The organism is Ruegeria sp. L11, assembly GCF_056531755.1.
This window is the reverse complement of record NZ_JBQFMI010000004.1, coordinates 1-223,389: the sequence shown is the minus strand read 5'-3', so window position 1 is coordinate 223,389 and position 223,389 is coordinate 1. Positions and strand designations below refer to the sequence as shown.

The window sequence follows — 223,389 nt, the reverse complement described above, 5'->3', positions numbered from 1 at the left end:
CATCACGTCACTGGCGGTGATGCGAACCCGGCCTTCAATGGATTGTGCCTGTCCGGACGCCGTCAGCGCGATGCGGTTGGCGGCGTCCCCCATTTTGCGAGTATGATCCAGCAGCTCCAATCCGGCCTGAGTGATCTCAAGAGTTCTGCCAGCCCGTTCAAACAGCATCACGCCCAGGTCCTGTTCAAGCGCTGCTATCTGACGACTCAGCGTAGGCTGGGTTTGCCGTAGCTGCCGTGCCGCTGCGGAAAATGACCCGGTTTCAGCCGTCGCCAGAAAGGCCCGGATGTGGTTCCAATCAAAATCGCCAAACTCATTCATACAAAAATGTATAGTAAACCTGCAAATTTCGGCAATTTATATTCGGTCTGCGCATGAATAAATTCTCTCCGAAAGGAGACCCCTCAATGACCACCACTGCGAAATTCTGGGATGGAGTGGCCGAGAAATATGCCCGCTCGCCTATCAAAGACATGGCTTCGTACGAGCAAACGCTGGAACGGACAGCGTCTTACCTGAAGAAAACCGATGATGTTCTGGAACTTGGGTGCGGCACGGGTATGACTGCTCTGAAGCTGTCCGGATATGTAGGATCTATCACTGCAACCGACGTGTCCCCCGGTATGTTGGCCGTTGGACGTCGAAACGCCGCTTCGCAAAGCATCGAAAACGTCACCTTTACCGAGGCTGATGCAAATCGACCGCCTGAGGGTTCATTTAATGCGGCGCTGGCATTCAATCTTTTGCACCTGGTCGAAGATCTGGATCTGACATTGAGCCAAGTACATTCGGTCCTTAAACCCGGCGGACTGTTTATTTCGAAAACATTTTGCCGACCGTCCAGTGCGGCGAGCCTGAAGTATTACGCTATTCGTCTCGCGCTTCCGATCATGCAGTTCTTTGGTAAGGCTCCGTTTGTGCGATTCCTGCCTGAGGCGGATCTTGATGCGGCCCTTGAACGCGCCGGGTTCAGCATCATCGAGAGCGACAGTTTCCCCTTACGTGACGCCCGCCGATTCCTAGTGGCTCGTAAAATGTAAGGTTTTTCCGGAATTCGCGTTGGGCTTTGGGTGTGGGACCCTTAAATTGGTCGGAAACAACAGCGGAGTTTGCCATGGGCCTGAACGTTTATCTTTCCGGAGAAATCCACACTGACTGGCGTGAACAGATCATCGATGGGGCGCAAGGCTTGGACGTGACCTTCAACAGCCCTGTTACTGATCACGCGGCCAGTGATGATTGTGGTGTGGCCATTCTTGGGGCCGAGCCGAACAAGTATTGGCACGACCACAAGGGAGCGATGGTCAATGCGATCCGGACCCGCAAGGGGATTGCGGATGCGGATGTTGTCGTCGTCAGGTTTGGTGACAAGTACAAACAGTGGAACGCCGCCTTTGACGCGGGTTATGCTGCAGCACTGGGCAAGTCTATCATCGTTCTGCACGGCCCGGATCATCAGCACGCGCTGAAAGAAGTTGATGCCGCCGCACTGGCCGTGGCGGAAGAACCCGCTCAGGTGGTCGAAATTCTGCGTTACGTGCTGACAGGTGCTCTGCCTGGCTGATCGATAAAAGGGGCGCCGGTTTGGCGCCCCGTTTCTTTCAACTGTTATCAGTCTCGTGCCGGTATGGCTTTGCCGCGCTGAACCGCTGGGCGTTGGAAGAAACGATCAACATAAGCGACGACATTGGAATAGCCGTCCCAATCAACGACATCCTTCGCGCCATAGAAATCCAGTGCATTTAGCCACGGGGCAAGCGCGATATCCGCGATGGAATATTCGCCCGCGATCCAGTCTTGTCCTTCCAGTTGCGTATTCACCACGTTCAGCAGGCGCTTGGCTTCGTTGATGTAACGCTCGCGCGGGCGCGGATCTTCTATCGCGCTGCCAGCGAATTTGTAGAAAAACCCGAGCTGGCCAAACATTGGCCCGATGCCGCCCATCTGAAACATCAGCCATTGGGTGATCCGGTGCTTGTCTGCTGCGGTTTGGCCAAGGAACTTGCCCGTTTTCTCGGCCAGATACAGCAGGATTGCACCGCTTTCGAACAGGGCCAGCGGTGCACCGTCGGGTCCGTTGGGGTCGATTATCGCCGGGATCTTGTTGTTCGGGTTCAGCGACAGGAACTCGGAGCTTTTGACATCCGAGTCTGCCAGGGTCACCAGATGCGCCTCATAGGGCAGGCCGGTTTCCTCAAGCATGATCGAGGCTTTGACGCCGTTTGGCGTTGGATAGGAGTAGAGTTGAAGGACCTTGGGATCTTTTGCAGGCCATCTGTCGGTTACGAAAAAAGGCGCAAGTTGAGACATGGTAACTCCTGAGAAATGCCATTTGGGGAAAAATAGGGTGGCTTTCCCCTAAAAAACATACCCTTATTCATGCGTTTAACGCACAATTCCTATGCGCTCATGCGTGAACAGAAGCGTGGTCTTAGAAAACAAGAGGGATGCTATGCTGGAAGAATTCAAGACATTCATTGCCAAGGGCAATGTCATGGACATGGCGGTTGGTATCATTATCGGTGCCGCGTTTACCGCAATTGTTACCTCGTTGGTGGGCGATCTGATCAATCCGCTTATTGGATTGTTCACAGGGGGTATCGACTTTACGAACAATTACGCCGTTCTTGCAGGCGACGTGGCCGAAGGTGCCAGCCTTGAAGCGGCACGTGAAGCAGGCGCATCCGTCTTTGCCTATGGTGCCTTTATTATGGCGATCATCAATTTCCTGATCATCGCCTGGGTCGTCTTCATGTTGGTAAAAATGGTGAACAAGGTCAAAGACGCTGCCGAAGCAGAGGAAGAAGCGGTTGAAGAGGCACCCGCAGGTCCCAGCGAACTGGACATCCTGATGGAAATCCGGGACGCTTTGAAGAAGTAGATCTGTCGTTTCGTTGCGACATCGGGCTCCGCACCAATCGCGGAGCCTGTTTTATTAGAATTGACGAACAGAAAACACGAGGAAATTCGAGATGGAACAAACCGCCGACTTGGCTGAGCAGGCGATTGGTATGGCCAATCAATACTTGCCCATTGCCTTGAATGCAGCGAAGGCTCTGATCGTTCTTGTTCTGGGTTGGATCGCCGCCCGAATGATCGCGGGTGTTGTACGCCGCCGGATCAACAGAACGCCGCAGATCGACCCGACACTCGGAAATTTTGCCGCCAGTGTGATCAAGTGGGCAATTCTGGCCATAGTTCTGGTCGCAGTTCTGGGGATCTTCGGGATAGAAGCCACCAGTATCGTCGCCATTCTGGGCGCTGCGTCACTGGCTGTTGGGTTGGCACTTCAGGGTACACTGAGTGATCTTGCGGCCGGTGTGATGTTGGTGGTTTTCCGACCCTACAAGCTTGGACAGTATGTGGATATCGGTGGCACGGCAGGAACCGTTATGGATCTGAGCCTGTTCACGACCGAGCTTGTGACTCCCGACAACGTGCAGATCATTGTTCCAAACGGTCAGGCATGGGGGTCGATCATAACCAATTATTCAGCCCACGACACACGTCGTGTCGATCTGGTGTTTGGAATTGATTACGGGGACAGCGCAGATACCGCCATGCAGATCATTCTGGATGTGGCCAAGGCCGACCAGCGCATTCACAGCGATCCTGAACCCTGGGTGCGGGTCACGAATCTGGGCGACAGCTCAGTCGATCTGACTGCGCGGCTATGGTGTGCGGCAGCCGATTACTGGGACGTCAAGTTCGAGCTTACGAAGGCGGTGAAAGAGGCGTTTGACGCCAAAGGTGTTTCGATTCCGTATCCGCATTCGGTCGAAATTCAGAAACAGGGGTGACAGCTGGCGCCCATTGTTTGGGCGAGCATTCATCCTTTCCGCGCATTGAGAAGGGCACCGCGCAGAAACGCGGTGCCCTTTTTTGTGAAAGTCGTCGGTTCGATACCGACCGCGCCACCCTGAAAATTACCATCAACAGGCAACTTCAGGAGTGGAGGCGCTTACGATTTGACCACCACGTTTGGCGAAACGACGTCGATGCCAAGGGCCTTGCCAACGGCATAGTAGGTCAGTTTACCAGCATGAACGTTCAGAGACCTTCCAGCAGGTGCGGATCGTCCTGACATGCCTGTTTCCATCCCTTGTCGGCCAGCGACAGCATGAACGGCATCGTGGCATTGCCCAGTGCTATGGTCGAGGTGCGCGCAACAGCGCCCGGCATGTTGGCAACGCAGTAATGCATAATGCCATCGACATCGTAGATCGGATCGGCATGGGTGGTGGCTTTTGACGTTTCAAAGCACCCGCCTTGGTCGATGGCGACATCCACCAGTACTGCGCCGGGTTTCATCGTCGACAGTTGAGCGCGCGACACCAGTTTCGGTGCGGCTGCGCCGGGGATCAGAACAGCACCGATGACCATATCGGCGTCCTGGATCAGTTCAGCGGTCGCGCCTGCTGTCGAATACTGGTTCTTGAAAGTTCCGCCAAAGACATCGTCCAGATAGCGAAGGCGCGGCAGCGACCGATCCAGAACGGTGACATCAGCCCCCATTCCGGCGGCAATCTTGGCCGCGTGTGTCCCGACGACACCGCCGCCAATCACAACAACTTTGGCCGGGCCGACGCCGGGAACGCCACCCATCAGAACCCCACGGCCGCCATTGGCCTTCTGCAGGGTCCAGGATCCGACCTGAGGGGCCAGACGACCGGCGACCTCGGACATAGGTGCCAGCAGCGGCAGGCCGCCGTTGGCATCCGTTACGGTTTCGTAGGCAATTGCGGTACAACCCGATTCCAGCAGGTCATGTGTCTGATCCGGATCCGGAGCCAGGTGCAGATAGGTGAACAGCAGCTGGTCTTCACGCAGCATCTTGCGTTCCACGGCCTGCGGTTCCTTGACCTTGACGATCATGTCGGCGGTGGCAAACACCTCTTCCGCGGTGTCGATAATTTGCGCGCCTGCGGCGACATAGGCGTCATTGTCGAAGCCTGCGCCGATGCCCGCGCCGGACTCGATCAGGACTTGGTGTCCGCGAGCGACCGCTTCCTGAGCAGCATTGGGCGTCATCCCGACGCGGAATTCCTGAGGTTTGATTTCCTTGGGGCAACCGATTTTCATTGGGCTCTCCGTTCATAAGCTGCTTAAATTATGTGCATTTCGTGGCGCAATTTCTGTGAAAGAAAACGTGTCGGTAGACTTTTCTTTGGAAGAATTTCCCGTACTATTCAAAAAACTCGCAAAGGAATTGCAGGAATGAGCCTGGACACGACTGATCGAAAGATTCTGGCCGCACTTCAGAAGAATGGCAGGATTTCGAATTCGGAACTGTCTGAACAGGTCAACCTGTCTCCATCTGCGTGCCACCGCCGCGTTCAACGATTGGAGGTTGACGGCTATATCCGCAACTATGTGGCTCTGCTGGATGCGCGGAAAATGAACGTGCCTACCACCGTCTTTGTCGAGATCACGCTACAAGGCCAGGCCGAAGAGGTTCTGGATGTGTTCGAAAAGGCGGTGGCCCGAATACCAGATGTGCTGGAGTGCCATCTGATGGCCGGAACCGCAGACTACATTCTGAAGGTCGTGGCGGAAAACACAGAAGATTTCGCGCGTATCCACCGGCAATACTTGTCGCGCTTGCCTGGGGTGGCGCAGATGCAAAGTTCATTTGCGCTGCGTACCGTGTTCAAGACCACGGCCTTGCCGGTCTGACCGTCATAACGGGCCGGGATAGGTGAACAGCAGCAGGTGGGTCAGATTGAACCCGAAATGCATCGCAACAGGCACCCAAAGCCGACCGGTTGCAAAATATCCCAACCCGCACCCCAGCCCGAGAAGGGATGCGAATACCACAAGCGCGGGTCCTCCGCCGATATGCGCCAATCCAAAGAGCAGGCTGGCAGCGACCAGACCGCCTGTTGCCCCAAGGCGCAAGGTAATGGCCGACTGCAAGTAGCCGCGAAAGAACGCCTCTTCCGTAAGACAAGTCAGAAACAGGTTGGACAGGCAAAATACCAGCCACCAATAAGGGGCTGAGAGGTCCATGCGCACGGCGCCCAGCGATAGACCCAGCAGAAACAGGCCGGGCAGAATCAGAAAACCCGCTAGCAAAGGTTTTATTCTGGTCTTGATTGGGCTGTTCAGCATTCCGGGCCAAGCCAGAAGAACGGCAAAGAAGACCATGGGTTTGTCCAGATTCAGGTGCAGTGTGAAACTTGTGCTCGAGGCACTTGCCTGCACCTGATCCAGCAGTTTCAAATTGTTGAATCCTGGCAACAGATGTGCCCCCAATGCCAGGCACCACAGGATCAACAGCGTATGCCCCGCAATAGCCAGCAGACCTGTATGGCGTGGGAGGAAGAAGGCCACGATCAGACCAAGCGCCACCGCCACGATTGCTGTCGGTGACATCAGTCCGGTAACCGAGGCGACACTGACGAACAGAATCAGCAGGGCATACGCAAGTCCGGATTGTCGCCCCATCGCCGCGACTTGCGCTGTGATCAAGATCAGCCAGGGCCAGGTGACCGGCAATGTCGAAAAGAAATACGTCACGGCGTTCTCGTCTGAATTGTGGACCCAGTCATGCCGCACAAAAACAAGGCAATGCAAGCAACCTGAAAGCGCGCGATTGGCGCCTTGTGTCAATTCTTGTGCTTGTATCCTTTGGGCCAGACGTACACATTCGGGTAAAAGACCATATACCCGTCCAGACCCTGATTTCCGATAGAGACTGCTGCAACGGATCGGCTTCGATTTATCTGATGACATCAGGCGTTTACACAGGCCCGATATGGTTCGAACCCGATGACTGAGAAGGAGCTGATCTTGGCTTACGAGAACGATGGGGGCACCAAGAACTGGCTTGAGGCCGAATTGGAAGACACGCTGGATGAAGACTTCGAGATCGAGTTCAGCGAGCCTATGCTGTCGATGGAAGTCCGCAAGATCTATCGGGACCAGCACCCTGAAATGCTGGATCGCAAAGTCTATTTCCGAAACCTGCTGCGGTTGCAGGCCGAGTTGATCAAGGTGCAGGATTGGGTTCAGCACACTGGTGCCAAGGTTTGTATCCTGTTTGAAGGCCGTGACAGTGCAGGCAAGGGAGGCGTGATCAAACGGATCACGCAGCGTCTGAACCCCCGTGTCGCCCGTGTGGTTGCTCTGCCAGCGCCCAGTCGCCGCGAGCAAAGCCAATGGTACTTTCAACGCTACGTGCCGCATCTGCCTGCCGCAGGTGAAATCGTCTTGTTCGACCGCTCGTGGTACAACCGGGCGGGGGTTGAACGGGTGATGGGCTTTGCGTCCGAGGATCAGGTCGAACAGTTCTTTCAGGACGTTCCCGAATTTGAACGGATGCTGGTGCGGTCAGGGATCATTCTGCTGAAATACTGGTTTTCGATCACGGATGAAGAGCAGCAATTGCGGTTCCTCATGCGTATTCACGACCCGATGAAACAGTGGAAACTGTCACCGATGGATCTTGAATCCCGCATTCGCTGGGAGGCGTACACGAAGGCCAAGGAAGACATGTTGTTCCGCACCAACATAGCCGAAGCGCCGTGGTATATCGTCGAGGGCAATGACAAGAAACGCGAACGTCTTAATTGTATCGAGCATCTGTTGACCAGAATCCCCTACGAAGACGTGCCACAGGAAAAGGTCAATTTGCCGGACCGGCGGTACAATCCTGAGTACGAGCGGCGCGTATTGCCAGACGAGCTTTACGTTCCAAAGATTTACTGAGCAACGCATGCGAGGCCGGCAGGGCCGACCTCGCACAATTTCACGTGATCAGGCTGCATCCATCATGCAGTCGTGGGTGAAGATATTGATCATGAAGACATCGCAGCCATCGTCTTCGGCTGTTTGGGTGTCGACAGGCTCAATCTCGGTCTCCGGAGTGGTATCTATTGTTGGCATGATATCGACGTCGTCATTATTGCCTGCCACATCAGTGCCGTCATTCATGTCGTCGCGCCAATCAAACTCGTCAAACTGCGCTTGCAGGTTTTCAAGGAAGCTGGCGATTTCATCCAGGAATGCCTGAATGTCAAAGCAGAAGGCTTCCGGCTCACTATCATCGACGACTTCGGTATCGGGCGTTTCAGGTTGCGGGTCCTCGGTTTCGGTGACGTCAGTATCCGGCGCTTCAGGTTCCGGTTCTTCCGTCTCGGTGACGTCAGTGTCCGGTGTCTCGGGTGTTGGTTCCTCAGTGCCGGGGGTTTCAGGTTCCGGTTCTTCGGTCTCAGTGACGTCGGTATCAGGCGTTTCTGGGTCCGGCTCTTCAGTCTCTGTGACATCGGTGTCCGGAGTCTCGGGTGTTGGTTCCTCGGTTCCGGGGGTCTCGGTCCCAGGCTCTTCAGTCTCGGTGACGTCAGTATCCGGGGTTTCGGTTTCTGGTTCCTCGGGCTCGGCAACCTCGTCCGGTGTTGTCGGAGGAACGGGCGGGGCGTTTGTATTGCCGTTGTCCAGCATGACAGCCGCGTCGGTTGCGGCAAAGTTTTGCGTAACCATCACCGCATCGAAGCCCTGCATGTCACCGGTTTCGATCCCGATCCCGACATACTTGAAATCCGGGTTCAGGATATTGGCGCGGTGCCCCGGACTGTTCATCAGGTTTTGATGCAACTGGGCGACATCGTCGCTGATACCCGGCGCGCCGCGTTCGGATTGCCATGCGATGTTTTCCCCGGTGCGCCAGCTTCCTTCAAGATCGAACCCCGCGTTTTGCATCCGCTCGGTTGCACTGGAACCGCCTGAACCGGTGTGGCTGAAGGTGTCTGTATTCAGCATCCAGGTGCTGTGATCTTCGGACGAGTCGTTCAGCTGCGTTTCAAGTTGCAGCGGGTTGAGCCCGCGGGATGTGCGCTCCTGGTTTATCAGCGCCAGCATCTCGCGTTCGTATGTACTTGCAGTCGACATATTTGCCTCCGTTTGTGTTTGTGTCCTTGCGGACGGGCTCACTTAGAGGCGGGGACGTCGCGGGTGATAGAGGGCGGCGCAATTTAGGCGAGTTTTGGCGGCCCGATGCTACCGAGACGAGATTCGCTGCGCTGCAAAGCGCCGGGCAAAACACTGCCTGTACGGAAATGGCAGCTTGCCGCACAACCTGAACCACGAGTCGGCGGATTGTATCCGAGCCCGGAAACGACAAACCCCCGGGCCATGCCTCGGGGGTCGTCAAATAGTGTCATCCAAAGCTGGACGAAATCAAAGATCTCAGAGCAGACCTTCGCGCTGGGCTTTCTTGCGCGCCAGTTTACGGGCACGGCGAATCGCTTCAGCTTTCTCGCGCGCTTTCTTCTCGGACGGTTTCTCGAAATGTTGCTTGAGCTTCATTTCACGGAACACGCCTTCGCGCTGCAGCTTTTTCTTCAGGGCACGAAGCGCCTGATCGACGTTATTGTCGCGAACACTAACCTGCATGTGGTTGTCACCACCTTTCTAGATAGAGTTGCAAGGAAATTGCAGGAGTTGGCCGTATAGCAAAGCCGCCCTAACTTGTCTAGTACTGGACCTGACAACCGGAGAACCGTCATGACCACAACATATGAAGATGCAAAACGGCAGCTTTTGGACGCGATGCTGAATCATGTTCCTTTCGACGGCTGGTCGGAAACCAGCTTTCGCGCCTCGGTTTCCGATTGTGGTCTGGATGACGGTTTGGCACGTGCAATCTGCCCGCGCGGGGCGGTTGATCTGGCACTGGCCTTTCATGCGCGCGGCGATCAGGTGATGCTGGACCGCCTCAGGTCCGAGGACATGAGCGGTCTAAAATTCCGCGATAAGATTGCCGCTGCGGTCCGGTTCCGGTTGCAGGCTGTTGAAGACAAAGAACTGGTGCGCCGGGGCATGACGCTGTTTTCCCTGCCAGCATATGCGGCCGATGGGGCCAAGGCCTTATGGCAGACCTGTGACCTGATCTGGGGCGCGCTGGGCGATACATCGGACGATGTGAACTGGTACACCAAACGGGCAACCTTGTCGGGGGTCTATTCCTCGACCTTGCTGTTCTGGCTGGGCGATGACAGCCCCGACTATCAGCGCACCTGGGAGTTTCTGGATCGCCGGATCGCAAATGTCATGGAGTTCGAAAAGCTCAAGGCTCAGGTGCGTGACAACCCGGTGTTGAAACCCTTTCTTGCAGTTCCGAACTGGCTGGCGGGTCAGGTGAGGGCGCCGTCCAAGATGCGGGGTGATCTGCCCGGCATGTTGAACCCCAGAAAGTAACGCGTCTTGGTGCTGGGCCTTGCCTCTGATGCCTGTTAGGCATTGGGCAAAGGAGGTGCCTATGACCCAGATGATGCGTGCTGTTGAGATCACTCAACCGGGTGGTCCCGATGTTTTGCAGCTGACCGAACGGCCTATCCCTAAGCCGGGGGCCGGACAGGTTGTATTGAAAGTGTCCTATGCCGGGGTGAACCGCCCCGATGCTTTGCAACGCGCGGGCGCTTACGATCCGCCGCCGGGCGCCAGCGACCTGCCGGGGCTTGAGGCTTCGGGCGAAGTGGTTTCAGTCGGTGCGGGGGTTGAAGGACTTTCTGTCGGCGATCGGGTCTGCGCACTGCTGCCGGGCGGAGGATATGCGGAATACGTTTCGACCCCAGCGGCCCATTGTTTGCCAGTGCCTGCAGGTATGGGAATGAAAGAGGCAGCGTGTCTGCCCGAGACCTTCTTTACAGTCTGGTCCAACGTGTTCATGCGTGGCGGGTTGAAGGCAGGTGAACGCTTTTTGGTTCACGGTGGGTCCAGCGGGATTGGTACGACGGCAATCCAACTGGCCAATGCCTTTGGCGCGCGCGTTTTTGCCACGGCTGGGTCGGATGAGAAATGTGAGGCTTGCGTCAAGCTGGGCGCGGAAAAGGCGATCAACTATCGAAACGAGGATTTCGTAGCAGCCATGCGCGCCGAAGGTGGGGCAAACCTGATCCTTGATATGGTCGGCGGTGATTACATTCCGCGCAACGTCAAAGCTATGGCCGAGGATGGGCGGCTGGTGCAAATCGCGTTTCTGCAAGGGCCTGTGGTTGAGCTGAACTTTGCCCTGATGATGGTCAAGCGTCTGACCCTGACCGGCAGCACCCTGCGCCCGCAAAGCGATCTGGCCAAGGCGCAAATCGCGCAGGACCTGCGCGAAGCTGTCTGGCCGCTTTTGGAAGCCGGAAAAGTTGCGCCCGTGATGGACAGCGAGTTTGATCTGACCGAGGCAGCCGCCGCCCATGAGCGCATGGAAAGCTCGGGCCATATTGGCAAGATTGTTCTGAAGATCGCGGGTTGAGTTTTGAATGCGCGGGCGTGTCCCGCGCGTTCACGCAACGGCGCGGCGATACAGATGCCACGTGGCATGACCCAGAACGGGCATCACCACGATAAGACCCAACAGCAGTGGCAAAGCCCCCAGAAATAAAAGCACTGCCACGATGAATCCCCATGTCAGAATGACTCCGGGGTTGTGACGCAGCACTCTGAATGATGTCACAACAGCAACCGGCAGGCCCACTTTGCGGTCCAGCAGTAAGGGAAAACTGACCACGCTGATCGCCAGAGCGCAAAGGGCAAAAACAAACCCAACCGCAGTTCCGACAATGACCATCGCCCAGCCCGCAGATGTCGTGAAAACCTGCGTGGCAAATGCGCTGAGCGACGCTGGAACCTCGGGGCCCATCGTGTAGGTGTGAATGCTTTGCGCCACCATTAGCCAAAGCAGCAGCAGCATTACTAGGTAAAACCCCAAAACCAGAATTGCTCCGAACGACGGCGAACGAAGCACACCAAATGCGTCCAGCCAGTGAACCTCGCTGCCCTGTTCACGTTTACGGCTGATCTCATATAGGCCCACGGCCGCAACAGGTCCGATCAGCGCGAAGCCAGCGACCAGAGGGGCCAGAAGCGGAACCAGATTGGCGTTCAGGGCAAAGCCGAACATCAAAAGCCCGGCGATCGGATAAACCAGGACAATGAATACGACATCCGCACGAGTTTCGAGAAAATCCTGATACCCCGCCCTCAGGCAGGCCCGTAAGTCTTGCAGGGTCAAGGTCTGCACCATTGGCACTTGCGTTGGATCTGCACTGCCAAGTTGCGAGACGCTTTCGGTGACGTGGTCACTTGTGGCGCCCAGAGCCTGGGCCGCCCAGCTGATCGGATTTCCGATTGTCTTAGCCATTTCTTCACCCTTCCCTGGCGAGACTTGCGCCGCGGAATGGATCCGGCATTCAGTTGCCCGTGGCCGGTCCAACCGGCAACGCCATACCTCAGTATAGCATAAATTTGCGAAATCTGGATCAATACTCCGGCATCGGACGGATTGCCCTGTGTCACAGTCATGTTAGCTTGATGGCAGGCAAGAGGAGGTCAGGATGCAGAAAACAGCGAAAACGGTTGTGATTCATGAATTTGGTGGGCCTGAGGTTCTGCGGATCGAAGACAGGCCAGTGGGCGACCCCGGTCCGGGTGAGATACGTATTCGGCATCAGGCCTGCGGATTGAACTTCATCGACGTATATCAACGCACCGGCCTGTATCCCCTTGATCTTCCACACGCTTTAGGCATGGAAGCGGCGGGTACCGTTGAAGCGGTTGGGGAAGGGGTAATGCATCTTCAGCCGGGGCAGCGGGCCGCTTACGCCGCAGCCCCGCCCGGTGCATATTGCGAGGCGCGTGTGATGCCCGCAGCGCAGGTTTGCCCGCTACCGGATGGCATCACATTCGAAGCCGGCGCAGCGATGATGCTGAAAGGTCTGACAGTTGAATACCTGTTTCACCGGACCACACCATTGAAGCGGGGCGATACGGTTCTGTTCCATGCGGCAGCTGGCGGGGTCGGGCTGATCGCATGTCAATGGGCTAAATCCGAAGGCATCACGTTGATCGGAACGGCGGGGAGTGACGAGAAATGCAGCCTTGCCCGGTTTAACGGGGCCGCGCATTGCATCAATTACCGGTCCGAGAATTTCGCAGAACGCGTGGCTGAGATTACAAAGGGTCAGGGTGTAGACGTGGTGATGGACTCGGTCGGGGCGGACACATTCGAAGGATCACTGGATTGCCTGAAACCGCTGGGCATGATGATTTCCTTCGGCAACGCCTCGGGCCCGGTTCCACCGTTCAACCTTGGAGTTCTGGGCCAGAAAGGTTCGCTCAAGATCACCCGGCCCACGTTGTTTACACATATCGCGGACCATGCGGTGTGTCAGGCAATGTCGCGTCGCCTGTTTGGCAAAGTCGAGGGGGGTGAGGTCAAAATCCATGTCGATCAGCGCTTTGCCTTGGATCAGGTTGCTGATGCGCATCGCGCGCTTGAGGCGCGGCAAACGACCGGCAGCACAATTCTGGACCTGTAACGCAGTACCGAAACGCCATTGCCCTTAGAATTGGGATACTTGATGCGCCGGATGGGAAGGACAAGAGGTCTTCAATGACATATGGCGGCGGAAAAACCGCCGCCGCTGTGCCTGAAAAAAATCAGGTTTTACTGCGATTGCAGCTCTGCCGGGGATTTTTCAGCAATCGTTTCCCAGTTTGCGCTCGCGCTTTCGATGAAACCCGGGATGTCGCCTTCCCAGCGCTCCTGAATGTCTTTGGACAGGTTCAGATACAGCTTGTTGTCAACGATCTTCCAGTGGTTCGGGTCGCCGTCGAATTTAAAGCCCATGGCCGCGCCGAAGGCACAATAGCCGCCATATGCGGGCAGATATGCATCAGGATTGGCTTCAAAGGCTACTTTGTTTTCTTCCGACGAAAACCGGTACAGTGCATCATCGTGCAATGCAGTAATGCGGTAATCGCCCTTGGTCGCTTCGCCAGCGGTGAAGTACGCCACCGGATCATAGCCCTGCATGGCCAGACCAGTCGAGCTTGCGTTGATTTCGACGCCAGCCGCCAGTGCGGAGGTTGCCAACGTGACAGACAGTGCCACGCCACTGATCAGAGATTTAAACTTGTTCATTGCTTCACCTTTCGTGAAATGAGCCCGTTCAGCACCGCAATAATTGCCGCCGTAAGGCCCAGATTGTTGTCCTGTGTGGCCCGTAATTGACCGTCACGATAGCGATTTGGGAAGCGGGCTGATCACGTTCAAAACAATGATTTGTGATTGTGCGCAGGTGATAGAGCCACTGTTCTTTTTTGCCGATCTCGCCTCAGGCATCCGGCCTTAGGTTCAGGACAAATGCGATGACTTTGCATGCGGACATTTCACAGGGTCTTAGCAACGCGCCGCTGCCCATGGTCTGATACAGGTTCAGGCTGATATAGTCGGCTCCGCCCAGTTCGTGCGCAACCAGCTTGTGGGATTTACCACCCGCCATTCGTTGACGCACAACAACATAGCGCCGACCGCCGGAGGTTCCGGTGAAACTGCCCAAGGGCAGTGCAAAAAGGGCATACAGAAACCCGTCTGGCGCGATCACGGCTTTCCGATTCTGGGTTCTGTTCCGGCCTTGATCCGCGCGACGTTCGAGCTGTGCCGCCAGTAGACCAGAAGTGTCAGAATTATCCCAAGGATAAATGTAGTCCCGTTTGACAGCAACAACACCCAAGTCGTTGACAGCGCGGCCGCAGCCAATGCGCCAACCGAGGATATCCGCCAGATTGCCGCCGCGACCAGCCAGGTCAGGCAGCAGGCAACACCGATGCGCCAGTCCAGTGCCAGCCAAAGCCCCAGAAAGGTTGCCACGCCCTTGCCACCCTTGAAGCTCAGCCAAACCGGAAAGCAATGGCCTAGAAACGCCATAAGAGCGGCAACCTGGGCTGCATCTTCACCCGCATATGCGCGTGCGATCAGAACGGCCGCCGCCCCCTTGCCTGCGTCAAACAGCAAGGTCAGTGCCGCAGCGGCCTTGTTGCCGGTGCGCAGGACATTTGTCGCCCCGATATTCCCGGACCCGATCTCGCGCAGATTTCCCAGCCCCATGATCTTGGCAAGCAACAAGCCGAAGGGAATGGAGCCCATCAGGTATCCAACGACCGCCCATTGGAGCAGTTCGCTAGTCGAGTTGTCGATTGGGGGCATCAGGGTCTCCGGAACACTTCATTACCTGCCACATAAGTCGAAATGACCTTACCTTGCATCCGCTGGCCGTCAAACGGAGTGTTCTGAGATTTTGATTTTAGTGCAAACCGATCAAGCACAAAAGGCACATCCGGGTCGAACAGAACCAGATCCGCTGGTGCGCCTTTCGACAGGCGACCGCTGTCCAGTCCAAGCCGCTTGGCCGGGTTAAGGGCCATGGCCCGAAACAGCGTCGGCAGATCCAGCTGGCCCGCGTGATACAGGCGCAAGGCCGCGGGCAGAAGCGTTTCCAGTGCGACCGCACCCGAGGCCGCTTCTTCAAACGGCAGGCGTTTGCTTTCTTCGTCCTGAGGAGTGTGCATCGAGCTGATGATATCGATCAGCCCGGTGCGAACGGCTTCGATAACCGCCTGCCTGTCATCTTCTGATCGCAGCGGCGGTTTGACCTTGAAGAAGGTGCGATAGTCGGCAACGTCAAGCTCGTTCAACGTCAGGTGGTGGATCGACGTCCCTGCGGTTATGTCCAGCCCATTGCGCTTGGCGCGCTCCAGTGCAGGCAGCGCCCGGGCAGTGGTGATTTGGTCGGCGTGATAGGCGGCGCCGGTCATCTCCAGCAGGGCAATGTCGCGGTCCAGCCCCATCCGCTCCGCCATCGGTGACACTGTGGGCAGGCCGCGCAGTGCCGCGAACTTGCCACTGGTCGCTGCGGCCCCGGCGCTCAGCACCGGCTCTTGCGGGTGGGCTATCACAAGCGCGCCACAGGATTTCGCATAGGTCAGGGCACGGGAAAACACCTTGGTATTAGTGATGACGTGATCGCAATCGGTGAAGGCGATTGCACCCGCGTCCATCAGAAACCCGATCTCGGTCATCTCACGCCCTTCGCGCCCTTTGGTCAGGGCAGCCATCGGCAGAACATTGACTGGCGCATCGGCCTGCGCCCGGCGTGTCGCGAATTCCAGCGTTTCCGGTGTGTCGACTGCTGGCAGAGTATCCGGTCGGGTGACAATCGTCGTGACACCGCCAGCTGCAGCAGCAAGTCCTGCTGACCGATAGCTTTCCTTATGACGTTCACCGGGTTCACAGACCTTGACGCCAATATCGATGATGCCAGGGGCGAGGCACTTGCCGTTGCAATCTACGATATGCCCTTCAGTACTCGGCGCGCTTCCTTCGCCTCGGGCGGTAATCCGGCCATTGTTTACCTGCAACCAGCCAGTTGACTCTGTTCCGGCTTCGGGATCGATCAGGCGTGCGTTGGTGAAAAGAACGGTAATCATGGAACAGCCCTTTCGATGGCGGCCTTCGTGGCGGCGGGATCGGCCTGATACTTGATCAGGTGTTTATCGCCACCCTTGGTAACGACTTGTACGAAACTGCCCATGGTTTTAACCGCCTCGACCTGATTCAACGGTACTTTGCGTGGGCCGGGACCGGTCAACAAAGTTTCGGTCATCTCCCAGTTAGCGGCCAGTTCTTCCGATGCCAGATACCACGCGCGGATGCCAATTGCGGCGAGGCCGGCAGGTGCTCCAGTCCAGACGTAAGGATTGCCGGTCAACCACAACACAGCCATTGCACCGGCCATGGCAGCCGCCGCAAGCCATGCATTGGTGCGGATATACGCGCCCTTGTCCGGGGTAAAGACTACAGGATCAGCCATAGAATCCCTCCGGTGATCAAAAGTACTGCCAATGCCATAACAGCCGAGCCTATGCGGAGCGGTTTGTTGTCAACCGGCGCGGTTTGCGGGGCCGAGAATGGCTTGGCGCTGTCGGTTTCGATCGTTCCGCCGGTCCAATTGGTCGCCTCTTCCGTGAAAAGACCAATCATGTGAAGCCGGGGATCGGGTTCAAGGGTCGTGGCCTGGTCTTTGAACGCTGCGCTGCGCAGAACCATGACCCATCCGCCGATCTGCGCCAGCGCGGCACGGTCCAACTGATCTTCGGACACGCCGCACCCTTCGTTCAGATAGCCGTAAAGCCCAAGTTCTTCGAGGTCGGATACCGGAAAAATGTCGATCTGCTCGGGGTCCAGCCCGTCGACGCCAAGCACCTGTTCGGCAGCCCCCGGTTCGCGCAGGAACTTCGCCTCTTCCGGGCGCATGTCCAGTGTGAACAGGCGCAGAACGCCGCGTTCATGGGGGGCGACTATCAGAGTGCTCATGCAACCTCGCGCAGGTTGCGGGCCAGAAGGTCCATGGCGGCCATGCGGACAGCGACCCCCATCTCCACCTGCTCCTGTATTACGGATCGATTGATGTCATCAGCCAGGGTTCCGTCGATCTCAACCCCGCGGTTCATTGGGCCGGGGTGCATGACGATGGCATCGGGCTTGGCCAGCGCCAGCTTTTCAGCATTCAAGCCGTAACGGTGGTAGTACTCGCGTTCTGACGGGATGAAGCCTCCGTCCATTCGTTCTTTCTGAAGGCGCAGCATCATGACCACATCGACGTCTTTGAGACCCTCGTTCATGTCGTCATAAACCTCGGCCCCGAACTCGGCGAATTGCGACGGCACGAGTGTGGGCGGGCCGATCAGACGAATGCGGTTTTCCATCTTGCCCAGCAGGATCAAATTGGATCGAGCAACACGAGAGTGCGCGACATCGCCGCAAATGGCGATGTTCAGACGGTGCAGGCGACCTTTGGCGCGGCGGATCGTCAGCGCGTCCAGCAAAGCTTGTGTCGGATGTTCATGCCGCCCGTCGCCTGCGTTCAGAACAGCGCAGTTGACCTTTTGCGCCAGCAGGTCGACCGCGCCCGAATGCGGGTGACGCACCACCAAAAGGTCGGGATGCATCGCGTTCAGGGTCAGCGCAGTGTCGATCAGCGTCTCGCCCTTTTTGATCGAACTGGCCTGCATCGCCATGTTCATCACATCTGCACCCAGACGCTTGCCAGCCAGTTCGAAGCTTGCTTGCGTTCGGGTCGAGTTTTCAAAGAACATGTTGATCTGGGTGAGCCCCGACAACACATCCGAATGCTTGGTCGACTGGCGGTTCATGTCGACATAGGTTTCGGCCAGATCGAGAATTTCGGTGATATCGGATTGCGACAGATGCTCGATGCCAAGAAGGTGACGATGGGCGAAACGCATGGGCGGGCTCCTGTCTGACAATCGGGCCGCTTATAGAAAGCCACGCGGTGCAAAGCAACCTAAGGATCAGAACCCTCTGACAGTTTTTCACAGCCACCCTCTGGCAGACATTGTTCACCTGGTTTGCACCATTTGCCGTATCCGCAGTCGATGGCTTTGATCGGCACGCAACCCTGATGGTCCGAGCATTTGAATCCCGGACGGCACTGCGAGCCTGTTTCTTCGCACAGGAACCATCCCGGACGGGAACACCCCCCACCCGGCAGACAGGACGAGCCGCGCGCACAAGTGCGGCCATCCTCGCATATCGTAGGAGGGGCTGTACCCGGATCTGGTGTGATCCGTTCACATTCGCCGCGCCCATTGCAAAAACTGTCACCGGGGCAATCCAGACGCGATGTGCATTTGTTCACGCCTGCGGGTGCACAACGCGCTCCTCCCGCTACGCAGCGTTCAAACGGGCCGCAGCTGCGCCCGCCACCGCAATAGGTACCGCCCAGCGGTATGCAGTGCCCATCAAAGCTGCATCTTTGACCGCCGGAACAGCAGGTGGTGCCGCATTTGAACTGGCCCGCACGGCACTGACCCTGTGCGTTGTGGAACGTCGCCAATGCCGGATTGCCGGTAAGCACCAGCCCAAGCCCGATCAGGAGGATTCGCAAGGTTCTGAGCATCGTGCCCTGATGGTCGGCGCGACAGAGCGACCGATCAAGCCCAATTCGCTTTCCATCAGCCCTCAGGCGGGTAAATTATCCATATGGAATCGGGCTTGGACTATTATTCTGCACGGGCCCTGCTGGAATGGCAGGTCGAACTGGGCGTGACTGAGGCAATCGGGGATACTCCGGTTGATCGATATTCGGTGCCGGACACTTCACCAAAACCCAAGAAGGCAGAGGTTGCGGCAGCCATCCCGTCAAAGCCCGGACAGACCGACCCGGTAACGGTTGCGCAAGCAGCGGCCAAGGGGGCGGGGTCACTGGATCAGCTGCGCGATGCGATGGAAGCTTTTGATCACTGCGAGCTGAAGCGCGGGGCGCGGCAGTTGGTTTTTGCTGATGGAACGCCCGGTGCGCGGGTGATGATCATCGGTGAGGCGCCGGGCCGCGACGAAGACCGCGAGGGCAAGCCCTTTGTCGGGCGCGCGGGCCAGTTGCTGGATCGCATGTTGGCCGCGATTGATCTGGATCGCAGGCAGAACGTCTATATCACAAACGTGCTGCCATGGCGGCCCCCACAGAACCGTGACCCAAAGCCCGAAGAAATCGGGATGATGAAGCCCTTCCTGGAACGTCACGTGGCGTTGGCCCGGCCCGAGGTTCTGGTGGTGATGGGCAATATCAGCTGTCAGGCCGTTCTGGGCAAGCGCGGGATTACCCGATTGCGCGGCCAATGGGATCAGGCGATGGACCTGCCTGTGATCCCAATGTTTCATCCAGCTTATTTGCTGCGCCAGCCGCAAATGAAGCGGCAGGCTTGGGCTGATCTGCTGGAGTTGAAAGCCCGGCTGCGAGGTGAGTCATGAAGGTCTTGGCGTTTTCCGATCTTCATATGGCGCGAAACCGCGCCGCTGATCTGGTAGCCGCCAGCGCTGATGCCGACTTGGTCATCGGCGCAGGGGACTATTGCAACATGCGGCAGGGTCTGGATGAGGCGATGCAAATGCTTTCGGGCGTTTCAGCGCCGCTGGTCCTGATACCCGGGAATGCCGAAAGCGCAGAGGATCTGGGCAAAGCGGTGCCCGAGGGTGTGCATGTTCTGCACGGAACGGGAATGACAGTGGATGGATTGCGCCTGTTCGGGCTTGGCTACGGTGTTCCACCCACACCGTTTGGTGATTGGTCCTGCGATCTTACCGAAGGTGAGGCCGCCGAACTGCTGGCGCGCTGCGGCGGAGCAGATATCCTGATTTCGCACTCGCCGCCCAAGGGTCATGGGGATGTGACCTCGCAAGGCATGGCTGTGGGCTCGATCGCTGTTCGGAACGCGATCGAGCGGATACAGCCCCGTTTCACGTTTTGCGGCCATATTCACGACAGCTGGGGATATCGCGGCTCGATCGGCCGCACCCGGATCGCCAACCTTGGTCCCAAGGTAAACTGGTTCGAGGTCGCCTTATGATTGAGTTGGTAACGCTGCTTGCCTTCATTCCCGCCGCGCTGGCGCTGAACCTGACACCGGGCGCGGATATGATGTTCTGTTTCGGTCAGGGCCTGCGATCAGGTCCGCGCGCCGCAATTGCCGCAAGTGCCGGGATATCCGCGGGTGGAATGATACAGGTCCTTCTGGCTGGGCTGGGCCTTGGCGCGGCGGTTGCGACCTTGCCATGGCTGTTTGATGTCATTCGCTGGGTTGGTGTTGCATACCTGCTGTACTTGGCCTGGGGTGCCGTTCGAAATGGCGCAGTGTCAGCCGAGGCACCCGTCAAACCGACCCGGTTGTCTTTTCGGGACGGGATGCTTGTCAATCTGACGAACCCCAAGGTTATTCTGTTCGTTCTGGCCTTTATCCCGCAGTTTGTAGACCCGTCGCGGGGATCGGTCCTGGTGCAGTTTTTGATTTTCGGTGCAATCATAGGCATCGGCGGGTTCGTGGTGAACGGGCTGGTTGGTGTATTCGCCGGAAGCGCGGGGCGCCATCTGGTCTCGAATCCGCGCGCTTCACGTATTCTGGGCTGGATTACAGGGGGCATTTTTTCGGCCCTTGCGGTCCGGCTTGCCATCCTGGAAAGGGCCTGACACCACATGTCGCGCATTGACGAAACCATGGAGTTCATCCCGGTTAAGATCGCCGTACTGACTGTCTCGGATACCAGATCGCTGGAAGAGGACCGCTCGGGTCAGACATTGGTGGACCGGATCGAAAAGGCGGGCCATGTCGTCGCGGATCGGAGAATAATTCGGGACGAGCGCAAACAGATCGTAGATCAGTTGCGCGCGTGGGTGGCGGATGAACAGATCGACGTCGTGATTTCGACCGGCGGTACGGGTCTGACCGGGCGCGATGTCACCGTCGAGGCGCATCGCGATGTCTATGAAAAAGAGATCGAAGCCTTTGGCACCGTCTTCACGATCATCTCGATGGAGAAGATTGGAACTTCCGCGGTGCAATCGCGGGCGACGGGGGGTGTTGCCGGGGGGACATATCTGTTCGCCTTGCCCGGCAGCCCGGGGGCCTGCAAGGATGCGTGGGACGGTATTTTGGAAAAACAGTTCGATTATCGCCATCGCCCGTGCAATTTTGTGGAAATAATGCCCAGATTGGACGAACATCTGCGACGGAAGTAGACTGGTCATACGTTCCATTCCGTATAACCGCCTTGTGGCTTGGCATATTTCCTGATCCAGCTACATGTTGTGGACGGCAGCGTGGTGCAACCGGGGTAACTGATCGATGCGATTTCTGCGGCATAGTCTTGTCGGTATTTTTCTGGCGTTTCTGGCGCTGGCTTTGTTGTTCGTTGCTGCACAGATGATCGTTGGGGCCGTTCAGGAGGCTTTGACGCGTGAGGGCGCGACACCGCCAGCACGAGAAAGGGTCTTTGCTGTTGCAGTTCGGCCTGCCGAGGCGGAAACCGTAACCCCATATCTTGAAGCTTTCGGAGAGGTTCAAAGCCGCCGCAGGCTGGAGCTGCGCGCGGCGCTCGGCGGTCGCGTTGTCGCGCTGGCCGAAGATTTTGAAGATGGTGGAATTGTTGAGGCTGGCGAAGTGCTGGTCGAACTGGATCCGGCAGATGCACAATCCGCGCTGGATCGGGCCAAGTCTGATCTCTTGGACGCTCAGTTTGAAGAGCGCGATGCAGAACGCTCGTTGCTGCTGGCGCAGGACGAGCTTAAATCGGCCGAGGCTCAGGCGGAACTGCGGCAAAGGGCGTTGCAACGCCAACGGGATCTGGAATCACGGGGCGTGGGGGCCGCCGCCAGCGTGGAAGAGGCCGAACTGGCCGCCGCATCGTCGCAACAGGCCGTTCTGGCGCGGCGTATTGCGCTGGCACAGGCTGAATCCCGTGTGGATCAGGCATCAACCCTGTTGGCCCGCGCCATGATAGCACTGGAAGCTGCGGAACGTGATCTGGGCGACATGACAATCCGGGCAGGCTTTGGCGGTACTTTAACGGATGTGACACTTGTGGAAGGGCGGCTGGTTTCGGCAAATGAAAAGCTGGCCGAACTGGTTGATCCAAACGACCTTGAGGTGGCATTTCGGGTGTCGACTGCGCAATATGTGCGGCTTCTGGATGGCGGTGATCGTCTGATCAATGCGCCGGTCACAATATCGCTTGAAGTGACAGGCGCCGATCTGACCGCGATTGGCCAGATTAGTCGCGACAGCGGGTCTGCCGGTGAAGGCCAGACCGGGCGGTTGATCTATGCCCGCTTGCAAGAGGCATCTGGGTTCAAACCCGGGGATTTCGTTACGGTCTCTGTTCAGGAGCAACCTCTTGCCGGAGTTTACCGGTTGCCGTCCTCGGTCCTTGATGCATCTGGAACAGTTCTTGTGCTTGGACCTGACGATCGATTGGAAAGCTTGCCGGTTCAGCTGATCCGCCGCCAGGGGGACGAAGTTCTTTTGCGGGGCGACGGATTGGAAGGGCGAGAGGTCGTCATCGGTCGGACCCCCCTGCTTGGGTCAGGCGTGCGGGTGCGGCCCCTGCGACTTGAGGCGGGTGCAGACCCCGGAATGGTCGAGCTTACGGACGAGAAACGAGCCGAACTTGTAGCTCAGGTCGAAGCGAACAGTGCGATGGCTCCAAAGGAAAAGACGCAGGTTCTAACCCGGCTGCGCGAAGCTCGTGTGCCGACATCTTTGGTGCGCAGTATTGAAACCAGGGCTGGGGGATAAACGCCATGATGCGCGAGATACCTGGCGCGGCGGGCGGCATTCTCAGTTACTTCACGCGGCATCGGACAGTTGCCAACCTGCTGTTGCTTGTCATGCTGGTTCTTGGCGCGGCGGCAATCCCGAACATGCGGGCACAGTTCTTTCCGGACGTTATTCTGGAACGCGTCGATGTATCCGTAACCTGGGATGGTGCCGGGCCCGAGGACATGGACACCGGGATCGTGCAGTTGCTGGAACCGGCGCTGCTGGCCGTCGAAGGGGTGACCAGTACCGAGGCTTCCTCGCATCCGGGCTGGACCCGTATCAGGCTGGAATTCGAACCCAACTGGGATGTGTCCCGCGCTGTTGAGGAAGTCCGGACCGCCATAGACGCTGTCACAGATCTGCCGGAAGACGCTGAGGAGCCCAAGATTCAACGTGGTGCGTGGCGTGATCGGGTGACGGATGTAGTGATCACAGGGCCGACCGATACTGCTCAGCTGGCGAAACTGACGGATGAGCTTGTCAATCGTTTGTTCGCATCGGGTGTGACCCGCACAACGATCCGGGGTATTGCCGCACCGCGCATCGTTGTCGAAGTCACCACAGCGCAATTGATTGCCAACGATATCTCAATGGCGGAAATCGCGGCGGCGATCGGGGCCGAAGTCACCACGGATCCTGCGGGCGATGTGGAAGGCGCCGGGGCTCGTATCCGGGCAGGAACTGAGAAACGTACACCCGAACAGATCGAAGGCATCGCGCTGCGGGTGAACGAAGATGGGTCGAAGCTGAAGGTTGGTGACATAGCAACAATTCGGATCGAAGACGTCACCCGGCACCGCAGCTATTACGTGGGCGACAATCCCGCCATGTCCATCAGAGTGGACCGGTCGAACTTGGGAGATGCGATAGGTATTCAGCACACGGTCGAGGATGTAGCCCGCGAGATGCAGGCCAGCCTTCCTGAAGGTGTGAGAATTGATCTGATCCGCACCCGGGCGCAAGCAATTACCGACCGGCTAAATATCCTCGTGGATAACGGGCTGATGGGGTTGGGGCTGGTTGTCATCCTGTTGTTCCTGTTTCTGAATGCGCGCATTGCGTTTTGGGTTGCTGCAGGCATTCCGGTGGCGATGTCGGCGGCGATTGCACTGATGTATCTGGGCGGTTTGTCGGTGAATATGGTTTCCCTGTTCGGTTTGATCATCACCTTGGGGATCGTCGTAGATGATGCGATTGTCGTGGGAGAGCACGCCGATTATCGCGCCCGTCGATTGGGTGAGACACCTGTGGAAGCCGCTGAGCGTGCCGCCCGTCGAATGGCAATGCCGGTTCTGGCCGCCACAGTAACGACCGTGATTGCGTTTTTCGGCCTGACGTTGGTTGGAGGACGTTTCGGAGAGCTGATCCGCGATATCCCCTTCACGGTGATCGCAGTTCTGGTTGCATCGCTGGTGGAATGCTTCTTGATCCTGCCCAATCACATGGCGCACGCAATTGCGCATTCGGCCAAGGAACACTGGTACGATCTGCCGAACCGTGTCGTCAATCGTGGTTTTCGTTGGGTTCGGGATCACTTGTTCCGCCCGCTGATCGCCTGGGTGATCTGGGCGCGTTATGTGGTCGCGGCGTTGATGATTGCTATTCTGGCCAGTCAGGTTGCATTGTTCATTCGTGGCGACGTGAACTGGCGGTTCTTCAACGCACCTGAACGCAGCTCAGTCAGCGGCGGGTTTATCATGCGCGAAGGGTCGACCCGGTCAGATACGCTTGAAATGATGCGCATTCTACAGGATGCGACCAACGAGCTGGGCCGGATCTACGAAGAGCGTCATGGCCGAAATCCAATTGACTATGTCCTGGCCGAGGTTGGTGGCAATGCCGGGCGTGCGCTTGCTGCGGCTGACGGCAAGGACGGCAGTGTGCTGGGGGGCATTTCGATTGAATTGATCGACGCCGATCTGCGCCCATATTCGAGTTTTGAGTTTGTGGGCGAGCTACAGGATTTCGTACCGCGCCACCCCAAGGTCGAGGTGATCAGCTTCCGCGGTTGGCGGTCCGGCCCCGGTGGCGACGCCATCGACGTGCAGTTCTATGGCTCGGACGTAAATGTCCTGAAAACCGCATCAGAAGATCTGCAAACCGCGCTGTCTAAGTTTCCTGAAGTCTCGGCGCTCGAAGACACTCTGGCATATGACAAGGAAGAGTTTCTTTTGGACCTGACAGCGCAGGGTCAGGCGCTGGGCTTTCGGATCGAAACGCTGGGGCGGGCTTTGCGCAACCGTTTGAACGGGATTGAGGCCGCAACCTTCCCCGACGGGCCGCGCAGTGCCGAGATCCGTGTCGAACTGCCCGAAGGTGAACTGACGGCAGATTTTCTGGAACGAACTCTGATGCGTTCTCCTGATGGGGTCTACGTACCTTTGGCTGATATCGTTTCGGTCGAGCGCAAGTCCGGGTTTTCGACGGTTCGGCGTGAAAACGGCCTGAGGGTGGTTTCGGTAACAGGTGACATTTCGGAAGACGATCCGGCACGGGCCGCAGAAATTGAACGCGTGATGCAGGACGAGATCCTGCCCAATATCGCAGCCGAAAGGCAGGTTGAGTGGCGCATGTCGGGTCTGAGCGAACAGGAAAACGAGTTCCTGTCCGAGGCCCGCAACGGTCTGATCCTGTGCCTGACTGGTATTTACCTTGTACTGGCCTGGGTTTTTGCCAGCTGGACACGGCCCCTTGTGGTCATGGCGATTATTCCCTTTGGCCTGGTCGGGGCGATTTGGGGCCATTACATCTGGGAGGTGCCGCTTAGCATGTTCACGGTTGTCGGGCTGCTGGGCATGACAGGGATCATTATCAACGACTCGATCGTTTTGGTGACCACGATCGACGCATACCAGCAGGATCGCGGGTTGATTCCGTCGATTCTGGATGGCACGGCGGACAGGTTGCGACCTGTCATGCTGACCACGCTGACGACGGTTCTTGGGCTTGCACCCTTACTATATGAAGGCTCTCAACAAGCGCAGTTTCTGAAACCGACTGTAATCACACTGGTCTACGGGCTTGGTTTCGGAATGTTGCTGGTGTTGGTGCTTGTGCCTGCCTTGCTGGGAGTTCTCAATGACGTGGCACGTCCGATGACAGCCATGCGCCGCGCGGCGCGGGCCCCTGACAAGGTTGTTCGTGGCGCGTTGGCCGGAACCGGCGCGATGCTTGGGGTCTGGTTTGCCTTGACGATGATCTGGCCTGCCATCAACGGTGCACCGCTTGCCATATTACAAGGTCTTTATCCCGGTGATGATGGCATTGCTGCATTGAAAATGGGGCTGGGCGCGTTTGTTGCCGGAGCTGTGCCGATTGTGATTCTGAGCATTGTTGCCTCAGGCATGCTTTATGGTCGCCTCACGAAATCGGCAGATGCTTAAACCGCACGCAAGGCATATTCCATAAGCTCAATGACCCGCGCGCTCATGGGCAGGTTGCCCTGGCGTATCTGATCGACGGGAAACCACCGAGCATCCAATGCGTCGTCACCGGCCTTTGGCGTGCCCGAGCGATACTGGCAGGCGACCCCGACCAGCAGGTAATGGGACACGATCAGCCCATCTGGGGTTCGGCGTACAAGGTCCAGATTTTTCAGATAATGTGACGACTGCGCGATCACCGAGGTTTCTTCCAGCAATTCGCGTTGTGCCGCTTCCAATACGGTTTCACCCCATTCGACATGGCCACCGGGAAACCCCCACAGCCCGGCGTCGGGCTGCTTGCTGCGCTGAACCAGAAGAACCTGATCCTGATGCAGAACAACGGCCAGGGCACCGATTTTTGGCGATTGGGTCATGAATTCAGCCTGCGCTGCAGCCCTGAATATCAACTGCGTGATTGGCGCCCAGAACAGTAATCCGGATTTCCGACCGATCCAGCGCAAAGGGTGTACCCGATGCATTGATAATCTCGGCCTCGGCCACCAACGTATCACCTTGCCGTTGCGCAACCGGCTGCGACGCCCAGAGGGAGGGATTGCCGGGTTCGATCACAGCCACTTCATGACCACCTGCCGATGGCATGGTCACTCGTGCTTCGATACGCATACCATCTTTCGTCGGCGTCAGACGACAGGTGGCACTGGACACACGAGCTTCTTGCGCGGAATAAGGGCGTTGCGCCAGTGCGGCGGCAATCGCGGGATGGCGCCCGGCATTGGCGTCGAGCGTGTGGTCAAAGCCCAGACGTTCCGGAATACAAACGTCTTTGCAGACGCCCAAATCCATTTCGCCCTGCAATCGGACCGGCTTGGCAGGGTTGCGCGGCGTAATCTCAATCGGAAGAACCAGTTGGTTCTTGTAACCGATCGACTGCAACCCGTTCTGATCGAAGACATCGGGGGCAGGCCATGTGATCTCTACACGCCCGACATTGCTTGAGCGTTTCCAGTTGATTTCCGGCGGGATGCCAGCATCTCCGGGCGCGCGCCAGTAGGTTTTCCAACCATCCTCAAGCGTCAGCTTCAAGGCGGTAAGATAGGTGCCGTTTACAGTCCGGCCGCCATCCAGAACATCCAGCTGAACCACGCCGTCCAGACCCTGAGCGGCAACCGGGGCGGACAGATGCAGGCAAACGAGTGCGGCAACAGCAGTGTGTTTCATCGACATCTTCATCCCTCTTAAATGCGCGGCGTTGGCCCGGATTCCAAGTCACGTTCTGTTCACTGGGATGAAATCCGCCAAAATACCTGTTGTTCTCTTGCCAATAGACATGCTGCGGGGCCATTGTTGAGGTGTTCTGAGAAAGAGATGGCGGCCCATGGACCTGACCGGAAAACTGTTGATTGCGATGCCCGGTATGGGGGATCCGCGATTCGACCATTCGGTTGTGTATGTGTGCAGCCACGGCGACGATGGTGCGATGGGTTTGATTGTGAACAAGCCCTCGGACCTGCGGATTAAGACCTTACTGGGTCAGCTGAACATCGCCTGCCGTATTCCGATTGTCGGAGAGCGCCTTGTGCATTTTGGTGGGCCGGTCGAGATGTCACGCGGCTTTGTCCTTCACAGCGCCGATTACGAGGCCAACCTGCATTCAATGCAGATTTCCGAGGATTTCAGCATGACGGCGACACTTGATGTGCTCGAGGATTTGGCGTCAGGCACTGGGCCGCTGAACTCGATGCTGGCGCTGGGTTATTCCGGCTGGGGGCCCGGTCAGCTTGAGGATGAAATTGCCATGAACGGCTGGCTAACCACCGAAGCAACGTCGAAACTTGTTTTCGATGTGCCCGATGATGCGAAATGGGAGGCAGCGTTGGCTTCTTTGGGCGTGGACCCGCTGACCCTTTCTGCCAGCGCGGGGCGAGCGTGATCAGCTGTCACGGGGTGCCGCCGCGCGCCGCAGCCGGTCATTGATTGCCGCCCCCAAACCCGTGTCAGGGATCGGAGAAACGGCAATCGGTCGCCCGGTTTCGTTCAGCTGATGCAGAAACGCAAACAGATTTGCCGCCGCTTCGGTCAAGTTGCCAGTGGCGGACAAGTTCAGGTCGCACTCTACCTGCCCAAATCCCAAAAACACCTCGTCACCCTGACGGGTTTTGGCATTCAAACGGACCGGAGCGTCCGGCGCATAGTGTGATTGCAACTGGCCGGGGGCGGTCAGAAGATCACCGGATTGATGCAAATGCAGTCGCGTTTTCAGCGTCTCTTCGACCTGCTCCAGCGCGATGCCACCTGGACGCAAAAGTGCAGGTTCCCCAGCCAGGCCGATGATGGTGGACTCAAGCCCGACATCGCACGGCCCGTCATCCAGAACAGCCGCAATCTTGCCGCCAAGACCCGACCAGACATGATTTGCCGTGGTCGGACTGATCTGACCCGACGGGTTTGCCGAAGGCGCTGCAACCGGGCCATCAAATTCGGCCAGCAGCGCGCGCGCTGTCGGATGTGCCGGAACGCGCACGGCCAACGTATCCAAACCTGCCGTCACCAGCGATGAAATCCCGTGCCCTTCGCGCAAGGGCAAAACCAAGGTAAGCGGACCGGGCCAAAAGGCCTGCGCCAGATGCTCGGCCTGATCTGACCATTGCACATACCGTTGCGCCGCGGCGACCGAAGCGACATGTGCGATCAGCGGATTGAAGCTGGGCCGCCCCTTGGCCTCGTAGATCGATGCCACCGCCTGCCCGTTGCGGGCATCGCCGCCCAGGCCATAGACCGTCTCGGTCGGGAAAGCGACCAGAAGGCCCTGTCGCAACATATCTGCAGCCCGCGCGATACCGCCGGGATCCGCCGTCAATTCCTGAGTGCCGGTTGAGATCATAACTGGTGACGCCGCGTTTTGGTTGCTTGAAACATAAGGGACAGTAGGTAATTGATCCAAGCTCATACGCTTACCGGCGCTTGCCCACAATTCCAAGCCTGCCGATATGTTCTGAATTGTTAGCCTTCGAGAGTGATCATGCCCTACCGCACCCCAATTTCAGATTACCAGTTCCTGCTGGACCAAGTGGTCGGGTTCGACCAGGTCGCTGCGACGGATAAATTTGCTGATGCCAGCGGGGATGTGGTCAATGCGATCCTGACCGAAGCTGGAAAGATGTGCGAAGAGGTGATGGCCCCTCTGCAGCGCCCCGGTGATCTGGAACCTGCACGGCTTGAAAATGGCGTGCTGCGAACTTCTCCGGGATATGCAGACGGCTGGAAGGCAATTGCCGAAGGTGGCTGGATCGGGATCAGTGGTAATCCTGAATACGGGGGGATGGGGCTGCCTATGACCATCACCACGGCGGTCAACGAGATGATGAGTGCCGCCTGCCTGTCGCTGCAACTTGCGCCGCTTATGTCTCAGGGCCAGATCGAGGCGTTGGAGCATCACGCCAGCGACGAATTGAAAGCGCTGTATCTGCCTAAGATGATGACGGGGGAATGGTCGGGCACCATGAACCTGACCGAAGCTCAGGCTGGATCGGATGTTGGCGCGCTGTCTGCGAAGGCTGAGCCGAACGGTGACGGGACATATTCGATCACCGGTCAAAAGATCTTCATCTCGTGGGGCGATACCGATTTCACCGAGAATGTCTGCCATCTGGTACTGGCCCGCCTTCCCGATGGGGTGCCCGGCACCAAAGGGATCTCGTTATTCCTTGTCCCCAAATTCTTGCCTGATGAAAATGGTGATCCTGGCGCGGCCAATGATCTGAAAGTGGTTTCGCTGGAACACAAGATGGGCTTGCACGGGTCGCCCACCTGCGTGATGCAATATGACAAAGCCAAAGGCTGGCTGGTGGGTGCCGAACATGGCGGTATGGCGGCCATGTTTACCATGATGAACAATGCGCGCCTGGGCGTGGGCGGACAGGGCGTGGGCGTGGCCGAAGGTGCATATCAGCACGCGGTGGCCTATGCGCTGGAACGGAAACAAGGCAAAACGCCGTCCGGGACGATCATCGATCATGCGGATGTGCGCCGTATGCTTTTGGATATGCGTGCTGATGTTTATGCCGCGCGCGCGATCCTGTTGGCCAATGCGGTTGCGATCGATATGGCAGAGGTCACTGGTGACGCCGATTGGGCTGCGCGGGCCGCGCTGTTGACGCCGATCAGCAAGGCGTTTGGTACTCAGACCGGGATGCGTGTGGCTGAAACCGGGGTCCAGGTGCATGGTGGCATGGGATATATTGAGGAAACCGGCGCAGCTCAGTTCTATCGCGATGCGCGTGTCACTGCGATCTACGAGGGCACCAACGGCATTCAGGCGATGGACCTTGTTGCGCGGAAGATGATGGACGGGGGCGAGGCTGCTTCGAACCTGCTGGATGAGATTGAAGACCAGGCTGAACGCGCCCGTGCAACACTGCCTGATCTGGCGGGCCCTGTTTGGGAAGCCACCGAAACGCTGCGCGAGGCGACAGAATGGCTGGTGGCACAGGACGATATGAATAACCGCTTTGCAGGCGCAGTTGCTTATCTGCAGGCATTTGCCCGGGTGCTGGGCGGGCATTATCACCTGACCGCAGCCCTTGCCGACCCAGAGGGGCCGCGGGCGAAACTGGCGCGGTATTATATCAACGCCCTGTTGCCCGAACATACGGGCCTTTTGGCACGGGCACAGAACGGGGCGGATGACCTTTTCGCGCTGAGCACGGACGAGTTTGCAGTTTGATGGACGGGGATCACGTATTGGGGATCAGATATCCGTGGTCTGAACCGCCCGCGCAGGGCGAAGCCACCGAGATTGCCCAAGGTGTTCTCTGGATGCGCCTGCCCCTGCCTATGGCGCTGGACCATGTAAATATCTATGCACTGGACGATGGCGACAGCTGGACCGTGATCGATACAGGGCTGTCCTCCAACAAGACGCGGCGCATCTGGGAAGCGTTGATGGCCGGACCTCTTGCAGGCAAGCCGATCAGGCGGGTGGTGGTGACTCACCACCATCCCGACCATGTTGGCAATGCCGGATGGTTTCAGACGGAACACGGCGCCGAGCTGGTGACAAGCCGTACCTCGTGGCTGTTTGCGCGGATGCTGACGCTGGATGTGCAGGAAACCTGGCCGCAAGAAACGCTGGATTTCTATCGCAGCGCGGGCATGGCATCCGAAGTTTTGAACAAACGGATGGCGGACCGGCCCTTTAATTTTGCCGACACGGTCTATCCCATGCCGCTGGGTTTTACCGGGATCAAGCAGGGTGACGTGATCCGTATGGGCGGACGTGACTGGGACGTTCATATGGGCAATGGCCATGCACCGGAACACGCCACCTTCTGGAGCCGCGATGACAATCTGGTACTCAGCGGCGATCAGATCTTAAGTTCGATCAGTCCCAATCTGGGTGTCTATGCGACCGAACCCATGGCCGATCCGGTGTCAGGATGGATGGAGGCCTGTGAGAGGCTTCAGGCGCTCGTCCGTCCCGATCATCTGGTTTTGGGCGGGCACAAACTGCCCTTCACGGGTCTGCCGTTGCGTATGAAGCAGTTGATTGACAACCACCATGGCGCGCTGGAACGGCTGCTGGATCATCTGGATCAGCCCAAATCTGCCGCTGACTGCTTTATGCCGCTGTTCAAACGTACAATCCGCGAGGGTGAGTATGGCCTTGCGCTGGTCGAGGCGGTTGCACATGTAAATCACCTCTACCACATTGGAGCAGTAACCCGGACGCAACGCGCGGATGGGGCATGGCTGTATCAACGCAAAGGGTAGACGAATGCAGGACCAGATCGAAACCTCGGCCGAGGCCGCAGAAGCCGCGGCTTTGCCAAAGTGTTACGAGGTGCACGCCGATCCAAAAGCCGAATCCGGAAGCAAAAAACTGCCCGAGACTTTGAAAAAACCGGTGGCTAGCAAGAGCCCTGCACAATGGGCATACGAGCGGTTAATCCTGTATATCCAGAATTTCGAACAGACGCTGGACGGCGATCATGAGGTCGCGATGGGGTTCACCGGTGGCGATGCAGGTGTAATGCGGATCGAGGGGATGGGTTATTTCGACCCCGACATGATAACCTTTTACGGGTCCGACGGGACCGGAGCCCGCACGCAACTGGTGCAACATGTCAGCCAGTTGAACGTGATGTTGCGTGCGCTTCCCAAATCGGTTGAAGACAAGCCAGCCAACCGCATCGGATTCCGCCTGGCTGCAGACCTGAAAGACAGCTGACTTGCAATTCACGTTTGCGCGCCTTTGAATGAATGTATCAGTTCGGAGGCGACCGCGTGAGCAGATATTTCCATGCCGTAACACATGCCTACGCGGGGGCCTGGGCCCGGCGTCGGGTTTTTGTGCCTATCTATATCGCTGTCCGGTTGCTGCTTGTGGCGTTGATTGCGCCAGGGGTGGCGCTGGCGGTCAATCTGGCAGTCTCTCTGTCTGACCAGACGGCCTTGACCGATCAGGACATTGCCATGTTCCTGCTGTCTCCGGTCGGGTTTATCTCGTCTGTTGTAGTTCTGAGTTTGTTTCTGTTGGCTGAGGTCTTTGTGTTCTCGGTCATGGCCGGGTCGCTGCGCATGGGCGAACAGGATCCCTGGCGTGCTGGCAGTGCGGCGCTCGCATTGATCCTGTCCCGTTTCCCGGCGTTGTTCGGATTTGCCGTGCGTTTCATCCTGCGTGTCCTGTTGCTTGCCCTGCCATTCGTGGCTGTCGCTGGCCTGATCGCTTGGTGGACGCTGACTGAATATGACATCAACTATTACCTGACCTTCCGCCCCCCCGCCTTCAAGGTGGCGGTTCTTCTGATCGGAGTGGTTGTTCTTGTACTGGCGTGGCTTTTGATCCGCCGCCTGTCCGCCTGGGCGCTGGCCCTGCATTTGGTCCTTTTCGAACGAACTGCGCCCCAAGCAGCGTTTGCCCAAAGTGCGCAGAAAATGGAGGGCAAGCGCGGGCGGTTGAAGATCGAGCTTGTCCTTTGGCTGGGGATGCGCCTTGTCATCGCCGCTTTGATTGCCGCAGTGGCCAGCCATTTGTTTACTTTCGTACCCGTGCAGGACGGCGGCAACCTCAAGCTGGCCCTGACCTTCAGTTTTGTCGTCGCTGGGCTCTGGTCATTGGCGGGGCTGGTTTTGGCAGCAACGGCGCTGGGCGCGCTGGCCGTCTTGCTGGACGGGTTTTTCGATACAGACGGAAAAAAGATCGCTCACCCAGAGCCCCGAAAAATTCGGGTGCCTGTATTTGTGACAGTGGGTGCATCCCTAGCCGCGTTGGGTATTGGCCTTTGGTCAGGTCAAAGTCTGCTGGAACGTGTGCAGGCCCCGGATCATGCCGAGGTCATTGGCCACCGAGGTGCTGCGGCCTTGCGGCCGGAAAACACGATGGCCTCGGTTCTGAAAGCCATCGAGGACGGCGCGGATTGGGTTGAAATCGATGTTCAGGAATCCGCGGATGACGTAATCATCGTGGCCCATGACAGCGATTTCATGAAGCTGGCGGGTGTTAACCTGAAGGTCTGGGATGCCACAATGGCGGATGTGGCCGATATCGACATCGGCAGCTGGTTCGACCCGGAATACGCCTCGGAACGCACGCCAACTCTGCGTGATGTGCTGGAGGCGGCCAAAGGCAAGTCCAGGGTTCTTATCGAACTGAAATACTATGGCCATGATATCGATCTGGAAAACCGGGTGATCAAACTGGTGGAAGAGTTGGAGATGCAGGACGACGTCGCCACCATGTCGTTGAAATACCCGGCTGTCCAAAAGATGAAGAAACTGCGCCCGGACTGGCGTTCGGGTGTATTGGCGGCCACAGCCGTTGGTGATCTGTCGGGGTTGGAGGGCGAGTTTGTCGCCGTTAACGCAGGGATGGCGACGCCGGGCCTGATCCGAAAGGTTCACGATGCCGGCAAGGATATCTATGTCTGGACAGTGAACGATCCGCTGCAGATGTCCAAAATGGCGTCTATGGGCGTTGATGGTCTGATTACCGATCGCCCGGCTATGGCCAATGAGGTTCTGCGCGTGCGCGCTGAAATGGGACCGGCAGAGCGGCTGATGTTGTGGCTGGCCACGGCGTTCGGATTACAGGTCGACACCAAGGCGATGCGCGATGAAAGCCCTTAATCTGTCGCTGCTGTTACTCATCATTCCGCATGTTGCCTTGGCACAGGACTTGATGCGCCGGTTCGAAATGCCTGCCCATCGCGCCTTGATGGACCAGAGCAACGGAGCCGAGCTGCAACCATTTGAAACAGACGGGTGTTCGGGTGGGTTGTCTGCAAGCTGGCGCTGGGTGGCAAAGCAATTCCCGCAGGTTGGTGAACTTTTTGAAGAACATCCACCTTGGGAAAACTGTTGTGTGATCCACGACCGGGCATATCACAATGCTGGCGGCGCGGATTCGGCCGAGGAAAGCTATGACGCGCGTTTGGCGGCGGACGATGCCCTGCATGCCTGTGTTGCGGCGCATGGAGATCTGAATGCCGACGAATATGCGGATCGCTACGATATGGAACCTGATCAGATCCGCACCATTCATGCGATCACTGCGGATGCCATGTATGGGGCGGTTCGTTTCGGTGGCGGGCCGTGCAGCGGCCTGCCCTGGCGGTGGGGGTTTGGGTATCCCGGATGCTCGGTCCTCAAGTAAGCGCGCCCTGCGCGCGAATGACGTGGTGACAGGCGTTTTGTTTTCCATTATCCAACAAGTCAAACACGCGAATTGGGATTCTGAGACTCATGGCTGAATACAAGCACGGCGAAATGAACATCGACGTTCAAACCAAAACTTTCAACGGTTTCATCAAAGCCACCACTTGGTGTGTGGTCGCGATCGCCTTGTTGTGCCTGTTCCTGGCAGTTTTCGCCTCGTAAGCAATTCGGGGGCGGCTTTGCTCAGGATATTGACTGCGTGCCTCGTGGCCGCAACGCTGGCTGGTTGCGCTGCATCACAGCGCCCGCAAGCGGATCAGACTGAAATTACGTCCCGCTCCTATCGCGATCCGGGGCCATCGACCCTGACCTTGTACACGATGATCAGCACCCGAACCGGTTCGGGTGCGCATACGTCGTTGATGATCAGCGGCAGTGAGCGGGTTATTTTCGACCCGGCAGGATCGTTCCGGGCGGATGTTGTACCGATCAGGAACGATGTGCTGTACGGTATTACCCCGAATGTCGAACGTGCGTATCGCAGCAGCCACGCCCGCGAAACACATTATGCGCGCATCCAGACGATCGAGGTCACTCCGCAACAGGCCGAAATTGCATTGCAACTGGCCAAGCAGATGGGCCCGGTGGCTGGTGCATTCTGTGCGAACTCTACCTCGCAGCTGTTGCAGCAGGTTCCGGGGTTCGAACAGATCACGACCACATTCTATCCGGTCAAACTGTCGGATCAGTTTGGGGCCTTGCAAGGCGTTCAAACGGCGGAGTACCGTGAAAACGACGACGCGGACCTGCAGAAGGGACTGGCGTTCAACAATGCGCGCCTGAACCAGCTGGACGCGGCTTCATCCAACTAAATACAGCAATATGTAAAGTGTTGCCGCCCCGGTAAAAATGGCCGCCAGCACGTTCTTGGTTAGAATGCCCACAGACAATGCAACCGCTGCGGCCGACATACGGGGGATATCCGGTTGTCCTTCGGTGGCTGCAGGCCAAACCACCAGCGGCGCGATCAGTGCGGGCAGGATGGCCACGGCAGTATATCGAAGGTGACGTAACAACCAGGGCGGCATCGGGCGATCACCGACGAGACCGATGAAGGTAAAGCGCAAAGCATAGCTGCCCACCGCAAGACCCGCGATGATGATCCATATTGTTGTCTGATCGATCTGGTTCATGGCGCGTTCCGCTTTAGCATCAATTCTGCCTGCGCACCGGCCATCATCCCTGCTGCGCCCGCGATCAGCAGGCCCAGATTGAACGGCACACTCAAGGTCAGCAGGGCAACAACAATGGCGACCAGGGCGGCGATGACATGGGCCAGCGTACGCATCATTGGCCCAATCATCGCCAGAAAGGTGATCGGCAGGGCAAAGTCCAGCGCCCAACTTTCCGGTATTTGAGCACCCAGCACGGCACCCAGACAGGTTCCCAAAACCCACAGCGGTGTGATCGGAGTGACCGAACCCAGGAAATAGGCCATTCGCTGGGGGATCGTCAGATCAGGCTCTTTTTCGAACTGCGCGATTGAACAGGCGTAAGACTGATCAACGATCAGGTAAGCCGCACATGCTCTCTGCCACAAGGGCGCGGCACCCAGAAACGGCGTCAGTGATGCGGAATACATCGCAACCCGCAGGTTCACTGCCAGGGCTGAGATCAAAACGATGATTGTCGGCGTTTCATCCTGCAGAAGTTGCAGAGCTGTAAACTGCGCAGCGCCTGCAAAAACGGTGATGGAAAAGGCGATGGTCTGCACGATATTCAACCCGGCTTCTGTCGAGAAGACACCGAACAACAGACCAAAAGGCACAGCCACGAAGACAAACGGTGTGCCGTCGCGAAAACCTTTCCAGAAGTATGACTTGGATGTGGCAGAGGCCATGGCTAAATCCTATGGTGACGCCAGCAGCAGTATCGGTCTTGTGGAGGGGTTGCAATTGGTCACCGAAACCGACGTGTCAGACTATGTAATCGCTCCTGATCCGGGCGCGGCCCGCCTGACCCGTGCGGTCGAGGGTGTGGATCAGAATGGCGAGGTCAGCCAGATTTCAGTGGTCGAAGAGCGCCCACTGACGATCTTCCTCAACGCGCAGGAAATTGTGACGGCGATGACCATTGGCGACTATCCCGAATATCTGGCGCTGGGTTTTCTGCGAAATCAGGGCATGCTGCTGGCTAGTGATGAGATTACCCGTGTCGATTACGATGATGATCTTGAAACCGTAGTTGTCCGCACCGCACGCGCGACTTCGTACGAGGACAAGCTGAAGAAAAAGACGCGCACCAGTGGTTGCGCTGTGGGCACAGTATTCGGGGACATGATGGAGGGCCTTGAGGGCGTTCAGCTGCCGCAAGTGCAGGTGCGGACCTCGTGGCTTTACGAACTGGTGGCCAAGATCAACCGCACCCCGTCGCTGTATCTTGAAGCCGGGGCAATTCATGGGACTGTCTTGTGCCGGGAAAACCGCCCGCTGGTTTATATGGAAGACGTGGGTCGCCATAACGCTGTCGACAAGATCGCAGGCTGGATGCTGTCCGAGGGGGCGACGGCAGAGGACAAAATCCTTTATACCACCGGTCGCCTGACATCCGAGATGGTGATCAAAACGGCGATGATGGGCATTCCCGTATTGGCGTCCCGTTCCGGCTTCACCGCCTGGGGTGTTGAGATCGCGCGTGAGGTAGGCCTTACGCTGATCGGTCGGATGCGAGGACAGCGCTTTGTTTGTCTTTCTGGTGAGGAACGGTTGGTTCGTGATGTGGACCCGTCGACGGTTGTGGCCGAAGACAGGAAACACCGGCGGAAGAGTAGCCAATGAGTGATGAAAACAGGAAACCCCTCGGCGTCATCCTCGCAGGCGGGCAGGCCACCCGGATGGGCGGCGGTGACAAAGGTCTATTGCAGATTGGTGGGCAGAGCTTGCTGTCCCATGTCGTTGACCGGCTGTCTCCGCAAGTCGATGGTTTGGCCCTGAACGCAAATGGCGACCCCGAGCGTTTCAGCGATCTGACGCTACCCGTTCTGCCTGACTCGATCGAAGGCTTCGCTGGCCCTTTGGCCGGTGTTCTGGCGGGGCTCGATTGGGCGGCAGATCAGGGGGCCGACAGCATCGTAACGGCTGCCGCAGATACACCGTTCTTCCCGCGTGATCTGGTGGCGCGCCTGCAAGAGGCGGCAGCGGGGCAGGTGCATCCTCTGGTCTTGGCCACTACTCCGCGAACGGGCGACGAGGCGCTGAAATCCGGTGGGGGCAGGCGCGTCAACCGGCACCCGACCTTTGGGCTCTGGCCCGTGGCTCTGCGCGATGATCTGCGGGCGGCTCTGACGGACGGGTTGCGCAAGGTCGTGCTGTGGACTGATAAACACGACGGGCGCGAGGCTTTGTTCCAGGCTGACCCGTTTGATCCGTTCTTCAATGTTAATACGCCTGACGATCTGGACCGCGCCCGGACATTGTTGGAGCAGGTATGAGGGTCTACGGCGTCACCGGCTGGAAAAACGCGGGCAAAACCGGGCTGATGGAACGGCTGGTGGCCGAAATCACGGGGCGGGGCTTTACCGTCTCAACCGTCAAACACGCGCATCACGGCGTCGATGTAGACCAACCGGGCACGGATAGTCATCGTCACCGCGTTGCTGGCGCCAGCGAGGTGTTGCTTGCGTCGGGGCAGCGCGTCGCCTTGATGCAAGAGCTGCGCGGCGCACCCGAGCCGCCTTTGGCTGAACTGCTGGCGCGGCTTTCTCCGGTTGATCTGGTGCTGGTTGAAGGCTTCAAGCGGGAAGGCCACCCAAAGGTCGAGGCGTTTCGCGCCGAGACAGGAAACAGTCTGATCGCGATTGAAAACGATACCGTTCGAGCCGTTGCCAGCGACACGGCGCTGGAACTGGATCGCCCGGTATTCGACCTGAACGACACAGTCAGGATCGCGGACTTCATATTAGATGAGGTCGGTTTGTGACCCTGTTCCAGACCTTTGCCATGGTGGACTGGTCTGGTGGAAATGACACCGGACCAACGCCGCGCAAAGACGCGATCTGGGTCTGTATTGTGCGTGAAGGGCAGGCACAGAAACCTGAATACCTGCGCAACCGGGCGCTTGCCGAGGCGTGGCTGGATGCCCTGATCCGCACCGAACTGAAGGCAGGTCGCCGCCTGTTTCTGGGGTTTGATTTCCCTTTTGGATACCCGAAGGGTTTTGCCCGCGCGATGACCGGTACGGATGACCCCTTGACCTTGTGGGACTGGTTCGAACAGCATGTCGAGGACGGTTCGAAAATGAACAATCGTTTCGACTTGGCAGGCCGGATCAATCGACAATTCGGAGGAAGAGGCCCATTTTGGATGAATGGCCTCGGGCGTGACATTGATGGTTTGCCGAGAACCAAAACGGGCTATTCCAATCCGTTTTCCGACCGTCGTGCGGTTGAAGCCTTGGCAAAAGGCAGTTTCACCTGCTGGCAGATGGCGGGTGCAGGCGCGGTCGGTGGGCAGGTGATGATGGGGCTTCCAGTTCTAAGCAGGCTCCGCCATCGCTTTGCCGGACAAGTCGCGGTCTGGCCGTTCGAGCCGTTGGATAGACCCGTTGCCTTTGTGGAAATCTGGCCGTCGCTCACCTTGGGTGCGCCACCGGACGGGCGGATCAAGGATTCCTGGCAGGTCGAACAGGTCGCCTTGACTCTGTCGCGTTTGACAGAGCAGGAGTTGAATGCGCAATTAGATGTTTCAGCGGCAGAGGAAGGCTGGATTTTGGGTGTTACACAGAACAAGCCGAACATAGCCCCGCCACCGTTGCGCAACGACTGTTTTGCGCTGCCAGCGGGTGTGGAGTGGACGCCGGTTGATGACGCCTTGGCCTGTTTGCGCGACAGGTTGCATCCGATTACCTCGGTCGAGGTGGTCGCGCTGAACAAGGCGAGTGGGCGCATTCTGGCAGAGGATGTGATAGCCCAACGTTCCAACCCGCCGCAGCCGAATACAGCCGTGGATGGGTTCGGGTTCGCTGGTCCGGTTTCAGATGGGCCACAGGTCCTGCCGCTGGTCGATGGGCGTGCAGCAGCCGGTATCCCGTTCGACGGTGATGTTCCCGAGGGTCAGGCAGTGCGCGTTCTGACGGGTGCCGCGCTGCCTGACGGAGTGGATACGGTTATTCTGGAAGAGGATGTCACAGTAAAAGACGGGCATATCGCATTCCATGGTCCGCTGAAACAGGGGGCGAATACCAGGCAAGTGGGCGAGGATGTGGCCGCGGGCGATCTGGCCCTGCCTACAGGGCGCCGATTGACACCGGCTGATCTTGCGCTGCTCACCGCTTTGGGCATTGCCGAGGTGAATGTGCGCAAACCGCTGCGTGTCGCCGTGGTATCGACCGGTGATGAACTGGTCGACGCCGGAGAGTGCGCCGGACCGGGTCAGATATTCGACGCCAACCGCCCGATGCTTCTGTCTCTGGTCGAGAGATTGGGGTTTGTACCTGTGGATATGGGGCGTGTTTCAGATGATCGGGACGCCCTGCGGGAACGGCTGGATCAGGCTGCGGAACAGGCAGATGTGATACTGACGAGTGGTGGCGCATCTGCTGGTGACGAAGACCACGTATCTGCCTTGCTGCGCCAGGCGGGGGCGATGCAACATTGGCGGATCGCCTTGAAACCCGGTCGCCCTCTGGCTTTGGGGTTGTGGTCCGGAACTCCGGTCTTTGGACTGCCCGGCAATCCCGTTGCCGCCTTGGTCTGCACCTTGATCTTTGCGCGACCGGCGCTGGGCCTGATGTCTGGCGAAGGCTGGATCGAGCCGCAAGGGTTCGAAGTGCCCGCTGCCTTTGAAAAGCGCAAGAAACCGGGCCGCCGCGAATACCTGCGCGCGCGCATACGGGAAGGCCGGGTTGAAGTCTTCAAGTCAGAAGGATCGGGCCGGATCAGCGGGCTCAGCTGGGCCGAAGGGCTGGTCGAAATAGAAGATGGTGCCCGGCATATCCAACCGGGTGATATGGTTCGGTTTATCCCGTATGGCAGTTTTGGGTTGTGAAAATCACGATCTCACGCGGTTTTTCTGATGCGGAACGCCCACTGGTGGCGACCCTGTTCTGGCAGGCATTTTCGGCGAAACTGAACAAAGTCATGGGTCCGGATGAAAAGGGGCTGGCTTTCTTCGAAACTTCGTTGAACCCGGATTTCGCGCTTGTTGCACGGGACAAGGAAAACCGGATTTTGGGGCTTGCAGGTTTCAAGACACGCGATGGTGCATTGGCCGGAGGCGGAATGTCAGACCTAGCAAAGGTCTATGGCTGGCTTGGGGCCATTTGGCGCGCCCTCATCCTCAGTATTTTGGAGCGCGAACTGAAACCCGGCGTGTTTCAGATGGATGGCATATTTGTGGCCGCGGGCTCGCGTGGCAAAGGGGTTGGTACTGCCTTGCTGGATGCCGTTAAGTGTGAAGCGCGGAAACAAAACATGTCAGTGGTTCAGCTTGACGTTATCGACACAAACCCCCGCGCCCGCGCTTTATATGAGCGCGAAGGATTTCGGGCTGTGGGTGAAGAAAAAACCGGGCCTTTAAGTTACGTGTTTGGTTTCACCAGCGCGACCAAGATGTCTTGGATCGTTTTGCCTGATTAATCAAACGTCCCGGCCACGCGCCCCAGCAACATGAACGCCCGCGCGGTGCGGGTCTCACCCAACGCGCTCAGTTCTGCATCACTTGCGGTGGGCTCGAACTCGGCCATCATCTTGTCGAAGCGGCGAAGAAAATGGTGGGCGGCGTCGCGGAAAATGGGATCCTGTTTCATCCGCGCAGCTGTCAGCGCCAGCGAGGACCGGTCGCGTACACCCCCCAGCGAGGCGACAGCGCGACCCCGCGCGCCCTGCGCGAACTGACGCCAGATTTCGGGCCGGGCCATGTCAGGACGCAGGTCGTCCATATAGATGCCTTCCTGGCTGAGCAGTGTAAGAACATCCTGCGAGGCTTGCACGATCTGCGCCGTCTTGCGGTCTTTCAGCGCCACGCGCAGGGCATTAAACCCTTCGGTGTCATTCTGAGTTTCCGGGAAGTTCAAGGCGCGGATAAAGATATCGGTGCTCAGCGGAGGCGCAATTTCTTCCGCAGATGTGCCCAGTTCAAGCGAGGTTTGAGCACCCGCAACGAGTGGTTTTGCAGGGGCGTAAGGGGGCGTTGTGCGCTTGGTCGAAAATGTTGCCAGCGTGCTTTCGGTTTTTCGCGTCGCGGCTGCGATCTCATCCAGTTTCTTTGCTACCGTAGGTTCGTAGGTGCTGGATGCGCGCTGCTGCTGCGCTACATACGCCTGACGGATCGCATCAATCGCAGTTTGCAGCCGCGCGCTTTCCTCGCGCATCACGCGGCTGGCACGCATGGCTGTGGCCGCGACCCAGATCATCGCCACAGGCATGAAAACGGCCAGAAAGGTGACAACAAAACCACCGCTCTGCGCCTTACCCGGCAACACCAGAAAAACAACCGACACCACCAGCCAAATCAGGCTGAGCACCAGTGCGGCAATCTCAATCTCGGTGACAGACGGTGCCTTTGGGCGGTCATAGATGCCCAGCGAAGTCGGTCTTTCAGTTTCCGGGTCAGGTTTGGGCCCCGACATTACATGCGCTCCGGTCAGGCGTACTTGATACTCAGAATTTCATAAGAGCGCACGCCGCCAGGGGTGCGCACCTCGACACTGTCACCTTCGTCCTTGCCGATCAGGGCGCGGGCGATGGGGGATTTGATATTCAAAAGGCCAGCTTCGATATTGGCTTCATATTCACCGACGATCTGCCACGTCTTTTCTTCGTCGGTATCCTCGTCAACCAATGTAACCTTTGCGCCAAACTTGATCGCGCCAGACAGTTTTGCCGGGTCAATTACATCCGCCAGTGACAGGATACCTTCCAGTTCCTTGATGCGACCTTCGATAAACCCCTGCTTTTCGCGGGCTGAATGATATTCGGCGTTTTCTTTCAGGTCGCCAAGTTCTCGCGCCGATGCGATGGCTTCGATGATCGCAGGGCGTTCGACGGATTTGAGGTTCTTCAGCTCAGCTGCGAGTGCGGCATTGCCCGCAGGCGTCATCGGGATCTTTTCCATACTCTCTACGTCCACGCATAAACTGACTCGCCCCGCCGCACAGAAGCGTCGGGGCGAGTCCTAGGTTGACGATTACCTGACCCAAATACCACGTGAATTGCAAGGGGTGTCAGCAGGTGCAGCGATCAATTTGCAACATTGCGCCGGCGGGATTGTTTCGGGTGTGGCCTATGGCGATGGTCCGGTTGCCCACCCTTGCACCATCGCTTTGAAGGCGTGCAGAGCCACAGCATCTCAATCATATTGAACCACTTCAAACTCGATGCCGTTGTCATCCCTGAAATAGAACCGACGCCCCGGTTCGTAATCGGCATGATTATGGGGTTCGAACCCGACCTTGCGCACCTTGGCCTCGGTTGCATCGATATCTTCGACCAGAACACCAACATGATTCAGCCCGCCGACGATATCGTAGCTGCTTTCGACCAATGGTTTCGGCGCATCTGGTTTGTAAAGCGCAAGATAGGTGTGGGCCGATCCGACATGCACCGTGTATCCGCCTGATATTGCGGGTCCTTCCCACCGTGTTTTCCAGCCAAAGACTTGCTGCATCCAGGCGGCCGAGGCCTGTGGGTCGCTGACAGTGAAATTGGTATGTTCAAGCGTTGCCATCATGGGATCTCCTTTTTTGGCTTGTTTCGACTCACCGTAATTTCTAAACCTAACTTTAGGTCAAGGTATTTCTTCGAGGGCGACATGGCTGTTTCAGAAGGGTTGGCAATCGGGGCATTGGCCCGACGTACGGGGTTGGCCGTTTCGGCGATCCGGTATTACGAAGCACAGGGTTTGATCGCGCCCTGGCGCAATGCGGGCGGGCAGCGACGTTACCAGCGGGCGGATATCCGGCGGCTGAGTTTTGTCATGATCGCACAGCAGTTCGGCCTGACCTTGCCTGAAATTCGCGAGGTCTTGTCGGGCTTGCCGGGAAAGCGAACACCGACACCACAGGATTGGAAAGCCATAAGCGTGCGGTTGCGCACTCATCTGGACCAGCGAATCGATACCCTGATGCGATTGCGCGACAATCTGGACGGCTGCATCGGGTGTGGGTGCCTCAGCTTGCCGAAATGCAAGCTTTATAACCCCGATGACAGGGCAAAATCCCATGGTAGCGGTCCCAGATACCTGATGGGTGATGCACCAGAGGACTGATGTGTCGAATAGCGCCCTTGTTACGCCGTGTTTCGATTGACCAAAGTCTTACTGACCATGTAATCAGCCGTGAAACAAAATTGCGCAGATCCTGCAGTGACAGCGCCAATTCGGAAAGTAAGCTAGGGAGCCCGCGATGGCCGAGATTGAACGCGAAGCAATGGAATATGACGTGGTGATCGTAGGCGCAGGTCCTGCGGGTCTGTCGGCGGCCATTCGTCTGAAACAGCTGGATGCGGATCTGAACGTTGTCGTTCTGGAAAAGGGCTCGGAAGTGGGCGCTCATATCCTGTCTGGCGCAGTTCTCGATCCCTGCGGGCTGGATGCTTTGATCCCGGATTGGAAGGCTAAGGGTGCTCCGCTGAACGTGCCGGTGCATGAAGACAATTTCTACATGCTGGGCGAGGCAGGTAAAATCCGCATCCCCAACTTCCCGATGCCGCCGCTGATGAACAACCATGGCAACTACATCGTTTCGATGGGCAATGTCTGCCGCTGGATGGCCGAGCAGGCCGAGGAACTGGGCGTGGAAATCTTCCCCGGCATGGCATGTTCCGAACTGGTTTACGGCGATAACGGTGAAGTCAAAGGCGTGGTGGCCGGTGTCTTTGGTCTGGAAGCGGACGGCTCTTTTGGTCCCAATACCGAGCCGGGTATGGAACTGCACGGCAAATACGTCTTCCTGTCGGAAGGTGTGCGCGGCTCACTGTCCAAGGAAGTCATCGCCAAGTATGACCTGTCTGCCGGCAAAGAGCCGCAGAAATACGGCGTCGGCATGAAAGAGATCTGGGAGATCGATCCGGCAAAGCACAAGGAAGGTACGGTCACGCACACAATGGGCTGGCCTCTGGGCGGCAACGCAGGCGGCGGGTCGTTCATCTATCATCTTGAAAACAATCAGGTCTATGTCGGCTTTGTGGTTCACCTGAACTACAAGAACCCGCACCTGTACCCCTACATGGAATTCCAGCGCTTCAAGCATCACCCGATGGTGGCCGAGCTGCTGAAAGGCGGCAAGCGCGTGGCTTACGGTGCCCGTGCGATCACCGAAGGCGGCCTTCAGTCGATGCCCAAGCTGGTGGCGCCGGGCGTGGCGCTGCTGGGCTGTTCTGCGGGCATGGTCAACGTGCCGCGCATCAAGGGCAACCACAACGCGATGCTGTCGGGTAAGGCTGCGGCAGAGGCTGCTTATGACGCGATCAAGGCTGACCGTTCAGGCGATGAGCTGACCGCTTACGAGGCCGATGTCCGCAATGGCGCAATTGGCAAGGACCTGAAGAAGGTGCGCAACGTCAAGCCGATGTGGTCCAAGTGGGGCATGATCCCTTCGCTGGTGCTGGGTGGTCTGGACATGTGGACCAACACATTGGGCTTTTCGCTCTTTGGTACGCTGGGACATGGCAAGAACGATGCCCAGTCGACCGAGGAAGCCAGCAAGCACAAGCCGATCGATTATCCCAAGCCCGATGGCACGCTGTCCTTTGACCGTCTGACCAACGTGTCCTTTGCGGCAACCAATCACGAGGAAAGCCAGCCCTGCCACCTGCGCCTGACGGACCCGGATATCCCGGTCAAGGTCAACCTGCCCAAGTTCGACGAACCGGCGCAGCGCTATTGCCCGGCAGGTGTGTACGAAATGGTCGAGGATGACAACGGTCCGCGATTCGTCATCAACTTCCAGAACTGCGTTCACTGCAAAACCTGTGACATCAAGGATCCAAGCCAGAATATCACCTGGACCACGCCGCAGGGGGGCGACGGACCAAACTATCCGAACATGTAAGCAAAAAACCGGCAATGGCAGGGTCGTGAAGGCTCTGCCATTGCCTCTTGCCGACCGAAGCCCTAGCTTAACCGTCAGTCAACGATAGTAAGGCAGGATTTCGGTGGTTTCCCTGGTTCGTCGCGCGGCATTGTCCGTGCTGCTCATGTCGTCGGTCGCAGTTCCGGCCTATTCGGATTCGGGTGCCGGTTCATATCTGGCCGGGCGTCAGGCGATCTACGAAAGCGACTATTCTGCGGCGGAAAGATACTACGCCCAGGCTCTCAGGTTTGATCCGGAAAACGCGCTGCTCTTGGAAAGCGTTGTTGTCGCCCGCCTTGCGCTGGGGGAAATTGCCCGTGCTTTGCCCGTTGCAAAGCAGATCGAGGAAGCCAACCTTCCCAGTCAGGCCGCGCGCATGGCGATTTCGGCCAATTTGATTGCTGACGGCAAGTTTGACGAACTTCTGGCGCGTGACCCTGAAACGCAGGGGATCGGTCCTTTGGTTGATGGGCTGATGATCGCATGGGCCCATCTGGGGCAAGGTGAAATGACAAAGGCCATGGAGCAGTTCGATGCCGTGGCCACGCAGGAAGGCCTCAGGGAATTTGCGCTGTATCACAAAGCCATGGCATTGGCCTCTATCGGCGATTTCGAAGGTGCCGAGGTGATATTTGCGGATAATAACGGCGCGGTTGCGCGGTTCTCGCGTCGGGCCGCGCTGGCCCGTACAGAGGTGCTGTCACAGCTGGATCGCAACGAAGACGCCATACAGTTTCTGGACGATGTGTTTGTTTCCGGTAGCGATCCGACCATTGAAGCCTATACCGGCCAATTGACCGCGGGCGAGACGCTTCCGTTCACCCATGCGGGCTCTGCGCTGGATGGCATGGCGGAAATATTCTTTACCGTTGGTGCCGCATTGAACAGCGAGGCTTCGGCTGACTATGTCCTGCTTTACGCGCGACTGGCGAGCTTTCTGCGCCCTGACCACGTGGACGCCATTCTGCTGAGCGCGGAATTGCTGGACAAGCTGCAACAGTATGATCTGGCTGTTGCCGCCTATCGTATGGTCCCGGCAGGCAGCAATGACCACCATGCCGCAGAACTTGGACGGGCCGAAATCCTGGATAAATCCGGAAAAACCGATGCGGCCATCGAAGTTCTGCAAAACTTGGCGCTGCAAAACCCTGATTTGCCCAGCGTGCATGTTTCTCTGGCAGATCTTCAGCGTCGTCAGGAAAACTATGCGGCTGCGGTTGCCTCTTATGACACTGCTATTGCTTTGACGGACAGTCAGGCAGGTGGGAATTGGTTCCTGCACTACGCGCGCGGCATAAGCCACGAGCGGCTGAAGCAGTGGGATCAGGCTGAAACCGATTTTCGCCGGGCGCTGGAGTTGAATCCGGATCAGCCGCAGGTGCTGAACTACTTGGGCTATTCTTTGGTAGAACGGAAAGAAAAGCTGGATGAAGCGCTGGACATGATCCAACGCGCGGTCGAAGCCCGCCCGGATAGCGGCTACATCGTGGATAGTCTGGGTTGGGTTCTGTTCCGTCTGGGTCGTTACGAAGAAGCGGTCGAGCATATGGAGCGCGCGGTCGAGCTGATGCCTGTTGATCCGGTCGTCAATGATCATCTGGGGGATGTCTATTGGGCTGTTGGACGTGCGCGCGAGGCCGAGTTCCAATGGAAGCGGGCGCTGTCCTTTGTTGACCCCGAAGACACGGATGGCGAGGCTGACCCAGATCGCATTCGACGCAAGATCGAGGTCGGACTAAGTGCCGTTCTGGCCGAAGAAGGTGCGGAACCTTTGAAAGTCGCAAATGGAAATTAAGGCGTTTGCGCCCGCCAAGATCAACCTGACCCTGCATGTGACCGGACGTCGTAAGGACGGTTATCACCTGTTGGATTCGTTAGTGGTTTTTGCTGATCTCGGCGATCAGTTGACATTCACACCCGGCCCTGAGCTGACTATGGACGTGAGTGGGGAGTTTGCTGAAGGCGTGCCCACGGACAGCCGTAATCTGGCCTGGAAAGCGGCCGAAGGCGCCGGCTGGACCGGGCATATCGACCTGATCAAGTCTCTGCCCCACGGGGCAGGTATAGGGGGTGGGTCATCGGATGCAGCCGCCACGCTGAATATGCTGGGCGGTCTGGGCCGTGACATCCCGCCTGACCTGCCGTTGTCACTGGGGGCAGATGTGCCCGTTTGTCTCGAAAACCGGGCGATCAGAATGCAAGGCATTGGCGATCGTTTGGCGGCGGTGAACCTTCCGAACCTACCTGCCCTGTTGGTCAACCCGAATGTGCCGGTGCCGACAGGAGCCGTTTTCAACGCGCTGGCGTCGCGAGACAATCCGCCGATGCCTGAGCTGGTCCCTGATTTTGAAGACGCTGAAGCCTGTGCCCTGTGGTTGCGTGATCAACGCAATGACTTGCAGGTACCTGCCATGGGCGTTGCACGTGAGATCGAGCAGGTTCTGGACGAGTTGAACATGACCAGTCGTGCCCTTGTGACGCGCATGTCGGGGTCAGGATCAACCTGTTTTGCCCTATATCCCACAATGAAAGACGCGCATCTCGCGGCCTATGAGATCGGTGCGGCGCATCCTGACTGGTGGTGCCGCGCGACGCAGCTTAACTAAGGCGCGAGACCACGTAATCGGCCAGTTCGCGCAGCAGGCTGCGAATTTCATGATCGGGCAGAACATCCAAAGATGCCTTTGCCTTGTTCGCCCAGCCCAAAGCGTCCTGCCGGGTTTTTTCCAGCGTTGCGTATTTGTCCATCAAACCCAGCGCATGATCCAGATCACCGTCCTGTTGGCGGCCTTTTTCGATCGTACGCTCCCAGAATGCGCGTTCTTCGGGCGTGGCCTGTGCAACAGCCTTGATGACAGGCAGGGTCAGCTTTCGTTCGCGGAAATCATCGCCCACATTCTTGCCGGTTGTCTTGCTGTCCCCCTGATAGTCCAGCAGATCGTCCGCTATCTGGAATGCGATCCCCAATGCGTCACCATAATCGAACAGGGCCTTGATCTGTTCTTCCGATGCACCGGCGATCACGCCGCCCACCTCGGTCGCAGCTGAAAACAAAGCTGCTGTCTTGCCGCGCACGACCTGTAGGTAAACGCTTTCATCTGTCTGCAGGTCGGTTGCTGCGGTCATTTGCAGCACCTCGCCCTCGGCGATGGTTGCTGAGGCATTGGCCAAGATATCCAGAACCCGCAGCGAACCCGTTTCGACCATCAATTGGAAGCTGCGAGAAAACAGGTAATCACCGACCAGCACACTGGATTTATTGTCCCAAAGTAGATTTGCGGTCGGGCGTCCGCGCCGCTGCGCGCTCTCATCCACAACGTCGTCGTGCAGAAGGGTAGCGGTATGGATGAACTCGACCGTGGCAGCAAGGCGTACATGGTGCTCGCCCGAATAGCCAAACAGCCGCGCCGCTGCCAATGTCAGCATCGGGCGCAGGCGCTTTCCGCCCGCCTCGACCAGATGCTGGGTCACTTCGGGGATACGTGGGGCATGGTCCGACGCCATCCGGGTGCGGATCAACGTGTTCACAGCCTCCATTTCACCCGCCAATATATCAGCGAGGCGCTCATGCGGTTTTGAGATCATGCCGACGGTCATCATTCTCCTGATACAAGGCTCGACTTCCGCCCCGCCTTGCCCTTACATCCATCCCCATGAAAGAACTATTGCGCAGTACCGATCCGACGATCCTGGCCTTTGCATCCGCTCTCCTTGAAGGCGAGGATATAGACTGCTTTCAGATGGACGTAAATATGAGCATCCTCGAAGGTGGGATCGGAATCTTTCCCCGCCGACTGATGGTTCGCGCCGAAGACCTGACCCGTGCTGAACGTGTGATGCGCGACAATGAAATTCCGCTGGGCCGATGACCCGGTTTTCCGATAGTGAACTCAGCTGCAATGATTTCCTGGGGGGCAGGGTCCGGTTGCTGCAACCTCGGTCGGGTTATCGTGCCGGGGTCGACCCGGTATTGCTTGCCGCATCCGTTCCGGCCAGGGCAGGTCAGTCCGTGTTGGAACTGGGGTGCGGTGCAGGGGCTGCCATTCTTTGCTTGTCGTCACGACTGCCCGGTCTGCACCTGACAGGTATCGAGCTACAGCCCGCCTATGCGGAATTGGCCTGCAGAAATGCGGAAATCAACGGGATAGAGCTGGAAGTTGTCCAAGCAGACCTGACCGCTTTGCCCGAGGCGTTTCGGCAGCGCCAGTTCGATCACGTCATTGCGAATCCGCCCTATTATCGGGCGGGGGCGCATAGCCCTGCAAAGGATGCGGGACGAAGTGTGGCCTTGAGCGAAGACACCCAGTTGGCCGACTGGATTGCAGTGGCTGCCAGACGCCTTGCGCCAAAAGGGTACCTGCACATGATCCAAAAAGCCGATCGACTGCCCGACATGCTGGCAGCGTGCCAGGGGTTGCTGGGATCGGTAGAGTTGTTGCCGCTAAGCCCACGGACAGGGCGAGAGGCTGAGCTGATCATTCTGCGCGCCCGCAAAGGAGGGCGTGCGGCATTTCGCCTCCACCCACCTTTGATTGTGCACGCGGGTGAACGTCACGAAAAAGACGGCGAAAGCTATACGGATGCAGTTTCGGCCGTGCTCCGGAAGGCCGCTGCCCTGCCCGGGTTTTGACGACGACTGGCAATGTCCAGCCGATTTTGTCGGATTTGTTTCAGATTCTGTGCGTCTGCAGCGTGACAGGGTGGAAACGATGTGATCAACTTCTTACGTGACATTCAGACACGTATAAAAGGAGGATCGCAATGAGCGTGAGCGCACATCTGACAGAACTGAAGAAAAAGCACGAATCTCTCGGTCTAGAAGTAGAACAAGCCCAACGCTCGCCAGGCATCGATGATCTCCACATAGCCCAGCTGAAGAAACAGAAGCTCAAGCTGAAGGAAGAGATCGAGCGACTGTCTGCTTAAGATTTCAAACTGGAACGGGCCGCGATCAAGGCCCCGCCGGTAATCAGAAAGGCCGCGATCGCCAGCCCCCAGGATGGGGCAGCGATCCCGGCCATCACCAAAGCAAGTGTCGACAAAAGCGGGGCCGCATAAGATGAGGTCCCGAGCATTTGAATATCACCCTGCTTTACCCCGATATCCCATACATAAAAGGCCAGTCCAACGGGCCCGAGGCCAAGTGCCAGTACCGATAACCACCCCAGTGTCGTGTCGGGCAGCACGGTGTCTTCTATGGCCAGATGCAGCAGACCCGAAGCCATCGCAGCCATCAGACAAAAGACCGCAACCGAACTGGTCGGTGTACCCCCCAATTTGCGCGACAAAACCGAATAGCCTGACCACGTCAGGGCGCAAAGCAGGGCCAATGCATATCCCGGCAGGTGTTGTGCCTGAAAACCGGCGCTCCCGCCTCCGGTGATGATCAAAGCAGCCCCAGCAAAGCCAAGGCATGCCCCGATCAAGTGACCAGCGCGAAGCTGCTCGCCCGGCAGCAGGCCGGAAAACAGAACGATAAGAAGGGGCCAGAGATAGGCAATCAACCCGGCCTCGGCCGCGGGGGCCATACGCAGGGCTGAAAAATACAATGCGTGGTACCCGAACAGACCCAATGAACCGAACAGGTAGGTCGTCCAGGGGACCTGTTTCAACCCGCTAAACCCACCGGTTGCGGCTGTCCAAATCAACCCAAGCGCCCCACCAATCGAAAAGCAGATCGTGTTCAACAGCAATGGTGGTGTGGGTGCAGAGCCGACGGTCAAAAGCGCCAGCAAAGCCCATAATAGTACGGCCCCAAAGCCGATGGCTGTTGCGCGCGTTTTGGTCATGATCCGGAAACCTCTTCGATCGGAATAATGTCGAACTCATCCGAAATATGCGCGGTCTTTTCAATCTCGGTCAGGAACCAATCCCGAAATGCTGCGATCTGAGGACGTTTCTCGGCCCCCGGAAGGCACAGGAACCGGAACCGGCCCTGCGTTTCCAGCGCGACCTTGAAGGGGGCAACCAGCCGACCCTCGGTCAAGTCCTTGAGGATCATGGCACGCCGTCCAAGGGCGACACCAACACCGGCGACAGCGGCGTCAATCGCGTGATCTGCGTTGGAAAAATGCGCCCCATGAGTGGGGATGAAATCGATACCCACAGCGCGGAACCAGGCAGGCCAGCCGCAGGGCGGGGTCAGAAAATTGATCGAATCGTCGTGGATCAACGGTGCGTCGCGCAGGCTGTCTGGCGTGGTGAATTGCTCCGCCAGCTCCGGGGTCATGACCGGGGTCAGCCACTCTTTTCTTACAGGTACGGAATACAGCCCCTCATCGGCGGAATTGCCAAACCGGATGGCAACATCCACATCATCTCGCTCCAGATCCATGTTGCGCAATGTGGCCGAGAATTTCAGGTCGATTTCCGGATGTGCACGGGCGAATTCGTAAAGGCGAGGTGCGAGCCACTTTGCAGTCAGTGCCGGACCTGCGGTGACGGTCAGTCCGGTGTCTTCCTCCTGCCTGCGTACAGCACGCCACGCGCTTTGCAATGTGGCAAAGCCCTCTGCCGCGCCGGGGGCCAGGGCGCGGCCCGCATCGGTCAGTTCCACAGCACGGTTCAGACGGCGGAACAGAGGGCGACCCAGATGCTCCTCAAGCGATTTGATCTGAAAGGACAGGGCTGCTGGCGTCACGTGCAGCTCTTCCGCCGCTTTCGCGAACGACATGTGCCGGGCCGCGGCATCAAAAGCCCGAAGCGCGGTAAGTGGGGGCAGATAATCACTCATGGTCAAGAAATTCTTAACTGAAGGTTCAGGAAACTTCGTTTGTCATGATCCTAGGTGACCTTCATATTCACATCAGGTCAAGCAAAACTGAATTGAAAGGCGGCTGCCATGATCGAGATGACAACAAATCCCGCCGCCCAAGTGGCGATCCTGCGCGCGCATGAAGAGCGTGGCAAGGTGGTCCGGCAGTTGTGGAATTGGGTATTGGGTTCCCGCTGATCGCAGCGCGCGCGATCTTACGGGATAAGGATGGGCCGGCCCTAATGGACCGGCCCGTTTTCACAATTCTGATTGCAGATCAGACGAAGAACTGGGCGCCGTTGGCCGAGATGGTCGAGCCGTTGATGAACTGAGATTCGTCCGAGGCCAGGAAGGTCACACAGCGTGCAATCTCTTCTGGTTCGCCCAGACGACCGGCGGGGATCTGGCCAATAATCGATTCGCGTACCTTTTCGGGCACCGCCATCACCATCTCGGTTGCAATATAACCGGGGCAGATCGCGTTGGCCGTGATGCCTGCCCGCGCGCCTTCCTGCGCAAGAGATTTAACGATGCCCAGATCGCCCGCCTTGGTCGCAGCATAGTTCACCTGAGCGAACTGACCTTTCTGGCCGTTGATCGAGCTGATGACGATGACACGGCCAAATTTGCGCTCGCGCATGCCGGGCCAGACAGGGTGCACAGTGTTGAATACGCCGGTCAGGTTGGTGTCGATCACGTCTTTCCACTGATCGGGTGTCATTTTGTGGAAAGGTGCATCACGGGTGATGCCTGCGTTGGCGACAACGACATCGATGGGGCCAACCTCGGCCTCGACCTTTTCGATGCCCGCTTTGGATTCGTCATAATCGGCGACGTTCCACTTGTAGGTCTTGATGCCGGTTTCTTCGGTGAATTTCGCGGCGGCTTCGTCATTCCCTGCATAGGTGGCCGCAACGTTGTATCCTTCGGCTTTGAGCGCCTTGGAAATTGCTGCGCCAATGCCGCGGGAACCGCCGGTAACGAGTGCTGTACGTGCCATTTAGGACTCCTCCAATTTTAGTCGCCTTGGTAATGCTGTTACTTTGAGAGATGTTTGTGCGCAATATTGTTTCGTCATTAAGGTGTTTATTTCGGATGGCAATATCGTCGCATCTAACGGGTACGACCCCAGTGTAACAAAAAAGGGCGTCCCATGGACGCCCTTTTCTATTTGGTTATTGGCGCACTTAGTCGCGCTCCACACACAGGGCGACACCCATGCCGCCGCCGATGCACAAGGTGGCCAGACCTTTCTTTGCGTCGCGGCGCTTCATTTCGAACAGCAGCGTGTTCAGAACGCGGCAACCTGATGCGCCGATTGGGTGGCCGATGGCAATTGCGCCGCCGTTCACGTTCACAATCGACGGATCCCAGCCCATGTCTTTGTTCACTGCGCAGGCCTGCGCGGCAAAGGCTTCGTTGGCTTCAACCAGGTCCAGATCGTCGACGGACCAACCCGCTTTTTCCAATGCCTTGCGCGAAGCGTAGATCGGGCCAACGCCCATGATCGACGGGTCCAGCCCGGCAGTTGCGTAGGACGCGATGCGCGCCAAAGGTTCGATTCCGCGCTTCTCTGCGTTTTGAGCTGACATCAGCAGGGTTGCGGCCGCGCCGTCGTTCAGGCCCGAAGCGTTTGCAGCAGTGACCGATCCGTCCTTGGTAAAGGCGGGGCGCAGCTTTGCCATGGCTTCCATTGTAGCGCCGTGGCGGATGTATTCGTCCTTGTCCATCACGATGTCACCCTTGCGGGTCTTGATGGTGAAGGGCACGATTTCGTCGACAAATTTGCCAGCTTTTTGCGCCGCCTCGGCCTTGTTCTGCGAAGCAACAGCGAATTCATCCTGCATGTCGCGGCTGATCTGCCATTTCTCGGCAACATTTTCCGCCGTCTGACCCATGTGATAACCGTTGAAGGCATCCCACAGACCATCGCGGATCATGGTGTCGATATACTTCATATCGCCCATCTTGTGACCGGTGCGCAGGGCAGCTGCGTGGGGCGACAGGGTCATGTTCTCTTGGCCACCAGCGGCGACGATGTCGGCATCGCCGAGTTGGATGTGCTGAGCGCCCAATGCGACCGCACGCAGGCCTGAGCCGCAAACCTGGTTGATGCCCCAGGCGGCACTTTCTTGCGGCAAACCAGCGTTGATATGCGCCTGCCGAGCCGGGTTCTGCCCCTGAGCCGCAGTCAGCACCTGACCCAAGATGGTTTCGCTGACTTCGCCTTTTTCAATCCCGGCGCGCTCAACAACTGCTTCCAGGACGGCCGCGCCCAGATCATGTGCGGGGGTGTTCGCAAACGAACCACTAAAGCTGCCGACACCTGTTCGTGCGGCGGATGCGATTACTACGTTGGTCATATGATCAGTCCTTTACCGTCATTGTCTGGCGGAATGTCTGACGGCGCAGGCCGAGAGTTTCCCTCTCGAAACAAGAGCGCCCCGTTATCCCCCGCTCAAGTACTTCTGCAATAGCGTAATGCTGCACTTGCAGCAACGGGCAGCTTGTCTCAGCTTGGGAAATGGCGGAAAAATGTCGATCACCCACGGGTCAACTTGCTGTTTTTGAAATTTTTTCCTGTTTCCACGGGGGCGAAACACTGGGCGCGCCAAACAAAAAGCCCTGCATGCAATCCACGCCAAATTCAAGCAAAAATGCCGCATCCTTCTGAGTTTCGACCGATTCGGCAGTGACCAGAATTTCAAACTCACGCGCTACGGCAATCAGGGCCCGCACCAAAGCCTGGTTGTCGGGGCTGTCGCTGATGCCCCGGATAAACTGTCCATCGATCTTGGCGGCGTCGAACAGAAATTCGCGAAAGTGGCGGAAACTGAAGTTGCTGGCACCAAAGTCGTCCAGCGCAAAGGCGATGCCGCGATCCTGAAGGCGGTCCATGAAGTCGACCACCAATTCAGGCACCTGCATGGCAGAGCTTTCGGAGATTTCGAGGATCAGCCGTTCGCCCAGCTGCGGGTCCCGTTTCAGAAACCGGTCCAGTATTCCGGACCAGTTGGAATAACCGATCGAGCGGGCGGACATGTTGATCGACAGGCGGATCTGGGGGTTCTTCACTAACGTGCGCAGACCAAGTTCCAATGCGACGCAGTCGAGATCACGTCCGATCGGAGTGTTTTCAACCTGTGGCATGAACTCGCGCGCCGGGATAACGCGCCCTGTTTCATCCAGCACGCGAATGAACCCTTCGTAGAACGCGATGCCATGCGGCGTGTGTGCCTGGACAACCGGCTGAAAGGCCAACCGACATTGCTTGTGCTTCACAGCATCGGTTGCCATCTGAACCACCGAACGATCCCGTGTTGACACTGCTGCATTCAAAGGGGTGTCCAACCCTTCGGGAAGATTGGTGAGCTTTTTGTTTCCCATAGGCGCAGATTCCCGTGTGTCCGGAACAGGTGTTTTGACACAGTTTCGGGGCAAACAGATGAATCTGCGGTTAAAGCGTCAGATGAAGTTGCTTATTGCGGTTTTCAGCGCGCGGAATCCCCGGCACGGGCCAGCGACGCCGCGGCTCCAAGAAGGGCTCCTGTCGCACCCAGAATCATCAGGACAAAACCCAATGCGATCAGAGTGCCAACAAAGCTGCCGAGCGCGGCAAGCATGGCCAGCAACAGGCCAAACAACCCCACGAAGGTTGAAATGGTTGCCAAACGTTTCATGCCGCCCCTCGCTCATCTATGCGCCACATTCAATCACTGATATGGCGTGCAAAGACCGGAGTTCAAGTCTAGCGGGGCCTGACGGCTGTATCAGGCCTGTTCTGCCTGTCCTTTGGGCAGGATCTTGTCGACCTGCTCAAAACCGGGCGTTCCCCGGTCCTCGGGATGGCGAGCCAGGTGCTTGGCTTTTATCTGTTCCGAGTTGTCGCGGCTGCCGTCGTGGCTGTACCCCGGAGGCGCGAAACAATAGGCCAGACGTTGCCGTAGTGTCAGGCCGGGCTGCGTGGCGTCGTGCCAGATGCCGACCCATTCGTGAAACGCAACGCGCAAAGGGTTGAAGGTGCCGATATTGTGAACCAGCCCGTAATCGACCCGATCGTTTTCCTGTTCAGGCACAAATGTCCCGAACATCTTGTCCCAGATGATGAAAACTCCGGCGTAATTGCAATCCAGATACCGTGCGTTCCGGCCGTGATGCGCGCGATGATGGCTGGGGGTATTCATGACCGCTTCGAACCATCGGGGCATCTTGCCGATGGCCTCGGTGTGAATCCAGAACTGATAGATCAGGTTCAATCCACCGACGAACAGAACCATGGCCGGATGGAAACCCAGCAGTATCAGCGGCGCGCGAACGACCATCATGAACGTAAAGGTATAGGTCCAAGTCTGCCGCAGAGCTGTGGTCAGATTGTAGTGCTGCGAGCTGTGGTGGTTGACATGGCTGGCCCAGACCCAGCGAATGCGATGTCCAAAACGGTGTACCCAGTAATAGCGAAGATCATCTAGGACAAAGCACAGAATGATAACGGGAATTGATGTACCCAAATCCAACGGTGTGATCTGCCACAGCCACATGAAAAACGCATAGGCGATAAAGCCCAGCAAAAAGCCCGACGCGATGTTTCCGGCCCCCATGATCAGCGAGGTCACAGCATCGCGTGTTTCATACCGCCCGCCTTTGCCCTTGACTGCGATCCACAGGAATTCTGCCAGTATTGCAGCGATGAAAAAAGGAACGGCCCATTGCACCGCATCGGGAAAACTTACCTGGTCTGTCATGCGGGCCTCATCATGTGTTGCCAGTGCTGGCGTTCTGTCTGGTCAAGGTGAAGGGTCGCGCGCGGTGTGCTGAAGTCGTGAAACCGAACTTCGATGCCACTGGCAGTCTCAAACCAGTCGAAATCCTGAAGATGCCGCGCTACTGTATCGGCCCCAAAGGACCAGATCAGCCCGGCCCCGTTCTGGGTTCGCACCAGCGCCGCGTGGCCGTCATGGGCGATTGTCACGTCGATCACCGTGTCATCGGGAAAATGCCGCATCCATTGGCGTGGCGCCGTGTCCGGCGTCAGCACGTGCAACCGCGACTTGCCCGTCAGATGCAGCAACAGCGTAATCCCGGCTATGCCCCCAACGACCAGCACCAATAGAATTTCCAGCGGCATTCCATCCTCCTGAGCGCAGAGTGCAAAGGAGGATGGAAACTGTCAAAGGTGGCGTCGCGTCAGTTGTGTTCCAAAACCAAGGCTTTGACCGGAACCATTCGACAAGCGGGAATACTGGTCGGAGATCGTGTAGGTTACCGGATCTCCCTTGCCCTTCTTGCTTACATCCTTGGCAGTAGCAGCATCGGCGGCCATCTAGAAAACACCCGCCATCGCCGCAATTTCTGCAATTGGTTTCACCAAAGTATCCTCCGGGTTGAATGCCTGGTGGATAGGATGATTCACTGATTTTAAAGCTATTTCATCAGCTTTCTGCGCCAACAAGCGTCGAGATAATCGCCTTGGCGCTGTCCGAATTCCATTCGGCGTCGCCGATCAAACGCGCGATTTCCTGACCTTCGGGATTCAGAATGACCGTGATGGGCAACGCAATTACGCCAAATTCGCGCGCGGCGGCCGAGCTGAGGTCCTGATGACGCGGCAGGTTGGATATGCCATTTTCTTCAAAGAACTTCTTGATCCCAGCTGGCGAGTTGCGGCCTGTGGCAAGGGTCAGAACCTGAAACTTGTCCCCCCCGAACTCGTCCTGCAACTCGGCGATCTGAGGCATTTCTTTGCGGCAGGGGGCGCACCAGGTGGCCCAGAAGTTCAGCAGAACATACTTGCCCTCATAATCGGCCAGCGTGCCGACACCCCCGTCATCTTCCAGCTGAAACTCGATCACTTTTGCCGGTTTGGGTTCTTCATGCAGGATAAGGCGCTTCAGACTGCCTTCCCGTAAGAGGCCCAGTGTCGCGGCATCGGTTGCCAAAGCGGCATTTGCACCTAGCGCAAGGGCCATATAAAGGGGGATCAAACGAAATAGGCGCATATCAACTCCGGGTTTTCTTACATGACCGATCATTCCTCGAACCAGATGTGGGGCGGCCGCTTTGCCGCCGGTCCAGACGCGATCATGGAGGCGATCAACGCCTCGATCGGGTTCGATCAGCGGATGGCAGCCCAGGACATCGAAGGCTCGCGCGCCCATGCGGCCATGTTGGCTGCTACAGGCGTCATAAGTGATAGTGACGCTGAAGCCATTCGGGAAGGGCTGCTCACCGTTTTGTCAGAAATCCAGAGCGGCACGTTTCAGTTCTCAACTGCGTTGGAAGACATACACATGAATGTCGAGGCGCGGCTAAAAGAGATCATCGGCGAGCCTGCTGGCCGTTTGCACACAGGGCGTTCGCGCAATGATCAGGTGGCGACGGATTTCAAACTGTGGGTCCGGGATCAGCTAGACGCGGCTGAAACTGGTCTGCTGGCCCTGATCCGCGCGCTTTTGGCGCAGGCCGAAGCAGGCGCCGATTGGGTCATGCCGGGCTTTACCCATCTGCAAACGGCGCAACCCGTAACTTGGGGCCATCATATGATGGCCTATGTCGAGATGTTTGGCCGCGACCTGTCCCGCGTCCGCGATGCGCGCGCGCGCATGAACGAATCCCCGCTGGGTGCTGCGGCGCTGGCCGGAACCTCGTTCCCCATCGACCGCCACATGACGGCACAGGCGCTGGGCTTTGACCGCCCCACCGCCAACTCGCTGGATGCTGTCAGCGATCGCGACTTTGCACTAGAATTCCTGTCGACCGCGTCGATCTGCGCCGTGCACCTGTCGCGTTTTGCCGAAGAACTGGTGATCTGGTCTTCGGCCCAGTTCCGTTTCGTGTCCCTTTCCGACCGGTTTTCCACCGGCTCGTCGATCATGCCGCAGAAAAAGAACCCGGATGCGGCGGAACTGATCCGCGCCAAGGTTGGGCGCATCTATGGGGCCAATACCGCGTTGATGATGGTGATGAAGGGCCTGCCGCTGGCCTATTCAAAGGACATGCAGGAAGACAAGGAACAGGTCTTTGATGCCGCCGACAACTGGATGCTGGCTCTGGCGGCGATGGAAGGTATGGTCAAGGACATGACCGCCAATCGCGACAGCCTTGCTGCTGCTGCGGGTTCAGGTTTCTCGACTGCAACCGATCTAGCCGACTGGCTGGTGCGGGTGCTAGGCCTGCCGTTCCGGGATGCGCATCACGTCACCGGATCGCTGGTGGCCATGGCCGAAGGCAAGGATTGTGACCTGCCCGATCTGACTCTGGACGAAATGCAATCGGTTCATGGTGAAATCTCGGGTGACGTCTACTCTGTCCTTGGCGTCGACAATTCGGTAAACTCGCGCCAGTCCTACGGCGGTACCGCCCCCGATCAGGTGCGGGCCCAGATCGAACGATGGAAGGCAATGGTATGACAACCGCGCTACGTGCGATCCTGATTTCGGTTTCCGGCCTGGTGTTGGCCGGGTGCGGGGCTGATGGCGAGCCTGAGCAACCAATTGCCCCTCAGCCCACGGTCAGTGCCACAATCGGGGTTGGATCAAGCGGCGCGTATGTTGGTGGGGGTGTCGGCCTAAGCCGCGGACCGCTGGGCATTTATCTTGGATTCTAATCCTTTTGAATGTTGCGCCATTGGTCTCGACACCTCATGTTGGGTCCACGTATCAATCACCTGTCACGCAAAGAAATGGTACTGAAATGAGAATACTGGGACTGGTTTCTGCACTTGCGGTTTTGGCAGCTTGTGAGCCTTCGTCAGCGCGACGCCCGGAACCTGCAGCTGAACCAAAGCAATCGGGCACCGGCATTTCAATCTCGGGCTACGGCCGCGTTGGTGTTTCAACACAAAATTAAACAAGGGCGAGGGGTTCGGAATCCATTGATCCGAAGTCCTCTTATGGTCTAAGCGCGCAGGCATGGATCACTTTTTGTACCGCGACGGCGCGCTTTTCGCCGAGGACGTCCCAGTCTCCGAAATCGCAGCCGCGGTCGGAACACCGTTCTACGTCTATTCCACGGCTACATTACTGCGGCATTTCAAACTGTTCGATGACGCGTTGGACGGCACCGATCATCTGGTCTGCTACGCGATGAAAGCGGCCAGCAATCAGGCGATCCTGAAGACACTGGCGCAAGCGGGTGCGGGGATGGACGTGGTCTCGGGCGGAGAATATCTGCGGGCGAAGGCGGCTGGTGTTCCCGGTGACAAGATCGTGTTCTCAGGCGTTGGGAAAACAGCGGACGAGATACGCATGGCGCTGAGCGGTGGCATTCGCCAGTTCAATGTCGAATCCGAGCCCGAGATGGAAGTGATCAACGCCATTGCGCTTGAGCTTGGCGTGATCGCGCCGATTACCGTCAGGGTGAACCCGGATGTTGATGCCAGGACGCATGCCAAGATTGCCACGGGCAAGTCCGAGAACAAGTTTGGCATTCCGATTGCCCGCGCCTCGGAAGTTTATGCTCACGCCGCCGACCTGCCGGGGCTGGAGGTGATTGGCATCGACGTTCACATCGGCTCGCAACTGACCGAACTTGAACCGTATGAGTTGGCCTACACAAAGGTGGCCGAGCTGACCGAGCGCCTCCGCTCTGAAGGTCACAACATTAGGCGCCTCGACCTGGGCGGTGGTTTGGGCATTCCATACACCCGGTCGAACGACGCACCGCCCTTGCCGATTGAATATGGTGCGCTGGTCAAGAAAACACTGGGCCATCTGGGCTGTGAGATCGAGATTGAGCCGGGCCGCCTGATCGCGGGCAATGCCGGGATCATGGTCAGCAAGGTCATCTATGTGAAATCAGGCGAAGGTCGCGACTTTTTGATCCTTGATGGGGCGATGAATGACCTGATCCGGCCTGCAATGTACGAAGCGTACCACGATATCATAGCGGTGCAGGAACCGGCGGCTGGCGTGGAACAGCAAGCCTATGACATCGTAGGCCCGGTCTGCGAATCCGGGGATACCTTTGCCAAGCAGCGCAATATGCCACCGTTGAAATCGGGTGATCTGGTCGCATTTCGCAGCGCGGGTGCATACGGTGCGGTGATGTCCAGCGAATACAATACCCGTCCGTTGATCCCTGAAGTTCTGGTGAATGGTGATCAATTTGCAGTCATTCGTGAACGGCCAAGCTTTGACGAAATCATAAACCGCGATACCATACCATCGTGGCTTTGACGCGATAACCGCGCGGGCCCGTCCCGGAGGCCCGTCTTGACCAACAGTACGAACCTGCCCATTCCGCGCCTGTCCCTGTGGCTAACCCATCTTGGCATGGTGGCTGAACAGGTGCTGCGCGCGTTCTGGCCTGCGTTCTCGATTGTTCTGGCTTTGCTCGCCGCTCTGATGCTGGGGCTGCAGGATCATCTGCCCGTTGAAATCGTCTGGGGTGCTGGTGCGCTCTCGTTGATCTCTTTTGGTGTAGCATCCGTCCGCGGTGTCACGAAATTCAAACTGCCGTCCCGCGCTGATGCGCTGGCGCGGCTGGATGAGGCTCTGCCCGGTCGACCTATTCAGGCTTTGCTGGATGATCAGGCAATCGGTACCAACGATGGGGACTCGGTTGCCTTGTGGCAGGCGCACAAAGCCCGCATGGCACAGCGTGCGGCCACTGCTGAGGCTGTGAAACCAGATCTTCGGCTTGCGTCGCGTGATCCGTATGCGCTGCGCTATGCCGCTCTGCTGGCATTTGTCGTGGCGCTGATCTTTGGTTCGTTGTGGCGCGTGGGTTCAGTGGCGGACATGGCGCCGGGTACAGCCGTCGCTGGACAGGGCCCAACTTGGGAAGGATGGGTGGAACCCCCCAGATACACAGGTTTGCCGACCTTATATCTTGCTGATCAGACGGGGGCGGCGCTTTCTGTTCCCAAGGGCAGTCGCATCACCTTGCGACTTTACGGTGAGGTCGGTGCACATAGTCTGACCGAAAGCAGTTCTGCCAGCGGAACCGAGGCGGCAACAGACCCGGAACAGGAGTTTGTCGCCGAACGCTCGGGTCAGTTGCGCATTGATGGTCCGGTGGGGCGGGACTGGTCGGTGCAGGTCATTGACGACGCGGCTCCGCAGATTGAAGTTTCCGGTACCGCCGAGTCTGAAGCGGGCGGGCAGATGAAGCTGCCATTTTCCGCCAGCGACGATTACGGAGTGGTTTCGGGCTTGGCCCGGATCGAGCTGGATTTGGCGGCGATTGACCGTCGGTACGGACTGGCGGCCGAGCCAGAGCCGCGCGAGGTGATCGAAATTGAATTACCCATGCCGATCACCGGTGATCGGGCAGATTTCACCGAAGACCTGATCGAGGACTTCTCGCAGCATCCGTGGGCGCATTTGCCGGTCAGGATTACCTTGATGGCAACGGATGCAGCGGAGCAGCAAACGTCTTCGGATTCCTATGAGACGGCTTTGCCAGCACGGCGCTTCTTTGATCCGCTGGCGGCAGCCGTGATTGAGCAAAGGCGCGATCTGCTTTGGTCGCGATCCAATGCGCCTCGTGTCTCGCAATTGCTGAGGGCTGTGTCGCACCGCCCTGAGGATCTGTTTCGTTCTGACACAGCCTATCTGCGTCTGCGGGTTGTTCTGAGGCGATTGGAAACTTTTCATCGATACGGGTTGAAACCCAAACAACAGGAAGAGATTGCACAAGCCCTGTGGGACCTTGCCGTGGTGATCGAGGACGGGACGCTGGCGGATGCATTGGAACGGATGCGCCGCGCGCAGGAACGTCTGACCGAGGCGATGAAGAACGGGGCCAGCGATGAAGAAATAGCGGAGTTGATGCAGGAATTGCGCGAGGCGACGCAGGATTACCTTCAGCAACTACAACGTCTGGCACAGCAAGATGGAGAAGACGGCGAACGTCAGCCCGGCCAGAATAGTGAATCTTTGCAAATGACGCAGGATGACCTGCAGCGCATGATGGACCGTATTCAGGAACTGATGGAACAAGGTCGCATGGCCGAAGCCCAGCAGGCGCTGGAAGAATTCCAGCAGATGATGGAGAACATGCGTGTAACTCAGGGTCAGGGCCAAGGGCAGCAATCCGAAGGCCAGCAGGCCATGGAAGGTCTTGCCGAAACCCTGCGCGAACAGCAGGGTCTTAGCGATCAGGCCTTTCGTGATTTGCAGGAACAATTCAACCCCGGCGCGCAATCAGGTGAAAGCCAAGGGAACGAAGGTCGCAACGGCGGGCAAGGTCGGGGGCAAAGCCACGAAGGTCAGGGCGGACAAGGTGAAGGTTCGGATCAGGCTGGAGACGGTGAGCAGGGGCAAGGCTCGCTCGCCGACCGACAGCAAGCGTTGAGAGACGAGTTGGGTCGTCAGCAACAAGGTCTCCCCGGTGTCGGCACACCCGAAGGTGACGCCGCGCGCGAGGCGCTGGATCGGGCCGGGCGCGCCATGGACGAGGCCGAGCAGGCCCTGCGTGGCGATGATCTCGCCGAAGCTATCGACCGTCAATCCGAAGCGATGGAAGCGTTGCGCGAAGGGATGCGGTCGCTGGGTGAAGCCATGGCGCAGGAACAGCAGAACCAACCAGGGCAGGGAACGCAGGACGGCGACATGCAGGCCAACAACCGCGATCCTCTGGGCCGAAACCCAGGCGCTGCGGGTTCGATTTCAACCGACGAGAACCTGTTGCAGGGCGAAGACGTTTATCGCCGGGCGCGCGAGTTGCTGGATGAAATCCGCCGTCGGACCGGTGAAACAGATCGTCCCCAGATCGAGCTGGAATACCTCAAGCGGTTGCTGGAGCGGTTCTAGCCCTTAGTTCTGCGCACCGGATCCTGCCTGAGTTTCGAGCCAGATGCGCGCCTGATCCACCAGCGACACATATGAGCTGAGCAACGGATCGGCCTGCGGTACAGCCTCGCTGATCTGGCGGGCATTCCCGTAGATCAAGTACAGAACCACGCCGATGATCAGCATCAGCGCAAAACCGCGCAAGAACCCACCGGACTTGCGAGGCGCCTGCGCCTCATCTTCTGCCGGGTCCGACCGCATGCTCGAGTTGATGGCATCGACATCCGGCAGTGCATCCTTTTGCCCGGCATCTACAGCGGTTTCCGAAGTTGCAGGGCGTTTGGGCCTGACCTTTGGCTCTGGCGGGGCTTCCAGGCCCAGATCGGGCTGGCTTTCCAGACCACCGCCTTCCTGCGCACGCAACTCCGCTTCTCGTGCGGCTTCTTCTTTCAGGATGCTGGCAACTGATGGGGCGACATTTCCTGTGGATGCCGCAGGTTTTTCAACCTCTGGCGCTGTTTTTTCTGCGGGCTCGGCGTCCTTCTGGGCCTCGACCTCGGTGTCCGATGTATCTGCCTCAACAGGCTTGTCCTCGGGCGCGTTCGGTTCATCCGTCTGCTCGGATGGATGCTTGGCCTGAAACCAAGTCTGATCGCAGTTCGAACACTGCACGTCGCGGCCTTCCTCGGGGATGACCTCGTCAGGAACTTCGTACTGCGCAGTGCAATTCGGACATGTAAGACGCATACTGCCTCCTCGGCCGGATGAAGGGCCGATAATAGTTTTTTCAGGGATGATATTCCGTTAAGACCCAACAGCAAAGGGCGTTTTCGGTTTCATAGGTCAAGTGTCACCAATTGGACTCGGTAGAGCCATTGAAACCGTCGCCCTGCTCGGGCAAGAAGAGCGGCAAAATATTGGGGGCACGTGTGATCGAGCTGGAAAATGTCAGCTATACCTACGGTGGCGGCGAGTTGCTGAGCGATGTCTCGGTTCAACTACAGCCGGGGTCGTTCCACTTTCTGACCGGTCCGTCAGGAGCGGGAAAGACGACATTGCTCAAGCTGTGTTACGGGGCACTGTTACCAACCTCGGGACGTCTCAGCGTGTTTGATCAGGATATCTCGGCCCTTGATCGGGATCAGCTGGCCGTGCTGCGTCGCCGTGTTGGCGTTGTTCATCAGGATTGCCAGTTCCTTGACCATATGACGCTTGCCGAGAATGTCGCCTTGCCACTGATGGTCTCTGGGCGCGGGGAATCGTCCGGGCAAGACAATCTGACCGAACTGCTCAGCTGGGTGGGGCTTGGTGCACGTCTCGAAGCGCGGCCACCGGAATTGTCCGGCGGTGAACGTCAACGGGCGGCTCTGGCGCGCGCCGTCATCCTGTCGCCCGATGTCATATTGGCTGATGAGCCCACGGGCAATGTCGATTGGGAGATGTCGCAACGTTTGTTGCACCTGCTGGTCGAGCTGAACCGTATGGGAAAGACCGTTCTGATTGCCACCCATGACCTGAGCCTGATCCGCGCGGCAAAAAGTCATGTTCAGGCCCGTGTTTTGCGGATTTCGCAGCGAAAGCTGCATCTGGCGGGGGCAGACCTGTGACTGGGGCTGATATCCGAAACTTGCTGCGCGGCGATACCCGTGCTGACCGTGTTGTTCCGCCAACCGGCTACACCGCGCATCTGACGCTGTTTGTCGCTGGTGCTATGGCATTTCTTGCTGTTTTTGCTTTGGCTTTGTCCCTCGCCTCTGGCCGCATCGCGGATCGGTGGGCCTCGGAACTGGCGGGCGCTGCAACCTTACGCATCAACGCACCGGCCGAGCAGCTTGCTGCCCAGACAGAAGCGGCATTGACCGTCCTCAGCCAGACACCCGGTGTCGCATCCGCCCGTTCGCTTAGCGCAGATGAACAAGCCGCGTTGCTGGCACCATGGTTCGGGCCGGACCTGCCGTTGGATACTTTGCCAATCCCGCAGCTGATCGAGATCATCGAGGGCGAACCGGGACTGGATGCGCTCGGGCTGCGATTGCGATTGGGGGCCGAGGTACCCGGCGCGGTTCTGGATGATCATACGCGATGGCGCGAACCGCTGGTTGATGCTGCGATGTCCCTGCGTCGTTTGGGGTGGATCTCTATCCTGCTGATCGGTGGCGCGACCGCTGCGATGATTACCCTTGCGGCCAACGCATCACTTGCGGCCAATGCGCAGATTATCGAGGTCCTGCGATTGGTTGGCGCACAGGATGGTTTCATCGCAGGTGCTTTTGTACGGCGGTTTACCTATCGCGCGTTTTTCGGCGCCTCGGTTGGGACCCTGCTGGGAATGACAGGTGTCTTGCTTTTGCCCGAAGCTTCGGACGCGGGCGGATTTCTGACCGGAGTTGGATTTCAGGGCAAAGACTGGGTATTGCCGGTTCTTATCCCCGTCCTTGGGGCAGCCGTTGCCTTTGTTGCCACATGGGCCGCGGCCCGACGCAAGTTGAAGGAGCTTTCCTGATGTTGACGGCAATTCAGTGGGTTCGTTCCCTCATCTTCATGATTGTGATCTATGCCTGGATGCTGATCCTTGGCATCGCGTTTCTGCCTTATGCGCTGTTTTCTAAAAACGGTGCGCTGAAAGCGTGCAAAACCTACGCCAAAAGCACCATGTGGCTGGCACGGTGGATGGTTGGTATCCGCTGCGAGGTGCGGGGCAATGCCCCAACGAATGAAGTGGTCATCGGGGCCAAACATCAGTCGTTCCTTGATATAATCATGATTTTCGACGCCATTCCGCACGGCAAGTTTATCATGAAGCGCGAGCTGTTGTTCACACCCGTCATTGGCATGTATGCACGACGCCTTGGCTGTATTCCGGTCAATCGCGGCAAGCGCGGAGCGGCTGTGGCAAAAATGGTCAAGGACGTCTCAAAAGAATTCTCCGAACCCGGTCAGCTGGTGATCTATCCGCAGGGCACGCGTGTGGCACCGGGAGTAAAGAAACCCTACAAGGTTGGTACAGCGGTCCTGTATGAAGGCCTTGGTTTTCCATGCGTTCCGGTTGCGACGAATGCTGGCGTGTTCTGGCCCCGTACAGGCGTGATGCGTAAACCCGGCCTTGCCATTGTAGATTTTCTGGAGCCGATCAAACCAGGTGTTGCCCGCGATGAGTTCCTCGCGCGGTTGGAGGAAGTCATCGAAACACGCTCGAACGAATTGATGCGCGAAGTGGGGTTTGATCCTGATGGAATTCATTGAAAAAGTAGAAGATCTCGAGGCGTTGTACGGAACGCCGGGTGCTGCTTCGTTGCGAAAGGTCGTTCGACACTTAACTCCGCTCTATCGCAAGTGGATTGAAGCCGCGCGCCTTTGTGTTCTCAGTACAGTTGGTCCCGAGGGTGTGGACGGAAGCCCACGTGGGGACGACGGTGCTGTTGTGCGTGAGTTAAACCCAAAAACGCTGGCGTTGCCTGACTGGCGGGGAAACAACCGCCTGGACAGCTTGCGCAACATTGTTCGGGACCCGCGCGTTTCGCTGATGTTCTTTGTGCCGGGTTCTGACAATGTCGTTCGGGTAAACGGAACAGCCCGATTGACCGCAGACGCGGCATTGCGCAACCAGTTCGAAAAGGCTGGCAAGGTTCCGGCGACGGTTATCGTCGTGCAGATTGACGAGATTTACAGTCAGTGCGCGCGTGCACTGATGCGCGCCCGCACTTGGACTTGTGGCGACGAAAGCAAGGACCTTCCGACGATTGGGCAGCTTTTGTCGGAGGCGTCAGAGGGTGAAGAGGGCGGCGCGCAATATGACAAAGACTGGGCTGCACGCGCCGCCAAGACAATGTGGTAGGTAGCGGACGGTTGTTCAGTCAAGCTGCGGCGGCTCCGATTCTGGACACTTTTTTGATCCAGCGATCAACGCTGCCCGGTTTGGGATAGCTTGCGCCTGCAAAGTAAGTGAATCGCGTTGGTTTGAAGCCAACAAAACCGAGGATCTGGCCCCGAACCTGTCGAATAAGCGCTTGCCTGTACATCAGGCGCATGAACCAGCCCGGCGTATCTGAGGTCAGGATAACGCGTGCCGTGCGTCCGGTCAGCATCGGGGCTGGCAGGCCAGCCATCGTCGTGTTGCGGGTGTCGAATGTCCGCCCCGGTATGAACATCCGGTCAATCAATCCCTTGAGTTTTGCAGGCAGCCCGCCCCACCACATAGGTGTGGTCAGGACCAGATGGTCGCTCCATTCGAAGTCCTGCAACACGTGTTCCAGAACCGGTTCAAGCGGCTTGAAGTCGTGATAGTTGCCCTGACCGAAATCAAAATCGAATTGCAAGTCGCTCAGATGGACTATTCGGACATCATGTCCGTTTTTGCGGGCTGCCTCGCCATAGGTTTCTGCGAATGTGCGTGACAAGCTGCTTTCTGCCGGATGTCCATCGAGGATGAGGATTTTCTTGGGGTGCATTGGGGTTCTCCTGAAAATGACCGTGGTCAGTTTATAGAATCAAAAAATGACCACGGTCAATATAAAATTTGACCACGGTCAAAAAATGTGCGACTGAGCGGTATGCAAAAAACGATCCAGAAACGTACGATCAAGACCCGCGCCAAGCTTCTATCAGCTGCGGAAGAGGTTATCCGACATGGCGGATATGAAGCATTGCGGGTGGAAGAAGTTGTAAAGGCCGCGGGAGTTGCCAAGGGGACCTTCTTCGCGCATTTCCGCGACAAGGACGCACTGATGGAAATCCTGATCGCGGACAAGCTGAATGCCTGTCTGGATCAGGCCCAATCCGAAACTCCACCCAAAACGGTACCAGAGATCATCGCATCGCTGGAACCGGTCCACGAATTCATGACATCCGAACGGTACGTGTTCGATCTGTTGATCAGATACTCGGGGGCAACGGCCATCGCAGATATTGGGCCGATTGCCTATTGTTTTGAACGATATTTTCGGGTCGTGATGATGTGGCTTGAAACCGCAGAGGTACGCAAGGATGTACCATCCGAGCTGTTGGCAGAAGGCGTGCAGGCCTTTGCCATTCAGGCCATGTCCTTACAGTATTGTGCGTTGCATTCAGCGACAACGTTCACAGACAGGCTGGAAACATATCTGGATGCGTGGTTGACCCCGGCAGGCTGATCGCTGCCAGGGTCAAGGTTGTCAGCTGTGGATCGGGCCGTCCCCGCAGGCCAGGGCAGCCTCGCGCACCGCTTCGGAATACGTCGGATGCGCGTGGCAGGTGAGCGCCAGGTCCTCGGCAGAAGCACCGAATTCCATTGCCACACAGACCTCGTGGATCAGATCACCCGCGCCGGGGCCGATGATATGGGCACCCAGAATGCGATCAGTTTCCTTGTCGGCCAGAATCTTGACGAACCCGTCTGCCGCAAAATTCGCCTTGGCACGCCCATTGCCCATGAACATGAACTTACCGACCTTATAGGCACGACCCTGATCCTTGAGCGTCGCTTCGGTTTCACCGACATTCGCGACTTCTGGCCAGGTGTAGATCACGCCCGGAATCACGCCGTAGTTCACATGACCGTGCTTGCCTGCAACCTGTTCGGCAGCGGCCATTCCTTCGTCTTCGGCCTTGTGTGCCAGCATCGGGCCTTCGGTCACGTCGCCAATTGCATAGATGCCCGGCACGTTGGTCTGCCAGTCGGCACCAACCTTGATCTGACCACGTTGGGTCATCTCGACGCCCAAAGCGTCCAGCCCCAGACCATCCGAATAGGGTTTGCGGCCCGTGGCGACCAGCACAGTGTCGGCGTCGATCACATGTTCACTGTCGTCTTTGAGCAGCTTGTAGGTAACTTTGGCCTTGGTCTTGGTCGCTTCGGTTTTCTGCACCGCTGCACCCATGATGAAATTCAGGCCCTGTTTCTTGAGAATGCGCTGGAAGGTTTTTTGCACCTCAGGGTCCATGCCCGGCGTGATCTCCTTGAGGAACTCGATCACGGTAACTTCAGCGCCCAGGCGGCTGTAAACCGATCCCAGTTCCAGCCCGATCACACCCGCGCCGATCACAACCATTTTCTTTGGGACCTTGTTCAGCGACAAAGCACCGGTTGAAGTCACGACAACCTTCTCATCAACTTCAACACCGGGCAGAGAAGATGGTTCCGATCCAGAGGCGATGATAATGTTCTTGGTCTCGTGGACCTCATCACCCACCTTGACCTGACCTGCGGCTGGGATTGATCCCCAGCCTTTCAGCCAGTCGATCTTGTTCTTCTTGAACAGAAATTCGATGCCCTTGGTGTTGCCGTCGATGACCTCGTCCTTGTAGGCCTGCATCTGCTTCCAATCGACCGAAGGCGCTTTGCCCTTCAGGCCCATCTTGGCAAAGTTATGCTCGGCCTCGTGCAGCTGATGGCTGGCATGCAGCAGCGCCTTCGAGGGAATGCAGCCCACGTTCAGGCAAGTACCGCCCAGTGTTTCGCGCCCTTCGACCACGGCGGTTTTCAAACCCAGTTGAGCGCAGCGGATCGCGCAGACATAGCCGCCGGGTCCGGCGCCGATTACGATGACGTCATAATTTGCCATTACATTCTCCTAAATCGACCGGACGTTCCGGCGCTTCCCCGACCCGATTTGGCGGGTCGGAAATAGTCGTTGTCAAACAGGTTCCAGCAGCTTGATCGAGATATGGGCAATTCCGCCCCGCTCGTGATGCATCGCCAATTCTTCGGAACCAAAGAAGGCATTGGCCTTGTCCAGGTTTGTAACCTCGAACATCGCGATGGCGTGGTCTTTTTGGTTGGGGTCGCGCCAGACATGCAGGTCGCGGATACCCGCGGCCTTGCGCATCGGTTTGTCCTCGCGGAACACTTTCAGCCAGGCGTTGAAATCGGCCACGTCGGCTTGCCAAAGGACATGCGTTGCCATGCTTACAGGTCCATCAGCAGGCGGCGCGGATCTTCCAGCGCCTCTTTCACACGAACGAGGAAGGTAACGGCACCTTTGCCATCGACAATCCGGTGGTCATAAGACAGGGCCAGATACATCATCGGGCGGATCTTGATCTCACCATTGATGACCATCGGGCGGTCCTGGATCTTGTGCATGCCCAGAATACCCGACTGAGGGGGATTCAGGATCGGCGAGGACATTAGCGAGCCATAGACACCACCGTTCGAGATGGTGAAGGTGCCACCCTGCATCTCAGCCATGCTCAGCTTGCCGTCACGGGCGCGCTTGCCCTTTTCGGCGATGGCTTTTTCGATCGCGGCAAAGGACATGCTGTCAGCATCACGGATCACGGGAACGACCAGACCCTGCGGCGTACCAGCGGCAACGCCCATATGCACGAAGTTCTTGTAGACGATGTCGGTTCCATCAATCTCCGCATTGACCTCGGGCACTTCTTTCAGCGCGTGGCAGCAGGCCTTGGTGAAGAAGGACATAAAGCCCAAACGCACGCCATGCTTCTTCTCGAACTGGTCTTTGTACTGATTGCGCAGGGCCATGACCTCGGTCATGTCCACCTCGTTGTAGGTGGTCAGGATCGCAGCGGTGTTTTGTGCATCTTTCAGGCGCTTGGCGATTGTCTGACGCAGGCGGGTCATCCGCACGCGTTCTTCGCGGGCCTCGTCCTCGGCAGCCACAGGGGCGCGTGGGGCTTGGGCCACAGGGGCGGGCGCAGCCGCCGCAGGTACCGGGGCTGAAACTGCTGCAACGGCTTTGGCTACGTCTTCCTTCATGATGCGACCGTCGCGGCCTGTTCCGGTGACCTGATCAGCCGACAGTCCGGCTTCGGCCATTGCTTTCTGGGCGGACGGTGCGTTTGCGACGTCTTTTCCGGTGCTTGTTGCTGCGGGCGCCGCCGCTGCTGCCTGGGCCGGCGCGGCTGCTGCACCAGCGGCAGCTCCGGAGATGACAGCCAGCTTGGCAGCCGCATCCACGGTCGATCCTTCTGGAGCAACGATTTCCGCAAGAACACCCGAAGTCGGTGCGGGAACTTCAACCGAGACTTTATCGGTTTCCAATTCGCACAGCATCTCATCCTGCGCGACGTTGTCGCCAACCTTCTTGAACCAGGTCGAAACGGTTGCCTCCGTCACAGACTCACCAAGTGTCGGAACCATCACGTCAACCGACCCACCTGATGCGGCAGGTGCCGCTGCCGGGGCTGCGGCTGGCGCCGGGGCTGCGCCTTCGCCCGCCGCAATCGTTGCCAGCAAGGCGTCAACACCAACGGTTTCGCCTTCGGCTGCCACGATTTCACCCATTACACCCGCTGCGGGAGAAGGAACCTCGACGGTGACCTTGTCTGTCTCCAGCTCACACAGCATCTCATCCATGGCGACCGCATCACCGGGCTTTTTGAACCAGGTTGCAACTGTGGCTTCGGTGACCGATTCGCCAAGCGTGGGAACACGAACTTCAATCGTCATCGCTTACTTTCCTTCAATGCTCAGCGCTTCGTTAACCAGCGCTTCTTGTTGGGCTTTGTGTTGGCTGGCCAGCCCCGTTGCGGGCGAGGCCGATGTGGCGCGACCGGCATAGGTCGGGCGAGTGTGTTTAGCATCGATACGGGACAGGACCCATTCGATGTTGGGTTCGATAAAGGTCCACGCACCCTGGTTCTTGGGCTCTTCCTGACACCAGACCATCTCGGCATTCTTGAACCGTTCGAGTTCGTTGATCAGTGAATGTGCCGGGAACGGATAGAATTGTTCGATCCGCATCAGGTAGATGTCGTCGATGCCACGCGCGTCGCGTTCCTCAAGCAGGTCGAAATAGACCTTGCCGGAACACATGACGACGCGCTTGATCTTGTCATCGGCCACCAGCTTGGTGTCAGAGTTGCCCTTCTGCGCGTCATCCCACAGCACCCGGTGGAAGCTGGAGCCTGTGGTGAAGTCGTCCGCCGTGCTGACGGCCAGCTTGTGACGCAGCAGCGACTTCGGTGTCACCAGGATCAGCGGTTTCCGGAAAGTACGGTGCAACTGACGGCGCAGGATGTGGAAATAGTTCGCGGGTGTCGTACAGTTCGCCACGATCCAGTTGTCCTGACCGCACATTTGCAGGAACCGTTCCAGACGCGCTGACGAGTGTTCCGGGCCTTGCCCTTCAAAGCCATGCGGCAGCAGCGTGACAAGACCGGACATCCGAAGCCACTTGCTTTCGCCCGAGCTGATAAACTGGTCGAACATGATCTGCGCACCGTTGGCAAAGTCGCCGAACTGCGCCTCCCACAGAACCAGAGCGTTCGGTTCTGCTAGCGAATAGCCGTATTCGAAACCCAGCACCGCGTATTCCGACAGCATCGAGTCGATGACATCGTATTGGGATTGCCCGGAACGGATGTTGTTAAGCGGGTAATACCGTTCTTCGGTTTCCTGATGAACAAACCCAGAGTGACGCTGGCTGAAAGTGCCCCGTGTTGCATCCTGTCCGGCCAGACGCACGGGATATCCTTCGGTCAGCAACGAGCCAAACGCCAGTGCCTCGCCCGTGGCCCAGTCGAAGCCTGCACCAGTCTCGAACATCTGTTTTTTATGTTCCAGCAACCTCTCAACAGTTTTGTGCATTGCGAAATCGTCAGGAGCCTTGGTCAGCGCGGCTCCGATTTCCGCCAGTGTCTCTGCCGAGATCGCTGTTTCACCCCGGACATAATCATCCTTGTTCTTGTCCAGATGCGACCAGCGCCCATCCAGCCAGTCGGCCTTGTTGGGTTTATAGTCTTTCCCGGCCTCGAACTCGTCGTTCAGGTGGGCCTGAAAAGCGGCCTTCATATCTTCGACCTCACCCTCAGGGATCAGCCCGTCCTTGACCAGCCGCTCGGTGTACAAGGAAAGCGTAGTTTTATGGGTTTTGATCTTCTTGTACATGATCGGGTTGGTGAACATGGGCTCATCGCCCTCGTTATGGCCAAACCGGCGATAGCAGAAGATGTCCAGAACCACGTCTTTATGGAACTTCTGGCGGAACTCGGTCGCCACTTTCGCGGCGTGAACAACCGCCTCGGGGTCGTCGCCGTTCACATGGAAGATCGGGGCCTCGACCATCAGCGCGATATCGGTGGGATAGGGGCTCGAGCGGCTGAAATGCGGCGCGGTAGTGAACCCGATCTGGTTGTTCACCACGATATGCATGGTGCCGCCGGTTCTGTGCCCTTTCAGGCCTGACAGGCCAAAGCCTTCGGCCACCACACCCTGACCGGCAAAGGCCGCGTCACCGTGCAGCAAAATGGCCATGACCCTTGTGCGATCTGTATCGCCCAGTTGGTCCTGCTTGGCGCGGACCTTACCCAGAACCACCGGGTTTACCGCCTCAAGGTGAGAGGGGTTGGCGGTCAGTGACAGGTGCACACTGTTGCCATCGAATTCGCGATCGCTGGAGGCGCCGAGGTGATATTTCACGTCGCCAGAGCCATCCACGTCTTCGGGCTTGAAGCTACCGCCCTGGAATTCGTTGAAAATCGCGCGATAAGGCTTGCCCATCACGTTGGCCAGAATGTTCAGGCGACCCCGGTGCGGCATCCCGATGACGATGTCACTAAGGCCAAGCGCTCCACCGCGCTTGATGATCTGTTCCATCGCCGGGATAAGCGCCTCGCCACCGTCCAGACCGAACCGCTTGGTACCCATGTACTTGACGTGCAGGAACTTCTCGAAACCCTCGGCCTCGACCATTTTGTTCAGGATCGCCTTGCGGCCTTCCTTGGTGAACTGGATTTCCTTGCCATAGCCCTCGATCCGCTCTTTCAGCCAGGCGGCCTCTTCCGGGTTCGAGATATGCATGTATTGCAGCGCAAAGGTGCCGCAGTATGTGCGTTTCACGATTTCAACGATCTGCCGCATCGAAGCGACCTGCAGTCCCAGCACGTTGTCGATAAAGATCGGGCGATCCATGTCGGCATCGGTGAAACCGTAAGTCTTCGGGTCCAGCTCAGGATGGGTGCTGGCAGCGCGCATGCCCAGCGGGTCCAGATCCGCGGCCAGATGGCCCCGGATGCGATAGGCCCGGATCAGCATCAGTGCTCGCAAACTGTCCAGCACGGCGCGTTTGATCTGGTCGTCGCTGACCTCAGCCCCTTTTTCAGCCGCCTTGTCCTTGATCTTCTTGCCCGCCGCTTTGGCGTCAATCTCGGCCCATTCACCAGTCAGCGCACCAGTCAGGTCGTCTGCTGGCATTGGCGGCCAGTCGGTGCGCGCCCAGGACGGGCCTTCGGCTTCGCGTTGAACATCGGGGGCATCATCGCCCATGGCATCAAAGAACGCGCCCCATGCGGCGTCCACCGCACCGGGGTTCTTTGTGTATTGCGCATAAAGCTGCTCCAGATATTCGGCATTATGCCCCTGCATGAAGCTTGAGGCATGAAAGGCGGAATTGGGCGAATGTTCGGTCATAGGGCTACCTCTGTTGGGTTGGGACCGTATTGATTGGTGCCTGGCTGGCTGGGGCGTGTCAGCCACCATAGAACCAGGAGGGGCGACACCACCAGTACCAGTAGTGTCGGAAGAACGATGAGCAACGTGGCGCGGGTGAACAGGATATCTAGCCTGCCGCCATGCTGGAAATGAGAGGCCAAGCCGATACCGAAAACGAGCACAGCTCCGGCGCCAAGGATCAACAGGATCGGCAGCAGAGCATACAGCCCGCTGCGACCGGTATCGTGCATCCGCCGGAAAGCAACTGCCAGATGGGGAAAGAAGACGATCAGGCTGACGATGCCCTGCACCGGTTGCGAGGACGTGGCCGACACGGATTTGGATGTTTCGGTTTCGGTCACTGCAACTTGAGTGAAGAACTGCGCATCGATGATCCCGGCAATGATGTTCCAGATCACGATGAACAGGAAAAAGAACCAGTATTCGGGGCGTGATGCGCGACCTGAGAAGGTGAAAAACTTGGAGAAGCAGGTGCGGATGGCGTCGGAGAAGGTCATGCGGTCACTTCTCCATTTGGTACACCAAACCGGTTGTTCCCCGGCTCAGACGCGACCAGCATCATTCCGATGATATTTGCTGTTACCATCACACTCGCGACGAGTGCCGCTAGAAACATCGGCCCAAGGGTCAGGAATGCCAAGATCAGCCACAAAATTGGCCCACCTATCAATAAACTGAACAACAAGAAGACCTGGTGCCCAATCCAGATGAGTATAATTGGCATGAAAGGATACAGGGCCTGGTGACCATCTTCTCCAGTATCTTGTAACCGTCGGCTCATAGCCGCGAGCAAAGGGATAGAGGTTGCCATCACCACTATCAACCGCCCGATTCCCCAGCCGAAGGAAACACGCCAGTCAAGATGCAGAGTTACAATTATTGGCATCATAGCCGCCAAAGGTGCGAACCACCAAAACTCGGCGCGCGTAGCCCTGCCTGAAAAGACGAGTGCTTTTCGAATACCAGTCGATATGGCTTGTTTCGGCCCCATTAACACTCACTTACTCGGCGGCACTGCCGGGGCAGCGCCCGACCGCCCCATGGGCGGGTGCGTTGCACCCACCCGCAGTCGGGCGCTGCCCTCTGCACACATGTGCGACCGGCAGCCATCACTTACCCAATCGCTTCCAACACAGCCTCACCCAGCTGTGCCGGGCTTTCGGCCACGACGATACCGGCCGAGCGCATGGCTTCGATCTTGTCCTCGGCACCGCCTTTGCCGCCGGCGACAATCGCGCCCGCGTGGCCCATGCGGCGGCCCGGAGGGGCTGTGCGGCCTGCGATGAAACCTGCAACCGGCTTTTTGCGGCCCTTCTTGGCCTCATCCGCCAGGAACTGTGCGGCCTCTTCCTCGGCCGAACCACCAATCTCGCCAATCATGATTATCGACGTGGTCTCGTCGTCCGCCAGGAACCATTCCAGCACGTCGATATGCTCAGTTCCTTTGATCGGGTCGCCGCCAATGCCCACACAGGTGGACTGGCCCAGTCCTACGTCCGTTGTCTGTTTCACGGCCTCATAAGTAAGTGTACCCGAGCGGGAAACGACACCCACGCTCCCGCGTTTGTGAATATGGCCGGGCATGATGCCGATCTTGCAGGCGTCGGGCGTGATGACACCGGGACAGTTCGGGCCGATCAGGCGCGACTTGCTGCCTTCCAGCGCGCGTTTCACCTTCATCATATCCAGAACCGGGATGCCTTCGGTGATGCAGACAATCACTTCCATCTCGGCATCAATCGCTTCGAGGATCGAGTCCGCCGCGAATGGAGGCGGTACGTAGATCACCGATGCGTTGGCTTCGGTCACGTGCTTTGCCTCGTGGACCGAGTTGAACACGGGCAGGCCCAGATGCTCCATCCCGCCTTTGCCCGGGGTTACGCCGCCAACCATCTTGGTGCCATAGGCAATGGCCTGTTCGCTGTGGAATGTACCTTGCGAGCCGGTAAAGCCCTGACAGATCACTTTGGTGTTTTCGTCGATGAGGACTGCCATTTTGTCCCTTTCTCTAGGCGGTGTTGGATTGATAGGGTTCTGCCGCTGGAAGAACCTGCGGCGCATAGGTAATTTTCTGAAGCGTGGCGCGACCAAGGACCAGGTTGGCCATCGTGCGCAGGCCGCTGCTGATTTCGGCGACACCGCGCCTGATTTTTTGTCGGACCAGCGGCCAGCCCGTAGGGCGTGCGCGGGAGGCACCCATCTGGATTTCGCCCGGCGCTTCGTTGCCTTGCTCGACCATCGCAGGGACCACCTGATAGACATTGACCCGACGCGCCGCAGCCGAGGCTGACGGGTTGAACAACAGGCCATCCAGCGTGATGTCATAGGGCTTTTGCGCCAGAAAGTGTTCTGCCGCTTGCCGGGTCAACGCATATGCGGCACCGCCGGGGTGGCGTGAGTGCATCAGGCGCAGTTCCCGACCCAGATGGGATGAGCTTTTGCGCTCAAGTGCGAGGAAAAGCTTTGTGCTGCGCCAGCGTTCGAACCGCACGATATCGGCATCCTCTGGCCACCAGGATGCATCGTTCAACCAATCCGCCAGTTCTGGCGACAGGAAAACATCATCCTCAAGTATCAAAGCCTGCTCCGCGCCGGAGGCGACAACGGCCTCCCACGCTTTGGCGTGACTGAGGGTGCAGGCCATGTCCTTGGTATGGAAATAACCCCAGGGTCCCTCAGACCGGCATTCACGCAGGAATTCCTCACGGGTGGCGGCGTCGCAATCAACAGCGTTGATGCGCGTTGCCGACAGGCCTGCCTTTTGCAGCTCCTGCGCCATCAAACGCGCCCGCCCGGTGGCGCGTTCTAGGCCTATGAGGAAGATGGGGATGGTCATGGGGTTACATTTCCAGTCAGATCAGGCAGTCTGTACCAACAGCGATTTGGTCCGCGAGCCGGTAGAGCCCTGACAGATCACTTTGGTATTTTCGTCGATGAGGACTGCCATTTTAGTGGCTCCTTCGCTTGCTATCTTATCTGTTGAAGTTCGATGGACGAGTATTGCTGTCCAGCGGGTTGTTTCGGAGGTTGCCCGGAGACGATGTAGACATTTCGCCCTGCAATGGGTTTGTCGGCTCTCAGCGTAGTTCTCGAAGAGCTTCTGGTCGTCTGATAAGTAGATGAACCATCGATGTGCTTTGCAGCCATCCGCTTTTGTATTTCTTCTACGTCAGTGGAAGTTAGGTTTTTCGACGCTATATAGCAGTAGTCATACTCCACCCTGCCCCTGGTTCCAAAATCAGAAGTTCTGGTTCCGGTGACTGCATAGATCCAATTCGGCTCACTGAAGAACCGAGTTCCTCCCTCGGACGTGTTAGAAATACGTTCAAGGTCTGAGTTCTCCAGCGTTTGAGTTGCTTGAGAAGGATTACCCAAGCTGGCCATGCAGACCGTTTCAAACAGCACACTCGCTTCTTCAATTGCACTGCTTCGTGTTACCGGCGCGTTCGTGCAACCAGCTAAAAGAATTGCGGTTGCCAAGGAGATCTTCTGGAAATTCATTCAATCGGCCTTTGAAAGTGATACTCATCCCGAGGACAGAGGAAGGTTTGCATTTCTGCAAATCTTCCTCCCACTCTGCTCAACCCTTAACCGCCTTCACGATCTTCTCGGCACCGTCTTTCAGGTTGTCCGCCGCGATCACGTCCAGACCCGAATTGTTGATGATCTCTTTGCCTTTCTCGACATTGGTGCCTTCCAGACGCACGACCAGCGGAACTTGCAGCCCGACCTCTTTCACCGCAGCCACCACGCCCTCTGCGATAACATCACAGCGCATGATGCCGCCGAAGATATTGACCAGAATGCCTTTGACCTGCGGGTCCGAGGTGATGATCTTGAACGCCTCGGTCACCTTCTCTTTGGTCGCACCGCCGCCCACGTCGAGGAAGTTGGCAGGCTCGGCCCCATAAAGCTTGATGATGTCCATCGTGGCCATCGCCAGACCGGCACCGTTCACCATGCAACCAATCTCACCGTCCAGTGCGATGTAGTTCAGGTCGTATTTGCTGGCTTCCAGTTCCTTGGGGTCTTCCTCGGTCGTGTCGCGCAGTTCAGCGATATCCGGGTGGCGGTAGACCGCGTTGCCATCAAAGCCAACTTTGGCATCCAGCACTTTCAGGTCGCCGCTGTCGGATACGATCAGCGGGTTGATCTCCAGCATCTCCATGTCCTTCTCGACGAAGGCTTTGTAGAGGATGCCCATAAGCCTGACACATTGCTTGACCTGCGCGCCCTCCAGACCCAGCGAAAACGCGATGCGGCGACCATGGTAGGGTTGGTAGCCGGTGGCCGGGTCAACCGAGAAGGACAGGATTTTCTCGGGCGTCGCGGCGGCGACTTCTTCGATGTCCATACCGCCTTCGGTCGAGCAGACAAACGAGATACGGCTGGTCTGACGATCTACCAGCAGGGCCAGGTACAACTCACGCTCGATGCCGGAACCGGCTTCGATATAGATGCGGTTGACCTGCTTGCCTGCCGGACCCGTCTGATGGGTGACCAGAGTGCGACCCAGCATCTTCTTGGCTTCTTCGGCCGCTTCCTCGACCGATTTCGTCAGACGGACACCGCCTTTTTCACCAGCGTCGGCTTCTTTGAAGGATCCTTTGCCACGGCCACCCGCGTGTATCTGCGCCTTGACGACCCAAAGCGGTCCATCCAGTTCGCCGGCTGCGGTTTTGGCTTCCTCGGCGCGCAGCACGGCGCGACCATCGGAGACCGGAGCGCCGTAGCTGCGAAGAAGAGCCTTGGCCTGATATTCGTGAATGTTCATCGAAATTGTCCCGTCTGACTGCGTTTAACCGTTATAGGCGTGTCTAGCGGGTAAATTTAAAGGGTTTTTTGATCTGTGACGGGAAATTGCCGAAGATTTTCAACATTTGTGATCACGGGTTTTTAGGGTGTGATCACAAAAGCTCGAGTGTCATCAATTGATTCGATAATCCTGCACAGTTTTTTGAAATCACATTCGAAAAAAGGGATTTGCGACGTTTGCGCCAACATATGCGGCCGGGTTCCGCGGTGGCAAATGAAAACCGGCCCACAATTGGGCCGGCCTCAAATTCAAATTGTCTGGCAGTTTTACGCCAGTGAACTGTCGATGCCTTTGCATGCCTCGATCAGGCCTTTCACGGCGTTGACCGAATTGTCGAAACCGGCTTGCTCGTCTTCGTTCAGCTTGATGTTTACGATGCGCTCGACGCCACCAGCGCCGATGACTGTCGGCACCCCGACATAAAGGCCGTTAACGCCTAATTCACCGCTGCAGTACGCCGCACAAGGCAGAACACGCTTCTGGTCCTTCAGATAGGCTTCGGCCATTTCGATAGCCGAAGTGGCGGGCGCGTAATAAGCCGACCCGGTTTTCAGCAGGCCTACGATTTCCGCGCCACCATCACGGGTGCGCTGTACGATGGCATCCAGCTTTTCTTGCGAGGTCCAGCCCATTTCAACCAGATCAGGCAGCGGGATACCGGCAACGGTCGAATAACGAACCGACGGCACCATGGTGTCGCCATGTCCGCCCAACACGAACGCGGTTACATCGCGCATCGAGACGTTGAACTCTTCCGACAGGAAATGCGCGAAACGTGCTGAATCCAGCACGCCAGCCATGCCGCAGACTTTGTTGTGCGGCAGGCCCGAGAATTCGCGCAGCGCCCAGACCATGGCGTCCAGCGGGTTGGTGATGCAGATCACGAACGCATCGGGCGCATGCGCTGCGATCCCTTCGCCGACCGACTTCATGACTTTCAGGTTGATGCCCAGCAGGTCATCGCGGCTCATGCCCGGTTTGCGGGCTACGCCTGCGGTCACGATGCAGACATCCGCGCCAGCGATATCGGCATAGTCGCTGGTACCTTTCATCGAAGCGTCAAAGCCTTCGGACGGGCCGGATTCGGCGATGTCGAGCGCCTTGCCCTGTGGCAATCCGTCAGCAATGTCAAACAGGACAACGTCACCCAGTTCTTTGACAGCTGCAAGATGCGCAAGCGTGCCGCCGATGTTCCCCGCGCCGATCAGCGCAATCTTGGGTCTGGCCATTTGGAATATCTCCGGTCGGTTTTGAAATCGCGGCTGTGCTAGTCGCTAAAACGGCATTAGGCAAGAGTTCTGCGACGTGGCATACAACCGCATACCGTTTGCGAGACCCCATATGGTTGCGCTAAAGGGCCTTTGAGACAAGCCAAAACCGGGACCGGTGCATGTTTGAATTAAACCTGATGTTTTTTGCAGTGGCGATCCCGGCGGTGATATTTGCGGGTATCTCAAAGGGCGGTTTCGGCTCGGGCGTGGCTTTTGCGTCATCATCGATTCTGGCCTTGATCCTAACACCCGGGCAGGCCCTTGCCCTGATGCTGCCGATTCTGATGGTGATCGATGTGGCCACTTTGGGCCCTTATTGGAAGCGGTGGAGCTGGAGGGATGCGCGCCTGCTGATCCTGGGTGCTGTACCCGGTGTGGCAATGGGGGCATGGCTTTACCGCTCAACGGATGATGACCTGCTGCGCCTGCTGATCGGCGGCATTTCGGTCGGGTTCGTGATCTGGCACATCGCACAGTCAAAAGGCTGGGTGCGCGGGTTTGCCAGACGGTTGCCACCCTCCGCTGGCCTGTTTGCAGGGCTGGTCGCGGGCTTCACCAGCTTCGTCAGCCATGCCGGAGGCCCTCCAGCTGCCGTTTACCTGTTGTCCCAACGGCTGACAAAGACCGAGTTTCAAGCCAGTACGGTATTGGTTTTCTGGGTGATTAATATCGCGAAGTTTGTGCCCTACGCTTATCTGGGCATGTTCACGTGGCAGACGGCATGGGCCGATATGCTGTTAACACCGTTTGCTGTTCTCGGTGCGTGGCTGGGCGTCCGCGCACATTTCATGTTGTCCGAACGCCTGTTCTTTGGAATTGCCTATGTGCTGCTAACCCTCACAGGCAGTAAACTGATCTGGGACGCACTTACATGATCAGGCGTTCGGGGGCAGCGCTTCGGCTACAGCCTCAAAAGCTTGCCCCGAAGCGACGAGGCAGGTGACCCCGTTGGGCAAGGTCACCGTGATGGTCCAACTGCCGCTTTGAGTTGAAGCAAAAAGCTCCATGACTGCGCCTTGCTGGGCCAGACCAAAGCCCCTGCGCGTTTCGCCATAAGTGTCGGTCAACCTTTTCAGCACATCCTCTCGCGGTGCGCAGTTTTGCCCCTGGGCCTGTACCTGTTGTGCCGCCAGAACCATGATCCCAAGTCCCATCGTCATCTTGAACATTGTCTTTCGCATCCCGAATCCTTTCGGTTCCCTCTGCTGGTCAGGGTGCGGCGTAGGGGCCGAAATTCAGTTAAGGCAAAGCACGTTGCGCCCTGTTTGCTGCGGTGCGGCAATTTTGGGGTTGAACTTTCCGGTAAAAAATGCCCCATTCCGCGCAACTTTATTTCAATGGGAGTGGTCCATGGATCCTCGTCAGCGCCCCTATCGTTCGGTTCTCTATATTCCTGGGTCCCGGGATAGGGCTTTGGAAAAGGCCCGCACTCTGCCGGTAGATGCAATCATCTTCGATCTGGAAGATGCGGTCGCGGCCAACGAAAAGGACAATGCGCGCGAAACGCTCAAGGCGGCTTTGGCTGCCGGAGGGTACGGGTCACGCGTCAAGATTGTCCGGATCAACGGGTTGGACACCGAATGGGGCCGTGCGGATGCCGAGGCTGTGCGCGAAATGGATGCCGACGTAGTCCTGTTGCCTAAGGTGAATTCGGCGGCTGACGTGGATGCGCTGGCTGCGATCACCGGAGATCTGCCGATCTGGGCCATGATGGAAACCCCGCGTGGAATGCTGAACGCGGCAGAAATCGCCGCGCATCCGCTGATGGCCGGATTCGTGATGGGAACAAATGATCTGGCGAAAGAGTTGCAAACCCGCTTCCGCCCAGATCGCCTGCCTATGATGGCCTCGTTAGGGCTGTGCTTGCTGGCCGCCAAGGCCGAAGGGCTGATTATCATCGACGGCGTTTACAACGCCTTCAAGGATGTCGAAGGTCTGGCTTTCGAATGTGCGCAGGGCCGCGATATGGGCTTTGATGGCAAAACGCTGATCCACCCGGCCCAGGTCGAAGTGGCAAATACTGCCTTCGCGCCATCGGATGACGAGATCGACCTGGCTCGCCGCCAGATCTCGGCCTTTGAAGAGACCGAGGCGCTTGGCCAAGGGGTCGCTGTTGTCGATGGCAAGATTGTCGAAAATCTGCACGTTGTAACTGCCCGCGAAATTCTGGCAAAAGCAGAGGCGATATTAGCTTTGCAAGCGGGGTAGGCCAGCATGGGCTTTGTTCTTCTGATCTTGGGTGTGGCGCTGTGGTGGGGGGCGCATCTGTTCAAACGTGTGGCACCTGAACGCCGCGCCGCAATGGGTGACGCGGGTAAAGGCGCTGTTGCCCTGGCTTTGGTCGCGTCGATCCTACTGATGATCTTCGGGTATCGCATGACCGACTTCATCCATGTTTGGGCGCCGCCAACCTTTCTGGTTCACGTCAACAACCTGTTGGTTTTGATCGCGATTTATATGATGAGCCCTGCGGGCACAAAAGGCCGGCTGCTGAACAAGTTGCGCCACCCGATGCTGGGCGGGTTCAAGCTGTGGGCTTTTGCGCACCTGTTGGTGAACGGCGATCTGGCCTCGATCATTCTGTTTGGTGGCCTTCTGGCCTGGGCGGTGGTCGAAGTCATTGTAATCAACAAGTCTGAACCCGAGTGGACCCCGGCAGAGCCTGGCACTTACGGCAAGGATGCGATGTTCTTTGTGGCTTCGATCGTTCTGATGGGAATTATCGGATACATCCACGGGCTGGTTGGCCCATCTCCGTTCGGCTCATAAGGATTTGATTTGATGTCGAAACTTTATCGCTTGCTGACCGAAGAAGACACTTCGGCTTTCTGTCACAAGGTGTCCGACGCCCTGTCAAAGGGATGGGAGCTGTATGGCGACCCGGCTTACGTCTTTGATGCCAACGGCAACGTAATGCGTTGTGCGCAGGCCGTGACCAAAGAGGTCGAGGCCGACTATTCCCCCGACATGAAACTGGGACAGCAGTAATGGCGAAAACAAATCCGGGCCGATTTTTCGAGGACTATTCTGTAGGGCAGGTGTTGCAGCATGCAGTACCTCGCACCGTGACCGAGGGAGAGCGCGGCTTGTATCACGCGCTTTATCCCGCACGTCATGCGCTTTACTCTTCGGATGAGTTTGCTCGGGACTGTGGGTTGCCGGAAAGCCCGATTGATGATCTGGCCGCGTTCCACATCGTGTTCGGCAAAACCGTGCCTGACATTTCCTTGAACGCGGTTGCCAATCTTGGCTATGCCGAAGGCCGTTGGCTGAAGCCCGTTTATGCTGGCGATACGCTGCGATCCGTATCAGAGGTTATCGGCCTGAAGCAGAATTCCAACGGAAAAACCGGTGTTGTCTGGGTTCGCACCCGCGGGTTGAACCAATTGGACGAGGTGGTTCTTGAATATGTGCGTTGGGTCATGGTGCGTAAGGCAAACATGGATGCACCCGCGCCCGAGACGGTTGTTCCTGATTTGAAGGCTGTACTTGATCCGCAGGACCTGACCGTGCCGGAAGGGCTCGATTTTGCTAACTACGATTTTGCCCTCGCGGGCGAGGTGCATCGCTGGGGCGATTATGAGATCGGTGAAACCATCGATCATGTGGATGGTGTCACCGTCGAAGAGGCCGAACATATGCTGGCCACACGTCTGTGGCAGAACACCGCCAAGGTGCATTACGACCTGACGTTCCGTCCCGAAGGGCGGCTCATTTATGGTGGGCATGTAATCTCGATGGCGCGGACTTTGTCCTTCAATGGCCTTGCAAATGCGCAGATGATTGTCGGCTTGAATGGTGGTGCCCATGCTAACCCGTGTTTTGCGGGTGATACGATCAAGGCATGGTCCGAAGTTCTGGACAAAGCGGAAACCGGGGTTCCCGGCATAGGCGCAGTGCGATTGCGTCTGGTCGCGACCAAGGGAGGTGATCCGTTCAAGCTGAAGAACGAAGAAGGGCGGTACCTGCCAGACGTTCTGCTGGATCTCGACTATTGGGCATTGATGCCCAAATAAGCGATCTGACGGATATGTGACGCCACGGCTTGCAAGGCGTGATAGGTTTGCACAATGAACCTGCTACGCGCGATATTGGCCAGCGTTATTCTGGCACCGGCGGCTCAGGCCTGCGATCTGGCCTTGGCTTTGGCCGTGGATGTTTCTGGTTCGGTCGATAGCAGCGAATACCGCATCCAGATGGATGGGTTGGCCGCCGGTTTGCGCGACCCGATCGTGTCCGAGGCACTGGTGCGGGGGCAGGCGCGGCTGATGCTGGTGCAATGGACCGGCTCATCGCGCCAGCGGATCACTATTCCCTGGACCCATATCGATAGCTTTGCCACGCTGGATCAGTTTGCAAGCCAGGTTGCTGCCGATCCGCGCATCTGGCGGAATTTTTCGACGGCTATCGGCGAGGCGCTTCAAATGACCCTGAGTTCATTCGATTCGGTTTCCGACTGCCGACGGCATCTGATTGACCTGTCAGGGGACGGTGTGTCCAATGAAGGGATTGAACCGACGCGGGTTCATGCGGCCCTGCGCGCCGAGGGGATCGTTGTCAACGCGCTGGCTATTGAGGAAAGCGAACCGGATCTGACGGCGTATTTCTTTGAGAATGTCATCGTGGGCGAAGGTGCTTTTGTCGTTTCCGCCACCGGGTTCGCGGATTACCCGGAACGAATTCGCCGAAAACTGCTGCGCGAAGTGACGCAGCAAACAGCAGACCTGAAATGACGGCTTGAGAGATTCGTGATCACATCTCTTTGGCCTTGAAAACGCTAACATTGACAGCGCGGAATGTGATATGTGATCACGAGATTATTTTGTGTGATCACATATTCGAATTATCCGTGTAATTGAGCGCAATTTGATGGTTTTTGCACTCGCAGCACGTGACAGTGTCGCAAAAACCAGTAAAACGTTCGGTAGCCAACCGAAAAGGAGCCGCCATGGCCGATGTAAATCGGGGCAATCGCCCACTTTCGCCGCATCTGTCGATTTATCGCCCGCAGTTGACGTCGATCACGTCCATCCTGACGCGCATCACCGGCAACGCCCTTCTGCTCGCAGCTCTGTTGATCGTCTGGTGGTTTCTGGCCGCAGCAACTTCGCCCGAGGCGTTTGCGGTAGCGAATGGGGTAATAACCTCGATGCTTGGAGACCTTGTGATGGCGCTATCCGTTTGGGGGCTTTGGTATCACACGTTGGCCGGTGTGCGGCACCTGATCTGGGACAACGCGGTTGGTCTGGACCTCCCGACGGCGACCAAGCTGGGTTGGGCCGTTGTCATCGGATCGGTCGTCTTGACCCTTCTGACCCTTGTCCTCGTCGCGTGATTGGAGGCCTGACATGCGTTATCTGACCGACCGCAAACGCGCCGCTGGACTTGGCTCGGCGAAATCCGGCACTGCCCATTTCTGGGCGATGAAAGTCAGCTCGGTTGCTTTGCTGATCCTTGTGCCGTTGTTTGTATTTACATTTGGTCCGATCCTGGGCCAGCCATTCGAGGTCGTTCTCGACTACTACTCGCGACCTTTTCCTGCCATCGTGGCAGCACTGACGCTGGCGGTTGGCTTCAAACACTTCGCGGACGGTGCGCAGGTGATGCTGGAAGATTATGTTCACGGCACGCTTGAAAAGGTCCTGATCATTCTGTTGACCTGCCTGTCCTACGGCGCAGCAGCGGCTGGTATCTTCGCTATCGCGCGCATTGCCCTTTAATTCCCGGAGCTGAAAGAAATGGCTGCATACGAATACGAAACGCATGAATATGACGTGGTCGTTGTCGGCGCCGGTGGGGCCGGTCTGCGGGCGACGCTGGGTATGGCGGAACAGGGTCTGCGCACGGCTTGCGTAACCAAGGTTTTCCCAACCCGTTCGCACACCGTGGCGGCTCAGGGCGGTATCGCCGCGTCGTTGTCAAACATGGGCCCCGACCATTGGCAGTGGCATATGTACGACACTGTGAAAGGCTCGGATTGGCTGGGCGACACCGATGCGATGGAATACCTCGCGCGGGAAGCGCCCAAGGCAGTTTACGAACTGGAGCACTATGGCGTTCCGTTCAGCCGAACCGAAGAAGGTAAGATCTATCAACGCCCGTTTGGTGGTCACACCACTGAATTCGGCGAAGGCCCGGCAGTACAGCGCACCTGTGCCGCTGCGGACAGGACCGGCCACGCGATCCTTCATACGCTCTATGGCCAGTCGCTGAAGAACAATGCTGAGTTTTATATCGAGTACTTCGCTATCGATCTGATCATGTCCGACGACGGTCAGTGTCAGGGTGTTGTCTGCTGGAAGCTGGACGATGGCACGATGCATGTCTTCAATGCCAAGATGGTTGTGCTGGCGACCGGCGGGTATGGCCGCGCCTATTTCAGCGCGACCTCGGCCCATACCTGCACCGGTGACGGTGGCGGCATGGTGGCCCGTGCCGGCCTGGCCTTGCAGGATATGGAATTCGTTCAGTTCCACCCCACCGGCATCTACGGTTCGGGCTGTCTGATCACTGAAGGAGCGCGTGGCGAGGGTGGTTACCTGACCAACTCGGAAGGTGAACGGTTCATGGAGCGTTATGCGCCCCAGTACAAGGACCTTGCACCGCGCGATTACGTCTCGCGTTCGATGACCTTGGAAATCCGCGAAGGTCGTGGTGTCGGAGCGGAAGGGGATCATATTCACCTGAACCTCAGTCACCTGCCAGCCGAGGCTTTGGCAGAACGTCTTCCCGGCATTTCGGAAAGCGCCAAGATCTTTGCCGGCGTGGATGTCACCAAAGAACCGATCCCGGTTCTGCCAACCGTGCACTACAACATGGGCGGCATCCCCACAAACTATTGGGGTGAAGTTCTGAACCCAACGGCCGAGAACCCGACAGCTGTGGTACCGGGCCTGATGGCAGTGGGCGAAGCCGGTTGCGCCTCGGTCCACGGCGCGAACCGCTTGGGCTCGAACTCGCTGATTGACCTTGTGGTCTTTGGCCGCGCGGCGGCGATCCGGGCAGGCAAAGTCGTGGATGCGGAAGCTGCGAACCCGGTTCTGAACCAGGCATCGGTCGACAAGGCCTTTGACCGGTTCGACGCGGTGCGCAATGCCAGCGGTTCCATCCCGACCGCCGAGTTGCGGCTTGAGATGCAGAAAACCATGCAAGCGGATGCTGCCGTATTCCGTACCGCCAAGACCATGGCCGAAGGCGTCGAGAAGATGACGGCAATCGCTGCCAAGATGGACGATCTGAAAGTCACCGACCGGTCGCTGGTTTGGAACAGTGACCTGATGGAAACGCTGGAATTGACCAACCTGATGCCCAACGCGCTGGCCACGATCGTCGGCGCAGAGGCGCGCAAGGAATCCCGTGGTGCCCACGCGCACGAAGATTTCTCTGCGCGTGATGATGAAAATTGGCGTGTTCATACGGTTAGTCGGGTCGAAGGCAACCAGGTCGAGCTTAGCTATCGTCCCGTGATCGTCGATCCGCTGACGACCGAAGACGAAGGTGGCATCAGCCTGAAGAAAATCGCGCCCAAGGCACGTACGTTCTAAAAGGCTCGGACAGCAGGCAATGGTGAGCAAGCGCCAAACACCCACGAAGACCGCAACGGCCATTGGCCAGCGGTCGGTCCGTGTCCGGTGCTTGTCATGACGGTCGAGGTCCTGCAATCCGGTTCAGGCGATCCCAAGATCATCCTGATCGGGCTGAACCGCTGTGCGACGACCTCGTTTCACAGGCTGTTTCAGAAAAGCGGGATACCGTCGGTTCATTGGGAAGATGACCAGGGTCGAAATCTTGCGCACCGCATGCTGACCAACATTGCCATGGGGCGACGACCACTGGACGGGTTCGGAGCGGTGCGGGCCTTCACTGACATCGCTTTTGTCAGTTCGCGCTTCATGTTGGACGGGGCGCGTTTCTTCCGTGAATTGCATGCTGCTTACCCGGATGCCTATTTCTTGCTGAACACACGGGACAAGGATGACTGGATTGTTTCGCGTGCCAACCATTCCGGTGGCGGGTATCTGGATCGGTGTTGCAAAGCCAATGGCCTGAGTGTGGATGAAGTGAAACACGGCTGGGCGCATATGTATGATGTGCACCATGCCGAGGTAGAAGCCTATTTTAACGGCAACCCGCGCTTCCAGCGCTTTGATATCGACTGTGATGATCCGCAACGCGTTGCGGACTGGCTCGCGCCGGATTTTGACGTGAACATCGCCCATTGGGGGCATTATAACCGAGGGGCGTCCCAGCGCGCCCGGACAGGCTGAAAGGCGGCCTTGTGCTGAATGGAGAATTGACATGGTTCAACTGACCCTGCCCAAAAATTCCCGGATTACGACCGGCAAGACCTGGCCCAAGCCGGATGGCGCGACCAATGTGCGCAAGTTCCAGATCTATCGCTGGAACCCGGATGATGGTCAGAACCCCCGTGTCGATACCTACTTTGTCGATATGGACACGTGCGGGCCGATGGTTTTGGACGCGCTGATCAAGATCAAGAACGAAATCGACCCGACCCTGACATTTCGCCGATCATGCCGTGAAGGCATCTGCGGCTCGTGCGCGATGAATATCGACGGGATCAACACGCTGGCCTGTATCTATGGCATGGATGAGATCAAGGGCGACGTGAAAATCTATCCGCTGCCGCATATGCCTGTGGTCAAAGATCTGATCCCTGATCTGACCCATTTTTATGCCCAGCATGCGTCGATCATGCCGTGGCTGGAAACCAAGACCAACCGCCCTGCAAAGGAATGGAAGCAGTCGATCGAAGACCGGAAAAAGCTGGACGGTCTCTATGAGTGTGTGATGTGCGCCAGCTGCTCGACCTCGTGCCCGAGCTATTGGTGGAACGGCGATCGGTATCTTGGCCCCGCTGCTCTGCTGCACGCATACCGCTGGATCATCGACAGCCGGGATGAGGCCACGGGTGAGCGCCTGGACGAGTTGGAAGATCCGTTCAAGCTCTATCGCTGCCACACCATCATGAATTGCGCCAAGACCTGCCCCAAAGGTCTGAACCCGGCCAAGGCGATTGCCGAGATTAAAAAGATGATGGTCGAACGCGCGGTATAATCACCTGCACTGAATTGCTGTAAACGCATGTCGATCTTGCAAAATAAGGCGATGTAGCCTCGGCTGCATTGCCTTATTTTTCGCTCAGGGAGGAGTGATGAGTTCGAGACAGGATCACTCCAATGAATGCAAACACATCCAAACAAAAAATCGACGCTAAAGAGGCGCTGAAACTGCTGGAGCAGGCATGGGCCTACTACACGCCGGAACCGGTTAAAGCCGACAAAGAGCCCGAGCTGTTCGAATACGCAAACGCGGCCTGATCCAATACGACAGCCCTTGAAAAACTTCGGTCAATCGGCAAAGCAGAGGAATGCCTGTTCTTCTGCTTTTGTTGGCCGCCGGAGTGTTCGCCTATTTTTTCTGGCGCTCGCGCCATTCCACGCTGACACGGGATTGTCGTTGGCGACAGGACAGACGCCATGGCATCTGGCGGTGTAGCTTTTGTGGAGCGGCAGTCGCTGCTCCGGACCAACCTATGCGCTGTCTTAAGGCAAGTGATGCTTGAGAATAGGGCTTTTCGCGAGCCAGAGAATCCGCCACTCTGCACGCCATGACCGGTTCCGAGAATACTGCCCGCCCCCCAGAAGATGCCGAAGCCCGTCGTTCGGTCGCCCCTGTCATTTGTTATCCGAACGATGCCTTGCCGCGACCAGATTTGCCCTGGATCAGATCTGTACGCCAACGGGCAGTCAAAACCGGCGAAGTCCTGGTTTCTCCGCGTGAGGCGCGCTGTTTCGATGTACCTGCCGGGCATTTCTTTCGCATCACATCGGTTCAAGGCCCGCAGGTTGGCGATTTGAACCTGTGGAATCGCAATGATTTGTCCGAGCGCTTTTATTCCGGAAAAACGCGGGCTCTGCATGGCACGCACCTGACCACCGGAGAGCGGATGTGGTCCAGTTTCCCACATCTGCGGCCGATGGCCACGATCATAGCGGATACACTGGAATGGTACGGGATCGATACCCATGGGGGGTCGGTTCATGACGTGATTGGCACGCGTTGTGATCCATATACGGGCAATTTGCTGTCCGGCACGCAGTATCATCATTGCTGCCATTCCAACCTGACCCGCGCGTTGGTGGATCATCTGAATATCCCGATGGATGAGGCCGAACCCGCGGTGCACGACGTTCTGAACGTCTTCATGTGTACCGGCTTCACTCGGGATACAGGTCAGTATTTCATGAAAGCATCACCCGTTCGCCCCGGCGACTATCTGGAATTCTTTGCCGAGATCGATTTGCTTGGCAATCTCAGCGCCTGTCCGGGTGGGGATTGTTCCTCGGAACATTCCTCTGACACCGCCGCGTGTTATCCCTTGTTGGTCGAAACATTTGCCGCGACGGCCACAGACCTGGATGGCTGGGAAAGCCCGGCGCGCAATGGCTATGATCGCACGCACGGGCGTTAGGATCTGCGGGCACCCACCTTACTGCTAGTTGCCCGGGAATGCGGCCTGTAGCGCGATTTCCACCATGTCTCCAAAGCTGCTTTCACGTTCCGAGGATGGCAGAGCTTCTCCCGTCAGAAGGTGATCGGAAACAGTGAGAACTGCCAGAGCACGACATTTGTGGCGCGCTGCCAGGATATAGAGCTCGGCCGCCTCCATTTCGACGCCAAGAATCCCGTGACGCACCATCTGTTCATTCAGGTCCGGGCGCTCATCATAGAAAACGTCCGAAGAATAAATCCCACCGACATGGGTAGGAGTCCCTTTGGCAGCCGCCGCCTTTGCTGCCGCCTGCAACAAACTCCAATCGGCGCAGGGCGCAAAGTTCAGTTCTTTCATGATACCGCGTGACGGCGTGCTCAGCGTTGTCGAGGTCAATGCCAGAATGACGTCTCGAATTTTGACACTGTCCTGCATTCCGCCACACGACCCAATTCGGATCAGGGTTTTTGCACCGTAATCACGAATTAACTCATTTACGTAAATAGAGAGCGAGGGCATTCCCATGCCGCTACCCTGTATCGTTACAGGATTTCCCTTCCAATTTCCGGTAAACCCAAGCATTCCCCGGACGTTATTGACCTGTTTCACATCGTCCAAAAACGTCTCGGCTGCCCATTTCGCCCGATAAGGATCTCCGGGTAATAGGACAGTGTCTGCAATTTCGCCTTTTTCAGCGCCGATATGAATTGTCATTGTTTTGATCCGCCCTGATCAGATTTCAAGATCGGAGATATCGGTACCCGCCTGCAACGCATCGTGCACCCATTTCGGCTTGCGGCCGCGACCTGTCCAGGTTTGTTCCGGATTGGCAGGATTGCGGTATTTTTCTTTTGTTTTCTTCTGCTTGGATGCGCGGGGTGCGTCGCCTGAAAGCTCGGATAGCGAATACCCGAATTCCGCGGCGGCCTTTTCAGCGGCTTTCAATGCCTCACGGCGCTCGCGTTTTTCGGCTCCTACCAAGGCTTTTTCGACATCGTCACGCAGTGCCATAAGGTCTTTACGCGACATCTGTTCAAGATTGATCCCCATCATTCATCTCCGAAGGATATATTTACGGTGCACTTGAACGCGCACCGTAATTCTAACGAATGGTTTATTCCATCCCAAATATCCAATGGGAAGAAACGGAGAATTAGGAGTCTAAAACCTCAGTTACTCGGCTGCGAGGTTTTTGGGGTCTACCAGCGTTACGATATCGCTCATGATCGCATTAAGTTCAAAGTTTTTGGGGGTGTAAACCTTGGATACACCCATGGCTTTCAATTTTGCGGCATCTTCATCAGGAATAATTCCGCCGACAACCACGGGAATGTGAGACAGCCCAGCCTTTTGCAGCCGATCCATTACATCTTCTACCAACGGCAGATGGCTGCCGGACAGGATCGACAGCCCGATGACATGTGCGTCATCGTCACGGGCTGAGGTGACAATTTCTTCTGGGGTCAACCGGATACCCTCATAGCTGATATCCATGCCGCAGTCGCGGGCACGGAACGCGATTTGTTCAGCGCCGTTGGAATGGCCGTCCAACCCCGGTTTCCCAACCAGGAATTTCAGGCGCCGTCCCAGTTTGTCGCTGACGGCATCAACCGCCGCGCGCAGATCATCCAACCCTTCGGTCTTGTTCGAGACCGAACCGGAAACGCCGGTCGGGCCACGATAAGTGCCGAAAACCTTGCGCATCTCTTCGGCCCACTCCCCGGTTGTCACACCCGCCTTGGCAGCGGCAATGGACGGCTCCATGACGTTCGCTCCTGTCTGAGCCGCCTGGCGCAACGCAGCCAAGGTCGCTGCAACAGCCGCTTCGTCGCGCTCAGCCCGCCACGCGTTCAGGCGGTCGATCTGTTCCTGTTCTACCGCAGGATCAACGACCATGATGCCGCCATCTTCGGTCTGAAGGGGCGAAGCCTCGCCTTCCATCCATTTGTTCACGCCAACGACGACGGTTTCGTTGCGTTCGATCCGGTTCAGACGTTCAGCGTTGGAATCCACAAGGCGGGATTTCATATACTCGATTGATGCAACCGCACCGCCCATCGCATCCAGATTCGCCAGCTCTGCCCGCGCGCCTGCTTTCAATTCTTCGACCTTGCCATCAACAGCAGGGTTGCCATCGAACAGGTCATCGAATTCCAACAGGTCAGTTTCATAGGCCAGAATCTGCTGCATCCGCATGGACCATTGCTGGTCCCAGGGGCGTGGCAGGCCAAGCGCCTCGTTCCAGGCAGGCAACTGCACCGCACGGGCGCGTGCATTCTTCGACAGGGTTACGGCCAGCATCTCGATCAGGATGCGGTAGACATTGTTCTCAGGTTGTTGCTCGGTCAGCCCCAGAGAGTTCACCTGCACACCATAGCGGAAGCGGCGGAACTTTGGGTTCTCGACACCATATCGCTGTTGCAGAATTTCGTCCCAAAGATCGACAAATGCGCGCATTTTGCACATTTCAGTGACAAAGCGGATGCCAGCATTCACAAAAAAGGAAATCCGGCCGCAGAGCGCCGGGAAATCCTCGGGAGGTACTCGTGGGCGCAATTCGTCAAGCACGGCGATGGCAGTGGCTAGGGCGTACGCCAGCTCCTGCTCTGGCGTCGCGCCCGCCTCTTGCAGGTGATACGAGCACACGTTCATCGGGTTCCATTTCGGAACATTGGTATAGCAATACTCGGCCACGTCCGCGATCATCTTGAGCGACGGTTTTGGCGGGCAAACATAAGTGCCCCGGCTCAGATATTCCTTGATCAGGTCGTTCTGGACCGTGCCCTGCAACTTGGAAACGTCAGCGCCCTGTTCCTCGGCCGCTGCGATGTAAAGGGCAAGCAACCAAGGGGCGGTGGCGTTGATCGTCATAGACGTGTTCATCTGTTCCAATGGAATCTGATCGAACAAAACCCGCATATCGCCCAGATGGCAAACGGGCACCCCGACCTTGCCAACTTCGCCACGTGCCAACGTGTGGTCACTGTCATATCCGGTCTGGGTGGGCAGATCGAAGGCAACCGAAAGACCGGTTTGCCCTTTGGCAAGGTTGCCACGATAAAGCGCGTTCGAGGCCTTGGCGGTAGAATGACCGGCATAGGTCCGGATGAGCCAGGGGCGATCTTTCTGCATCTGCGTCATGAAGGGGCCTCGCGTTTCGATGGGCAATAAAATTACGTCTACGGGTTCTAAATCGCAATTTTCGGGACATGTCAATTCGCTGCGTTGCGGCATTCTGCAATTGTTCAGATTGTGAGCAGCTGCGATTGGTGGCAAGGTGCGGCCATGACGCAAACCGTGGAACTTCCGCTTTGGCTTTTTGTGCTGATCGTGGTCTTTGCCATGGTTACTTTCGCTTCGCATTTCCTGTTCCCGTCAGTCCGATGGTTCTTCCGCCGCCGGTTGGAACGTGCCGTGGCGCGTTTGAACCAGCGCTTGCAACGTCCGATCCAACCGTTCAAGCTGGCTCGTCGGCACGACATGATTCAACGGCTGATTTATGATCCACAGGTCGGTAAAGCGGTCCAGCATCACGCCCTTGAAACCGGAATACCCGAAGCCGTCGCGTCCGAGCAGGCACGCCGCTATGCCCGCGAAATCGTGCCGTCCTTTTCCGCCTTCGCCTATTTCAGTTTTGCGATCCGTTTGGCCCGGCTGCTAAGCAACACGTTCTACGAGGTGCGGCTTAGCTACGAAGACGAAGACGCGGTCAGGACCATCGACCCTGATGCAACCGTTGTTTTTGTGATGAACCACAGAAGCAACATGGACTATGTGTTGGTTACATATCTGGCGGCCCCGCACTCTGCTTTATCCTACGCGGTAGGAGAATGGGCTCGGGTTTGGCCGCTCAGCCGGTTGATCCGTGCAATGGGGGCCTACTTTATCCGGCGCAAGTCAGGCAGCGAGCTCTACCGGCAGGTTTTGTCCACCTATGTGCGCCATGCGACCGAAGCCGGTGTGACGCAAGCCATGTTTCCAGAAGGTGGTTTAAGCCTGACAGGAGCGCTCGCCCGCCCAAAGCTTGGATTGCTCAAGTACATAATGGATGGGACGACGTCGCAGGGGCGTGATGTTGTATTCGTTCCCGTCGCTTTGAATTATGACCGTGTGCTTGAAGACACTATTCTTACCCGTGCGGCACTGGGAAAAGAGCGTCGTTTTCGGGCCCGGATCGGTGTCATCGCGCGATGGATTTTCAAGCAGTTCTGGCGGCGAGTGATCGGGCGCTACAAGCGGTTTGGGCTGGCATCGGTCCGGTACGGAATGCCGATTTCCCTGAAAGAGTTCCGGGCCGAAGGCAGTGACGACATGATGACCGATCTGGCGCGCACATTGATGCAGCGTATCCAGAACGCGATCCCGTTGGTTCCGGCCCCTGCGGCCTGTTTGCTGATACGTGACAATGGGCCGATGGCGGAACAGGATCTGCGGTCCTCTATTCAGACGATGATGGAACGCGACGGTAGGCAGACCCAAGACAATGCGCCGGCCATATCAAGCGCTTTGGACCAGTTGATTGAACGACGGATTCTCAAGCGGCAGGGAGATATTCTTTCTGCATCTGGGCAACGCGGTGATCTGCTGGAGTATTATGCAGCATCTGTACCGGTTTCCGCGCGCCCCTCAAATTCTGCGTCTGCAAAATAATTTCTGCAACTGCTGGGTCATAAAATTACAATATTGCATCAAAAACGGTTGCAATATTTCGCGATGGCCAATATTTCATCTGATAAAGCGCGCGATTCTGCGGCGCGGCAAAAGTATTGAAAAAGGAGGCCAGCATGGCTTTGGACACCGAAACCGGTATCGCGTCGTATGAGGCACCCGAAAAAGACCTCTATGAAATGGGTGAGATCCCTCCAATGGGATATGTCCCGAAACAAATGTACGCCTGGGCCATCCGAAAGGAACGCCATGGCGAGCCAAGCACAGCGATGCAGCAGGAAGTGGTCGATGTACCCACGCTGGACAGCAATGAGGTGCTTGTTCTGGTGATGGCTGCAGGCGTTAATTACAACGGTGTCTGGGCTGCACTGGGCCAGCCGATCAGCCCCTTTGATGGCCACAAGGCACCGTACCATGTCGCGGGCTCTGATGCATCGGGTATCGTCTGGGCCGTTGGTGACAAGGTCAAGCGGTGGAAGGTTGGCGACGAAGTTGTCATCCACTGCAACCAGGACGATGGCGACGACGAAGAATGCAACGGCGGCGACCCAATGTATTCGACCAGCCAGCGGATCTGGGGCTATGAAACACCTGACGGCTCATTCAGCCAGTTCACACGCGTGCAGGCTCAGCAGTTGATGCCGCGCCCCAAGCACCTGACTTGGGAAGAAGCGGCCTGCTACACGCTGACACTCGCGACAGCTTATCGTATGCTGTTTGGTCACGAACCGCATGACCTGAAACCGGGTCAGAACGTTCTGGTCTGGGGTGCCTCGGGCGGTCTGGGATCTTATGCAATCCAGTTGATCAACACAGCCGGGGCAAACGCGATCGGGGTGATCTCGGACGAAAGCAAGCGTGATTTCGTCATGGGTCTGGGCGCAAAGGGGGTTCTGAACCGCCGCGACTTTAATTGCTGGGGTCAACTGCCCACGGTCAATACGCCCGAATACGCCGAGTGGTTCAAAGAGGCCCGCAAATTCGGCAAGGCAATCTGGGACATCACCGGCAAGGGCAACAATGTCGACATGGTGTTCGAGCATCCGGGCGAGAGCACCTTCCCGGTCTCGACTTTCGTGGTGAAAAAAGGCGGCATGGTTGTGATTTGTGCGGGGACGTCCGGGTTCAACTGCACATTCGATGTGCGTTACATGTGGATGCACCAGAAACGCCTGCAGGGTTCGCATTTTGCCCATCTGAAACAGGCGGCGGCGGCGAACAAGCTGATGGTCGAGCGCCGCCTGGATCCCTGTATGTCCGAGGTGTTTGCCTGGAACGACCTACCGGAAGCACATATGAAAATGCTGCGGAATGAACACAAGCCGGGCAACATGTCTGTGCTTGTTCAGGCGCCGCGTACCGGGCTGCGCACTCTCGAAGAAGTTTTGGACGCAGGCTGATAAAGTTAAGGACGTTAGACAAAAACCACCCGCGAATCGCACTGCCGGTTCGCGGGTGGTTTGCTGTTTGCAGACCTTTTTCATGGTTTCAAATGCTTGCGATTCTTACTCCCGCTATTTTTGGGGAGTAGAAACCGGTGAATAGGTCGAAAAAGATCATACATGTTATGGTTGTGTTAACGCTTCGTTAACTGTTTCAGAGAGACCCTGATGGCGCAAAATGAGTGGATATTGGACGTACTATCGGACCTCAATGCGTTCGCCGTTGCGAATGGGTTGAGCGCGCTTGCAGAACAGCTTGATGATACAAGACTGATTGCCGCGGCCGAGATTGCGTCCCTGAAGAACGAGGCACGGGCGCCCGCGGATGGGAACGAAAACCGATTTGGGTCAAATCCTACAGGATTTGGAAAACACCAGCACGCTTGAAGAGCTCAGCATCGTTGCCGAGTGTCTGCGAGACACTTTGAAGGTCGCACATCTGACATATCATTGGGTTGACGGCGCGGGGGACCAATACGGCTATACGACCTACTCAGACGCCTGGGACGAACGATACAGGGAAAAAAACTATCATCGTATCGACCCTGTAATTCTGGGTTGTTTCCAGCGATTTCACCCAGTTGACTGGAAGTCTCTGGACTGGTCCAGCAAGGTGGCCAAATCATTCCTTCAGGATGCCCACGACCATGGGGTCGGCAATCAGGGATACTCGATCCCGATCCGAGGGCCAAACGGTCAGTTCGCTCTTTTTACCGTTAACCACAGCTGCGACGATCAAACCTGGCAGACCTTCATCTCGACCTACGGGCGTGAGTTGATTCTTGTTGCGCACTATATCAACCGCAAAGCGCTGGAGTTTGAAAAGGACAGGCAACCGGATGCCACGCGCGGCCTGTCGCCCCGTGAGATCGACGCCATTACCCTTTTGGCACTGGGTTACAGCCGTGCTCAGGTGGCGCATTCCCTGTCGATTTCGGAACACACGCTACGCGTTTACATTGAAAGCGCCCGATCGAAACTCGGAGCCCTTAACACGACCCACGCAATCGCAACGGCACTCAGCCGGGGATTAATAGTGGTTTAAGGGCAGAGCGTACTCAAAACGCAATATTAACCACGACTCTGTACCCCCTTCGTTCCTGCACAGGACGACAAGGGGAAAAGTCATGTTGCGTTATCTATATGCCGATGAGTTACACAGATTTCCGACTCTGGCTGAGGGGATGTTCAAGGATCGCGCAGATCAGTTCAAAACCCGGTTGGGGTGGGATGTCCATGTCAACAAAAAAGGAGAAGAGCGGGATGAGTACGACGACTTCAACCCGCTTTATGTCATCTGGGAAGAACCGGATGGCAGCCATGGCGGGTCGATGCGGGTATTGCCGACAACAGGCCGGGTAATGATCAATGAGGTGTTTGGGCATCTCAACGGCGGCAAGCCGATTTGCAGCCCGCTGATCTGGGAGGTGACCCGGTTCTGCCTGTCCCGCACAGCCAGCCCGCACACTGCCGGGGCCATCATGCTAAGCGGGGGCGAGATGATGGAAGGCTTTGGCCTGACGCATATTGCCGGTGTTTTTGATGCCCGTATGATCCGGATCTATCGTCTGATCGGGTCGTCCCCCAAGGTTCTTGGAACCCAAGGCAAAGGGCGTGACCAGATCTCGGTTGGGTTGTGGCCCTATTCAGCGGATGATTGCAACCGCGTGGCTGAACGGGCAGGGATCCCGCGTGAGCTTTCGCGCATGTGGTTCAAGGCGGCTTTCGGGCGATCCAAACTGCACCGATTTGCCTTGTCTGCCTAAGGACCGGAAAACGCAATTCCGCATCTGGTGATGGTTGGCGCGGCCCTGTAGGGTCGCGCCATGTCTTTGCCCAACGTGACCTTCTCAGATGATCAGGCCGCCGCGTATGACAGCATCGCCGAGATGCTGCGCTCAGCCGGTGTCGACCTGGAGGACGATGCCCTTCTCAAACTGCCGGGGGCAGGGAAGTCTGGCGTGATGGCTGTCATCGGCAAGGCCGGGTCCGGCAAAACGTTGCTACTGGCCGAACTTTACAAAGCGCTGGCGGAGACCGGCGTTCAGGTCGTGTCTGGCGATTACGAAAGCCGGAAATCCAGAGACAAGCGCAGCCTTGCCATTCTGGCCCCCACAAACAAAGCCGCAAGTGTTCTGCGCCTTCGCGGTGTTCCGGCAACTACTATTCACCGCATCCTTTATACGCCGGTCTATGACCCAGAATACGAGCGTATCGCCGAGTGGCTGGCCGGAAATGATGAGCGCCCCGAGATCGAAGGTCTGACAGACGAAGCTTTGGACCGTGCTGCTGCGTTTTATCGTAACAACAAATCGATCCCCGGAGCGCTGGCCGCAGCCGGATTGCGCGGTTCAGATTTCATCACTGGTTGGAAACGACGTGAGGAACCGCTGGATATCGGGTTTGTCGATGAGGCGTCGATGCTGGATGATCGTCAGTTCGAGGACCTGAAAGAGATATTCCCGACCCTTCTACTGTTCGGTGATCCCGCACAGCTGGCTCCGGTCAATCAGTCCGGTAGCATGGTGTTTGAAGCCTTGCCCGAACCGCGAAAGCTGACGCTTCAGCGTGTGCATCGGCAGGATGCAGATAACCCGATCCTGGATCTGGCGCACGCTCTTGCCGATCCGTTGATGGGATTTGAAGAATTTGAGCGTCTGGTCGAAGACACTGCCCGGCGGGATGACAGGGTCGTTTGGGGGCAGCGGGTCGAAGTTGATCTGATGGCGCGCAGCCCGGTTCTGGTCTGGCGCAACGCCACGCGCATTCGTTTGATACAGGCGTTCAGGCAAGTTCATGGCGCACCGGATACTGAGCTTTTGGAAGGCGAGCCGCTGATCTGCGACGGGATCGAGTTGCCGTTGAAGCACCGCAAGAAGCGGTTGGATCTTGAGGCGCGCGGCCTGATCAAGGGGGCTCAGGTTGTCTATCTTGGTCCCGGTCGCAAACCGGGGTTTTCTCGCTTGCATGTGATGGGGGCCGAAGATCCTCAGGTCAGCGCTGCGTCGATTGTCCAGATCGAAAAACCGGATGAGGAAGAGCCCTTCATTCCTTTTGCTGCCCGCATGGGGGCGACGTTTTTGCACGGGGCTGCGGTGACTATACATAAGGCACAAGGATCACAGTGGGACACGGTTCAGGTGTTTGCCCCTGACATTTACGCCGCGGCCCGTATGGGCCGTTCCGAGGCCGGGCAACCTTTGTGGAAGCGTTTGGCTTATGTTGCGATCACCCGCGCACAAGAGCGTTTGATCTGGGTGGTCCGTAACCGGCTGTCGAAACCCACCCACCCGTTGCAGATTGATGATTTGCGCGCGGTCCCCGCAGTTTCACTCACACTGGAGACAGAAGAGACATGGGTTCCATAATCGTAACTGGTGCAAGCTCTGGCATAGGTCGGGCCACCGCCGAGCTTTTTCTGGTGCAGGGCTGGACGGTCGGGCTGCTGGCGCGCAGCGCGGACAAGCTGAATGCCCTCGCGCAGGAATACCCGGCGGCCATAGCATTACCCGCAGATGTGACCGACCCGGACGCCGTCAAACAGGCGTTCCACGCCTTCATGGATCGGACAGGGCGACTTGATGTTCTGTTTAACAACGCTGGTATTTTTGCCCGCGGCGGCACAATCGACGAAATCGCGTTGGACGATTGGTATCAAACCGTCAACGTCAACCTGAACGGTATGTTTCTATGCGCGCGTGAGGCCTTTGGGATCATGCGTCATCAAAGCCCGCAGGGCGGGCGGATCATCAATAACGGCTCGATTGCTGCGCATGTTCCGCGCCCGAATTCTGTACATTATTCGGCGACCAAACATGCCATTACGGGGCTGACGCGCAGCCTTTCACTGGATGGGCGATCCTTTGGAATTGCATGTGGTCAGATCGATATCGGCAACGCACGTACGCAGATGGTTCAGGATCTGGTGGATGCGGCGCAGGCGGCAGGCCAGACGCCGGACCCGACCATGGCGGTCGAGGATGCCGCGCGGTCTGTTCTGCATATGGCCACCTTGCCGCCCGAAGCGAATGTGCAGTTCATGACGGTCATGGCCACGACCATGCCCTATATCGGCAGGGGGTGAGTGTCAGTTTTCCCGCAACAGACGGAACGCTGTCGACGCGCCCCAACCTGCTGCAATTGCGATAACCAATGACATCAGCCCGTACCAAACGGGTTGCTGACGGGACATATTGTACAGAAACCGCTCTAACCCGACTTTGCGAACATCGATTGTGGTTTCGTATTGCGATACAACCTCTCCTCCGCGGGTCAGGAAGATCCGGGCGGAATAATCCCCTTCGGTCAGGTCCGCGGGCATGTCGATTGACGTCCGGAACAAGGTTTGTTCGTCCACGGCCACTGTGTTCTCGCGGATGGAATACAACTGTTCGGATTCACGGATCCGGATTACGGCATCTGCAAAATCCTGAGCACCACGGATGTGCATCGCCGCTCCTACAGACCGGATCGCGCGTTCAATCGAAATGCGGTGACGCAGGTCTTCGGTATCGGTCAGTATTTGATCCAACGGTTCGCTGGTGGCAACTGCGTAGAAACTTGGTGCCAGGTCGACCAGCACGCTATCGGTGTTTACCCAAATCCCCAACTTTCGTTCCTTGCGGCGAACCGTGACGGGCTCGGACGGGCCAGCGACCGCGACGATAACTGCGACCGGTGGGCCTGGGGGAATGGGTGTTTCCCGTTTGATGGCCCCGAAAATGAGGATCTCGGACCCGTCAAAGTCGGCAGTGATCGCAACACGATCCTGGCTAAGGCCCAGGACGACCTGCTCTTCATCGGCTGCGGCGGGCAGGCTGAACAGGCACAAAGCGGCAAAGACATAGCGCAGCATTCTTAATGCCCCCCGCTGTTGCCAAGCGAATAAAGCTCGGATGGTTCAAGAAGCAGATCAAGGGCCAGCTTGCCGCAGACGACCAGAACCAGCGCGGCCAACAGAACGCGCAGCTGTTCAGCCGGCATGCGCGAACCGATCACGGTTCCGATCTGGGCGCCAACGACGCCTCCGACCAGCAGTAAAACCGCCAGGACGATGTCCACAGTGTAGTTGGTGGTCGCGTGCAGCATTGTTGTAAATGCAGTTACAAAGATGATCTGAAACAACGATGTACCGACAACGACTTTGGTAGGCATTCCCAGCAGATAGATCATTGCCGGGACCATGATGAAACCGCCACCGACACCCATGATCGCGGACAAGACCCCGACGCTTAGACCAACCACAGCCGGTGGAATGACCGAAATATAAAGGCCTGACGTGCGAAAGCGCATCTTGAAGGGCATTGAATGAACCCAGCCACGTTGGCGGCGCTTAGCTGGCGCTGCCCCGCCTTTCTTGGCTTTACGCAGCGCCCTCAGGCTTTCGATGAACATCAGGCTGCCAATGATCCCAAGGAAGACCACGTAACAAAGGGTTACCAGAAGGTCGACCTGGCCCAGGCTTTTTAGGTAGTTAAAGACAACAACACCCAACGCAGCCCCGATCAGACCGCCTGTTAACAATACCGTACCCATCTTGAGGTCAACGGTCTTTCGTCGAAAATGGGCCAGCACCCCGGAAAAAGACGAGGCAACAATCTGATTGGCCTCGGTCGCAACCGCAACAGCCGGTGGTATGCCAATGAAGAACAGCAGCGGCGTCATGAGGAACCCGCCGCCGACCCCGAACATCCCCGACAGAATTCCAACCATTCCACCCAGACCAAGGAGTAGAAATGCATTTACCGAGACTTCGGCTATGGGCAGGTAAATATGCATGATACCGTCACTTTGCGCTGGGTCTTGGCTTGCCTTCTATCACACTCGAGTTCAAGAGCGGTAATTGTCGCGTGGCGCGGATCAATCAACATCATACCCCTCCCGGTTCTGCCAGAGAAAAGATCTCCATTGGCGGCAACAGAAGGTCAAACCCGATCTTTCCGGCAACACTCATGACAAGAAGCGCGAGTAGAATGCGCAGCTGTTCTGCTTTCAGACGCGCACCGATCTGCGTCCCCAACTGCGCGCCCAGAACTCCGCCGGTCAACAGGAACAGGGCAAGGACTATGTCGACGCTGAAATTTGTCGACGCATGTATCATGGTTGTGAAACCGGCGACGAAAATGATCTGGAACAGGGATGTCCCGATAACCACTTTGGTCGGAATGCCAAGAACATAGATCATCGCGGGTACCATGATGAACCCGCCGCCGACACCCATGATCGCCGACAGGATGCCAACACCAAACCCGACCAGTGCAGGTGGTATGACCGAGATGTAAAGGCTTGATGCCCGAAACCGCATCTTGAAGGGCAGTGCGTGAACCCATGTACGCTGGCGTCGCTTGGGGGCAGGTTGATACCCGGACTTTCTGGCTTTTCGGATGGCGGCAAGGCTTTCAATGAACATCAGGGTTCCGATAGCCCCCAGAAATACGACATAGCAAATCTGTACAGCCAGATCGACCTGTCCGAGATGCTTGAGAAAATTGAAAACCACCATACCCAGGGCCGCGCCAAACAACCCTCCGGTCAGCAGAACGCTTCCCATTTTCAGGTCCACGGTCTTGCGCCTAAGATGCGCCAGCAATCCCGAAATGGAAGAAGCGACAACCTGATTGGCTGATGTCGCAACGGCAATCGCCGGAGGTATGCCGATAAAAAACAGCAGCGGAGTGATCAAAAATCCTCCGCCGACCCCGAACATACCAGATAAAACACCGACGACCCCACCGATCCCCAACAGCAGGAATGGGCTGACAGAAACTTCGGCTATGGGAAGGTATACGTGCATACCCTCTTAGAACGGTTGCAGCATGCAAAATCAACTCTGCATGCCGCCTTGCAGCGAACAGGACCGAAACTCCATTCGGAACTGGCCTTATCAGCGCTCTTTGATGTAGGGCTCTCCGCCTGCCCGTGGTGGCACGGCCTTGCCGACAAAACCGGCCAGAATAACAACTGTCAGGATATAGGGCAGGGCGTCCATCACCTGGACCGGAATCACTACGCCGCCAAGATCGATGTTTTGGAACCGAAGTGCTACCGCCTGAAGCAGGCCAAACAGCAAACAGGCCCACATGGCGTGCCACGGGCGCCATTTGGCAAAGATCAAGGCGGCCAGCGCAATAAAGCCACGACCAGCGGTCATTTCCTTGACGAACCCCGCCTGCAAAGCCGTCGCCAGATAAGCGCCCGCGATACCACAAAGTACGCCACAGATCGCGACGGCTGCGAAGCGCAGGCCAACCACGGATACACCCGCCGTGTCGACGGCTGCCGGGTTTTCACCCACAGCCCGCAGGCGCAGGCCGAACCGTGTGCGGAAAAGCACCCACCACGTTGCTGGAACCATCAGGAATGCCACATAAACAAGGATCGAATGGCCCGAGAGCAGTTCGGAATAGATAGGGCCGACAATCGGAACCCCTCCAAGCGCATCGGCAAATGGAAAGTTGATAGGCTCGAACCGGCCGCCACCAAAGAGCGAGGGCGTACGACCGCCCTGTTGGAACCAGCTTTGGGCGACAAGCACTGTCAGGCCCGAGGCGAGAAAGTTTATTGCAACACCCGAAATCAGCTGGTTGCCCCGGAAGGTTATCGATGCCAACCCGTGCAGCCCTGACAGCGCCAATGAGGATCCGATGCCAGCCAGCAAGCCCAGCCAGACTGAACCCGTAACCGCCGCGACAGCCGCAGAAAAGAACGCGGCCACCAGCATTTTGCCTTCCAGCCCGATGTCGAAAATGCCAGCCCGTTCCGAATACAGACCGGCCAAACAGGCCAGCAAAAGAGGCGTGGATAGGCGGATGGTCGAATCCAGAACCTGGATGAGGGTTACAAAGAAGTCCATTACTCTGCCCTCTTCCGCATACCAAGGAACAGTTTCTCAAGCGGCATCCGTACCATGTTGTCCAGCGCACCGGTGAACAGGATCACCAGCGCCTGAATGACCACGATCAGCTCGCGCGGGATCGATGCCCACAGTGCCAGCTCGGCCCCGCCCTGATACAGGAACCCGAACAAAAGCGCGGCCAGCAATACGCCGAAAGGATGTGAGCGCCCCATAAGGGCCACGGCAATCCCGATGAACCCAGCGCCTTCGGTCGAGTTCAGGACAAGGCGCTCCGCCTCGCCCATGACGTTATTGATGGCCATCAGACCTGCCAGCGCACCCGAGATCAGCATCGCAACAATAGTAATGCGAACCGGTGAGATACCGGCATAGACCGCGCCGGTTTCAGAGTGGCCATAAGCTCGGATTTCATAGCCCAGCCGGGTCCGCCAGATCAGCGCCCAGACGACGACACAGGCCAGCAACGCGATGAAGAATGTAATGTTTACCGGAGCCCCCCGGAACACCACGTTTTCTGCGGTCGAGAACATTGACTGGAAAGTTGGCAGATGGACGGATTCGGGGAACCGTGCGGTTGCCGGGTCCTGCGACCCTTGCGGGCGCATGACATTGACCAGCATGTAGTTCAGAAAGGCAGCGGCAATAAAATTGAACATGATCGTGGTGATCACGATATGGCTGCCGCGCTTGGCCTGAAGATAGGCCGGGATAGCGGCCCAAAGCGCGCCAAACAGCATTGATGCGGCGCAAGCTGCAAGCAATGCAACGCTCCAATGCGGCCAGTCGACGTAAAGGCAAACCATGGCCACACCAAGACCGCCCAGCATCGCCTGACCTTCGCCACCGATGTTGAACAAACGGGCGTGGAATGCGACGGCGACCGCAAGACCGGTAAACATGAAATTTGTCGCGTAATAGAGCGTGTAGCCCCACCCATAGGTTGACCCCAGCGCGCCCGAAACCATCAGCTTAACAGCTTCGACGGGGTTTTCTCCGATGGCGAGGATGACCAGCGCCGACAGGATAGCGGCCAGCATCAGACTGATCAGCGGGATCAGAACGACATCGGCCCATTTAGGCATTTTTTCCATCCTACGCGGCCTCTCCTGCAACACCGGCCATCAGCAGGCCAAGTTCTTTTTCATCTGTTTCATTGGGCAGCCGTTCACCCATGATATGCCCGTCGAACATCACTGCGATCCGGTCGGACAGCGAGAATATCTCTTCCAACTCAACCGAAACCAGCAGGATTGCCTTGCCTTGATCGCGCAGGGCTACGATCTGCTTGTGAATGAATTCGATCGCGCCGATGTCAACGCCGCGCGTCGGCTGGCCGACCAGCAGCAGGTCAGGGTTTCGCTCGATTTCGCGGGCAACGACGATTTTCTGCTGGTTTCCACCCGAAAAGCTCTTGGCTGCAAGCCAAGGATCCGGTGGCCGGACATCGAATTTCTCGATCTTGGCTTCGGTATCAGCACGCAGCGCGGCATTGTCCATGAACAGACCCCGCTGATAAGCGGGGTCCCGGTGATAGCCAAAGGCCACGTTTTCCCACGCGTGGAAATCCATAATCAGGCCTTCACGCTGCCGATCTTCCGGCACATGCGCAATATGCTGTGCACGACGCGCCTGACCGTCTGATCCGGCACCGCTTAGGGCCAGCGGTTCGCCGTTCAGCTTGATCGAGCCTTGTCCCGGACGCATCCCGCCCAGAACCTCCAGCAGTTCCGACTGCCCATTGCCCGCCACACCGGCAATACCGACGATCTCACCGGCACGCACGGTCAGGTCGATACCTTTGACCCGTTCAACACCGGCGGAATCGAAAACGCTCAGCTTTTCGATCTCAAGGATGGGTTTGCCCGGCGTCGCAGGCACCTTGTCGACTTGCAGCAAAACCTTGCGGCCTACCATCAGCTCGGCCAGTTCTTCAGGGCTGGTGTCCAAAGTTTTCACCGTAGCTGTCATCTGCCCACGGCGCATGACCGAAACGGTATCGGTGTTTTCCATGATTTCGCGCAGCTTGTGGGTGATCACGATGATCGTTTTCCCTTCGGCCCGCAGACGATCCAGGATACGGAACAGCTGGTCAGCCTCTGCCGGGGTCAGAACACCAGTCGGTTCATCCAGAATCAGAATCTCGGCCTTGCGATACAACGCCTTCAAAATTTCGACACGCTGCTGCATCCCCACACCGATCTCATCAATGCGTTTGTCGGGGTCAACGAACAGTTCGTATTCTTCTTCCAGTTCTTTCAGCTCTTTACGCGCCTTGGCCAGAGACGGAGCCAGAAGGCCGCCATCTTCAGCACCCAGAACGATGTTTTCCAGAACCGTGAAATTCTCCACCAGCTTGAAATGCTGAAACACCATCCCAATGCCCGAGGCGATAGCCGCCTGGCTGTCAGGGATTTCGGTCTTTGTCCCGTTGATCCAAATTTCACCTTTGTCGGCTTTGTAAAAGCCGTAGAGGATGCTCATCAGCGTGGATTTGCCCGCACCGTTTTCACCGATGATCCCATGGATCGTACCGGGGGCGACGCTGATTGAGATGTCTTTGTTGGCCTGAACCGGCCCAAAGGATTTGGAGATCCCTTTGAGCTCAATGGCGGGGACGGTCATGTCTTACCCTCAACTGCCGAAAAGCCCATCCGGCAGGTGGCACGGATGGCAGAGTGGATGGCGGGGCGGAAGGGTTCCTTCCGCCCCGCGCGATATCAGAACTGCAGTGCGGGGCAGCTGTCGTTCTCGTAATAGCTGACAACGGTGATATCGCCGTTGATGATGGCTTTGCGGGCTTCTTCCACCGCATCGTTCATTTGGATCGAAACAAGCTCTTTGTTGTTATCGTCCATGGCGACGCCTACACCTTCTTCGGCCAGTCCCATGGTGAACACGCCGGTTTCTACGGCGTCACCTGCTTTCATCGCGTCATACACCGCGACGTCCACACGTTTCAGCATCGACGTCAGGACCTTGCCCGGATGCAGGTGGTTCTGGTTGCTGTCCACGCCGATCGACAGGATGCCTTCGTCGGCTGCCGTTTGCAGAACGCCAACACCTGTACCGCCAGCCGCGGCATAGATCACGTCAGCACCCTGGCTGATCTGTGCTTTTGTAAGTTCCGAACCTTTTACCGGGTCGTTCCATGCCGCAGGGGTGGTGCCGGTCATGTTGGCGACAACATTGATGTCCGGGTTCACGGCTTTGGCGCCTTGTGCGTATCCGCAACCAAAGTGGCGGATCAGCGGAATGTCCATACCGCCGATAAAGCCAACGGTTCCCGATTTCGATGCCATCGCTGCCATCATGCCAACCAGGTACGATCCTTCATGCTCGGCAAAGCCGATCTGGCGGATGTTGGGGATGTCCAGCCAGTTCACGTCGACAGCCACGAATTTGGTTTCAGGATAATCGCCTGCAACGGCCGACAACGGATCGGCCATACCAAAGCCCATGGTGATGATCGGATTAGCACCTGATTCTGCGAAACGGCGCAGAGCCTGTTCGCGCTGTGCTTCCGACTGGATCTCGATCTCGCGGTACTCGCCGCCGGTCTCATCGGCCCAACGCTGCGCGCCATTATACGCGGCTTCGTTGAAAGATTTGTCGAACTTGCCGCCCAGGTCAAAGATCAGCGCCGGTTCGGCGAAAGTTGCACCTGCGGTCAGAGCGACAGCAGCGGCAGCACCCATCAAGGATTTCATCAGGGTCATTTAAGTCTCCCATTTTTTTTGTTGGCACGAGGTAAGATTAGCCCCGTTTACCCACTTTTAGCGAGCATAAGTGTTGTGATGGCGGGAATTAAGGACGTTTGCAACCGTGATGGTCAATTGATTTCTGACCAAATGGTCTAAAAAATCTTTGGTTGCCGTTAGGGCAGTCGGCGTTCCATCACAAGAGCATCGATATTTGGGCCTGTTTTTCTGGAATAATACCCCTTGCGCCGACCGCACTGGCGATACCCGCATTGCCCATACAGCGCGATTGCTGCAACATTGTCGGCAGCCACGTCCAGAAAAGCGCGGTTTGCCTGCAAAGTGACTGCCCGGTCGTGCCAGTTGCGCATGGTCTGAAACCCGAGACCTTGTCTTTGAAACGCGGGGTGAGTCGCAATCGTCAGCAACTCTGCCTCACCCGCGATCACCTGAAACAGGGCAAAGCAACGGGCATCCCCAACGCAGTCAGTGAACCGGTTCTCCAAAAGGCTGGCGAATTCATCGGCAGTCCAGGGGCGTGACTGGGTGAATGCCGCTGCATGTGTCGCTGCCATCTCGTAAGGCGTCATTGGTCCAGTAACACAGGCGGCACATCTCGGGACGGGGCTGCGTCCGCAGGTCTGACATATAGCGGGGCCGGAGGTGCACTGACCTTGCGCCATCGTCTTGCGGCATGTCTGGCAACGGCTTGTACCTGCAATGCGGGATCGGAGCAGACATACAAAGGCCCATGCTGTTCGGCCTCGTCCCTGGGCAAAAGGCAAGGGCCGGTTCCGGGAAGTTGTACATACACCTGTTCGCGCGGCGCAGGGATGGCTGGTAGCTGTCCCTCTTCTGCCAGTTCAATCAGAGCATCGAATCCAGAAACGCCCACCGCCGGGACGCCAAGGCCCAAGGCAAGGCCCCGGGCGGCAGAGACCGAGATGCGTATACCCGTGAAATTGCCGGGCCCAATCCCAACACCGATAGCGTCCAGATCGGCCCATACGCAACCGGCCTCGGTCAGCACTTCTTGCAGCAAGGGCATCAATCGTTCGGCTTGACCCCGCGACATGCCTTCGACACGGGATACTGCGATCACACCGCCACGCAACAAAGCGGCCGCGCAATGCGCGGCCGATGTATCAAATGCCAGGATCGTCGGGTCAGACGGCAACTGGGCGAACCTCAGTCACTTCGGGGATGTAATGGCGCAGCAGGTTTTCGATACCCATCTTCAGTGTCAGGGTTGATGACGGGCACCCCGCGCAGGCACCTTGCATGTGCAGGTAGACGATGCCGCGATCAAAACCATGAAAGGTGATGTCGCCACCATCCTGTGCCACGGCCGGGCGCACGCGGCTGTCCAGCAGGTCTTTGATCTGGTTGACGATTTCTGCATCTTCTCCGGTATGTTCGGCATGACCCGAGGCCGCTGCCGCGTCGGCACCCATGACGGGCTGGCCGGATTGATAATGCTCCATCACTGCGCCAAGAATTGCAGGTTTGATGTGATCCCATTGAACATCGTCGGATTTGGTCACCGTGACAAAGTCGTTTCCAAAGAACACACCGGTCACGCCGTTTACGGCAAAGATTCGTTTGGCCAATGGGGACTTGTCACCAGCCTCGGCTGTCGGGAAATCCGCGGTTCCAGCCTCAAGAACCGTTTGGCCGGGCAGAAATTTCAACGTGGCCGGGTTTGGGGTGGATTCGGTCTGGATGAACATGAGGCAGCTCCGTCTGAGGTGTTTCTGATATGCGCTCAGGGGTCGGAGAAGTCAATATTTGGAACGATTCTAAATTGTGACCGCGTAACGAATCGCGTCATCCAGCCGGTCATCCCCCCAAAACAGCTCTGTTCCTGCCACGAAAGTCGGTGCGCCGAACAGGTCAAGTGCTTTTGCGCGCGCGGATTGCTCGAACAGCGCAGCCTTGATGCTCGGATCTTTTGCGCGATTTATCACTGCCGCAGGCAGACCCGCCATCTTCAGGCAATCCTCAAGCACGTCTTCGTCAGAGATGTCCCTCCCGCCCCCGAATTCAGCACTGAAGACAGCCTTTGCGAAGGAAGCCCGTTCTTCGCGATGCGCAAGGGCCAGAGCCAGGCGCGCTGCGGTGAGGGAGTTTTGCGGGAACGGGTCAGGCCGAACCAACGGCAGCCCTCGTGCGCCGCAAAGACGTTCCATGTCGCGCCACATATAGCGCCCTTTGGCCGGATACAGGTTGAACGGTGACGTGCGCCATCCCTGATCCGCGAAAATCGGACCCAACAGAAAAGGCTGCCAGTCGACCGGGACGCCTTTGTCCTGCGCAGCCTGTTCGATCCGCATCGCGCTGAGATAGGAATAGGTCGAGGCGAAGTCGAACCAGAACTGCAACGTCTTCGCCATGTTCGATCCTCAGGTGATTTCTTCCAACTTTTCCTTGCTCAGGTCACCTGGAACAATCGTGATCGGGATCGGTAGGCTGCCAGAGTTTTTTGTGAGCTGGGTTACCAGCGGACCGGGGCCTTTCTTGTCAGTCCCCGCCCCAAGAACAAGAACGCCGATCTCAGGGTCAGACTGAACGTGTTCGATGATCTGCGGCACCGGATCACCTTCGCGAATGGCCAGTTCAGGTTCTACGTTCTGTTTGTCGCGCATCCATTTGGCGAAGACTTCGAAATGGGCATGGATACGTTCCCGGGCTTCTTCGCGCATGGTTTCGGCAACACCGATCCAGTGATTGAACTCGTCCGGCGGAATAACCGACAAGATCGTCACTCCGCCACCTGTATGCGCGGCACGCATCGCGGCGAACCGCATTGCGTTCAGGCATTCACGGCTGTCATCCAGAACAACTAAGAACTTACGCATGGGTGTCCTCTTCAATTTTAAGGGATCATGCCCGAGCGTTTGCGTGCTGGCAACTCGGACACGTTCATGTCGATGTACTAGCGTTCGCTTGCAGCCCAGTCCCAGTAAAGTGCGCGGGCACGGCGGGCAATGGGACCAACCTGAAACTGTGTGTCCTCCAGCGCAGTTACCGGTGTGATCTTGCTCATATTGCCGGACATGAAAACCTCATCCGCCTGGTGAAAATCCTCGAAACCCAAGACCGTTTCATGAACTGTAACACCATCCTCGCGCAGATTCTTGATATGTCGCGCCCGCGTGATCCCTGCCAAAAATGTGCCGTTGGGGATCGGGGTAAAGACCTCGCCATCCTTGACCATGAAGATGTTGGCCGTTGCCGTTTCGGCCACATTGCCCATCGCGTCAGCGACCAGAGCGTTCGAGAATCCTTTGGAGCGTACCTCTTGCAACATGCGCGCATTATTGGGGTAAAGGCACCCGGCCTTGGCATTGACCACAGCCGATTCCAGTACCGGGCGACGGAATCGCGTGGTCGACAGCGTGGCCGAAGCCGTTTCAGGTGCCATTGGGATTTCTTCCAGACAGATGGCAAACCCTGTGCTGTTTTCCTGCGGAACGATTGCCGTGCTATCGCCGTCAATGCCCCAATACATCGGGCGGATATAGACAGCCGTGTCAGGGCTGTAGGTTTGCAACCCTTCATGTACCAATTCGACCATCTGCTCGGTTGTCATGGTCGGTGTCAGCATCAGGGCTTCGGCGGACCGGTTCACCCGGGCGCAATGCGCGTGCAGATCAGGTGCCAACCCGTCGAAATAACGGGCGCCGTCAAAGACCGAAGACCCTAGCCACGCCCCGTGATCCGCTGCGCGCATGATGGGAGTATCCCCGTTATGCCATTGGCCCTGAAAATAGGTCCGGATGTTTTTGCCGGTTGCCATGACGCCCTCCTGTGGTTCAGGCAGACCCTAGGAGGGCGTCAGGCGAAGGTCCAGTGCATTCAGCGTGATGCCGATCCGACCATACCGACGATTTCATAGGTCTTTTGCAGGATCGGAGCGGCGATCTGACGCGCGCGCTCGGCCCCATGAGCCAGAATCCGGTCAATCTCGGCCTGTTCTCCCATAAGACGCGACATCTCAGTCGAGATTGGGGCCAGCTTGGCGACTGCCAGATCAGCCAACATCGGTTTGAAATCACCGAACTGCTTGCCCCCAACTTCGGCCAGAACCTGCGCTATGCTCTGTTCGCTGAGTGCTGCGTAGATATTGACCAGATTGCGCGCTTCGGGGCGGCCCTCCAGACCTTCGACATCCGACGGCAAAGCGTTAGGGTCGGTCTTGGCCTTGCGGATTTTCTTGGCGATCGCATCGGCATCATCGGTCAGGTTGATCCGGCTCATGTCCGAGGGGTCGGAGGACGACATTTTGCGCGAACCGTCCCGCAGGTTCATCACGCGCGGGGCAGGGCCTCCAATCACGGGCTCAGTCACGGGAAAGAAGTCGACGCCGTAGTCGTGGTTGAACTTGATCGCGATATCGCGGGTCAATTCCAGGTGCTGCTTCTGGTCTTCGCCCACAGGAACATGTGTCGCGTGGTAGACAAGAATATCGGCTGCCATCAGCGCAGGGTATGCAAACAGGCCAAGCGAGGCATTTTGCGCATTTTTGCCAGCCTTGTCCTTGAACTGCGTCATCCGTTGCATCCAGCCCATTCGGGCGACACAGTTGAAAATCCAGGCCAGCTGAGTGTGCTCGGGCACCTGGCTTTGGTTGAACAGGATTGATTTTTCTGGATCAAGACCCGCCGCGATAAAGCCCGCGCAAACCTCGCGTGTTTTTTCGCGCAGACGATCCGGGTCCTGCCATACGGTGATGGCGTGCAAATCGACCATGCAATAGACGGTTTCGAATTCGGGACCCTGCATATCGACAAAACGCTTGAGTGCACCAAGGTAGTTCCCAAGGTGCAGGTTTCCCGAAGGCTGGATGCCGGAAAACACGCGTGGCGTGAATTGGGACTCAGTCATCAAAGGGAACTCCTGTCTGGAAAAATCAGCCCCCGTCGCTTACCCATGAGGCAAAGGGACGTCAACAGCCGCGAAAGGCCTGCCCAATGAGCAGTGAGCATTACACACCGCCTGTGAACCCTCTGCCACCTGCTGTGGTGGCGTTGGTTCTGTTCATAATCGGGATAGAAATTGCCTTCACGCTGGGATCACGCGGGCTGGTCGGAGGGCCAGCAGCGGTGGGCTGGCGGCTGGATGCGATCCAGCATTACGCGTTCTCGGCGGATATTTTCGACTGGATGGTTCTGAACGGGCGCTGGCCATTCGAACATGTCATCCGCTTCGTGACCTACCCCTTTGTATCCGCCAATTTCACGCAGGCGATTTTCGTCTGTGTTTTCGTGCTGGCGATGGGCAAAATGGTTGGCGAAGTGTTCGGCGGTTTCCCAATGCTGCTGATTTTTGTCGTGTCGGGCATTGGCGGCGCATTGGCCTACGCCGTGTTACTGGACCCGCGCTATCCGCTGATCGGAGGGTTCCCGCCGGTGTATGGTCTGATTGGCGCATTTACGTGGTTGTTGTGGCGCAAACTGTCACTTGTAGGTGCAAACCAAGCACGGGCATTTCAATTGATTGCCGTCCTTATGGGCATACAATTTCTTTTCGGCCTGATCTTTGGTGGCAACTGGGAATGGGTTGCTGATCTGGGTGGGTTTGCCACCGGTTTTGGCTTGTCTTTTCTTGTTGCACCGGGCGCGTGGTCCCGGATCGTCGGCCGCATTCGCCGGGATTGATCAGGACCGGCGCAGGGCGTGTTTGAACTCCGACAGTTTGAAAGCGCCGAAGATATGGCCTAGAAGGAAATATGAGACGGCAGCGACCATGATCAGGACCAGCAGTGCCAGATAGCGCCAGCCGGGAACATCCAACGCCCACCCGAACAGGTGGAGCGCGGCGTACAATACCGCACCCATCCCAAGCGAAGCGGCGACAATCCGGCCTGCGCGCTTTTTGAACCGGACATCAAAGCGCGCCTCTTCACCCATACGTCGTGCGCCGAAAGCCAGTAGCACCACCATCGCCCACCCCGCAGTCGATGCGGCAATTGCCGGCGCGATCCAGCCCACCAGTGGAAACAGACCAAACGCCAGAGCTGCGTTCACGATCATCGCAACAACTGCGTAGTGAAACGGGGAACGCGTATCCTCGCGCGCAAAGAACAGCGGTTGCAGCAATTTTTGCAACATGAAGGCCGGAAGCCCGACCCCGTAGATGGCAACCGCAAGGGCCGTGGCGGCCGTATCCTCGGGGCCGAACTGACCACGTTCGAACAGCACCGATACGAGAGGGTATGGCATAACAACGAAGGCCACAGTCGAAGGCAACGTCAGCAGCAGTGTGAACTCACCGGCCCGGGAAAAGGCATTGCGTGCGCCCTCTTTGTCCTCCGCACGCAAACGGCGGGACAGGTCCGGCAACAAGACAATGCCGACAGCAATGCCTACAACACCCAAAGGCAACTGGTAGAGCCTGTCTGCGGCAAAAAGCCAGCTGACGGCATTTTCGGTTTTCGATGCAACCAATTGCCCGACAACCAGATTGACCTGTGTGACCCCCATCGCCAGCGCGGCCGGGACCGCGATACGTACCATCCGTCGCATTTCGGGCGTCAGGCGCGGCATGCTGGGGCGGATGTGGATGTCGGCGCGTTCGGTTGCAACCCAGACCAACGCCAGTTGTGCGACACCGGCGACCGGAATGACTGAGATCAACCACCGGATCACCTCGCCGCCGGACATGGCACCTGCGATCAGGGCGGTGCAGGCGAAAATGTTCAGCAGAACAGGTGCGGCTGCCGCCGCTGCGAACCGCCCGGTTGCATTCAGAACACCTGAAAACAAGGCAGCCAGAGACATGAACAGGATATATGGAAATACAACATATCCATAGTCCACCGCCAGATCGAACCGTTCATCGCCATAAAACCCTTCGGCGGTCAGCCACACCAGACCGGGCATGAAAACCATGGCCAGCCCGACCAGCGCAAGAACAGCCACGGCCAAAAGATTGAACGCGTCCTGCGCAAAACCCTGAGGGTCTTCGTCTGCTTCCAGTCGTTTGGAAAACATCGGCACAAAGGCCGCGTTAAATGCCCCCTCGGCGAAAAAGCGGCGGAACATGTTGGGCAGGCGAAAGGCTGCAACAAAAGCATCCATCACTGGGCCCGGTCCGATATAGGCCGTCAGCAGTATTTCCCGTAGAAACCCCAGAATTCGGCTGGCGAGCGTCCAGAAGCCGACCGTGAACAGGCCCGAGAACAAGCGTATTTGCTTCATGAGGCCGCACGCTCGGCGCCTTCGGTGATTGCCGTGCGCAACTTGGCCTCAAGCCCGCGCTGCTTGCTTTCCGAGTAATATTTCAAGCCAAACATGTCCTTGACGTAGAACGTATCGACCACCTGTTCGCCATAGGTCGCGATCACGGCATTGGCGATATACACGTTCGCCGCGGCCAGGGTCCGGGTCAGATCAAACAGCAGGCCGGGGCGGTCGCGTGTGTCCACCTCGATGATCGTGTAGATTTCAGAACCCTCATTATCGAATGTGATATGCGTTGGTACGTTGAAAGCGCGTTCGCGTTTTTTGATTTTGTCACGCGACTTCAGCGCTTCCTTGGCGACGACTTCACCGCGCAGGGTCTTGTGAATCATCTGCGTCAGGCGTGGAAGGCGCGATGCCTCGAACGGGTGCCCCTCGGCGTCCTGTATCCAGAACGCGTCCGTTACGTAGCCGTCTTTGGTGGTGTAGCTGCGGGCATCGACGACATTCGCGCCGACCAAGGCCAGTGCCCCGGCGATGCGGGCAAAAATACCGGGGTGATCGCCCATAGCGAAACAGGCCCGCGTCGCATCACGGTCTTCATCAGGTTGCAGGCGAATTTCCATCGCGCCGGGGTCGCCGCTTTGTTCCAGCGCGTGCAGCATCTCGGCAAACTCGATATGCGTCGCAAGATTCAGGCCCTGCCAATACGGGGCGTAGTGGCGCCCGGTCTCGACCTTGAGGTCAGCCTTGGACCAGTTGTCCAAAGCGCGGCGCAGCGCTGTTTTGGCCTCGGCCCCCCGATTTGCCCGGTTCAGATCTTCCATACCGGTTTCCAGTGCACGCTTTGTTTCAGCATGCAGGGCGCGCAGCAGAGTGGCCTTCCAGTTGTTCCAGGTGGTCGGGCCAACGCCGCGAATGTCGCAAACCGTCAGAACCGTCAGCAGATCCAGCCGTTTGGTTGTCTGAACGGCCTTGGCAAAATCGCGCACTGTCCGAGGGTCGGAGATATCGCGTTTTTGGGCCATATCGGACATAAGCAAGTGATAGCGCACCAGCCATTCAACGGTTTCGGAATCCGATTTGTTCAGGCCGAGCCGAGGCGCCACCTTGCGCGCGATCTGCGCCCCGAGAATCGAGTGGTCTTCGGGGCGACCTTTCGCAATGTCGTGCAAAAGAAGCGCGACATACAGCACCTTGCGATTGACCCCGCCTTTCAGAATCGAAGAGGCCAGAGGCAGAGATTCGACCAGCTCTCCGCGTTCGATCTGGGCAAGATTGACGATGCACTGGATTGTATGCTCGTCCACCGTATAGCTGTGATACATATTGAACTGCATCATTGCCACGATGTGCTCGAACTCGGGCAGGAAAGCGGACAGCACGCCCAACTCGTTCATCCGTCGCAATGCGCGTTCCGGGTTGCCGTGTTTCAACATCAGATCCAGGAAAATGCGCTGAGCTTCCTTGTCGCCGCGCATTTCGTCATCGATCAGATGCAGGTTCGCGCTCACCAGCCGCATGGCATCAGGATGGATCAGCATACCTGTCCGCAAACCTTCTTCGAACAGGCGCAGCAGGTTCATTTTGTCGGAGAGAAATTTCTCAGGTTCCACCAGATCCAGACGACCGTGAACCACCTTGTACCCTGCCTTGACCCGTCGACGCCTGCGGAAAATGCGTTCCAGCAGGGGCGCACCTTTCATGTGCAGCGCTTCGAGTTTGGTCAGGAAGATGCGCGTCAACTCACCTACGCGTGTGGCTTCGCGGAAATACCGCTGCATGAACACTTCGACCGCGCGACGCCCGGCGCGGTCCTCGTACCCCATGCGTGCGGCGACCTCGACCTGCATGTCAAAGGTAAGCTGCTCGGTCGCGCGACCGGTGACTAGATGCAGGTGCGAGCGTACAGCCCAAAGGAACTCTTCGGCCTGAACGAAGGTCTTGAACTCTTCGGGGGTGAACAAGCCTAAAGGCACCAGTTCGGCCACGTCCTGAACGCCATAGATATATTTCGCGATCCAGTAGAGGGATTGCAGGTCACGCAGGCCGCCTTTGCCTTCCTTCACGTTGGGTTCGACCATGTAACGCTCGCCTTGTTTGTGGTGGCGTTCGTCACGTTCGTGCAACTTGGCTTCGATGAACTCGCGTTCGGTTCCCTTGAACAGTTCGTCTTTCAGCCTTCGGTCCAACCCGTCCGCCAGTGCCTTGTCACCGGCCAGATAGCGTTGCTCCAACATCGCTGTGCGGATCGTGAAATCCTCGGCACCCAACCGCAGACAATCTTTGATCGTGCGTGACGAATGCCCGACCTTAAGCCGCAAATCCCACAGGATATAAAGCATCGACTCGATGACGCTCTCGGCCCATGCGGTGATCTTGTAGGGGGTGAGGAACAGCAGGTCGACATCTGAAAACGGCGCCATTTCCCCACGCCCGTAACCGCCAACAGCCAGAACGGCGATCTTTTCACCTTGGGTGGGTGTTGCAAGCGGATGCAGGCGTGTGCTTGAGACCAGCATCGCCGTCCCAACCAGTTGATCCGTCAGGTATGTATATGAGCGCGTGAGTGCGCGCGCGTCGAAAGGACGTTCGCCAAATGCCTCTGCAATGGCCGCGCGGCCAGACTTTTGAGCCTCGCGCAGAATGCGCACCGTCTCGGACCGCATTTTGGTGTTGTCCGGGCAGACCTCAAAGGCCTGAGCCAGTGCATCATTGACGGCAGTGCTGTCGAAGATGTCTCCGGCGGGGCAGATCAACGCGCTTTCGGGCACGTTGATCGCGCCCGTCAGATCAGAAACCGGCACCAGAGAAGCTTTGTGGGGCAGGGTCAATCACAACCACCTGTTTGTTCTGGATCGTGGCAACGGCCAGACCGCGTTCGTTGGTGCCGTCCGGGCGTAGGCGGAAGATGCCGCCAACACCCTGGAAACCGGCGTTCTGCGTCAGGGCCGAAGCGGTCAGGGCGTCTGATTTGCCCTGGCTGACCAAGGCACCAATTGCGGCGATGCCGTCATAGGCCAAGCCGCTGATCGGGTGCGGTGCTTCGCCGTAGGTTGCGTTGTAACGCTGACGGTAGGCTTGTGCCTTGGACGGGTCAGGCAACGCAAACCACCCCCCCTGAACCCCCGGAAGCTCCAGAGTTTGCGGAGGGATATCCCAACGTGTCAGGCCAATGAATTGCGTGGTTGCCGGAGAAACACCGGCCTCTGGCAGCAATTGCGAGAACAGCGGCAATGCCCCCGCCGTGGTCGCCGTCAGAAAGATCGAATCCGCGCCCGTCGAATCGACAGTGGCCTTGATCGTGGGAACCGCATTAATGACACCCTGTTGCGACCGGTCGTATGCGACGGTCCCTGCATTGTTGACCCGACTGTTCGCTATGGCATTGGCGATTGCGGACCGGCCCAACTGTCCTGCGGCGTCGTTGCTGTGCACGACCACGGTGTTGACCTTGCCCTGACTGCCCGCATAATTCACCAGCCGGTTGGCCGTGTTGTCAAAGGTCGGGCCCAATACAAAGACGTTGCCGCCTGCAATGCTGGCGTTGTTTGAAAACGAAAGAACGTTGACGTTCTTGCTCAGCACCGCCAATCCCGCAGCATTCGCTGCTTGGGCATATACTGGACCAATGATGATTTTTGCCCCGTCCGCAACAGCCTGTTGTGCAACGGCTGTCGCCGTGTTCGGGTTTCCGGCCGTGTCATAAACGCGTAAGTCGATCTGGACATTTGGCAAATCCGACATTGCAAGCCGCGCAGCATTCTCAAGGCTTTGCGCCAGCGCTGCATCACCAGATTGCGCAGATCCTCTGGGAACCAGCAAGGCGACAGGAACCGGCTTTGCGGTATTGATCGAGGGACCTCCGCCAAGACCACCTGGTTCACAGGCAGCAAGAAACGCTGCGGTCGTCAGGGCAGCGGCGACTTTCGCCAGCTTGCTTACGGGCTTGCAAACGGTAAACATCTAAATGAAAACTCCCTGATCCGGCGGCTGCGAATGCTTCTGTTCTGTTGAGCCGCGATAATAAACGTCACGCTGTGAGGGTCCAGCTTTGAATTTCCAAAAGATCAAGTTGGCTGCGGGCCTGTATTTTGTTGCCACTCCGATTGGAACAGCACGCGACATTACGCTCAGGGCCTTGGATGTTTTGGCCTCAGCCGATGTGATTGCGGCAGAAGACACCCGCAGTTTACGTCGCTTGATGGAAATACATGGCATCCCGCTGGAAGGCCGACGAATCCAAGCCTATCACGACCACAGCGGCGCAGGCGCACGCGGCAAGATCATGGAGGCGCTGGCGCAAGGGCAATCGGTGGCCTACGCGTCCGAAGCAGGAATGCCGCTAATTGCCGATCCGGGCTATGATTTGGGCAAGCAGGCCGCCGAAGCCGGGTATACCGTGACCTGCGCCCCGGGCGCGTCTGCCGTTGTAACGGCCCTGACGTTGGCGGGGCTTCCCACGGACGCCTTCTTTTTTGCAGGCTTCCTTCCCAACGCATCCAAAGCACGCCGCACCCGTATCGAGGCGTTGAAGGACATCCCCGGCACATTGGTGTTCTACGAATCTCCGAAACGCGTTGCCGCCTGTCTGTCGGACCTGGCTGAATGCTTGGGGCCTGAACGGCAGGCTGCGCTTTGTCGAGAGCTGACAAAAAAGTTTGAGGAGGTCCGTCGCAGCAGCCTGTCCGAACTGGCAGAGGAGTATCGGGGCAAGACGGTCAAAGGCGAGATCGTCCTGCTGGTGGACCGCAGTCATTCGCAAAGTGTTAACGAATCCGATCTAGAAGAAGCTTTGAAACGAGCTTTGGAAAATCACTCGGTTCGGGATGCAGCGGATCTTGTCTCGGAAATGTACGACCTGCCGCGCCGACCGATTTACCAGAAAGCTCTGAAATTGGGCAAGGGATAACATGGGGCGGCGCGAACGACAGGGTTCGATCTCTTACCACGCCGGACAGGCCGCAGAGTCACAGGTCGCTGCAGATTACGAACGTCGGGGCTTTGCCATAGCGCATCGTCGCTGGCGGGGCGCTGGCGGAGAGATCGACCTGATTGCGCGCGACGGCGACGGGCTTGTGTTTATCGAAGTTAAGAAAAGCACCAGCTTTGAAAAAGCCGCTGCCCGGATCAGCCGCAAGCAGATCGAACGAATTTATGCCTCCGCCGCGCAGTTCTTGGAAAACGAGCCGGACGGGCAGCTGACAAACGTGCGCTTTGACGCGGCGCTTGTGGATGGTTCTGGCGCGGTTCAAATCATCGAAAACGCCTTTGGTTTTGGCTAAGCCCCATTGAACCCACAGGCGTGCTGGTCCATGTATCTGGCGGGAAACTGAGGGACATGCCATGAAAATCGCCTTTCAAATGGACCCGATCGGGGCCGTGGATATCAACGCCGACAGTTCATTCCGTCTGGCAGAAGAGGCACAGGCGCGCGGGCATTCTTTGTTTTTCTATGGTCCGGATCATTTGGCCTATCAGCAGGGTCGTATCACCGCGCGAGGTCACGACATGACTGTGCAAAGGGTTGCCGGAGATCCTGCGGTTCTGGGTCCCGAACGTGAGGTGGATCTTGCCGATTTCGATGTCGTCTGGCTGCGCCAGGATCCGCCTTTTGATATGCACTACATCACGTCCACGCATTTGCTGGATCGTCTCAAGGGTCAGACGCTGGTCGTCAACGATCCGTTCTGGGTGCGCAACTACCCGGAAAAGCTGTTGGTGCTGGATTTCCCCGACCTGACCCCGCCAACAACGATTGCGCGTGATTTGCAGACGATCAAGGCGTTCAAGGAAAAGCACGGCGATATCATCCTCAAGCCGCTTTACGGGAATGGCGGCGCGGGTGTGTTCCGGCTTGACGCCAATGACCGCAACCTGACTTCCTTGCATGAGCTGTTCACCGGATTCTCGCGCGAACCTTTGATCGTGCAGAAATTCCTGCCGGATGTCAGCAATGGCGACAAACGGGTGATTCTGGTGGATGGCGAAGCGGTCGGCGCAATCAACCGGGTACCCGCCAAAGGCGAAACGCGGTCGAACATGCATGTTGGCGGACGTCCGGAAAAGATCGGCTTGTCCGAACGCGATCTTGAGATCTGTGCGGCGATTGGGCCTTTGCTGAAGGAAAAGGGTCAGGTCTTTGTCGGAATTGACGTTATTGGCGACTATCTGACCGAGATTAACGTGACTTCACCGACCGGCATTCAGGAGTTGGAACGGTTTGACGGCGTAAATATTGCTGAAAAGATCTGGCAGGCCATCGAGGCCAAGCTTTAGGCCATAACCCGGGCAGAGATCCGAAAACTAAGTGCCTCGGCCACGTGTTGGCGGCGGATATCGGTCGCGCCGTCCAGATCGGCGATGGTGCGCGCCACCCTCAGGATTCTATGGAAGGCCCGGGCTGACAGGCCGAAACGATCTGCGGCTTTCAACAGCAGCTCTTTTCCTTCGGCATCGGGCGTGGCGATCTCTTCCAGTATTTTGCCTTCTGCATCAGCGTTTTGTCGTAACTCCGGCGTGTCACAAAACCGGTCTGCCTGAATGGCACGCGCCCTTTCGACACGTGCTGCAACCGTCGCCGAACTGTCGCCCGAAGGGGGCAGATCAAGGTCGGTAAAGCCCACGGGCGGAACTTCGATCCGCAGGTCGAACCTGTCCATCAACGGGCCCGAGATTCGGGTCAGGTAATCTTCGCCACATCCCGGTGCCCGCGAACAGGCACGGGACGGATCGGTCAGATAGCCACATTTGCAAGGGTTGGCGGCGGCGACCAGCATGAAACGACAGGGGTATTTCACATGGGCGTTCGCGCGCGCCACCATGACTTCGCCGGTTTCAATGGGTTGCCGCAGGGTTTCCAGAACGGTGCGTGGAAATTCGGGGAATTCATCCATGAACAGCACACCATTATGGGCCAATGAGATTTCGCCCGGTTTGGCCCCTTTCCCGCCACCAACTATGGCCGCCATCGAGGCCGTGTGGTGCGGTTCGCGGAACGGGCGAGTGCGGTTTATTCCGCCTTCATCCAGTAACCCACATAGCGATTGGATCATCGACGTCTCCAGGGCTTCCACGGCAGTAAGCGGCGGTAAAATTCCGGGAAGCCGCGCCGCCAGCATGGATTTGCCCGATCCCGGCGTGCCGATCATGATCAAGTGGTGACGTCCGGCGGCGGCGATTTCCAGGGCGCGTTTGGCGCGCTCCTGCCCTTTCACATCGCGCAGGTCGCGGTTGGACGGTGTCAGGTTCACTTCGCCAGCTTGCGCCGCTGGCAAAGGGGATTGGCCCGAGAAATGACGCACGACCTCTCCAAGTGATCCGGCGCCGATCACTTGAGTGGCATCTACCCAGGCCGCCTCGGCGCTGGAGGCGCGCGGACAAAGCAAGGCGCGGTCTTCTGAAGCTGCCGTCATCGCGGCGGGCAAAGCACCAACAACGGGCACCAGAGAACCGTCGAGTGACAACTCCCCCAATGCAACGGTGCTTTCCGCGGCATCGGCAGGGATGATGTCGAGCGCGGACAAAAGCGCGACCGCGATGGGCAGGTCGAAATGGCTGCCTTCTTTAGGAAGGTCGGCGGGGGACAGATTGATGGTGATCCGCTTGGACGGCAGCGCGATGGCCATCGCGTTCAGCGCGCTGCGGACGCGGTCACGCGCCTCGGACACGGCTTTGTCGGGCAGGCCCACGATGGAAAAGGCTGGCAGTCCGGGTGACACCGCGCATTGCACCTCGACCGGGCGGGCATCGACCCCTTGAAAAGCAACGGTGTGGGCGCGGGCGACCATGGCAGTCCTGTTTTGGTTAACAGGACGTTGCTGCCACGGTTCTGGTTTAAGAGTCGTTAACGGCTGCGCGCATGGCCGCGAATTTGGGCCATGCTCCGGGGTCGGCCACAGTTTTGTTCCGGCAGAATGGGTTGCAGAACCCCCAGCATTGCCCGTCAAGCTCCAGGAAATCGGTGACAGGCTTGCCGGAATACGGGCAGGCGGCGTTGATTGACGGACCACCTGAAACCGGCTTCGCAGCAGAAACACCCCCGACTGGCCAAGGGCCGGACGGCAAGTCCTGCGCGTATGGGAAGGTGTCATACTCTACGGTCAATCCCATGGCGCGCCACTGTCTGACGATGGGATCAGAGAGCAGTTCCATGCAATAAGCCCGGTTCGCCTCTGACACCGGCAGCCCATATCCTATAATCCGCGCAGCAACGGGTGTGTAGAAGACGTCTGCCAGTGAATAGGCACCAAATAACGGGCCTTGGTCTGCCCCTGACACGCTCCTCGCATGTGCCCAGAGTGTTTCAATCCTCTCCAGGTCTGACAAAGTCGCCTCAGACGGCGTAAAGCCTTGCCACACGTTGCGCAGCTGCATGGCGCATTCTCCACGCAGGGCGCTGAATCCGGCTACCATTTCAGCGCATAGCCAGCGGGCCGTTGCCCGGGCTGCGGCATCCGAAGGCCACAACCCGGCATCGGGGTGGCGTTCGGCCAGTGTTTCGGCCATCGCCAGGCTTTCCCCCACAACCGTTCCATCCGGCATGCGCAGGGCAGGGACAAGGCGGGCAGGGGCCAGCGGTTCCATGTCTTGCGCCATAGTGCCGGAATAGAGGCCGATCATGTGGCTGCGATAGGGCAGGTTGAATTTCTCAAGCATCAACCAGCCGCGCATTGACCAGCTGGAGAAGAGGCGATCGCCGATATAAAGGTCATAAGTCATGCGCGGACGATGCCTCAGCTTTGCGGACCGGTAAATCAGTGATTTGTGTTGGACCTGTTCACGGAAGGTGATTGATCGACCCGACAGTCCACGCCCCGCCGTTGACAGCGATATCCGTCACCGAAAGGTTGTCGATCCGATGCGCAAAGGTCTGCTGCCCGTCCAGACCAAGGGCGCGCTGCACTTGTGTCAGGATCACGCCGAAATGCGCGACGATCACCAGATCGCGGCCCGTATGCGCGGACATAAGCGCGTCGATCGCGGAATCGACCCGGTCGCGGACCTCATTCCAGCTTTCACCTTGCGGTGGGCGGACATCACCGGGGTTGTCCCAATAGGCAAAAGCCAGCTCGGGGTCTTCGGCTTCAATATCGGCAAACCCGCGAAGCTCCCACTGACCGAAATGGATTTCCCGCAGGTCCGGGTGATGTGGCAGACGGTGACGCTGGCCCTGAATGGCCGAAGCAGTGTCAATTGCGCGCGACAGGTCGGACGAAATCACAAGTGCATCGAATGGCAAATGGTCGTGCAGGCGCTTCAGCGCCGCTGTATCGCTTAGATCAGCAGGCAGATCGGACCAGCCAACCATCGTCTTTGCATGCGTGGGCCCGTGGCGAACAAGATGCAGTCGTGTCACGGTAGCTGCCCTTTCAGGACCAACGGCAACCCGGCGGTCACTTGCACCACCAGATCAGCCTGCGCCGCAAGTGCGATGTTCAGCCGGCCCTGCGCTTCGCGAAAGCGGCGGGCAAGCGCGTTATCCGGAACAATACCGTGCCCGACTTCGTTCGACACGATCACAATCTGCGCGGGGCATGCACGCAGGGCCTTTAGCAGGTCAGTTTGGACTGCGCCCAGATCGGTTTCGGCCAGCAAGTGATTGCTGAGCCACATGGTGGCGCAATCGACCAGACACACCTGATCCGAGGACAGGCTGGACAGCACCGGCCTCAGGTCAAGGGGCTCTTCAATCGTGGTCCAACCGCCGCCCCGCTGTACCAAATGGCGATCAACCTTCTGCCGCATCTCGTCATCAAACACTTGTGATGTCGCTAGGTAAACTCGATTTTTCCCTGTGGAAACAACGAGGTTCTCGGCAAATGCCGACTTGCCCGAAGCAGCTCCGCCCAGAATTAAGGTTAAATCTGACGCCACAGTACTTACCTAAAGATGATCCAATTGGTGCTGTTTTGCGTATCGGTCATAGGTCGGCATGGCAAGCCCGGCCAACGCCTGCAAATCAGGGGAGAGGTTTATGGCACTGGACAACGCGACAGATTTTTCGATGTCCCGGCAAGCGATGAAGGCCGAGTTGCTGGATGCGGAAACGGAACTGAAGCTGGCCTATGCCTGGCGTGACCAGCGTGACGAACAGGCACTGCACCGCCTGATCACAGCGTATATGCGGCTGGCAATTTCGATGGCGGCCAAGTTCAAACGCTATGGCGCGCCGATGAATGACCTTATCCAGGAGGCCGGTCTGGGATTGATGAAGGCCGCAGACAAGTTCGACCCTGATCGTGGGGTGCGGTTTTCGACTTATGCGGTGTGGTGGATCAAGGCGAGCATTCAGGATTATGTGATGCGGAACTGGTCCATGGTGCGAACGGGGTCCACCTCGGCGCAGAAATCGCTGTTTTTCAACATGCGTCGGGTTCAGGCCCGCCTTGAACGCGAGGCCGCAACCGAAGGTCTTGAACTGGATCGCCACCAGCTGCATCAGATGATCGCCACAGAGATTGGCGTTCCTCTGCGCGATGTGGAACTGATGGAAGGTCGGCTGTCAGGGTCGGATTTTTCCCTGAACGCGGTGCAATCCGCCGACGAAGACGGGCGTGAATGGATCGATGCGCTGGAAGATGAACGCGAACAGGCCGCCGAAGCAGTTGAACACACCCACGACACCGAACAGTTGCGCCAGTGGTTGCTGATCGCGATGAACGCACTGAATGACCGCGAGCGGTTCATTGTGCGCGAACGCAAACTGCGCGAGCCTGCGCGGACACTGGAAAGTCTCGGCGTCGAGTTGGGACTGTCCAAGGAGCGGGTGCGACAGCTTGAGGCCGCAGCGTTCGCAAAAATGCGCAAGAACCTTGAAGCCCAGTCGAACGAGGTGCAACACTTCATCGCATGAAACAGCTTGCGATTCTTGCGTGTGTTCTGGGCCTTACGGTTGCAGCAGCGCGACCCGGACTGGCGGAAGATCTTATTTCCGATGATGCGGCTCTCGCGATGCGGGATGCAGATGTGGTAATTCTGGGTGAGGTTCACGACAATCCCCGCCACCACCTCATTCAAGCCGAAGCGATAAAGGAAATCTCACCCTCGGGCGTTGTCTGGGAGATGGTCACCGAAGAAGGCGCGCAACGGCTGGCGCAAAAAGCCGCCTCCAACCCGGAAGAGTTGAGCCGTATTCTGCAATGGGCAGAAAGTGGTTGGCCACCGCTCAGGCTGTATTATCCGGTGTTCAAGGCCTCAGGCGCGCCGGTTTACGGGGCCATGGTGCCGCGTGCTGCCGCCCGGGCCGCGATGGAACGCGGAGCCGCCACGGCGCTGGGTGCAGACGCGGCGCGCTATGGTTTGACTGTACCGCTGACGCCCGAGGAGCAGGAGGCGCGTGAGGCGGATCAAATGGCCGCGCATTGCGATGCTCTCCCACCCGAAATGTTACCCCAGATGGTCGCGATCCAGCGTTTGCGCGATGCGGTTCTTGCGCGCGCGGTGATACGCGCGATGGAAGAAACCGGCGGCCCGGTTGCCGTGATCACTGGGAACGGACATGCGCGCAAAGACCGAGGTATCCCGACATTTCTTGAACGCCTTCAACCCGGATGGAAGGTGGTCTCGGTCGGACAGTCCGAGGACGACATCATCGACGGTGACTTTGATATCGTAATCGACAGCCCCACAGTCGAGCGTGAAGATCCCTGTGCGCCGTTTCAGGTTCAGAATTAATCGCTGGAACAACCTGCTGGGCTTGCCTAATGTCGGGGCCGACCGGGACAGGAAGGGCTGAACATGCTGTCATCCAAACGCATTCTGCTGATCATCGGCGGCGGCATCGCGGCCTACAAATCGCTGGACCTGATCCGCAGGCTGCGTGAACGTGGCGCGGCCGTAACGCCTGTGCTGACGCGTGCGGCAGAGGAATTTGTAACACCTCTGTCCGTGTCTGCCCTTGCCTCAGAAAAGGTCTATGGTGACCTGTTCGATCTGACCGCCGAGGCCGAGATGGGCCATATCCAGCTGTCACGCTCTGCCGATCTGATCGTCGTGGCCCCCGCAACAGCGGACCTGATGGGCAAGATGGCGGGGGGGTTGGCAAATGATCTGGCATCGACCCTTCTGATGGCAACGGACACGCCCGTTCTGTGTGCACCCGCGATGAATGTACGCATGTGGGAACACCCGGCGACGCGACGCAACCTGAAGCAGCTTCAAGCGGATGGCGTGTGCTTTGTTGGCCCAAACGAAGGTGATATGGCCTGCGGTGAATATGGCCCTGGGCGCATGTCGGAACCGCTGGAAATCGTCGCGGCGGTTGAGGCGCAATTTGCGGCAGGACCTTTGGTGGGTAAGCGCGTGCTGGTAACTTCGGGTCCGACGCATGAGCCGATTGATCCGGTCCGGTATATCGCGAACCGCTCTTCCGGGGCGCAGGGCTCGGCCGTGGCACAGGCACTTGCGGAATTAGGGGCCGAGGTGATCTTTGTCACGGGCCCCGCGGAGGTACCGCCACCGTCGGGTGTGCAGGTCGTGCCGGTCGAGACCGCGCAACAGATGTCGGACGCGGTTGATGCGGCGCTGCCCGTCGATGCGGGCGTGTTTGCGGCGGCGGTGGCAGATTGGCGCGTGGCCAGTGCGTCAGACAAGAAGCTGAAGAAAAGCCGAGACGGTTTGCCGGTTCTGGAGTTTGCCGAGAACCCCGACATTCTCAAACGTGTCTCGCGGATGGAAAATGGGCGCCCACCTTTGGTTGTCGGCTTTGCGGCCGAGACCGATGACGTGATCGAACATGCTACCGCCAAGCGGCTGCGCAAAGGCTGTGACTGGATTGTTGCCAACGATGTCAGCCCTGCCACCGGGATCATGGGCGGGTCCGAGAATGCGGTTATCCTGATTTCGGACAGCGGAGCCGAGGAATGGCCGCGTATGGGCAAGGCCGAGGTTGCGCGGCGGTTGGCAAGCAGGATCGCGGACGCGTTGGCGGGCTGAAGGAAAGGCAAAACCATGGTTGCAATTCGAGTGATCCGCGAAGACGGGGCAGACCCCGCCGTGGCGCTTCCGTCCTACGAAACTGTGGGTGCTGCTGGCGCGGACGTGCGTGCCAACTTGCCCGAGGGGGTTTCGATTATGCTGGAGCCCGGACAGCGGGCGCTTGTGCCGACCGGTCTGCGCATTGAAATCCCGCAGGGATACGAGGTTCAGGTCCGTCCCCGCTCGGGCCTTGCACTGAAACATGGGATCACGCTGCCCAATACGCCGGGCACTATTGACAGTGACTATCGCGGACCTTTGGGGGTGATCGTGATGAATGCCGGTCAGGAACCGTTCGAGATTGCTCATGGCGATCGTATCGCGCAGCTGGTAGTTGCCCCTGTTGTGCAGGCGGCATTCGAACTGGCTGAGGCATTGGGTGAAACAGATCGCGGGGCTGGTGGTTTCGGCTCGACCGGGCGCGGCTGATGCTGCTGGTTCTTGTTCTGGCAGCTGGGCTATGGGGCGTCGGCTATATCGCGGGCGCGTCAAAAACCGCGCGTGTGGTGTCGGTGAGTGTGTTGTTGGTCGGGGTGATCCTGTCTCATCTGATCTTTCCGGATGGGCATCCCCTGCGCGAAGCAACCGGTGGGTCCGCGGCACTGTGGCTGATCCTTGCAGGTTTCGCGGCCATCGTTTTGCTATATGGCCGTGTGCTGAAGGCCCTGCGCAACCGTGCAGTACAAGCCTCCAAGCCGGAATCTACCCTGCCCTCTGACCGTTTCACTGAAACCGAGCTGAACCGGTATGCCCGCCACATCGTGCTGCGCGAATTGGGCGGGCCGGGTCAGAAAAAGTTGAAACAGGCCCGTGTTCTGGTGATCGGCGCGGGAGGTTTAGGCGCCCCGGCGCTGCAATATCTGGCGGCCGCAGGTGTGGGTACAATCGGGGTCATTGACGACGACATAGTCGAGAATGCGAACCTGCAGCGGCAGGTGATCCACCGCGATGCAGATATCGATATGCCCAAGGTCTTTTCCGCCCAGCAAGCTATGGAGGCGCAGAACCCGAATGTGGAGGTTCTGCCCTTTCATCGCAGATTAAGCGATGAAATCGCAGCAGATCTTTTTGCCGACTTCGATCTGATCCTTGACGGTACGGATAATTTTGAGACCCGGTACCTGGCAAACCGAACCGCCGCCGCGTTGGGCAAGCCACTGATTTCGGGGGCCTTGTCGCAGTGGGAAGGGCAGCTCAGCGTGTTTGACCCAGCCAATGGCAGCCCGTGCTATCAGTGTATCTTTCCCGAAGCCCCGGCCCCCGGTCTGGCCCCGTCCTGTTCCGAGGCTGGTGTGATTGGCCCATTGCCGGGCGTCGTCGGATCGATGATGGCGGTCGAGGCGATCAAGGTGATAACGGGCGCTGGCATGGCGCTGCGGGGCGAGATGCTGATCTACGACGCCCTGTACGGTGAAAGTCGCAAGATCACTCTGACCCGCCGTGCCGATTGCCCCATTTGTGGTGCCGCAAGCAATTAACCTTTCTTAATGTGGGCTGGGGGTTCTGGAACACCCGGCCATGGCGAACTAGCTATAGGATCAAAGGAGATCCGCATGACCAACCCGATCCTGTCCAACTGGACCACCCCATTCGAAATAGCCCCTTTCGCCGATATTTCTGATGAAGATTTTGCCCCGGCTTTGGATCAGGCGATGACTGCGCATAACGCGCAGATCGACGCGATTGCAGCAAATGCAGAGGCCCCTACTTTCGCGAACACGGTGGAAGCCCTTGAGGCTGCGGGCGAGCAGCTGGACAAGGTTCTGTCGGTCTTCTTCACCGTTGCAGGCGCAGACAGCAACCCCAAGCGGGAAGAGTTGCAGCGCGCGTTTTCCCCCAAGTTGTCGGCCCATTTCTCGGGAATTTCCTCGAACAAGGCGCTGTTTGAACGCGTTGCCGACCTTTGGGCGCGGCGCGAAAACCTGAACCTGACCGAGGAACAGGTACGCGTTCTGATGCTGACCCATCGAGGATTTGTTCGTGCAGGCGCGGCGTTGGACGGGGACGAAGACGCTCGTATGCAAGAAATCAAGTCGCGCCTAGCCTCATTGGGGACATCCTTTACCCAGAACCTGCTGGCGGATGAGCGGGATTGGTTCATGGATCTGACCGAACAAGATCTGCAGGGCCTGCCGGATTTCGTTGTGAATGCGGCACGGGCTGCTGGTGCGGAAAAGGGCGCCTTGGGGCCGGTTGTTACCCTGTCCCGGTCGCTGATCGTGCCGTTTCTTCAGTTTTCACCTCGTCGGGACCTGCGCGAAAAAGCATATCGCGCCTGGGCTGCCCGCGGGGCGAATGGTGGCGAGACAGACAATCGCGACATCGCGGCTGAGATTCTGGGCTTGCGTGAGGAACGCGCCAAGCTGTTGGGCTATGACAACTTCGCCGATTACAAGCTGGAAACTGAAATGGCGCGCACGCCGGACCGGGTACGTGAGTTATTGATGCAGGTGTGGGAACCTGCCAAGGCCCGCGCCGATGCGGACGCGGAAATCCTGACCCAGATGATGCAGGAAGACGGTGTCAACGGCCCGCTGGAAGCATGGGACTGGCGCTATTACGCTGAAAAGCGGCGCAAGGCGGAACATGATCTGGATGAGGCGGAACTGAAACCCTACCTGCAACTGGACCGGATGATCGAGGCATCGTTTGCTTGTGCAAACCGCCTGTTCGGGCTGGAATTCAAGCCTTTGAACGTGCCGCTTTATCACCCGGATTGCCGCGCGTGGGAAGTTACGCGCAACGGTCGGCATGTCGCCGTGTTCATCGGTGACTACTTTGCACGGGGGTCAAAGCGATCAGGTGCCTGGTGCAGCGCGATGCGGGCACAGGCCAGATTCCCGAAAGAACAGGCACCGATTGTCATCAATGTCTGCAACTTCGCCAAGGGTGATCCGGCGCTGCTGTCTTATGACGATGCACGCACCCTGTTCCACGAGTTTGGCCACGCCTTGCACCAGATGCTGTCCAACGTGACCTATGAAAGCATCTCGGGGACTTCGGTTGCGCGCGATTTTGTCGAACTGCCCAGCCAGCTTTATGAACACTGGTTGGAAGTGCCCGAAGTTCTGGCCGAGTTTGCCACCCATGCCGAAACGGGCGAGCCGATGCCGCAAGAGATGCTTGAAAAAGTGCTGAATGCCGCCAATTTCGACCAGGGGTTCCAGACGGTGGAATATGTCGCCTCGGCCCTTGTTGATCTGGCCTTCCACGATGGCGACGCCCCGGCAGACCCGATGGCAAAACAGGCCGAGGTTCTAGCCGGGTTGGGGATGCCGCAAGCCATTGGAATGCGCCATGCCACGCCCCACTTTGCGCATGTTTTCGCAGGCGATGGCTATAGCTCGGGCTACTACAGCTATATGTGGTCCGAGGTGATGGATGCTGACGCCTTTGCGGCCTTCGAAGAAGCAGGTGGTGCCTTTGATCCTGAACGGGCCAAAGCGCTGGAAGACAATATCTTGTCCACCGGCGGTTCGCGCGAGGCAGAGGATTTGTATCTGGCGTTCCGGGGGCGATTGCCGGGCGTGGATGCCCTGTTGAAAGGCCGCGGTCTGATTGCGGCGTGACGTCAGTAGCCCAGCGTGCGGTCGACCAGGTGCACAAAGGGCTCACCGGATTCCCCGCGCCGGATGTTTTCGCAAATGACCTGTGCGGCCGTGACTGGGCGGGTTTCGGACGCAATATGCGGGGTCACGGTGACATTCGGATGCGCCCAATAGGCGTGATCGGCGGGCAAGGGCTCGACACGGAACACATCCAGCGTTGCATGGCCAACCTGGCCCGAGTTCAGGGCATCCAATAGCGCGTCATCGTCAATCAGCGGTCCGCGTCCCGGGTTGATGATCCGCGCACCTTTGGGCAGCAGGGCCAGCGTTTCCGCATTCAGAGCATTTTCAGTGGTAGGCGTGTCAGGCAATAACAAGACTACGATTTCGGCATGAGAAAGCGCCTGGCGCAGCCCTTCGGCACCATGCAGGCAGGTTACGCCGGGGATGTTCTTGGCTGTACGGCTCCAGCCTAAGACCCGAAACTCAAGCGCGGTCAGCGCGCGGGCCACGGCTTCGCCCAATGCTCCAAGCCCCAGAATACAAACGTTGCGCTCTTGCGCCAGCGGTGGGACGTCTGGGGTCCAGACACCGTCCTGTACCGTGATGTGCCGGTCCATCCCCAGGTGGTAGCGCAGCACGTGGCCAACCACCCACTCGATCATGCCCTGCGTCAGACCGTGATCCACCATCCGCGCCAATGGAACGGTCAGTGTTTCGTTACCCACGATTTTTTCGACACCGGCCCAAAGGCTCAGCACCGCTTTCAGGCGCGTGAAAGGTCTGAAATCCTGTACCCCTCCGTTTGGGGCGTAAACAACGTAATCGACCTGATCCGGTTCGAACTCGGTTCCTAGCTGGACGTCCAGACCCGCCTCATCAAGATATTGTGTCAGCAGCGGCTGATACACCGGCCAAAGGGCAGGCCGCGCGGAAAACAGGATGTTCACAGACATCAGAGCCCTTTCAGATCAACGGGGGCGGTGAATATGGGCGCTTTGGACGATGCCAAAGGCTGCCATCAGAACCAGCATGGCCGAGCCACCATAGCTGACCATTGGCAGTGGTACACCCACGACAGGGGCCATACCCATTACCATCGACATGTTGACGGCGAAAAACAGGAAGAAGTTCAACGCGATACCCAGCGTGACCAGAGATGAAAACCGGTCCTTGGTTGCCAGGGCCGTGACCATGCAGAAAACCAGAATCAAGGCATAAAGGGTCAACAGGGTCGTTCCCCCGACAAACCCGAACTCTTCGGCCAACGTCGTGAAAATGAAATCGGTATGCTTCTCGGGCAGGAAGTTCAGGCGGGACTGCGTGCCTTGCATGAAACCACGCCCGTTCCATCCCCCGGACCCCAAGGCAATCTTGGACTGGGTAATGTGGTATCCGGCCCCCAATGGGTCGGTGGACGGGTCCAGAAAGGTGTCGATGCGCCGAAACTGATAGTCCTTCAATAATTGCCAGTCGGTCCCACGGCTGTTGAACACAGCGGCGATCAGGCCCACGACAGCAGCAATAACGGCGGCAAAATAGGCCCAGTGAACCCCTGCCAGAAACATCAACCCACCTCCTGCGGCCAGAAGCAGGATGGATGTGCCAAGATCGGGCTGTTTCAGAACCAGCAAGGTAGGCAGGATGATCAGGACAACCGGGATAAGAACCCAAAGCGGACGAGACGTTTTGTGCGAGGGAAGCCAGTCGTAATAAGATGCAAGCAACATGACCAGCGTGACTTTCATGACCTCTGAGGGTTGCAGGCGCATAAACCCAAGGTCGATCCAGCGCTGCGCACCCATGCCGATGGTGCCGAACAGTTCAACAAATACCAGCAAAGCCACCGAGCCGAGATAGGCCAGCACCGACATGTTGCGCCAGAACCAGATCGGAACCAGTGCGATGATGAACATCACTGTCAGGCCAAGCCCGAAACGTTCCATTTGCGGCTCGGCCCAGGGCGTCCACGAACCGCCCGCAACAGAATACAGCATCAGAAAGCCCGCGCTGGCGGTGCTGATCAGCAGCAACGTCAGCGGCCAGTTCATATACAGGAACTTGCGAAACCCCGACGGCGTGGATTTGACGGCATATTCAAGATAGCTCATGCACGGTCCTTTCCATCCGGTCGCGCCTTGGGGCGCTTGTCACCCTCCAGCCGTTTTTGCTGTTCCTTGATGCGTTCGCGGTCGGCGACGGGGTAGGCTTCAAGCGGCGGTGTGCCGTCATAAAGAGCTTGCAGCATGATGTCGCGTGCAACCGGGGCTGCGGCTGTGGACCCGCCGCCGCCATGCTCAACAACCACGGCCACGGCGTATTTTGGGTTGTCATACGGTGCAAAGCAAACGAACAGCGCGTGGTCGCGACGCTCCCACGGCAAGTCCTCGTTTCGGATCACGCCTGCGGCCCGTTCTGCTTTGGTGATGTTTCGAACCTGGCTGGTTCCGGTTTTCCCTGCCATCCGGAACTCATCCGCGATGATGCGGCTTCGATATGCCGTTCCCCGCCTGTCATTCGAGACCGAGAACATGGCCTTGCGGACCTGTTCCAGATTGTAAGAATTAAGGCCCAGTGGTTCTCCGGCGCCCGAGGGTTGTTCAACACCGTCGATCGAGCGTACCAGGCGCGGCGTGACTGCGCGACCGGTGGCGATGCGGGCTGCCATTACAGCCAGTTGCAACGGCGAAGCCAGCATGAAGCCCTGACCGATGGACGCGTTGGCCGTATCGCCCACAAGCCACTCCTGACCGTGCGTGCGCCGCTTCCATTCCTGATTGGGAGCCAGCCCATCTGCCACCGCCGACATCGGGATGTCATGCTTGACCCCCAGTCCCAATGTGCGGGCCATGTCAGAGATCTTGTCGATGCCAACCCGCAGAGCCACGTCATAGTAATAGACATCGCAGCTGCGTTTCAGCGAAAGGTTTAGGTCGACCGTCCCGTGCCCGCCACGCTTCCAGCAATGGAAACGACGGCTGCCGACCTTCAGGTGTCCGGGGCAGTACACGGTATTGCCGGGGGAAACTACGCCAGCTTCCAACGCGGCCAGCGCGGTGACCATCTTAAAGGTCGATCCCGGAGGATATGTGCCTTGCACGGATTTATTCGCCAGCGGTCGGTACTTGTCCTCTGTCAGTGCCCGGTAATCTGCGACCGAAATGCCACGAACAAAAAGGTTCGGATCGAAACTGGGTGCAGAGGCGACCGCACGCAAGTCACCGGTTTCGCAGTCTATGACAACTGCGGCCGCACTTTCACCCGCCAGTCGCGCCTGTGCATATTGTTGCAGATCAGCGTCGATGGACAGTTGCAGGTCTGCGCCGGGTTGTCCTTCCTGCCGGTCAAGCTCGCGCATGACGCGGCCCGTCGCGTTGACCTCGACCCGCTTTGCACCGGCCTTGCCGCGCAGTTCGATTTCCTGCTTGGCCTCAAGGCCAACCTTTCCAATCTGGAACCTTGGAATGCGCAATACCGGCTCAGGGTCTTCTATCTTGCTGAGGTCATAGTCGCTGACCGGGCCGACATAGCCCACGATATGTGCGAAATCCTCGTATCGTGGGTATTGCCGTGTCAGGCCGACCTCGGGCGTTACGCCCGGCAGCGCCGGAGCATTGACCGCAACCTTCGAGATATCCTCCCATGTGACCTGATCCGCCAGCGTCACCGGCAGAAACGGCGCCGAGCGGCGCATTTCAGTCCTGGCGCGCTCGATCTCATCTTCGTTCAGAGGGATCAGTTCCGACAGTTTGGCGATGACTTTTTCCACGTCATCGGCGTCTTCACGAACGATGACGATGCGATAGGAAGGTGAGTTCTGGCCGATGATCTGGCCGTTCCGGTCATAGATACGCCCACGGGTCGGCGGGATAAGCCGGATGTTGATACGATTTTCTTCGGCCAACAGGCGGTATTCGTCGGCCTGTTCGACCTGCATGAACCGCATTCGTGCGGCCAAACCGCCTATGAACACCGCCTGTAGGCCACCCAGCAACAGCGCTCTGCGTGGCAGGCGCTTATAGGCAAGGCCCTGGGACTTGGGTTTACGCTGTTTCATGCCCGGCTTCCCACAGCGCTGACATCAGCAGCGGATATGCGGCGAACCCCCAACGCGCTTTGGCTAAGCATCACGACCAACGGGTAGACAGCGACCGTCAGCACAAGCTGAATCACGACCGGCCCCAATGCGGCCTGTTGCACGGACATCACCGATAGTACGACCCTGTTCATCAAAATGACCGCCGTGATCACAATGCCGACAGACATCCATTCTCCGGCAAATCCCGCATCCCTCATACCCAACGCCGCTGACCGCAAATAGGCCGACCCGACTACGGTCAGCGCGGCCAAAAGGCCCGGTGGACGTTGCAGTAGAAAGTCGGCCATCAGCATGACAAGCGCAACCAATACAGTCGGGACGTAATCGGGCCGCCGCAGCACCCAGGCAAAAGTCAGGGCAATCAGGACGTCGGGAAAAGGCCAGCGATCGGGTTGAGCGTCCAACGGCAACAGATGCAGAAACAGTACAGCAAATGCCAGCAAGGCATAAAGGCTGCGCATGGCCCAGATTTGCGAGGCCGGTCTATCCATCGCTGACCTCATCCGGGGTCAGCGCCGCCTCTGGGCGGGTGGGCCCGACTATACTGCCCGGATCCTGAATGGGCGGAGCCGAGTGAAACCGCAGAACCCTGAGAAATTCGAGCCTTTCGAAATCTGCCGACAGGCGGACCCGCAGGCGCCCCCCGGGATCTGCCGCGATTTGACCGATCAACAGGCCCGCAGGAAACACGCCACCATCACCCGAAGTGATCACACGGTCCCCGGGGCGAACCAGCTCGCGGTTTTCAAGAAACTCCACCGCGGGCGCGGGGTTGTTGTCGCCTTTGATCAGCGCGGTCTGGCCAGAAGGTTGAATGGTTGCGGGAATCGCGCTGGTGGCATCCGTCACAAGGATCACGCGTGCCGTGTCAGGGCCAACACCTGATATCCTGCCGACCAGGCCAATGCCGTCCATCGTGGCCCATCCATCCACGATCCCGTCACGCTCTCCGACATTCAGCAGAACGGATTGCCGGAATGGCGACCCGCTGTCGGCCATGACAACGCCGGTGATATAAGTCAGACGCGGGTCAAGGCGGACATTGTTCAAATCCAGCAGTCGCGCGTTTTCCTGTTCAAGCTGCAAAGCAGCCTCTTTCCAGGCGCGCATCAGGCGCAGTTCGCTACGCAGTTCCCGGTTCTGCTCGCTCAGGCGCTGATAGCTTTGGAAGTCACGCACCAGATTGACGGCGGCAGTCACGGGGACCATGGCCCATTCCATCGACGGTACAACCGTATCCACGATCCGCGCGCGGAACCGTTCAACGCGCGGGCTGTCGATGCGCCACAGAAGGAAGATACCAAGCAGGCACAGCACAACAATCCCCAGCAACAAACGTCGCAGGGGGGTCGTGTACTCATCGCGCTGTGATCGGTCTTTTGCCACAGGTTACCTTCCCGTGCTGCTCGCGCCGATATAACCCTATCTTCCGAGGGTGCGCGCCTTAGCTTTCGTAGTCAATCGCGTGGCGCAGCTGTTTTTCATATTCCAGTGCTTTGCCGGTGCCCAAAGCCACACAATTCAGGCTTTCGTCCGCAATGGATACCGCCAGGCCGGTCTGTTCGCGTAGGGCCAGGTCCAGATCGCCAAGCAGCGCGCCGCCGCCGGTCAGCATCACACCACGGTCGACAATGTCCGCAGCCAAATCGGGGGGCGTTGTCTCAAGCGCGGTCATAACCGCCTCGCAGATCTGTTGCACGGGCTCTGACAGCGCTTCGGCCACCTGGGCCTGGCTGATCTCGATTTCCTTGGGCACGCCGTTCAACAGATCACGCCCCCGGATATGCATCGACTGACCGCGCCCGTCGTCGGGCATGCGGGCGGTACCAATGGTTGTCTTGATGCGTTCAGCCGTGGATTCACCTACCAGCAGGTTCTGCTGGCGACGCAGGTAGGAAATGATGGCCTCGTCCATCCGGTCACCACCAACGCGGACCGAACGGGCATAGACAATGTCTCCCAACGACAGAACAGCAACCTCGGTAGTGCCCCCGCCAATATCAACAACCATGTTGCCGGTCGGGTCGGTGATCGGCATGCCGGCCCCGATTGCGGCCGCAATCGGTTCGGCAATCAGGCCCGCGCGACGGGCACCTGCTGACAGGACCGACTGCCGAATTGCACGTTTTTCGACCGGGGTTGCGCCATGAGGAACGCAGACAATGATCTTGGGTTTCGAGAAGGTCGAGCGTTTGTGCACCTTGCGGATGAAGTGCTTGATCATTTCTTCGGCAGTATCAAAATCCGCGATCACACCTTCGCGCATGGGGCGGATGGCTTCGATCGAACCGGGCGTCCGACCCAGCATCAGCTTGGCATCTTCGCCAACTGCCAGAACTTTCTTCACACCGTCCTTGACGTGGTAGGCCACAACCGAAGGTTCAGACAGGATGACACCGCGCCCCTTGACGTAAACCAGCGTGTTTGCTGTTCCAAGGTCGATAGCCATGTCCGCTGTGAACAGGCCGCCCAGATTGCCAAAGATCCCCATGTTTTCCCTGATCCTGTAATGTCGGTTTTCTACTGCCCGCGACTCGACGGTTCCGGGACGGATGACTTATAGGGTGCCATCACGCCCGGTAAAAGGGCTGATTCCGCGACAATCAGCACCTTTCCGCCTTATTGAATGGGACTTTAGAAGGCAAAATGCTCTCTTATCAACACATTTACCACGCCGGGAATCTGGCGGATGTCCAAAAGCACGCTTTACTGGCGTGGGTGCTGGATTATCTGACACGCAAGGACAAGCCGCTCAGCTATATCGAAACGCATTCCGGGCGTGGGTTGTATCGGTTGGATGCAGACGAATCCATTCGGACAGGAGAGGCAGAGGCAGGGATCGGTCGCGCACAGCGGGAAGGGTGGTTCGGGCCCGACCACCCGATGGCGCAGGTCCTGAAGCAGGTAGAGGCCCGGTACGGCGACATGGCCTATCCAGGATCGCCGATGATTGCTGCGACTATGTTGCGGGAACAGGACAGTTTGCACCTCGCGGAACTGCACCCACAGGAATTTGCGGCCCTGTCGTTGGCGATGTCGCCGTTTGGGGCGAAAGTCTATCAGCAGGATGGGTTCGATCTGGCGCAGTCCTTGCTGCCTCCAGCTCCGCGCCGGGGCATGATGCTGATTGACCCCAGTTACGAGGTGAAAGCCGATTATGACCGCTTGCCCGGCATTATCGCCAAGCTGCACCGCAAGTGGAATGTGGGCGTGATTGCCCTTTGGTACCCGATCCTGACGGACAATCGACATGCTGGGATGACTGCGGCTCTCAAATCGCGAAACTACCCCAAAGCAATTTGCCACGAAGTGACATTCCCGCCTGCGCGTGAGGGGCACCGGATGATTGGGTCAGGTATGTTTGTTGTGAACGCGCCGTTCTGTATCGGCGACGAAATGAACCGCCTTTCCAAGCTTTTCGCGCAGCTTTAGCAGCAGACGAGACGCTGGTCGGGATAAAGCACCCAATCCATCACCGTGGGTCGTGTTGGATTTTCCGGGCAACCAAACTTGCGGTTGCCCGGATGATTTATGCAATCACGTCAGGTCTTTATAGCTGATCTCGCGCGCATCCGCGCCTGGTCCAGCTTTTTCACGGCGCACAATCAGGCGGTTGAGAGCGTGGATATAAGCCTTAGCTGACGCCACGACGGTGTCGGTGTTTGCCGACTGGCCGGTTGCGATCATTCCATCCTCTTCCAGGCGCACGGAAACCGTCGCCTGTGCGTCCGTGCCCTCGGTTACGGCATGAACCTGATAAAGCTGAAGGCGTGCCGTGTTGGGATAAATCGCACGGATCGCCTTAAAGGTCGCATCCACCGGGCCGTCGCCATGTTCAGTGGCGGTTTTGTCCACGCCTTCAACCTCCAGCTCGACCGTCGATTCCGCCTGACCACCCGTGCCGCAAGTCACCTTCATCGAAACCAGTTGCAGGTGGTCGTCAGCCTCGTCCAGCGTCATCAGTGCAATGAGATCGTCGTCGAACACCTCTTTCTTGCGATCTGCCAGATCCTTGAACCGGACAAAGATATCCTTGAGCTGGTTGTCGCCCACCTCAAACCCCAGCGTTTCGAGCTTGTCGCGCAAGGCTGCGCGGCCCGAATGTTTGCCAAGCGGCAAGGATGTTCCCGAAAGACCAATGTCCTCAGGACGCATGATTTCAAAGTTTTCGCGGTTTTTCAGCATCCCGTCCTGATGGATGCCACTTTCATGGGCAAAAGCGTTCTTGCCGACAATTGCCTTATTGAACTGCACCGGAAAGCCCGAGACCGTCGCAACCCGACGCGAGATGTGCATGATCTTAGTGGTGTCGATGCCAGTGTGCCACGGCATGATATCGTTGCGCGTGCGCAGTGCCATGACCACTTCTTCCAACGCCGTATTGCCAGCGCGTTCGCCCAGGCCGTTGATGGTGCATTCAATCTGACGGGCACCACCTGCCACAGCGGCCAGCGAGTTCGCGGTCGCCATGCCAAGGTCATTGTGGCAATGGGTGGCAAAGACCACGTCATCCGCCCCCGGCACCGTTTCGATCAGACGCTTGATCAGGTCCGCGCTTTCCACCGGAGCGGTATAGCCCACCGTATCCGGGATGTTGATCGTGGTTGCCCCGGCCTTAATTGCGATCTCGATCACCCGGCACAGGTAATCCCATTCGGTTCGCGTCGCGTCCATCGGGGACCACTGCACGTTTTCGCACAGGTTGCGCGCATGGCTGACCGTTTCGTGGATCTTGTCGGCCATCTCGTCCATGGTCAGGTTCGGGATGGCGCGGTGCAGCGGCGAAGTGCCGATGAATGTGTGAATGCGGTTCTTCTCGGCGTGTTTTACCGCCTCCCAGCAGCGGTCGATATCGGCAAAATTTGCACGGGCCAGACCGCAGATGCGGCTGTTTTTCGACCGCTGTGCAATTTCGGTCACAGCCTTGAAATCGCCTTCGGACGCGATGGGGAAACCGGCCTCGATAATATCGACGCCCATGTCGTCCAGCAGCTCGGCGATTTCGAGCTTTTCGTCATGGGTCATGGTGGCGCCGGGGCTCTGCTCGCCGTCGCGCAAAGTGGTATCGAAGATCAAGACGCGGTCTTGGTCGGTCACGTTGGTCATGGGGTTCTCTTTCTTCTTCTGTCCTAAAGCCTATGGCGCGCTGGCGTCCTCCTCTGAGCGGGCGCGCCGGATGGCACGCTCAGAGGCGGATTAGGATCAGTAGGCCACGCAGCGACGCACCGCGAAGGGCGGTGTCGACACAAGGGATATCTGCGCGGTTGATCATGGGATTGAGGTTATACAGAGCCCGCCGGGAATGAAAAGAACCAATTTGCAATACGCGAACTTCTGGCAACTGCCCTTGTTTCGACCGCCTTGATTGTTTGCACTGCTCCGCTAGCTGATCACGAATGGAAACTGCATTGACAATTGGTGCTTCTGGCGGAATTGGCGCAGCTGTTACCGGACGGCTGGTTGAGCAGGGCGTTTCGGTCACGCGTTTGTCCCGGTCGGAGGACGGCTTTGACCTGACTGATCGGGACAGGACGATGCTGATGCTTGAAAGCCTGCCAGACCAGTTTGATCTGATTCTGGTGGCTTCGGGCGCGTTAGAGATAGACGGCGCTTTGCCGGAAAAGACCATTCGGGCGATTTCAGCCAAAGCCATGATGGATCAGTTTGCGTTGAATGCCGTTGGTCCGGCATTGGTGCTAAGCCGCGCGTATCAGCTGTTGCCGCGACATAGACGATCTGTATTCGCGGTGCTTTCGGCGCGGGTGGGATCAATCGGGGATAATCGGACAGGTGGTTGGATCAGCTACCGTGTGGCTAAGGCAGCGGTCAATCAGGTCGTCCATACCGCCGCAATTGAATTGGCCCGAACACATAAACAAGCAATTTGCGTCGCCCTTCACCCCGGCACGGTAAAAACAGAGTTCACGAACAAATACCTGGGTCGTCATCCTGCCGTCGAACCTGAAGCAGCCGCCGACAACCTGTTGAACGTGATACGCGGGTTAACGCTGGCTGATACCGGTGGGTTCTATGATTGGGCCGGTAAGCCGGTCCCGTGGTGAGCCTTCACCCGTCCGAGGTTCCGGTTGCCTCAGTATTTGCATCAGGGTTGGGTTGCGGGGCAGGGGTGTCAGCGTCGCTCTGCTGGTCCGAGGTCTGATCTGGCAACACGCCGTTTTCCCAGACACCGCTTTCCTCCTGGCCATTGGCATAGCGCATCGTCCCACTGCCCTGCCGTTTGTTGTCGACAAAGCTGCCCTCATACACATCCCCGTTCGAGTAGGTCGCGGTACCCACGCCGTTGATTTTTCCGTCCGACCAGTCGCCCGTATACTTGAACCCGGCAGGGGTTGCGATTTCCCCTTTGCCGTGCCGTTTTCCGTTCAGGAAATCGCCGGTGTAGACCGTGCCATCGGAATAGGTCGCCTTGCCTTTGCCCTGACGCACGCCTTCAACCCAGTCGCCGTCATATACCGAGCCATCTGCGCGCGTAACGACACCCTTGCCGTGGCTTTGCGCGTTTTTGAATTGGCCTTTGTAGATCATACCATTGGGATAGGTGGCCGTGCCCTGACCCTCGATAACACCCGCGATCCATTCGCCTTCATAGGTCGATCCGTCCGGATAGGTGATGCTGCCGTTTCCTTCGGCCAGATCGGCAACAAAATCGCCGACATAGACAGAGCCATCCGGATAGGTCACTTCGCCAAGACCTTCAATCTGCCCGGCGTTCCAGTCGCCGGTATACACAAAGCCGTCCGTTCCGGTGAACGTTCCTTTGCCGTGGCGACGGTCGTCGACAAAATCGCCTTCGTACACATCCCCTTGGGCGTGGGTCACTTTGCCCTTGCCGTGGCGGCGCCCTTCTAGAAGCTCGCCTTCGTATACGTCACCGTTGGAGTAGGTCAGGTTACCCATCCCGGTGATCTGGTCCCCGGACCAATCCCCTGAATACACCATCCCGTCTGGCATCGTCTGCGTGCCGGTGCCATCGCGCATGCCTGCGCTGACGTCGCCCTCGTAAACGCTGCCATCGGCATAGGTGATCCTGGCCTTGCCCTGCCGCTCGCCGTCGACCCAGTCGCCATCATAGATGTATCCGTCGGGAAAACTCAGCACGCCCTTGCCATGTCGCTGGGCGTTCCTGAATTTACCCTCATAGCGCGTGCCGTTCGCGAATTCAGCGATGCCGGTGCCGTTGATTGACCCGTTGGACCAATCGCCCTCGTAGCTGCTGCCATTGGCATAGATGATCTTGCCGCGCCCTTCGGGCTGACCTTTGGCGAACATGCCTTCGTAGACTGACCCGTCGGGGTAGTGTGTCGTACCCTGACCCTGAATTTCGCCTTCTACCCATTGCCCGGTGTATTCAAATCCGTTCGGCAGCCGATACGTTCCTGTCCCGTGCCGCAACCCGTTCTCATAAGTGCCCTCATAGACACCGCCAACTTCATCATCCTTGACGATGACAGTCCCGTCCTGCGCGAAAGCAGTGGCCGCCGCCAGACTCATCCCCGCCGCCAAAATTGAGTTTCGGATCACGTTCATTTCTGGTCCTGTCTGCCCGGTCGTCGCTGGTGATATCTCTTGTGCAAAACTAAGGTACCGTTGCAGGCAGAGCAACGGCTTTTGCCGCATTGGTCTTTTACTCGCGCGGTGATCTGCTAAATGGCAATAGGACTTACGAGGCAAGAGGGCAGCATGGCCGACCGTTTCCGCATCACTCTGGCGCAACTGAACCCGACCGTTGGCGATATCGAAGGCAACGCGGCAAAGGCCGTTGCGGCATGGGAACAAGGCAAAGCAGCGGGCGCGAATCTGGTGGCCTTCCCCGAGATGTTCATCACCGGCTACAACACGCAGGATCTGGTTCTCAAACCGGTATTCCACCGCGCAGCCATGTCTGCGGTTGAAGCGCTGGCGGCAAAATGCGCCGAAGGTCCTGCAATTGCCATAGGTGGCCCCTGGGTCGATGATGGAAAGCTGTACAACGCCTACCTGATCCTGAAGGGTGGCCGGATCACCAGCAAGGTTCTGAAGCACCACTTGCCGAATGAGACGGTGTTCGACGAAGTGCGCCTTTACGATGCGGGACCACTGGGTGGGCCGTATTCGGTAGGAAATTTCCGGATTGGCAGCCCGATCTGCGAAGACAGCTGGCACCCTGACGTGGCAGAAACGTTGGAGGAAACCGGGGCCGAGTTTTTGTTGATCCCCAACGGGTCGCCCTATTTCCGGGATAAATACGATGTGCGACTGAACCACATGGTCGCGCGCGTGGTCGAAACGGGCCTGCCGCTGATCTACCTGAATATGGTGGGCGGGCAGGATGATCAGGTTTTTGATGGTGCCAGTTTTGGCCTGAACCCGGGCGGGGAATTGGCGTTCCGAATGCCGGTTTTTGACGAACTGCTCTCGCAAGTCGATCTTGAGCGCGGCGAAGACGGCTGGCGGATCGCATCAGGCGAAATCGTGCCCCAACCGGATGAGTGGGAGCAGGATTATCGCGCGATGGTGCAGTCCCTTCGCGACTATATGGGAAAAACCGGTTTCAAAAAGGCGCTGCTGGGCTTGTCCGGTGGGGTCGATTCTGCGCTGGTTGCGACCATTGCAGTCGATGCCATCGGGGCCGAAAATGTCCGCTGCGTGATGCTGCCGTCGGAATACACCAGCCAGACCTCGCTTGACGATGCCGAGGCGGTCGCCAAAGCGCTGGGCGTGCATTATGACCACGTGCCGATCTCGGACAGTCGCGCAGCCGTCACCAGTACTTTGGCCCCGTTGTTTACAGGGCTGGATGAAGGGTTGACCGAAGAAAACATTCAATCCCGCCTGCGCGGGTTGCTGTTGATGGCGATCTCGAACAAGTTCGGCGAAATGCTGTTGACCACCGGCAACAAATCCGAGGTCGCCGTGGGCTATGCCACGATCTATGGCGACATGAACGGCGGCTATAATCCGATCAAGGATTTGTACAAGACCCGTGTGTTCGAAACCTGCCGCTGGCGCAATGCCAATCACCGAGACTGGATGATGGGCCCTGCAGGCGAAGTGATCCGTCCGTCTGTCATCGACAAACCGCCCAGTGCGGAACTGCGCGAAGATCAGAAAGACAGCGATAGCCTGCCGGATTACCCGGTTCTGGACGGAATACTTGAGATCCTGGTCGATCAGGACGGATCGATCGCAGACTGTGTCGCCGCCGGGTACAACGAAGCAGATGCACAGCGGGTCGAACATCTGGTCTATATCAGCGAGTATAAACGGTTTCAGTCCGCCCCCGGCACGCGCCTGAGCAACCGCGCGTTCTGGCTGGATCGGCGGTATCCAATTGTGAATCGCTGGCGCGATCGCACCTGATTGCCGCAATTCGTGCGCTGACTTGGAAACAGTAAAGTTTCCCTCCCTTTGATTGTTTTCCGATTTCTCGTTATGGGCCCGCCACAGGCGCTAAAACCGGACTCTGACTTGTTGTGACGCCAACTTTCTGCCACATTTTAGCTTGAAAATTGCCCGATGTGGGGCGGGTGCGACGCAATTCTCAAAGTCGCGAGTTGATTTTGATGAAGTGTGACGCATCCGGGGTTGGATGTCTGAGTAAATGGTTTGGTTTTGACATGTATGAGGAATATCAAGGATCGCATCATGCTCTTTTGAAACGGCGGACGATGGAATCTCCGCCGCAGGAGCTGGATGAGGAAAAGCTGGAAGCGGCGATTGCCGGTGTCCTGAATGAACAGCGGCTGTCCGACGAACAGGCAGCGGCGTCGCTTCGGGCTGAGTTTCCAAGCTTGTTGCCGCAGAAGGACGTAACCGCGCAGACCGTGCAAAAAGACACCGGATTGACCGCGAAGCTGCGTCAGAAATGGGCGGAACTGTCCGGCGCAGCGTGATGTGCTGAGGATTTTCGTTGCCATTGGCGTCTGGGCCACAGGCGTAAAAATAGTGCCGACGTTGTGACAATTCGTGTTGCCAAACTTCTGGGTCTTGGTCCCCATACGGGTTCAGGCGACAGAGTATTGCGTATTTATGACGGCACCAAAACCGAACCCCGTAGAATCCGATCTTGCCCTTCCCAAATCTGTTGATGTTGTCGTTGTTGGCGGCGGCATAATCGGCGTTTCAACCGCGCTGGAACTGGCTGAACGCGGCGCTTCCGTCCTTTTGTGCGAAAAGGGGCAGATTGCAGCTGAACAAAGCTCGCGCAATTGGGGGTGGGTGCGTTTGGGCATGCGTGACCCCCGCGAAATTCCCCTGATGCAAGAGGCGTTGCGGATCTGGCAGACCCTTGATGCCCGCCTGGATGGCAATACCGGCTATGCGCAATCCGGCATTCTTTTCGGCGCGTCCGGCAAGCGGGGAGAAGTCAACCTGAAGCGTTGGATGTGCCATGTGGAAGGATTGCAGACCGGGGCAAAAATGGTGTCGGGACGCGAGTTGGCAGAGTTGTTGCACGGGCACGAAACCGGCCTGACATCTGCTCTGTACATGCCGCAGGACGGGCGTGCTGAACCGCAATGGGCCGCCCCGGCCATTGCCGAAGCCGCACGTCGTCTAGGTGCTGTGATCATGACAGGCTGCGCTGTGCGAAGTGTGGACATTCAGGATGGGCGTATTGCTGGTGTATTCACCGAACGCGGCAAGGTCGCCTGCGGGCGCGTGGTTTTGGCGGGGGGTGCGTGGTCGCGTCTGTTTGCGGGTAATGCAGGTATCAACCTGCCGCAGCTTAAGGTTCTGAACACAGTTCTGCGGACCTCTCCGGTGAAAGATGGGCCCGAAACTGCGCTATGGTCGGATGATTTTGCGATCCGAAAGCGCGCAGATGGCGGGCACACCATCGCGTCGGGACATCAGAACACGGTCGATATCGTGCCAGACAGTTTCCGGCTGGGGTTGCAGTTTCGTTTTGCCTTTGCGCAGGAATGGAAATCCCTGCGTTTTCGCTGGTCAAAACAGTGGGCTATCGAGGCCCGTCAGAACAGAAAATGGTTGCCGACCGACGTGACCCCGTTCGAGCTGTGCCGGGTTTTGGATCCTGAACCTTCGCAGAAGTTTTTGCGACAAGCCTGGGCCAGTGCACGAAAAGGGTTCCCTGCCTTGCAGGACAGTGAAATCGTCCAAAGTTGGGCGGGTATGATTGATGTTACCCCCGACGCCATTCCCGTAATCTCGGGCGTGGATGACATGCCGGGTATGTATATCGCCACGGGCTTTTCCGGCCACGGCTTTGGCATCGGGCCCGGCGCCGGCCGCCTGATGGCTGACCTTGTCACTGATTCAACCCCTTGTGTGGATCCGACCGCGTTCCGCCTGTCTCGGTTCACCGACGGCTCAAAGGTGCGACCGGATCCGGGTTACTAGGGGCTTAGCCCATCATCTGATAGCTGACCGGAACAAAGCGGAAGCCCTCGCCCCGTGTCTCGACAAAGCCCGCGGCAGGGAAGGGCATGTGATAGCCGACCATCGGCACCTTGTCGGCTGCCAGCATGCCAAGAACATTACGGCGCGCGGCTGTTGCGGCGGCCTTGTCCATGTCAAATCGAACCTCCCATTCCGGATGGACAAAGGACCACACGTAATGGTTGGCCAAATCCGCTGTCAGCAGAAGGCGCTGTCCGTTGCTTTCCAGATGATAGACCGTATGGCCCGGAGTATGGCCGTGGGCCGCAACCGCAGTTATGCCCGACGCCACTTGCTCTCCATCACCGATAAAGCTCATCTTCTCGGCCAGCGGTGTGACTTTTGCGGCTACAAGATCACCGACATTGTTTCCGGCCTCTTGCGCGGACCAGAAATCGTATTCCGTTGCCGAGGTCACATAGCGTGCGTTGGCAAAGGTTGGTGCGCCATCCGTTGTCATGCCGCCAATATGGTCTGGATGCATATGGGTCAGCACGACAACGTCGATCTGATCCGGGCTGACACCTGCATCGGCCAAAGCGGCCTGAATGCCACCCTGCCCCAGACCGGTGTCGAACAACACCAGTTCCGATCCGGTGTTGACCAGTGAGGGGGTAAAAAAGAACTGGGCGGTGTCGGCGGGAATAAAGTTCTCAGCCGAAACCTTTGCAAAGTCTTCATCAGACGCTCCGCCGCCAAAGATATCCTTGGCGCCGTCGCGCGGCAGGCTGCCATCCAGCAAGGTCGTGACTGTTAAGTCGCCGACCTTGAAGGTTTTGGCGATGGTCGAGTTGGCCTTGGCGTCAGAGCCTGCGGCCAAAACCGGCGCTGCTGCCGTGGCAAACGGCAAGGCGGCAGCAGTTCCCAAGGCGGCACGGCGCGTAAGTTTGATCGTCATTATCGTTCTCCCTGTCAGAACACCTCTAGAAAAACTAGAACGGTGTGAGATTCTGACCAGATGTTACGACATCCACGTAGGGTGCATGGATGAACAATACGTGTTAATTTTTGTTCATGTCGCGATCGCAGAACAAAACCGTTCCAACGGATCAAAGTGTAGAAGATTTCCTTAATTCGGTCCAATCAGAACGTCGGGCCGAGGAGGCGCGCGCTCTGGATGAACTGTTTCGGGCCACCACCGGGTTTGATCCGGTCATATGGGGTCCGTCGATGATAGGGTATGGCCGTTATCACTATCGCTACGCCTCGGGCCGAGAGGGCGAATTTCTGGCAACCGGATTTTCCCCGCGCAAGTCGGCGCTGGTGATTTATATCATGCCGGGTTACGCGGATTTTAGCGGCATTCTGGCCCGGTTGGGCAAGCACAAGCTGGGAAAGTCCTGCCTGTATGTGAACAAGCTGGTGGATATCGACATGCAGGTTCTGTCGGAACTCATCCGCGCCGGGTTGGACGACCTTGGCAGGATATGGCCCGTGGAACCGCGTTGAATCACCTGAGGGATCAAGCGGCGGCTGGACAAAAACGCGCCCATGTGACAAGAGCCGCGCCAACAGGAGACACCCATGACAACCACCCGTTTCGCCCCGTCGCCCACCGGTTATATCCATGTGGGCAACCTGCGCACCGCCCTGATGAACTATCTGATCGCCCGCAGGGCGGGTGGTACGTTCATCCTGCGCATCGATGACACCGACCCCGAACGCTCGAAAGAGGAATATGTCGATGCCATCAAACAGGATCTTGAATGGCTGGGGTTGCACTGGGATCGTGTTGAGCGTCAATCCGAGCGTTTGGACCGCTACGCCGAAGCGGCTGACAAGTTGCGCGCGATGGGGCGGTTCTATGAAGCGTTTGAGACGCCGACCGAGCTGGACCTGAAGCGCAAGAAACAGCTGAACATGGGCAAGCCGCCGGTTTATGACCGCGCCGCGCTGAACCTGTCGGATGCCGAGAAGGATGCCTTGCGCGCGGAACGTGGCAACGGTGTCTGGCGTTTCAAGCTGGATCACGAACGGATCGAGTGGACCGACGGAATTCTGGGCGACATTTCGATCGATGCGGCCTCGGTCTCTGATCCGGTGCTGATCCGTGGTGATGGACAGGTTCTTTATACGATTGCGTCGGTGGTGGACGACACCGAAATGGGCGTGACTGATGTCGTGCGCGGCTCGGACCACGTGACAAACACTGCGACCCAGATTCAGATCATCAAGGCACTGGGTGGGGATTGCCCGCGCTTTGCGCATCACTCGCTGCTGACCGGCCCGCAGGGCGAAGCACTGTCGAAACGCCTTGGTACGCTGGCCCTGCGCGATCTGCGTGAACAGGGTGTGCAGCCGATGGCACTGCTGAGCCAGATGGCGCGTCTGGGTTCGTCCGATCCGGTCGAGCTGCGCTCGGATATGGCCGAGTTGATCGACGGCTTTGACGTGAGCCGGTTTGGTGCCGCGCCGACCAAGTTCGACGTGCAGGACCTGTTCCCGCTGACCGCCAAATACCTGCAATCTCTGCCGCTGGCGAATGTGGCCGATGCTGTCGCGGATGCCGGGGTGCCTGCTGAGTTGGCCGAGCCGTTCTGGGCCATGGCGCGGGAAAACATCACCACTTTGGCCGACCTCAAAGGGTGGTGGGATCTGTGCCGCGATGGTGCCGAGCCGTTGGTTGCGGATGAAGATCGCGAATTCATCGCTGAAGCCATGTCGCTGCTGCCCGAAGGCCCGTTTGATGGCGACACCTGGGGGGCCTGGACCAATGCCGTGAAAGAGGCAACAGGCCGCAAGGGGAAAGGTCTGTTCATGCCGCTGCGCAAGGCGTTGACCGGTGCAGAGCGTGGCCCGGAAATGGCTGCGTTGCTGCCACTGTTGCAGGTGATCCGCGCGCGCGGGTAAACCGCTACTATTCCAGCAAAAAGGGTCGTGCGCAGGCGCGACCCTTTTTATGCCGGCTGTTCAATTCGGGCCGACAATCTGATCAGTCGATCATCAACGAAGTCACGTTCGGCTGGTTTCAGTTGTTGATGTCGCGGGTAACGGGGCTCGGCCCGGTCATTCAGGATCGGGGCATCCCAGCCGCTGGTTGTTGCAAAGAACCGGTCTGCCCCGTCCTCTCCAAATGCCCGCAGATAGCCTTGCACGACAACGTCGATATAGCTGAGCAGCAAGGGATGGCGGTTGCTGGGCTCGTTGTGCCGACCCTGCGGGACGGCGTAGACAGCTATTTCAACTTCATGTTTCAGCGGATGTGAAACCGACCGGGTTGCCGGAATTCGGTCATAGGCCCATTCCCGTTCATCCAGCGCAGCCCAGTCGTTCTTGGGGACATGCGCGATCATGCCTTCGATCTCAGACTCGGGGTCCGGGACAGCTGTCAGGAACGCGACCGGGCGCAGATCGGTATGACGCCATGCGCGTTTCCAACCCTTCAGCTTTGCCGGGCGGGGGTCGGGGAAATCATGTGTGGCGAGGTTCACAAGGCTTCCATAGCCAAAGAAATAGGGGTCGGCCATGCGAGAGGTGTCCTTTGGGTCGATTGATGTATGTCAAACCGCTTTTTTCCGCGACATGCAATAAGGCTTCATCTTTTATTCAGGGAGGCCCTCATGCGGATTACCAAACGGACGAATATCGCTGTGCGCCTGTTGATGTATTGCGCCGCACACCCGGACCGGCTGGTCACCAAAGCCGAGATCGCCGAAGTCTGCAACATCTCGGAAAACCATCTGGCTCAGGTGATCAACCAGTTAAGCCAGTTGAATTACCTGAGCACTCAGCGCGGCCGCAACGGCGGTATGTCGTTGGCACGTCCAGCAAGCCAAATCCGGATCGGCGCGGTGTTCAGGCACGTAGAAGGGGCCTTGCCCATCGCCGAGTGTTTTGCGGATGCGGATAACACCTGTCCTTTGACCGATGCCTGTAGGCTGCGGCTGGCGTTGCAGGATGCGGCGGAAGTTTTTTATGCATCTCTGGACGAAGTGTCGTTGGATGCGCTGGTTTGTGACAACGACCCGTTGCTGAAGCTGTTGCAGCCCGTGGCCTGCATACGCTGATCTTAGTCGCTGGCCCGCAAAATTCGGGCTGGCCGGGCAGAGAGAGGGCGCAGTGCGAAGGCAAATCCTGCGCAGAGCGTGACGCCGACACCGGCCAGAACAATGCCAATGGCCGAAGACCAGATCACGGTAAAACCTGTGTCGAAGATATAGGTGGCCACAGCCCAGCCGCCCAGGATGCCAACCAGCAAGGCGACGCAACCCGCCGCGGCACCCAGCAGGACCGAGCGCAGTCCAAAACTGCGCAGGATGCGGCCACGGTCAGCCCCCAGCGTCTTGAGGATTGCCGCCTCGTATCTGCGAGCGGGTTCACCGGCGGCTGCCGCACCGATCAGAACCAGAAATCCGGTCAACAAAGACACGCCCGCGCCATACGAGGTAGCAGCGGCGATCCCTGCCAATAGGCCCGAAACACGGTCAATGGCGTCGCGCACACGGATGGCCGTGATGTTGGGGAACTGGCCCGCAAGATCTCGCAGAATAGCGGCCTCGGCCTGTTCTTCTGCATATACCGTCGCAATAAAGCTATGTGGTGCGCCCGCCAGCGCCGACGGGTTCATCGACATGACAAAACCCATACCCGCTGTGGAAAAATCCACCTCTCGGGTTGAGGTCAGCTCTGCGGTGATATCCCGCCCCAGGATGTTGACAGTTATCTGATCGCCGAGTTTCAGACCCATCTCTTCGGCTTCTTCGGCTGCAAAGCTGATCTGTGGTGCGCCAGAATAATCCTCGGCCCACCATTCCCCCGCTGTCACCCGTGCATTTGCCGGGGGTCGGGCTGAATAGGTGACGCCGCGATCTCCCTCCAGTACCCAATGATCTCCGGCTGCCTCGCGCGCGGGGCGGCCGTTTATCTGAGTGATGATCCCTCGCAGCATTGGTGCGCTTTCAATGCGGCTGACAGCAGGATCGGTTTGCAGCCGTTCGGTAAAACCCGGCATCTGGTCTTTTTGAATATCGACAAAGAAGTATGAGGGCGCGACATCAGGCAGATTGCCGGAGATCGCATTGCGCAGCGTGCCGTCGATCTGCCCAACCGCTGCCAGCACTGACAAACCCAGACCAAGTGACAAAACCACCGACCCCGCGCCTTCACGCGGATCAGAGATGGCGGACAAGGCCCATCGCAGGGCAGGGCGGCCCCGCGCCAAAGGTGTTCCGGCCCGTGCCAGTTTGCGAATGGCATAGGCTGCGAACGCCAGCAGGATCAGTGCGCCCGCTAGTCCGCCACTGGTCCACAGGGTAAGGCGAGTTGATCCGCTGAACCAGGACGCAATCGTGATCAGGGACGCCAATCCAATCCCGGTCGCCACGACGTAAACCGCGCGTGGGATGGGACGCGCTGCGCTCAGCGCATCGCGAAACAGGGTTGCGGCGCGCACATCTTCGGTTCTGGCCAGCGGCCAGAGCGTGAACAGAAATGCTGTCAGCAAGCCATAAAGTGCGGCCTCGATCAGCGGTCGCGGATAGAGCGAGAACACCGCCGGAACCGGCAACCGGTATTCCAGCAGCGGCGCCAGCAAAAGCGGAGCCACCCCGCCCAGCACCAGCCCAATTACAATGCCGGTCAGGGACAGCACTCCGATTTGAATCAGGTAAGTTTGAAAAATGGTAGCGCGATCCGCCCCCAATGTCCGCAACGTCGCAATGGTTTCCGTTTTCTGGCTCAGATAGGCCCGCACGGCGGCGGACACACCGATGCCACCGACGGCAAGCCCTGACAAACCGACAAGGACCAGAAAGGCACTCAGGCGGTTGACGAATTCCGATATGCCCGGCGCGCCGTTGCGTGCATCGCTCCAGCGCATCCCCGTGCCCTCAAGCGCGGCGCTGGCACGTGCGGACACCTCCGACAGGTTCGCGTTTTGGGGCAAGGTCAGCCGGTACCTGGTCGAAAAAAGCGTTCCGGGTTCCAGCAGGCCAGATGCCTGCAACGCTTCGGTACGCACCATTGTACGTGGCCCCAAGGCAAAACCAGCCGCGGCGCTGTCGGGTTCATTCCGAAGTTCGGCCATCAGAATGAACTCTTGCGTGCCTAGCGCGAAGTGATCACCGACCGACAAACCAAGCCGGTCGATCAGAACAGGTTCCATAACGGCACCGGGTAATCCGGCCCTGCCGTTCAGGGCGTCGCTCAGCGTGATGTCCGGCTCAAGTTTGACCGATCCGACCAGCGGGTAAGCCTTATCCACAGATTTGACCTGGGTCAGCGCACGTTCCGGCCCGGTGTCGCGGGGTACAACCGCCATCGAGCGGAAATCGACAATCTCGGACACCTGCTCGGATGCCTGTTGCATCCAGAGGCGCTCGGCCTCAGTGGCAAAACGATAAGTGAACTCAAGCTCGGCATCGCCGCCCAACAGTGATGCCCCTTCGCGGGTCAGCCCGGTCTGAATCGCATGACGCACCGATCCGACGGCTGCGATGGCTGCGACGCCCAAGGCCAGACAAGCCAGAAAGATGCGAAACCCGCGCAGGCCCCCGCGCAGCTCTCGACGGGCCAGCCGCGCGGCGAGCCGAAGGCTCATTCTGCGGCCTCCTGCCGGGTCTCGTCGGCAATCCTGCCGTCGCGCAGCCGGATCACACGGTCACATCGTTCAGCCAGCGAACGGCTGTGCGTTACAAGAACCAGCGTCGCATCATATTTGCGCCGAAGCCCGAACAGCAGATCGACAATCGCGGCACCGTTTGTTTCGTCCAGATTCCCGGTCGGTTCATCCGCCAGCAAGATCTTGGGGCGTGGTGCCGATGCGCGCGCCAGGGCAACTCGTTGCTGCTCGCCACCCGACAACTGTGCTGGGTAATGATCGCGGCGATGCGATAACCCCACGGCATTCAGTTCAGTTTCGGCCCGGTGAAACGCATCTTTGTGCCCTGCCAGTTCCAGCGGTGTCGCCACGTTTTCCAACGCGGTCATCGTTGGGATCAGGTGGAAATTCTGAAACACCACGCCCATGTTGTCGCGCCGAAACCGCGCCAGGGCGTCCTCGTCCATGCTTGTCAAATTCTGATCCAAGGCCAAGATTTGACCGCTTGTTGCCTGTTCCAACCCACCCATCAGCATCAACAGCGACGATTTTCCCGACCCCGATGGCCCGATCAGCCCCAGCGTTTCCCCCCTGTTCACGGTCAACGTAATGTCATGCAAAATATCGACCCGCCCGGCATTGCCATCCAGCGATAAAGCGGCATTCTGAAGAGCGAGAACAGCAGGCGTCATGGGTCTTCCCGATAAAGGAGCGGTTTTTGGGATATGGAGTGATCACCGTATTGCGCAAGGTTTTGATGGCAAGTCCATTTGTTTTCTGCGGTTTTGCGGCCACAGCCGAACAGGTGGCGATTGCAGCCCTTGGGGATTCGCTGACGCAAGGCTACGGGCTGGTGGAGGAGAACGGGTTTGTTCCCCAGCTTGACCGTTGGTTGCAGGCGCAGGGCGCAGATGTCCGGGTTATCAACGCCGGTGTCTCGGGCGATACAACGGCGGGTGGTGCCGCACGGGTGCAATGGACCCTGACACCGGATGTGGACGGAATGATCGTTGCCTTAGGCGGGAATGACGTGTTGCGCGGGATCGATCCTGCTGTTTCGCAAGCCAATCTGCGCAAGATCCTTGAGGTTGCACGCGATGCGAAGGTTCCTGTCTTGTTGATCGGAATGCAGGCGCCGGGCAACTACGGTGCTGAATACAAGCGGGCATTCGATGGCATGTACCCTGCGCTGGCGCAGGAGTTTGAAGTCCTGTTTTTCAGCAGTTTCTTCGAGGGGCTTGCAGCGGAGGGCGACCCCGCGGCCGTATCGCACTTCATGCAATCGGACGGCATTCATCCAAATGCGGCAGGGGTGGCGAAGATCGTCGACGCAATGGGTCCGTCCGTGCTGCAACTCGTGACGCAGGCGGGCGGGGAAGGTTAGCCATCCCCGTGATAGCGATCAGACGACCGTAACAACCGTTCCGATGGGGACCCGGTTATACAGATCGATGACATGTTCATTCAGCATCCGAATACACCCGTTTGACACCGCCCTGCCTATGGTTTGTGGCTGTGTCGTGCCGTGGATTCGGAAATAGGTATCGACACCGTTCTGGAACAAATACATCGCGCGCGCGCCGAGAGGGTTATCCCCACCTCCCGGCTGGACATAGTCATTGTCCTTGAATTTTGCGTAGGCCACCGGATCGCGTTGGATCATCTCTTGGGTCGGGCGCCAGGTCGGCCATTCCTTCTTCACATCGATGGTAGCGGTGCCGGTGAATTCCAGACCTGCCTTGCCGACGCCGCAGCCATAGCGGATCGCTTTGCGTGGTTCGGTGACATAGTAAAGATAGAATGAACGGGGGGCGACCAGCAGCTGCCCGGGCAGAAACTGCTTTTTGATGCGCACGAATTGCGGTGTCGGATCATACTCGACCGCCTTCTTGGCGCTGGCAACGCCCGGCAGCAGCGTGGCCGCTGTTCCGGCCAGAAAAACTCGGCGTGTAAACATCGAAACCCTCATCAATTGACCAATGAAACCTAAGAGTCAGTTTCATCATGATATGTTATTTGGTCAATTCTGGGGCAAGCATCACGCATCCGTGATGTGATCAAACAGCCACCGAAACGGCAGCGGTTGAACAAAAGGATGAGGGGTTTCCCTCATCCTTTCAATAGCTTATGCAAGCTGGATGTTGTCGGCGCTTTCGCGGCCGTCACGACCCGAACGCAGTTCGTACGTGACTTTCTGGTTGTCGGCCAGACCGGTCAGGCCCGAGCGTTCGACGGACGAGATGTGGACGAAGATGTCCTTGCCGCCATCTTCGGGCGCGATAAAGCCGTAGCCTTTGGTGGTGTTGAACCATTTTACGGTGCCTGCTGGCATATCCGTGTCTCCTGTTTGGTGCTGCCCACGGAGTTGCGGCAGCCTGGCGTCGTAGGTCTGGATCGATAGACTGAGCGCCGTAGAAGGAGACAGTAGGTCGAAATAGAAAAACGTTAGCACCTTGCATATGGCATTGAGGTAAGCCTGTGGCAAGAGTGGTTTGTACGGATTGTACAGGGGCCAGAAGGCAGAAAGCCCAATTTGTACAAGAATCCGCTGATGGGTTTCAGGCTGATTTGGCGGTGTTTGACAGCGTCCCGAGCGCTCTGATCACCCTGTGTGTTGATACGCGCGACGGCGGTGAAAAACCCGGACCCACACGTTCCCGGTCAGCCATCCAGAGCGGTCACCACGGGCCACGCCTGCGCGGGAGGGCGACACTTTTTGGTTGCAGGCACGTGTTCAGGACCAGTGTTGTTCTGACCGGTTGAGCGGGAGTCTACTCACAACTGACGGTTATTATTCATCAATCACTATGTTTGGAAAATCTGCGATCCGGTGCTATACTTTCAGGCAGCCGTGGGGGCGGATATGAAAGTAGTCTGTACGATAACCTTGTTGTGCTGGGCCGGAGCCGCGCAGGCCCTGACTGTTCCATATGGGACAGAGGGTTCGATGCCGGGCGCGCGTGAAGGCGGTGTCAGATTTTTCAACACTTTTGAGTTCGAACGCGAGTTGAAGGCGCCAGTCTTCGCGAAAGAGAAGCCGCGCCGTAAGGAAAGACGTCCTCGTTTGGCTGAACGTGGAAGGCCGAAGCATTGGCTGGAGGTTTTGGCTGAACGGACGGAGGTCGAGGAGGATTCCGGGCCCGAGTTCTGCGAGCTGTGGTGCAATGAGCCCGGGTCCGATGAAACGCCGGTGGACGTGAACGTCTCGGCCGTGCCGCTTCCGGCCAGTTGGCTGCTGCTGGTTGGGGCGCTGACGGGGCTGTTTGGTTTTGGACGGCTGCGTGGCAACCGATCCGGGTAAGCGCTGCACCTGCAATCATCCTTGAATGCTGTGATATGGGACACCGAAAGTTGGTGGGACTGCCGACCTGCGGCAATGGCCTGCAAAGGCGTGTTTGTTAACCACTTGGTAGTCATACCTGCGCCACCTTGCGCGCATGAGTGATTATCACCGCGCCCGCATTCCCAGAGCCAGATATTTCTTTACGGTTTCGCTGGCCGACCGGTCGTCAGACCTGTTGATCCGCGAGGTCGCACATCTGCGCGCGGCTTTTGCCGAAGCGCAGCGGGAGCGTCCGTTTTGGTGTGATGCGTTTGTGGTGTTGCCCGATCACCTGCACGCGGTGTGGTCCTTGCCGCCGGGGGATGCGGATTATTCCACGCGGTGGGGTGCGATCAAAGCTCGGTTTACCATGCGCGTGAACAAGGCAAACCGTAGGCCGGGCTTCAGCCCGGCACCGATACCGACAGTTCTGCCCGTTGTGACCTTTGGCAGATATGCCGGGCTGAAGCCCGGCCTACGGGCCAACAAACGCGAAGCGCCCGTTTGGCAGCGTCGGTTTTGGGAACATACCATTCGTGACGAACGGGATTTTCGCAATCATATGGCGTATTGTTGGGGGAATCCGGTCAAACACGGGTTGGTAGAGCATTCAACCGATTGGCCGTATTCGTCGATCCATCGCGATATCCGTGCGGGCCGGGTTGATCCGGAATGGAGCGGCGGTGTGACGGACGGCGCATTCGGAGAGCCGTGATACAAAGAACACCCCCCGTAGGCCGGGCTTCAGCCCGGCATCCACCATTCCCCTTGAGGCGATTGAAGGGTTTTGAGGCCATTCATCGGCGTATGTTGGTAAAAGTGTGGGTGTTTCGAGGGGTGCCGGGCTGAAGCCCGGCCTACCAGTTGGCGTGAGGGGAGCGAGCACTTAACTTACGCTTGCTAAGCTTGTTTGGATTTGTCGGTTCTCAGTAAAGTTTGGTCTCCCCAATAGGTAACCTTGGCTACTGAGCCTACTTCCAATTCGAACCAGCAGTCGGTGTATTCCGCGCCAGGAACGCTGAACGCACATCCATGCAACTGCAGCAATTCTCCATTTGTTTTGACAATTTCCACGATCCAATCTTCGGTTCGGCTGTCATCCGCGAAAAGCAGCTTGTTGGGCGAAAGAGGTCGAAGTGTCAACGAATATTCGTATTCGCCTATGACGAAATCAATCGTTCTCTCGCCGTCCAGAAAGGGGACGTCTTCAGGTATTCTTTCCCAAGTTCTTGACAAAGTTTACCGCGCAAACTTCTTATGCTTCAACCGCTTGGGCTCCAGCGCGTCCGGCCCCAACCGCCGCTTCTTATCCTCTTCGTAATCCTCGAAGTTGCCCTCGAACCATTCCACATGGGCATCGCCCTCGAAGGCCAGAATATGCGTGCAAATCCGGTCGAGGAAGAAGCGGTCGTGTGAGATGACGACGGCGCAGCCGGCGAAATCGACCAGCGCGTCTTCCAGTGCGCGCAGGGTTTCGACGTCGAGGTCGTTGGTGGGTTCGTCGAGCAGCAGGACATTGCCGCCCTCTTTCAGCAGGCGAGCCATGTGGACGCGGTTACGCTCACCGCCTGACAGCAGCGAGACCTTTTTCTGCTGGTCGCCGCCCTTGAAGTTGAAGGACGAGCAATAGGCGCGGGAATTGACCTGCGCGTCGCCCAGTTGGATGATCTCGGCACCACCGGTGATCGCTTCCCACACGGTGTCGTTGTCTTTCAGGTCGTCGCGGGACTGGTCGACATAAGACAGCTCGACCGTGTCGCCCAGCGTGATGGTGCCGCTGTCGGGCTGTTCCTGACCGGTGAGCATCTTGAAGAGCGTCGATTTACCGGCACCGTTGGGGCCGATGACGCCGACGATGCCGCCGGGGGGCAGGGCGAAATCCAGCCCTTCGATCAATTGCTTGTCGCCCATGTGTTTCGACAGGCCTTCGACCTCGATCACCTTGCCGCCAAGGCGCTGGCCGTTGGGGATGACGATCTGGGCACGGGTCAGCTTTTCGCGTTCGGACTGTTCGGCCAGCTCGTTATAGGCGTTGATCCGGGCCTTGGATTTGGCCTGACGGGCCTTCTGGCCCTGACGCATCCATTCCAGTTCGCGCTGCAGGGTTTTCTGCTTGGACTTGTCCTCGCGGGCTTCCTGCTCCAGCCGTTTGGCCTTTTGTTCCAGCCATGCGGAATAGTTGCCTTCGTACGGAATGCCGCGGCCGCGGTCGAGTTCGAGGATCCAGCCGGTGATATCATCCAGGAAGTAACGGTCGTGGGTGACGATCAGGATGGTACCCTTGTAGTCGATCAGGTGCTGTTGCAGCCATGCGATGGTCTCGGCGTCCAGGTGGTTGGTCGGTTCATCCAGGAGCAGCATGTCGGGCGCTTCGAGCAGCAGCTTGCAGAGCGCCACGCGGCGTTTCTCACCGCCCGAGAGGTTGGCGATGTTGGCATCGTCCGGCGGGCAGCGCAGCGCTTCCATGCTGACGTCGATCTGGCTGTCGAGGTCCCAGAGGTTTTCCGCGTCGATCGCGTCCTGCAGGGTGGTCATTTCCTCCATCAGCTCGTCCGAGTAATTCTCGGCGATCTCCATGGCGATCTCGTTGAAGCGGTCGACCTTGGCCTTTTTCGCGGCCACGCCCAGCATCACGTTTTCGCGGACGGTGAGCGATTCATCCAGCTGCGGTTCCTGCGGCAGATAGCCGACCTTGGCGCCCTCAGCCGCCCAAGCTTCGCCAGTGAAGTCGGTGTCGAGGCCGGCCATGATCTTCATCAGCGTCGATTTACCGGCGCCGTTGACGCCGACAACACCGATTTTCACGCCGGGCAGAAAGCTGAGGTGGATGTTTTCAAAGCACTTCTTGCCACCGGGATAGGTCTTGGAGACACCCTGCATGTGGTAGACATATTGATAGGCGGCCATGTCGCGTCCTCTGGGTCGGGAAATTGGGTTGAAACGCTGGATATCCGAGCGGGGCGGGCGGGGCAAGCTGGTGGTTTTGTGAATTTCGTCCCGTATCTGCATGGGCTAGGTTTGCCGGGCTGTATGAAGGGCATGAAGTAGTGGAACTGGCGGAACTGATATCAGGCTGGGCGCAGCCAGGACGTGTCGAATGGATAGGCGTCCGGCCCGAGCGGCGGGTTGGGGTGGAGGTGGTGAGGGAGGCGGTGGTCTCGGCCGATGGGCTGGAAGGCGACCGGGGCCATGCGGGCAAGCGGGCGGTTTCTTTGATCCAGCAGGAGCATCTGGCGGCGATTGGGTCTTATCTGGGGCAGGGACCCGTGGCCCCGGAAACCCTGCGGCGCAATCTGGTGGTTTCGGGGATCAATCTTGCCGCGCTCAAGGGGCGCGAGGTGCAGGTGGGTGAGGCCGTTTTGCGCTTTACCGTGATCTGTGCGCCGTGCAGCCGGATGGAAGAGGCGCTGGGCAAGGGCGGCTATTCTGCCGTGCGGGGGCATGGGGGATGGTGCGCCGAAGTTGTCAGGCCGGGGCGGGTTGCGCTGGGCGACGCCGTGCAACCGATTGATTGACAACGCGGCCCGGTTCTGAACATCAGCAGGGTATGGAGCGATACGACATCCCATACGCGCGGCCCGGGCAGGTCGTTGGGCTGTTCGGCGGGTCATTCGATCCGCCGCATCGGGGCCATGTGCATGTAACGCGTGAGGCGATGAAGGCCTTTGGGCTGGATCGGGTGTGGTGGCTGGTGTCACCCGGCAATCCGTTGAAAGAGCGGGGGCCTGCGCCGATTGCGCGGCGGATGGCGGCGGCGCGTCAGGTGATGCAGCATCCGAAGGTGGATGTGACGGATATCGAGGCGCTGGTCGGCACGCGGGCGACGGCGGACACTCTGACAGCGCTCAGACGGCTTTACCCGCAGGTGCGGTTTGTCTGGCTGATGGGCGCGGATAATCTGGCGCAGTTTCATCGCTGGAAAGACTGGCGGCTGATCATGGACACTGTGCCGGTGGGCGTGGTGGCGCGGCCGGGCGAGCGGATCTCGGCCCGGATGTCGCCTGCGGCGCGGGTTTATGCGAAGTACCGGATCGACGGGCAGGCGCGGCATCTTCTGGGGCAGGCACAGGCCCCGGCGTGGTGTTTCGTGAACGTGCCGATGATCGATGTCAGTTCGACCGATCTTCGGACGCGCGGGGAATGGGGCGCGGAAGTGTTGCCGGAATAGCCCCAACGGGCGCATAATCTAACACAGTGGTTGTGTGCTTTTGATCTGTGGGATTTTAATTCGGCTATGGCTGGTCGTTTTTCACGTCGATTGTTTCTGGGGGGATTAGGGGCGTCCCTGATCCCGGCAGCGGGCCTTGCGCAGGCACCGCTTGTATCGCTGAGGCCGCAGGCGCGTGGGGTCATATTAAGCGGTGCCGAGCGATTGGTGGCCGCAGCAGGCCTGAAAGGCGAAGTTGTGTTTGCGGTTGCGGATGTGGCGACCGGGGCGCAACTGGAAGTGTTTGGCGAGGGCGCAAGTCTGCCCCCGGCCAGCGTTGGAAAGGCAATGACCGCGCTTTATGCGCTGGATGTTCTGGGGCCGGAACACCGGTTCGAGACCCGCCTGGTGGCGGATGGCCGGATCGAGAACGGCGTTCTGCACGGCGATTTGATTCTGGTTGGGGGCGGCGACCCGCTGCTGGATACGGATGCGCTGGCCGCGATGGCGGCCAATTTGCGCGAGGCCGGGATTATCGAAGTGCGCGGCGCGTTCAAGGTTTATGACGGGGCGTTGCCTTATGTGTTCAGCATCGATCCCGAACAGCCGGATCATGTGGGCTATAGCCCGGCCGTCAGCGGCATTTCCCTGAACTTCAACCGCGTCCATTTCGAATGGAAACGCGCAGGCAATGGCTATGACATAACCATGGATGCCCGCAGTGAGCGTTATGTGCCTGCAGTGGATGTCTCGGCCATGCGGGTCGAGGATCGCAGCCTGCCGATCTATACCTATCAGGCAAGCGCGCGGCAGGATCGCTGGACCGTGGCCAAGGGCGCGCTGGGCAATGGCGGGGCCCGCTGGTTGCCGGTGCGCAAGCCCGCTTTGTACGCGGGCGATGTGTTTCGCACCTTGGCGCGGTCGAACGGGATCGTTTTGAAGCGTGTTCAGGTGACACGCCAGAGCGTACGGGGCGTCGATCTTGTAGTGCATCGCAGCGACAGCTTGGATCATGTCCTGCGCGGGATGCTGAAATACTCGACCAACCTGACGGCCGAAATGGTCGGGCTGGCCGCGACCAGGGCGCGCGGTGTTGACCCGCACACCCTGGCGGAATCAGCAGCCGAGATGAACCGGTGGGCCGCCAGTCGTTTCGGCGTGACCGGAATCGCCATGGTCGATCATTCGGGACTGAGCGATGCCTCGCGCATGGTACCGGCGGATTTGGTTGCGGCCCTTGTTGCAACACAGAAGTCGGGGATGTTGCGGCCCCTGATGAAACCTTTTGCACTGACCGACCGGAACGGGCGGCCCGTCAAGAACCACCCGATCAAGGTTGATGCCAAGACAGGGACATTGAACTTTGTATCCGGGTTGGGTGGTTTCCTGACAACTGCGGACGGGGTCGATCTGGCATTCGCGATATTCACCGCCGACGTGGACCATCGCGCAACGATCCCACGCGCGCAGCGTGAGCGCCCGGATGGCGCACGCAGCTGGAACAGCAGATCACGGAAATTGCAGCGCGCCTTGCTGGAGCGCTGGGGATCACTTTACGGAAGCTGAAACCTGAAACCGGCCTGAAGCAGCGGGCGTCAGACGGTGTGGCGCGCCCTAGCCCCGCGCTCGATCGCGGCCGCGTGCAGGCGGTCGATGTTCAGCTCGTACCGGATTTCTTCCAGCAGGCGCAGTTCGGATTCGGCCAGCGTTCCGTCAGCGGCGGCGACGTCACAGGCCAGAGCATAGGCCGTTTCGTTCAGGCGTTCGGGCAGGTTGTCCCGGATCAGGCCAAACAGCGCATCCAGCCCGTCTTCCTGTTCGAACAGGTCAAACACGACCTGCGACACGTGGCGCATCCGGTCGATGTCGTACCCGGCGAAAACCGGCAACATGTTCACGGCGACCTCGATCTTGACCAGCTCGGCGGTTCGGATGGTTTCGTCGGAGGCCGAGATCGCAACCATGATCGCCACAAGGCAATCCTGTGGGGACATCGGGTGGGGAACTTGCTCGGTCATTCGGGGCATCCTGCTTGGGTGTTTCTGATCGCGCACGATATGAGGGGGGGCGGTGAGGTTCAACACCTAGCTCGTGATTTGAGGCGGAAAAGCAGGTTCTGGGGGTTAGGAATTCTGTTTAACCCCGGTCGGGCATAACCCGGAGGTGCCGGAGCATGGTTTTCTCTGAAGCATTTTTGTGGTCAATCCGTGCGAGATAGTTCTGTGCCCGCTCAACCGGGTCATATCTGTACTGGTCGGGGCCAAGAAACTTGCGTGCATTCAGATCTGCGGTACTCAGAAGGTCGAAATTCACCAGTTCCAGCCAGCAATTCCACCCTTCATCATATTCGCCGGCCCAATTGTTCGTGTAATACCTGACAAGCCGGTTCCGGATCGTATACCCGTGGCAATCGAACGCGAGCAAGCCATTGGTGACGTAAATGTGGCTTCCGGCAAACCCTTCGGCAGGGACAATTCTTTCTGCATAAAAACCGGGCAGAGGCGACATCTTCAGATAGACGCCAGCGAGTATGTGGCAGGCGCCATTGCCGAAGAATATACGGTCCGGAAGCGCCCACCTGCGCTCGGGGTCTTTCTTAACACCGGGTTTCATTCTGTACATGAGTTGCTTTCGCGCCTGGACGTGGAGGAAGAAGGGTCGTGTGCCTATTGGGAAAACTGACAGTCCTTGCGGGGTGGCGCCAGTGATCTGGTGCCGCAGGATCGCGAAAAGTGTTGCCTGTCATTGACTCATGCTGCACTGGCACAATAGGAGGGGCCGGTCGGGTTGCGTGGTGCAACCGCGACCGTTTCCCCAATGGAGCACATTGAAATGTCTGAACTGCGCGAAACCGCGATGTCGTCCAAGGCCTGGCCCTTTGAAGAGGCGCGCCGGTTGCTCAAACGCTATCAGAAAGGTGCTCCGGAAAAGGGGTATGTGCTGTTTGAAACCGGATATGGTCCGTCGGGCCTGCCGCATATCGGCACGTTCGGTGAGGTGGCGCGGACCACGATGGTCAAGCGTGCCTTTGAGGCGCTGTCGGACATCCCGACCAAGCTGATCTGTTTTTCGGACGATCTGGACGGGATGCGCAAGGTTCCCAGCAACGTGCCGAACCCCGAGGCGCTGGAAGAGCATTTGCAGCGTCCGCTGACTTCGGTTCCTGATCCGTTTGGCGAATTTGACAGCTTTGGCGAGCACAACAACGCGATGCTGCGCCGGTTCCTTGATACCTTCGGGTTCGAATACGAGTTCTATTCGGCGCGCGACTTTTATCGCTCGGGCCAGTTCGACGAGATTCTGAAGCGTGCGGTTGAACGCTATAACGACGTGATGGCCATCATGTTGAAAAGCCTGCGGGAAGAACGCCAGCAGACCTATTCGATCTTCCTGCCGATCCACCCGGAAACCGGGCGGGTTCTGTATGTGCCGATGAAAAAGGTCTGCGCCGAGACCTACACCGTCACCTTCGATGATGAAGACGGCAAGGAATGGACCGTTCCCGTCACCGGCGGCAACGTGAAGCTGCAATGGAAGCCGGATTTCGGGGCGCGCTGGGCGGCACTGGGCGTTGATTTCGAGATGTACGGCAAGGAACACGCGACCAACGAAAAGATCTATGACGGGATCTGCCGGGCCTTGGGTGGCCGCGCGCCCGAGCATTTCAGCTATGAGCTGTTTCTGGACGAGAACGGACAGAAGATTTCGAAATCGTCGGGCAATGGTGTCTCGATTGACGAATGGCTGACCTATGCGCCGACCGAGTCGCTGGCTTATTTCATGTACCAAAAGCCCAAGACGGCCAAGCGGATGCATTTCGACGTGATCCCGAAAGCCTATGATGAGTATCATCAGCAGCTGCGCGCCTATCCGGGGCAGGACCTGAAGGCGCAGTTGAACAACCCGGTCTGGCATATCCACGGCGGCGACGTGCCGGAATCGACCCTGATCGTTCCCTTTGCGATGCTGCTCAATCTGGCATCGGTTTCCGGTGCCGAAGACAAGGAGGCGCTGTGGGGCTTTATTCGCCGCTATGCGCCCGAGGCAACGGCAGAGAGCCATCCCGATCTGGACAAGGCAGCCGGTTTCGCCGTGCGGTACTTCAACGATTTCGTCAAACCGACGCGTAAGCATCGCGCGCCGACGGATCAGGAGCGCGAGGCGCTGGAAGCGCTGAAGGCGGCGCTTGAGGCATATGATGGCCCGACCGAGGATGAAGCGTTGCAATCGGTGGTCTATGCCATCGGCCGCGAGCGGTTTGATCCAATGAAAGGGTGGTTCTCGGCGCTTTATGAGGTGCTGCTGGGGGCCTCGCAAGGGCCGCGTTTCGGGGGCTTTATCGCGCTTTACGGCGTGCCCGAGACCATCGCGCTGATCGACAAGGCACTGGCCGGAGAGCTGGTCTGATTTGACCTGAACCGGCATGGGGCTATCCTTGGAACAGGAGGTGGCCCCATGCGTCGACTACTGCTTGCATTATCCCTGAGCGCCGGGCTGGCGTCGGGCGCATTTGCGCAGAGTGCCGAGATCGAGGCCAATATCGCGGCACAGATACAGGCCTTCCGGGCGGATGACTTTGCGACCGCCTTCACCTTTGCCAGCCCCAGCATCCAGCGTCTGTTCCGAAACCCCGACAATTTCGGCGCGATGGTGCGCAATGGCTATCCCATGGTCTGGCGCCCCGCCGATGTGCGTTTTCTGGAACTGCGCGAGGTCGATGGCGCGCTGTGGCAGAAGGTGATGATTACGGACGGTAACGGGCGGGTGCATCTTCTGGACTATCAGATGATCCCGCTGACGGAAGGCTGGAAGATCAACGGGGTGCAACTGTTGGGTGCCGCTGACCCTGCGGCCTGAGGCAACACCACCGTCACGGTGAGATGAGCCGTGGTTAATTCCTTTTCGATATCCAGACTGTCGCGTTCGGGGCGGACCTGAACACGGGGTTTGAACGCGTCGCCGGATTTGCGCGACGCGATTGGGAAAGGGTTTTCAATGAACAAGGCAATCACCGACGGCATCGTGTTCATGCCGCCTCAATTCGCGAATGGTCTGACGGTCTGGTGTGCGGGGGACGGAACGCCCGGGTCGCCCACATATGGCGGGTCCGGCACGGGCGTGTTTGTTCCGGCGGATGCGGATTTTGCCGGTTGTCTTGAGATCCTGAAGGTCAACACAACCCAGCAATTGCGTTACATGGGGCAGACGCCGATCCTGCCCGGTTGCTATTTGCAGATCAAAGCCCGGGTCAAGGCGATCAGCGGCCCGTTGCCGTCGGTGCGCATAGCAGCCTGGGCCGGTGGCGCGGGTGATGTGCATGTGGCCGGTGTTGTGGAACAGGGGCCTGCCACCCAGCTGTCGGGCTATGGCACGGTTCACGAGATCACCGCGATTGTCGGCACCGGCCAGCGCCCGGGCGTGGACATGCCCTGGGGGCTTGCCGCCCTTTACGGGCATTTCGGCCTGGATATCGAAGGGGCCAACGGCGCGCTGGTGCGTGTCGATGATCTTGAGATCACCGATGTCACCGGGTTCTTTCTGCGCGAGATGATCAGCCTGGTCGATGTGCGCGACTTTGGTGCCGTTGGTGATGGTGTGACGGATGACTCGGTTGCGTTTGAGGCGGCGGATCAGGCGGCCGGTGGCCGCCGGGTCTTTGTTCCGCAAGGCATCTATCACCTTGCGGAAAACACCAGCATCGATGCGGAGATTGAATTCGAAGGCACCGTCACCATGCCGGATGACAAGATGCTGTTGCTGACCAAGGATTTCCATCTGCCCGCATATATTGAGGCGTTCGGAGATGAGGAGCTGGCCTTCAAGAAGGCGTTTCAGGCGCTGCTGAACAACTCGGACCACGACTCGCTGGATCTTGGCGGGCGCAAGATTTCCGTTTCCGCGCCAATCGACATGGCCGCTGCGGTTCCCAACAAGCAAAGCGGCTTTTCCACGCGCCGCGTGATCCGCAACGGGCAGTTCGATGTCAAAAGCGGTACCGCCTGGGACACCGAAACCTTCACCTCTGTCGCTACTTATGACCCCTTGGACAAGACACGCCTGACCAATGTCGCCAATGTGGCCAATATTCCGGTAGGATCGCTGGTTGAAGGCAGTGGTGTCGGGCGTGAGGTTTACGTGCGCTCGAAAAACATAGGTGCCGGTGAGATAACCCTGAGTGCACCCATCTATGACGCCGCCGGTACCCAGACCTTTACCTTTCAGTCGTTCAAATACCTGCTGGATTTCAGCGGTTTCGATACGTTGCGGAAATTCGGCATGGAACAGATCGAGTTTCAGTGCAACAGCCGGTGCAGCGGTATTCGTCTGGCGGCCTCGGGCAGTACGTTTTCGTTGAAAGACTGTTTTATCAGTCGCCCGAAGGATCGGGGCCTGACCTCGACCGCGACGGGGTGCAAGGGGCTGCTGATCGACAATTGCCAGTTCCTTTCCTCAGAAGAAGCGCTTGACGTGACGGACCGGAATTCCATCGGGCTGAACACCAACTCGAACGATGTGAAGCTGCGTCACAATCAGGCGGTGCGGTTCAAGCATTTTGCCGTTCTGGGCGGCGGTACTAATTTGGTTCTGGGCAACCATTTCTTTCAGGGCGACGGTATCCCGCAGGGGGTCCGTACCGCGGGGCTGATCATGATCGGCACCTACAACACTTCGACCATTGCCGAGAACTATGTCGACAACTGCTTTATCGAATGGACCAACGAACGCGATGCGGCGCCGAATTATACCAGTGGTTTCTCGTTCAGTTCGATGAGCATCACGGACAATATCTTTTTCTCAAGCGATGCACCGGCCTGGTTCAGTTATATCATCATCCGCCCCTATGGCGCTGGCCATTACCTGAATGGCGTGACGGTGACCGGGAACAAGTTCCGCGCCACCAGCGGTTCGATCGACCGGGCGGAACGGGTCGATACGTCTTTTGCCGATCTGGACAATAACAGGCATTCGAACGTGACCTACGAGAACAATACCTATCACGGGATTGGCAAGAGATCCTCGAACCCGCTGCGCATCCGCAGCCAGCAGAACTCGGTCGCGAATGTCTGGACTGTTTCGGCAAACGGCGAATTGCCATTTGGCGGCAAGGCGCGCGGCTGCGACGGGGTCACTGCCATCGGGTCGCTGACCGGGGTGTTCAACAACCTTGTCTATTCGGCCCCTCATGTTCTGACCGAACAGGGGGTCAGTGGCGACAGTCTTATTCTGCGCTGGCCGGATCACCTGAAAGGCGAAGTCTCGGTCACGATGCGCATGGAGCGTTGAAACAGCGGCTGGCCGCCCATTCCGGGGTGGCCAGCCGCCTGACAAACGGGCGCAGAAAAGCGCTGATTGGCGCATCGGCAAGGAAATAGGCGACGTTTCAATCTGATGTGCTAGGCTTGGGGAAAGAAATGGAGAATCCCGATGCCGAAAATCGCCAAAAACGCCAGTGTTCAGACAGTTATCACCACGTTTGAAATGACGCCCGGCACCTGTCAGGACCTTTTGGAAGCGCTGACCGACGCCTATTCCGAGTTCATCTCGAAGCAGCCCGGCTTTGTTTCTGCGGGGCTTCATGTGAATGATGCGCAAACCCGGATTGCCAACTATTCGCAATGGCAACGTCGCGAGGATTTCCTGGCCATGCTGCGGACCCCCGAGATGCGCGACCGCAACCGCAAGATCAACGAGCTGTGCAAGAGCTTTGAGCCGGTCATGTATGACGTTGCAGAGACATTTGGCTCTACCTGACCTGAATCAAAGCCTGCGGTGCATGTCTGTTTCAAAGTAAGTCTGCAAAACGGAGGCGCATGCTATGTATCACAACATTCTCGTTCCGATCTCTTTCGATGCCGAAAGAGATACGTCCGGGCCGTTGAAACTGGCCCGGGTTCTGGCCACGCCGGACGCGCAGGTCACATTGCTGCATGTGGTTGAGCATATTCCGAATTATGCAATCTCGTACATGCCGGCGGAATATTTGTCCGAGGCCCGAAAGGCGATTCAGTCAGAGCTTGATACGCTGGCGTCGCAATTGCCGAATGCCACGGGCGTGGTGGTCGAAGGGCATTCCGGCCGGACCATTCTGGATTGGGCCGAGGCGCATCACCCGGACCTGATCATCGTGGCCTCGCACCGGCCGGGGATGCAGGATCTGCTGCTGGGGTCAACCGCGTCCCATATCGTACGCCACGCCCCTTGCGCGGTACATGTGGTCCGGTAACGGTCGGACATCATCGGCAGTAAGCAAAATTGTGCCTGTGCGGGCGGTGGTTTTGGGCCGGGCCAGATTTTTTGAACCCGGTGGAACTGTGTTGCCTCGGCTTTGCCACATATTGCCCTTATGGGTCGGGGCATGTTGTTCAAGAAACCAACGCAGGAAGCACCTGACCTGAACCCGCGCTCGGCCAAACGACACCAGCGCGCCGAGGCGGCGCGGCGGCAGGCGCTGTCCCCGCTGCGGATACTGGTCATGGTTCTGCTGCTGCCGCTGACGACCGCGCTGATTGCCACGGGCGTCTTTCTGCGCACCTCGGGCTATGAGCGGGACGAGGCGGTGATCCACCTGATCGCGCTGGCGGGATGTGATGCGACGCAGGCCATGGGGATCGGGCCGTTCCGCGCAGGACAGCCGGGTTATCATGAGCGCAACGATCCGGATGGTGACGGGGTGGCCTGCGGGTATGCCGAGCTGGAGCTGCCACGTGTGACCACCGTGCAGGCGCAGGACCAGCCGAAGCCGCGCGAACGGTCGGTGGGAAGCGCCAAGTTCGTGCGCCCCTGAATTCGGGGGAAGGGTCTAGCCTTTCATCGCCTGTAGCAGTTCCAACAACCCTTTGCGGTCGTCGTCACTGGCATAATCGCCGGTGGCCAGCCGTTCGGCGATACGCAGGCGCAGGCGCTCCTGTTGGGTGCGGACCTCTTCCCCGGCGGTTTCGGCCAGCGTCTTCATGATCACCGCCACGGCCTGTTGGCGCTTGGTGGTGGGGTTGGCGATATAATCGACAAGGCTCTGCTGGCCGGAATCGAGGATGTTTTCGGCCAGATCGCGCAGTTGGTCACCATTGGGCAGCAGCGGGGCGGGGGCCTGTTCGGGGGGCAGGATTTCCGGCAGGTTGCGCGGGGTCTCGGCCAGGGCGTTCGCGCCATCGACAAAGGCTTCGGTGATCATCCGCGTGATCTTGATCGCGCGCGGGTCCTTGAACAGAGCCGAGGCGATGGCCACGCCGTAATCGGTATAGACCCACGGATTGACCCGCCGCCCGCCGCGGCCTTTGGGTTTTGAAATCACATTCTGTGATTGCAAATCAGCGACCTCGGCATCGGTCAGCTGAAAGCGGTAGCCCTCGAACAGGTCGGTGTTGCGCGACACCGCCTGATTAAACGCACTGACGGATTTTCCGTAGAACTGCGCCAGATCCTCGGCCAGCACCACTCGGGTGCCGCGCACCCTGTGAATGGCACTTTGGACCTCATGCGTGCTGGGCAGGTTTTTCGGGTTCGTCATGGCAGCCGTTTGGAATCACAATTTGTGATTTCAAACGTGGAGGAGGGTGGGGCGGGGTGCAAGGGTGGAGTGTGGGGATCTCCTTGCCCAAAACCTGATAAACCGCGTGCTCAGCCGGGCGTATTGCGCAGATAGGCAAAGCGATAGGCAAGCGCGACGCCGCCTGCGCCGCCGACAATATTGCCGATCGTGACCCAGAAGAGGTTGCCCATGGCCGCGCCCAAACCGAAATCGGCACCGGCAAGCGCGCCCTGCGGCAGCAGGTACATGTTGGCGACCGAATGTTCGAGCCCCAACAGGACAAACGCCGCAATGGGCCAGAGTACTGCCATGATCTTGCCCGCCACCGATCTGGCCGCGAAGCTCAGCCAGACGGCAAGGCAGACCAACGCGTTGCACAGAACGCCGCGCGCAAAGGCTTGGGTGGCCGAGAGGTCGATCTTGCCATTTGCGATTGCTGATGCGGTGGCCCCCATGGGCCCGTCAAACAAGCCGGTTGCAGCGAAGGCCAGAGCCAGCGCGATGGCCCCGACCAAATTCCCAAGGTACACGAGGCCCCAGTTGCGCAGCAGGGCGCGCGGTGAGATTTTCCGATCCACCGCCGCGATAGTCATCAGGGCGTTACCGGTGAACAGCTCGGCCCCGCCGACGATCACAAGGATCAGGCCCAGCGAGAACACGACACCACCCAGAAACCGGGCCGGTCCAAACCCCGGGTCAACGCCGGTCATGACCATGGTGAAGGCGGCCCCGCCGAAGCCGATGAACACGCCCGCGAGTATCGCCAGAGTCAGTGTCTGGCCGACCGTGAGATGTGCCTTGGCAACGCCAGCTGTTTCAACCAGCTCGGCGATCTGGGCGGGTTTGTAAGCGTCTATGCCGGTTGGGTTCCGTGTTTGCATGGGACCCACTTTGCCGAGGCATTCGTGGTGCGGCATTGATTGGGATCAAGCATCCGTCGGTGCAAAAACAACCGCACTGGGGGCGAGGCTGCAACCCTGAAGGGACAGCCGCCCGGATGCAGTGCGGTGTATGGTTGAAAATCGGCGCAAATCGCCGGTATCAATGCGAGATTTCTGGCTGTCGTGCTAGGGTGCGCGCGGCGGGGCCGTTCCGGCCGTGTTACATGGCAATTTTGCCAGACGACGGAGGATAGTGATGTTTGCACGAATTACCCAATACAAAATGAAGCCCGGTACGCGCGAGGCGGCGACGGCGAAGATGAATGAATTGAAATCCGACATCATGGGTATGCCCGGCATGCACAGCTTTACCAACGTGATGAACGAGGATGGTTCAGGCTATGTGATCTCGGTGGTCGAAAGCGAAGCGACCTCGAACGCGAATGCGCCCAAAGTGGCCGAGCTGTGGGGCCATTTCGCTGAATTCATGGAAGGCCCGCCGACGCCGGTTGGGTACGACGTGATTGCCCATTGGGATAAGGGGTAACGGTTCGGGCGGGGGGTTCCCGCCCTTTCTTTTATTTGGAGAGAACAGCGATTTGGACCTCATGTGGTCTGGCCAGGGTGTTCGGGTTCGTCATGGCAACCGCTTGGAAACACAATTTGTGAATTCAAACGTGGAGGAGTGCGCGCTGGGCTGCAAGGGTGGAGTGTGGGATGTGACTTACCTACTCAGGCAAACGCTCATAACTCTTTCCTTAGTATCACCGCCGTAACGGGTGTTGGACGGCAGTGCGATCCAGTCTCTGTGCCGATAACTCCAAAGAAACGGCCAATTCTCGCTGTTACACGCGACGCCATGTGGGGACTGGTAACCGTCGGAGCGATCTCGAATGGACTTGAACAAAGACGAACGTTCTATGATGCGTAACTCGGATGCTTTCGCGTATCTTTTCATTTGCCATTGCACTTGCAGGTTTTGCAACGCGACCGGACCTATCACTGTAAGCATTGCGCCAACAATAATAGTCGGTATTTTTGCCTTGCCCGGCATGATCGCAGCGGCTGCGGCCACCAAAAACAGTAAAATCAACGCCGCAAAGAAAAAAACAAAAAGTCTCGCGGTTAAAGCATCTCCCAGTAAAAATAGGATTGAGGCGGGCCATACAGCTAGCGCCAGCATTCGTAAGCCGCTAAAGCTCGAATCTACTCCAAGTCCCCAGATGATCATCAAAAGGAGCACGAACCATAGCATTGATATACTTCTGCTGGGCGACGCTTCGCGCCATCCTGCGAGCACACTTACCCATACCCAAACCATTGCTAGGAGTGAAATTGTTCCGAGCAGTCCAACTGCAATAAGAAGCGTGATCAAAAAACTTTCCTAAACCGATTGTCTAAGAAGATAGATTTCCTGCTTTGAGGCAAATTGCAACCGTCAGTTGCGTTTTAACCTACCGCTTCCTTCTCTTCACATTCCCACCCCGTTGCCCGGGTCGTCCAGCCGTTGACCGTCCGCGCGATTTCACTGCCTCCTCCGAGGCTTTCTCGACCGCCCATTGGCGGGCCATGGGGTCGTCGGCGATGGCCAGATCGACCGCTTCCAGGCGTTTGATCTCATCCCGGATGTTGGCGGCCTCTTCGAATTCCAGGTTCTCGGCGGCTTTGCGCATCTGGTCGCGCAGCCCGTTCAGGTGCGCCTCGAGGTTGGCGCCGTGCATCGGTTTGTCGATGGTGGCGGTGACGCGGTTCATGTCCACGTCGCCCTCATAAAGCCCGGCCAGAACATCCTCGACATTCTTTTTAACGGTCGCGGGCGTGATACCGTGTTCCTCGTTATAGGCCATCTGCTTGGCGCGGCGGCGGTCGGTTTCCGCCAGTGCGCGTTCCATCGAACCGGTGATCTTGTCGGCATACATGATCACCCGGCCCTCGGCGTTGCGCGCGGCGCGACCGATGGTCTGAACCAGCGAGGTCTCGGACCGCAAAAAGCCTTCCTTGTCGGCGTCCAGAATGGCGACCAGCCCGCATTCGGGGATGTCGAGCCCTTCACGCAGCAGGTTGATGCCGACCAGCACGTCGAAGGCGCCCAGACGCAGGTCGCGCAGAATCTCGATCCGTTCCAGCGTGTCGATATCGGAATGCATGTAGCGGACCTTGATGCCCTGTTCGTGCAGGTATTCGGTCAGGTCCTCGGCCATGCGTTTGGTCAGCGTCGTGACCAATGTGCGATAGCCATCGGCGGCGACCTTGCGCACCTCGTCCAGCAGGTCGTCGACCTGCATCGACACGGGGCGGATTTCGACCTGCGGGTCCAGCAGGCCGGTGGGGCGGATCACCTGTTCGGTGAAGACGCCGCCGGTCTGGTCCAGCTCCCACGCGGCGGGGGTGGCCGAGACGAAGACGGATTGCGGGCGCATGGCATCCCATTCCTCGAACTTCAAAGGCCGGTTGTCCATGCAGGACGGCAGGCGGAACCCGTGTTCGGCCAGCGTGAACTTGCGCCGGTAGTCGCCCCGGTACATGCCGCCGATCTGCGGAACGCTGACATGGGATTCGTCAGCAAAGACGATGGCGTTGTCGGGGATGAATTCGAACAGGGTCGGGGGCGGTTCGCCCGGAGCGCGGCCGGTCAGATAGCGCGAATAGTTCTCGATCCCGTTGCAGACGCCGGTGGCCTCGAGCATTTCCAGATCGAAATTGGTGCGCTGTTCCAGCCGCTGCGCCTCGAGCAGTTTGCCTTCGCCGACCAGCTGGTCGAGGCGCGTCCGCAGTTCTTTTTTGATCCCGATGATCGCCTGCTGCATCGTCGGTTTCGGCGTCACGTAGTGGGAATTCGCATAGACCCGGATATGGTCCATCGTGTCGGTCTTTTCACCGGTCAGCGGGTCGAATTCGGTGACCTGTTCCAGTTCCTCGCCGAAGAAGGACAGTTTCCAGGCGCGGTCTTCGAGGTGGGCGGGCCAGATTTCCAAACTGTCGCCCCGCACCCGGAACGAGCCGCGCTGAAACCCCTGATCGTTACGGCGGTATTGCTGGGCCACCAGATCGGCCATCACCTGCCGCTGGTCGTATTCGTGACCGACCTTCAGATCCTGCGTCATCGCCCCGTAGGTTTCGACCGAACCGATACCGTAGATGCAGCTGACCGAAGCAACGATGATCACGTCATCGCGTTCCAGCAACGCCCGCGTGGCCGAGTGGCGCATCCGGTCGATCTGTTCGTTGATCTGGGATTCTTTTTCTATGTAGGTGTCAGAGCGCGGCACATAGGCTTCGGGTTGGTAATAGTCGTAATAGGACACGAAATATTCCACCGAGTTTTCGGGGAAGAAGCCCTTGAACTCACCATATAGCTGCGCCGCCAATGTCTTGTTGGGGGCGAGGATGATGGCCGGACGCTGGGTTTCTTCAATCACCTTGGCCATGGTGAAGGTCTTGCCCGTTCCGGTCGCGCCCAGCAGCACCTGATCGCGTTCCCCGTCCAGCACGCCGCCTGCCAGTTCCTTGATCGCCGTGGGCTGATCGCCCGCCGGGTTGAATTCGGTATGCATCACGAATTGTCGGCCGCCTTCCAGTTTCAGGCGCGCGCGCACGTCTTCGGCGGTCAGTTGGGTCTTGTCGGAATGGGCGTAAGGCATTGGCAGGCTCCGGGCGTCAGGCCCTTACATTTGTTCTTATTTTGTCCAACTGCAAGGGCCGATCCGGATTCATTGCCCGCTATGCGGTCTGAGGCCGTGCGACGGGTGAGACGGTGTGATGTTCTTGCGTTTGTTTGGCGAGACCCTATTCCGACCTGATGACAGTTTCTGGCATGAGTTCGCAGGCGGAGCCGCGACAATTGCAATCTTGCCCCCGGGCGCGCTCTGACGCATAAACGGGCTCAGCCAAGTGAGTACGGAGAGGCGACATGCGCGCACGGATCTACCAGCCCGCAAGAAATGCGATGACCTCGGGGATGGCCAAGACCCGCAAATGGGTTCTGGAATACGCCCCGGCCTCGGCGCGCGAGGTTGATCCGCTGATGGGCTGGACGTCGTCCAGCGACACGCAGGCTCAGGTGCGCCTGAAGTTCGACACGCGGGAAGAGGCGCTGGATTATGCCAAGGCCCACGGTATCGATGCCGAGGTCAGCGAGCCGCACAAGCGCAAACCCAATCTGCGCGCGCGGGGTTATGGCGAGAATTTCGCAACCGACCGGCGCGGCCCCTGGACGCACTGAATGATCGAAATCCGAGAGGCTGACCCGACATCGGACGTATTGCGCCCGATTGTCGATGCGCATTTTGCCCATGGTGAAACTGCGGGACCTGCGGAAAGCAACCACACGATGGACGCTGAAGCCTTGGCCGGGCGGGGGGTGCGGTTCTGGGCCATTTTTGACGGACAGCAGCCATTGGGGTGCGGTGCGCTGAAAGCGCTGCCCGATGGAACCGCCGAAGTGAAATCGGTGCATATTCTGGCGCAGGCAAGAGGGCGCGGGCTGGCGCGCGTTCTGATGGTGCATCTGGCTGAACAGGCTGGCGCAGAGGGGTGTGCGGCATTGGTTCTTGAGACCGGGGCGAGCCATCTTCGCGAATATGATGCCGCCCGCAAGTTGTATGAGTCGCTGGGGTATTCCTATTGCGGGCCTATCTTTGGGTATGTTGACGATCCCAACAGCGCATTCATGCGCTTGCCTCTTGAACCCCGCGGGTAAAAACCGCAAGAAGGGCGCAGCGGTCCCTTAGCTCAACTGGATAGAGCAGCTGACTTCTAATCAGCAGGTTGAGGGTTCGAGTCCTTCAGGGATCGCCATTATCAAACCAGATCAATACCGGACATGCGCCTGCTTTGGTCGGCGCGTCGTAATCTTGTGGCTGTTTGGTGTGGTATGAGGGGCTGGACGAGGGGGTCATGCCAGCCCCTCTAAGGGGGTCACAGAGTGGTAGTACGTGTTCCTTACGTACAATCTAACGTGATTCACCGTGCGGCGATATTGGGGGATTCCCGTAGGCTGGTATTTGCGCGGAAATATGCGTGTCAGGCAGTGCAATCCTGTTGAGACCAGACCGGTTTTTTGCGCGGTATTCGTGTTGAGGCTGTGGGAACCGCTGGCAAAACCGGGGGCGATGCAAAAAATATATTGCAACCGGTTGCAAAGAAAATCATTGTTACGCACAACAACAAGATTCGGGAGAGCTGCATGTTGAGGGTCGGATTGCTGGGTGCCGGGCGTATCGGGCGCGTTCATGCGCAGGCCATATCTTCCCATCCGGGAAGCAGGTTGTGTGCCGTATCCGATGCGCTGCCCGAAGCGGCGAACAACCTCGCGGATGAATATGGGGCCGAGGCACGCAGTTCAGAAGAAATAATCGCTGATCCCGAAATTGACGCGGTTCTGATTGCAACGCCGACGGATACGCATTCCGACCTGATCGAGGCGGCCACGGGCGCTGGCAAAGCCGTTCTGTGCGAAAAGCCCGTCGATCTGAGCCTTCAGAGGGCACAGGACTGTCTGAGCGCCGTCGCGGGGCGCGGCAAACCTGTCATGATCGGGTTTAACCGGCGGTTCGATCCCAATTTTGCAGCTTTGAAGGCCGGGCTGTACGCGGGTGAAATCGGCAAGGCCGAACTGTTGTCGATCACGTCATTTGACCCGGCACCGCCTCCGGTCAGCTATGTAAAAGTGTCCGGAGGACTGTTTCGGGACATGATGATCCACGATTTCGACATGGCGAACTTTCTGATGGGGGATGTGCCCCAGATCGTCACGGCGGTGGGATCGTCGCTTGTGGATGCGGATATCGGCGCGGCAGGCGATGTGGATACGGCTGTGGTCACAATGACTTACGCAGACGGCCGGATTGCGGTCATCAAGAACTCGCGCAGGGCGGCCTATGGGTATGATCAGCGGGTCGAGTTGCTGGGTTCGGAGGGGTTGTTGCAGGCGCATAACATGCTGGAAAACACCGTCGTGAAATCGACGGCAGATGGCGTTGTGGGCGCAAAGCCGACTTATTTCTTTCTGGAACGCTACATGCCGGCCTATCGCGTGGAATGGGCCGCATTTGTTGATGCCGTCAGCGGCGGTTCCGACGTTCCAGTCACGTTGCAGGATGGTGTGGCGGCGCTGGCGATGGCCGAGGCCGCGACCCTGTCAGCGCAGACGGGAAAGCCCGTCCGGATGGAGGAAATTTTGAAACCGGTTGCAAAATGACCAAAATTCTTCAAACTAACGACAGCTCGGCCCTGCGCCGCAGCCACTGAGATTCGGCACAGCCGGATGATTGGGGCCGGTACCCCAACAGAAGATCAGACTGAACCAATGGGAGGAAACTGAAATGAAGAAATTCGTTAAAGGTGCACTTGCCGCGGGGGCACTGGCCCTGGCTACGCCCGCTCTTGCGCAGGACATCGTGGTCGTATCGCATGGCCAGGCCAATGACGCATTCTGGAACGTCGTGAAGAACGGTGTTGAACAGGCTGGCAAGGATGTCGGTGTGAATGTGGAATACCGCGCGCCGGAAACCTTCGACATGGTGGCCATGTCGCAGCTGATCGACGCTGCGGTGAACCAGGAACCTGATGGCCTGATCGTTTCGATCCCGGATGCGGATGCGCTTGGCCCGTCAATCGAACGTGCCGTTGCCGCTGGAATCCCGGTGATCTCGATCAACTCGGGATCGGATGTGTCGAAACAGCTGGGTGCGTTGCTGCACGTGGGTCAGGACGAGTTTGACGCTGGGAAAGCTGCAGGTGAACAACTGGCTTCGATGGGAGGTAAAACCGCGATCTGCGTGAACCACGAAGTGGGCAACGTTGCGCTGGACCTGCGTTGCGCAGGTTTCGCGGAAGGCTTTGGCGGTAATGTCGAAGTTCTGCCAACCTCGAATGACCCGTCGGAAATCGAGTCGAAGGTCTCGGCTGCTCTGGCTGCAAACGAAGCCGTCGATACGGTCATGGCGCTGGGTGCAAGCTCGGCCGGTGAGCCGACTGTTGCCGCTGTCAAAGCGTCGGGCCGTGATGTGAATGTTGCATCCTTCGACCTGTCGGCCAACTTCCTGCAATCGATTGCGGATGGCGACGCGGCCTTTGCCATTGACCAGCAGCAGTATCTGCAAGGGTATCTGTCGGTGAACTTCATGGGCCTGCACGCCAAATACGGCCTGATGCCCGGTGGCAACGTTCCTTCGGGTCCGAACCTGATCACTCAGGACAAGGCCGCGCAGGTGATCGAGCTGTCCGCGCAGGGCATCCGCTGATCCATACCGCAACCTGAACTAAACGGGGCGGCGCGGTGGCGCCGCTCCCACCCAAGTGGGAGGAAACGATGAGTGACTCAGCGCAAATCGCCGGGGACGAAAGGGTCAAGAAAGAACCTTTCATGACCAAGCTCATGAAACGGCCCGAACTCGGTGCGATGGCCGGTGTCGTTCTGGTGGTCATCTTCTTTGCCATCACAGCAGACGATTCGATGTTTACCCTGGCCGGGGTCATGAACTTCATGACACCTGCGGCACAGCTGGGCATTCTAGCAATCGGTGCGGCCCTTCTGATGATCGGTGGTGAGTTTGATCTGTCCATCGGATCGATGGTGGCGTTTGCGGGCCTGTTCTTCGGCGTCTGCGTGGTGACATGGCATCTGCCACTGATCATTGCGATCCCCATGACATTTGTATTCGCGGCATTCGTCGGAGCAGTGAACGGCAATATCGTCATAAGATCTGGCCTGCCGTCCTTTATCGTGACGCTGGCTTTCCTGTTCATTCTGCGTGGCTTGTCCCTTGTTGGCCTCAAAGCGGCGACCGGAGGGTCGACCCAGTTGCGCGGTGTGCGTGACGTGGTTGAAAACGACTGGCTGGCGCCGTTCTTTTCGGGCGAAGCCTTTGGCAGCCTGTTTGCCTGGCTGGCGGCCAATGGCATGATTGACACTTTCAAAAGCGGAGCACCCAAGGTGCCCGGCGTTCCGGTCGAAATCCTGTGGTTCATCGTGCTGGCATTGGCCGCCACCTATGTGTTGCTGCGAACCCCGGCGGGGAACTGGATTTTCGCGGCGGGCGGTGACAGCACTGCGGCATCGAATTCCGGTGTTCCCGTGAGCAAGATCAAGGTGTCTCTGTTCATGCTGACCGCCTGTTGCGCTGCATTGGTGGCCATCATTACGGTGATCGACGCGGGCTCGACCGACGCACGGCGTGGTTTCCAGAAAGAATTCGAGGCGATCATCGCTGCCGTGATCGGGGGCTGTCTGCTGACGGGCGGATATGGCTCGGCCATCGGGGCGTTCTTTGGTTCGATCATCTTTGGCATGGTTGTCATCGGACTGACCTATACGGATTTCGATCAGGACTGGTTCCAGGTGTTCCTGGGCGCGATGCTGCTGATTGCCGTTCTGTTCAACAACGCGATCCGCAAACGCGTAACCGGGGAGCGCTGATATGACCGAAGATACCAAGTTCCACCACGGCGATGCGGCGGGCGATCAGGCCCCCATCGTGGAAATGAAGGATATCGAGAAGCACTTTGGCAACATCATCGCATTGGCGGGCGTCAGTTTTGACGTCAAACCGGGTGAATGCCACTGCCTGCTGGGCGATAACGGCGCGGGTAAGTCGACCTTCATCAAGACCATGTCCGGGGTACATAAACCCACCAAGGGCGAGATCTTTTTCGAGGGCAGGCCGCTGCATTTCGACACCCCTCGGGATGCGATGGAGGCAGGCATCGCGACCGTGTTCCAGGATCTGGCGATGATCCCGCTGATGAGCGTCACGCGCAACTTTTTCATGGGGCGCGAGCCGACCAAGGGTAAGGGTCTGCTGAAGCGGTTCGATGTTGAACACGCAAATGAGGTCTGCATGGAAGAGATGCGCAAGATGGGCATCAACCTGCGTGGGCCGGATCAGGCCGTTGGCACCCTGTCTGGGGGGGAACGGCAGACCGTCGCCATTGCCCGCGCCGTGTATTTTGGTGCCAAGATCCTGATCCTGGACGAACCGACCTCGGCCCTGGGTGTGCGCCAGACCTCGAACGTGCTGGCCACCATCGACAAGGTGCGCAGTCAGGGCGTCGGCGTGGTTTTCATCAGCCACAACGTGCGTCACGCGCTGGCGGTGGGTGACAGGTTCACCGTTTTGAACCGGGGCAAGACGCTGGGCACAGCAACGCGTGGCGAGATCACGCCAGAGCAGTTGCAGGACCTGATGGCAGGCGGTCAGGAAATGGCCGAGCTTGAGGGATCGCTGGGCGGTACGGTTTAAAATACAGAACTTGGATGCCCCAATGGGGCATCCATCTGGCGGTGGCACGTGACGCCACTCTGTTTTCAGGCTTTGATACAAAAGCTGGCACCTTCGCAAATGAGAAAACCCGCAGGCCGCCAAAGGCGGAGCTGAGTTGAAAGGGATCATGATGAGCAAGACAGTCCGACTGACCGCGGCGCAGGCTCTGGTGCGCTATCTGGGCGCGCAGATGAACGAGGCCGGAGAGCCCTTTATCGCAGGTGTCTGGGCGATCTTCGGCCATGGCAATGTGGCCGGTCTGGGCGAGGCGTTGCACGGTGTGAAAGACAGCCTGCCCACCTATCGCGGTCATAATGAGCAGACCATGGCGCATTGCGCGATTGCCTATGCCAAGCAGTTGGGGCGCAGGCGGGCGATGGCGGTCACTTCGTCCATCGGGCCGGGGGCCACCAACATGGTCACGGCCGCTGCTCTGGCCCATGTGAACCGCCTGCCGGTTTTGTTGCTGCCCGGTGACGTGTTTGCCACGCGTGGTCCCGACCCGGTTTTGCAGCAACCCGAAGTGTTCTCGGACGGAACCATCAGCGCAAATGACTGTTTCAGACCGGTCAGCCGGTATTTCGACCGCATCACGCGGCCGGAGCACCTGCTGACGGCTCTGCCGCGCGCCTTCCGCACCATGACGGACCCGGCGGATTGCGGTCCGGTGACGCTGGCCTTTTGTCAGGATGTGCAGGCCGAAGCTTATGACTATCCCGTGAGCTTTTTTGACCCGCGCGTCTGGTATCAGCGCCGCATTCGTCCGGATGAAGGTGAATTGGCACGAGCCGTGGCCGCAATCAAGGCAGCCAAGCGCCCTGTGATCGTGGCTGGGGGCGGTGTGCATTATTCGGATGCGACCACCGCGTTGCAGCGCTTTGCCGAGGCACACAACGTGCCGGTGGCCGAGACGCAGGCCGGTAAGTCCGCGCTGGCCTGGGATCACCCCCTGAACCTTGGTCCGATTGGCGTCACCGGCGGTGAGCCTGCCAATGATATCTGCGCCGAGGCTGATCTGGTGCTGGGCGTCGGCACCCGGTTTCAGGACTTCACCACAGGGTCTTGGGGATTGTTCGCAAACCCCGAGCGGGAGTTGATCAGCCTGAACACCGCCGCCTATGACGCGGCAAAGCACGGCGCGATGCCGCTGCAGGCTGACGCCCGCGTAGGGCTTGGTGAACTGAGCGGTGCGTTGGGCGGTTACCGCGCGCCTGATATGCCTGCAACGCTGAAACCCGAGTGGTTTGCCAAGGTCGACGCATTGACCGACGCGCCCGCAGACAGCAATGCGCTGCCCACGGACATGCAGGTGATTGGTGCCGTGCAGCGGGCGGCCAATGAAAACACCGTTGCCATGTGTGCCGCAGGCACGATGCCGGGTGAGCTGCACAAGCTGTGGAAGGCACCGCGCCCCGGTGCCTATCACATGGAATATGGCTTCAGCTGCATGGGGTATGAGATCGCCGGTGCCATGGGCATCAAGTTGGCCCAGCCCGACCGCGACGTGATCTGCTTTACCGGTGACGGTACTTACATGATGGCGAACTCGGAAATGGCGACGGCGGCGATGATGGGGATTTCGTTCACCGTTGTGGTCACCGACAATCGCGGCTTTGGCTGCATCAACCGTTTGCAGATGGGAACCGGCGGGGCCGAGTTTAACAACCTGCTGGATCACGCAATCGGCGGTGAAAATTCGGTGATCGACTTTGCCAAACATGCCGAAGCAATGGGGGCGACGGCGGTCAAGGTCAGCTCGATCGCCGAGCTTGAGGAGGCACTGGCCAAACGCGCCGAGGTCAGAGGCCCTTATGTGGTGGTGATCGACACCGATCCCTACCCATCGACCGAATATGGCGGAACGTGGTGGGAAGTGGCGGTGCCCGAGGTCAGCATCCGCCCGGAAGTTAACGAAAAACGTGCGGCCTATGAGGTCGCCATCAAGGAAAGAAACACGAAATGAGCGTGAAGATCGGTATCTCTCCGATTGCCTGGCAGAATGACGATTTGCCGGACCTGACCGCAGCCTACACGATGGAGCAGGCGCTTAAAGAAGCGCGCGAGATCGGCTATACCGGTGTTGAACGGGGTCAGCGGATGCCGGGCGACACCGAAGGGTTGCGCGCCTATCTGGAGGCCAATGACATCGCGTTGTGTGGCGGCTGGTGCTCGGGTAGTACTCTGGTCAATGACCTGGACGCCGAAATCGCTGTCGTGCGTGAACAGGTCGAACAATTTGTTGCGCTGAACAGCCCCTGCATCGTTTACGCCGAGTGTTCCAATACCGTCCAGGGGCAGATCGGAACGCCGGTCAATGACCGCCCGAAGCTGTCCAAAGACGAGGTTCTGGCCTATGCGGCCAAGCTGACCGAGCTTGCCAAATGGATGGCAGATCAGGGTATGCCGATGGCCTATCACCATCACATGGGCACGATCATCGAAAGCGAAGAGGATGTGAACTGGTTGATGGAGGGTTCCGGCCCCGAATTGAGCTTGTGCTTCGATACGGGCCATCTGCTGTTTGGTGGCGGCGACGTGATGGCCACACTGAACCGTTGGGGCGACCGTGTGCACCATGTCCACTTCAAGGATATCCGCCCGGACATCGTGCGGGACACGCGCGAGAACAATCGCAGCTTTCTGGATGCGGTGATCGCCGGCGCGTTCACCGTGCCGGGTGATGGGTGCATCGACTTTCAGGCCGTAGCCAACGCGTTGAAAGCAATGGATTACAGCGGCTGGATCGTGGTCGAGGCCGAGCAGGACCCCGCCAAGGCGCCGCCCTATGAGTACTCCAAATTGGGCTATGACCACATCGTCGAGGTTTGCGGCAAGGCAGGGTTGGAGATCACCGTTTAATCACCGCCCCTCGGGGCAACACCGAAGCCATGAAAGAGGAGTTTGTCATGGTACATCAAGACCTTGGATATGTCGGCTATTTTGACCGGGAATCCTGCGATCTGGATGAGTTCAAGGTGTTGACCTCGCAAAACCTGACAGCCGGTGCGGTGCCTCATGCCGCATCGGTGCAAAAGAACGTTCCGATCTATGATATGCATGCGCTGCGCCCGGTGTTGGAGAAGGCTGATCAAAGAAAAGCGCTGCTGGCGGAATGGGCGTATGTGCTGGACAAGTCGGCGGGCGTGATCGTTCTAAAAGGCGCATTTGCGGATACGTCCGTGATCGACCGGGCGACCGCTGTGTTCCATCAGATCATCGAAGAAGAACGTCAGGGCGGGGCCGGGGAAGGCGACCACTTTGCAGCCTCGGGCGCGAATGACCGGATATGGAACGCGTTACAGAAACAGTGCTTGCGCGATCCCGAGGGCTTTGCGCTCTATTTCGGGAATGTGGCCATTGCAGCGGCTTGCGAGGCGTGGCTGGGGCCGAACTATCAAATGACCGCGCAAATCAATCAGGTGCGCCCCGGCGGCAAGGCACAGCAGGCGCATCGGGATTACCATCTGGGCTTTCAAACCGCCGACAGCGCCGCACGGTATCCGGCCCATGCCCATCTGGTGACGGCCTCGCTGACCTTGCAAGGCGCGGTTGCGCATTGTGACATGCCCGTGGAAAGCGGCCCAACCAAACTGTTGCCGTTTTCGCAGCTTTACGCGCCGGGATATCTGGCCTTTCACGATGCGGCACACCGGGCGTTTTTTGAAGAGAACTACATTCAGTTGCCCCTTGCGAAGGGGGATGCGGTGTTCTTCAACCCGGCGCTGTTCCACGCTGCCGGGGAAAACAGCAGTACGGATATTCAGCGGATGGCGAACCTGTTGCAGGTCTCATCCGCTTTTGGCCGCGCGATGGAGATGGTTGACCGGCAGTCCATGTCGCAGGCGGTGTTTCCGTCGCTGGTCGCCCTGAAACAACGGGGGGCGCTGAGTGCGGCAGAGCTGAATGCCGCTATTGCCGCAACGGCTGAGGGCTATCCGTTCCCGACCAATCTGGACACCGACCCGCCGATTGGTGGCAACGCGCCCGAAAGCCAGGCCGACATATTGCACAGGGCCGTATCGGAAGGGTGGGCCGAGGCTCAGCTGTCTGCCGCGCTTTTGGCCCTGCAAACACGGCAAGCGGCCTGAGGGCGATACAGGCGGGCCGTTTAGGCCCGCCCAATAAGGAGAACAAGAATGGCAGACCTGCTGAAGAAGCCTATTGGAACCCGTGGCAAGGTACATGACATCACCCCGGACAGTGCCGGATGGCGATATGTGGGTTTTGGGCTGTATCATCTGCAAGCAGGCGACAGGGCGGCCGAGGCGACAGGAGACCGCGAAGTCATTCTGGTGATGGTCGAAGGCAAGGCGCGGATCACCGGGGCCGGGCAGGACTGGGGCGTATTGGGCGGTCGGATGAACGTGTTCGAAAAGACACCGCCGCATAGCCTGTATCTGCCCAACGGAACCGAGTGGGAGGCTGTGGCGGAAACCGACTGCGTTGTGGCGGTGTGCTCGGCCCCGGGTAAGGGCGGCCACAAAGCGCGCCGGATCGGGCCGGATGGCATCACGCTGACCGAACGCGGCAAGGGTGTGAATACGCGGTATATCAACAATATCGCGATGGAGAACGAGGATTATGCCGACAGTCTGCTGGTGACTGAGGTCTTTACGCCCAATGGGCACTGGTCCTCTTACCCCAGTCATCGACATGATGAGGACGATTTTCCCCGCATCACCTATCTGGAAGAGACGTATTACCACCGCCTCAACCCGGCCAACGGGTTCGGAATTCAGCGGGTTTATACCGATGATGGCCAGTTGGATGAGACGATGGCTGTCTCCGATGGCGATGTTGTGATCGTTCCGCGTGGCCATCACCCTTGCGGCGCGCCCTATGGGTTTGAGATGTATTATCTGAACGTCATGGCGGGCCCGCTGCGCAAATGGCGGTTTGCCCTGGCCCCCGAGGTCGAATGGATCATGGAGCGTGACGGATGAGCCAAGACTTCGCCAATTACCCTAGCCTTGCGGGCAAAACGGTTATCATCACCGGCGGGGCCGGGGGAATTGGTGCGGAAACCGTTCGCGCCTTTGCCGCGCAAGGGGCGAAGGTCGGGTTTCTGGATATCAATGCGGATGCGGGCCATGCTCTGCTGGCGGACTTGGACGGTGAACACGCCTTTGCGCAATGTGACCTGCGCGATATCGAAGGGACGCGGGCTGCGCTGGAGCAACTGGTCGAGGAGCTGGGCGAGGCGGATGTGCTGGTCAACAACGCCGCCCAGGATGACCGCCACGACTGGCGCGAGGTGACGCCGGACTATTGGGATGAGCGGATGGCGACCAATATCCGCCATATGTTCTTTGCCATTCAGGCTGTGGCCCCGGGTATGATCGCCAAGGGCGCAGGTTCGATCGTCAACATAGGATCGAATTCCTGGTGGGAGGCCGGGGCAGGTTTTCCGGCCTATGCCACCGCCAAATCGGCGGTGCATGGCCTGACCCGCACCATGGCGCGCGAATTGGGCGATCACCGCATTCGTGTGAACACGGTGGTGCCGGGCTGGATCATGACCGAGCGCCAGAAAGACCTGTGGGTCACGCCCGAGGCGCTGGCCAAACAGGTGGACCGTCAATGCCTGCCCGATCCGATAGAGCCTGTCTATGTCGCGCGCATGGTTCTGTTTCTGGCCTCGGACGACGCCGCCATGTGCAGCGCGGGCAACTTCATGGTCGAGGGCGGCTCGATCTGAAGGCGAAAGCGCGCGTTAACGTTGCGGTGGTGCGCCAAAGGCACGGATGACCATGCGCGCGGCGGCTTCGACCGGATCGTGGGTTTCTTTCAGGATCGTGACGCGATCAAACCGATCCGGGTCACGATTGACGGCCTCACGCATGGCATTTCCGAACGCCATACGCAGCTCGGTCCCGATGTTGAACTTGCAGATCGAGGTTTCGCGGGACAGCTTCACGCGCTGATCTATCGGCACGCCCGACCCGCCATGAATGACCAGAGGTACTGTGGTCATGGCGTCGATCTCGGCAATACGGGCTTCGTCCAGACCGCCTTCCTTGTTTTGTTGCAGATGGACGTTGCCGACCGATATCGCCATCGCATCCACACCGCTTTCACGTGCGAACTGGGCCGCTTCTGCCGGGTCGGTGCCGTTCGATCCTTCACCGCCCGAGTACCCGACAAAACCAATCTCGCCCTCGCAGGAAATCCCTGCCGCATGGGCCATCTCGGCAATTGCGGCGGTTTCATCGATGTTTTGCCGCAGGGGTTTGCGCGATCCGTCGAACATCAGCGAGGTGAACCCGCTGTCCAGCGCGATCTTGCAGTCCTCGAAGGTATAGCCGTGGTCCAGATGCGCCACGACGGGCACCGAGGCGTTTTCGGCCAGATACCGGAACATCTTGCCCAGGATCGGCAGTGGCGTGTGCTCGCGGCAGCTGGGTCCGGCTTGCAGGATCACGGGCGCATTCTCGGCCTCGGCCGCGGCTACATAGGCGCGCATGTCTTCCCAGCCGAGTGTGACCAGCCCGCCTACGGCATAGCCCTGTTCATAAGCGGGTTGCAGGACGTCTTTCAGTGTGACGAGGGTCATTTGAATTTCGCAATCATGTCTTTGATGCCAGGAATGGTCTCGATCTGATAGGCATGTGTGGGCTGGAAATACTGCACCAGAGAACGCTGGGTCAGGCCGCCGAGGATGGTGAAATAATACATCTCGTACCCCGGCAAAACGCAGCAGGGGTGATAGCCCTTGTCGATGCAAACGGTCGATCCATCCACGATGTGATAGGCGTCACCCGGCTGGTTATCTTCGCGCTGCAACATCTGAAGGCCCGAGCCCCAGTTGGGCTTGAACCGGAAATTATAGGTCTCATCGTGGCGGGTCTCGTCCGGCAGGCGGTTGGTGTCATGCTTGTGGCTGGGGAAGCCCGACCAGCCGCCCTGACCGACGGTGAACAGCTCACTCACCAGCAGGCGGCCGACCTTGTCGTGTTGCTTTTGGCCAAGGATGTGTTTGATCTTGCGGTGGGTTTTGGTGTCGTCGCTGCCATATTGCACAAGGTCGTGTTCGCGCACATCGAACGGGTCCAGCACCTTGTCGTATTTCGCACCGGCAATGAACACCTCGGTCGCGTCAGAAACGCAGACCACCTGTACCTTTGCGCCGACGGGCACATAGATGCCCTCGGGCTCGCCATCCCAGACATCTTCGCCCCGGTTGCCCAGACTGGGGAAGGAAACGCCTTCGACATCCACATCGACGCTGCCGGTTGCAGGGACGATGCAGGTCTCGTAGCCCGGCACCTGGTATTCGAACGCCTCGCCTTTTTTCAGTTTGACGATGTTGAAATAGTTCAGCGGAACGGACGGATCACCGGCGTCAACGATGGGCTTGTTCTGATTGTCATAGGGCGCGATATGCATGGGATACTCCTATGTGGTCGGGCCGGGGTGAGAGGCGAGGAACGCGTTCAGTTCGGGGGTCGTCGGCATGGCGGGGGCGCAGCCGGGTTTGGAAACGACAATGGATGCGCAGGCGGAACCGCGCATCACCGAGTCTTTCAGCGAGTGCCCCGCCGCGATCGAAGCCAGAAGCCCTGCCATGAAACTGTCACCAGCCCCGACTGGCTTGATGGCGTCCACTGGGTAGATCCCGGTTCTGATTTCCTGCCCATCCGCCAGCGTCACGGCGCCTTTTTCGCCCATCTTGTAAATGACAACCCGGCCCGGTTTCCTGGCGAGGTCCTGTGCCTTGGCAAAGCCCTTTTCCATGCCGCCGGCCATGAAGCCGAACTCTTCATCATTGCCGACAATCAGGTCACAGGCTTCGCCCGCACGGGACAGAACGTCAGCGGCAATTTCTGGCGATGGCCAGCTGTAGGGGCGGTAATCAACATCGAAAATGATCGGAAGGCCAGCTTTGCGCGCGTTTTCAAACCCTTGGAACGTGGCGCTGCGCGAGGGTTCCGACGCAAAGACGGTACCAGCCGAGATCAGGGCCGAGAAGGATGAATAATCAACCTTGTCGACATCCGCGTCAGTAACCTGAAAATCGACCGCACCGTTGCGGTAGATGACATTCTGAAAGTTATCGGTCCGGCTTTCATACAGGGCCAGAGAGGTGCGATACTCACCCCCCAACACGCGGATATAAGAGGTATCCACCCCGTAATGTTGCAACCGGTTGAGGCAGAACCGACCAATTGCATCGTCCGAGACGGAGGTGATCAAGGATGCCTGACTGCCCAGCTTGACCAGACCGGCGCAGATATTCGCGGACGAGCCGCCAAGATCGGCATGGAACGTATCGGCCTCTTCGCTTTTGACACCGATCGGGTCTGCGTAAAGGTCCATACCCGCACGCCCCAGAACGGCAAAGCTGTTTCCTTTGATACCCTCCATCAAAGCGCTCACGTCATGTCCTCCGGCAAAGTGGGGTGGGCAAAGTTTGGACCTTGCGTTGAATCGATTCACACGATACTGATTTTGCAACCGGTTGCAAACACAATGTGCGAGGCCATGGCAGATGCCTGAAATCGGAGTGGGAATCGTGGGGGGCGGTTATATGGGCAAGGCCCATTCCGTTGCCATGTCGGCCGTCGGTGCGGTGTTCAACACGGCGTTGCGCCCCCGGCTTGAGGTCATCTGCGCGTCGAGCCCGGACAGTGCCGAACGCTACCGGGCGGCCTATGGATTTCAGCGGGCAACCGATGACTGGCGCATGTTGGTTGAAGACCCCAGGGTCGAGGCAATCGTGATCGCCTCGCCTCAGTCAACACATCGTCAGATCGCCGAAGCGGCTTTTGCCTTGGGCAAACCGGTCTTGTGCGAGAAACCATTGGGCGCATCGCTTGAAGACAGTCGGGCGATGGTTGCCGCGGCTGAGGCTTCGGGAGCGGTGAACATGGTGGGATTCAACTATATCCGCACACCCGCCAGCCAATATGCCCGCCAGTTGATTGCCGATGGCGCGATTGGTGACATCACGTGGTTCCGGGGCGAGCATACCGAGGATTTCTATGCAGATCCGCAGGCCCCGGCCACCTGGCGCACAACCGGTAGGGCCAATGGCACAATCGGCGATCTTGCCCCGCATATGGTCAACGGCGCATTGGCACTGATCGGGCCCATTGCGCAGGTGATGGCAGATGTTGAGACCGTTCACAAAACCCGCCCCGGTGGTGAGGTAACAAATGACGACCATGCCCAGATGATGTGTCGGTTTGAAAACGGGGTTATGGGAAACCTGTATTTCAGCCGCGTCGCGACGGGTCGGAAAATGGGCTATGCCTATGAAATTTCGGGCACAAAAGGCGCGCTCCGGTTCGATCAGGAGGACCAGAACGCGCTGTGGCTGTACAAGCGCGAAGGGCCCGAAGCCGCGCGCGGGTTCACCAAGATCCTGACCGGCCCCGCGCACCCGGATTATGAGCCCTTCTGTCAGGGTCCGGGTCATGGAACCGGCTATCAGGACCAGATCATCATCGAGGCCAAGGACTTTCTACAGGCCATCCACACCGGCGAGGCGATCTGGCCCACGTTCCGCGACGGGCATGAGGTCAACCGCGTGCTGGCCGCTGCGCTGGCCTCGTCCGATCAGCGGCAGTGGCAGGACATCAGCGATTTCTGATCGCTCTACGTGACAATTCCAATGAGAGACAATGACCATGGCTAAGTTGAGATGGGGCATGATCGGGGGTGGTGAAGGCAGCCAGATTGGTCCTGCACACCGCCTTGGGGCGCAGGCGGACGGGTTGTTCGAATTTGCAGCTGGCGCGCTGGATCACCGACCCGAGGTGGGCCGCGAATACGCGCAGCGATTGGGTGTTGCTGCCGATCGTGCCTATGGTGACTGGCAAGAGATGCTGGCGGGCGAAAAAGACCGCGAGGATCGGGTTGATCTGGTAACCATCGCGACGCCCAACTCGACCCATTTTGAGATTACCAAGGCCTATCTTGAGGCAGGTTTTAACGTGTTGTGTGAAAAGCCGATGACCATGACGGTGGAAGAGGGCGAAGAGATTGTGCGCGTGGCCGAAGCCTCGGGCAGGATCTGTGCGGTGAACTACTGTTACTCTGCCTATCCGATGGTGCGTCAGGCCCGTGCAATGGTGCGCGCAGGCGATATCGGCAAGGTGCGTCTGGTGGTGACCAATTTCAGCCACGGTCATCATGGCGACGCCACAGATGCGGATAATCCGCGCGTGCGCTGGCGCTATGACCCAGCGATGGCCGGTGTTTCGGGGCAGTTTGCCGATTGCGGCATCCATGCGTTGCACATGGCCAGTTTCATCTGTGACGATCAGGTGAAAACCCTGTCTGCCGACATGGCTTCGACCATCGCCAGCCGTGAGTTGGAAGATGATGCAATGATCAATTTCCGGATGGAGGGCGGCACGGTTGGGCGCCTGTGGACATCATCAGTGGCGATCGGGCGGCAGCATGGCTTTGACATTCAGGTCTTTGGCGAAACCGGTGGGCTGCGCTGGGCATCCGAACAGCCCAACCAGTTGATCTATACTCCGGTCGGGGGGCGTACTCAGATCATCGAAAAGGGTGAGGGCGGTTTGCACGACGAGGTGCAACGCCTGTCGCGTGTCGCCATAGCGCACCCCGAGGGGTTCCCGCTGGCGGTCGCCAACATCTATTGCGATCTGGCGGATGCGATCCGCGGTGAAAGACGCGACGGTCTGCCCGGTGCGGCAGATGGGCTGCGGTCCATTGCGGCCGTTCACGCGGCTGTTGCATCGGGCAAGGCCGATGGCGTATGGAAGGACGCGCGGCCGCCGATGTTTCGCTGATCAGGGGCGGGGCCGCAATGTGCCCCGTTCGATCACCCGGCAGGGGAAAATGCGGGCCTCGGGATAGCGCTGAGGCTCTTTCAGCATCTCGACAACCAGATCGACGGATGAGGTGATGATCTGCTTGATCGGCTGGTGGATCGTTGTCAGGTCAACGCTTTCCCAGCGCGACATTTCCATGTCGTTCAGTCCGATAATTCCAATGTCCTGACCGGGTTTCAGCCCGTGATCAGCCAGTGCGGACAATGCGCCTACAGACAGGATGTCATCGCCGCAGAAATACGCCTCGGACGGGATGTTGGCCAACAGGCGCAACATTTCGGCGCGGCCGGCCTCGAAGGAATAAGCCCCTGCGAAACAATGGCTTACTTCGATATCGGGATGATCTGCCAACTCCTCCATGAACCCGCGATACCGGTCGAGCGCCGAGGTTGCATCTTCAGGCCCGCCCAGATAGCCGACACGCCTGTATCCGCGCGCCAAAAGCTCTCGCGCGGCCATGCGCCCGCATTCGACGTTGTCGATCCCGACCACATGCACTTCGGGCGAGGTGGCCGATCGGCCAAATGTATGCACCACCGGTACGCCCGCATCGTGAAACGCCTTGGCAAAGCTGGGTGGCAGCGTCGAAGAGGCAACGATGGCGGCATCAACCGAATACTGGCGCAGCATGCGGACCGAGTTTGCGGGCTCGGTCTCGTCCGTCAGGTTCACGATCAAAGGGCGCAGCCCGCGTTCCTGCAAGGCGCGGGTGAACTGATCGAAAACCTCAAGAAAAATCGGGTTGTGAAAGTTGTTCGAAATCAACCCGATCAGTTTTGTGCGCCCGGTGGTCAGGGACGAGGCGAGGGCATTAGGACTGTAGCCAAGCTCGCGCGCGGCCTTTTCAACTTTGCTGCGTGTTTTTGCAGAGACCGAGGCGCCTTCGGTAAAGGTGCGCGACACCGCAGATCGCGATACACCAGCCAAGGCTGCGACGTCTTTCAGGGTCACGCTCACGCAGTGCGGCTCCGGTCGTTGATGGTCAGAGATATCAAGGTGTTTTGCATCAGAGATTCATTATGCACCATCGCAAAAGTCTTGCAACCGGTTGCAGGTCGCACTCGGCGGACGAGATCATCGGCGGCCACCTATGTTTATGAGCGAATGGCGGGAAAGGAAAGACCGGTACAGGCGACGGGTTTCGCAAGAAACACCAAGGATCGAACGCTACCGGTTACGCCCTTAGAACCTTAACGAAAGGCAGGACATTCCTCCGTCCAGCTTTGCGCAGTCGGTGTTGTCGATTTCTACGACCTCATACCCTTCGCGATCCAACATCTCAGCGGTGCGTGGGAAGCCAGCGGCCATCAGCACCAGATTGTTGAAGCGGATCGCATTGGCGGCAGCTTCCTCTCCGTCCGCAACATGCAGCACCCGGTAGCCCTCAAAACAGCCCGATGCATCCAGCCGTCGGGTCGACAGTATTGTCTCGGCGTCCATCAGCGAACAATCTGTCTTGAAGTGTAGGACGCCCTCGGGCGTGAAAACTTCGCGCAGTTTGTGCCCCCACTCCGAGGTGATTTTCGCCAGCTCGGCGACACCTTCCGCGTCAGTCCGGTCTGACCGGCCCACCAGAATTTCTCGACCGGTAACAAGGATATCTCCACCCTCGACATGGCCGGGTCCCTGAATTTCCAGAACCGTGTCGTAGCAGTCGCGAAGGGTCGGCGCCATTTCAGCCACTTCACCCATCCGCGAAGGTGCGCCGGGCCGCATCAATATCGCACCTTGCGGCAGGCAAAGGGCTGTATCCTCGACAAATTGCGCGTCGGGAAACGCGTTCAGGGGATCCAGTTCGATCACCTCTGCTCCGGTGCTTTTCAGTGCTGCCACATATGCCTTATGCGCCGCTGTCATCCCGTCGAAATCCGGGTTTCCGATATCTTCTGCACGCAACCCGCCTGCAATAGTCGGAGCCGGACGGCGGGTGATGGCGCGGGAAAACTCAAAGGTTGGGTCTGACATGTTTCAATCTTTCTGAGCTGCGAATTTCGGAGCGGTGACTTCGATCATTACCGGCCCGTTCTGGGCGGCAGTTTGGCGCAATGCCTGCGCGACAGCCTGCGGTTCAGCTGGAACCGAAGCGAATGGAATACCGTATGACTTGGCCGTCGCTGAAAAATCGGGGGGCGAGGGATCACATCCTATGACTGTCACGCCCGCATCCTGCATTGACGTGGCAATTTCCTGGTATCCGTGATTGTTCCAGATCACGAAGGTGACCGGCAGGTCTTCGTCGACCGCGGCCATAATTTCAGGCAGAGAAAACTGCGCGCCCCCATCGCCCGCGATGCATATTACACGTGCCGTGGGATCGGCGACCGAAGCGCCGATGGCTGCGGGGATTCCATAGCCCAGCGCGCCGTACCCGGTTGCCGCGTTAAACCAGCCTCCGGCCCGGTCGTGATCGTAGAAAAGATTGCCGGCATAGATTGGTTGCGTGGAGTCTCCGACCATCAGGGTGTTCGGGACCGCAGAACGCATTGCGTTGAGGATTTCCACCTGTTTGCGATAGTCTGGACCAATTTCCGCCCAGGCGGCGTCACGTGTTTTGCCTGCACGTTCCGCGCCATCGCTTTGCTTTGGCTTGTGCGGCAAGGCGTCAACCAGCGCTGATACAGCCAAGTTGACGTCACCTTGAATGATGAGCGCTGCCTCATGTCGCGCCAGTTGCCCGCCACATTGATCAACCCGTATCAACCCTGACATTTTGGCAATTTGGCCGGTGGCATACATATCATAGTCGGTTGGGCCCAGCTCGGTTCCCAGTGCAAGGACGCAATCGGCGCTTTCTATCAAGCCGCGTACGGCGTTCAGGCTGGGGCTTGCCGGAACAGTCAGCGGATGCCTGTGCATCAGGCCGCGCGCGTTGACCGTTTGCACCACGGGCGCATCGAGAGCTTCGGCCAGGGCCTGCAATCCAGCCTCGGAACGTTTTGCGCCGCCGCCCGCCAGAATGACAACGTTCTTCGCTTTGGCCAGTTGCTGTGCGGCTTGTGTAATCAAAGCCGGGTCAATCGGAGAGGCTGAGACAAGCGGTTCGACCTGTGTTTCCTGATAATCAGCCGCTGCGATATCCAACGGAACTTCGATATGCACCGGTCCGGATCGACCGTTGGCGAGGGTGTGGAACACGCGGTCCAAGACCGGGTCCAGAGCGTTGGTGGCGGAAACTTGTTCGGACAGCAACGCAACGGTCCTGGCCAGTCCCAACTGGTCTGGCAATTCATGCAGATGCCCTAAACCCCTGCCAAGAGATGCGGTTTTGTTGACACCGGACACCACCAGCATCGGTATTGAATCCGCGCGGGCCTGCGCCATCGGCGTCAATGTATTGGTCAATCCAGGCCCGGTGATCACAAAGGCCACACCCGGTTTGCCTGACACGCGCGCATAGCCGTCGGCCATAAACCCTGCACCCTGTTCGTGTCTGGGTGTAACGTGACGAATGCCCGAGCCTGCAAGCCCGCGGTAAAGCTCGACCGTATGAACGCCCGGAATTCCGAACACGCAGGTCACATCCTTTTGGCGAAGCCTTGCAACCAATGCTTCGCCCACGGTCATTTCACTCATGCAACCTCGCGTGATTTTCTGTTGGCGTGGTCGATGATGCGAGAGACCGCAGTGGCAAAGTTGGCGTCACTGATCGTCAGGGCCACTCGCACCCAGTCTTTCAAGCTGTCCCCAAAGGCGGAACCCGGCATGACAGCCACCCCGGTCTGCAACAGGTCCCAGGCATAGGCTTCGCCGTCCAACCCGGTGGCGGAGACGTTGATCATGGCGAACATTCCCGCCTGAGGCCGGTGAACGGTCAGATCCGTTTCTGCTTCGAGGCGATCAGCCAAAAGCGTGGCGCGCGCCGAAAAACGGGCGGCCATGCCGGAGGCAACCTCGGACCCGTCGCGGATCGCCTTTTCAGTCATATCGGCGATAAAGGGCTGATTGCCGAAAAGCATGGTCTCGGAATAGGGCAGTAGCGCTTCGCAAAACGCGGCTGGCCCGACACACCAGCCACTGCGGAACCCCGGCGCGGCATGTGATTTCGAGATGGATGATACGCCTATGACACGATCCGCCAGTTCCGGGTCTGCCAGCGGCGACACAAATCTGGCCCCGTCAAAGATCAGTTCTTCATAGACCTCGTCCGAGATAATCCACAAATCATGCGCAATCGCGAGCTGTCCGATCTCGGCTAGCTCCTCGGCGGTCAGGATCGCGCCCGTTGGGTTGTGTGGCGTGGTCAGAAGAATGGCGCGGCTGCGCGGTGTTACGCGTACGGCGATATCTTTGGCCTGCATGCGAAACCCGTGTTCCGGGCGCAGCGGTACGGGCACCATTTCCGCCCCAGAAGCACGCACGACCCCTTCGTAGGTTGCATACATCGGATCACCGACCAGAACTTCGTCACCGGCCTCGGCAACGCCGGCCATGGCAGCGAACAATGCGGTCTGCGTTCCGGGAAAGCACAGAAAATTCTCGGGCCCGAAAACGCGTCCGCGGGAAGCCGAGTAACGGGCGGAAAGCGCGTCAAGCAAGCCAGCTTCGCCACGGCCATTGGAGTAGCCCGTTCGCTGGGCCCGTAGTGAGGTTACGGTGGCTTCGACCAGCGCGTCCGGCACCGGCACGTCCGGTTCACCTATCGTCATTTCGACGATGTCCGCTCCGGCCTTAATAAGGTCGCGCGCTTTCAGATGTACGCCCCATTTGGCGCCACCCAAGCCCGCTAACCGTTCTGTCACAGATGTGGTCTTCATGGTTGTTCCACCTCTTTGATCAATGAGATACCGACGATAGCACTGACTGAATCCAATCCGATCTGCGCCAATTGACCTTCGGAAAACGCATCTGGAAGCGCACCGCCTTCCAGCCAAAGACCGTCGATAACCGCGTTACAGGCAATGGCCAGTTGCGCCGCTTGCGACGCGGTGACGGGACGCCCGGTTTCTTGCAATGCGGCGACGATCAGCTTTTCAAGGTGATCCCGGAAATAGTTATAGGTTTGCTGGTGAATGCGTTGCATTTTCGGATCTCGCTGCACCTTGTTCAGGAAGCCGGCCCACAAGGCCACAGCGCTTGGATCAACGATTGGCGGTCGCAGCGACGCATCAACGAAGTTGGTCAACTGAGATACTGCGCTGCCTTTCCCTGACGACGCAGCTGTCTGATCGGTCAGCGTATTCATGTGATGTTCGTACGCGGCCTGAACCAGTTCCTCCTTGGATGAGAAATAGTGCCGGATCAGCCCTTGGGTCACGTTCGCACGGGCCGAGATCTGACGCACAGTGGCACCCCGAACGCCCATCTCGGCAATCAGGTCCAAAGTCGCCAGGATCAGCGCCTCGCGCCGAAACTCGGCAGATTCACGTGTAAATTTACGGCTGTCGTCCTGCACGTCCGGGCCATCCATGGTACGGAATTATTATACACTTGCATAATTGCGAGATTCGAGGCTTACTGCAAGCTGAAATCAGAAGATTCTTGGATATGGACACAGCCAAAGCAGCAACACCCGCACGCGAAGCAACCACGTCTGAAGAGGCGATAAGGGTTGAGGACCTGCACAAGTCTTTCGGCACGCTGGAGGTTTTGAAAGGTGTCTCGCTGACAGCGAACAAGGGCGATGTCGTTGCCATCATTGGGGGTTCAGGCTCGGGCAAATCCACCATGCTGCGCTGTATCAACTTTCTGGAAACACCAAGCTCGGGAAAGATCACCATCGGCGGTGAGCTGGTTGAAATGCATGCCGACGGCAGCCCCTCGAACCGCCGCCAGATAGAACGTATCCGTACGCGGCTTGCGATGGTTTTCCAGCAGTTCAACCTGTGGACACATCGAACGCTTCTGGAAAACGTGATCGAGGTACCGGTACATGTCCTTAAGGTACCAAAGGCCGAAGCTGTCGCGCGGGCGCATGACCTGCTGAAAAGGGTGGGGCTTGGTGACAAGGCCGACACCTATCCGGCCTATCTTTCAGGCGGTCAGCAACAGCGCGCCGCCATCGCACGCGCGCTTGCGGTGGATCCTTCGGTGATGCTTTTCGATGAGCCAACTTCAGCGCTTGACCCAGAGCTTGTCGGCGAGGTTCTGACCGTGATCCGGGATCTTGCAGCGGAAGGGCGCACCATGCTGCTTGTGACCCATGAAATGAAGTTTGCGCGCGAAGTCGCGAACCATGTCGTCTATCTTTTCGAGGGCCGCATTGAAGAGCAGGGTCCACCTGCCGAGGTCTTCGGAAATCCAAAATCAGAACGATTGAAGCAGTTCCTCAGCTCGGTCGCCTGATCCACTACAAAAAACAACAAAATAAACCTAAAGGGAGTAACAAAATGAACGTCAAAAAACTGCTCGCGTCCGGTCTTGCCGCCGCTGTCCTTTCGGCTGGTGTTGCCAGTGCAGAAGAGGTCAAGATCGGCATCGCGGCCGAGCCTTATCCGCCCTTCGCGTCGCTGGACAGTTCAGGCAACTGGGTTGGTTGGGAGATCGATGTCATCAATGCAGTTTGCGCCGCTGCCGAACTTGACTGTGTTATCACGCCAGTGGCCTGGGACGGCATCATCCCATCGCTGACCGGACAGCAGATCGACGCCATCATGGCCTCGATGTCGATCACCGAGGAACGGTTGAAAACCATTGATTTCAGCGATCCTTACTACAACACACCTGCGGTTATCGTTGCCGATAAATCGATGGATATCGAAGCAACCCCGGAATCGCTGGCGGGTAAAGTTATTGGCATTCAGGCTTCGACGATCCACCAAGCCTATGCGCAGGAATACTTCAAGGATTCCGAACTGCGCGTCTATCAAACTCAGGATGAGGCCAATCAGGACCTGTTTGCCGGTCGGATCGACGCCACACAAGCTGACAGCATTGCGATGGCCGATTTTGTGAATTCGGATGCCGGTGCTTGCTGCGAAATCAAAGGTGCCGTGAAGGACGATCCCGCCATTTTGGGGCGTGGTGTCGGTGCGGGCGTTCGTAAAGGGCAGGATGACCTGCTTGCGGCGTTGAACAAGGGCATCGCGGCAATTCTTGCCGATGGCACGCATGAGAAGATCACGTCGAACTATTTCTCGACCAGCATCTACTAAGCCGTTGCCGTGACCGGATTTCTGGAATCACTTGGTTTGGCGCAGAGCGCAGAGCTTCTGTCGCTCTCGCCGCCGGGGTGGGGGGCCAATCTGCTACGCGGATTGTCTCACTCCTTGCAGATCGCTTTTGGCGCATATGCGCTGGGCCTCGTGATCGGATTGTTCGGAGCGTATGGCAAACTTTACGGCGGGAAGGTCACGCGCGACCTTCTTGCCATTTATACGACCGTGATCCGCGCCGTGCCGGAACTGGTCCTGATCCTGATCCTGTATTACGTGGGATCCGACATTATCAACAAGATATCTGCTGCCATGGGTGGTGGCCGCGTCGAGATCAACGGCGTTGCCGCAGGCATTTGGGTGCTGGGCGTCGTTCAGGGCGCGTATGCGACCGAGATTCTGCGCGGTGCCATTCAGGCGGTTCCGCCCGGTCAGATCGAAGCGGCGAAATCCTACGGGATGCCGGCCTTCATGACCATGCGGCGCGTCACAATCCCCGCCATGATGAGCTTTGCGGTACCGGGTCTGGCCAACTTGTGGCTGATTGCAACCAAAGACACCGCATTGCTGGCCGTTGTCGGCTTTAACGAGCTGACGCTGGAAACGCGCCAGGCGGCCAGCAGCACGCGGGCCTACTTCACCTTTTTCCTGGCGGCGGGCTTCCTTTATCTGATGGTTACGCTGTTTTCGGGTGGGATCTTTGCGCGGATTGAGAAATGGGCCCGTCGCGGCCAACCCGCTCTGAACGGAGGCAGCAGATGATCGACCTCAGATCTCTGATGCAACCTCATCGTATCGTGATGATGCTGATCTTTGCCGGGATCGCGGTTTGGTGCGCGATGACATTGCGGTGGGACTGGATACCCAATTATGCGCCGCTTGCATTGAAGGGTATCTGGACCACGCTTTGGTTGCTGGTTGTCACGATCGTTCTTGGATTTTTACTGGCTGTACCGCTTGGATTAGCGCAGGCCGTTGGGCCATGGTATCTTGCGGCACCCGCAAAGGCGTTCTGTACCATCATTCGCGGCACACCGCTGCTTTTGCAGCTTTGGTTGCTGTATTATGGCCTCGGCTCTCTGTTTCCGCAGTTTCCATGGATACGATCATCTGAACTTTGGCCGTACCTGCGTCAGGCTTGGCCCTATGCGGTGCTGGCGTTGACACTTTCTTATGCGGGTTATGAAGGCGAGGTCATGCGCGGAGCCTTCAAGGGCGTTGCCAAAGGACAGCTGGAGGCGGCCAAGGCGTTTGGTATGCCAAGGCTGACGATGTTTCGCCGCATCTGGTTACCGCAGGCAATCCGCAATGTTCTGCCGACTTTGGGCGGTGAAACTATCCTGCAACTAAAGGCAACACCGCTGGTCGCCACAATAACCGTGGTTGATATCTATGCCGTGTCGTCCCGTGTGCGTGCCGATACGTTTATCGTCTACGAACCGCTTATCCTGTTGGCTGTATTCTACATTCTCGTAGCGGGCGTAATTGCATTGGTGTTCCACTGGCTCGAGGTGAAGGTTCTGGGAACCGGACGCCGCAATGGGCTTGTCGGATAGTTTCGGCCAGTAGTCGAAAGAAACTTGCCCCGCGAATTCCGAGGCGGTTATTTGATGAATTGTTCCCAGCGACCCAGATTGCAGGCTTAAGCGTAAAACAGGTGTTTGAAACGGGATCAGGAAATTTGGTTCGGTCGCGGCCCGCAAGTTCAACGCTCTAATGATACAGCATCTAGGGTAGCTGCACGACAAGAGGGCATGAGTGCCAGCGCGGCCATAGGTGAGAGGAACGGCCTGGCGCGATAGCCGAACAGCGAGATAAATTGAGTGGTGCTAAGACAGCGGTCCCAACATCAATGCAGTTCGGGAATTGCCACTCTGGTTGTCTTACGTTGGTAGAATATTGTGGTTCATCCTGAACAAGTTGGTGGGATCGTACTTTCCTTTGATCTTGGACAGCTTTTCGCCGTTCACACCATAAGCGCCTTTCATGTGATCGGATTGGTCTTCAGGCATGAAGTTCACATATGCACTGCCTGTTGAGTATGGTTTCATCTGTTCGTACAGCTGGCGTGCCCAACCGATGCAGGTGTCATCCTTGTCAGGGTCTTCCCATCGCGTGTGGACATTCATGATGAAATGCGCAGATCTTTGCGGGTAGGCGGTAGAAGCAGGCTCAACACGGGCCATCGCGCCACCGACATGAGCAATGAAAACCTCGCAAGCGGGATCAGGCAGAGTGGAAATCGCGCCCAGCAGGTCCGTGATGGCGGCCGGGGGCAGCGTGTTGAAGTCATGACTTTTCCAATAGTTGCGGACGCCCGGCGACAACAGGGGATCAAAAGCCGCTTGCCAGTCCACGAATCTGTGCGGTGAAATGACATCCACAATCGGCTCACCCAGCGCGCGCAAGGCCGACATCGCTTTTTCACCTTCATCCATCGGGCCGCTATAGCACGCTGCGAAAATCAGCACCTCGCGCCCGTGCCACTCTTCCGGCAGGAACGGGAGCGGCGGCGCCTTTCGCATCACGCTCCAGACGGTGAGCTCATCGGGGGACGTGTCCGCAATGGCCACAAATTCGGAAAGCAATTCTGGTGCCCGCTCGATCGGGTGCACGATCAGGCCGGACAGGACATCCGGCCCAAGATCATGCAACTGGAATTCGAATGAGGTAACGACACCAAAGTTTCCGCCACCACCACGAATGGCCCAGAAAAGTTCCGGGTGGCTCGTGGATGATGCGGTGACAATCGCGCCATCCGCTGTGACGACTTCTGCCGACAGAAGGTTGTCGATTGTCATGCCGAATTTCCGGGTCGTCCAGCCGAAACCGCCGCCCAGGGTCAGCCCGGCGATGCCGGTGGTCGAATTGATGCCTGTGGGGACGACAAGACCATGGGCCTGTGTTTCGCGATCAACGTCTCCAAGCAACGCACCGGGTGCAACGCGGACAGTTTTGCGGGCAGGGTCCACGTGAACCGAACGCATCTGGGACAGGTCCAGCATGACGGCCTCGTCCGCGACGGCGTGCCCTGCAATCTGGTGCCCACCTGATCGAACGGTCATCATGAGGCCTGCTTGTCGGACGAAGTTTATTGCCTTCTGGACGTCGCTCGCCCCCATCGCACGGATCACGAAGGCGGGGAAACGCTCGAACATGCTGTTCCAGGTAATCCTGGCTTCTTCGTATTCCGGGGTTCCCGGCAGGTAGACCCCACCGCGCAGTGAAGTGTCAAGCGCGTCCAAATCGCCTTGATCCACAGTCGCGATACGTCCGTCGAGTGCTTTCAGGTCAAACATGCTTAGGCCTCCCTTGTTTCAGGAAAGGTTTCGCGCACGGCTGCCTCGTGAATTTGTTATTGCCCTGAGAAGGGGATACTTGGTTGTGGGGGAAAGCTGGTCGTCAGGCAAATATTCCCGGATCGATCCGATCTACCGGCGTAATGACATCGGCTGGAATGTTCAGACGTTCGGCCGCTTTTCGCAGGCTTTCTTCATCCGGGGCTTCGTAAAGGCAGTATGTTTTGCGCTTATCTGCGCTGAGGAAGGAAAAGATCCATTCAATGCCGACTTCGTCGTTGATTTCTTTGATGTGAATTTTGTCGTTGTCGCTGATATTCAGCTGTTCCGCAAAATTTCGTTCAATGATGTATCGTGGCATTATGCCCCCCAAGCATTTTCCGGACCTTAACTGGCTACCCCTTCGAGCTTTGACTTAAGGGAAACCATACTCAATTTCTGTGATATTGCCAACGCTTCCCCTTCCAGTTGAAACGCCAGTTCCAAATCGCTGGGGCGGCCCTGTTGTCTGAGTGCTGATGCATACGCTGCCTTGGAATGCGCAATCCAAGGTGGGCAATTCATCCGCGTGTCAATCTCGATGGCTTTTTGGAACATCTTGCCGGCAATTTCCCAGTCTTTCAGCACCGTTGCCAGGCTCCCCAAGCGTCGGGCTGCGGCACCTGTGCAGACTGTGGTTGCCCCTGCGGTGATCGTCAGGTCCTCGTAGGGTTGCAGCATACCGTAAAGCGTCTGGGCATGATCCGGATGCCCGACTGCCACGCAGATGTCGGCAAGATAGGACAGTGTTGTTGAATACATGGCATCTGGCGGCAGGTCGAAGCCGTTTTCCGCCATTTCATTCAGTATTTTTCCGGCTGGTTCCGTGTACCCCAGTTCGGCTGCGATAAGGCCAAAACCCGGCTTCCACGAGATGTCTTCGGGGCTGTCGGTCATCAGTTTCTTGATCACAGGCGCGACCTCGTGCAGGCGGTTCTGCTCGCGGCGGATGGTGAACATCTGAACGCCGAAAACGCCCTCGACATGTTCGCCGTGCGTTTTTCGGCCGATCTTGACTGCTTCGGTGGCGTGCTTTTCAGCCTGAACAAAGTCGCCTTCCATGATTGCAACCATGGCGCGTGCGTGTTTCTGAACCCAATAGAGTTGCAGATGATTGTCCTTTTCTGAAATCGCTGTCAGCAACTCGAGCGAGTTGTCCATCAGGTCACGGTCGGCCATTTCAGCGCCGACAAACAGGCTGAGCGTCCGGTCGCGGCCTTGGTCTATGGTGCCAAGCTTTTCTGCCACCCGATGCATGGCGTCCAGATTTTCACGCCAATGGCGCGCCTCTCGCCCGTTGCGCGCAACGAAGGGTGCCCCAAAATGCATCATCATTACCGAAAACTGGGATTTATGATCCCCAAGTTTCGCCGCCAGTTCCATGGATTGCTGACCAAAGCGCGTACCCTCGGAAAACTGGCCGACAAACATATACGCCCTTGCAAGTTGGCTCATCAACCGGCACCGCCTGACTTCGTCACTGTCAGACAGGTCTTTCAGCGCCTTGTCACAAAGGTCAATGGCCTCGTGATGTCGCGTGCTTGTCATCATGCACGAGTCAGCAAAATGATTGGCTGCATCGGCTGCCAGCTCCACGTCATGGAGTTTCCGGGCAGCTTTAGATGCACTTTTCAGAACTTCCATCGCCTCAGGCAACCGGCCCTGGCTGTCATGGCTGCGTCCGACAAGAATTTTGCCCCTGACCATCTCCGCACTGATTTCAGAGCCAAGTTTTTCCGCAGCCCTGAGTGTTTCCAGTGCATTGGCCATCGCTTCCTGGCTGGCTGACCGGGCCAACGCCATTTCCGCCGCAGCTTCCCATTTGTCGAATGCGGCGCGCCATTCTTCTGCTTCTGACAGATGGCGGGCCACCAGCTCGGGTCGGCGTTCGATTTCAGCTGATCGCATCGCGATCAGTGCTCGGGCAACATCTGAATGTTGCTGCCTGCGGGTAGAACTTAACATGGATTGATACGCCGTATCGCGGATAAGGGCATGGCGAAACACGAAATGCCCGCGGTTGTTTCCGCTTTCAAAGATCAATCCCGTTCGCGACAATTCTTCGAGGCGAAGATTGATATCCGCGCGTTCCAGCCCCATCGCGGCCTTTGCCAAGTCTGGTTCAAATTCCCGCCCAATGACGGACCCCGTCAACGCAACCTGTTTGGCCTCGGGCGAAACTGCATCAAGCCGCGCCATCAAGGCGCCCTTCAGCGACGATGGTATGTGGACTTGTCCCTGCTCATCAGCATTTACGATTGCTTGGGTCAATTCTTCGACAAACAGGGGCACGCCGTCCGTTTTTTCGATGATCGTCGCGATCAAGGCATCGTCAGGGTCCTTGCCGGTGATATTGCGGACCAGATCCGAGACATCAGCAGAACCGAACCGGCGCAACAGGAGTGTTTGAACATGCGTGTCCCCGTCATCGCGGGCCAGGTCCCACCCAGGTCTGTGGGTCATCAAAATCATCAGGGGAAGATCGGTGCAAATCGCCTTGAACCGCTCCAGCAGGGCTTGCGTCGAGGGATCGATCCAATGTGCATCCTCAACACACAGAATAACCGGGCGCACGCCGGCCCGGACCTGCACCGTATGGATAAGGGTTTGGATCGTTATGTCGCGTTGCTCTTGCGGCGACATCTCGAGAACTTCACGAGCCGGCGCACTGCGCGGCGCAACCAGCGCTGCAAAGACAGGCAGAACCTGTTCCCAGTCCAGACCTTCCCGGCCTTCCAGCAGCTTCCTGACATGTTCCAGAATTTGATTGTCGTCAAAATCCGGTTCAACGCCCGCATCCTGTGAAATTCGCTGGGTGACGGGATGAAAGGGGCTGCTGGTCAGATAAGGAGAGCAGTTCAGCCTTATCACGTCGGCCTGCCCGGTTGCCGTGACATCTGCAAGAAACCCCTCAGTCAGGCGCGATTTTCCTATTCCCGCCTCACCCGACAGCAGAACGACCTCACCATGACCGCTTTGGGCGCGCTGCCACGATTGCAACAGGATCCCCTTTTCGTAATCCCGGCCGATCATGGTGCTGCTGGCGTCATCCTTATACGACGCGCGAAAGCGGCTTTCCGCGCTGCGTTCCGATACGACCTTCAACAAGGTCCGAGGGTCCTTGAACCCTTTCAGCTGAGTTGGTCCAAGGGTCTCGAACTCGAATATCCGGTGCAAGGTGGCTTCGGTTTCTTCCGCAGACAAAACCACCGAGTTCGGCAGGGCGTGTTCCTGTATCCGCGCCGCCAGATTGACCGCCGGCCCAGTCATGGCACCTTCTTCGTAAGAGTTTTCGCCGATCGTGTCACCGACCACGACATCGCCGCTGGCAATACCCAGTCTGGCCGACAAACGCTCGCCGTCAGGGGTGTTGAGCTCTTCAACCCGACGGACGCACTCAAGCCCCGCCTTTATCGCGCGAATGGCGTGATCTTCGTAGGCTGTTGGCCAGCCGAAAAACACAAGAAGACCGTCGCCAAGATATTTCGCGACATAGCCACCATACCTGCTCACTGCCCCCGCGACGGTATCTTGATAGTTCTGTAGCAGATCCCGCATGTCTTCGGGATCAAAACGGTTGGTCAGCTCTGTCGAGCCGACCAGATCCGCGAACAAGACTGTCAGATGACGCCGCTCAGCCGCAGGTGCGATGGGCTTCTTCGCTGGTGCAGCTTCGCCATGCACATCATCAACGGAGGATGGCTGAGTTTTCTCGCTGGTTGGCTCCCCTGCGGCTGGCGCTGATGAAGACAGGCGCCCAGAGCCAACCAAATCCTGAACCGCCGCAAGGATGATCTTTCGGTGACCAAGGCTTACCCCAAGCTCTTTCAGGTCGTCGCCTGTCAGCAATGGCAAAACCCGCGCATCAATGTCGTTTTCCGCAAAGGCACTTGCGTACTGACCCAATCCGAGGTCGTTCAGCCACGTGTCCATTTCAACCGACATATCCGGATCATGCTGAGATACGCGTCACTAATCAAGAAAACGCTATTTATTCAGCCGGGCGATCAATGCGCAGCGGACGCAGTTTCACGCGCAGCACAGCAAAATGTGCCAGTCACGTAAGACCTTGATACATTGTGGGGAAAGGATGGTGGGTGATGAGAGACTCGAACTCCCGACATCTTCGGTGTAAACGAAGCGCTCTACCAACTGAGCTAATCACCCGTGACGCTGCATGTAGCCAAGCCAGCGGGCGGGCGCAAGAGGGTCTGTGAGATTTTTATTCCGCGATGGGTTGCGGATAGGAAATGCCGCCCTCAACAACGCCAGCCTCGGTGAGCATGGGCTTATGAGGCAGGTCTGCGTGGGTTTCAGGCGTGTGGTCTGGAAAAGATCAAAGGCGCTTGCAAGCGCCCTATGGCCTCCGATATGCCCGAAGAGACTGCAACTTTCCGGTCGGGAGCACACATGATCCTACCCTTCGCCTGCCGTATCTGGATGGTGGCACTGGTCCTTGGCGCATTTGTGCTGGCTCCGGTCCGGGCCGGGGCAGAAGGGGTTTTGGTTTTCGCCGCGGCCAGTCTCAAGACCGCTTTGGACGAAATCGCAACGGAATACACAGAGCGGACGGGGCAGGATGTCACCGTGTCTTACGCGGCGTCTTCGGTACTGGCGCGGCAGATTCAGCAGGGTGCGCCTGCGGACGTGTTCATCTCGGCCAATGCCGACTGGATGGATTTTCTGGAACAGCAGGGCTTGTTGTGGCCAGAGACACGGTCGGATTTGCTGGGCAACAGTCTGGTTCTGATCGGCGCTGCGGGGCGTCCTGATCTGGGTGACATTCGGACGGTTCATGACCTCAGGGCCGAGCTGGGCGAAGGCTTTCTGGCCATGGCGCTGGTCGATGCGGTGCCCGCCGGTATCTACGGCAAGGCGTCTTTGCAGGGGTTGAACCAGTGGGAGGCGGTGCAGGAGCGTGTGGCGCAAACCGATAATGTGCGCGCTGCGCTGGCCCTTGTGGCAACCGGTGCCGCGCCTCTGGGGATCGTCTATCGATCGGATGCGCAGGCGGAACAGCGGGTCAGTGTTGTGGCCAGTTTTCCGACCGACCTGCACCCTCCGATCATCTATCCGGCGGCGATGACAGGTAATGCCACAGGTGCGGCGCGGGCTTTTCTGGATCATCTGCACAGCGATGCTGCTATGGTTATTTTTCAGGAGCAGGGATTTTCCCTGCCGGGCGGGTGATCGCGTTGGAGTGGTTGGGTCCCGCCGAAGTTGAAGCGCTGAAGCTGTCGCTGCGCGTGTCTTTCTGGGCGACGCTGGCGACCTTGCCGTTTGGCATTTTTGTTGCCTACATTCTGGCCCGCTGGCGGTTCCCCGGGTGGCAGGTTTTGAATGGTCTGGTGCATTTGCCTTTGATCCTGCCGCCGGTTGTGACGGGGTATCTGCTGTTGCTGACCTTCGGCATTCAGGGGCCGTTGGGGCGGTTCTTGGCCGAGTTCGGCATTGTGGTTGCCTTTCGCTGGACTGGGGCCGCGCTGGCCGCTGGTATCATGGCGTTTCCGCTGATGGTCCGGGCGATACGTCTGTCGATCGAGGCGGTGGACCCGAAGCTGGAACAGGCTGGGGCGACGCTGGGGGCGTCGCGGCCTATGGTGTTTCTGACCGTGACCTTGCCGATGATCCTGCCCGGTGTCATCGCCGGGGCCATTCTGGCCTTTGCCAAGGCCATGGGTGAGTTTGGGGCCACGATTACATTCGTGTCGAATATTCCGGGGCAGACGCAGACATTGCCATCGGCTGTATACGCCTTTTTGCAGGTGCCGGGGGGCGAGGCTGCTGCAACGCGGCTGGTCCTGATCTCGATCGTCATCGCCATGGGCGCGTTACTGCTGTCGGAATATGTGGGACGGCGCGCTGCCGCGCGGGTGGCCGGATCATGAGCCTGTCCGTTCGCTTGCATCATCAGCTGCCGGGGATCGATCTGGAGGTCAGTTTTGACGCGCCACCCGGTGTGACCGTGCTGTTTGGGCGTTCCGGGTCGGGCAAGACCACGATTGTCAACGCGGTGGCCGGATTGCTGCGGCCGCGCGCGGGCAGGGTGGCCGTGGATGACTGGGTGTTGTTTGACACCGAACGCGGGCATTGGCTGCCACCGCACCGGCGGCGGTTGGGCTATATTTTTCAGGAGGGGCGGTTGTTCCCGCATCTGACCGTGCGCCAGAACCTTGCCTATGGCCGGTGGTTCGCCCCCAAAAGCGCGCGGCGGGAAGACCCGGAAAAGGTCATCGAGATGCTGGGGATCGGCCACCTTCTGAATCGCCGTCCAGCCGGGTTGTCAGGGGGCGAAAAACAGCGCGTGTCGATAGGCAGGGCGTTGCTGGCCAGCCCGCGGCTGATCCTTGCGGATGAACCGCTTGCGGCGCTGGACGAGGCCCGCAAGGCGGAGATCCTGCCCTATTTCGAGCGTCTCAGGGATGAGGTATCTGTCCCGATCCTGTATGTGACCCACTCAGCCGACGAGGTGGCCCGTCTGGCCACATCGGTTGTCGCTTTGCAGGATGGCAGGGTCGTCCGCCATGGCCCCGCGTCCGAGGTTCTGTCCGACCCGTCCGTAGCGCCTGCAGGTGTGCGCGCGGTCGGGGCCGTGCTGGAGGTGCAGGTGCTGAAGCACCACGCCGACGGGTTGACCGAGCTGAACGCAAATGGCGCGCGTCTGTTTCTGCCACGTATCGGGCAGGAGGTCGGCGCCCATCTGCGAATTCGCATTCCGGCGCAGGAGGTGATCCTGTCCGTCCAAAAACCCGAAGGTCTGTCGGCATTGAACGTGCTCAGCGGGACGGTCGACTCGATCCGGTCGGGCGAAGGTCCCGGCGCGATTGTGTCGGTCAGGACCCCAGCGGGTAATGTTCTGGCGCGGGTCACGCGCCGGTCGGTGGCGGCGTTGAACTTGCAGCCCGGCAGCACATGCCATGCCGTGATCAAGACGGTTGCACTGGCCCCGCAGAATGTCGGTGGCCGCATCGGGACCGGCACCTGACCTCAGGCAAGTGCGCGGGCTTCGTGTTCCAGCAGGATAAGGCGCGCGGCGCGCCCAAACCCCTGATGGCCGGAGGAGGGACGGTCGGGAAATATTGCGGCCAGTTCCTGAAGCGCGTCGGATGAAAGGGTATGTAGCGCCTCTTCCCCCAGAAACAGGCTTTCCGCCTGTGCCCCATCCGCCGAGAGGATTTCGTGCCGATCCAGCAGGATGTGCAGATACTCGACCGTTTCAACCGAGGTATCGAGCCCTATTCCGGGCCATCTGCACAGGTGCTTGGCGGCAACCAGCGCTTCGGTGGTTCCGAAAAGTAGTTCGACCCGGGGGCCTTTCACCAGAATACGGTGCTGCTGAGACACCAGCAGATCCCGCGAGGGTGTGTTGGGTCCCAGACTGCCTGCCGAGATGCGAACGGGCCACATTGCGGGTTCGTCGCGTAATCGGTCGGGTGGGATCGTGCTGCTTTCGATCCAGCGAACAGGTTGCAACCCGTGGTCGGCTGTCGCCACCTTGTCCCCGACCTTTAGGGTCTCGATGGCGCGGGGGCCGTTTTCGGCCTCGATCAGGGTTCCGGCTACGAAACACACGCCTTCGATCCGGATGACCACCTCTACCGGGTCCGGAGAGCCGGTAAACGGAAGTGTAATCGGACCGGCTTGCGTTGTTCCCGAGACACTGATGAAGAAGGAATCAAAAACAACTTCACCATTGTCGAGGCTGTCGAAAAACGTCGGATCGACCGTATAGGTCCACTCACCGGTATTTGGGTCGATCGTGGCTGTACCATTGGCAGGGGGTGTCGCAATTGTCCAGGTTTGGGTGAGCGGTGTAAAGTTTCCGTTGTTCAGCGTGGGTTGCCCCATCGCCACATTGGGTGGGGACCCGGTCACGTTGCCGGTCAATTCACCTGTGATCGGAACTGAAACCAACTAGACCTCGCCTTGTTGCAACACCCGTTCAAATTCCTTCTTTCGGTACAGGCGCAAATGAACCTCGCCTGCTGCGTCCCGCGTCCATTCGACAATCCGGTTGCGTGTCATGTCGCTGTCCATTCGGTTGGTGCGCACGCGCGGATGCGGGATCTCTTGCTTGAGGATATCAACAATCTGGCTGGTCTGTCCAAACGGCGCGACAAGGTCGATGATCCAGAAGGAGGACCCGCTGGTAAAATCCTTTTCCATCAGCGGATTTTCTTTCACCGCATAGCGATATTCGGCGTCGGGGCTGAGACCGGCAAAAGTGACAAATCCGCGGGGAAAGCCATTTTGCCTGAAGATCTGGTATTGGCCCAGGCGGAACGGGGTTTCGAACGCATAAAGAACTTGCGCAAGGTTACGTTTCTGGTGCGTTTTTGTCAGACCCGCGAGATAGAACATCGCCCCCAGATCCGCATATTTCTCGGGTGGGAAATCGAACCAGTCTTTTGGAAAACTCTTGTTCAACGGAACTGCCGACAGTTTGATGCGTTATTAATTCTTTGGGGTAGTGTACTTGTTTCCGGCGATATGAATAGTGGAATTTCCCCGGATAACTGTGCCGGCGCAGCTGGTTTGCCCCACTTTAACTCGCAGGGTGTCGTGGTTATGCTATCGGTATTGGTGCCATTGTTTCGGGATATCTGGATCATGCGTTTTCTCAAGCCATTCATCGCTGCCACACTTGTTATGACGCCTGCGGTGGCCGGGGCCGTTGGGTTCGGCCTGTCAGTCCGGCCGCAGTTCCGAACCGAGATCACGCCCTTGCCGGACGGGGTTTACGAAGTAAAGGCTGTCGGTTCATCCGCGCCGGTCAATTATTGGTGCGGGATCGGAGATTATGCCATTCGCACACTGGGCGTTCCGAACTCGCAGAGGATCTATATCTGGCGGGCGTATGAACCCGGCGTGCGAACGGTGCAGTTTTCCATGACTCCGCCGCCGGGGGCCGATACGAAACCCGGCTATTCGATCACGGTCAAGAAAGTCGGAGCAAACATGTCGGCGGTGTCGGCGCAGAACTATTGCTACGACAATTTCATCACGGACCCGTTCTGATCGTCAGACCCATTTTGCCATCGGAGGCAGGCTCATCAGAACGGCATCCGGGTCATGCCCGGTTTCCAGACCGAATTTTGTGCCCCGGTCATAGACTAGGTTGTATTCCGCATAAAGGCCGCGATGCACCAGTTGGGTGGTCTTGTCCGCTTCTGAGAAGTTCTGAACGCGGCGCTTTTCAACCAAGGGAAGGAAGGCGGGCAGAAAGGCCCTGCCAATATCCTGTGTCAGGGCAAAATCCGCCTGCCAGTCACCGGTGCAATAGTCGTCCATGAAGATCCCGCCGACGCCACGCGCGCGTTTGCGGTGAGGGATATAGAAATACTCGTCAGCCCATTCCTTGAGGCGCGGGTAATGGGCGGGTCCGTGCGGGTCCAGATGCGCCTTTTGCGTGGCATGGAAATGCGCGGTGTCCTCGTCATACTCGATGCAGGGGTTGAGGTCCGAGCCGCCACCGAACCACCAGGCATGGGGTGTCCAGAACATGCGTGTATTCATGTGGACCGCCGGGGCATGGGGGTTCTGCATATGGGCCACAAGGCTGATACCCGACGCCCAGAAGCGCGGGTCTTCGGTCATTCCGGGGATGCCTTTGCGCGCCGCCATCGCTTGTTGCGCACGTTCGCCCAGCGTGCCGTAGACAGTCGAGACATTGACACCGACCTTTTCAAACACACGCCCGCCGCGCATGACCGACATCAGCCCGCCGCCCGCGTCTGACCCATCGTTCGACTGGCGTTTGGTTTCCTTGACCTCGAACCGACCGGGTGCGGCATCGGCAAACGGCCCGTCGGTGTGGCTGTCTTCAAGGGCTTCGAACGCTGCAACGATGTCATCGCGCAATTGGCGAAACCAGGCGGAGGCGGTAGATTTTTCTGTTTCGAACATGGGTCTTAATGTGCAGGGGCTGCGACCGGGTCAAGCAGGGTACGGCCACCATCGATTGTCAGGATCTGCCCGGTGACGAAACCAGCTGCATCAGACGCAAGATATTGCGCGGTTTCCGTCAGTTCCGTGGCCGAGGCGATACGGGCCAGGGGCGTGTGCTTTTCGATATCGACGCGGTAGTCGCGATTGTCCTTGAGGGTCGATTGTAGCGATGCGCTCATGACCGAACCCAGCGCGATCGAGTTGACGCGGATCCGTTTCGGAGCCAGCGCAACCGCAAGGGACCGGGTCAGCTGATCCAGTGCAGCGGTCGAAACGGAATAGGCCATCAGATCGGGGTGGGTCCGCCGGGCCGCGATCGAGGACAGGTTGATGATCGTCCCCGCCGGGTTTTCGACATCGCCGTCGGCCTGTTTGATCATGCGATTTGCGACCAACTGGCTGAGCCGCAAGGCGGGCATCAGGTTCTGGTTCAGCAGGGTGCGCATCGAATCGTCATCCGGATCCAGCGGATCAGACGGGATCACTTGCCGTGCGCCGTTGACCAGAATATCCACCTGGTCGAACGCATCCAGCGTCGCAGATAACAGGTTGGCTATGGTCAGCTTTTCGCGCAGATCGCCCGCAAAGTACCGGATATTGCTGCCTTCGGCCTGTTCTCCAAGCTCGTCGATCAGGCGTTTTTCATCTATGTCGGCAAACATGACATTTGCGCCCGCATCCGCGAAATGCCGCCCGATGGCCAGGCCGATGCCACTGGCCCCGCCCGTTACGATTGCTGTCTTGCCAGCGATGGAAAAGGACATCCGAATCCTCCTGAATTGGGGCGCAGGTTAACGGGCCTTAACGCCGAGGGCGAGAGGCCTGGAATACCTTGAACCGGTTGTCGCCGGCAATTTCACCGACCTGAGCGAAATGTTCGTTCAGTGTAGCTTCGTAAGGAAGGTGCCGGTTGGCGACCATCCAAAGGGTTCCGTTGCGTGTCAGATTGCGGGCGGCGGAGGTTATAAACCCTTGCCCCAAGGCGGGATCCGCGCTGCGAGACGTGTGGAATGGCGGGTTCATCACAACGGTGTCGATAGGTTCCGGGGCGGTCCAGGATACGGCATCGCTCCAGTGGAAATGCGCCTGGGATTGAGTGACATTAAGCCGCGAGCAGGTCAGGGCCGCATGGTCAGCTTCGACCAGATGCAGCGAGGTTATCCCGCAGCGCTTCAGGATTTCCGCAGACAGATACCCCCATCCCGCCCCCAGATCCGCCACGCAGGGACCAAGCCGGTCAGGCAGAGTCTTCAGCAACAGGGCTGAGGCAGGATCAATCCCGTCCGCTGAAAACACACCCGGCGCTGTGTGGTATCCGTCAACCATCTGATGTTTCGGCGCGGCCCAGTCCGCAAAGGCCTGATCATCGGCCTGAAACCAGAAAATCTTGCCATGTGCTTTGGAAAGCGGTCCCTCGACCGGAACCCGCTTGCGCACATCCTTCAATATGCTGTCCACACCGTCCGTCTTGGCACCGTCGACGACAACCAGGCCGCTCGCCCGCGCACAGGCCTGATGAATGAGCGACCGGGCCAGTGCCTTGGCGCGGGGCAGAAAGACAATGGCGTCCTGACAGGGGCCATCTGCGTCGGGCACCGTTTCAAAACCCTGCGCGGCGAAATGGTCGTGAAATGGTTTGAAGGGCTGCACAACTTGTGCGCCGCCCGCCAGCGCAGACAGATCATGGTCGGGCGTGGGGCAGATCACGCTAAGAGGGGGGGACAGCGTCAGGCCGTTTTGCAGGGCAAGTTCCAGACGAGGGGACATGGGCAATTCCGGCTGAGAGAGGCGCGCGCGTCAGGCCAAAGGCCTTACTCTTCGCGTTCCATTGTGCATTGCAAAGGGTGCTGGTGCCTGCGGGCAAAATCCATCACCTGACCAACTTTGGTCTCGGCAATTTCGTGGCTGAAAACACCGACTACGGCCACGCCTTTCTTGTGAACGGTCAGCATGATCTCGAACGCCTGCGCATGGGTCATGCCGAAGAAGCGTTCAAGCACATGCACCACAAACTCCATCGGTGTATAATCGTCGTTCAGCAACAGGACCTTGTATAAAGGCGGACGCTTGGTTTTTGGGCGTGTCTGTACCAGGACGGACGCGTCACTGTCGTCGTCCGGCTTGTCAGACATCATCCAGGTCAATTCAAGCATCGTGTGCAACTGTCCGATTCAGGCTTGGGGTTTATCTTGGCGCTTATATAACGTGTGCATGGCCGGTGAAAAGAGCAAGCGGACGTAAACAGGATGACGACCAAGCTGACGACAATCGGGTTCGATGCAGACGACACCCTTTGGCATAACGAACGGTTTTTTCAGCTGACGCAGGCTCGTTTTGCTGAACTCTTGGCCGATCATGCCAATCGTGATCACCTGATGGAGCGACTTCTTGCGGCAGAAAAACGCAACATTCAGCGCTATGGGTACGGCATCAAAGGATTTGTTCTGTCGATGATCGAAACGGCGATCGAAGTTACCGAAAGCCGCGTTCCGGCCTGGGTCATCCGGCAGCTGATCGAAGCGGGGCAAGAGATGCTGGCCCATCCGATAGAGCTGTTACCCCATGCCCGCGAGGCCGTCGAAGGCGTTGCCGATGCGTATCGGGTCATTCTGATCACCAAGGGTGATCTGATCGATCAGGAGCGCAAACTGGCCCAGTCCGGGCTGGGTGATCTGTTCGATGGTGTGGAAATCGTTTCCGAAAAGACCCCCGAAACCTATCGGTTCGTATTCGACCGTCATGGTGATGGCCCGACTGCCGCAATGATGGTCGGCAATTCCATGCGGTCAGATGTCGTTGCCCCGATTCAGGCCGGGTGCTGGGGTGTCTACGTGCCCCACGGTCTGGTCTGGGAGGTGGAACATGCCGAAGCCCCTGTCGACAGCCCCCGATTCCGCGAGTTGAGAGATTTGGGCGATCTGACAGATCTGCTGGGCAACCTGAAGTGATGTTGCCTTTTCGCCTCAGTTTCACATTAACCCTGCCGCATCCTGACGCAGTTTCGCCTTTTTCGCGCATTTGGTGGTTCTGAGGGGGAATTTCGCAAGATATAGCCTCAGTCCAGAAGCAAATCGAAACTGCGAAAACCTCAGCTTTCGGTTTATTTCATTGGGTCGCTGTGATAGCCTTGGGGACAATAAAATAATTTTTGCTGACCGGGAAAACCCGGCAGCGCGAGGCAGACAGAGGCAAAGATCGTGCAGATTCGGCGGACAGTTCCGGCCCGAATGGGCTTTTTCCTTATAGCGTTGCTATGTGTGCTGGCGTTTGCGCCGCTCAGGTCCATGGCGGCGCCTTACGCAGCTATGGTGATCGACGCCCGAACTGGCGAGGTGCTGCATTCACGAAATGCGGATGCGCGGCTGCACCCGGCCTCGCTGACCAAGATGATGACGCTCTACATCGCGTTTGAGGCGGTGCGAAACGGCGAGATCACACTGGACACACCCGTTCGGATTACCCAGAAGGCGGCGGCCGAGCCCCCGTCGAAGCTGGGCCTGCGCGCGGGCCAGACGATTGCGTTCCGCTATCTGATCCGCGCCGCTGCGGTAAAATCGGCCAACGACGCGGCCACGGCGATCGGCATTGCCATCAGTGGCTCGGAAGCGGCCTTTGCCCGCCGTATGACCCGAACCGCCAAAGCGATGGGCATGAGCCGCACGACCTTCAAGAATGCGCATGGTCTGACTGAGGCAGGGCACCTGTCCAGCGCGCGTGACATGACAACGCTGGGACGGCATCTGCTGTATGATTACCCGCAGTATTATAACCTGTTCTCGCGCCAATCGACGGATGCCGGTATCAAGACTGTTCCCAACACCAACCGCCGCCTACTGGCGGCCTATAAAGGTGCGGACGGAATAAAGACCGGATACACACGTGCGGCGGGATTCAACCTCGTGGCGTCGGCCAAACGCAAGGATGAGCGCATCATCGCAACTGTCTTTGGCGGTAAATCCGGGGCGTCGCGGAACGCCAAGGTTGCGGAATTGCTGGATTTGGGGTTTCGCCGTGCCCCGTCTCGTGCACCTATCCGCAAACCTGAGCGCCCGGTCTATGCGGGCAATGTCGGGCTGGGGGGCGATACCCAAGTTGCAGCGCTGAGCGGAGCACCGAAATCCAGCCTGCGCCCGCTTGGGCGCCCGAGTGCCACAACACAGGTTGCAAGTGCGGTCGCGGTCGTGGCGGACCAGAACAGCGACCGTATCAGCAGCGGTATTGCCGCGGCGATTGCCGAAGCGGATGTTGCCCCAACCGCCCCGCCGGTTGAAACATCCGACACCCGCCCGGCGCTGCGCCCGGACAATCTGGTGCTGGCCTCGACCGAACCCGCCAGCCCACCAGAGCCCGAGCAGGAAGTGATTACCCGCCTGTCCTCGTCCGGTGGACATCTGTGGGGGGTAAATGTGGGCCGCTACGCCACACGATATGAGGCCGAGAAGATTCTGCTGAAAACGGCGCTGTCGGAAATGACCACGCTGGATGGCAGTCTGCGCAAGGTCAGTCAGAGCTCGCGCGGCTTTGATGCGACATTCCAGGGCATGACGCGGGAACAGGCCGATTTGGCGTGTCGCCGTCTGCAAGCCCGCAATGTCACCTGTTTCATGATCGGGCCATCATAAGGTCCGGCATATTCTCTCCTGTTGGGTCTGGGCTGCGGTCATCCGCGGCCCTTTTTTTAATCGAAGACGTGACCGTGCTGATATTGTTCGTCCTGTCCCGCGGCGGCGGTCAGGGCGGCGACATTGTCCTTGGTGAAGAACCCGTCATACTTGTGACACCGTTCGATATATTCAGTGATCAGCAGCGTGTTCTTCGAGTGTTTCGAGAAGATCTGTTTCAGGTTCGGGTCGTCTTTGCATTCGCCCACCACATGGGCCAGGAACGGCACGCCCTTGTCTTTAAGCGTGTTCACGACAAAGTCGACATTCTTTTCCCCGGCACCATGGTCGCCATCCTTGATCTCGACGGCCATGTGATGCAGGCGACGGCCAAAATTGCGCACAAAATCCTCGGTCGGCATCGGCAGCTTGGCGAATGAGTTGACGAAGGACGGCGTGTTGTTGGCGGTGAAAACCTTGGCCGGAGATTTCTTGTCATCGTCCACATTGGCGTTGCGGTTCACATTGGTGGACGAGTTCATGTCGAAGATGTTGTAAGCCCCCCAGAAATAGTAGGGCACCATGGTCAGGAATTCGAGGATCGCATCCTCGCGCTCACCCGCCAGCACGCGCGTCGCCAGATGATCGATGCCCAGCATCAAGGGCGCTATTTTGCTGTCCGATCCGAACGCGGCTGCCTGATCCAGCCGCGCTTGTTCCGCGTCGCTCAATAACACACGATCACCAAGGCCCAGGCTGTCTGTGTCGTTGAAATCAAGTGTCGAATACCCGACCCGGTTACAGGTGAAATCGGACGGGGTCGTAAAGCGGAAGCCGTCCAATGTGTAGAACGGGTTTTCTGTGTCTCCCGCATATTCGAAGCGGATATTCTGATCCTCAAGCGTCCCGGTCAGCGCCTTCAGATCACAGGCGCCGAAAATCTCGCCAACATACCGCGTTTGCGGCGTATTGCGGGCCAGCGGGTACATGCGATTGATGCGGGGGATGAAGTCTTCGAAACCGGGGCTGAGCGGGGCCATCACGATCAGCGCGGGATAATCGGGATGCGAATGCAGGACCGAAAATTTGTGGGTCTGCCCCAGATAGCTGGCAGTGTGGCGATAGGGTGTCATCACGTAAAGTTCGACCAGCGTATCGAACAGCGCGCCGGTTTCGACCTGCATACAGATCGCGCGCATTGGCCCGACCTGATCGGCAATTCCCGAGCTTGTCCGGCGCTCGTAGATTTTCGGAAGGTATTCCGCGAAGAAGTCCGAGTTCTTCTTGTCGCCCCGGGGTTGATAGGACATCAGATCAAAGGACATTCGACTACCTCCTTGCGCGACACCCCAACCGGGGCGAGCTATCGTTTGAAATTGTAGGTTTCAGAACATGTGCTTGCCCGTCATGCTAGGCGCTGAGACCTGTACGGGCAACAGTCGTGAAATTGGGTTGCCGACGTTAACGCATGATGGTCAGCGGGTGAATTTTGTGACCTCGACACCGCCTCCGATCAGGTTGTCGCGAACCGAGCGGGCGATTTGAACCGCGGTCGGGCCGTCGCCGTGCAGGCAGATTGTGTCGATGGACGTTTCCAGCCGCTTGCCGCTTTCGGTGATGATCGCACCTTCGCGGACCATGTTCAGGATGCGAGGTCCGGCGACGTCGGCGTCGTGGATGACGGCGCCGGGCAGGCTGCGATCAACCAGTGTTCCGTCGTCGTTATATGCACGGTCGGCGAAAATCTCGCCCACCCAATTGCACCCAAGTTCACGCACGGCCTCTTCCTGTTTTGTCGCGGCCAGCACCATGACGATGATATCGGGATCAACATCCAGTGCACCCTGATAACAGGCGCGCGCCATATTGATATCGGCTGAACACATATTGGCCAGCGCCCCGTGCAGTTTCAGGTGCCGTACCTTGGTACCAACTGCGGTGGCCATGCCGATTGCGGCCCCCAGCTGATACCGGACCAGATTGCGCAGGTTGTCATGGGGCAACTTCATGTTCCGCCGGCCAAACCCCTGCAGATCGGGAAAGCCGGGATGCGCGCCGATGCCTACGTCGTTTTCGGCCGCCAGTTTCATCGTTGATGCCATCACATCCGGATCACCGGCATGAAACCCACAAGCGATGTTGGCCGAGGTGATGATTTTCAGCAGGCTTTCGTCATCGCCCATTTTCCAGGGGCCAAAACTTTCCCCCAAATCGGCATTCAGATCGACGCTTGGCATTGGCACATCTCCTTAGTCGGTGGCAGAGATCACTCCGCCGATCAATTGGTAGGACAACAGGTCCGGTATGTCATGGGGATCACGCACCAGTGCCTCGACTTTTGAGGGCAGGCGCGCAAGGTCTGACAGGAACGCTTTGTGCATTTCTTCTGCTTGTTCCATGCTGACAAATTCGAACCGGATGTCGCCGCCTGCGGGTGTCTGTGCCGCGCGGGACATATCGCATGGCAGAACGGTCGCGATACGAGGGTACCCGCCCGTGGTCTGACATTCCGGCAACAGGATGAACGGGTCGCCAGTGCCGGTCATCTGGATATCGCCGGGGGTGATCACCTCGGACAAGATGTTCAGCTGGCCCGAGGCGGCAAAGCCATCGCCGTCGCTATCTACCTGCATGCCCATCCGGTTGGCGCGTGCGCCGCGCCGGAAATTGGTTTGGGCAAACCGTTCAAGCGTCGCGCCGTCAAACAAAGGTGTCTGAAAACTGGCAACCACATGCAGCACCCCGCCCGAAAACCGCTCGACAGCAGCCAGTTTCATCCCGCTGTTGCCTGCATCCGGTCCACAGGTCAGCCTGTCTCCCTGCTGCAGCGCACGGCCAATCCGCGCTGTCAGATGGGTAGAGCGGGACCCCAGAAAAATCTCGGCATCGATGCCGCCGCCCAGATGCAGATAGCCATAGTTTCCAACCAGCGTCGCCCCGATGACCAGCCTTTGCCCGGCGCTCAGTTGGTGCGAGGCGTTCCAGGCGACAGGGCTGCCATCAATGCTGGCCTGCATTCGTGCGCCAGTCAGGGCGATGCGTGTGTTATGCGTCGCCTCGAACTCGCCCCCCATCCCGGCCATTTCCAGCGCCGCAAGGTTTGGGCTCTGATCCAGCAACGCCGCCCCTTCGTGCAAGGCCAGAATGTCTGCGGCCCCGGACCGGGACAGCCCTTGATCCAGATAGCCTGTGCGCCCCTGATCCTGAATGGTGCAGGCCGGGCCAATCCGGTGGACGATCAGGCTCATGGCGCAATCTCCTCACAGGTTGCGCCGCCTGTGCCGTCCTCGTTGTTGGCTCTGATGTGTTCCAGAACGTCGCGGGAAACGGGCTCGAACAACAGTTCATCGCCAGGTCTAAGGGTAAAGGCCTCGACCCTTTCGGGACGGAAACACCGAAAGGCGGTCTGCCCGATATGCCGCCACCCGGTTGGCGTCGGCCCGGAAAACAGAACAAATTGCGAGATCGCCAGAACCAAAGCCCCTTCCGGCACCATCGGGGTCAGGCTTTGCAGCCGGGGAATGTTGAATTCGGGTCCCAGAGGCCCAAGATAAGGCTGCCCCGGAGCGAAGCCGATGGTCAGAACCCGCACGCGGGACTGTCCAAGCCGACGTATTGCTTCTTCCGGCGACAGGCCGGCAGCAGCGGCGGCATCGTCAAGCTGGGGGGCAAGGTCGGTCCCGTAAACTGTCGGAACGCGCCACAACCTGCGACCTGCGGGCAGGGGTGTAGTGTACCAGTCTTTCTGGTCAACCAGATCCCGAAGCTTTTGCAGCATTTTCTGATGAGAGATGCGCTGCGTGTCGAACCGAACAAAGGCCGAGCCCAGGGAGGCTGACGACTCGGTCACCTCATCCCAGTGCAGACGATCGACTTCAGACCGAAACGCCAGCGCTGCCCGGTTCGCGGTGTTGGTCATCCTATCCGAAAAGGTCACCAGCGCGCCGTCAAATCCGACGGTTCTGACCAAAGGAAACTGAATGTTGCGCGCCATTGCTGATCTGCTTTCGGATCGAAGAGTGAATTGGTGGAACCTGACCGCATCTTTAGGGGATGCGCAAGACAGGGCGTTCAATAGCGGACATTGTGCCTGTTCCGTCCACATCCCGGCAGGGAGCGACCCGCAGTATTAGGCGTCCGGCGGGGGTGAGAGGTTTTTGACCGGATTCTGGCCGCAGTTCCGACTCGTTTTCCCGTTTCGAGTCGCCCTGACTTGTATCTTGAAATCGCGGAGTCTCTATATCTTGTGTCGGCCCATTTTGTCTTATGGGGCTTGCCAGTCAGATCGTGCCCAAAAGTACCCGGACAGGAGGGTGGAGGTCAATTTTGAATGAACGTAAGCTATTGAAGTAAAACAATAAACAAAGAAAATTCAAAAAAAAGACCAATAACGTCATTTTCCGCTTGCGGGTTTTGAGAGTAATACTTAGAACCCCCTTCACCGGCGCAACTGAGGTTGGCCTGACGGACTGGAAAGACGGTTGAGACGCACCGGAGAGACGGTGGGCATCTGAGGTTGAGGTT

Annotated in this window: 230 protein-coding genes, 2 tRNA genes and 1 pseudogene (1 of these 233 only partly in view); 118 read left to right on the top strand and 115 right to left on the bottom strand. The window is 58.2% G+C overall.

Translation table 11 applies throughout. The features are described 5' to 3' along the window. Positions 1–321, bottom strand: partial view of a LysR family transcriptional regulator gene (locus ACR0CE_RS11020; protein ID WP_480773370.1) — the 5' portion only. The gene continues 564 nt to the left of window position 1, outside the view; the window shows 321 of its 885 coding nt (coding positions 1–321); its start codon is at positions 319–321; its stop codon lies off the left edge, out of view. An 86-nt stretch (positions 322–407) separates the two neighbouring features. Here ACR0CE_RS11020 and ACR0CE_RS11015 point away from each other — a divergent pair, with 86 nt between their 5' ends. Both ACR0CE_RS11015 and ACR0CE_RS11010 read left to right on the top strand, forming a co-directional pair. Continuing rightward, positions 408–1,040, top strand: coding sequence for a methyltransferase domain-containing protein (locus ACR0CE_RS11015; protein WP_480545859.1), 633 nt, complete (start codon positions 408–410; stop codon positions 1,038–1,040). 74 nt (positions 1,041–1,114) lie between these two features. Further along, a complete protein-coding gene (locus ACR0CE_RS11010) occupies positions 1,115–1,564 on the top strand; it encodes a YtoQ family protein (protein WP_480545861.1) in 450 nt (149 codons plus the stop codon). Positions 1,565–1,611: 47 nt separating this feature from the next. Here ACR0CE_RS11010 and ACR0CE_RS11005 read toward each other — a convergent pair whose 3' ends face one another. Next, positions 1,612–2,310, bottom strand: a complete 699-nt coding sequence (locus ACR0CE_RS11005; protein WP_480832380.1) for a glutathione S-transferase N-terminal domain-containing protein — start codon at positions 2,308–2,310, stop codon at positions 1,612–1,614. A 142-nt stretch (positions 2,311–2,452) separates the two neighbouring features. On the opposite strand from ACR0CE_RS11005, the gene mscL reads away from it, so the two are divergent. Both mscL and ACR0CE_RS10995 read left to right on the top strand, forming a co-directional pair. After that, on the top strand, positions 2,453–2,881 hold the full coding sequence (mscL, locus tag ACR0CE_RS11000; protein WP_480483027.1) for a large conductance mechanosensitive channel protein MscL: 429 nt from the start codon (positions 2,453–2,455) through the stop codon (positions 2,879–2,881). 130 nt (positions 2,882–3,011) lie between these two features. After that, entirely contained in the window at positions 3,012–3,800 is a 789-nt protein-coding gene (locus tag ACR0CE_RS10995; protein WP_480483360.1) for a mechanosensitive ion channel family protein, read from the top strand. Positions 3,801–3,961: 161 nt separating this feature from the next. Here ACR0CE_RS10995 and ald read toward each other — a convergent pair. Further along, positions 3,962–5,082, bottom strand: a pseudogene (gene ald, locus ACR0CE_RS10990) (alanine dehydrogenase). 135 nt (positions 5,083–5,217) lie between these two features. Here ald and ACR0CE_RS10985 point away from each other — a divergent pair. After that, a complete protein-coding gene (locus ACR0CE_RS10985; RefSeq protein ID WP_480832378.1) occupies positions 5,218–5,676 on the top strand; it encodes an Lrp/AsnC family transcriptional regulator in 459 nt (152 codons plus the stop codon). A gap of 3 nt (positions 5,677–5,679) precedes the next feature. Here the strand turns inward: ACR0CE_RS10985 and ACR0CE_RS10980 are convergent, their stop codons facing one another. Further along, complete coding sequence (locus tag ACR0CE_RS10980) at positions 5,680–6,519, bottom strand: CPBP family intramembrane glutamic endopeptidase (protein WP_480832376.1); 840 nt, start codon at positions 6,517–6,519, stop codon at positions 5,680–5,682. A 252-nt stretch (positions 6,520–6,771) separates the two neighbouring features. On the opposite strand from ACR0CE_RS10980, the gene ppk2 reads away from it, so the two are divergent. Beyond that, the gene (gene ppk2 / locus ACR0CE_RS10975) at positions 6,772–7,710 is read left to right on the top strand and encodes a polyphosphate kinase 2 (RefSeq protein ID WP_480832374.1); all 939 of its coding nucleotides are present in this window, start codon (positions 6,772–6,774) and stop codon (positions 7,708–7,710) included. 48 nt (positions 7,711–7,758) lie between these two features. On the opposite strand, the gene ACR0CE_RS10970 is transcribed toward ppk2, so the two are convergent. Together ACR0CE_RS10970 and rpsU are read right to left on the bottom strand one after the other, a co-directional pair. Then, positions 7,759–8,889, bottom strand: coding sequence for a CAP domain-containing protein (locus tag ACR0CE_RS10970; protein ID WP_480832372.1), 1,131 nt, complete (start codon positions 8,887–8,889; stop codon positions 7,759–7,761). A gap of 297 nt (positions 8,890–9,186) precedes the next feature. After that, entirely contained in the window at positions 9,187–9,393 is a 207-nt protein-coding gene (gene rpsU / locus ACR0CE_RS10965) for a 30S ribosomal protein S21 (protein WP_005614280.1), read from the bottom strand. 111 nt (positions 9,394–9,504) lie between these two features. Here rpsU and ACR0CE_RS10960 point away from each other — a divergent pair, with 111 nt between their 5' ends. Together ACR0CE_RS10960 and ACR0CE_RS10955 are read left to right on the top strand one after the other, a co-directional pair. Beyond that, positions 9,505–10,197: a COQ9 family protein gene (locus ACR0CE_RS10960; RefSeq protein WP_480832370.1), complete on the top strand. Its 693-nt coding sequence runs from the start codon at positions 9,505–9,507 to the stop codon at positions 10,195–10,197. Between the two features lie 61 nt (positions 10,198–10,258). Then, positions 10,259–11,245: an NAD(P)H-quinone oxidoreductase gene (locus tag ACR0CE_RS10955; protein WP_480486573.1), complete on the top strand. Its 987-nt coding sequence runs from the start codon at positions 10,259–10,261 to the stop codon at positions 11,243–11,245. 30 nt (positions 11,246–11,275) lie between these two features. Here ACR0CE_RS10955 and ACR0CE_RS10950 read toward each other — a convergent pair whose 3' ends face one another. Next, on the bottom strand, positions 11,276–12,133 hold the full coding sequence (locus ACR0CE_RS10950; protein ID WP_480486575.1) for a DUF2189 domain-containing protein: 858 nt from the start codon (positions 12,131–12,133) through the stop codon (positions 11,276–11,278). A 193-nt stretch (positions 12,134–12,326) separates the two neighbouring features. Here ACR0CE_RS10950 and ACR0CE_RS10945 point away from each other — a divergent pair, with 193 nt between their 5' ends. Next, complete coding sequence (locus ACR0CE_RS10945) at positions 12,327–13,310, top strand: quinone oxidoreductase family protein (RefSeq protein ID WP_480486576.1); 984 nt, start codon at positions 12,327–12,329, stop codon at positions 13,308–13,310. A 128-nt stretch (positions 13,311–13,438) separates the two neighbouring features. On the opposite strand, the gene ACR0CE_RS10940 is transcribed toward ACR0CE_RS10945, so the two are convergent. The 7 genes from ACR0CE_RS10940 to ACR0CE_RS10910 all read right to left on the bottom strand — a co-directional run bounded on the left by ACR0CE_RS10940 (position 13,439) and on the right by ACR0CE_RS10910 (position 18,078). Next, positions 13,439–13,915, bottom strand: a complete 477-nt coding sequence (locus ACR0CE_RS10940) for a YHS domain-containing (seleno)protein (RefSeq protein ID WP_480486578.1) — start codon at positions 13,913–13,915, stop codon at positions 13,439–13,441. A gap of 193 nt (positions 13,916–14,108) precedes the next feature. Continuing rightward, positions 14,109–14,378, bottom strand: coding sequence for a hypothetical protein (locus ACR0CE_RS10935; RefSeq protein WP_480483043.1), 270 nt, complete (start codon positions 14,376–14,378; stop codon positions 14,109–14,111). Next, positions 14,375–14,980 (bottom strand): glycerol-3-phosphate 1-O-acyltransferase PlsY, encoded by a 606-nt coding sequence (gene plsY, locus ACR0CE_RS10930; protein WP_267365533.1) that lies wholly within the window; start codon positions 14,978–14,980, stop codon positions 14,375–14,377. The genes ACR0CE_RS10935 and plsY overlap by 4 nt, the downstream gene beginning before the upstream one ends. Continuing rightward, a complete protein-coding gene (pyrC, locus tag ACR0CE_RS10925) occupies positions 14,980–16,260 on the bottom strand; it encodes a dihydroorotase (RefSeq protein ID WP_480832366.1) in 1,281 nt (426 codons plus the stop codon). Before pyrC ends, plsY begins: the two co-directional genes overlap by 1 nt. Further along, entirely contained in the window at positions 16,257–16,643 is a 387-nt protein-coding gene (locus ACR0CE_RS10920; RefSeq protein WP_480832364.1) for a hypothetical protein, read from the bottom strand. The genes pyrC and ACR0CE_RS10920 overlap by 4 nt, the downstream gene beginning before the upstream one ends. Continuing rightward, positions 16,628–17,146, bottom strand: a complete 519-nt coding sequence (locus ACR0CE_RS10915; protein ID WP_480832362.1) for a hypothetical protein — start codon at positions 17,144–17,146, stop codon at positions 16,628–16,630. Before ACR0CE_RS10915 ends, ACR0CE_RS10920 begins: the two co-directional genes overlap by 16 nt. Then, entirely contained in the window at positions 17,143–18,078 is a 936-nt protein-coding gene (locus ACR0CE_RS10910) for an aspartate carbamoyltransferase catalytic subunit (protein ID WP_267366053.1), read from the bottom strand. The genes ACR0CE_RS10915 and ACR0CE_RS10910 overlap by 4 nt, the downstream gene beginning before the upstream one ends. 757 nt (positions 18,079–18,835) lie before the next feature. Here ACR0CE_RS10910 and ACR0CE_RS10905 point away from each other — a divergent pair. From ACR0CE_RS10905 to ACR0CE_RS10880, 6 genes are all read left to right on the top strand, one after another. Beyond that, positions 18,836–19,603, top strand: coding sequence for a uracil-DNA glycosylase (locus ACR0CE_RS10905; RefSeq protein WP_480832360.1), 768 nt, complete (start codon positions 18,836–18,838; stop codon positions 19,601–19,603). After that, complete coding sequence (locus ACR0CE_RS10900; RefSeq protein WP_480474980.1) at positions 19,600–20,199, top strand: metallophosphoesterase family protein; 600 nt, start codon at positions 19,600–19,602, stop codon at positions 20,197–20,199. Before ACR0CE_RS10905 ends, ACR0CE_RS10900 begins: the two co-directional genes overlap by 4 nt. Then, complete coding sequence (locus ACR0CE_RS10895; protein ID WP_480474982.1) at positions 20,196–20,816, top strand: LysE family translocator; 621 nt, start codon at positions 20,196–20,198, stop codon at positions 20,814–20,816. The genes ACR0CE_RS10900 and ACR0CE_RS10895 overlap by 4 nt, the downstream gene beginning before the upstream one ends. Positions 20,817–20,822: 6 nt before the next feature. Continuing rightward, entirely contained in the window at positions 20,823–21,365 is a 543-nt protein-coding gene (gene moaB / locus ACR0CE_RS10890; protein ID WP_209506621.1) for a molybdenum cofactor biosynthesis protein B, read from the top strand. A gap of 106 nt (positions 21,366–21,471) precedes the next feature. Next, positions 21,472–22,920, top strand: a complete 1,449-nt coding sequence (locus ACR0CE_RS10885) for an efflux RND transporter periplasmic adaptor subunit (protein ID WP_480832357.1) — start codon at positions 21,472–21,474, stop codon at positions 22,918–22,920. Between the two features lie 5 nt (positions 22,921–22,925). Continuing rightward, positions 22,926–26,327: an efflux RND transporter permease subunit gene (locus ACR0CE_RS10880; protein ID WP_480832355.1), complete on the top strand. Its 3,402-nt coding sequence runs from the start codon at positions 22,926–22,928 to the stop codon at positions 26,325–26,327. Here the strand turns inward: ACR0CE_RS10880 and ACR0CE_RS10875 are convergent. Then, on the bottom strand, positions 26,324–26,743 hold the full coding sequence (locus tag ACR0CE_RS10875; protein ID WP_480486596.1) for an NUDIX hydrolase: 420 nt from the start codon (positions 26,741–26,743) through the stop codon (positions 26,324–26,326). The genes ACR0CE_RS10880 and ACR0CE_RS10875 overlap by 4 nt on opposite strands. A 4-nt stretch (positions 26,744–26,747) precedes the next feature. Next, positions 26,748–27,554, bottom strand: coding sequence for a protein-disulfide reductase DsbD domain-containing protein (locus ACR0CE_RS10870; RefSeq protein ID WP_480832353.1), 807 nt, complete (start codon positions 27,552–27,554; stop codon positions 26,748–26,750). 151 nt (positions 27,555–27,705) lie between these two features. Between ACR0CE_RS10870 and ACR0CE_RS10865 the strand changes: the two genes are divergently transcribed. After that, positions 27,706–28,260, top strand: a complete 555-nt coding sequence (locus ACR0CE_RS10865; RefSeq protein WP_480832351.1) for a YqgE/AlgH family protein — start codon at positions 27,706–27,708, stop codon at positions 28,258–28,260. Here ACR0CE_RS10865 and ACR0CE_RS10860 read toward each other — a convergent pair whose 3' ends face one another. Beyond that, entirely contained in the window at positions 28,261–29,211 is a 951-nt protein-coding gene (locus ACR0CE_RS10860; protein ID WP_480483071.1) for an L-threonylcarbamoyladenylate synthase, read from the bottom strand. Between the two features lie 138 nt (positions 29,212–29,349). Here ACR0CE_RS10860 and ACR0CE_RS10855 point away from each other — a divergent pair, with 138 nt between their 5' ends. The 7 genes from ACR0CE_RS10855 (at position 29,350) to ACR0CE_RS10825 (ending at position 35,854) form a co-directional block, all read left to right on the top strand. Continuing rightward, complete coding sequence (locus ACR0CE_RS10855; RefSeq protein WP_480832349.1) at positions 29,350–31,053, top strand: acyl-CoA dehydrogenase; 1,704 nt, start codon at positions 29,350–29,352, stop codon at positions 31,051–31,053. Further along, positions 31,053–32,099 (top strand): MBL fold metallo-hydrolase, encoded by a 1,047-nt coding sequence (locus ACR0CE_RS10850; RefSeq protein ID WP_480832347.1) that lies wholly within the window; start codon positions 31,053–31,055, stop codon positions 32,097–32,099. Before ACR0CE_RS10855 ends, ACR0CE_RS10850 begins: the two co-directional genes overlap by 1 nt. Positions 32,100–32,103: 4 nt before the next feature. Then, positions 32,104–32,556, top strand: a complete 453-nt coding sequence (locus tag ACR0CE_RS10845) for a DUF6173 family protein (RefSeq protein ID WP_267364542.1) — start codon at positions 32,104–32,106, stop codon at positions 32,554–32,556. A 56-nt stretch (positions 32,557–32,612) separates the two neighbouring features. Further along, complete coding sequence (locus tag ACR0CE_RS10840) at positions 32,613–34,454, top strand: glycerophosphodiester phosphodiesterase (RefSeq protein WP_480832345.1); 1,842 nt, start codon at positions 32,613–32,615, stop codon at positions 34,452–34,454. Then, the gene (locus tag ACR0CE_RS10835) at positions 34,441–34,980 is read left to right on the top strand and encodes a hypothetical protein (protein WP_480832343.1); all 540 of its coding nucleotides are present in this window, start codon (positions 34,441–34,443) and stop codon (positions 34,978–34,980) included. The genes ACR0CE_RS10840 and ACR0CE_RS10835 overlap by 14 nt, the downstream gene beginning before the upstream one ends. An 89-nt stretch (positions 34,981–35,069) precedes the next feature. Continuing rightward, positions 35,070–35,204 (top strand): aa3-type cytochrome c oxidase subunit IV, encoded by a 135-nt coding sequence (locus ACR0CE_RS10830; protein ID WP_267364539.1) that lies wholly within the window; start codon positions 35,070–35,072, stop codon positions 35,202–35,204. A 17-nt stretch (positions 35,205–35,221) separates the two neighbouring features. After that, complete coding sequence (locus ACR0CE_RS10825; protein WP_480475007.1) at positions 35,222–35,854, top strand: hypothetical protein; 633 nt, start codon at positions 35,222–35,224, stop codon at positions 35,852–35,854. Here ACR0CE_RS10825 and ACR0CE_RS10820 read toward each other — a convergent pair. Next, entirely contained in the window at positions 35,843–36,175 is a 333-nt protein-coding gene (locus tag ACR0CE_RS10820; RefSeq protein WP_267364537.1) for an AzlD domain-containing protein, read from the bottom strand. The two genes, ACR0CE_RS10825 and ACR0CE_RS10820, sit on opposite strands and share 12 nt — an antisense overlap. Continuing rightward, complete coding sequence (locus ACR0CE_RS10815) at positions 36,172–36,882, bottom strand: AzlC family ABC transporter permease (protein WP_480832341.1); 711 nt, start codon at positions 36,880–36,882, stop codon at positions 36,172–36,174. Before ACR0CE_RS10815 ends, ACR0CE_RS10820 begins: the two co-directional genes overlap by 4 nt. Between ACR0CE_RS10815 and fdhD the strand changes: the two genes are divergently transcribed. The 5 genes from fdhD to ACR0CE_RS10790 are packed head-to-tail and all read left to right on the top strand — an operon-like array spanning position 36,881 to position 41,616. Further along, a complete protein-coding gene (gene fdhD, locus ACR0CE_RS10810) occupies positions 36,881–37,819 on the top strand; it encodes a formate dehydrogenase accessory sulfurtransferase FdhD (protein ID WP_480483085.1) in 939 nt (312 codons plus the stop codon). The genes ACR0CE_RS10815 and fdhD overlap by 2 nt on opposite strands. Continuing rightward, the gene (gene mobA, locus ACR0CE_RS10805; protein WP_209506605.1) at positions 37,816–38,472 is read left to right on the top strand and encodes a molybdenum cofactor guanylyltransferase MobA; all 657 of its coding nucleotides are present in this window, start codon (positions 37,816–37,818) and stop codon (positions 38,470–38,472) included. Before fdhD ends, mobA begins: the two co-directional genes overlap by 4 nt. Continuing rightward, positions 38,469–38,960, top strand: a complete 492-nt coding sequence (gene mobB, locus ACR0CE_RS10800; RefSeq protein WP_480832339.1) for a molybdopterin-guanine dinucleotide biosynthesis protein B — start codon at positions 38,469–38,471, stop codon at positions 38,958–38,960. Before mobA ends, mobB begins: the two co-directional genes overlap by 4 nt. Further along, positions 38,957–41,026: a molybdenum cofactor synthesis domain-containing protein gene (locus ACR0CE_RS10795; protein WP_480832337.1), complete on the top strand. Its 2,070-nt coding sequence runs from the start codon at positions 38,957–38,959 to the stop codon at positions 41,024–41,026. The genes mobB and ACR0CE_RS10795 overlap by 4 nt, the downstream gene beginning before the upstream one ends. Further along, positions 41,023–41,616, top strand: coding sequence for a GNAT family N-acetyltransferase (locus ACR0CE_RS10790; RefSeq protein ID WP_480832335.1), 594 nt, complete (start codon positions 41,023–41,025; stop codon positions 41,614–41,616). Before ACR0CE_RS10795 ends, ACR0CE_RS10790 begins: the two co-directional genes overlap by 4 nt. On the opposite strand, the gene ACR0CE_RS10785 is transcribed toward ACR0CE_RS10790, so the two are convergent. The 3 genes from ACR0CE_RS10785 to ACR0CE_RS10775 all read right to left on the bottom strand — a co-directional run bounded on the left by ACR0CE_RS10785 (position 41,613) and on the right by ACR0CE_RS10775 (position 43,708). Then, positions 41,613–42,608 carry a hypothetical protein gene (locus ACR0CE_RS10785; protein ID WP_480832333.1) on the bottom strand — a complete coding sequence of 332 codons (996 nt, stop codon included), beginning with the start codon at positions 42,606–42,608 and terminating at the stop codon, positions 41,613–41,615. The genes ACR0CE_RS10790 and ACR0CE_RS10785 overlap by 4 nt on opposite strands. A gap of 14 nt (positions 42,609–42,622) precedes the next feature. Further along, positions 42,623–43,093 (bottom strand): transcription elongation factor GreA, encoded by a 471-nt coding sequence (gene greA / locus ACR0CE_RS10780; protein ID WP_209506599.1) that lies wholly within the window; start codon positions 43,091–43,093, stop codon positions 42,623–42,625. A 234-nt stretch (positions 43,094–43,327) separates the two neighbouring features. Beyond that, positions 43,328–43,708 carry a VOC family protein gene (locus ACR0CE_RS10775; RefSeq protein WP_480486621.1) on the bottom strand — a complete coding sequence of 127 codons (381 nt, stop codon included), beginning with the start codon at positions 43,706–43,708 and terminating at the stop codon, positions 43,328–43,330. 81 nt (positions 43,709–43,789) lie between these two features. Here ACR0CE_RS10775 and soxR point away from each other — a divergent pair, with 81 nt between their 5' ends. The 4 genes from soxR to ACR0CE_RS10755 all read left to right on the top strand — a co-directional run bounded on the left by soxR (position 43,790) and on the right by ACR0CE_RS10755 (position 48,655). Next, complete coding sequence (soxR, locus tag ACR0CE_RS10770; protein WP_209598669.1) at positions 43,790–44,245, top strand: redox-sensitive transcriptional activator SoxR; 456 nt, start codon at positions 43,790–43,792, stop codon at positions 44,243–44,245. A gap of 136 nt (positions 44,246–44,381) precedes the next feature. Beyond that, entirely contained in the window at positions 44,382–46,028 is a 1,647-nt protein-coding gene (locus ACR0CE_RS10765) for an electron transfer flavoprotein-ubiquinone oxidoreductase (protein WP_480832331.1), read from the top strand. Positions 46,029–46,173: 145 nt separating this feature from the next. Continuing rightward, positions 46,174–47,844 carry a tetratricopeptide repeat protein gene (locus ACR0CE_RS10760; protein ID WP_480486834.1) on the top strand — a complete coding sequence of 557 codons (1,671 nt, stop codon included), beginning with the start codon at positions 46,174–46,176 and terminating at the stop codon, positions 47,842–47,844. After that, positions 47,834–48,655 (top strand): 4-(cytidine 5'-diphospho)-2-C-methyl-D-erythritol kinase, encoded by an 822-nt coding sequence (locus ACR0CE_RS10755; RefSeq protein WP_480558775.1) that lies wholly within the window; start codon positions 47,834–47,836, stop codon positions 48,653–48,655. Before ACR0CE_RS10760 ends, ACR0CE_RS10755 begins: the two co-directional genes overlap by 11 nt. On the opposite strand, the gene ACR0CE_RS10750 is transcribed toward ACR0CE_RS10755, so the two are convergent. After that, positions 48,648–49,646 carry a polyprenyl synthetase family protein gene (locus ACR0CE_RS10750; protein WP_480558948.1) on the bottom strand — a complete coding sequence of 333 codons (999 nt, stop codon included), beginning with the start codon at positions 49,644–49,646 and terminating at the stop codon, positions 48,648–48,650. The genes ACR0CE_RS10755 and ACR0CE_RS10750 overlap by 8 nt on opposite strands. Before the next feature lie 56 nt (positions 49,647–49,702). Here ACR0CE_RS10750 and ACR0CE_RS10745 point away from each other — a divergent pair, with 56 nt between their 5' ends. From ACR0CE_RS10745 to ACR0CE_RS10735, 3 genes are all read left to right on the top strand, one after another. Next, positions 49,703–49,918, top strand: a complete 216-nt coding sequence (locus tag ACR0CE_RS10745) for a putative signal transducing protein (RefSeq protein ID WP_050604033.1) — start codon at positions 49,703–49,705, stop codon at positions 49,916–49,918. Then, the gene (locus tag ACR0CE_RS10740; protein ID WP_480832328.1) at positions 49,915–50,679 is read left to right on the top strand and encodes a tRNA1(Val) (adenine(37)-N6)-methyltransferase; all 765 of its coding nucleotides are present in this window, start codon (positions 49,915–49,917) and stop codon (positions 50,677–50,679) included. The genes ACR0CE_RS10745 and ACR0CE_RS10740 overlap by 4 nt, the downstream gene beginning before the upstream one ends. Before the next feature lie 131 nt (positions 50,680–50,810). Next, the gene (locus ACR0CE_RS10735; protein WP_083445267.1) at positions 50,811–50,975 is read left to right on the top strand and encodes a YdcH family protein; all 165 of its coding nucleotides are present in this window, start codon (positions 50,811–50,813) and stop codon (positions 50,973–50,975) included. On the opposite strand, the gene yddG is transcribed toward ACR0CE_RS10735, so the two are convergent. The 10 genes from yddG to ACR0CE_RS10685 all read right to left on the bottom strand — a co-directional run bounded on the left by yddG (position 50,972) and on the right by ACR0CE_RS10685 (position 58,799). Next, on the bottom strand, positions 50,972–51,838 hold the full coding sequence (yddG, locus tag ACR0CE_RS10730) for an aromatic amino acid exporter YddG (RefSeq protein WP_480832326.1): 867 nt from the start codon (positions 51,836–51,838) through the stop codon (positions 50,972–50,974). The two genes, ACR0CE_RS10735 and yddG, sit on opposite strands and share 4 nt — an antisense overlap. Then, a complete protein-coding gene (locus ACR0CE_RS10725; RefSeq protein WP_480832324.1) occupies positions 51,835–52,782 on the bottom strand; it encodes a transcriptional regulator GcvA in 948 nt (315 codons plus the stop codon). The genes yddG and ACR0CE_RS10725 overlap by 4 nt, the downstream gene beginning before the upstream one ends. A gap of 298 nt (positions 52,783–53,080) precedes the next feature. Further along, positions 53,081–53,803 carry an acetoacetyl-CoA reductase gene (gene phbB, locus ACR0CE_RS10720; RefSeq protein WP_480773342.1) on the bottom strand — a complete coding sequence of 241 codons (723 nt, stop codon included), beginning with the start codon at positions 53,801–53,803 and terminating at the stop codon, positions 53,081–53,083. Between the two features lie 187 nt (positions 53,804–53,990). Further along, positions 53,991–55,166, bottom strand: coding sequence for an acetyl-CoA C-acetyltransferase (locus tag ACR0CE_RS10715; RefSeq protein WP_480832322.1), 1,176 nt, complete (start codon positions 55,164–55,166; stop codon positions 53,991–53,993). Between the two features lie 190 nt (positions 55,167–55,356). Next, positions 55,357–56,190, bottom strand: coding sequence for an EAL domain-containing protein (locus tag ACR0CE_RS10710; protein WP_480832320.1), 834 nt, complete (start codon positions 56,188–56,190; stop codon positions 55,357–55,359). 104 nt (positions 56,191–56,294) lie between these two features. Next, complete coding sequence (locus ACR0CE_RS10705; protein ID WP_480832318.1) at positions 56,295–56,483, bottom strand: hypothetical protein; 189 nt, start codon at positions 56,481–56,483, stop codon at positions 56,295–56,297. Positions 56,484–56,573: 90 nt separating this feature from the next. After that, the gene (locus ACR0CE_RS10700) at positions 56,574–57,545 is read right to left on the bottom strand and encodes a sterol desaturase family protein (protein WP_209506579.1); all 972 of its coding nucleotides are present in this window, start codon (positions 57,543–57,545) and stop codon (positions 56,574–56,576) included. Beyond that, positions 57,542–57,928, bottom strand: a complete 387-nt coding sequence (locus ACR0CE_RS10695; RefSeq protein WP_480832316.1) for a hypothetical protein — start codon at positions 57,926–57,928, stop codon at positions 57,542–57,544. Before ACR0CE_RS10695 ends, ACR0CE_RS10700 begins: the two co-directional genes overlap by 4 nt. 42 nt (positions 57,929–57,970) lie before the next feature. After that, positions 57,971–58,123 (bottom strand): hypothetical protein, encoded by a 153-nt coding sequence (locus tag ACR0CE_RS10690; protein ID WP_209506574.1) that lies wholly within the window; start codon positions 58,121–58,123, stop codon positions 57,971–57,973. A 109-nt stretch (positions 58,124–58,232) separates the two neighbouring features. After that, positions 58,233–58,799, bottom strand: a complete 567-nt coding sequence (locus tag ACR0CE_RS10685) for a TlpA disulfide reductase family protein (protein ID WP_480832314.1) — start codon at positions 58,797–58,799, stop codon at positions 58,233–58,235. Between the two features lie 21 nt (positions 58,800–58,820). Between ACR0CE_RS10685 and argH the strand changes: the two genes are divergently transcribed. The 4 genes from argH (at position 58,821) to ACR0CE_RS10665 (ending at position 64,556) form a co-directional block, all read left to right on the top strand. Continuing rightward, positions 58,821–60,209 carry an argininosuccinate lyase gene (gene argH / locus ACR0CE_RS10680; protein WP_480832312.1) on the top strand — a complete coding sequence of 463 codons (1,389 nt, stop codon included), beginning with the start codon at positions 58,821–58,823 and terminating at the stop codon, positions 60,207–60,209. Further along, positions 60,206–60,406, top strand: coding sequence for an argininosuccinate lyase (locus ACR0CE_RS10675; RefSeq protein ID WP_209598657.1), 201 nt, complete (start codon positions 60,206–60,208; stop codon positions 60,404–60,406). The genes argH and ACR0CE_RS10675 overlap by 4 nt, the downstream gene beginning before the upstream one ends. A gap of 304 nt (positions 60,407–60,710) precedes the next feature. After that, positions 60,711–61,976, top strand: a complete 1,266-nt coding sequence (gene lysA / locus ACR0CE_RS10670) for a diaminopimelate decarboxylase (protein WP_480832310.1) — start codon at positions 60,711–60,713, stop codon at positions 61,974–61,976. A 96-nt stretch (positions 61,977–62,072) separates the two neighbouring features. Further along, positions 62,073–64,556 (top strand): TIGR02302 family protein, encoded by a 2,484-nt coding sequence (locus tag ACR0CE_RS10665; RefSeq protein WP_480832438.1) that lies wholly within the window; start codon positions 62,073–62,075, stop codon positions 64,554–64,556. Positions 64,557–64,559: 3 nt separating this feature from the next. Here ACR0CE_RS10665 and ACR0CE_RS10660 read toward each other — a convergent pair whose 3' ends face one another. Beyond that, positions 64,560–65,282 carry a zinc-ribbon domain-containing protein gene (locus ACR0CE_RS10660; protein WP_209506564.1) on the bottom strand — a complete coding sequence of 241 codons (723 nt, stop codon included), beginning with the start codon at positions 65,280–65,282 and terminating at the stop codon, positions 64,560–64,562. Positions 65,283–65,464: 182 nt separating this feature from the next. Between ACR0CE_RS10660 and ACR0CE_RS10655 the strand changes: the two genes are divergently transcribed. Genes ACR0CE_RS10655 through ACR0CE_RS10640 form a run of 4 tightly spaced genes read left to right on the top strand, consistent with a single transcriptional unit; the run spans position 65,465 to position 68,370 of the window. Further along, on the top strand, positions 65,465–66,142 hold the full coding sequence (locus ACR0CE_RS10655; protein WP_209506709.1) for a cell division ATP-binding protein FtsE: 678 nt from the start codon (positions 65,465–65,467) through the stop codon (positions 66,140–66,142). Further along, a complete protein-coding gene (locus tag ACR0CE_RS10650) occupies positions 66,139–67,038 on the top strand; it encodes a cell division protein FtsX (RefSeq protein WP_480506720.1) in 900 nt (299 codons plus the stop codon). Before ACR0CE_RS10655 ends, ACR0CE_RS10650 begins: the two co-directional genes overlap by 4 nt. Continuing rightward, positions 67,038–67,778 carry a lysophospholipid acyltransferase family protein gene (locus tag ACR0CE_RS10645; RefSeq protein WP_480832307.1) on the top strand — a complete coding sequence of 247 codons (741 nt, stop codon included), beginning with the start codon at positions 67,038–67,040 and terminating at the stop codon, positions 67,776–67,778. Before ACR0CE_RS10650 ends, ACR0CE_RS10645 begins: the two co-directional genes overlap by 1 nt. After that, on the top strand, positions 67,765–68,370 hold the full coding sequence (locus ACR0CE_RS10640) for a pyridoxamine 5'-phosphate oxidase family protein (RefSeq protein ID WP_480483127.1): 606 nt from the start codon (positions 67,765–67,767) through the stop codon (positions 68,368–68,370). The genes ACR0CE_RS10645 and ACR0CE_RS10640 overlap by 14 nt, the downstream gene beginning before the upstream one ends. A 19-nt stretch (positions 68,371–68,389) precedes the next feature. Here the strand turns inward: ACR0CE_RS10640 and ACR0CE_RS10635 are convergent, their stop codons facing one another. After that, entirely contained in the window at positions 68,390–68,983 is a 594-nt protein-coding gene (locus ACR0CE_RS10635; RefSeq protein WP_480483129.1) for an NAD(P)H-dependent oxidoreductase, read from the bottom strand. A 102-nt stretch (positions 68,984–69,085) separates the two neighbouring features. Here ACR0CE_RS10635 and ACR0CE_RS10630 point away from each other — a divergent pair, with 102 nt between their 5' ends. Continuing rightward, entirely contained in the window at positions 69,086–69,664 is a 579-nt protein-coding gene (locus ACR0CE_RS10630) for a TetR/AcrR family transcriptional regulator (RefSeq protein ID WP_480506724.1), read from the top strand. Positions 69,665–69,685: 21 nt separating this feature from the next. On the opposite strand, the gene lpdA is transcribed toward ACR0CE_RS10630, so the two are convergent. From lpdA to mdh, 11 genes are all read right to left on the bottom strand, one after another. After that, the gene (lpdA, locus tag ACR0CE_RS10625; protein WP_480832304.1) at positions 69,686–71,074 is read right to left on the bottom strand and encodes a dihydrolipoyl dehydrogenase; all 1,389 of its coding nucleotides are present in this window, start codon (positions 71,072–71,074) and stop codon (positions 69,686–69,688) included. Positions 71,075–71,146: 72 nt separating this feature from the next. Continuing rightward, positions 71,147–71,416 carry a hypothetical protein gene (locus ACR0CE_RS10620; RefSeq protein WP_480832302.1) on the bottom strand — a complete coding sequence of 90 codons (270 nt, stop codon included), beginning with the start codon at positions 71,414–71,416 and terminating at the stop codon, positions 71,147–71,149. A 2-nt stretch (positions 71,417–71,418) separates the two neighbouring features. Continuing rightward, complete coding sequence (gene odhB, locus ACR0CE_RS10615; protein WP_480506728.1) at positions 71,419–72,924, bottom strand: 2-oxoglutarate dehydrogenase complex dihydrolipoyllysine-residue succinyltransferase; 1,506 nt, start codon at positions 72,922–72,924, stop codon at positions 71,419–71,421. Positions 72,925–72,927: 3 nt separating this feature from the next. After that, positions 72,928–75,885 carry a 2-oxoglutarate dehydrogenase E1 component gene (locus ACR0CE_RS10610; protein WP_480832300.1) on the bottom strand — a complete coding sequence of 986 codons (2,958 nt, stop codon included), beginning with the start codon at positions 75,883–75,885 and terminating at the stop codon, positions 72,928–72,930. After that, positions 75,882–76,424, bottom strand: a complete 543-nt coding sequence (locus ACR0CE_RS10605) for a DUF805 domain-containing protein (protein WP_480832298.1) — start codon at positions 76,422–76,424, stop codon at positions 75,882–75,884. The genes ACR0CE_RS10610 and ACR0CE_RS10605 overlap by 4 nt, the downstream gene beginning before the upstream one ends. Continuing rightward, positions 76,421–76,918, bottom strand: a complete 498-nt coding sequence (locus ACR0CE_RS10600; RefSeq protein ID WP_267363203.1) for a DUF805 domain-containing protein — start codon at positions 76,916–76,918, stop codon at positions 76,421–76,423. Before ACR0CE_RS10600 ends, ACR0CE_RS10605 begins: the two co-directional genes overlap by 4 nt. Positions 76,919–77,040: 122 nt before the next feature. After that, a complete protein-coding gene (gene sucD, locus ACR0CE_RS10595; protein ID WP_209506539.1) occupies positions 77,041–77,922 on the bottom strand; it encodes a succinate--CoA ligase subunit alpha in 882 nt (293 codons plus the stop codon). Between the two features lie 13 nt (positions 77,923–77,935). Next, a complete protein-coding gene (locus ACR0CE_RS10590) occupies positions 77,936–78,763 on the bottom strand; it encodes a glycosyltransferase family 25 protein (protein ID WP_480832296.1) in 828 nt (275 codons plus the stop codon). Positions 78,764–78,894: 131 nt separating this feature from the next. Further along, on the bottom strand, positions 78,895–79,428 hold the full coding sequence (locus ACR0CE_RS10585) for a hypothetical protein (RefSeq protein WP_480483144.1): 534 nt from the start codon (positions 79,426–79,428) through the stop codon (positions 78,895–78,897). A 79-nt stretch (positions 79,429–79,507) separates the two neighbouring features. After that, positions 79,508–80,701: an ADP-forming succinate--CoA ligase subunit beta gene (sucC, locus tag ACR0CE_RS10580; protein WP_267363198.1), complete on the bottom strand. Its 1,194-nt coding sequence runs from the start codon at positions 80,699–80,701 to the stop codon at positions 79,508–79,510. 308 nt (positions 80,702–81,009) lie between these two features. Then, positions 81,010–81,972: a malate dehydrogenase gene (mdh, locus tag ACR0CE_RS10575; protein WP_267363196.1), complete on the bottom strand. Its 963-nt coding sequence runs from the start codon at positions 81,970–81,972 to the stop codon at positions 81,010–81,012. A gap of 161 nt (positions 81,973–82,133) precedes the next feature. Here mdh and ACR0CE_RS10570 point away from each other — a divergent pair, with 161 nt between their 5' ends. Further along, positions 82,134–82,889 carry a sulfite exporter TauE/SafE family protein gene (locus tag ACR0CE_RS10570; RefSeq protein WP_267363195.1) on the top strand — a complete coding sequence of 252 codons (756 nt, stop codon included), beginning with the start codon at positions 82,134–82,136 and terminating at the stop codon, positions 82,887–82,889. On the opposite strand, the gene ACR0CE_RS10565 is transcribed toward ACR0CE_RS10570, so the two are convergent. Continuing rightward, on the bottom strand, positions 82,890–83,183 hold the full coding sequence (locus ACR0CE_RS10565; protein ID WP_480832294.1) for a hypothetical protein: 294 nt from the start codon (positions 83,181–83,183) through the stop codon (positions 82,890–82,892). It lies immediately after the preceding gene. 181 nt (positions 83,184–83,364) lie between these two features. Between ACR0CE_RS10565 and ACR0CE_RS10560 the strand changes: the two genes are divergently transcribed. The 12 genes from ACR0CE_RS10560 (at position 83,365) to ACR0CE_RS10505 (ending at position 92,509) form a co-directional block, all read left to right on the top strand. Beyond that, the gene (locus tag ACR0CE_RS10560; RefSeq protein WP_480832292.1) at positions 83,365–84,222 is read left to right on the top strand and encodes an HpcH/HpaI aldolase/citrate lyase family protein; all 858 of its coding nucleotides are present in this window, start codon (positions 83,365–83,367) and stop codon (positions 84,220–84,222) included. Between the two features lie 6 nt (positions 84,223–84,228). Further along, the gene (locus tag ACR0CE_RS10555) at positions 84,229–84,783 is read left to right on the top strand and encodes an NnrU family protein (protein WP_209506524.1); all 555 of its coding nucleotides are present in this window, start codon (positions 84,229–84,231) and stop codon (positions 84,781–84,783) included. A 12-nt stretch (positions 84,784–84,795) separates the two neighbouring features. After that, positions 84,796–85,002 (top strand): DUF1737 domain-containing protein, encoded by a 207-nt coding sequence (locus tag ACR0CE_RS10550; protein WP_480483152.1) that lies wholly within the window; start codon positions 84,796–84,798, stop codon positions 85,000–85,002. Further along, on the top strand, positions 85,002–86,030 hold the full coding sequence (locus ACR0CE_RS10545; protein WP_480832290.1) for a MaoC family dehydratase: 1,029 nt from the start codon (positions 85,002–85,004) through the stop codon (positions 86,028–86,030). Before ACR0CE_RS10550 ends, ACR0CE_RS10545 begins: the two co-directional genes overlap by 1 nt. Before the next feature lie 54 nt (positions 86,031–86,084). After that, the gene (locus ACR0CE_RS10540) at positions 86,085–86,747 is read left to right on the top strand and encodes a DUF1194 domain-containing protein (protein ID WP_480832288.1); all 663 of its coding nucleotides are present in this window, start codon (positions 86,085–86,087) and stop codon (positions 86,745–86,747) included. Between the two features lie 215 nt (positions 86,748–86,962). Continuing rightward, complete coding sequence (sdhC, locus tag ACR0CE_RS10535) at positions 86,963–87,349, top strand: succinate dehydrogenase, cytochrome b556 subunit (protein ID WP_267363810.1); 387 nt, start codon at positions 86,963–86,965, stop codon at positions 87,347–87,349. A 13-nt stretch (positions 87,350–87,362) separates the two neighbouring features. Beyond that, the gene (gene sdhD, locus ACR0CE_RS10530; protein WP_267363812.1) at positions 87,363–87,734 is read left to right on the top strand and encodes a succinate dehydrogenase, hydrophobic membrane anchor protein; all 372 of its coding nucleotides are present in this window, start codon (positions 87,363–87,365) and stop codon (positions 87,732–87,734) included. Between the two features lie 18 nt (positions 87,735–87,752). Continuing rightward, positions 87,753–89,558 (top strand): succinate dehydrogenase flavoprotein subunit, encoded by a 1,806-nt coding sequence (sdhA, locus tag ACR0CE_RS10525; RefSeq protein ID WP_267363813.1) that lies wholly within the window; start codon positions 87,753–87,755, stop codon positions 89,556–89,558. Between the two features lie 96 nt (positions 89,559–89,654). Next, positions 89,655–90,281, top strand: coding sequence for a sulfotransferase (locus tag ACR0CE_RS10520; RefSeq protein WP_480832286.1), 627 nt, complete (start codon positions 89,655–89,657; stop codon positions 90,279–90,281). 31 nt (positions 90,282–90,312) lie between these two features. Continuing rightward, the gene (locus ACR0CE_RS10515; RefSeq protein ID WP_152456842.1) at positions 90,313–91,092 is read left to right on the top strand and encodes a succinate dehydrogenase iron-sulfur subunit; all 780 of its coding nucleotides are present in this window, start codon (positions 90,313–90,315) and stop codon (positions 91,090–91,092) included. Between the two features lie 122 nt (positions 91,093–91,214). Next, entirely contained in the window at positions 91,215–91,355 is a 141-nt protein-coding gene (locus tag ACR0CE_RS10510) for a hypothetical protein (RefSeq protein ID WP_267363816.1), read from the top strand. Between the two features lie 290 nt (positions 91,356–91,645). Beyond that, entirely contained in the window at positions 91,646–92,509 is an 864-nt protein-coding gene (locus tag ACR0CE_RS10505) for an urea carboxylase-associated family protein (RefSeq protein ID WP_480832284.1), read from the top strand. Positions 92,510–92,533: 24 nt separating this feature from the next. On the opposite strand, the gene deoD is transcribed toward ACR0CE_RS10505, so the two are convergent. The 3 genes from deoD to ACR0CE_RS10490 all read right to left on the bottom strand — a co-directional run bounded on the left by deoD (position 92,534) and on the right by ACR0CE_RS10490 (position 95,671). After that, positions 92,534–93,244: a purine-nucleoside phosphorylase gene (gene deoD, locus ACR0CE_RS10500; RefSeq protein WP_480506743.1), complete on the bottom strand. Its 711-nt coding sequence runs from the start codon at positions 93,242–93,244 to the stop codon at positions 92,534–92,536. Between the two features lie 18 nt (positions 93,245–93,262). Beyond that, a complete protein-coding gene (locus ACR0CE_RS10495; RefSeq protein ID WP_209506499.1) occupies positions 93,263–93,580 on the bottom strand; it encodes an H-NS histone family protein in 318 nt (105 codons plus the stop codon). A 123-nt stretch (positions 93,581–93,703) separates the two neighbouring features. Then, positions 93,704–95,671 (bottom strand): methylmalonyl-CoA mutase family protein, encoded by a 1,968-nt coding sequence (locus tag ACR0CE_RS10490; RefSeq protein ID WP_480832281.1) that lies wholly within the window; start codon positions 95,669–95,671, stop codon positions 93,704–93,706. 144 nt (positions 95,672–95,815) lie between these two features. Between ACR0CE_RS10490 and ACR0CE_RS10485 the strand changes: the two genes are divergently transcribed. The 6 genes from ACR0CE_RS10485 to ACR0CE_RS10460 all read left to right on the top strand — a co-directional run bounded on the left by ACR0CE_RS10485 (position 95,816) and on the right by ACR0CE_RS10460 (position 102,724). Further along, positions 95,816–97,180: a 1-acyl-sn-glycerol-3-phosphate acyltransferase gene (locus tag ACR0CE_RS10485; protein WP_480832279.1), complete on the top strand. Its 1,365-nt coding sequence runs from the start codon at positions 95,816–95,818 to the stop codon at positions 97,178–97,180. Positions 97,181–97,314: 134 nt separating this feature from the next. Then, positions 97,315–98,598: a crotonyl-CoA carboxylase/reductase gene (gene ccrA, locus ACR0CE_RS10480; RefSeq protein ID WP_267363824.1), complete on the top strand. Its 1,284-nt coding sequence runs from the start codon at positions 97,315–97,317 to the stop codon at positions 98,596–98,598. A gap of 367 nt (positions 98,599–98,965) precedes the next feature. Next, complete coding sequence (locus ACR0CE_RS10475) at positions 98,966–99,685, top strand: helix-turn-helix transcriptional regulator (RefSeq protein WP_209506490.1); 720 nt, start codon at positions 98,966–98,968, stop codon at positions 99,683–99,685. 82 nt (positions 99,686–99,767) lie between these two features. Beyond that, on the top strand, positions 99,768–100,406 hold the full coding sequence (locus ACR0CE_RS10470; protein ID WP_480483174.1) for an acyl-homoserine-lactone synthase: 639 nt from the start codon (positions 99,768–99,770) through the stop codon (positions 100,404–100,406). A 60-nt stretch (positions 100,407–100,466) separates the two neighbouring features. Beyond that, positions 100,467–102,008, top strand: coding sequence for an ATP-dependent DNA helicase (locus ACR0CE_RS10465; protein WP_480832277.1), 1,542 nt, complete (start codon positions 100,467–100,469; stop codon positions 102,006–102,008). Then, entirely contained in the window at positions 101,996–102,724 is a 729-nt protein-coding gene (locus ACR0CE_RS10460; RefSeq protein WP_480585598.1) for an SDR family oxidoreductase, read from the top strand. Before ACR0CE_RS10465 ends, ACR0CE_RS10460 begins: the two co-directional genes overlap by 13 nt. Before the next feature lie 3 nt (positions 102,725–102,727). On the opposite strand, the gene ACR0CE_RS10455 is transcribed toward ACR0CE_RS10460, so the two are convergent. The 14 genes from ACR0CE_RS10455 to trpS all read right to left on the bottom strand — a co-directional run bounded on the left by ACR0CE_RS10455 (position 102,728) and on the right by trpS (position 115,080). Then, complete coding sequence (locus ACR0CE_RS10455; RefSeq protein WP_209506481.1) at positions 102,728–103,495, bottom strand: TIGR02186 family protein; 768 nt, start codon at positions 103,493–103,495, stop codon at positions 102,728–102,730. A gap of 2 nt (positions 103,496–103,497) precedes the next feature. Next, positions 103,498–104,418, bottom strand: coding sequence for a sulfite exporter TauE/SafE family protein (locus tag ACR0CE_RS10450; RefSeq protein ID WP_209506479.1), 921 nt, complete (start codon positions 104,416–104,418; stop codon positions 103,498–103,500). A 91-nt stretch (positions 104,419–104,509) separates the two neighbouring features. Beyond that, entirely contained in the window at positions 104,510–105,433 is a 924-nt protein-coding gene (locus tag ACR0CE_RS10445; RefSeq protein WP_480832274.1) for a sulfite exporter TauE/SafE family protein, read from the bottom strand. A gap of 90 nt (positions 105,434–105,523) precedes the next feature. Next, positions 105,524–106,492, bottom strand: coding sequence for an ABC transporter permease (locus ACR0CE_RS10440; protein ID WP_480475132.1), 969 nt, complete (start codon positions 106,490–106,492; stop codon positions 105,524–105,526). Beyond that, positions 106,492–107,586, bottom strand: coding sequence for an ABC transporter permease (locus ACR0CE_RS10435; protein ID WP_480506750.1), 1,095 nt, complete (start codon positions 107,584–107,586; stop codon positions 106,492–106,494). The genes ACR0CE_RS10440 and ACR0CE_RS10435 overlap by 1 nt, the downstream gene beginning before the upstream one ends. A 1-nt stretch (position 107,587) precedes the next feature. Then, on the bottom strand, positions 107,588–109,117 hold the full coding sequence (locus ACR0CE_RS10430; RefSeq protein WP_480558831.1) for an ABC transporter ATP-binding protein: 1,530 nt from the start codon (positions 109,115–109,117) through the stop codon (positions 107,588–107,590). A 95-nt stretch (positions 109,118–109,212) separates the two neighbouring features. Then, positions 109,213–110,211: a BMP family lipoprotein gene (locus ACR0CE_RS10425; protein ID WP_480832271.1), complete on the bottom strand. Its 999-nt coding sequence runs from the start codon at positions 110,209–110,211 to the stop codon at positions 109,213–109,215. Between the two features lie 158 nt (positions 110,212–110,369). After that, positions 110,370–110,783 carry a GNAT family N-acetyltransferase gene (locus ACR0CE_RS10420; protein WP_480486670.1) on the bottom strand — a complete coding sequence of 138 codons (414 nt, stop codon included), beginning with the start codon at positions 110,781–110,783 and terminating at the stop codon, positions 110,370–110,372. Then, positions 110,780–111,370, bottom strand: a complete 591-nt coding sequence (tsaB, locus tag ACR0CE_RS10415; RefSeq protein WP_480483190.1) for a tRNA (adenosine(37)-N6)-threonylcarbamoyltransferase complex dimerization subunit type 1 TsaB — start codon at positions 111,368–111,370, stop codon at positions 110,780–110,782. Before tsaB ends, ACR0CE_RS10420 begins: the two co-directional genes overlap by 4 nt. Continuing rightward, positions 111,360–111,923 (bottom strand): NifU family protein, encoded by a 564-nt coding sequence (locus tag ACR0CE_RS10410; protein ID WP_267366253.1) that lies wholly within the window; start codon positions 111,921–111,923, stop codon positions 111,360–111,362. Before ACR0CE_RS10410 ends, tsaB begins: the two co-directional genes overlap by 11 nt. A 69-nt stretch (positions 111,924–111,992) precedes the next feature. Continuing rightward, positions 111,993–112,586, bottom strand: a complete 594-nt coding sequence (locus ACR0CE_RS10405; RefSeq protein ID WP_480486674.1) for a DsbA family protein — start codon at positions 112,584–112,586, stop codon at positions 111,993–111,995. 9 nt (positions 112,587–112,595) lie between these two features. Beyond that, complete coding sequence (locus ACR0CE_RS10400) at positions 112,596–113,051, bottom strand: universal stress protein (protein WP_267366250.1); 456 nt, start codon at positions 113,049–113,051, stop codon at positions 112,596–112,598. 77 nt (positions 113,052–113,128) lie between these two features. Beyond that, complete coding sequence (locus ACR0CE_RS10395; RefSeq protein ID WP_480832268.1) at positions 113,129–113,992, bottom strand: branched-chain amino acid aminotransferase; 864 nt, start codon at positions 113,990–113,992, stop codon at positions 113,129–113,131. Between the two features lie 59 nt (positions 113,993–114,051). Continuing rightward, entirely contained in the window at positions 114,052–115,080 is a 1,029-nt protein-coding gene (trpS, locus tag ACR0CE_RS10390; protein WP_480486677.1) for a tryptophan--tRNA ligase, read from the bottom strand. 86 nt (positions 115,081–115,166) lie between these two features. Between trpS and ACR0CE_RS10385 the strand changes: the two genes are divergently transcribed. Then, the gene (locus ACR0CE_RS10385) at positions 115,167–115,853 is read left to right on the top strand and encodes a rhomboid family intramembrane serine protease (RefSeq protein WP_480585624.1); all 687 of its coding nucleotides are present in this window, start codon (positions 115,167–115,169) and stop codon (positions 115,851–115,853) included. On the opposite strand, the gene murJ is transcribed toward ACR0CE_RS10385, so the two are convergent. Genes murJ through ACR0CE_RS10370 form a run of 3 tightly spaced genes read right to left on the bottom strand, consistent with a single transcriptional unit; the run spans position 115,854 to position 121,343 of the window. After that, the gene (gene murJ, locus ACR0CE_RS10380; RefSeq protein ID WP_480832266.1) at positions 115,854–117,395 is read right to left on the bottom strand and encodes a murein biosynthesis integral membrane protein MurJ; all 1,542 of its coding nucleotides are present in this window, start codon (positions 117,393–117,395) and stop codon (positions 115,854–115,856) included. Further along, positions 117,392–120,211 (bottom strand): [protein-PII] uridylyltransferase, encoded by a 2,820-nt coding sequence (locus tag ACR0CE_RS10375; protein ID WP_267365490.1) that lies wholly within the window; start codon positions 120,209–120,211, stop codon positions 117,392–117,394. The genes murJ and ACR0CE_RS10375 overlap by 4 nt, the downstream gene beginning before the upstream one ends. Next, positions 120,171–121,343, bottom strand: a complete 1,173-nt coding sequence (locus ACR0CE_RS10370) for a penicillin-binding protein activator (RefSeq protein WP_480483206.1) — start codon at positions 121,341–121,343, stop codon at positions 120,171–120,173. Before ACR0CE_RS10370 ends, ACR0CE_RS10375 begins: the two co-directional genes overlap by 41 nt. Before the next feature lie 88 nt (positions 121,344–121,431). On the opposite strand from ACR0CE_RS10370, the gene rsmI reads away from it, so the two are divergent. From rsmI to gshB, 3 genes are all read left to right on the top strand, one after another. Next, the gene (gene rsmI, locus ACR0CE_RS10365; protein ID WP_480832265.1) at positions 121,432–122,289 is read left to right on the top strand and encodes a 16S rRNA (cytidine(1402)-2'-O)-methyltransferase; all 858 of its coding nucleotides are present in this window, start codon (positions 121,432–121,434) and stop codon (positions 122,287–122,289) included. Between the two features lies 1 nt (position 122,290). After that, the gene (locus ACR0CE_RS10360) at positions 122,291–122,662 is read left to right on the top strand and encodes a YraN family protein (protein WP_480483210.1); all 372 of its coding nucleotides are present in this window, start codon (positions 122,291–122,293) and stop codon (positions 122,660–122,662) included. Positions 122,663–122,723: 61 nt separating this feature from the next. Further along, positions 122,724–123,656, top strand: coding sequence for a glutathione synthase (gshB, locus tag ACR0CE_RS10355; RefSeq protein WP_480832263.1), 933 nt, complete (start codon positions 122,724–122,726; stop codon positions 123,654–123,656). Here the strand turns inward: gshB and ACR0CE_RS10350 are convergent. From ACR0CE_RS10350 to cobU, 4 genes are read right to left on the bottom strand one after another with little or no spacing between them, the layout of a single operon-like run. After that, positions 123,653–125,167, bottom strand: coding sequence for a YifB family Mg chelatase-like AAA ATPase (locus tag ACR0CE_RS10350; protein ID WP_480832261.1), 1,515 nt, complete (start codon positions 125,165–125,167; stop codon positions 123,653–123,655). The genes gshB and ACR0CE_RS10350 overlap by 4 nt on opposite strands. A gap of 46 nt (positions 125,168–125,213) precedes the next feature. Further along, positions 125,214–126,098, bottom strand: coding sequence for a glutathione S-transferase (locus ACR0CE_RS10345; protein WP_480506762.1), 885 nt, complete (start codon positions 126,096–126,098; stop codon positions 125,214–125,216). A gap of 58 nt (positions 126,099–126,156) precedes the next feature. Beyond that, complete coding sequence (locus ACR0CE_RS10340) at positions 126,157–126,735, bottom strand: histidine phosphatase family protein (protein ID WP_480506763.1); 579 nt, start codon at positions 126,733–126,735, stop codon at positions 126,157–126,159. After that, the gene (gene cobU / locus ACR0CE_RS10335; RefSeq protein ID WP_480558853.1) at positions 126,732–127,253 is read right to left on the bottom strand and encodes a bifunctional adenosylcobinamide kinase/adenosylcobinamide-phosphate guanylyltransferase; all 522 of its coding nucleotides are present in this window, start codon (positions 127,251–127,253) and stop codon (positions 126,732–126,734) included. Before cobU ends, ACR0CE_RS10340 begins: the two co-directional genes overlap by 4 nt. 100 nt (positions 127,254–127,353) lie before the next feature. Here cobU and ACR0CE_RS10330 point away from each other — a divergent pair, with 100 nt between their 5' ends. The 6 genes from ACR0CE_RS10330 (at position 127,354) to ACR0CE_RS10305 (ending at position 133,924) form a co-directional block, all read left to right on the top strand. After that, entirely contained in the window at positions 127,354–128,232 is an 879-nt protein-coding gene (locus ACR0CE_RS10330) for an RNA polymerase factor sigma-32 (protein ID WP_480486695.1), read from the top strand. After that, positions 128,229–129,053 (top strand): ChaN family lipoprotein, encoded by an 825-nt coding sequence (locus ACR0CE_RS10325; protein ID WP_480832258.1) that lies wholly within the window; start codon positions 128,229–128,231, stop codon positions 129,051–129,053. The genes ACR0CE_RS10330 and ACR0CE_RS10325 overlap by 4 nt, the downstream gene beginning before the upstream one ends. A 63-nt stretch (positions 129,054–129,116) precedes the next feature. Further along, on the top strand, positions 129,117–130,313 hold the full coding sequence (gene coaBC, locus ACR0CE_RS10320) for a bifunctional phosphopantothenoylcysteine decarboxylase/phosphopantothenate--cysteine ligase CoaBC (protein WP_480832256.1): 1,197 nt from the start codon (positions 129,117–129,119) through the stop codon (positions 130,311–130,313). Between the two features lie 15 nt (positions 130,314–130,328). Then, positions 130,329–130,784, top strand: a complete 456-nt coding sequence (gene dut / locus ACR0CE_RS10315) for a dUTP diphosphatase (protein ID WP_480558858.1) — start codon at positions 130,329–130,331, stop codon at positions 130,782–130,784. Continuing rightward, entirely contained in the window at positions 130,784–131,833 is a 1,050-nt protein-coding gene (locus ACR0CE_RS10310) for a HesA/MoeB/ThiF family protein (protein WP_480832254.1), read from the top strand. The genes dut and ACR0CE_RS10310 overlap by 1 nt, the downstream gene beginning before the upstream one ends. Positions 131,834–131,908: 75 nt before the next feature. Next, a complete protein-coding gene (locus ACR0CE_RS10305) occupies positions 131,909–133,924 on the top strand; it encodes a M3 family metallopeptidase (protein WP_480832252.1) in 2,016 nt (671 codons plus the stop codon). Positions 133,925–133,926: 2 nt separating this feature from the next. On the opposite strand, the gene ACR0CE_RS10300 is transcribed toward ACR0CE_RS10305, so the two are convergent. Genes ACR0CE_RS10300 through ACR0CE_RS10275 form a run of 6 tightly spaced genes read right to left on the bottom strand, consistent with a single transcriptional unit; the run spans position 133,927 to position 140,493 of the window. Then, on the bottom strand, positions 133,927–134,859 hold the full coding sequence (locus ACR0CE_RS10300; RefSeq protein ID WP_480832250.1) for a 2-hydroxyacid dehydrogenase: 933 nt from the start codon (positions 134,857–134,859) through the stop codon (positions 133,927–133,929). Positions 134,860–134,874: 15 nt separating this feature from the next. Then, positions 134,875–136,014: a rod shape-determining protein RodA gene (rodA, locus tag ACR0CE_RS10295; protein ID WP_480832248.1), complete on the bottom strand. Its 1,140-nt coding sequence runs from the start codon at positions 136,012–136,014 to the stop codon at positions 134,875–134,877. Beyond that, a complete protein-coding gene (mrdA, locus tag ACR0CE_RS10290; RefSeq protein ID WP_480486706.1) occupies positions 136,011–137,960 on the bottom strand; it encodes a penicillin-binding protein 2 in 1,950 nt (649 codons plus the stop codon). Before mrdA ends, rodA begins: the two co-directional genes overlap by 4 nt. Beyond that, the gene (locus ACR0CE_RS10285) at positions 137,957–138,493 is read right to left on the bottom strand and encodes a rod shape-determining protein MreD (protein ID WP_480832246.1); all 537 of its coding nucleotides are present in this window, start codon (positions 138,491–138,493) and stop codon (positions 137,957–137,959) included. The genes mrdA and ACR0CE_RS10285 overlap by 4 nt, the downstream gene beginning before the upstream one ends. Next, on the bottom strand, positions 138,486–139,388 hold the full coding sequence (gene mreC / locus ACR0CE_RS10280; protein ID WP_209506411.1) for a rod shape-determining protein MreC: 903 nt from the start codon (positions 139,386–139,388) through the stop codon (positions 138,486–138,488). The genes ACR0CE_RS10285 and mreC overlap by 8 nt, the downstream gene beginning before the upstream one ends. A 58-nt stretch (positions 139,389–139,446) precedes the next feature. Beyond that, entirely contained in the window at positions 139,447–140,493 is a 1,047-nt protein-coding gene (locus ACR0CE_RS10275) for a rod shape-determining protein (protein ID WP_039523195.1), read from the bottom strand. Between the two features lie 155 nt (positions 140,494–140,648). Between ACR0CE_RS10275 and ACR0CE_RS10270 the strand changes: the two genes are divergently transcribed. Next, positions 140,649–141,434: a 23S rRNA (adenine(2030)-N(6))-methyltransferase RlmJ gene (locus ACR0CE_RS10270; RefSeq protein WP_480486707.1), complete on the top strand. Its 786-nt coding sequence runs from the start codon at positions 140,649–140,651 to the stop codon at positions 141,432–141,434. Positions 141,435–141,539: 105 nt separating this feature from the next. On the opposite strand, the gene ACR0CE_RS10265 is transcribed toward ACR0CE_RS10270, so the two are convergent. Further along, entirely contained in the window at positions 141,540–143,108 is a 1,569-nt protein-coding gene (locus tag ACR0CE_RS10265) for a 2-isopropylmalate synthase (protein WP_480832244.1), read from the bottom strand. A 290-nt stretch (positions 143,109–143,398) separates the two neighbouring features. Here ACR0CE_RS10265 and ACR0CE_RS10260 point away from each other — a divergent pair, with 290 nt between their 5' ends. After that, positions 143,399–144,064, top strand: coding sequence for an SDR family NAD(P)-dependent oxidoreductase (locus ACR0CE_RS10260; RefSeq protein WP_480832242.1), 666 nt, complete (start codon positions 143,399–143,401; stop codon positions 144,062–144,064). Between the two features lie 4 nt (positions 144,065–144,068). Here ACR0CE_RS10260 and ACR0CE_RS10255 read toward each other — a convergent pair whose 3' ends face one another. Next, the gene (locus ACR0CE_RS10255) at positions 144,069–145,550 is read right to left on the bottom strand and encodes an MORN repeat-containing protein (protein WP_480832240.1); all 1,482 of its coding nucleotides are present in this window, start codon (positions 145,548–145,550) and stop codon (positions 144,069–144,071) included. A gap of 153 nt (positions 145,551–145,703) precedes the next feature. Between ACR0CE_RS10255 and ACR0CE_RS10250 the strand changes: the two genes are divergently transcribed. The 3 genes from ACR0CE_RS10250 (at position 145,704) to ACR0CE_RS10240 (ending at position 149,363) form a co-directional block, all read left to right on the top strand. After that, the gene (locus ACR0CE_RS10250) at positions 145,704–147,362 is read left to right on the top strand and encodes an NAD+ synthase (protein ID WP_480832238.1); all 1,659 of its coding nucleotides are present in this window, start codon (positions 145,704–145,706) and stop codon (positions 147,360–147,362) included. A 308-nt stretch (positions 147,363–147,670) separates the two neighbouring features. Beyond that, complete coding sequence (locus tag ACR0CE_RS10245) at positions 147,671–147,895, top strand: hypothetical protein (RefSeq protein WP_245220582.1); 225 nt, start codon at positions 147,671–147,673, stop codon at positions 147,893–147,895. Positions 147,896–148,031: 136 nt separating this feature from the next. Beyond that, positions 148,032–149,363 (top strand): NAD(P)/FAD-dependent oxidoreductase, encoded by a 1,332-nt coding sequence (locus tag ACR0CE_RS10240; protein WP_480832236.1) that lies wholly within the window; start codon positions 148,032–148,034, stop codon positions 149,361–149,363. A 4-nt stretch (positions 149,364–149,367) separates the two neighbouring features. Here ACR0CE_RS10240 and ACR0CE_RS10235 read toward each other — a convergent pair whose 3' ends face one another. Beyond that, a complete protein-coding gene (locus ACR0CE_RS10235) occupies positions 149,368–150,300 on the bottom strand; it encodes an MBL fold metallo-hydrolase (protein WP_480832234.1) in 933 nt (310 codons plus the stop codon). Positions 150,301–150,416: 116 nt separating this feature from the next. Here ACR0CE_RS10235 and ACR0CE_RS10230 point away from each other — a divergent pair, with 116 nt between their 5' ends. Together ACR0CE_RS10230 and gltX are read left to right on the top strand one after the other, a co-directional pair. Then, positions 150,417–150,851, top strand: coding sequence for a DUF1801 domain-containing protein (locus tag ACR0CE_RS10230; protein WP_480832232.1), 435 nt, complete (start codon positions 150,417–150,419; stop codon positions 150,849–150,851). A 75-nt stretch (positions 150,852–150,926) separates the two neighbouring features. Continuing rightward, positions 150,927–152,252, top strand: a complete 1,326-nt coding sequence (gene gltX, locus ACR0CE_RS10225; RefSeq protein WP_480832230.1) for a glutamate--tRNA ligase — start codon at positions 150,927–150,929, stop codon at positions 152,250–152,252. Between the two features lie 47 nt (positions 152,253–152,299). Here gltX and ACR0CE_RS10220 read toward each other — a convergent pair whose 3' ends face one another. Then, on the bottom strand, positions 152,300–152,869 hold the full coding sequence (locus ACR0CE_RS10220; RefSeq protein ID WP_480832228.1) for a gamma-glutamylcyclotransferase family protein: 570 nt from the start codon (positions 152,867–152,869) through the stop codon (positions 152,300–152,302). A gap of 93 nt (positions 152,870–152,962) precedes the next feature. Between ACR0CE_RS10220 and ACR0CE_RS10215 the strand changes: the two genes are divergently transcribed. Then, complete coding sequence (locus tag ACR0CE_RS10215; RefSeq protein ID WP_209598591.1) at positions 152,963–153,409, top strand: RrF2 family transcriptional regulator; 447 nt, start codon at positions 152,963–152,965, stop codon at positions 153,407–153,409. A 2-nt stretch (positions 153,410–153,411) separates the two neighbouring features. Here the strand turns inward: ACR0CE_RS10215 and ACR0CE_RS10210 are convergent, their stop codons facing one another. Then, a complete protein-coding gene (locus tag ACR0CE_RS10210) occupies positions 153,412–155,940 on the bottom strand; it encodes an ABC transporter permease (RefSeq protein ID WP_480832226.1) in 2,529 nt (842 codons plus the stop codon). After that, positions 155,937–156,632 (bottom strand): ABC transporter ATP-binding protein, encoded by a 696-nt coding sequence (locus ACR0CE_RS10205; RefSeq protein ID WP_480506777.1) that lies wholly within the window; start codon positions 156,630–156,632, stop codon positions 155,937–155,939. Before ACR0CE_RS10205 ends, ACR0CE_RS10210 begins: the two co-directional genes overlap by 4 nt. A 65-nt stretch (positions 156,633–156,697) precedes the next feature. Here ACR0CE_RS10205 and ACR0CE_RS10200 point away from each other — a divergent pair, with 65 nt between their 5' ends. After that, complete coding sequence (locus ACR0CE_RS10200) at positions 156,698–157,324, top strand: arylesterase (RefSeq protein ID WP_480483262.1); 627 nt, start codon at positions 156,698–156,700, stop codon at positions 157,322–157,324. Positions 157,325–157,342: 18 nt separating this feature from the next. On the opposite strand, the gene ACR0CE_RS10195 is transcribed toward ACR0CE_RS10200, so the two are convergent. Beyond that, on the bottom strand, positions 157,343–157,897 hold the full coding sequence (locus ACR0CE_RS10195) for a L,D-transpeptidase (protein ID WP_267367020.1): 555 nt from the start codon (positions 157,895–157,897) through the stop codon (positions 157,343–157,345). A 168-nt stretch (positions 157,898–158,065) separates the two neighbouring features. Then, positions 158,066–158,272 (bottom strand): cold-shock protein, encoded by a 207-nt coding sequence (locus tag ACR0CE_RS10190; protein ID WP_209506380.1) that lies wholly within the window; start codon positions 158,270–158,272, stop codon positions 158,066–158,068. 531 nt (positions 158,273–158,803) lie between these two features. Here ACR0CE_RS10190 and ACR0CE_RS10185 point away from each other — a divergent pair. Further along, positions 158,804–159,241 carry a hypothetical protein gene (locus tag ACR0CE_RS10185; RefSeq protein WP_480832223.1) on the top strand — a complete coding sequence of 146 codons (438 nt, stop codon included), beginning with the start codon at positions 158,804–158,806 and terminating at the stop codon, positions 159,239–159,241. Between the two features lie 136 nt (positions 159,242–159,377). Then, on the top strand, positions 159,378–159,977 hold the full coding sequence (locus tag ACR0CE_RS10180) for an REP-associated tyrosine transposase (protein ID WP_480538943.1): 600 nt from the start codon (positions 159,378–159,380) through the stop codon (positions 159,975–159,977). A gap of 524 nt (positions 159,978–160,501) precedes the next feature. Here the strand turns inward: ACR0CE_RS10180 and ettA are convergent. Further along, entirely contained in the window at positions 160,502–162,169 is a 1,668-nt protein-coding gene (gene ettA / locus ACR0CE_RS10175) for an energy-dependent translational throttle protein EttA (RefSeq protein ID WP_010442471.1), read from the bottom strand. Between the two features lie 140 nt (positions 162,170–162,309). On the opposite strand from ettA, the gene ACR0CE_RS10170 reads away from it, so the two are divergent. The 3 genes from ACR0CE_RS10170 (at position 162,310) to dacB (ending at position 164,975) form a co-directional block, all read left to right on the top strand. After that, a complete protein-coding gene (locus ACR0CE_RS10170; protein ID WP_348540357.1) occupies positions 162,310–162,777 on the top strand; it encodes an MOSC domain-containing protein in 468 nt (155 codons plus the stop codon). A gap of 32 nt (positions 162,778–162,809) precedes the next feature. Next, positions 162,810–163,430 carry a nicotinate-nucleotide adenylyltransferase gene (locus tag ACR0CE_RS10165; RefSeq protein ID WP_480483271.1) on the top strand — a complete coding sequence of 207 codons (621 nt, stop codon included), beginning with the start codon at positions 162,810–162,812 and terminating at the stop codon, positions 163,428–163,430. A gap of 66 nt (positions 163,431–163,496) precedes the next feature. Then, complete coding sequence (gene dacB / locus ACR0CE_RS10160; RefSeq protein ID WP_480832221.1) at positions 163,497–164,975, top strand: D-alanyl-D-alanine carboxypeptidase/D-alanyl-D-alanine endopeptidase; 1,479 nt, start codon at positions 163,497–163,499, stop codon at positions 164,973–164,975. Between the two features lie 29 nt (positions 164,976–165,004). Here the strand turns inward: dacB and ACR0CE_RS10155 are convergent, their stop codons facing one another. Both ACR0CE_RS10155 and ACR0CE_RS10150 read right to left on the bottom strand, forming a co-directional pair. Then, positions 165,005–165,427, bottom strand: coding sequence for a tellurite resistance TerB family protein (locus tag ACR0CE_RS10155; protein WP_209507905.1), 423 nt, complete (start codon positions 165,425–165,427; stop codon positions 165,005–165,007). A 118-nt stretch (positions 165,428–165,545) separates the two neighbouring features. Beyond that, positions 165,546–166,022: a hypothetical protein gene (locus ACR0CE_RS10150; RefSeq protein ID WP_480492798.1), complete on the bottom strand. Its 477-nt coding sequence runs from the start codon at positions 166,020–166,022 to the stop codon at positions 165,546–165,548. A gap of 219 nt (positions 166,023–166,241) precedes the next feature. Between ACR0CE_RS10150 and ACR0CE_RS10145 the strand changes: the two genes are divergently transcribed. The 6 genes from ACR0CE_RS10145 to ACR0CE_RS10120 all read left to right on the top strand — a co-directional run bounded on the left by ACR0CE_RS10145 (position 166,242) and on the right by ACR0CE_RS10120 (position 172,194). After that, positions 166,242–167,816, top strand: coding sequence for a lysine--tRNA ligase (locus tag ACR0CE_RS10145; protein WP_480832218.1), 1,575 nt, complete (start codon positions 166,242–166,244; stop codon positions 167,814–167,816). Positions 167,817–167,864: 48 nt separating this feature from the next. Then, positions 167,865–168,266 (top strand): DUF4864 domain-containing protein, encoded by a 402-nt coding sequence (locus ACR0CE_RS10140; RefSeq protein ID WP_480475250.1) that lies wholly within the window; start codon positions 167,865–167,867, stop codon positions 168,264–168,266. Positions 168,267–168,404: 138 nt separating this feature from the next. Next, positions 168,405–170,693 (top strand): glycosyl hydrolase family 28-related protein, encoded by a 2,289-nt coding sequence (locus ACR0CE_RS10135; protein ID WP_480832216.1) that lies wholly within the window; start codon positions 168,405–168,407, stop codon positions 170,691–170,693. A gap of 141 nt (positions 170,694–170,834) precedes the next feature. Continuing rightward, positions 170,835–171,161, top strand: coding sequence for an antibiotic biosynthesis monooxygenase family protein (locus ACR0CE_RS10130; protein ID WP_209507893.1), 327 nt, complete (start codon positions 170,835–170,837; stop codon positions 171,159–171,161). 64 nt (positions 171,162–171,225) lie between these two features. Beyond that, positions 171,226–171,633 (top strand): universal stress protein, encoded by a 408-nt coding sequence (locus ACR0CE_RS10125; protein WP_209507891.1) that lies wholly within the window; start codon positions 171,226–171,228, stop codon positions 171,631–171,633. 132 nt (positions 171,634–171,765) lie between these two features. Continuing rightward, a complete protein-coding gene (locus ACR0CE_RS10120) occupies positions 171,766–172,194 on the top strand; it encodes an excalibur calcium-binding domain-containing protein (RefSeq protein WP_480832213.1) in 429 nt (142 codons plus the stop codon). A 15-nt stretch (positions 172,195–172,209) separates the two neighbouring features. On the opposite strand, the gene ACR0CE_RS10115 is transcribed toward ACR0CE_RS10120, so the two are convergent. Both ACR0CE_RS10115 and ACR0CE_RS10110 read right to left on the bottom strand, forming a co-directional pair. Beyond that, positions 172,210–172,917 carry an ORF6N domain-containing protein gene (locus tag ACR0CE_RS10115; protein ID WP_480832212.1) on the bottom strand — a complete coding sequence of 236 codons (708 nt, stop codon included), beginning with the start codon at positions 172,915–172,917 and terminating at the stop codon, positions 172,210–172,212. A 110-nt stretch (positions 172,918–173,027) separates the two neighbouring features. Next, on the bottom strand, positions 173,028–173,819 hold the full coding sequence (locus ACR0CE_RS10110) for a formate/nitrite transporter family protein (protein WP_480832210.1): 792 nt from the start codon (positions 173,817–173,819) through the stop codon (positions 173,028–173,030). Between the two features lie 256 nt (positions 173,820–174,075). Between ACR0CE_RS10110 and ACR0CE_RS10105 the strand changes: the two genes are divergently transcribed. Then, positions 174,076–174,366 (top strand): antibiotic biosynthesis monooxygenase family protein, encoded by a 291-nt coding sequence (locus tag ACR0CE_RS10105; RefSeq protein WP_209507883.1) that lies wholly within the window; start codon positions 174,076–174,078, stop codon positions 174,364–174,366. Positions 174,367–174,543: 177 nt separating this feature from the next. Here ACR0CE_RS10105 and ACR0CE_RS10100 read toward each other — a convergent pair whose 3' ends face one another. Continuing rightward, complete coding sequence (locus ACR0CE_RS10100) at positions 174,544–175,194, bottom strand: hypothetical protein (protein WP_480832208.1); 651 nt, start codon at positions 175,192–175,194, stop codon at positions 174,544–174,546. Between the two features lie 79 nt (positions 175,195–175,273). Further along, positions 175,274–177,460, bottom strand: coding sequence for an excinuclease ABC subunit UvrB (uvrB, locus tag ACR0CE_RS10095; protein WP_480832207.1), 2,187 nt, complete (start codon positions 177,458–177,460; stop codon positions 175,274–175,276). 269 nt (positions 177,461–177,729) lie between these two features. Between uvrB and ACR0CE_RS10090 the strand changes: the two genes are divergently transcribed. The 12 genes from ACR0CE_RS10090 to ACR0CE_RS10035 all read left to right on the top strand — a co-directional run bounded on the left by ACR0CE_RS10090 (position 177,730) and on the right by ACR0CE_RS10035 (position 188,780). Next, positions 177,730–178,041 (top strand): ETC complex I subunit, encoded by a 312-nt coding sequence (locus ACR0CE_RS10090; RefSeq protein WP_267366439.1) that lies wholly within the window; start codon positions 177,730–177,732, stop codon positions 178,039–178,041. Next, positions 178,042–178,518 (top strand): GNAT family N-acetyltransferase, encoded by a 477-nt coding sequence (locus ACR0CE_RS10085; protein WP_480832204.1) that lies wholly within the window; start codon positions 178,042–178,044, stop codon positions 178,516–178,518. A gap of 21 nt (positions 178,519–178,539) precedes the next feature. After that, a tRNA-Arg gene (locus ACR0CE_RS10080) sits at positions 178,540–178,616 on the top strand. Between the two features lie 388 nt (positions 178,617–179,004). After that, the gene (iolG, locus tag ACR0CE_RS10075) at positions 179,005–180,018 is read left to right on the top strand and encodes an inositol 2-dehydrogenase (RefSeq protein WP_480832202.1); all 1,014 of its coding nucleotides are present in this window, start codon (positions 179,005–179,007) and stop codon (positions 180,016–180,018) included. A gap of 124 nt (positions 180,019–180,142) precedes the next feature. Further along, positions 180,143–181,063, top strand: a complete 921-nt coding sequence (locus ACR0CE_RS10070) for a sugar ABC transporter substrate-binding protein (RefSeq protein ID WP_267364100.1) — start codon at positions 180,143–180,145, stop codon at positions 181,061–181,063. 68 nt (positions 181,064–181,131) lie between these two features. Continuing rightward, complete coding sequence (locus ACR0CE_RS10065) at positions 181,132–182,238, top strand: ABC transporter permease (RefSeq protein ID WP_480475272.1); 1,107 nt, start codon at positions 181,132–181,134, stop codon at positions 182,236–182,238. A gap of 1 nt (position 182,239) precedes the next feature. Next, positions 182,240–183,061, top strand: a complete 822-nt coding sequence (locus ACR0CE_RS10060) for an ATP-binding cassette domain-containing protein (protein ID WP_267364097.1) — start codon at positions 182,240–182,242, stop codon at positions 183,059–183,061. Between the two features lie 151 nt (positions 183,062–183,212). After that, the gene (gene iolD / locus ACR0CE_RS10055) at positions 183,213–185,045 is read left to right on the top strand and encodes a 3D-(3,5/4)-trihydroxycyclohexane-1,2-dione acylhydrolase (decyclizing) (protein WP_480832200.1); all 1,833 of its coding nucleotides are present in this window, start codon (positions 183,213–183,215) and stop codon (positions 185,043–185,045) included. Continuing rightward, a complete protein-coding gene (gene iolE / locus ACR0CE_RS10050) occupies positions 185,042–185,941 on the top strand; it encodes a myo-inosose-2 dehydratase (protein WP_480832198.1) in 900 nt (299 codons plus the stop codon). Before iolD ends, iolE begins: the two co-directional genes overlap by 4 nt. A 47-nt stretch (positions 185,942–185,988) precedes the next feature. Next, positions 185,989–187,170, top strand: a complete 1,182-nt coding sequence (locus ACR0CE_RS10045) for a phytanoyl-CoA dioxygenase family protein (RefSeq protein ID WP_480832196.1) — start codon at positions 185,989–185,991, stop codon at positions 187,168–187,170. Between the two features lie 48 nt (positions 187,171–187,218). Further along, positions 187,219–188,025: a 5-deoxy-glucuronate isomerase gene (gene iolB, locus ACR0CE_RS10040; protein ID WP_480832194.1), complete on the top strand. Its 807-nt coding sequence runs from the start codon at positions 187,219–187,221 to the stop codon at positions 188,023–188,025. Beyond that, positions 188,022–188,780, top strand: coding sequence for an SDR family NAD(P)-dependent oxidoreductase (locus ACR0CE_RS10035; protein WP_480483303.1), 759 nt, complete (start codon positions 188,022–188,024; stop codon positions 188,778–188,780). Before iolB ends, ACR0CE_RS10035 begins: the two co-directional genes overlap by 4 nt. A 15-nt stretch (positions 188,781–188,795) precedes the next feature. Here ACR0CE_RS10035 and ACR0CE_RS10030 read toward each other — a convergent pair whose 3' ends face one another. The 3 genes from ACR0CE_RS10030 to iolC are packed head-to-tail and all read right to left on the bottom strand — an operon-like array spanning position 188,796 to position 191,446. Further along, positions 188,796–189,635, bottom strand: coding sequence for a class II fructose-bisphosphate aldolase (locus tag ACR0CE_RS10030; protein ID WP_480483305.1), 840 nt, complete (start codon positions 189,633–189,635; stop codon positions 188,796–188,798). Beyond that, positions 189,632–190,468, bottom strand: coding sequence for a 5-deoxy-glucuronate isomerase (locus tag ACR0CE_RS10025; RefSeq protein WP_480483307.1), 837 nt, complete (start codon positions 190,466–190,468; stop codon positions 189,632–189,634). Before ACR0CE_RS10025 ends, ACR0CE_RS10030 begins: the two co-directional genes overlap by 4 nt. A gap of 9 nt (positions 190,469–190,477) precedes the next feature. Next, positions 190,478–191,446 (bottom strand): 5-dehydro-2-deoxygluconokinase, encoded by a 969-nt coding sequence (iolC, locus tag ACR0CE_RS10020; protein ID WP_480483371.1) that lies wholly within the window; start codon positions 191,444–191,446, stop codon positions 190,478–190,480. Positions 191,447–191,570: 124 nt separating this feature from the next. Between iolC and ACR0CE_RS10015 the strand changes: the two genes are divergently transcribed. Continuing rightward, positions 191,571–192,674: a Gfo/Idh/MocA family protein gene (locus ACR0CE_RS10015; protein WP_480538911.1), complete on the top strand. Its 1,104-nt coding sequence runs from the start codon at positions 191,571–191,573 to the stop codon at positions 192,672–192,674. Positions 192,675–192,711: 37 nt separating this feature from the next. Continuing rightward, positions 192,712–193,845: a Gfo/Idh/MocA family protein gene (locus ACR0CE_RS10010; RefSeq protein ID WP_480773275.1), complete on the top strand. Its 1,134-nt coding sequence runs from the start codon at positions 192,712–192,714 to the stop codon at positions 193,843–193,845. Here the strand turns inward: ACR0CE_RS10010 and ACR0CE_RS10005 are convergent, their stop codons facing one another. From ACR0CE_RS10005 to ACR0CE_RS09985, 5 genes are all read right to left on the bottom strand, one after another. Then, complete coding sequence (locus tag ACR0CE_RS10005) at positions 193,846–194,844, bottom strand: LacI family DNA-binding transcriptional regulator (protein WP_480832191.1); 999 nt, start codon at positions 194,842–194,844, stop codon at positions 193,846–193,848. A 225-nt stretch (positions 194,845–195,069) separates the two neighbouring features. Continuing rightward, the gene (locus ACR0CE_RS10000) at positions 195,070–195,852 is read right to left on the bottom strand and encodes a dimethylarginine dimethylaminohydrolase family protein (protein ID WP_480773273.1); all 783 of its coding nucleotides are present in this window, start codon (positions 195,850–195,852) and stop codon (positions 195,070–195,072) included. A 3-nt stretch (positions 195,853–195,855) separates the two neighbouring features. Continuing rightward, positions 195,856–197,460 (bottom strand): 5-guanidino-2-oxopentanoate decarboxylase, encoded by a 1,605-nt coding sequence (locus tag ACR0CE_RS09995; protein ID WP_480773272.1) that lies wholly within the window; start codon positions 197,458–197,460, stop codon positions 195,856–195,858. After that, the gene (locus ACR0CE_RS09990; RefSeq protein ID WP_480832189.1) at positions 197,457–198,641 is read right to left on the bottom strand and encodes a pyridoxal phosphate-dependent aminotransferase; all 1,185 of its coding nucleotides are present in this window, start codon (positions 198,639–198,641) and stop codon (positions 197,457–197,459) included. Before ACR0CE_RS09990 ends, ACR0CE_RS09995 begins: the two co-directional genes overlap by 4 nt. Beyond that, on the bottom strand, positions 198,638–199,294 hold the full coding sequence (locus ACR0CE_RS09985; protein ID WP_480832187.1) for a TetR/AcrR family transcriptional regulator: 657 nt from the start codon (positions 199,292–199,294) through the stop codon (positions 198,638–198,640). Before ACR0CE_RS09985 ends, ACR0CE_RS09990 begins: the two co-directional genes overlap by 4 nt. A gap of 77 nt (positions 199,295–199,371) precedes the next feature. On the opposite strand from ACR0CE_RS09985, the gene ACR0CE_RS09980 reads away from it, so the two are divergent. The 4 genes from ACR0CE_RS09980 to ACR0CE_RS09965 are packed head-to-tail and all read left to right on the top strand — an operon-like array spanning position 199,372 to position 202,534. Then, a complete protein-coding gene (locus tag ACR0CE_RS09980) occupies positions 199,372–200,169 on the top strand; it encodes an ABC transporter ATP-binding protein (RefSeq protein ID WP_480483321.1) in 798 nt (265 codons plus the stop codon). A gap of 44 nt (positions 200,170–200,213) precedes the next feature. Then, positions 200,214–200,978, top strand: a complete 765-nt coding sequence (locus ACR0CE_RS09975; RefSeq protein ID WP_480475308.1) for a transporter substrate-binding domain-containing protein — start codon at positions 200,214–200,216, stop codon at positions 200,976–200,978. Between the two features lie 9 nt (positions 200,979–200,987). Further along, positions 200,988–201,740 (top strand): ABC transporter permease, encoded by a 753-nt coding sequence (locus tag ACR0CE_RS09970; protein ID WP_480475310.1) that lies wholly within the window; start codon positions 200,988–200,990, stop codon positions 201,738–201,740. After that, entirely contained in the window at positions 201,737–202,534 is a 798-nt protein-coding gene (locus tag ACR0CE_RS09965; RefSeq protein ID WP_480538898.1) for an ABC transporter permease, read from the top strand. Before ACR0CE_RS09970 ends, ACR0CE_RS09965 begins: the two co-directional genes overlap by 4 nt. A 327-nt stretch (positions 202,535–202,861) precedes the next feature. Here ACR0CE_RS09965 and ACR0CE_RS09960 read toward each other — a convergent pair whose 3' ends face one another. The 4 genes from ACR0CE_RS09960 to ACR0CE_RS09945 form a co-directional block, all read right to left on the bottom strand. Continuing rightward, on the bottom strand, positions 202,862–204,277 hold the full coding sequence (locus tag ACR0CE_RS09960; RefSeq protein WP_480832184.1) for an FAD-binding oxidoreductase: 1,416 nt from the start codon (positions 204,275–204,277) through the stop codon (positions 202,862–202,864). Between the two features lie 103 nt (positions 204,278–204,380). After that, positions 204,381–204,638, bottom strand: coding sequence for a DUF4242 domain-containing protein (locus ACR0CE_RS09955; protein WP_209504668.1), 258 nt, complete (start codon positions 204,636–204,638; stop codon positions 204,381–204,383). 26 nt (positions 204,639–204,664) lie between these two features. Then, the gene (locus ACR0CE_RS09950; protein ID WP_480832182.1) at positions 204,665–208,261 is read right to left on the bottom strand and encodes an adenylate/guanylate cyclase domain-containing protein; all 3,597 of its coding nucleotides are present in this window, start codon (positions 208,259–208,261) and stop codon (positions 204,665–204,667) included. Positions 208,262–208,407: 146 nt separating this feature from the next. Further along, positions 208,408–208,483, bottom strand: a tRNA-Val gene (locus ACR0CE_RS09945). A gap of 243 nt (positions 208,484–208,726) precedes the next feature. Between ACR0CE_RS09945 and modA the strand changes: the two genes are divergently transcribed. Genes modA through modC form a run of 3 tightly spaced genes read left to right on the top strand, consistent with a single transcriptional unit; the run spans position 208,727 to position 211,301 of the window. Continuing rightward, a complete protein-coding gene (gene modA, locus ACR0CE_RS09940; protein WP_480832180.1) occupies positions 208,727–209,506 on the top strand; it encodes a molybdate ABC transporter substrate-binding protein in 780 nt (259 codons plus the stop codon). 5 nt (positions 209,507–209,511) lie between these two features. Next, on the top strand, positions 209,512–210,204 hold the full coding sequence (gene modB, locus ACR0CE_RS09935; protein WP_480832436.1) for a molybdate ABC transporter permease subunit: 693 nt from the start codon (positions 209,512–209,514) through the stop codon (positions 210,202–210,204). Further along, positions 210,201–211,301: a molybdenum ABC transporter ATP-binding protein gene (gene modC / locus ACR0CE_RS09930; protein ID WP_480832178.1), complete on the top strand. Its 1,101-nt coding sequence runs from the start codon at positions 210,201–210,203 to the stop codon at positions 211,299–211,301. Before modB ends, modC begins: the two co-directional genes overlap by 4 nt. Positions 211,302–211,303: 2 nt before the next feature. On the opposite strand, the gene ACR0CE_RS09925 is transcribed toward modC, so the two are convergent. Next, complete coding sequence (locus ACR0CE_RS09925) at positions 211,304–212,191, bottom strand: Hint domain-containing protein (RefSeq protein ID WP_480832176.1); 888 nt, start codon at positions 212,189–212,191, stop codon at positions 211,304–211,306. 39 nt (positions 212,192–212,230) lie between these two features. After that, positions 212,231–212,743 (bottom strand): toxin-activating lysine-acyltransferase, encoded by a 513-nt coding sequence (locus ACR0CE_RS09920; protein WP_480832175.1) that lies wholly within the window; start codon positions 212,741–212,743, stop codon positions 212,231–212,233. 141 nt (positions 212,744–212,884) lie between these two features. On the opposite strand from ACR0CE_RS09920, the gene ACR0CE_RS09915 reads away from it, so the two are divergent. Continuing rightward, positions 212,885–213,334 carry a hypothetical protein gene (locus ACR0CE_RS09915; RefSeq protein ID WP_480832173.1) on the top strand — a complete coding sequence of 150 codons (450 nt, stop codon included), beginning with the start codon at positions 212,885–212,887 and terminating at the stop codon, positions 213,332–213,334. A gap of 3 nt (positions 213,335–213,337) precedes the next feature. Here the strand turns inward: ACR0CE_RS09915 and hemF are convergent, their stop codons facing one another. The 4 genes from hemF to clpS are packed head-to-tail and all read right to left on the bottom strand — an operon-like array spanning position 213,338 to position 216,417. After that, entirely contained in the window at positions 213,338–214,222 is an 885-nt protein-coding gene (hemF, locus tag ACR0CE_RS09910; protein WP_480483339.1) for an oxygen-dependent coproporphyrinogen oxidase, read from the bottom strand. Positions 214,223–214,227: 5 nt separating this feature from the next. Next, positions 214,228–215,028: an SDR family NAD(P)-dependent oxidoreductase gene (locus tag ACR0CE_RS09905; protein WP_480483341.1), complete on the bottom strand. Its 801-nt coding sequence runs from the start codon at positions 215,026–215,028 to the stop codon at positions 214,228–214,230. Positions 215,029–215,065: 37 nt separating this feature from the next. Then, on the bottom strand, positions 215,066–216,031 hold the full coding sequence (locus ACR0CE_RS09900) for a class I SAM-dependent methyltransferase (protein ID WP_480483343.1): 966 nt from the start codon (positions 216,029–216,031) through the stop codon (positions 215,066–215,068). A 44-nt stretch (positions 216,032–216,075) separates the two neighbouring features. Beyond that, the gene (gene clpS / locus ACR0CE_RS09895) at positions 216,076–216,417 is read right to left on the bottom strand and encodes an ATP-dependent Clp protease adapter ClpS (protein ID WP_209507827.1); all 342 of its coding nucleotides are present in this window, start codon (positions 216,415–216,417) and stop codon (positions 216,076–216,078) included. 93 nt (positions 216,418–216,510) lie between these two features. On the opposite strand from clpS, the gene ACR0CE_RS09890 reads away from it, so the two are divergent. Both ACR0CE_RS09890 and ACR0CE_RS09885 read left to right on the top strand, forming a co-directional pair. Beyond that, entirely contained in the window at positions 216,511–217,212 is a 702-nt protein-coding gene (locus ACR0CE_RS09890; protein ID WP_480832171.1) for an HAD family hydrolase, read from the top strand. 279 nt (positions 217,213–217,491) lie between these two features. Beyond that, entirely contained in the window at positions 217,492–218,886 is a 1,395-nt protein-coding gene (locus ACR0CE_RS09885; protein WP_480832434.1) for a D-alanyl-D-alanine carboxypeptidase family protein, read from the top strand. Positions 218,887–218,942: 56 nt separating this feature from the next. On the opposite strand, the gene ACR0CE_RS09880 is transcribed toward ACR0CE_RS09885, so the two are convergent. The 5 genes from ACR0CE_RS09880 to ACR0CE_RS09860 all read right to left on the bottom strand — a co-directional run. After that, a complete protein-coding gene (locus ACR0CE_RS09880) occupies positions 218,943–220,190 on the bottom strand; it encodes a hypothetical protein (RefSeq protein WP_480558937.1) in 1,248 nt (415 codons plus the stop codon). A gap of 150 nt (positions 220,191–220,340) precedes the next feature. Next, complete coding sequence (locus tag ACR0CE_RS09875) at positions 220,341–221,102, bottom strand: LamB/YcsF family protein (RefSeq protein WP_480486819.1); 762 nt, start codon at positions 221,100–221,102, stop codon at positions 220,341–220,343. Positions 221,103–221,114: 12 nt separating this feature from the next. Next, positions 221,115–222,113, bottom strand: a complete 999-nt coding sequence (locus ACR0CE_RS09870; protein ID WP_480832168.1) for a 5-oxoprolinase subunit C family protein — start codon at positions 222,111–222,113, stop codon at positions 221,115–221,117. Continuing rightward, positions 222,110–222,859: a 5-oxoprolinase subunit B family protein gene (locus ACR0CE_RS09865; RefSeq protein WP_480832166.1), complete on the bottom strand. Its 750-nt coding sequence runs from the start codon at positions 222,857–222,859 to the stop codon at positions 222,110–222,112. The genes ACR0CE_RS09870 and ACR0CE_RS09865 overlap by 4 nt, the downstream gene beginning before the upstream one ends. A 347-nt stretch (positions 222,860–223,206) precedes the next feature. Next, the coding region (locus ACR0CE_RS09860) for a hypothetical protein (protein ID WP_480486824.1) at positions 223,207–223,389 on the bottom strand (183 nt) is incomplete at its 5' end.

Coding starts and splice junctions, on each gene's coding strand:
- ACR0CE_RS11015 (WP_480545859.1), top strand. CDS start 408: ATGACCACCACTGCGAAATTCTGGGATGGAGTGGCCGAGAAATATGCC.
- ACR0CE_RS11010 (WP_480545861.1), top strand. CDS start 1,115: ATGGGCCTGAACGTTTATCTTTCCGGAGAAATCCACACTGACTGGCGT.
- ACR0CE_RS11005 (WP_480832380.1), bottom strand. CDS start 2,310: ATGTCTCAACTTGCGCCTTTTTTCGTAACCGACAGATGGCCTGCAAAA.
- mscL (WP_480483027.1), top strand. CDS start 2,453: ATGCTGGAAGAATTCAAGACATTCATTGCCAAGGGCAATGTCATGGAC.
- ACR0CE_RS10995 (WP_480483360.1), top strand. CDS start 3,012: ATGGCCAATCAATACTTGCCCATTGCCTTGAATGCAGCGAAGGCTCTG.
- ACR0CE_RS10985 (WP_480832378.1), top strand. CDS start 5,218: ATGAGCCTGGACACGACTGATCGAAAGATTCTGGCCGCACTTCAGAAG.
- ppk2 (WP_480832374.1), top strand. CDS start 6,772: ATGACTGAGAAGGAGCTGATCTTGGCTTACGAGAACGATGGGGGCACC.
- ACR0CE_RS10970 (WP_480832372.1), bottom strand. CDS start 8,889: ATGTCGACTGCAAGTACATACGAACGCGAGATGCTGGCGCTGATAAAC.
- rpsU (WP_005614280.1), bottom strand. CDS start 9,393: ATGCAGGTTAGTGTTCGCGACAATAACGTCGATCAGGCGCTTCGTGCC.
- ACR0CE_RS10960 (WP_480832370.1), top strand. CDS start 9,505: ATGACCACAACATATGAAGATGCAAAACGGCAGCTTTTGGACGCGATG.
- ACR0CE_RS10955 (WP_480486573.1), top strand. CDS start 10,259: ATGACCCAGATGATGCGTGCTGTTGAGATCACTCAACCGGGTGGTCCC.
- ACR0CE_RS10950 (WP_480486575.1), bottom strand. CDS start 12,133: ATGGCTAAGACAATCGGAAATCCGATCAGCTGGGCGGCCCAGGCTCTG.
- ACR0CE_RS10945 (WP_480486576.1), top strand. CDS start 12,327: ATGCAGAAAACAGCGAAAACGGTTGTGATTCATGAATTTGGTGGGCCT.
- ACR0CE_RS10940 (WP_480486578.1), bottom strand. CDS start 13,915: ATGAACAAGTTTAAATCTCTGATCAGTGGCGTGGCACTGTCTGTCACG.
- plsY (WP_267365533.1), bottom strand. CDS start 14,980: ATGCCCCCAATCGACAACTCGACTAGCGAACTGCTCCAATGGGCGGTC.
- pyrC (WP_480832366.1), bottom strand. CDS start 16,260: ATGATTACCGTTCTTTTCACCAACGCACGCCTGATCGATCCCGAAGCC.
- ACR0CE_RS10920 (WP_480832364.1), bottom strand. CDS start 16,643: ATGGCTGATCCTGTAGTCTTTACCCCGGACAAGGGCGCGTATATCCGC.
- ACR0CE_RS10915 (WP_480832362.1), bottom strand. CDS start 17,146: ATGAGCACTCTGATAGTCGCCCCCCATGAACGCGGCGTTCTGCGCCTG.
- ACR0CE_RS10910 (WP_267366053.1), bottom strand. CDS start 18,078: ATGCGTTTCGCCCATCGTCACCTTCTTGGCATCGAGCATCTGTCGCAA.
- ACR0CE_RS10905 (WP_480832360.1), top strand. CDS start 18,836: ATGGAATCGGGCTTGGACTATTATTCTGCACGGGCCCTGCTGGAATGG.
- ACR0CE_RS10900 (WP_480474980.1), top strand. CDS start 19,600: ATGAAGGTCTTGGCGTTTTCCGATCTTCATATGGCGCGAAACCGCGCC.
- ACR0CE_RS10895 (WP_480474982.1), top strand. CDS start 20,196: ATGATTGAGTTGGTAACGCTGCTTGCCTTCATTCCCGCCGCGCTGGCG.
- moaB (WP_209506621.1), top strand. CDS start 20,823: ATGTCGCGCATTGACGAAACCATGGAGTTCATCCCGGTTAAGATCGCC.
- ACR0CE_RS10885 (WP_480832357.1), top strand. CDS start 21,472: ATGCGATTTCTGCGGCATAGTCTTGTCGGTATTTTTCTGGCGTTTCTG.
- ACR0CE_RS10880 (WP_480832355.1), top strand. CDS start 22,926: ATGATGCGCGAGATACCTGGCGCGGCGGGCGGCATTCTCAGTTACTTC.
- ACR0CE_RS10875 (WP_480486596.1), bottom strand. CDS start 26,743: ATGACCCAATCGCCAAAAATCGGTGCCCTGGCCGTTGTTCTGCATCAG.
- ACR0CE_RS10870 (WP_480832353.1), bottom strand. CDS start 27,554: ATGTCGATGAAACACACTGCTGTTGCCGCACTCGTTTGCCTGCATCTG.
- ACR0CE_RS10865 (WP_480832351.1), top strand. CDS start 27,706: ATGGACCTGACCGGAAAACTGTTGATTGCGATGCCCGGTATGGGGGAT.
- ACR0CE_RS10860 (WP_480483071.1), bottom strand. CDS start 29,211: ATGATCTCAACCGGCACTCAGGAATTGACGGCGGATCCCGGCGGTATC.
- ACR0CE_RS10855 (WP_480832349.1), top strand. CDS start 29,350: ATGCCCTACCGCACCCCAATTTCAGATTACCAGTTCCTGCTGGACCAA.
- ACR0CE_RS10850 (WP_480832347.1), top strand. CDS start 31,053: ATGGACGGGGATCACGTATTGGGGATCAGATATCCGTGGTCTGAACCG.
- ACR0CE_RS10845 (WP_267364542.1), top strand. CDS start 32,104: ATGCAGGACCAGATCGAAACCTCGGCCGAGGCCGCAGAAGCCGCGGCT.
- ACR0CE_RS10835 (WP_480832343.1), top strand. CDS start 34,441: ATGAAAGCCCTTAATCTGTCGCTGCTGTTACTCATCATTCCGCATGTT.
- ACR0CE_RS10830 (WP_267364539.1), top strand. CDS start 35,070: ATGGCTGAATACAAGCACGGCGAAATGAACATCGACGTTCAAACCAAA.
- ACR0CE_RS10820 (WP_267364537.1), bottom strand. CDS start 36,175: ATGAACCAGATCGATCAGACAACAATATGGATCATCATCGCGGGTCTT.
- fdhD (WP_480483085.1), top strand. CDS start 36,881: ATGGCTAAATCCTATGGTGACGCCAGCAGCAGTATCGGTCTTGTGGAG.
- ACR0CE_RS10815 (WP_480832341.1), bottom strand. CDS start 36,882: ATGGCCTCTGCCACATCCAAGTCATACTTCTGGAAAGGTTTTCGCGAC.
- mobA (WP_209506605.1), top strand. CDS start 37,816: ATGAGTGATGAAAACAGGAAACCCCTCGGCGTCATCCTCGCAGGCGGG.
- mobB (WP_480832339.1), top strand. CDS start 38,469: ATGAGGGTCTACGGCGTCACCGGCTGGAAAAACGCGGGCAAAACCGGG.
- ACR0CE_RS10785 (WP_480832333.1), bottom strand. CDS start 42,608: ATGTCGGGGCCCAAACCTGACCCGGAAACTGAAAGACCGACTTCGCTG.
- greA (WP_209506599.1), bottom strand. CDS start 43,093: ATGGAAAAGATCCCGATGACGCCTGCGGGCAATGCCGCACTCGCAGCT.
- ACR0CE_RS10775 (WP_480486621.1), bottom strand. CDS start 43,708: ATGATGGCAACGCTTGAACATACCAATTTCACTGTCAGCGACCCACAG.
- soxR (WP_209598669.1), top strand. CDS start 43,790: ATGGCTGTTTCAGAAGGGTTGGCAATCGGGGCATTGGCCCGACGTACG.
- ACR0CE_RS10765 (WP_480832331.1), top strand. CDS start 44,382: ATGGCCGAGATTGAACGCGAAGCAATGGAATATGACGTGGTGATCGTA.
- ACR0CE_RS10760 (WP_480486834.1), top strand. CDS start 46,174: ATGTCGTCGGTCGCAGTTCCGGCCTATTCGGATTCGGGTGCCGGTTCA.
- ACR0CE_RS10755 (WP_480558775.1), top strand. CDS start 47,834: ATGGAAATTAAGGCGTTTGCGCCCGCCAAGATCAACCTGACCCTGCAT.
- ACR0CE_RS10750 (WP_480558948.1), bottom strand. CDS start 49,646: ATGACCGTCGGCATGATCTCAAAACCGCATGAGCGCCTCGCTGATATA.
- ACR0CE_RS10745 (WP_050604033.1), top strand. CDS start 49,703: ATGAAAGAACTATTGCGCAGTACCGATCCGACGATCCTGGCCTTTGCA.
- ACR0CE_RS10740 (WP_480832328.1), top strand. CDS start 49,915: ATGACCCGGTTTTCCGATAGTGAACTCAGCTGCAATGATTTCCTGGGG.
- ACR0CE_RS10735 (WP_083445267.1), top strand. CDS start 50,811: ATGAGCGTGAGCGCACATCTGACAGAACTGAAGAAAAAGCACGAATCT.
- yddG (WP_480832326.1), bottom strand. CDS start 51,838: ATGACCAAAACGCGCGCAACAGCCATCGGCTTTGGGGCCGTACTATTA.
- ACR0CE_RS10725 (WP_480832324.1), bottom strand. CDS start 52,782: ATGAGTGATTATCTGCCCCCACTTACCGCGCTTCGGGCTTTTGATGCC.
- phbB (WP_480773342.1), bottom strand. CDS start 53,803: ATGGCACGTACAGCACTCGTTACCGGCGGTTCCCGCGGCATTGGCGCA.
- ACR0CE_RS10715 (WP_480832322.1), bottom strand. CDS start 55,166: ATGACCAACGTAGTAATCGCATCCGCCGCACGAACAGGTGTCGGCAGC.
- ACR0CE_RS10710 (WP_480832320.1), bottom strand. CDS start 56,190: ATGGGAAACAAAAAGCTCACCAATCTTCCCGAAGGGTTGGACACCCCT.
- ACR0CE_RS10705 (WP_480832318.1), bottom strand. CDS start 56,483: ATGAAACGTTTGGCAACCATTTCAACCTTCGTGGGGTTGTTTGGCCTG.
- ACR0CE_RS10700 (WP_209506579.1), bottom strand. CDS start 57,545: ATGACAGACCAGGTAAGTTTTCCCGATGCGGTGCAATGGGCCGTTCCT.
- ACR0CE_RS10695 (WP_480832316.1), bottom strand. CDS start 57,928: ATGCCGCTGGAAATTCTATTGGTGCTGGTCGTTGGGGGCATAGCCGGG.
- ACR0CE_RS10690 (WP_209506574.1), bottom strand. CDS start 58,123: ATGGCCGCCGATGCTGCTACTGCCAAGGATGTAAGCAAGAAGGGCAAG.
- ACR0CE_RS10685 (WP_480832314.1), bottom strand. CDS start 58,799: ATGCGCCTATTTCGTTTGATCCCCCTTTATATGGCCCTTGCGCTAGGT.
- argH (WP_480832312.1), top strand. CDS start 58,821: ATGACCGATCATTCCTCGAACCAGATGTGGGGCGGCCGCTTTGCCGCC.
- ACR0CE_RS10675 (WP_209598657.1), top strand. CDS start 60,206: ATGACAACCGCGCTACGTGCGATCCTGATTTCGGTTTCCGGCCTGGTG.
- lysA (WP_480832310.1), top strand. CDS start 60,711: ATGGATCACTTTTTGTACCGCGACGGCGCGCTTTTCGCCGAGGACGTC.
- ACR0CE_RS10665 (WP_480832438.1), top strand. CDS start 62,073: ATGGTGGCTGAACAGGTGCTGCGCGCGTTCTGGCCTGCGTTCTCGATT.
- ACR0CE_RS10660 (WP_209506564.1), bottom strand. CDS start 65,282: ATGCGTCTTACATGTCCGAATTGCACTGCGCAGTACGAAGTTCCTGAC.
- ACR0CE_RS10645 (WP_480832307.1), top strand. CDS start 67,038: ATGTTGACGGCAATTCAGTGGGTTCGTTCCCTCATCTTCATGATTGTG.
- ACR0CE_RS10640 (WP_480483127.1), top strand. CDS start 67,765: ATGGAATTCATTGAAAAAGTAGAAGATCTCGAGGCGTTGTACGGAACG.
- ACR0CE_RS10635 (WP_480483129.1), bottom strand. CDS start 68,983: ATGCACCCCAAGAAAATCCTCATCCTCGATGGACATCCGGCAGAAAGC.
- ACR0CE_RS10630 (WP_480506724.1), top strand. CDS start 69,086: ATGCAAAAAACGATCCAGAAACGTACGATCAAGACCCGCGCCAAGCTT.
- lpdA (WP_480832304.1), bottom strand. CDS start 71,074: ATGGCAAATTATGACGTCATCGTAATCGGCGCCGGACCCGGCGGCTAT.
- ACR0CE_RS10620 (WP_480832302.1), bottom strand. CDS start 71,416: ATGGCAACGCATGTCCTTTGGCAAGCCGACGTGGCCGATTTCAACGCC.
- odhB (WP_480506728.1), bottom strand. CDS start 72,924: ATGACGATTGAAGTTCGTGTTCCCACGCTTGGCGAATCGGTCACCGAA.
- ACR0CE_RS10610 (WP_480832300.1), bottom strand. CDS start 75,885: ATGACCGAACATTCGCCCAATTCCGCCTTTCATGCCTCAAGCTTCATG.
- ACR0CE_RS10605 (WP_480832298.1), bottom strand. CDS start 76,424: ATGACCTTCTCCGACGCCATCCGCACCTGCTTCTCCAAGTTTTTCACC.
- ACR0CE_RS10600 (WP_267363203.1), bottom strand. CDS start 76,918: ATGGGGCCGAAACAAGCCATATCGACTGGTATTCGAAAAGCACTCGTC.
- sucD (WP_209506539.1), bottom strand. CDS start 77,922: ATGGCAGTCCTCATCGACGAAAACACCAAAGTGATCTGTCAGGGCTTT.
- ACR0CE_RS10590 (WP_480832296.1), bottom strand. CDS start 78,763: ATGACCATCCCCATCTTCCTCATAGGCCTAGAACGCGCCACCGGGCGG.
- ACR0CE_RS10585 (WP_480483144.1), bottom strand. CDS start 79,428: ATGAATTTCCAGAAGATCTCCTTGGCAACCGCAATTCTTTTAGCTGGT.
- sucC (WP_267363198.1), bottom strand. CDS start 80,701: ATGAACATTCACGAATATCAGGCCAAGGCTCTTCTTCGCAGCTACGGC.
- mdh (WP_267363196.1), bottom strand. CDS start 81,972: ATGGCCAGACCCAAGATTGCGCTGATCGGCGCGGGGAACATCGGCGGC.
- ACR0CE_RS10570 (WP_267363195.1), top strand. CDS start 82,134: ATGTTTGAATTAAACCTGATGTTTTTTGCAGTGGCGATCCCGGCGGTG.
- ACR0CE_RS10565 (WP_480832294.1), bottom strand. CDS start 83,183: ATGTTCAAGATGACGATGGGACTTGGGATCATGGTTCTGGCGGCACAA.
- ACR0CE_RS10560 (WP_480832292.1), top strand. CDS start 83,365: ATGGATCCTCGTCAGCGCCCCTATCGTTCGGTTCTCTATATTCCTGGG.
- ACR0CE_RS10555 (WP_209506524.1), top strand. CDS start 84,229: ATGGGCTTTGTTCTTCTGATCTTGGGTGTGGCGCTGTGGTGGGGGGCG.
- ACR0CE_RS10550 (WP_480483152.1), top strand. CDS start 84,796: ATGTCGAAACTTTATCGCTTGCTGACCGAAGAAGACACTTCGGCTTTC.
- ACR0CE_RS10545 (WP_480832290.1), top strand. CDS start 85,002: ATGGCGAAAACAAATCCGGGCCGATTTTTCGAGGACTATTCTGTAGGG.
- ACR0CE_RS10540 (WP_480832288.1), top strand. CDS start 86,085: ATGAACCTGCTACGCGCGATATTGGCCAGCGTTATTCTGGCACCGGCG.
- sdhC (WP_267363810.1), top strand. CDS start 86,963: ATGGCCGATGTAAATCGGGGCAATCGCCCACTTTCGCCGCATCTGTCG.
- sdhD (WP_267363812.1), top strand. CDS start 87,363: ATGCGTTATCTGACCGACCGCAAACGCGCCGCTGGACTTGGCTCGGCG.
- sdhA (WP_267363813.1), top strand. CDS start 87,753: ATGGCTGCATACGAATACGAAACGCATGAATATGACGTGGTCGTTGTC.
- ACR0CE_RS10520 (WP_480832286.1), top strand. CDS start 89,655: ATGACGGTCGAGGTCCTGCAATCCGGTTCAGGCGATCCCAAGATCATC.
- ACR0CE_RS10515 (WP_152456842.1), top strand. CDS start 90,313: ATGGTTCAACTGACCCTGCCCAAAAATTCCCGGATTACGACCGGCAAG.
- ACR0CE_RS10510 (WP_267363816.1), top strand. CDS start 91,215: ATGAATGCAAACACATCCAAACAAAAAATCGACGCTAAAGAGGCGCTG.
- ACR0CE_RS10505 (WP_480832284.1), top strand. CDS start 91,646: ATGACCGGTTCCGAGAATACTGCCCGCCCCCCAGAAGATGCCGAAGCC.
- deoD (WP_480506743.1), bottom strand. CDS start 93,244: ATGACAATTCATATCGGCGCTGAAAAAGGCGAAATTGCAGACACTGTC.
- ACR0CE_RS10495 (WP_209506499.1), bottom strand. CDS start 93,580: ATGGGGATCAATCTTGAACAGATGTCGCGTAAAGACCTTATGGCACTG.
- ACR0CE_RS10490 (WP_480832281.1), bottom strand. CDS start 95,671: ATGACGCAGATGCAGAAAGATCGCCCCTGGCTCATCCGGACCTATGCC.
- ACR0CE_RS10485 (WP_480832279.1), top strand. CDS start 95,816: ATGACGCAAACCGTGGAACTTCCGCTTTGGCTTTTTGTGCTGATCGTG.
- ccrA (WP_267363824.1), top strand. CDS start 97,315: ATGGCTTTGGACACCGAAACCGGTATCGCGTCGTATGAGGCACCCGAA.
- ACR0CE_RS10475 (WP_209506490.1), top strand. CDS start 98,966: ATGGGAACGAAAACCGATTTGGGTCAAATCCTACAGGATTTGGAAAAC.
- ACR0CE_RS10470 (WP_480483174.1), top strand. CDS start 99,768: ATGTTGCGTTATCTATATGCCGATGAGTTACACAGATTTCCGACTCTG.
- ACR0CE_RS10465 (WP_480832277.1), top strand. CDS start 100,467: ATGTCTTTGCCCAACGTGACCTTCTCAGATGATCAGGCCGCCGCGTAT.
- ACR0CE_RS10460 (WP_480585598.1), top strand. CDS start 101,996: ATGGGTTCCATAATCGTAACTGGTGCAAGCTCTGGCATAGGTCGGGCC.
- ACR0CE_RS10455 (WP_209506481.1), bottom strand. CDS start 103,495: ATGCTGCGCTATGTCTTTGCCGCTTTGTGCCTGTTCAGCCTGCCCGCC.
- ACR0CE_RS10450 (WP_209506479.1), bottom strand. CDS start 104,418: ATGCATATTTACCTGCCCATAGCCGAAGTCTCGGTAAATGCATTTCTA.
- ACR0CE_RS10445 (WP_480832274.1), bottom strand. CDS start 105,433: ATGCACGTATACCTTCCCATAGCCGAAGTTTCTGTCAGCCCATTCCTG.
- ACR0CE_RS10440 (WP_480475132.1), bottom strand. CDS start 106,492: ATGGACTTCTTTGTAACCCTCATCCAGGTTCTGGATTCGACCATCCGC.
- ACR0CE_RS10435 (WP_480506750.1), bottom strand. CDS start 107,586: ATGGAAAAAATGCCTAAATGGGCCGATGTCGTTCTGATCCCGCTGATC.
- ACR0CE_RS10430 (WP_480558831.1), bottom strand. CDS start 109,117: ATGACCGTCCCCGCCATTGAGCTCAAAGGGATCTCCAAATCCTTTGGG.
- ACR0CE_RS10425 (WP_480832271.1), bottom strand. CDS start 110,211: ATGACCCTGATGAAATCCTTGATGGGTGCTGCCGCTGCTGTCGCTCTG.
- ACR0CE_RS10420 (WP_480486670.1), bottom strand. CDS start 110,783: ATGACGCCTTACGAGATGGCAGCGACACATGCAGCGGCATTCACCCAG.
- ACR0CE_RS10410 (WP_267366253.1), bottom strand. CDS start 111,923: ATGTTCATCCAGACCGAATCCACCCCAAACCCGGCCACGTTGAAATTT.
- ACR0CE_RS10405 (WP_480486674.1), bottom strand. CDS start 112,586: ATGGCGAAGACGTTGCAGTTCTGGTTCGACTTCGCCTCGACCTATTCC.
- ACR0CE_RS10400 (WP_267366250.1), bottom strand. CDS start 113,051: ATGCGTAAGTTCTTAGTTGTTCTGGATGACAGCCGTGAATGCCTGAAC.
- ACR0CE_RS10395 (WP_480832268.1), bottom strand. CDS start 113,992: ATGGCAACCGGCAAAAACATCCGGACCTATTTTCAGGGCCAATGGCAT.
- trpS (WP_480486677.1), bottom strand. CDS start 115,080: ATGACTGAGTCCCAATTCACGCCACGCGTGTTTTCCGGCATCCAGCCT.
- ACR0CE_RS10385 (WP_480585624.1), top strand. CDS start 115,167: ATGAGCAGTGAGCATTACACACCGCCTGTGAACCCTCTGCCACCTGCT.
- murJ (WP_480832266.1), bottom strand. CDS start 117,395: ATGAAGCAAATACGCTTGTTCTCGGGCCTGTTCACGGTCGGCTTCTGG.
- ACR0CE_RS10370 (WP_480483206.1), bottom strand. CDS start 121,343: ATGTTTACCGTTTGCAAGCCCGTAAGCAAGCTGGCGAAAGTCGCCGCT.
- ACR0CE_RS10360 (WP_480483210.1), top strand. CDS start 122,291: ATGGGGCGGCGCGAACGACAGGGTTCGATCTCTTACCACGCCGGACAG.
- gshB (WP_480832263.1), top strand. CDS start 122,724: ATGAAAATCGCCTTTCAAATGGACCCGATCGGGGCCGTGGATATCAAC.
- ACR0CE_RS10350 (WP_480832261.1), bottom strand. CDS start 125,167: ATGGTCGCCCGCGCCCACACCGTTGCTTTTCAAGGGGTCGATGCCCGC.
- ACR0CE_RS10345 (WP_480506762.1), bottom strand. CDS start 126,098: ATGACTTATGACCTTTATATCGGCGATCGCCTCTTCTCCAGCTGGTCA.
- ACR0CE_RS10330 (WP_480486695.1), top strand. CDS start 127,354: ATGGCACTGGACAACGCGACAGATTTTTCGATGTCCCGGCAAGCGATG.
- ACR0CE_RS10325 (WP_480832258.1), top strand. CDS start 128,229: ATGAAACAGCTTGCGATTCTTGCGTGTGTTCTGGGCCTTACGGTTGCA.
- coaBC (WP_480832256.1), top strand. CDS start 129,117: ATGCTGTCATCCAAACGCATTCTGCTGATCATCGGCGGCGGCATCGCG.
- dut (WP_480558858.1), top strand. CDS start 130,329: ATGGTTGCAATTCGAGTGATCCGCGAAGACGGGGCAGACCCCGCCGTG.
- ACR0CE_RS10310 (WP_480832254.1), top strand. CDS start 130,784: ATGCTGCTGGTTCTTGTTCTGGCAGCTGGGCTATGGGGCGTCGGCTAT.
- ACR0CE_RS10305 (WP_480832252.1), top strand. CDS start 131,909: ATGACCAACCCGATCCTGTCCAACTGGACCACCCCATTCGAAATAGCC.
- ACR0CE_RS10300 (WP_480832250.1), bottom strand. CDS start 134,859: ATGTCTGTGAACATCCTGTTTTCCGCGCGGCCTGCCCTTTGGCCGGTG.
- rodA (WP_480832248.1), bottom strand. CDS start 136,014: ATGAGCTATCTTGAATATGCCGTCAAATCCACGCCGTCGGGGTTTCGC.
- mrdA (WP_480486706.1), bottom strand. CDS start 137,960: ATGAAACAGCGTAAACCCAAGTCCCAGGGCCTTGCCTATAAGCGCCTG.
- ACR0CE_RS10285 (WP_480832246.1), bottom strand. CDS start 138,493: ATGGATAGACCGGCCTCGCAAATCTGGGCCATGCGCAGCCTTTATGCC.
- ACR0CE_RS10275 (WP_039523195.1), bottom strand. CDS start 140,493: ATGGGGATCTTTGGCAATCTGGGCGGCCTGTTCACAGCGGACATGGCT.
- ACR0CE_RS10270 (WP_480486707.1), top strand. CDS start 140,649: ATGCTCTCTTATCAACACATTTACCACGCCGGGAATCTGGCGGATGTC.
- ACR0CE_RS10265 (WP_480832244.1), bottom strand. CDS start 143,108: ATGACCAACGTGACCGACCAAGACCGCGTCTTGATCTTCGATACCACT.
- ACR0CE_RS10260 (WP_480832242.1), top strand. CDS start 143,399: ATGGAAACTGCATTGACAATTGGTGCTTCTGGCGGAATTGGCGCAGCT.
- ACR0CE_RS10255 (WP_480832240.1), bottom strand. CDS start 145,550: ATGAACGTGATCCGAAACTCAATTTTGGCGGCGGGGATGAGTCTGGCG.
- ACR0CE_RS10250 (WP_480832238.1), top strand. CDS start 145,704: ATGGCCGACCGTTTCCGCATCACTCTGGCGCAACTGAACCCGACCGTT.
- ACR0CE_RS10245 (WP_245220582.1), top strand. CDS start 147,671: ATGGAATCTCCGCCGCAGGAGCTGGATGAGGAAAAGCTGGAAGCGGCG.
- ACR0CE_RS10240 (WP_480832236.1), top strand. CDS start 148,032: ATGACGGCACCAAAACCGAACCCCGTAGAATCCGATCTTGCCCTTCCC.
- ACR0CE_RS10235 (WP_480832234.1), bottom strand. CDS start 150,300: ATGACGATCAAACTTACGCGCCGTGCCGCCTTGGGAACTGCTGCCGCC.
- ACR0CE_RS10230 (WP_480832232.1), top strand. CDS start 150,417: ATGTCGCGATCGCAGAACAAAACCGTTCCAACGGATCAAAGTGTAGAA.
- gltX (WP_480832230.1), top strand. CDS start 150,927: ATGACAACCACCCGTTTCGCCCCGTCGCCCACCGGTTATATCCATGTG.
- ACR0CE_RS10220 (WP_480832228.1), bottom strand. CDS start 152,869: ATGGCCGACCCCTATTTCTTTGGCTATGGAAGCCTTGTGAACCTCGCC.
- ACR0CE_RS10215 (WP_209598591.1), top strand. CDS start 152,963: ATGCGGATTACCAAACGGACGAATATCGCTGTGCGCCTGTTGATGTAT.
- ACR0CE_RS10210 (WP_480832226.1), bottom strand. CDS start 155,940: ATGAGCCTTCGGCTCGCCGCGCGGCTGGCCCGTCGAGAGCTGCGCGGG.
- ACR0CE_RS10205 (WP_480506777.1), bottom strand. CDS start 156,632: ATGACGCCTGCTGTTCTCGCTCTTCAGAATGCCGCTTTATCGCTGGAT.
- ACR0CE_RS10200 (WP_480483262.1), top strand. CDS start 156,698: ATGGCAAGTCCATTTGTTTTCTGCGGTTTTGCGGCCACAGCCGAACAG.
- ACR0CE_RS10195 (WP_267367020.1), bottom strand. CDS start 157,897: ATGTTTACACGCCGAGTTTTTCTGGCCGGAACAGCGGCCACGCTGCTG.
- ACR0CE_RS10190 (WP_209506380.1), bottom strand. CDS start 158,272: ATGCCAGCAGGCACCGTAAAATGGTTCAACACCACCAAAGGCTACGGC.
- ACR0CE_RS10185 (WP_480832223.1), top strand. CDS start 158,804: ATGAAAGTAGTCTGTACGATAACCTTGTTGTGCTGGGCCGGAGCCGCG.
- ACR0CE_RS10180 (WP_480538943.1), top strand. CDS start 159,378: ATGAGTGATTATCACCGCGCCCGCATTCCCAGAGCCAGATATTTCTTT.
- ettA (WP_010442471.1), bottom strand. CDS start 162,169: ATGGCCGCCTATCAATATGTCTACCACATGCAGGGTGTCTCCAAGACC.
- ACR0CE_RS10165 (WP_480483271.1), top strand. CDS start 162,810: ATGGAGCGATACGACATCCCATACGCGCGGCCCGGGCAGGTCGTTGGG.
- dacB (WP_480832221.1), top strand. CDS start 163,497: ATGGCTGGTCGTTTTTCACGTCGATTGTTTCTGGGGGGATTAGGGGCG.
- ACR0CE_RS10155 (WP_209507905.1), bottom strand. CDS start 165,427: ATGACCGAGCAAGTTCCCCACCCGATGTCCCCACAGGATTGCCTTGTG.
- ACR0CE_RS10150 (WP_480492798.1), bottom strand. CDS start 166,022: ATGAAACCCGGTGTTAAGAAAGACCCCGAGCGCAGGTGGGCGCTTCCG.
- ACR0CE_RS10145 (WP_480832218.1), top strand. CDS start 166,242: ATGTCTGAACTGCGCGAAACCGCGATGTCGTCCAAGGCCTGGCCCTTT.
- ACR0CE_RS10140 (WP_480475250.1), top strand. CDS start 167,865: ATGCGTCGACTACTGCTTGCATTATCCCTGAGCGCCGGGCTGGCGTCG.
- ACR0CE_RS10135 (WP_480832216.1), top strand. CDS start 168,405: ATGAACAAGGCAATCACCGACGGCATCGTGTTCATGCCGCCTCAATTC.
- ACR0CE_RS10130 (WP_209507893.1), top strand. CDS start 170,835: ATGCCGAAAATCGCCAAAAACGCCAGTGTTCAGACAGTTATCACCACG.
- ACR0CE_RS10125 (WP_209507891.1), top strand. CDS start 171,226: ATGTATCACAACATTCTCGTTCCGATCTCTTTCGATGCCGAAAGAGAT.
- ACR0CE_RS10120 (WP_480832213.1), top strand. CDS start 171,766: ATGTTGTTCAAGAAACCAACGCAGGAAGCACCTGACCTGAACCCGCGC.
- ACR0CE_RS10115 (WP_480832212.1), bottom strand. CDS start 172,917: ATGACGAACCCGAAAAACCTGCCCAGCACGCATGAGGTCCAAAGTGCC.
- ACR0CE_RS10110 (WP_480832210.1), bottom strand. CDS start 173,819: ATGCAAACACGGAACCCAACCGGCATAGACGCTTACAAACCCGCCCAG.
- ACR0CE_RS10105 (WP_209507883.1), top strand. CDS start 174,076: ATGTTTGCACGAATTACCCAATACAAAATGAAGCCCGGTACGCGCGAG.
- uvrB (WP_480832207.1), bottom strand. CDS start 177,460: ATGCCTTACGCCCATTCCGACAAGACCCAACTGACCGCCGAAGACGTG.
- ACR0CE_RS10090 (WP_267366439.1), top strand. CDS start 177,730: ATGCGCGCACGGATCTACCAGCCCGCAAGAAATGCGATGACCTCGGGG.
- ACR0CE_RS10085 (WP_480832204.1), top strand. CDS start 178,042: ATGATCGAAATCCGAGAGGCTGACCCGACATCGGACGTATTGCGCCCG.
- iolG (WP_480832202.1), top strand. CDS start 179,005: ATGTTGAGGGTCGGATTGCTGGGTGCCGGGCGTATCGGGCGCGTTCAT.
- ACR0CE_RS10070 (WP_267364100.1), top strand. CDS start 180,143: ATGAAGAAATTCGTTAAAGGTGCACTTGCCGCGGGGGCACTGGCCCTG.
- ACR0CE_RS10065 (WP_480475272.1), top strand. CDS start 181,132: ATGAGTGACTCAGCGCAAATCGCCGGGGACGAAAGGGTCAAGAAAGAA.
- ACR0CE_RS10060 (WP_267364097.1), top strand. CDS start 182,240: ATGACCGAAGATACCAAGTTCCACCACGGCGATGCGGCGGGCGATCAG.
- iolD (WP_480832200.1), top strand. CDS start 183,213: ATGAGCAAGACAGTCCGACTGACCGCGGCGCAGGCTCTGGTGCGCTAT.
- iolE (WP_480832198.1), top strand. CDS start 185,042: ATGAGCGTGAAGATCGGTATCTCTCCGATTGCCTGGCAGAATGACGAT.
- ACR0CE_RS10045 (WP_480832196.1), top strand. CDS start 185,989: ATGGTACATCAAGACCTTGGATATGTCGGCTATTTTGACCGGGAATCC.
- iolB (WP_480832194.1), top strand. CDS start 187,219: ATGGCAGACCTGCTGAAGAAGCCTATTGGAACCCGTGGCAAGGTACAT.
- ACR0CE_RS10035 (WP_480483303.1), top strand. CDS start 188,022: ATGAGCCAAGACTTCGCCAATTACCCTAGCCTTGCGGGCAAAACGGTT.
- ACR0CE_RS10030 (WP_480483305.1), bottom strand. CDS start 189,635: ATGACCCTCGTCACACTGAAAGACGTCCTGCAACCCGCTTATGAACAG.
- ACR0CE_RS10025 (WP_480483307.1), bottom strand. CDS start 190,468: ATGCATATCGCGCCCTATGACAATCAGAACAAGCCCATCGTTGACGCC.
- iolC (WP_480483371.1), bottom strand. CDS start 191,446: ATGGAGGGTATCAAAGGAAACAGCTTTGCCGTTCTGGGGCGTGCGGGT.
- ACR0CE_RS10015 (WP_480538911.1), top strand. CDS start 191,571: ATGCCTGAAATCGGAGTGGGAATCGTGGGGGGCGGTTATATGGGCAAG.
- ACR0CE_RS10010 (WP_480773275.1), top strand. CDS start 192,712: ATGGCTAAGTTGAGATGGGGCATGATCGGGGGTGGTGAAGGCAGCCAG.
- ACR0CE_RS10000 (WP_480773273.1), bottom strand. CDS start 195,852: ATGTCAGACCCAACCTTTGAGTTTTCCCGCGCCATCACCCGCCGTCCG.
- ACR0CE_RS09995 (WP_480773272.1), bottom strand. CDS start 197,460: ATGAGTGAAATGACCGTGGGCGAAGCATTGGTTGCAAGGCTTCGCCAA.
- ACR0CE_RS09990 (WP_480832189.1), bottom strand. CDS start 198,641: ATGAAGACCACATCTGTGACAGAACGGTTAGCGGGCTTGGGTGGCGCC.
- ACR0CE_RS09985 (WP_480832187.1), bottom strand. CDS start 199,294: ATGGATGGCCCGGACGTGCAGGACGACAGCCGTAAATTTACACGTGAA.
- ACR0CE_RS09980 (WP_480483321.1), top strand. CDS start 199,372: ATGGACACAGCCAAAGCAGCAACACCCGCACGCGAAGCAACCACGTCT.
- ACR0CE_RS09975 (WP_480475308.1), top strand. CDS start 200,214: ATGAACGTCAAAAAACTGCTCGCGTCCGGTCTTGCCGCCGCTGTCCTT.
- ACR0CE_RS09965 (WP_480538898.1), top strand. CDS start 201,737: ATGATCGACCTCAGATCTCTGATGCAACCTCATCGTATCGTGATGATG.
- ACR0CE_RS09960 (WP_480832184.1), bottom strand. CDS start 204,277: ATGTTTGACCTGAAAGCACTCGACGGACGTATCGCGACTGTGGATCAA.
- ACR0CE_RS09955 (WP_209504668.1), bottom strand. CDS start 204,638: ATGCCACGATACATCATTGAACGAAATTTTGCGGAACAGCTGAATATC.
- ACR0CE_RS09950 (WP_480832182.1), bottom strand. CDS start 208,261: ATGTCGGTTGAAATGGACACGTGGCTGAACGACCTCGGATTGGGTCAG.
- modA (WP_480832180.1), top strand. CDS start 208,727: ATGATCCTACCCTTCGCCTGCCGTATCTGGATGGTGGCACTGGTCCTT.
- modC (WP_480832178.1), top strand. CDS start 210,201: ATGAGCCTGTCCGTTCGCTTGCATCATCAGCTGCCGGGGATCGATCTG.
- ACR0CE_RS09915 (WP_480832173.1), top strand. CDS start 212,885: ATGCTATCGGTATTGGTGCCATTGTTTCGGGATATCTGGATCATGCGT.
- hemF (WP_480483339.1), bottom strand. CDS start 214,222: ATGTTCGAAACAGAAAAATCTACCGCCTCCGCCTGGTTTCGCCAATTG.
- ACR0CE_RS09905 (WP_480483341.1), bottom strand. CDS start 215,028: ATGTCCTTTTCCATCGCTGGCAAGACAGCAATCGTAACGGGCGGGGCC.
- ACR0CE_RS09900 (WP_480483343.1), bottom strand. CDS start 216,031: ATGTCCCCTCGTCTGGAACTTGCCCTGCAAAACGGCCTGACGCTGTCC.
- clpS (WP_209507827.1), bottom strand. CDS start 216,417: ATGCTTGAATTGACCTGGATGATGTCTGACAAGCCGGACGACGACAGT.
- ACR0CE_RS09890 (WP_480832171.1), top strand. CDS start 216,511: ATGACGACCAAGCTGACGACAATCGGGTTCGATGCAGACGACACCCTT.
- ACR0CE_RS09885 (WP_480832434.1), top strand. CDS start 217,492: ATGGGCTTTTTCCTTATAGCGTTGCTATGTGTGCTGGCGTTTGCGCCG.
- ACR0CE_RS09880 (WP_480558937.1), bottom strand. CDS start 220,190: ATGTCCTTTGATCTGATGTCCTATCAACCCCGGGGCGACAAGAAGAAC.
- ACR0CE_RS09875 (WP_480486819.1), bottom strand. CDS start 221,102: ATGCCAAGCGTCGATCTGAATGCCGATTTGGGGGAAAGTTTTGGCCCC.
- ACR0CE_RS09870 (WP_480832168.1), bottom strand. CDS start 222,113: ATGAGCCTGATCGTCCACCGGATTGGCCCGGCCTGCACCATTCAGGAT.
- ACR0CE_RS09865 (WP_480832166.1), bottom strand. CDS start 222,859: ATGGCGCGCAACATTCAGTTTCCTTTGGTCAGAACCGTCGGATTTGAC.